Here is a 230,686-nt window from a genome sequence, read left to right on the forward strand (position 1 = left end):
AGAAAGGTTTGTTGATTTCGAAGTAATGTTCTCTTCCAATACAATTTCGTCTGTCGTATATTTGTCGTCAAAATTGGAATCGATATATAGCTTGGCTTTTAGGCTCCTCGAGTTGATATCCGAAGGAACGACTACATTCATCGTGAATTCCATGTCCTCTTTTGGCTGATATGTCTTCTCCTTATCAGGGGCTTTAGTTAATGTAAAGCGTGGGGATTGCTTGTACTTATCTCCTTTAAGAAAATCATTAAAAGCCTTTTTCATATTATCTTTATCTGTTTGTGTACTTTCATTATTATTTTTTCCACTTCCATACCAGAATTCGTTCCAGCGATCCCAAAAGCTTCCGCTTGAATTGGTACTAGTACTATCATAGTTGATGACATTATTTTTACTTAATAGATTTTGATTGCTAAACTTCGCTTTTATTTTAGAACCAGTCGTTAGACTTTTGGTATGTAGGATGACAGGTTGTCCTTTATTAATGAAATCATTAATGATTTCATTTGCTTTTAAATTCGTTATGTCATTCATTACACCTTTTGTATTATGATTATCCCCACTTACAGGGTCAGAAGTATAATTCCCCTCCATAATCGCAATAACATCATATTTGCCATCCAGCTCTTCCCGCTGTGCGACAAACTTCTTCATCGTCATTAAGGTATACTCATAGTCATTACCCAGGATACTCTTTAATTGTGAAGATTCCCCCGTTGCAATTATCTCAAGGATTCTCAATTTAGGACCAGACGTTTGAACAGCTGCTTCTAAAGGTTTAGGTAGAAATAGAAACGAAAAAATTAACACCAATGACACGACTAACCCCACTGATTTTTTCATAATTTACACATCACTCTCATTTATAATTTATCTCTCCTCTGCCTTATACGAAGCAGTTCAGTTCCTGGTAATGTAAGTATATATATTTCTCTCTATTGATTGCTTATACCATTATTAGTTATATAGTCTTATTACTTAAGCATATTTTATCAAAAAATGCATAAGAACGGGCAATAAATCCATTAATTTTTAATATTGGTAAAATAACCCTTATAGAAAAAGACAAGACTCCAAGGAATCCTGCCTTTTTACCCTCCATATACTGCCACTTTATTTCTCCCAGCTTGTTTTGCGCCTGTATACATGGCACGGTCAGCGTGCCTGATTATCGATTGGGCATCTTCGGCATCGACCGGTGCTGTTGCGACCCCGATGCTTGCTGTAATGGAAATGGACTCTTCCCGTCTATTTTCATTTAAATCCGAATGGACGGTGAAGGGTTTGTTGGCAATCGAGAGTCTGATGAATTCTGCGAATTGATAGACTTCTTCTTTTCCAACATTGGGTAAGAGGATGACGAATTCCTCTCCACCGTACCTTGCTGTTACCCCTAAATGACCAACAATGCCCTCCAGACGTTCTGCCAATTCACATAGGATTTCGTTACCGCTTTGATGCCCATATGTATCGTTTACCGATTTAAAATGGTCAATATCAAGAAGGATCAGCGACAACTGATTGATTGAATGGTTTTGTAAACGTTCGAATTCCTTATGTAACACACATTCAAAATACCGAAAGTTATATAAATGAGTTAATGCGCATCGTTCACTGCTATATTTCGTTTTTTGATAATGGCGAGCATTTTCAAGAGCCACCCATAGGTAGGAGGAGAGAATGTCCATAATCTTCGTTTGATGCGTTCCATACGCCCTCTTCTTGGAAGAGGTAACAATGATTACTCCAGCCACAACGGAGTTTCGAAGAATAGGAATGGCCATGAGGCTTTCCACGTCTTCTGGAAAATTCCCATAATTGGACAGATGCTTCCATTCCTTTTTAGAATGAAAGACCTTTGCTTTTTTCAATTGAAAAAGGGTTGCATAAATTCCTTCTTTTATGGAAACAGGTTGAATCCTTTTTTCTATTTGTACGCCATTTTCTGCATATCGTAATATCTGGGCGTTTTCTTTTTCATCGAATATCTCGAAGACCAGCGTGTACTTGGAAGGGATGATTGCTGAACTACCATCAATAAATAGATCCAGTACCTCGTTCGCCTGTAGCCTTCGAGTCAACTGATGACCAAATTCACTCACCTTTTTTAAATGCCTGTTTATTTCCTTAGTAAAATAGTATTGTTTCATGATAAAAGCCAAACTAATCAAAGCCGCCCCTACGAGCAAAATGGCCAGGGTCCCCATTTCGATATATAAAATAAATAAAATAACCCCGATTGGCATGGTCATGAGGCTTGAGAAACCGTCCCAGAAAGTATCCTTTGTTTTCATCTCCAGCTTTTTTCCATACAGCAATGAATGTGCGACGATGACCGCTAACTGATTGAATAAAAAATAGGAACATTGATAAACGAGAATCAACAGAATGTCAAAAGCATCAATACCGGAAGTGAAATCATGATCTCCACCTAAACCATAATAGACCAGCCCACTTAATAGGCAAAAGATAAATGACGTGATGGAATTAAGCGGAAAACGATACCAATCCTTTTTGGCTAATCGAAGCCTGACTATAATGAACATGAAGGCAACCTGTGTGACCAGGATTTCAATAGCTAGTCCGAACACAAGAAAGACCGCGAGCGAAACACCTTGTATAATTGTGATATTATTAATCATAATTGGCATCGAGGCCAACACACTGATGAGTACGAGAAAAGCAACAATGTCTCCCGTATTCCCACTCGTGATTGGCGGAAATACATGAAAAGTCCCGACTAAACCAGCGGGTATAATAAGAAACCACAACGCATAGACAGCCATTCTTTTTGTACTAGAAATAATCATTTATTCTCCCCATCCCCATGAGTATCTTGACACATCAATCATACCAGTAATCAGTTACTTTAGCACTATACCCAAATTAAAAAACTTTAAAACTAGTAGGTTAAAAGTCTTGTTTATTTGGTTTTGGAACCTAAAAAAACCCTTCTGTCTTAAAAGACAAATGGGTATAAAGCTAAATATGATAGAAAAAATGGCTGCAATAAGTGGCACATGCTGATGATCACTCAACACTGTATACAAATTTCCGGACAAGAGAAAGAAAATAGAGGGAACCCGTGATGACCAGTACTTCTCGTGCGTTTGTTCTTTGTTTGCCGGTTATGATCGCTTTCTGCCAATCCTTCTCCAATTCCCGTTTCTCCTTAGAACAATGTTCATAAAGCACTTCCGCGTTCGCTGCCCGTTCATGTTCGAATTCAGTAACCGTTATTTGACTTGCTTCCGTGTCGAGTAGCTGAAGCATCGTAGCATAATCCTTATCACGAAACGAACTGAATATAAACCGGTAACGATGATTCGGATAGCGTGTCTTTAACGTGTCAAGCAGCACCTCAATACCGGCTGGATTATGCGCCCCATCAATGATGATCAACGGTTCATTTGAAATTATCTCAAAACGGCCATTCCACTGTGCTTCCCCTATCCCCTTCCGAATGCTTTGTTCACGGATGTCCTCTCTTACAATTGTAGCAGCTGCGATGCCCAGTGCAGCATTATAGATTTGATGGCGCCCTAGCATCTTTACCGCTATATTTTCGATGGTGATATCCTTGAATGAAAAAGAGAAGCTTTGGCCGAGTTCATCTTGCTTAATGCCATGTACATGAACGTCTTTATCGATTTGATAATAGGGAACGTCCATGGAACGTGCTTTATCTTCTATCACCTTTGCTGGTTCCTCTGTCGTCACTCCACTGATGATGGGTGCCCCTTTTTTAATGATCCCTGCCTTCTCAAAAGCAATTTCTCCAAGCGTATTACCGAGGATATTCGTATGCTCCAAAGAAATGGAGGTGATGATGGAAAGAAGTGGCTGGACGACATTGGTGGTATCGAGCCTTCCCCCAAGTCCCGTTTCCAGTAAAACCAAATCCGTGCCTTTTTTGCTAAAATAAGAAAAAGCCATCGCTGTCAGGATTTCAAATTGAGTGGGTCCATTTCCTTCACCATCCATCTCTTGTACGATTGGCCACAGTTCTTGAAATCCAGAGACAAAGTCCTCATCGCTGATTTCCTCCCGGTTTATCTTTACCTGCTCATTCAGTCGAATTAAGTATGGGGATGTGAAAGAAGCCACCCGTAGCCCTTCAGCCAAAAGGATTTCCTTTATGAATTGGAGCGTAGAACCTTTGCCATTGGACCCTGCAATATGTATGTATTTAAGCCCTACATGGGGGTTTCCTAATTTAGCTAATAATGTTTCCATTCGTGACAAGCCAAAGTTCATACCTAATTGGACCTGTCTTTCTTCAAAAAATCGGTTGATTTCATTCATGTCCGTTACCATTTATCGATAAGCCTCCTCTTTCTTTATACCGCTCTTATGCGTTAGAATTATTTTATCAATATATTAACGATTTACCTAGATGAAAGGTAGTGATTGACCATGAAATCTTCTTCACTCCATTGTTGGATTGTCGTCAACGGCTATTTGCAACATGAAAAGTTTTCTAGCTTGGCTTTATTCATACAAGAGTCCGCTGAAAGAAAAGGGATATCGGCAACACTTGTCCGAAATTCCGACCTGGTTCCCGTTATTGAAAAGGGAATCCCGTATCTAAAAGGAACTGATGGAAAATTACCAGATTTCGTCCTGTTTATGGATAAGGATATTCATTTGGCACGCCATCTGGAACTGCTCGGCCTACCCGTATATAACAGCAGCTCGGCCATCGATATATGCGATAGCAAGGCCAAAACGCATCAAGCTTTAGCGGGTCACGGCATCCCGATGCCAAAAACCCTGTTTCCCCCGTTTACTTATGAAGGAATAGAAAGAAAGAACCTAGATGCATTCAAAAAAATCGGCAATGAGCTTGGCTACCCCCTCGTTGTAAAAGAAGCATACGGTTCATTCGGGGAACAGGTGTATTTAATTCCTACGGAGGATGAATTTATGGAAACGGTGAAAAAGCTTGGGCACCGGCCTTTTATTATGCAGGAATTCATTGAGCATAGTAAAGGCCGGGATATCCGTGTCAATGTCGTCGGCAATCAAGTCATCGCTTCCATGCAACGGAAGTCCGAGCATGATTTCCGAGCAAACATGACAGCTGGTGGAACAGCCTTCCCCTACACACCCACCAAGGCAGAAAGTGATCTTGCCATCCGTTGCGCTACTCTATTGGGTGCGGATTTTGCCGGGGTAGATTTGCTGTTCGGAGAAGATGGCCCGCTATTATGTGAAGTGAACTCGAACTCGCACTTGCTTAATATTTGCGAATGTACGGGCATTAATATTGCTGACAGCATGTTTGATTATGTGATGGATGCATTCGAAAGAAAGGGATTCCAATGAAAAAGCATACAGGCTGGCTGATTTATAACCAAGAAGATGCCGCAAAAAACAGGGGATACATAGATTGGATGCTGGAAGAGGCCAAAAGTCTCGACCTAGATTTGCGTTTATATTATCGCGACCACCTACAAATCGGCCACCGTTCGAATCAATTGTATGTCGTACATAAGCACGAACCGATAGATTTGCCTGATTTTGCGATAGTCCGGACCATCGATCCTTTCTTCACCAAACAATTGGAAAGGCTACATATCACATGCTTCAACTCTTCTTTCATCTCGGAAATCGTGAATGACAAAGCAAAGACGCATCAATATGTGACTTCTATCGGCATTCCAATGTCAGATACAGTTTATTGCTATGGTAATCCCTCAACAAGCGATATGGAATTACCATTCATTGCGAAAGACGTTCATGGACGTGGTGGAAAACAGGTTTACTTGATTGAACATGAAAAAGACTTGAGAGAACTGCCTAACGCAAAATGGATCGTTCAAAAACCGGGTGTATTCGGAAAGGATATCCGTGTCTTTGTCATTGGGAACAGAATCATTGCAGCTGTCCTTAGAGAGTCCTCTTCTAACTTCAAGGCCAATTACACGTTAGGCGGATCTGCTTCGTTATATGAGCTGTCAGCTGCCGAACGGACACTTGTAGAACGGGTAATCGCTGCCTTTGACTTTGGCATGGTCGGGATCGATTTCATTTTCGCCGAAGATGGCAGCCTCATGCTCAATGAAATTGAAGATGTAGTGGGAAGCAGAACGTTAAGTGCGCTCAGCAATCTTAATATTGTAAAAGAGTATTTATTGTTTATAAAAGAGAAACTATCGGTTAAGTAAACAAAAAAGGATGAACCAGCTTCTTACATAGCCGGTTCATCCTTTTTTGTTTTTTTAAAGCTGTTTCAATTCATTGATTCTATGAATGACAGAATCACGTTTCTCACTATAGTCTTTTTCTTTGGCACGTTCTTCTTCAATGACGCTTGCTGGTGCTTTTTTGACGAAGCCTTCGTTGCCTAGTTTTTTCTGTACGCGTTCTACTTCTTTATTAAGTTTGTCGAGTTCCTTTTCAAGACGTTTCACTTCTTCGTCGATATTAATCAGTCCTGTTAGTGGAAGGATCAGTTCAACACCCGTAACCACAGCTGTCATGGCTTGTGCTGGTTCTTCGACATCGATGCCGATTGTCAATTGTTCAGGATTACAGAAGCGCTCGATATAGCTGCTGTTTTTTTCTAATGTTTCTAAAATGGACTCATCTTTTGCTTTTAGAATCAAGTTGATTTTTTTGCTTAAAGGCGTGTTGACTTCAGAACGGATATTCCGAACTGAACGGATGATTTCAACAAGCAGTTTCATTTCCTCCGCTGCAGCTGTATCCGTTAACTCTTCCTTCACTTCAGGCCATGCAGCAACCGTGATTGATTCGCCTTGGTGCGGAAGGTTTTGCCAAATTTCTTCCGTTATGAACGGCATGAATGGGTGAAGCAATCTCATCGTGTTATCTAGCACGTATGCAAGAATCGAACGAGTCGTTTTCTTCGCCGCTTCGTCTTCGCCATATAGCGGAAGTTTAGCCATTTCAATATACCAGTCACAGAAATCATCCCAAATGAAATTATAAAGCACGCGACCCACTTCACCGAATTCATAACGGTCCGCAAGTCTTGTTACGTTTGAAATCGTTTCATTCAATCGAGTAAGGATCCATTTATCAGCAACGGACTTTTCACCGCTTAAATCGATTTCATCATACGTCATGCCATTCATGTTCATTAAGGCAAAACGGGAGGCATTCCAGATCTTATTGGAGAAATTCCATACCGCTTCCACTTTTTCCGTGCTGTAACGAAGATCTTGCCCTGGTGAGCTTCCTGTTGAAAGGAAGTAACGTAGCGAATCTGCACCATATTGGTCGATGACATCCATTGGATCGACACCATTGCCAAGCGATTTACTCATCTTGCGTCCCTGTTCATCACGAACAAGACCATGGATCAGAACGTCTTCGAATGGGCGCTCTCCCGTAAATTCAAGCGCTTGGAAAATCATCCGTGATACCCAGAAGAAAATGATATCATATCCTGTTACAAGTGCTCCGGTCGGATAGTAACGTTTGAAATCGATGCTTTCCTTGTCCGGCCAGCCCATAGTCGAGAACGGCCATAGTGCGGAGCTGAACCACGTGTCCAGGACGTCTGTATCTTGTTCCCAGTTCTGTGCATCAGCAGGTGCTTCCTGTCCCACGTATACCTCGCCTGTTTCTTTATGGTACCAGGCCGGGATGCGGTGACCCCACCAAAGTTGACGGGAAATACACCAATCGCGGATATTTTCCATCCAGTGCAGATATGTTTTCTCGAAACGATCAGGAACGAAGTTGACCTTTTCATCCTCGGATTTCTTTTGAAGGTCAACCGATGCATCAGCAAGAGGCTGCATTTTAACGAACCATTGAGTAGAAAGATATGGTTCTACAACTGCTCCGCTACGCTCTGAATGGCCGACAGAGTGAAGGTGGTCTTCAATTTTGAAGAGTACTCCAGCTTCTTGCAAGTCTTTGACGATTTGCTTACGGCATTCGAAACGGTCCATTCCTTCATATTTACCGGCCTTCTCATTCATCGAACCATCTTCATGCATGACAAGGATGCGTTCTAGATTATGACGGTTTCCGATTTCAAAGTCATTAGGGTCATGAGCCGGTGTAATTTTAACGGCACCCGAACCGAAATCCATATCCACATAATCATCGCCAACGATCGGAATTTCACGACCTGTGATTGGCAGACGAACCATTTTCCCGATTAAATGCTTGTAACGGTCATCTTTAGGATGTACCGCAACTGCCGTATCACCAAGCATCGTTTCTGGACGGGTTGTCGCAATTTCAATTTCTCCCGATCCGTCAACTAGCGGGTATTTCATATGATAGAATGCACCTTGAATATCTTTGTAGATTACTTCGATATCAGAAATGGCCGTTTTCGTCGATGGGTCCCAGTTAATGATATATTCGCCACGATAAATCAATCCTTTTTTATAAAGGGTAACGAATACTTCATTGACCGCTTTAGAAAGACCTTCATCAAGCGTGAAGCGTTCGCGGGTATAGTCAAGGCCAAGACCAAGTTTTGCCCATTGTTCACGGATATGGCTTGCATATTCCTCTTTCCATTTCCATGTTTCTTCCACGAATTTCTCACGACCTAGGTCATAGCGGCTAACGCCTTCAGCACGAAGCTTTTGTTCCACTTTCGCCTGTGTTGCGATACCGGCATGGTCCATACCAGGAAGCCATAGCACGTCATATCCTTGCATACGCTTCATACGTGTCAAGATATCTTGTAGTGTTGTATCCCAAGCATGACCAAGATGTAGCTTACCTGTTACGTTTGGTGGAGGGATGACGATTGTATACGGTTCTTTTTTATCATCACCTGTTGTTTCAAAGTACTTCCCATCAAGCCACCATTTATAACGGCCTTTCTCTATCGTTTGCGGATCATATTTTGTTGGCATCGAAATTTGGTTTTCTTCCATGTTGTTTTCCTCCTTTTGGGCATAAAAAAAACTTCCATCATCATAAAAGGACGAAGGAAGTTGTTCGCGGTGCCACCTTTTTTCCGAAAAAGAAAGAAATCTTTTCTCGGCTCTCAAATCGGATAACGGCTCTTCACCGGCCTTCGCTACTAACTATTCACGAAGACTGCTCGCGGACGACTTCTGATGCTGCCTGCTTAGAAACCTCGCACCAATGGTTTCCTCTCTGAAAAGGGCATTTCATCTTACTATTTCCGGTCTTTACATTCATTTATATTCATATGTAAAATCATTAATTGCATATAGTATATAGTACAAAAAAAAGGGGGGTCGAGTCAATCATCTTTTCGTTTACTTTCGTAAGTATAGCCCTATTCACTAAGGGAGGCTCACAAGAACAGAACGATCTTCCTATTATACCATCAACGTTTCATGATGTTCCGCATTTCTCACATGTTTCGCAGCCCTCCCATACAATAAAAGAAGTCCTACAAAGGAAGGTGCAATCTTGAGACGAAAATACTCACCTTATACGTTGCCACCTTGGATGAAAAAGTTCCGCGGTGTTTGTCAGCAATTCATTGTCCCCTTTATTGTTTTTCAAGGAATACGTACATTAATATTTCCAACTTTCTTCGATATGCTCCTGTTGGTCGCCTTTATTTTCTTAGCCATGTCTTTATATTTAGAATGGATATAATTATTCCCCTACAACAAAAAAATATACATGATTGGATATTCATCCATTCATGTATATTTAGCTTGGGGGCGATTGTTCCTCTTTGGCCGCCTCGGCAGCCGCTTTTTTCTGTTTTTCGACTTCCTCGACCTTCATCACCATATATTCCACATTCTTCAAAAGCCAGAATTGTCGTTGCAACTTCGTGACATTATCCAGTTCCGTCCTTAGACCTTTACCCTCGGAATAGTTCTTCACCACATCCAGTGCTGATCCCGGGAAAGCCAAATAACTTTGCATCAGCAGCATTTCCTCTTCTTTCAAAGGAAAGAAACGAAGATAATTATAAAGCCAATCGACGCAATCATCACATTGGACTGGATAGGTCCTCGCCGTTTTGACGAGAAAAGGTAGTAAGTCAAAATGGGGAGGGGCCGTATTCGAATTCTCGAAATTGATAAAGTAACCATATCCTCGTTCATCATATACAAAGTGCTTCAATGAAACCTTTCCGTGGGTGAGGACGGTCCTTACTTTTTCACTTTCCTTTGTCTTTTCGAACCATGTTTCAAACTTTTTGATAGAGTAGTTCAATGCCTGGGTGATATCCGTAAAAAAGGTGCAGACCGACATCTCAAATGGAGACATATACCACTTTCTTTCACAGGTGACAATGTACTCCTCCATAAAGTCCTTCTGCGTATTCCACTCACTCAGCGTTCTTTCATAATGAGCTTCCCGCTCCTCTGTATCCACCTCTGTTTCTTTCACAGACAGTGTATGCATCCGTGCAAGTTCCCTGAACATTTGCTTATGTTTCTCATCACGTTCGCCATTTTCTTCATTATTCAACCAAGGCATCAGGTAATATAATCGACCATTATGAAGAACGGCATAGCGCTGGTCCATCGTTTGGTAAATAGGCACGATTCGGTTATATCCCCGGTGATACAATGTTTGGATATTTCGGATAAAGTCCATTCCATTGTGGGGCGTAATCGATTTCAAGGCAAAGGTTCCACGGTCGCTATACACTTTTTTCACTCGTCCAAAGTCCTCGATATATTGTACATAAAGCGCGTATTCTTTTAAGACATAGGCTGAATCACTATCCTGAATATTCTTTTGTTGATTCTCGTTTTCCCTCACGAGACTCACTCACTTTCTTTTAAAAAAAGCTCTCCAATCGTTTGAAATGCAAGATAAAGCAGGAGCAGAGCCAAGGCCCTGCTTTCTGCTTGTGATTAGTTTTTGTAAGCAATGGACTTTGGAATGTAAATGACTTGCCCTTCGGTAACGCTCTGATTGCCTTCTAGTTCATTACTAAGAAGCAAGGATTGTACCGTGACGCCATAACGCTGGGCCAGATCATCTATCGTTTCCCCCTGCTGTACAATACAGACCTTCATCCTGACCAATTCTTCTTCCTGATTTCTTCCGAAAAGATCCATGATGGTTTGTTGCTTATCCGTATTATCCTGATTTTCTTTTTCACCTTGTTCGGCATTTTGCTTTTTTCTGCCTTTATAATTTTTCATTTCTTTTGCCTGTTTTTCGGGTTTTTCTCTTCTTTTGAATAGATCGGTCAAAGATGAAAGGGATTCCGGATCCTTTTCAAGGCTTGAGGATTCATTCTCATCACTAAGATTGTCATCTTGCCTATTGACGATGACATCCTGTTCTTGATGAGGCGAACCCGGAATTTTAACCACTGGCACATTTTCCACATCGGTCAAATAAACGGAGCCTTCCTTTTCTTCTTCTATTTCAGCGACTTTTCTTTTCACTTCGGTTTCAATACGTTTTCCTTTTTTATCTTCTATCTCAGCCACTCTTCTTTTGACCTGTTCCTCGATGTTCCCTTTGTTCTCTGCATCTTTTTTTGCCTCGATTTCATCCACTCGCCTTTTGACCTGTTCCTCGATACTTTCTCCATTTCCTCCCTCTATCTCATCCACCCTTCTTTTAACTTGCTCTTCAATTCTTCCGCCTTTTTCTGTCTCAAACGATGCTGGCCACTTTTCCTTGGAAACAGGAGTCTCATTTTTCTCTTCCTCAATTTCAATTACTCTTCTTTTCACTTGCGTCTCTATGTCGTTATCCTGTCTGTTGACCTCGGCTTCCCACTGCATCTCCTCAGGAAATGGGGATACAGGAATTTCAAAAACAGGGGCGTTATGTTGATGGTTGCTTAGGTATACCGGTTCCTCTTCTTCATCCTCTTTTGCTTCCGCGACTCGTTTTGCTTCTGCGGAAAATGGCGTATATAGATCACTTTGCTCGTCATTGCGGAAGACATGATGGAAATCAGGGACGGGTGGTTCTGCAGCCGCATATGGAACGTATGATTCATTTTCGTCATCTGATTCCTCAAGAAACTCAGTCTCCTCGGTCTCTTGATCTACTTCCATGCGCTCTTCCACATAGGAATCATTGTAAATACCGGTTATCAACAAATCCGCCTGTAATTTTAGGCAGTTATGTTCAGGCAGGGCATAGTCAAAACTCTGAATCGTGATATCGATTTCCTCCAATGAGGAGATTCGGTTATTCGGTATCGTTATATCAACCGGAAATCGGTGTGTGAATTCATTGAGACCATCTGGATGCCTCTCAACCTTTTGAACGGCTTTCGGCAAAAAGCTTTGAGGAAATTCCTCATAATCACCGTTTTGCGAGTCTTTGTATTCACCACTTAAATCTAATGAACCCCGGATAAACACATATTGATCGCTTTCCTGGATCGTCACATTTGGATCGAGGGATATGGAATAGAGCTCAGCCACTTCCTGTCCCTTATGAAACCAAACGGACTCTTCCAAAGAAAATCGCAAATACGATTCTTTTTCTTGCGACAAGACAACTCCTCCTTTCAGCTTCAGAAAAACAGTACCTATACCAATAACAATCTATGAGGAAAGGGAAATGATTATTCCTTTAATCAATGGGAAAAATGGATGAATGAATCGAACAAACGGTTGAATGGAGGGGGGAAATCATCACAAATAAAAAAGGGCTTCCCCAGAATGGGGAAACCCTTACGATTATTTTTTCAATGTAGCGAAAGCTTTTTCAGCTGCTGCGATTGTTTTTTCAATGTCTTCATCGCTATGAGCCGTTGATAGGAATAAGCCTTCGTATTGAGAAGGCGGAAGATAAATCCCTTGGTTCGCCATTTCCCGGTAGTACGATGCAAAAAACTCTAGATCAGATGTTTTGGCTGTATCATAGTTCACTACATCTTCATTTGTAAAGAAAAGTCCGATCATGGAACCGGCACGGTTGAATGTATAGGGAATGCCATATTGTTTCGCCGCTTCCCCGATTCCTTTTTCAAGCATATCGCCTTTACGGGTAAACTCATCATACGATTCAGGTGTCAATTGACTCAGGGTTTCAAGTCCTGCTGTCATCGCAAGAGGGTTACCAGATAATGTACCTGCTTGATAAATATTACCGCTTGGTGCTACTTGCTCCATGATTTTACGTTTGCCGCCGAAAGCCCCGACAGGTAATCCGCCGCCGATCACTTTACCTAGGCAAGTCAAGTCCGGATCAACGCCGAAATAGCCTTGAGCACAGTTATAACCTACTCGGAAGCCTGTCATGACTTCATCAAAGATCAATAAGGATCCGTATTGGGTCGTCAAGTCACGTAGTCCTTCAAGGAAACCAGGTTGTGGCGGTACGACTCCCATATTCCCTGCAACCGGCTCGACGATTATACAGGCGATATCTTCACCAAACTGTTCGAACGCGTATTTAGTGGCTGCAAGATCATTATATGGTACCGTGATGGTATTCTTTGCAATTCCTTCAGGCACTCCTGGACTATCAGGTAAGCCGAGCGTAGCCACACCAGAGCCGGCCTTAATCAGCAAGGAATCACCATGTCCATGATAAGACCCTTCAAATTTCAGGATTTTATCGCGGCCTGTATAGCCACGCGCCAATCTCAATGCACTCATCGTAGCTTCTGTTCCTGAAGAAACCATTCGGATCATTTCGATTGAAGGGACCCTCTCGATGACTAACTTAGCCAGTTCATTTTCAATCAGTGTAGAAGTACCGAAGCTTGTACCTGATTCTGCTACCTTTTTCAATGCCTCAACTACACGGTCATTCGTGTGACCAAGAATAAGTGGCCCCCATGAAAGAACGTAGTCAATATATTCGTTGCCATCAATATCATAGAGTTTGGATCCTTTCCCCCGTTCCATGAAAATGGGATCCATATCCACTGACTTGAAGGCACGGACAGGACTGTTTACGCCCCCTGGCATCAAGTCTTTAGCTTCGGCAAACGCCTTTTTTGAGTTTTCGTATGAACGCATGTATCCGTCCCCTTTTCTCTAATAAACTATATTATTTTTTCCTCACTTATTATCTTCATCGATCCAACGGGCTACATCTTTTGAAAAATAAGTAATGATCAAGTCAGAACCTGCTCGTTTGAAGCCTGTCATCATTTCCATTACGATTGATTTTTCATCGATCCAGCCGTTTTGGGCGGCAGCCTTCACCATTGAATATTCCCCACTTACGTTATAAGCCACAATCGGAAGTGTGAAGGTATTTTTCATGTCCCTGATGACATCCATGTAGGAAAGAGCTGGTTTCACGATTAAGAAGTCAGCTCCTTCTTCTACATCGGATTCTGCTTCACGGAAAGCTTCTAGACGGTTAGCCGGGTCCATTTGGTACGTTTTCCGGTCGCCGAACTGAGGAGCTCCATTGGCCGCATCACGGAAAGGACCATAAAAAGCGGACGAATATTTCACAGCATAAGACATGATCGGGATATCTTCGTAACCCGCTTCATCTAGTCCTGCACGGATGGCCGCAACAAATCCATCCATCATATTAGAAGGGGCAATGATATCGGCACCTGCTTCTGCTTGGCTGATGGCCGTTTTGGCAAGAAGGTCAAGTGACGCATCATTTAAGATTTTGTCTCCCTCAACTACTCCACAGTGACCATGGCTTGTGTATTCACATAAGCATGTGTCGGCAATGACCATGACTTCAGGGTATTGTTTTTTGATGAGTCGGGTCGCTTGTTGGACAAGTCCATTATGATGAAAGGCTCCAGTGCCTTGTTCATCCTTATCATGTTCAAATGGAACACCGAATAAAATGACTGATTTAATGCCAAGACCCACGACCTCATCCATCTCTGCCGCTAGATTATCCATCGAAAGCTGGTAAATTCCTGGCATGGAGGCGATTTCCGTTTTTATGTTCTCGCCGTCGATGATGAAAATCGGGTAGATTAAATCCTCTTTATGTACGTATGTTTCACGGACCAAAGCCCTCATGCCGGCACTTGCACGCAGGCGGCGGTGACGATTGAATAAAATATCTTTCATTTTATGGTTCCTCCTTTAGGATTCTTTTTAACAATATATCGTACTACTTCCTCAACCATCGCTTCTGTTGTATAGACATCAGGACATACAGAAACATGTAAACCATTTCTCGATGCCGTCCTGGCACAAATCGGTCCGATACAAGCAATGACAAGGTCTTTTATGTATGTATTCAATTCATATTGTTCAATGATCTGTGTAAAGTGATTCACCGTGGAAGAGCTTGTAAAGGTGATGATATCCACTTTTCCGTTCAAGATTAATTGGACCAGTTGTCTTTCGCTTTCTTGTGGAAGTATGGTGTGATAGATAATCATTTCATCACACGATGCACTCGTTTCATTAATGGCCTCCGCTATGACCGTCCTTGCGAGGTTCCCTTTCGCAAGGAGGACACGTTCACCGGGTTCGAGGTGAGTAATAAACTCCGAAACAAAACTTTCTGCAACATATTCGGATGGAACAAAATCCGCTTCATATCCATACGCGTTCAAAGCCTCTTCCGTTTTGGATCCAATGACGGCTATTTTCGGAAGCACCACATGTTGTTGCTTGCCGAGCAGCCTGAACAAAAAATCCACACCATTCTTGCTCGTTAATATGACCCAGTCATAGCTGTTCAATCGATTCAATCGTTCTTGTACCTCTTCCAGATTTTCTGGAAGGGTAAACTCAAGCAACGGCACCATCAGAGGAGTTCCCCCATTTTTTTTCACTAAGGTTTGCAAACCCTCTGCCTGCCCTTTCCCTCTGGTGATTAAAACCTGATAATCTTTAAGAGGCAAAAACGGCTTCATTACTGATCAAGCTCCTCTTTTACACGATCAATCAACTCTTTGCCACCGAATTCACTAATCAGTCTAGCAGCCTCAAGGCCAACTGCTTCAGGATTTGAGCCCTCAGCCATTTCTTTATAAATCACTTTACCATCCGGGGAAGCGACTAAAGCTGTTAAGGAAACATCTCCATTGTCTTTTGCAACTGCCAATCCTGCAATCGGCACCTGGCAGCCACCTTCCATTTTATCTAAAAAGGCACGTTCAGCTTCTACGGTCTTTTTCGTATTTTCACACGTGAATTTAGCGAGTTCTGACAATAAATCATGATCATCTGCACGGCACTCAATGGAAAGAGCTCCTTGGCCAACAGCCGGTAAACAAATGTCTTCATCTAAAAATTCCGTTACGACGTCTTTTTTCCAACCCATTCTAGCAAGACCTGCAGCAGCTAGAATGATGGCGTCATACTCTTCATTTTTTAGTTTATCCAAACGGGTATCAATATTCCCGCGAATCCATTTAATTTCAAGATCCGGTCTTCTTGACAAGATTTGGGCACTGCGACGCAAACTGCTTGTTCCGACAATAGAGCCCGGTTTCAATTCAGAAAGCTTTTCATGATTCTTTGAAATCAATGCATCACGGTGATCTTCTCTTGGTGGAATGCAGCCAATCGTCAATCCTTCTGGAAGCACCGCTGGCATATCCTTCATGCTATGTACAGCCATATCAATTTCCTTATTCAGCATGGCCTGTTCGATTTCTTTAACAAATAGTCCCTTACCGCCTACTTTCGAAAGCGTCACATCCAGGATTTGGTCACCTTTCGTGACTATTTCCTTCACTTCGAACTCGTAGGGAAGGCCAAGTTCCTTAAGTTGATTAATCACCCAATTCGTTTGGGTAATCGCTAGTTTACTACGTCTAGAACCGACAATGATTTTTCTCATAGTTTCCTCCTATGTATTCCAAACATGGAATGATGAAAGACTTCCAAAAAGGAAAAAGTTAATTAATACAATCATGAAGAATCCAATATTCAAAAAGGCCAAAGCCCTGCCATAAACCTGTTTTCGGATTTTCAAGTATAAATAAACACTATATCCTATCAATATAACAAACGAACCGATAATTTTCATATCCAACCAAGAAACACCTGGTAATTTAAGATTGGCCCACTGAATGCCCAGTATCAAAGATACCCCCAATAACGGAACGCCGATTACAGCGAGAACATACGACAGATTTTCAAGCTTCGTCAAATCACCTAGTCGAAGCAACCGCTTACCCCATTTCTTTCGCTTCAATAAGTCATATTGAATCAAGTAGAGTAAGGAAAACACGAATGAAAGAGTAAAAGCACTATAAGATAGTAAGGCAAACGTGATATGAATAAATAAAAGCTCAGAAACCAGCTGTTGTGCAAGGACTTCCGATTCTATCTGGACAGGGGCAAACGTATGGATGGCCATCACCATGAACCCAAGTAGATTAGTAAAGAATACGATAAAATCGACACGTAACAACCGGTTAATGATCAATGATAATGAAACGAGGAGCCAAGCATAAAAATATAGCCCTTCGAAAATCGTCAAGATTGGAAATCTTCCCGTTTTCATTACATAAAGAAATAAAAAAATTGTTTGCAGTACCCAAACAATAGAAAGCAACCAGAAGGCGATTTTATTAGCCTTCTGGTTATTATTTAGAAAATCGAAGAAATATAAAAGCATACTGACGGCATATAACAATACAGTACCTTCATGTAACCTTGTCATTAGTAATTCCATATCTACCTCATTAATGGACAGGAACTGGATTTAGTAGAGAAGACTTCGCATGTGCCTTTTCAGTTTCATTGTCCTCTACCATCTTTTCTTCAACCAATTCCTCTAAATGAAAGATTTTCACAAAATTATTCAATTGTTCTTTTGCATTTGGTTCCTCTGCCAGTTCTTTGGCATATAAAATCGGATCCCTCAGCATTTGATTAATGATGCTCTTCGTATGTTTGTTCAATACTTTTATATCACGTTCACTCAAGTGTGGGAGCTTTCTTTCAATGCTCTCCATCGTTTCCTTTTGAATCGATAACGATTTTTCCCGTAGGGACGAAATGACTGGAACCACACCAAGCAAATTCATCCACTGATTAAATTCAACAATCTCGAATTCAATCATTAAGCCTATCTTTTCAGCAGCTTTCTTACGTTCTTCGATATTCGCTTGTACGATTCCTTCAAGGTCATCGATGTCGTATAGGAATACGTTTTCCAGTTCAGCCAACGTTGGATCCAAGTCACGTGGAACAGCGATATCCACCATGAAGATAGGACGGCCTTTGCGAAGCTTGTTCACAAATGTCATCATTTCTTTTGTGACGAGAAGGTCTTTCGATCCAGTTGACGTGATTAAGATATCCGCTTCCACCAATGCACATTGCAGTTCCTGAAGCTGTTTTGCATCTCCATTAAATCTCTCAGCTAAATCAACCGCCTTCTGATAAGTACGATTGATGACAGTAATGCTATCCGCACCATTACTGTGAAGATTTTGAATCGCCAATTCACCCATTTTACCTGCTCCGAGAATCAGCACATTCTTGCCACTTAAGCTTCCAAAGATTTTCTTCGCCAATTCAACGGCCGCATAGCTCACGGAAACTGCATTCGTATTGATTTCCGTTTCCGAATGGGCTTTCTTGGCCAGTGTAAGGGCTTGCTTGAAAAGATGATTAGAAACCGTTCCTATTGTATCTTCCTTCTGTCCCAACATATAACTCGAGCGAACTTGTCCCAAAATCTGCGTTTCCCCAAGAATCATGGAGTTCAGGCCACATGTAACTGAAAATAAATGCTCAACAGCAGCGTCCCCTTCATAGAAAAACAGATATTTAGAAAACTCCTCTTTATCGATGTGAAACCACTCAGAAAGGAATTCCTTAATATAATATCGGCTAGTATGAAGTTGATCACCTACCGCATATATTTCCGTTCTATTGCATGTGGAAATAATGACATTCTCCAAAATACTTTTTTTATTTTTAAGAGCTTTCATTGCCTCGGCAAGTTCGGCTTCATTAAACGACAATTTTTCCCGAATTTCTACAGGGGCAGTTTTGTAATTGATACCAACCGCTAGAATATGCATCTTTTCTTTTGCACCCCCAAAATTTTTCATGTACCTTCATTATACCATGTACAAAAACTGAAACAAAAAAATATATGAACAGTTTATGAACGTATGCTACCATAATAAGAAAGCTTGTTCACCCACTAATATAGTGAATATATAAGCCGTATTTTTATATTAAATACATATTTCGACATTGTGTACAAAAGAACCATATCAAAAATACCAATAAACTTCAAGTAATCGAATTGATAGGAGGATAAAATGAAAAAGCAACGAATTTTTCCCGGAATCATTTTAATCGGTTTCGGACTTTATTTTTTTCTTGAACATTCACGAATTGAAATTTTCCCAGGTTTCTTTAGCTGGCCTACACTATTATGTATTGTCGGTATTGCCTTTTTAATCCAGGCCTACAGTGGGAGTGAGTATGAATCCATACTTCCCGGTGTCATCCTGCTCGGATTCGGCGCCCATTTCCATATCGCCAATAACCTCGAGATTTGGCCGGATAGCCTTGGTATCTTTATTTTAATCATTTCTCTAGGTTTTATTCTTAGGACACGTAAAACGAATACAGGCATGATGCACGGGATGATTTTATTCTTCATAGCGATCCTCACTTTGTTTTATGACAAAATCACCTCATCTTTCGGAATACTGGAAACAGGAACCTATAATATAGAAAAATTTTGGCCATTTGTTTTAATCGCAATTGGTGTGTATATCTTACTTCGAAGAAAATGAAAAAGGCCTCCCAGATGGGAGACCTTTTTTCACTAAGAAGAGAAGGGCATTCCACTTAGGGAATGTCTTTTATCTCTTACATGTATTTCTTCAAAACGCCCCAGACTTGTTCTTTACCTTCTCCGGTTTCACCTGAGAAAAGAAGCAATTCATCTTCTTTTTCCAGATTAAGCGTTTGGCGTGTGATTTTAAGATGTTTTTGCCATTTCCCTTTTGGGATTTTGTCTGCTTTCGTCGCTATCACGATTCTTGGCAAATCGTAATGCTTCAGGAACTCATACATGGCTATATCATCTTTAGTCGGCGGATGGCGTAAATCAACGACCAATATCGCTGCACGAAGCTGTTCACGGGAGGTGAAATATGTTTCAATCATTCTCCCCCACGCATCACGTTCGCTTTTAGAAACCTTTGCATACCCGTAACCAGGTACATCCACAAAATGCATGGCTTCATTTATGATATAGAAATTCAGCGTTTGCGTCTTTCCTGGCTTGGAAGAAGTCCGCGCTAAATTTTTTCGATTGATCAATTTATTGATGAAACTTGATTTCCCGACATTGGAACGACCAGCTAAGGCAAATTCCGGAATGGGGGTGTTAGGATATTGTTCAGGCTTAACGGCACTGATGACAATATCTGAACTTGTTACTTTCATTCGTCCACACCTACCAATGCATGTTCTAGGACTTCATCAACATGTGAAACTGGAACAAATATTAATTCTTTACGGACACTTTCCGGGATATCATCAATATCCTTTTCGTTATCTTGCGGGATGATGATTTTCGTAAGTCCTGCTCGATGAGCCGCTAAGGATTTTTCCTTAAGGCCACCAATTGGGAGAACCCGTCCGCGTAATGTAATTTCGCCTGTCATGCCTACCTCTTTTCTGATCGGCCTATTAGTTAGAGCCGATATTAACGCTGTTGCAATCGTGATGCCTGCAGATGGACCATCCTTAGGAACGGCTCCTTCTGGAACATGGATATGGATATCATACTTTTCATGGAAGTTCGTATCGATGTGGAGTTTCTCGGTCTTCGAACGTACATAACTGAAAGCAGCCTGAGCTGATTCTTTCATGACGTCGCCAAGTTTCCCAGTCAAAATGAGCTTTCCTTTTCCTGGTGATAAAGATACCTCGATCTGTAACGTATCCCCACCAACGGAAGTGTATGCCAATCCATTAGCGACACCTATTTGGTTTTCTATCTCCGCTTGTCCATAATGGAACATCGTTTTCCCTAAAAACTCCTCGACATTCTTATCAGAAATCACGACTCGTTTTTTATCACCGGAAACGATGATCTTCGCCGTTTTCCTGCAAATACTGGCAAGCTGCCGTTCTAGACTACGGACACCGGCTTCCCGAGTATAATAACGAATGATCTTAGTAAGGGCTTCTTCACGGATTTGCAGTTGTGTCTTCAATAGACCATGATTCTCCAACTGTCTAGGCATTAGGTGATCCTTGGCGATATGAAGCTTCTCTATTTCAGTATAACCTGCAATCGAAATGATTTCCATACGATCACGAAGCGGTCCTGGAATTGTTGAAAGATTATTGGCTGTCGCAACGAACATAACTTTAGAAAGATTATACGTCTCTTCAATATAATGGTCACTGAAGTTATGGTTTTGTTCCGGGTCAAGCACTTCTAACATCGCAGCCGATGGGTCTCCTCTAAAGTCATTGGACATCTTATCCACTTCATCCAGTAAAAATACCGGATTAATCGTGCCCGCCTTTTTCATCCCTTGGATGATTCTACCTGGCATGGCCCCTACATATGTGCGGCGGTGTCCCCGGATTTCCGATTCATCACGCACGCCACCTAGGGAAATTCGAACAAACTTCCGGTTCAATGATGAGGCAATCGACTTAGCTAAGCTTGTTTTTCCGACGCCTGGAGGACCTACCAAACAAAGAATCGGTCCCTTTAACGAATTAGTCAGCTGCTGGACAGCCAAGTATTCAAGCACCCGTTCTTTGACCTTTTCCAATCCATAATGGTCACGGTTAAGGATTTTTTCCGCTTTATGAATATTAAGATCATCTTTCGTGGCATTCGACCATGGAAGCGATATTAACCATTCGATGTAATTGCGGATAACGGAGCTTTCAGCTGAACTGGATGGTACTTTTTCATACCGGTCGAGTTCTTTTAAAGCCGTTTCTTTAATATGCGCTGGCATATCGGCTTCTTCTATTTTTTCAGTAAGAACGGCGATTTCTCCTGTCTTACCTTCTTTATCCCCTAGTTCCTTCTGGATGGCCTTCATTTGTTCACGTAGATAATATTCTTTTTGTGTCCGTTCCATGGATCGTTTGACACGCTGACCGATCTTTTTCTCCAGGAAAAGGACTTCCTTTTCGTTATTGATGATTTCAATCACCCGGCTTAAGCGCTCTTTCATATCAATGGTCTCAAGCACTTCTTGCTTCTCTTTCAACTTAAGAGGCAAATGGGAGGCGATGATATCAGCCAATCTACCCGGTTCTTCAATATCTGAAGTGGAAGAGAACGTTTCACCGGTTATTTTCTTGGACATCTTTATGTATTGTTCAAAATAATCCAGCAAGGTGCGCATTAACGCTTGATGTTCCGCATCTTTTTCATCGCTGTCTTCATATATTTTAACCTTCGCACCATAGTGTGTCTCATAATCGTAAAATTCACTAACCTCTGCCCGGTTTAAACCTTCCACTAAAACACGGATGGTACCATTTGGAAGTTTCAGCATCTGTTTTACTTTTGTTAATGTACCCATGGTAAATAAATCTTCTTCACCAGGTTCATCCAACGTCACATCTTTCTGTGTCGTCAAAAATATAAGATGGTCTTCCACCATTGCTTTCTCAAGGGCTTGTACCGATTTATCTCGGCCCACATCTAAATGAAGTACCATTGTTGGATATACAAGCAGTCCTCTTAGCGGCAGGAGGGGAACGATGATTTCTTGATCAGTCATTTCCTGACACCTCCAAATTTAGTATCGTCGTTGTAAACTAATTACCCAAGTTATCAACCTTTTAACAATTCTATCCTATTTATATAGAAGTGTCTATTTGTTTACCTTAACAGGTATAATTGCTTTTATTATCTCCAATTTCCGAGTAAAAAGCACGCCTGAATTCATGATTATTTTTTTCGGCCAGAAAACGCCCCGGTCTTTTTCAAACCGGGGTTCTCCTGTTATACGCTTTCTTTTTTCGAAGGGTCCAAGGAGGCTAATATCTGATCGGATATTATCTCTTTCTTCAGCGCCCTATCCAATACTTCTTTTACATTCGTAACAGGAATGATCTCGATATCTTTTATTTCCAGCAGCAGCGGTTGCATGTTTTCAGCTGGAATAATGACAGTCTTTGCCCCAGCCAGTTTTGCGGCCTTTATCTTCGGAATGACGCCTCCGATTGGTTTAACGCCACCATGAATACTAATTTCTCCCGTCATCGCTACCGTATGATCCACAGGCATTTTATAGATGGCCGAGTATATGCCCGTTGCCATCGCTATACCCGCTGATGGACCGTCCACAGGGCTGCCGCCTGGGAAGTTAACATGGATATCGAATTGGTCGGCTGGAACGCCCATGGAACGCAGGACCGTGATGACATTTTCAATCGACCCCTTGGCCATGCTCTTGCGACGAATGGATTTCCCATTTCCACCACCAATGCTTTCTTCTTCGACTATCCCTGTAATATTGATTGAACCTTTATCATCTTTAGCAGCCATCACAGTCACTTCGATTTCCAACAAAGCCCCACTGTTAGGACCATAAACGGCAAGACCATTAACCAGTCCTATTTTTGGACTTGACTCTATTTTCCGGTCCATCCTCTGTGTAAGTTGGCTGCTATGAGCCATCCAATCAATATCTTCTTCCCTGATGTAGCTTCGATTTTCATTAATGGAGATACCGGCCAATGTTTGAATCATATTGACAGCTTCCCTTCCATTTCGGGCGTAATCCGAAATCGACTGAAGTCCCTTTTCACTAATAGTGATACCTACCTTATCGGAAGCATTTTTGGCAACGGATACGATTTCCTCACGGTCCAGTTCACGGAAAAACACTTCAATGCACCTTGAACGAATGGCTGGGGCAATTTCATTAGGCGTTCTTGTTGTAGCCCCAATCAAGCGAAAGTCGGCAGGAAGTCCATTTTTAAATATATCATGGATATGGGTCGGAATATTTTGATTTTCCTCTTGATAATAAGCACTTTCGAGAAACACTTTCCGGTCTTCCAGCACCTTTAACAACTTGTTCATTTGAATGGGATGGAGTTCCCCAATTTCATCTATAAACAGTACGCCGCCATGAGCATTACTGACAGCCCCTTGTTTGGGTTGCGGGATACCCGCCTGGCCCATGGCCCCGGCGCCTTGATATATAGGGTCGTGCACTGAACCTATTAACGGATCGGCTATTCCCCGTTCATCGAATCTAGCAGTCGTTGCATCCAGTTCGATAAAGACTGCCGACTTCTTGAAAGGAGACTTCCCATTTTTCTTGGCTTCTTCTAGAACGATCCTTGCAGCTGCCGTTTTCCCCACTCCTGGAGGGCCATAAATGATCACATGCTGAGGATTCGGACCGCATAAAGCTGCTTTTAGAGATTTGATGCCGTCCTCCTGACCAATGATATCCTTAAATGTAATCGGCCTCACCTTTTCTGACAATGGCTCTGTTAGGGAGATGGACCTCATCCTTTGTAGCTGATCCATTTCCTTTCGTGAATCACGGTTAATCGAAACTTTTTGTGTTCGTTGACCTTTTAATAAATTCAAAAAATACAAACCAATCACAATACCAAAAAACAGCTGAATAAATAACGCTATTCCTGTCCAGTTCATCGTTTTCCCTCCTGCTACTGCCTTGTCATTTCTGATAGTATCTCCTAGGGGAGGGCGAAATAATCCAATAAATATGGGATGTAAATTTTGGTGTTTTGAGATATAAACTTAGAAGCACTGAGGTAATGAAAAAGAACATAAAAAAAACTGCCAGAAGAACTGGCAGTTTTTTCACTAATCGATTAAGCAGATGTTTTCTTCCCTTGTCCCTGAATGGTTGTACCATCTTTCAGGACAAGCTTTGGTGTTTCGTTTTTCGCGATTGTGCTTCCTGTAATTACACATTTGGCAACATCATCACGTGATGGAAGATCGAACATCACTTCAAGGATAATTCCTTCAATGATGGAACGGAGTCCACGCGCACCTGTTTTACGTTCGATCGCTTTTTTAGCGATTTCACTAAGTGCTTCCTGTTCGAATTCCAATTCTACGTCGTCAAGCTCAAGCAATTTTTGATATTGCTTCACAAGAGCATTTTTCGGTTTTGTAAGGATTTCAATCAAAGCGGCTTCGTCCAATTGCTCTAATGTAGCAATGACAGGAAGACGACCGATGAATTCCGGAATTAGACCGAAACGCAGTAAATCTTCTGGAAGAACTTTAGAAAGCAATTCTTTTTCTGCGATATCATCTTTTTTAACATCAGAACCAAAGCCAATGACTTTTTGGCCTAAACGGCGTTTGATGATCGGTTCGATGCCATCAAAAGCACCACCACAGATGAATAAGATATTAGTCGTATCGATTTGAATGAATTCTTGATGAGGATGTTTACGTCCTCCTTGTGGCGGAACGCTTGCCACGGTACCTTCAAGAATTTTCAATAAGGCCTGCTGTACACCTTCACCGGATACATCGCGTGTAATCGATGGGTTTTCGGATTTACGGGCCACTTTATCGATTTCATCGATATAAATGATGCCTTTTTCCGCTTTTTCCACATCGTAATCAGCCGCTTGAATCAGCTTAAGAAGGATGTTTTCTACATCTTCCCCAACATAACCAGCTTCCGTTAATGAAGTTGCGTCAGCAATGGCAAAAGGTACATTCAATAGACGCGCCAATGTTTGGGCAAGTAGCGTTTTCCCACTTCCTGTCGGTCCAATAAGAGCGATATTACTCTTGGATAACTCGACGTCATCAACTTTGCTATTGGAATTGATGCGTTTATAATGATTATAAACAGCGACGGCCAAAGACTTTTTAGCCTGTTCTTGTCCAATTACGTATTCGTCTAGTATCGCACGAATTTCCTTAGGTTTAGGTACATCTCTAAATTCTACTTCTTCATCAGTACCTAGCTCTTCTTCAACGATTTCAGTACAAAGCTCGATACACTCGTCACAAATATATACACCTGGACCAGCTACCAGTTTGCGGACCTGTTCTTGAGTTTTTCCGCAAAAAGAACATTTTAATTGTCCTTTTTCATCATTAAATTTAAACATGAACGTTCACCCCTTTAAATACTCTTCCAACTCTAGTGATGTAAAGGTGTCAAATCCGCTATAGGAAAGACACACAAATACTTTAGCGTTCCAAAATTCCTAGTATGTTTTGCATTCTATCACGTTCTTGGAAATTTTGTAACAAAAACGCTCACCCACAAGTTGTCCAATAAGTACAAATTTTCATTTCATATGTATGTTTCCATTTACCAGTATGTCCAAACTTTGCGGTTTTTAAAATAAGGTTTTTCTGTATAAATATGTATATGCAGCATTAGAATTAATCTACACTGAAATGAAAAAAAAATCAATCAGAAACTATCCGATAGTTAAAATTACCAATAAATTCTTAATATGTATAAAACAAGGCACGATTACTCGCGCCTTGTTTCTTTGAAGAAAATATTAGTAAACACTTACTTAAAATAAATTATTTTGCTTCAACAGTTTTGCTGTTTTCCACTAAGAAGTCAATTGCTTTCTTAATTTTAAGATCGCCTTTGATGCTTTCTAAGTTTCCAAGAGCTTGTTTGATTGCTTCAACTTCCATGTTGTACATTGTAGCCATTTCTGCAAGTTCAGCTTCAACGTCTTCATCAGTTGCTTCAATTTTTTCAGCTTCAGCGATAGCTTCAAGAGTCAAGCTTGTACGAACTTGTCCTTCAGCTTCTTCTTTCATTTGTGCTTTTAATGCTTCTTCGTCTTGACCTGAGAATTGGTAGTAAAGTTCTAAGTTTAGGCCTTGAGATTGAATGCGTTGAGAGAACTCATTCATCATGCGGTCTACTTCGTTAGAAATCATAGCTTCAGGAATGTCCATTTCTGCACCTTCAACAGCTTTACCGATTACAGTGTTTTGTACGAAGTTTTCTTCTTCGTGTTTTTTGTCATGCTCTAATTTATGTTTTGTTTTTTCTTTAAGTTCAGCTAACGTTTCAACTTCTTCGTCAACGTCTTTCGCGAATTCATCATCCAACTCAGGAAGTTGTTTTGTTTTGATTTCGTGAATTTTCACTTTGAATACAGCTGGTTTACCTGCAAGTTCAGCAGCATGGTATTCTTCAGGGAATGTAACTTCGATGTCTTTTTCAGCGCCTGTTTCAAGACCAATAAGTTGCTCTTCGAAACCAGGGATGAATGAGTTAGAACCGATTTCTAGTGAATGGTTTTCTGAAGCTCCGCCTTCGAATGCTTCACCATCAACGAATCCTTCAAAATCAAGAACGACTGTATCGCCTTCTGCAGCTTGTCCTTCTTCTTTAACGACAAGTTCAGCTTGACGTTCTTGCATTGATTTCAATTCGTTATCAACGTCTTCGTCAGTTACTTCAGTATTGAATTTTTCCACTTCAACACCTTTGTAATCTCCTAATTTAACTTCAGGCTTAACTGTTACAGTAGCCGTGAAGATTAGGTTTTCGCCTTTTTCCATTTTCTCGATGTCGATTTCTGGACGATCTACAGGCTGAATTCCAGCTTCTTCGACAGCATTTGCATATGCATCAGGAAGGATGAAATCAAGAGCATCTTGATATAATGATTCTACGCCGAATTTCTTTTCGAACATTTGACGTGGCATTTTACCTTTACGGAAGCCAGGTACGTTTACTTGTTTAACTACTTTTTTGAATGCTGCGTCTAAACCTTCGTTTACTTTTACAGCTTCTACTTCGATTGTTAATACGCCTTGATTACCTTCTTGTTTTTCCCATTTTACAGACATGTGTTTCCCTCCAAAAAGATCTATATACTTCAATAATAAGCATTGGATGAATATGCTTTGCAAGTGTTAACAAGTCATCCTTCAAATATACCCAAGAAAAAAATTGGGAATTCGTCAAAATTAGACGATTATACATTACAACCACTACATTATAACACAGGTTCAAACCGTTACAACAGCAATAGGTTAAATAATGGGATAAGAAATTTCTTCGATTTCTTTTATAGTGGCTAGAATATTCGTAACCGCTTCCCCATCAACGGAATAACTATTCGCTATTTCTTGGATCCTATCTTCCCCTGTCATGTACTCTTCGGCTAACGCATGATAGGCAGCCGCCCATGCCGGTATCATATCTGATTCTGGTTCGAATGGATACAATAAAAAGGAATGCCGCTCAATTAGGCTGTGCACCATTTCAAATAAACTCGGATTTTTATGACTGATTTCCTCTTCTGTCAGGTTCATGATCGTTTTATGGAAGCTTGTTTCCTTCAAGGTCACCAGCTCTTTTGGATTGACAATCTTGGACTGCGTGAACTTCCAAACGGTTACTTCTTCATTATACTCCTGGTCTATAAGGATGTTTAATAGCATCGTTTTAAAAAATGGATGTCCATCACGGTCTTGAAGAAACTGCTCGATTTGGGGGACAAAAGGTCGAATATTAAGATTCGTAAGTTTAGAAATCACAAGTAGCATTTCTTTATCCGATTTCCCTGCGAATAACTCTTCCTTCTGTAATTCTTCTTCCCGCAGCTGTAATTCCCTTTCGGTTTCCTCTTTTTTATCTTCAAGGGCCCGCTTGCTGAAGTGAAGCATCTTTTCAAAATGCTCCTCTTTGTCGAAGGGGATCTGGTTTTCATCAAATAAAAGTTCAATTGTCGTAATCATTTCCTGATGTTCATTCAATTGGAGTAGCACCATTAAATAGATGTTAATCAATTGGAAATAGTCACCGATTCCTTTATTGAGCATCTCTTGGCACAATTCTTTGGACTCTTCATAATACTCGAGCTCAACCAGGGAAACGACAAGGCCCATACACACTTCATCATTATCCGGCTCAAATTCCCGTGCTTGACTGAAGAGCCGGGCTGCGTCTTTAAAGTTCCTTTTTCCAAGCTCGTCGAGGCCCTTTATGATTAACCGTTCCCCTAGATTAGGAAATGGGACGACCTTCGAATCCTCTGTGCTCTTGCCATGTTTCCCAACCATCATTATTCACCTCGCCGTTCGCTTTTGGAAAATAGTTTAGCATGTAATAGAATGAAATTCAAAAAACAGTCACCTTCCAAGGTATCCATTCCACTTATATGTAATTTAAAACTCCACAAAAAAGAGCTTCCTATTTTATTGGATAGGAAGCCTTTTTTTGAATTCATTACGCATTAGAAACTGCATCTTTTTGCTTTTCATAAGCTGCTATTTTCTCATCATATTGAAGAGTGATCGATATTTCGTCCCAGCCTTTGACGAGCATTTCCTTCCAATATGGATGAATATCGAAGCTTGCTTCAAACCCTTGGCCATCTTTCACCGTTTGATTCGGTAAATCGACAGTCAGTTCATAATCAGGGGAAGCAGCCCTCTCCATCAGGTACTGGACTTGCTCATGGTTTAATGCGATGGGAACCATTCCGTTCTTCATGCAGTTGCTTTTGAATATGTCGGCATAAGATGGTGCGATGACAATATCGAAACCATAATCTTTCAACGACCATGGTGCATGCTCCCTTGATGATCCACAGCCAAAGTTTTCACCCGCAATCAAAATCGAGGTATCACGATTTTGAGGCTGATTCAATTCAAAATCAGGGCGTTCATTTCCTTCTTCGTCAAAGCGCCAGTTATAGAACAGGAATTCGCCAAAGCCGCTTCGTTCAATCCGTTTTAAAAATTGCTTTGGAATGATTTGGTCGGTATCCACATTTTTCCGATTTAGTGCCGCCGCTCTTCCTTTATATATAGTAATGGGTTCCATTTCCATTGTGCACCTCCTATTATTTTGTATTTATTGGACTTTCTCAGCTTTTTTCAAGTTTCTTATATCAACAAACTTCCCGTATATGGCCGCAGCCGCTGCCATGGCTGGACTTACTAAATGGGTCCTGGCCCCTGCCCCTTGTCGTCCCTCGAAGTTCCGGTTACTCGTGGAGGCACAGTGTTCACCAGGAGGCACCGCATCCGGGTTCATGCTCAAGCACATGCTACAACCTGATTCCCGCCATTCAAAGCCTGACGATTTAAAAATTTCATCCAATCCTTCATCTTCCGCTTGCTTCTTGACACTTTGTGAGCCTGGTACCACCATTGCTCGAACACCTTTATGAACCGTCCTGCCTTCAATCATTTCAGCAGCCTGACGTAAATCTTCAATTCTGGAATTCGTACAAGAACCGATAAATACATGTTGAACCGGAATATCCGTAATCGCCATTCCTTCTTGAAGTCCCATATATTCAAGCGCGCGGCCGAGTTCCTTCGAATTAGTGATATCCTCTGCAAAAGTCGGTACCCGTTCATCCACTCCACTAGCCATGCCCGGATTTGTTCCCCAGCTGACCATTGGCGAAATCAAACTGCCATCAAGGACGATTTCCCGGTCATAAACCGCATCTGCGTCACTAACAAGTGCCTTCCAGTCCTGAACGCAACGCTCAAACTCTTCACCTTTTGATACATATTTACGACCTTTCAAATAGGAGAAGGTCGTTTCATCTGGTGCCACTAGCCCAGCACGAGCACCGCCTTCGATTGACATATTACATACGGTCATTCTTTCTTCCATTGACATGGCATCGAAAACTTCCCCACAATATTCAATGATATGTCCTGTCCCAAAGTCGACACCGAATTTGGATATAACATATAAAATGACATCTTTCGCCATGACTCCATGACCGAGTTTCCCATTAACCTCAAGCTTTAGCGTTTTTGGTTTAGTCTGCCATAGGGATTGAGTGGCCAAAACATGCTCCACTTCACTTGTTCCGATCCCGAAAGCAATCGATCCGAACGCCCCATGCGTAGATGTATGGCTGTCCCCGCAAACAATCGTCATACCAGGTTGTGTAAGACCTAATTCTGGACCGATGACATGAACGATTCCTTGTTCTGGGCTGTCTAGGTCAGCAAGACGGATACCGAATTCCTTACAGTTTTTATCGAGTGCCTCCAACTGTTTTCTTGCAATATCATCCGAAATGAAATGGCGATTTATAGTAGGCACATTATGGTCCATTGTTGCGAAAGTCCGGTCGGGCCTTCTTACTTTACGCCCTTTCAATCTCAAACCTTCGAATGCTTGAGGGGATGTTACTTCATGAATATATTGAAGATCTATATACAATAAATCCGGTTTATTTTCCTCTTCATATATAATATGGCGATCCCATATTTTTTCAATTATAGATTTACCCACTTATATCCACCTCGATCAATTTTATATTTTTTAAAAAACACGGCCTAGATTTAGGCCGTGAAAGAAGGTTATGCATAAGCTCCCATGATGTTGGAGATGGCTTCCTGGTCTAATAGAGTTGCTTTTATTTGGGCAATCATTTCTGTCGTCGTCGTGATTGATGATTGACCATTAGCAATATCACCGGTTCTTAATCCATAGTTCAGTACCGTTTCCACCGCTTGCTCGACCGCGTCGGCCTCATTTTCCAATCCGAATGATAGGCGTAACAACGATGCTGCCGATAAAATCGTCCCAATAGGATTTGCTAGATTTTTTCCTGCAATATCAGGGGCAGATCCGTGGATCGGTTCATATAAATTGGGACCTTCCGTAGAGATCGAAGCGGAAGGCAACATGCCAAGTGAACCAGTCAAGACGGATGCTTCATCGCTTAAAATGTCACCAAACATATTTTCCGTCACGATAACGTCAAATTGTTTCGGATTCTTTATGAGCTGCATCGCAGCATTATCAACAAGCATGTGTTCAAGTTCCACTTCTGGATAATCTTTGGCGATTTCTTCAGCCGTTTCACGCCACATCCGACTGGATTCCAGGACATTGGCTTTGTCGACCGATGTCACTTTTTTCTTGCGGTCAGAGGCTAATTTAAATGCAAGTTCAATGATGCGCTTCATTTCATCTTTCTGATAAAAAAGGGTATCGACGACCGCATCCTTCCCCTCTCGTTCCACCCGCTCACTCGGCTTCCCGAAATAAAGGCCACCCGTCAGCTCGCGTACAATAACGAAATCGACATCTTCAATGAATTCCTTTTTAAGAGGTGAAGACTCCGACAAGCTGGAATAATAGCTAATTGGCCGGATGTTAGCATAGAGATTCAGGTCTTTGCGGATTTTCAATAAACCACGCTCTGGCCTTAGGTGCGCAGGTTGAGTGTCCCACTTCGGTCCCCCGACCGCCCCTAATAATACCGCGTCGCTATTCTTGCAAATCTCTACTGTCCCGTCCGGTAGTGGCGATCCCGTGTTATCGATAGCGCTACCACCAATTTCGCCATATTGAAATTCAAAATCATGCCCGTACCGTTGAGCAACGGCTTCAAGAATTTCTACAGCGCCTCTAGTCACTTCTTTACCGATGCCATCTCCTTGAAGCACCGCAATATTCCTTTTCATCGAAATCTCCCCTTCCTACTGCATGACTGCTTTTTCTTCTAATTCCTTCATGATGACTACACGGTTCACCGCGTTTAAATAAGCTTTTGCCGAGGCTTCCAATACATCCTGGTCCAGTCCACGTCCACTCGTTTCCACACCGTTGTAATCGATTTTTACGAAAACTTGTGCTAAGGCATCCATCCCAGCTCCCACAGATTGGATTCTGTAATCCTGGAGGTTGATTTGACTACCCAAACATCTTTCAAGCGTGTTATAGAGGGCCTCAACACTACCAGCACCCGTTGCCGCTTCCTGTATTTCTTCACTATCGCCTTTTTTCAACGTAACCGTTGCCGTGGCAACTTGATGGGTACCATGAGATATTTGGAAGGAAATCAGGTCATAAAAACTGATATCCGTCGCTTTTTCTTCAAGGACAAGAGCTACGATATCTTCGTCCGTCATGGTTTTCTTGTTATCCGCCAATTCTTTGAACTGGACAAATAAAGAATTCATTTCTTCATCCGTTACAGAGAAATTCAATTCTTGTAATCTCTCTTTGAAAGCATGCCGTCCAGAATGCTTACCTAGAACAAGCGAATTGGCAGACACACCGACCAGTTCCGGTGAGATAATTTCATACGTCGTTTTTTCTTTCAACATGCCATCTTGGTGAATCCCGGATTCATGCGCATAGGCATTGGCGCCGATAATGGCTTTATTTGCAGGTACCTGCATTCCCGTTAAACGACTAACCAGATCACTAGCTCTTTTGATTTCATTCAAGACAAGACCCGTCTCCGCCTGATAGAAATCTTTTCGGATATAAAGAGCCATCGCCACTTCTTCAAGGGCCACATTGCCGGCACGTTCGCCAATTCCATTTATCGTTCCCTCGACTTGGGTAGCCCCACCTTCAATGGCAGCCAATGAGTTAGCTGTCGCCATTCCAAGATCATCATGGCAGTGAGCCGATAGGCTCACCTTATCGATGGAAGGAACATTTTCACGTAGGTAACGGAAGATGTTTCCGTATTCAATCGGGGCGGCATATCCCACTGTATCCGGAATGTTGATAACCTTCGCCCCCGCCTGAATGACCGCTTCGACTATTTCAGCCAGATAGTCAAGTTCAGTTCGACTGGCATCTTCGGCAGACCATTGTACGATTGGGAAACGCTCTGCCCCATACTTGACCATGGCAACTGATTTTTCAATCACTTGTTCTTTTGACATTTTCAACTTGTATTGACGGTGGATCGGAGACGTGGCGATGAATGTATGCAACCTTGGTTCTGCTCCGACTTTCAATGAGTCCCACGCAGCGTCAATGTCTCCCTTTACAGCGCGCGCCAGCCCTGTAACAGAGCTGTTTCTGATTTTGCGCGCGATTTCCTGTACGGAATTGAAGTCCCCTTTGGATGCTGCCGGAAAACCGGCTTCGATGATATCCACACCAAGCCTTTCAAGCTGATAAGCAATTTCCAGCTTTTCGGTAAAATTCAAGTTCACACCGGCCGATTGCTCCCCATCACGAAGTGTTGTTTCAAAAATATTAATTTTTCGCAACGGCTACCACTTCTTTCTCTGTTTGTTGAGGTTTGACGAATGGCATCATTTTTCTTAATTCACGACCTACCACTTCGATTTGGTGTTTGTTTTCACGGTTATTGATAGCATTGAAGACTGGACGATTCGCTTGGTTTTCTAGGATCCATCCTTTTGCGAATTCCCCGTCTTGGATGTCTTTTAAAATGGCTTTCATCGCTTCTTTTGTCGTCTCTGTCACAACGCGTGGTCCTGAAACGAAATCTCCCCATTGAGCCGTATCAGAGATGGAATAACGCATATTTTCCATACCGCCTTCATACATAAGGTCGATGATTAATTTCAATTCATGTAAACACTCGAAGTATGCAACTTCCGGTTGGTATCCAGCTTCCGTCAATGTTTCAAACCCAGCTTTTACAAGGGAAGTCAATCCGCCACAAAGCACTGCCTGTTCTCCAAAAAGATCTGTTTCTGTTTCTTCTTGGAATGTCGTTTCCAATCCACCCGCTCTTAGTGCTCCGATTCCTCTAGCGTAAGCAAGTGCCAATTCTCTTGCTTCACCCGTCACATCTTGGTAGATTGCGAATAATGCCGGTACCCCTGCACCTTGTTCATATGTACGGCGAACAAGATGTCCTGGACCTTTTGGAGCCACTAATAATACATCCACGTCGGCTGGTGGGACAATTTGGTTAAAGTGAACGTTGAATCCGTGTGCGAACATTAATGCTTGACCTGCATGCAACACAGGTTTGATTTCTTCTTGGTATACTTTTGGTTGCGTTTCATCTGGTAAAAGGTTCATGATTACATCTGCTTGTTCTGCCGCTTCTTTAACTGTATATACATTGAATCCATCTTCTACAGCTTTATCGAATGATTTACCTTTTCTGATTCCGATGATTACATCCACACCGCTATCACGTAAGTTTTGAGCATGTGCGTGTCCTTGTGAACCGTATCCGATTACCGCTACCTTTTTATTGTTGAAAAAATTCTCGTTTGCTTCTGCGTTATAATATACTTTTGCCATTATTAATACATCTCCCTTTTCATATCCATAGTTTTTTTTGGTTGTTTTTATACGATTGTTGCGCTTTTTGCATGTGACAACTGCATTCCGCGAGGGAAGGCCGCCGTCCCGGTTCTTGCCAACTCTTTGATGCCATACGTTTTGATCAGTTCAATGAAGGCTTCGATTTTGTCTGATTCCCCAGTGATTTGAACCGTCAGGCTATCTTTACTTACATCTATAACAGAGGCCCGGAAAGGCTCAATTACCGAATAGATTTCAGGTCGGGTCTGGCTTGTCACCAATATCTTGATGAGCGCCAGTTCCCTGGCTACAATCGATTGATTCGTGATATCAATCACTTTAAGCACTTCTATCTGCTTATTTAATTGCTTTGTGATTTGCTCAATGACCGTTTCGTCATCAACATCGACCACGAAGGTCATCCTTGAAATGCCCTCCTGCTCGGATTGCCCGACTGTCATGCTTTCAATGTTATAATTCCTTTTCGTGAACAGGTTCGTGATCCGGTTAAGGACGCCTGGTCTATTGTTCACGGTAAGGCTAAGAATTCCCCTCATTGCTTAAACTCCTTCCATTTCATCCAGCCCTTTTCCTGATGCTACCATCGGAAAGACATTTTCCATTTGTTTGACACGGAAATCGATCAAAACCGGTCCATCTATCGTGAATGCTTCATCGAGGCATGCATTGGCTTCTTCCTCGGTAGTCGCTTTAAACCCTGGAATTCCATATGCTTCAGCCAATTTAACGAAATTGGGTTGAGACTGGAAAACACTGTGTGAAAAGCGATTGTCATGGAAGAGTTCCTGCCATTGCCTTACCATTCCAAGCGCACCGTTATTAATGATGATGATCTTAATCGGCAGATTCATTTCCGCAATGACCGAAAGTTCTTGAAGGCACATCTGAAAACCACCATCGCCAGATATCGAAAGAACTGTCGCTTTTGGATTGGCCATTTGTGCTCCAAGTGCGGACGGTAAGCCAAAGCCCATCGTACCCAGGCCACCGGATGTGACCCATGAATTAGGCTTGTTAAATGGATAGTACTGGGCCGCCCACATTTGATGCTGACCAACATCCGTCGTGACAATGGCTTCCCCCTTCGTTTTTTCATGGAGCATTTGAATGACACGTTGAGGTTTCAGCACCCCTTCTTCTTGGGTATAACGTAATGGGAATTCTGCATTCCACTCATTCAACTGTTCAGTCCATTCCGTAATGTCAGGCTTTTTACCACTTTGGGCAATCAACTCCGTTAAAGCTTCTTTTGCGCTGCCGACTACAGGAATCTTGGTTGGTACATTCTTTCCGATTTCCGCTGGATCAATATCGATATGGGCAACAGTTGCATATTGTGCAAATTTGGCTAAGTTTCCGGTCAAGCGATCATCGAACCTTGCCCCCACATTAATCAACAGATCACATTTCGATAACGCCATGTTTGCCGCAAAACTACCATGCATGCCACCCATTCCAATAAATTGCGGATGCTCGGCTGGGAAACCACCAAGGCCAAGGAGGGTGTGAACTACTGGTATGCCTTGTTGTTCGGCATATTCCTTCAAGAGATGAGATGCCTTTGCATGAAGGACACCTGCTCCAGCAAGGATGACGGGCCTTTTCGCACCACTTACCGCTTCAACAAGCTTTCTTATTTGCAAGTAATTCGGCTTTGTCGTTGGCTGATAGCCTGGCAGGTCCATCACTGGATCCTCTTCCGTCGCTACCCCTTCCAAGATTGCCATGTCTTTAGGAATATCTATTAAAACAGGTCCCGGTCGTCCGCTTGAAGCGATATAAAATGCTTCTTTGATGATACGTGGGAGGTCTTCCGGCTTTCTCACTTGATAGTTATGTTTTGTAATTGGGGTTGTAATCCCGAGTACATCTGCCTCCTGAAAGGCATCCGAACCAATTACGCTAGTAGCTACCTGACCCGAAATAACAACAAGTGGAAGAGAATCAATCATTGCGTCCGCTAGGCCGGTTACAATGTTCGTTGCTCCAGGACCGGACGTGACAATGACCACTCCCGGTTTGCCAGTAATCCTGGCGTACCCTTCTGCTGCGTGGATTGCACCCTGCTCATGTCGTGTCAAGATATGAAAAAGCTTTGAACTATAAAGCTTGTCATATATCGGCAATACAGAACCACCAGGGTACCCAAAGATGACTTCAACATTTTCCTTTTTCAATGCTTCCATCAAAAATTCGGCACCACTATAATGTGTCTTTCCACTTTTTCGATCAGCCACTACTGCTTTTTGTGTCATTCGTAAAGACCTCCTCCGCTTTCTCACTCGATTAAATTCATAATATTCGGATTTTTAAGCATACAAAAAAGCCTCTTCACCCCAAATGTACTTGCACTTAGCAAGTTAAAGGGGTGAAAAGACTTAATCAGCCGCTCCACGGTACCACCCTTTTTCGCATGAACTTCCATGCGCACTTTGAATAGTATACAACTATTCTCTGTTTTGGTAACGGGTACTGGTACGCACCCGTTCAGCCCTACTAGTATAACGTTCAAGCTGAAACTCCAAGGTGAGTTCATCTTTTGGGACAATACCGGTTCTCAGCAACCCGGCTCTCTGTGAATGTCTTGAAAAAAGACTACTTATCCTTTTCAATGTTTTCTCATTATTCATATTTTTTTGAAACGCTAATGTTTGATGTCTTGTATTTGAGATTATCTTACTCGCATTTTGGAGTGTAGTCAACAGGTATTTAATGAATTTTTAGACAATTCTAAATTATAAGTTTTATTGTATGCGCTTTCATCCCTACTATTATCCTATTTTCACATTAAAAAAAATATATTTTTTTAGTTTAAAAATAATGAAAAAAGATACAAACTAAAGCATAATGCATTCCATATTCTTACCAAACATCCAATTTGCCTGCAACCGATGTTTATTTTGAAAGGCTGTTTCTGCATTTTATTGGTAATTACAAGAAGCGGTGTCCCCTTGGCACCCTCCCCCAGAAACTTTATAAAAAAACAAAGGGAAAAGGCTGAATACACAGGAAAAGGAATGGTAATCCATTCCTTTTCCTAGTATCCAGCCCTATATCGTTACTTAGCCAATACATCTTCATATGCTTCATTTTTTTCAAATTGCTTTTGAACGAATGTACATTCCGGAACGATTTTAAGATTTTCATTACGCGCTAGTTCAATCACTTTTTCAACAAGCGCATTCCCAACCTTCTGTCCGCGTAGTTTGTCGGATACAACCGTATGATCCACCGTGATTTCGTGATCACCTGATTTAAAGAACGTAATTTCAGCCAGCTTTTCACCAGAGTCCTTGACAAAAAATGACCCTTCACCTTTTTGGATATCTACCATCTTGATGACCTCCTTTTATACTCCCTATCATATATCACAATCTGGTTATTAAACAAATAATTGGAATTCACATAGACTTTATAAATCTGAGTGAGCCCTCCCCTTACTTCTAACCTATACTAGAGGATTGTAAACAGAAAAAAGTTTTCGTAAAGAAAATAACCCGCAACACCCCATAAAAAAAAGCCCTAACAAATAGGGACAAATGGTTATAGTTTGATAAAAAGAAAATATAAAATGACCATCAATAGCAAGATGAGCATAAAGACCGCAATGAGAATGACTTGGGCCGAGGAAGGCTTGAAGGTCTCCTCATTAATTTGCTTCTTCTTCTGAAGATAACTCACCGTTGACAATATGGTGATCACTAGACCTAAAAAGCAGGTGAACATTCCAAGCACGATACTGATCAAATCGATTCGGGCATCTCGGTACACACCTATCGTAAAATGCAAACTTGTTGTTAGAAAACCCACCCCCACAATTGCAATCACGGTTCGGATCCACGCCAAAAAAGTTCGTTCATTGGCCAAATGCTGCTGTGCATATTTCAATTGGTTCTTGTCCATTTTTCATCACCTTATTAAAAAATCTCCCCTAAAAAAAGGGCTGATATTTAGGAGACTCCCTAATTGTACATAGAGTCACCCTACTATATCAACCCAACCGGTCATCATTCGCTTCTCTTAAGAAGGGAAAAGGCCCTAAACATAGATCCAACGAACATAAGACCCGATCCTCCGAGCAGTAAATATATGCAAACTGTTTTACTGATAACATTCAAGGGATAAAGCAGGGCAAACAATGCGATCAAAACCCCGATTCCCGTTACAAACCAACCAAACTGTTTCATGAGCAACTCCTATAAAATGATTATTTATTAAGCTCTTAGCCTCCATTTTACTATATTCAAAAGACAAATGGTCCAAAATCTTGATAAAGCCAAAGTTTCAACTTTTATTATCGAGCCAAATTAAATAAAGAAGCCAATATAGCCTCCTTAGTTACAAGTATTTATTAAAGGTCCTTATTATCTTTTTTCATATATTCTTTAATTTTTCTTTCTTCCCATTGCGACCCGAAGTCCCCGCTCGCAAACGTTGTTAAACAATGTATAAGGATTCCGATTCCCCAGCCGCCAAGGGGATAGAGAAACCACAAATAACTAGCATCGGTCAATAAGTTTATCATTATAAGCAAAAGATTCACCAAGATGTAAACGATTAAATGGATATAAAAACCCTTTAATTTCTCCACCCTTTTTTTTGCTTTCAAATAGCTTTCATCCTTTTCCATCGCTACGCCTCCTTCATCAAAACTCAAACTCACTTTTTCATTATACTTTTATTTTACTTTATTTACCATTATTGAAATCAGATCTATATAACCGACGCCTGCCCGTTACTCACTCAAGAGAGGATCTCATCCCTTTCACACCCTCTTGATGAAATTAGCAGCTGGTCTAATAATATCCTCCTATAATATTTTATTCTGCGTGAAATCCAAATTGAGTTTAATTCCCCATGAAAAAAACATGTCTTCCATGTATAATTACCATATCTCAATAATAAGCTATGTATATTCACATCAAGCTTTAGAGGAGGATATATTATTGAACTCTGATTCCGGAAAGGTTGTTTCTTCTATCCAGAACCCTGAAATACATAAAGCCCTACAAGGCGTTTCGGAAAAATTCAATATATCAATGCTTCAGTTACGCGATACCATTGATATATTATTGAAAGATCAATCTAATCTCACACCATTTGAAAATGAACAAGATGTCATCCGAACACCGCTTGAAGAAATAAATACCGCCATAATCAAAAACCGTGAAATCATCAATAAAAACCGCGAAACGTTAAATAAGAATTGAATGAATCAGACACAGAAAAAAGCATCCAACTCGTTGGATGCTTTTTTCCTCTTCCTAACTGAACCGGTGGTATTAACTAGGAATGAATTTAAGGATGCCTTCAAGGTAAACGCCTTGATTTTGCGACTTACACTCTCTTAGTTTGATCCTGCCTTCTTGTTCTAACTCCTTGGCCATTTGAACTACCTTGGTTCCATCTTGGGCTATCTCTACTGAAAAGAAATTCCCTCGCGTGGAAGTTTGAATGAATTTAAATAAGCTATCTTTATTCATCTAAACATCTCCCTTATTCTTATACAGTTCGACATAAAAGAGAATCCACCTTCTCCAAAAATAGAAATATAAACAAGTTAGAAAAGAAACTAAAAGGCAATAGATCTATGGCCTCAAATCATTGTCTCCATGATCAGTAGTATTCTTCATCCATATCCTCTAGTGAAATGTTCCCCTCTTGAATCCTATGGGAATAATGATAGGGGAAACAAACATATCATTATAAAATGCCATGACAACCCTTTATATAACGAAAAAACAGCCAAACCCTTCAAAAGGTCTTGGCTGTTTTTGATAGTGTCCCAGGAGAGATTCGAACTCCCGACCGACGCCTTAGAAGGGCGTTGCTCTATCCAGCTGAGCTACTGAGACATTGTGTAACACTATGTATGAAAATTCTTGGTCATTTAAGACAACTCTTATTATAGTGAAATATAATAAGAAAGTCAACATTTTTTTATTTTCACCAGAAGATTTATATTCAATAAAAAAACAGCCAAACCCTAAAAGGATTTGACTGTTTGGTAGTGTCCCAGGAGAGATTCGAACTCCCGACCGACGCCTTAGAAGGGCGTTGCTCTATCCAGCTGAGCTACTGAGACATTTTATGATATAAGTTGCGGTAACACTTATGTATTAACCTTACTTAAGATCCCTTAGGACAATTCTTATTATATTAGCATATTAAAAGAAAGTCAATGGTTTTAATAATTTTTTTTGCAGACAGGAAGCACAGAATGCTTCCTGTTCATTATACCTTAAGTCAGTTAGTTTTATAAGCTTTATTTAGTTCCTCGACCGTGTTTCCTTCAAGATCGTAATACGTGATTTCAAGTACGTTTTCTTCTATAGACAAAATTACATACGTTTTTTCTTTTCGCCCCCGAGGCTGGCGAATACTGCCAGGATTGATGAATAACCTTCCATCGATACGTTCAGATCCCGCTGCGTGAGAATGCCCAAAACAAACGATATCAGCACCGGATTCTTCACTTTTATAAGATAAGTTCATCAGTGTCATCTTAATATTATACAGATGTCCATGGGTAATGAAGAAGCGTTTGCCAGCAATGTCTTGAATGAGCTCGTTAGGAAAGGCATGATCATGGTCACAGTTCCCACGTACCGCTAAATACCCTCCCAAAAGTGGATCCTTGCTTTCAAGTTCCGAATCTCCACAATGTATCATCGCTGTGACTTCTTGTTTATGACGAGCGGTGATCATGCTTATTTCATGAGTAAGCCCGTGGCTATCACTCATTATCAGGACCTTCATGATCACATTCCTTCTTCCCGTTTAAGGAATTCTTCCAATTTCTCATCCAACGCTTTCAATGCGTTTGCACGGTGACTGATATTATTTTTTTCTTCTTTTGTCAATTCAGCATTAGTTTTGCCCTGTTCTTTCACAAAAAAGATTGGGTCATAGCCAAATCCATTGGTTCCTATCGGTTGCTTCGTAATGAAACCTTCCATCGTACCTGAAACCGTTATCGTTTCTTGATTGGGAGAGGCCAATGCCAATGCGCAATAGAACCTAGCCGTTCTTTCCTCCTCTGGTACACCCTCTAGTTCCCTCAATACTTTTTCCGTGTTCGCTTCATCAACCTTATCTTCACCGGCATAACGGGCAGAATATACGCCAGGTCGGCCGTCTAACGCATCTACGATCAGCCCCGAGTCGTCTGCGAGGACAAAGTGGCCCACTTTATGGGCAATCGCTTCCGCTTTAAGAATTGCATTCTCTTCGAACGTCGTTCCAGTTTCCTCGACATCCGGTGAATCCGGCAGGTCGAGGAGAGTCTTGACTTCATAACCTTTTGCTGCAAACATGTTCTTGAATTCGTTGGCCTTTCCTTTATTCTTCGTCGCAATAATCACGGTTTTCATCAATTCATCTCATCCTTTTCGTTTATCTTCACTGAGTTCCCTCTTGCCCCTTTGACTTCCGAATACGATATGGACTTATTCATCGTTCGAACAAGTAAATTGGGTGCTTGTCTTATGTAAGTATTAAGTATGTTCCTCACTCGTAGTTCACTTCGTTCTCCGCTTCCTGTCGGGACAGCTTGATGACCACAAGGAAGATATCGAACTTTATTTGATAAGTTAATTTTATCACAAATTCAGCTTCTTCAATAATCCGGAAACTTATAAGGCTGCTTTTTAGAAATAAATCCTCTCTATTATGAAAAATAGAATAAGAGGCAGCTGAAAGCCTGCCCCCATTTTTTATAGGTATCAACTCGTTTCTTTAAAAACTACCTGTGTTCACCTTTTCAGGACGGATTACTGGTTCCGATAATGGCTTACCTTCTTCATTTAGAAGATCTGCACTCCCCTTAACATGAACTTCCACGCTTTCAATTCCTTTTTGCTCCGTTAGTGATAAAACCAGGGCATCAAGTACATCCTGGGAAACCTTTTTCTCCTTGAAGCTTCCAAGTATATTTTCATTGAAGTTCAGTACAACCTTACCATCCGCTACCTTAGGCTGATCAAGCAACGCTACGTCACTCATGAAGCTTGTTTGCAAGTTAGAACCTGCCGGCCCCTTCGTTAATTCCTGAATGGCCGCTGTCACGTTATCCGACTCCGTTTCACTGACCCTGCGTGTCACTGGTACATAATAAGAATACTCCTCGTCCCCACCGATGTAATAGACCGTCACAGCTTTCGAGTTAGAGATATCGACCACATCACTTGCATCGACATTGATTCCTGAAGCACGGGAGATATTATCATCGATTGGCGTACCATTTACCGGCATTTCCGATATATCTTCCCCATTGATCCTCAATTGGATTTTATCGACCGAATCAAATTGGGTCAGAGTCCAGGTGATGGCTTGCAGGATCTTGAGTTCATCCTCCTTTTGATAGTTTTTAAACTCTGGTGAAAAATCGGCAACAGCCACACCTTCCTTTATGTTTACACTTATCGACGTATCTGCCGGAATCACTGCGCGGAACCCATTTGGCAGCTTATCTGTGACAGGTCCATTATTCACTAAATAGTCCAATGCCTGTTTTGCGACCGCTTCGGATTTAGGAAGCTCCATTGTTTGCGGAACTACATATCCACTTTTATCAATTAAATAAAGCTCGGTCTTAACTGTACTTTCAGTTGACGCCTCTTCTCCTTCATCTACAGGCTGTTGCTCCCCTTTCGGCTCTTCCAATGAAGATTCATCCTCCACTAAAGAAACATCCTTAGGGGGATCGATTTCCGTTTTCTCGCCCGCTCCGAACAAGCCACAGCCAGAAAGAAAAAGAGAAGAAGCCAGGATTGTCACTGCTGCTGTTACTTTTGATTTATTGGACATAAAATCACTCCTAGGACAGTTTGTACTCCTATTTATACGAGCCCTAGGCAAAAATAGACCAATTATTTTCCTTTCTCTTTAGGCAACTACTGCCACCCGCCCATTCAACCAAACCAAAAAGACCTCCATAGGGAAGTCTTATAGATGGTCGATCTTGATGGTCTCTATCGTATCAATTTCTATGCCGAGCCAACTCGATGCGATTGCACCAAATATATCTTTGGAACCCGTTGTATAGAAACGGTGTACAGGAACCCTTTTGCTTCTATTGCTTAGTCGGTAGTAATCTAAAATGACACTCGCTTCACGGGCCGTCTCTTCCCCAGAGGAAATGACTTGTACCTTATCCCCCATGAACTTCGAAATCACGGGTCCTAAGTGAGGATAGTGGGTACAACCGAGAATGAGCGTATCAATGTTGATTTTCTTTAACGGCTTCAAGGTTTGCGCCACGACCCTTTCGACGATTTCCCCCTGAAACTCTCCGCTTTCCACAATTGGGACAAATTTCGGACAGGCTAAACTATCCACTTCCACACCCGAGTTTATGGAAACGAGTGCATCGTCATAGGCTTTGCTCTTCACCGTTCCCTCTGTACCAATCACGCCAATATGTAGGGAATTAGAAACCTTTAAAGCTGCCCTTGCCCCTGGAAGGATGACACCGAGTACAGGAATCGGAAGAATCGCCCTGATTTCATCCAGCACTGCTGCAGTTGCTGTATTACAGGCTATAATTAGCATTTTGATATCCTGTTTCATCAGGAACCGGGTCATCTGCCATGTGAAGTTTTTGACATCCTTTTTTGACCTTGGTCCATACGGGCATCTGGCCGTATCGCCTAAGTATATTATATTTTCATTCGGTAACTGGCGCATGACTTCTTTAGCCACAGTCAAACCACCGACACCCGAATCAATAATTCCAATTGGTTGTTTCAAAAATCTCGCCTCATTTTTCTTTCATTTCATGATGATATTCTCTATGAAGAAAACCTATACCTAAGCTTCTCGCTTACTTCATGAAACTTATCATACTACCATTTTGGGAGAAAGTGAAATAAATTTCAAGACAGAAGTTTTACGAGCCCTGGAAAACCTTCTCATAAAAAATAAGCAGCATCCAAAGAAGTGGAAACATGGAAATGTTTCACCCTTCCTTATATGCTGCAAATGAACGGGAGAGTAAAGATATATAAGGCTTACGTATTAATAAAGCAACACATTATAGCTTAAGTTCTCCCATACGAAGGAGCTCTATAACTGCCTGTGAACGTCCTTTGACTCCAAGCTTCTGCATCGCATTCGAAATGTGGTTTCGAACTGTTTTTTCGCTAATAAACAATTCACCTGCGATATCTTTTGTTGTTTTGTCTTGTACTAGTAACTCAAATACTTCTTTTTCTCTTTTGGTGAGTAGTGGCTTATGAGTGAATTCGTTCTCCTTCAAGTAATGTTACCCTCCTTGCCTTCACCAGCATAAAACCCGGAGTGGGTGTCTATTTAGTCAAGATATAGTATGTCGGCTAGGGCAAGGGAGTGACTCATTTACTTGTCTAATTGAAATTTTACTTTTAAAGTTGTTTGACACTTGTTTTTGACATCCACTTTTTCATTTCTTCAGCCAGTGGCACCGGCTTCCCGGTCGTTTTCGATACTTGGACGACCGTTCCCCTGCCAGTGAGGCAAATCGTCCCATCCTCTTTCGTTCCCATATAATGAATATCCACCGATGAGTTGCCCACGTGGGCCGCTTTCACATGGATCGTCAGTTGTTCGTTAAAAAACACCTGCTGAATATAATCACATTGTAAATCGGCAACAACCGGAATTTCATCACTTTCTGCCGAAGACCAGTCCACCATGAACCCCATACTATTGAAATACTCGATCCGTGCCTCTTCAAAGTAAGTGAATGGAACCGTATTATTGAGGTGTCCGAACATGTCAGTTTCTGAAAAACGGACTTTAATCTCATGTTTAAAAGAGAATCCATTGCTCCACTCTTTTATATTATCGATATATGATATTCTACTCACTGTGAGAACTCCTCCTTAATGAATGACTATTCATTCATTTTATAAGAAAAAGGAAAAAATGGGAAGATATTTCTATCTATAATTAATTTACTTCAGAAAATTAATTAAAAAGGAAGAAATAACTCCTTCCTTTTTTGACTTACTTATATAGAGAGTAATAAACAATCCCACATTATCTAGTACCTTATTTTTCATGAACCCTTTTTTTCTTTTTTATTTCCTTGATTGGCACGCTAAGCTCTTCAAGAAAATACTTGGCCCACTTATCTTCTTTATAAATAAATTCTCCCTTTTCATTTTTATCCGTTATATCAAGGAGTTTTCCGTTCCACATTGTCAATTTCCCCTTATCATCAAACGTAACATCCAACTGGCCAAGAAATCTCCCATACCTACCCGCTTGTACTATTAGGGTCGGTTTCTTTTTTTGATTAATGACGTCAGGTTCTTTCAGTTTATGATGTGAATGACTACCAACAATAACATCTATTCCGTCAACTGTATTAGCTAACTTTTTATCGTTGCTGTAACCAAGATGTGAAAGGACAATGATTTTATTAACTCCCTTAGCTTCAAGTGCGTTAATTGTTTCTTTCGCTTTCTTGAAAGCATCTTCAAACACGATATCCTTATTAGGATTTGATAAAAGGGTCGTCCTCTGCGTCGTAAGACCAATAATCCCCACTCTCTGCCCTTTGATTTTCTTGACTACTGAAGGATGAATAGTACCCTTCCATCCTGTTGTATCGATTTCTATTCGAGACAGATCTTTTAATTCTTCATCTTTAGAAAAATCAATATTAGCACCAACAATAGGAAATTCTGCAGCTTTTATAAAGTCCCTTAGTATGACCGATGACTTATCAAATTCATGATTACCGAGTACCATTGCATCATATCCGATTTTATTCATAAACTGTATATCAGCTTGACCAAGATATTGCTTAAAGTAAAGAGAGCCTGTAAAAACATCTCCCGCATCGAGTAAAAGGACATTTTCTTTTACATTCCTTATTTTATTGATTGCTGTAAACCTTCGTGGAATATCTTTTAGGTGAGCGTGAGTATCGTTCGTGTATAAAACTGTCAAGTCGAGTTCCTTATTTTCAGATTTAGAAGAAGCATCTACTCCACTACCTCCTTTTGGATCTTCCACCATTTCCAACAAGACCGTAGCTTTTGCATTGCCTAAAAGGAGAAAAGCACTTATAAACACCAAGCTAAATATAACTAAAAAGAAAGAAATTTTTTGAACAGAGCCGTTTTTCATACTTCTGACCCTCCTATAAAGGTAGAATCTCCTTGAAAACGGAAAAAATACTGCTTATTATTTGAAACTTATAAGACAGAGCTATTATATTGAAATGTATTCTTCAGGTAAGATACCCCAGAGGGAAATTTACTTAACCCCACTTCACCTATATTCATCTTCCGCTTCTAATAAATACAGGCTTATTCTTTAAAATTGATGAGTATTTTTTGTAGAGCTAATATAAAAAAAAACCCTATCCAAAGGATAGGGGGTTACTACTTATTAAACTTCGTCGCTTCCGAAGAAGTTACGGAATTGTTGAATCGCTGTATCACGGTTTAACGCTGCAATCGAGGTTGTCAATGGAATACCTTTAGGGCAAGACTGCACACAGTTTTGTGAGTTACCGCAGTTTGCAAGGCCGCCATCTGACATGATTGTGTTTAAACGTTCTGCTTTGTTCATTGCACCAGTTGGATGTGCATTGAATAAACGAACTTGTGATAATGGTTGTGGTCCCATGAAGTTGGAGTTGTCATTTACGTTCGGACAAGCTTCCAAACATACGCCACAAGTCATACATTTAGATAATTCATATGCCCATTGACGTTTCTTTTCTGGCATACGTGGTCCTGGTCCAAGATTATACGTACCATCAATTGGAATCCAAGCTTTTACCTTTTTCAATGAATCGAACATACGGCTACGATCGACTTGAAGGTCACGCACAACCGGGAAAGTACGCATTGGAGCAAGACGTACAGGCTGTTCTAACTGGTCAATAAGGGCTGTACAAGATTGTCTTGGCTTACCATTGATGACCATTGAACAAGCACCACAAACTTCTTCAAGACAGTTCATGTCCCATGCGATTGCAGTTGTATGTTTACCTTCTACCGTTACCGGATTACGACGAATTTCCATCAAAGCGGAAATGACGTTCATATTCGGACGGTATGCTAATTCAAATTCCTCATCATAAGGAGCTGAATCCGGTGTATCTTGGCGAGTAATAATAAAACGAACTGTTTTAGTCTCAGATTTAGTTTCAACCATTTTTATGCTCCCCCTCTTTAATGTGTAGTCGTGTAATCACGTTTACGTGGTGCAATCAGTGATACATCAACATCTTCATAATGGAATGCAGGAGCTTTGTCTGCTCCTTGGAATGTAGCCATTGTTGTTTTCATGAACTTTTCATCATTACGTTCTGGGAAGTCAGGTTTGTAATGCGCTCCACGGCTTTCATCACGGTTAAGAGCACCGATTGTGATTACACGTGCCAATTGCATCATGTTTTGAAGCTGTCTAGTAAAGGCAGCACCTTGATTGCTCCATTTAGCCGTGTCATTGATGTTGATTTTTTTGTAACGTTCCATCAACTCAAGAATTTTATTGTCTGTTTCTTTAAGTTTGTCATTGTAACGAACTACAGTAACATTGTTTGTCATCCATTCACCAAGTTCTTTGTGAAGGATATATGCGTTTTCATTACCATTAAGAGACATGATAGAATTCCATTTCTCTTGTTCTTGTTTTTGGTAGCCTTCATATAATGAAGAAGGAAGAGAATCTGATGTTTTATCAAGTCCTTGAATGTATTTAACAGCATTCGGACCAGCCACAGAACCACCATAAATGGCTGAAAGAAGTGAGTTCGCACCTAAACGGTTACCACCATGTTGTGAATAATCACACTCACCAGCAGCGAATAGACCTTTGATGTTTGTCATTTGGTCATAATCTACCCAAAGTCCACCCATAGAATAGTGAACCGCTGGGAAAATTTTCATTGGAACTTTATGAGGGTCTTCACCGACGAATTTCTCATAGATTTCAATGATTCCGCCTAATTTAACATCTAGTTCATGTGAATCTTTATGTGAAAGGTCAAGGTAGACCATGTTTTCTCCGTTAATACCCAACTTCATATTAATACATACGTCGAAAATTTCACGTGTTGCAATATCACGGGGTACTAGATTACCATAAGCCGGGTATTTCTCTTCTAGGAAGTACCATGGTTTTCCGTCTTTATATGTCCAGATACGTCCACCTTCACCACGAGCGGATTCACTCATTAAGCGAAGTTTATCATCACCAGGGATTGCTGTCGGGTGAATTTGGATGAACTCACCGTTCGCATAATGTGCACCTTGTTGATAGACGATAGATGCTGCTGAACCTGTATTGATCATAGAGTTAGTAGATTTACCGAAAATGATTCCAGGGCCACCGCTCGCCATGATGACTGCGTCGCCAGGGAATGATTGAATTTCCATTGAAGTCAAGTTCTGAGCTACGATACCACGTGCTGTTTGATCATCATCGATAACAGCTCCAAGGAATTCCCAGCCTTCATATTTCGTTACAAGGCCTTGTACTTCGTAACGACGAACTTGCTCGTCCAATGCATAAAGTAATTGCTGACCAGTTGTTGCACCAGCAAATGCAGTACGGTGAAATTGTGTTCCACCAAAACGGCGGAAATCAAGTAGACCTTCCGGCGTACGGCTAAACATAACACCCATACGGTCAAACATATGGATAATAGATGGTGCTGCATCGCACATTGCTTTAACTGGAGGTTGATTTGCTAAGAAATCCCCACCATATACTGTATCATCAAAGTGAAGCCATGGAGAATCGCCTTCACCTTTCGTATTTACTGCCCCGTTGATTCCGCCTTGCGCACAAACAGAGTGAGATCGTTTTACTGGAACTAATGAGAATAAATCAACATGTTGTCCTAACTCTGCTGCTTTGATCGTAGCCATTAAACCAGCTAGACCTCCACCGACGATAATAATTTTACCTTTACCCAATTGTGTCACTCCCTTATTCCATTAGAAAAGCTATGTTTTTCCTAGTACGTATAATTAATTTCTTCTGCTACTTATACGAAAGCGAAAACTGCACTAATTCCTATATAAGAAAGAAGAACGAAAATGATCAAAGTAACATATGTCATAACTCTTTGCGATTTAGGTGAAACTGTTAGTCCCCAACTTACTGCGAATGACCATAATCCATTGGCAAAATGGAAAATAGCAGAAACAATACCAACAATGTAGAACGCGATCATGAATGGATTAGAGAAAATCTCAGCCATCATATCAAAATCTACTGTTGCCCCAAATGCTGCTTGAACCCTTGTTTCCCAGATGTGCCAAACAAGGAAAATCAAAGTTATGATTCCTGATAAACGTTGTAGCATGAACATCCAGTTACGGAAGAAACTGAATCTTCCTAAGTTGTTCTTTGCCGTAAAGGCGATATAAATCCCATAAATAGCATGGAAAATTAATGGTAGATAGATGATTACACATTCCACCACGATTTTCAATGGAGTAAATTCGATTAAATGAACTGCCCCGTTGAATGTCTCTGCTCCCTTTGTTGCCATAAAGTTAACCGATAAATGGAAAATTAGGAATAGACCGATTGGTAATACCCCTAGAAGTGAATGAAGCCTACGATTCCCAAACTCACGATTCTTTGCCACTAAGTGCCCCCCCTTAATTTGTCAAAACTCATACGAAGATGGTTATCTTTTATCTCCGCGTGAAAATAAAGTATAGAGTTAAACCGCTCTCTATACTTTCTTACAATTATGTGACAAGTCCATTTTACTCCTGACTTCAATGTGCGTCAAGAAAACGGATACAAGATTTCTCTTTTTTAGAATAAATATTATCAATAAATTAATAAGGTTTTGGGTGTTCATTTACAAGTAATATGAAAAAACTAACTATTTTTTTAATATATTGAGATAATTTAACATTTTTTTACATTTTTCTGTTGAAATATTAAAAAAAACTGTATAAATCGCAAAAGGAAAACGTTTATAATAGATTTACAGAAAGAGGCGATAATACATGAAAAAAAATATTGCTGCAGCTATAGAAGAAGAAATCCAAACAGATGAATTCCAAGTTCCAGCTTTCGGGTATGAACTGATCAGGGAAACTTTATTGAACGATATCCTGGGGAAAGATTCTTATCAAATCTTATATTGGGCGGGTAAACAACTAGCAAGGAAATTCCCTTTGAATGGCGATCAGGAATTGGTTGCATTTTTCCATAGTGCAGGCTGGGGCCATCTTGAAATCATAAAGCTTTCCAAATCCGAGATGGAGTTATCCTTGTCAGGAGAAATGGTCGCCCGTCGTCTGGATCTATATCCCGACAGTCATTTTCAACTTGAAGCCGGATTTCTTGCCGAGCAATTCACCTTACAAAAAAGGTTCCTCAGTGAAGCTACGGAAGAAATCAAACGTCGTGCAAAAAAAGTCGAATTCACCATCTGCTGGGACCCGAAAGATCCAATTTAACGGCTTCTTTAAAATGGGTTGAAATGTAGGAAGCCTGCGTCAAGTTTGACTATTTCCAAGTGGTCTTCTTCCAAGAGTGATTCTTTAGCTAGTACTTACACCCATTACACAAAACAGCATATACGATACATAAAATAGAAGTTATAGGTGTGTAATTCCAATTCTTCTTTTCCTAATGGCTATATAATAAGAAGAAAGTAATCTTTTTTTGGATAGATTCTACCCTGATTTAAACAAAAGGAGTCAAATAACCTGAGTCCCCCTCACTCTCGGACTCAGGTTATCGGACTCCTTTTTTTCATAATTGTTAATCATTTAACACCCTTACTTTGAAATTGAAGGAATTCTCGTTCTGAACATAACACGAAGTGTCCTGGTTTCACTTCTCGCATTTTGACTTCTTCATCCGCCGTATAAGCATGTGTAGCGGGATTATACCCCTTCCGTTGCCTAGTCCGTTCCAATTCTGGATCCGGATGCGGAATCGCAGATAACAGGGATTGTGTATACGGATGTATTGGGTTGTTATAAAGCTCTTCACTAGGTGCAAGCTCCACTAACTTACCAAAGTACATGACGCCGATTCTGTCACTGATATACTTGACCATCGATAAATCATGGGCAATGAATAAATAGGTTAAGTTTTTTTCTTTTTGAAGCTTTTTCAACAGATTGACTACCTGTGCCTGAATGGACACGTCCAGTGCTGAAATTGGTTCATCCGCGATGATGAATTCCGGTTCCACGGCAAGTGCCCGTGCAATTCCAATTCGCTGACGCTGTCCCCCCGAGAATTCGTGCGGATACCGATTTGCATGTTCGCGATTTAGCCCGACTGTTTCGAGTAAATGGTAAACCCGTTCCATGCGCTCTTCTTTTGTCTTGGCCAGCCCATGGTTATCGATGCCTTCTGCGATAATATCCGCAATCTTCATTTTAGGATTCAAGGATGCATATGGATCTTGAAAAATCATTTGCATCTTTCTGTTCATATCTTTCAGTTTTTTCCTCGATTTCTTTCCATGGACACTTTCCCCTTTGAAAAGTACCTCGCCATCGGTTGCATCATACAGGCGAATGATTGTACGTCCTGTTGTCGATTTACCGCAACCTGACTCTCCAACAAACCCAAGCGTTTCCCCTTGATAAATATCAAAAGAAATATCATCGATTGCTTTCACCATATTAGGCTTTCCGTTATTGAAGTATTGTTTTAAATGTTTGACTTCCACGAGTTTTTCACGTTGTTCCATTATTTAGCGACCCCCTGAACGAACTGCTTCATGCGTTTTTGTACAGCTAGAGGTGGTGTCACCTCAGGTGCATCTGGATGTAAAAGCCATGTGGCTGCATAATGCGTCTCGGATACTTTGAATACGGGTGGCTGTTGTTCTAAATCAATCTGCATTGCATATTCATTCCTCGGCGCAAACGCGTCACCTTTTGGCGGGTTCAGCAAATTGGGTGGCGTGCCCGGGATCGTGTACAAATCATGTTCCCCCGTATCTTCGAGGCTAGGCATGGAACTGATAAGTCCCCATGTATAAGGGTGCTGCGGATTATAAAAGATTTCATCCGCCGTACCTATTTCAACGATTTTCCCTGCATACATCACAGCTACACGATCCGCTATGTTCGCAACCACTCCCAGATCATGGGTGATGAAGATAATCGATGTTTCTATTTTCTTTTGTAAATCCTTCATCAATTCAAGAATTTGAGCTTGAATGGTCACATCCAATGCAGTCGTAGGCTCATCCGCAATCAATACTTTGGGATTACACGCCAAAGCTATCGCGATGACCACACGTTGTCTCATTCCTCCCGAAAATTGGTGGGGATATTGTTCGAAACGCTGCTTAGCATTAGGAATGCCCACAAGTTCCAATAGTTCGATCGAACGTAACTTCGCCGCCGCCTTACTGACGTTTTGATGTTTTAAAATGGGCTCCATTATCTGTTTGCCCACCTTGATCGTTGGGTTCAACGAAGTCATTGGATCTTGGAAAATCATCGAAATATCTTTACCTCTGACCTTTTGCATATCCTTATTAGAAAGTTTGGCCAGATCCTTTCCTTCAAAAAGGATTTCACCACTTTTAATTTCTGAATTATTTGCTGGCAACAATCTCATGATTGATTTGGATGTCACGGACTTACCCGATCCGGATTCTCCTACAATCGCCAAGGTTTCCCCTTTTTTCAGTTCAAAGTTCACACCACGGATTGCCTGGACTTCACCAGAAAAGGTATGAAACGATACATGTAAATCTTTCACTTCCAATAAGTTTTCCATTTCATTTCCTCCTTCTCTTAATCTCGCATTTTTGGATCCAATGCATCTCGAAGCCCATCGGCGATCATATTGAAGCAAACCATGATCAGACTGATGAAAAATGCTGGGAATAACATCAGATGTGGGTATAGTCTAAGCGTTTTGAATCCATCGTTGATCAACGTCCCAAGGGATGCAAGTGGTGATTGTAGACCCAGTCCAATGAAACTCAAGAAAGCTTCGAAGAATATCGCACTCGGAATGGTGAACATCGTATTGATGATGATGACGCTCGCTAAGTTTGGTAGCAAATGCTTTAAAATGATCTTGAAATTTGAGCTTCCCAATGTCCGCGAAGCCAAGACGAATTCTTGTTCTTTTAATTTCATCACCTGAGCACGAACGACACGGGACATGCTTGTCCAGCTCGTAATGGCTAGGGCAATCGTGATGGACATGATCCCAGGCTCGAAAACAAGGATCATTAAAATGACCACAACTAGGTTAGGGACACCTGAAACGACTTCGACAATACGTTGCATGACATTATCAAGTTTCCCACCGTAATATCCGGAAATGGCTCCATACGCTACACCGATAAGCATATCAAGCAAAGCCGCTAAAAAGGCGATATACAAAGATATTTGAATCCCCTTGGCCACTCGGGTAAGTACATCCCGGCCAAGTCCGTCCGTTCCGAACCAGTAATGCTCTTCAATGTTTTTTTGTTCGTAAACATCCACCACATTACCATTGGCCATTGTCCTTGTACCATCAAAAGGAAGCCAACTTACATTTTCCAATCCTGGAATTTTCGCTGGTAAATTGGTTCTCTTTAAATCTTGTTCATCTAATCCATGTCCACTAATAAGGGGACCCACCCAAGCAAAAATAAAGACCAAAGCAATTAAAACCATACTGACTAGGGCTGCTTTATTTTTACGGATACGCATCCAAGAATCCTGCCAGAAACTTATACTTGGTTTATTGATCGCTTCGCTTATGGTGGCGTCCATAATGGCAGGCGCAAATTGACTTTTTGACATTCTCACTATTTTGTTTGCCATTATTTTTTCCCCCCTGCTAACCTAATACGTGGATCGATAATACCGTAGAGAATGTCAACCAATAGAACGATGACGATAAAGAGGAATGAAAACAGCAATGTCGTTCCCATGATTACCGAGTAATCATTCACCGTTATCGATTTAACGAATTGTTCCCCGATTCCAGGTATACCGAATATTTGTTCAATGACGAGTGAACCCGTCATAAGTGACACTGTTAATGGTCCGAGTACAGTTATGACAGGAATCAGAGCATTTCGCAGTCCATGTTTAAACGCCACTTCAAAATTACTTGCCCCCTTCGCTTTAGCGAGGGTGATATAATCCGAACCGAGTACATCGATCATTTCCGTCCTCATGAAACGTGCCGATGTGGCTATAGGGAACATTGCTAAGGCAAGCGTTGGCATAATGCTATACTCCCAACCCTTCCAGAACATGACGGGCAGCCATCCCATCTTCACTCCAACATAATATTGCAGCAAACCGGCAAACACGAAACTTGGTATCGATTTACCCAAGACCGCTATGAATGTTGTTCCATAATCGACCCATGTATTTTGTTTGAGGGCTCCTATCACACCCAGAATAATCCCAAAAATCGTTCCGAAAAACATTGCTTGAAATCCTAATACCAAGGAAGGCTGAATCCTTTCGCCCAGCAATTGCGTAACTGGTGTATTATTGAATTGAAACGAAACTCCTAAATCTCCCTGTACTAGGTTCAGCATGTATTTCCCATACTGGACAGGCACCGGCTCATTCAATCCATACTTGTTCTCCATGATTTGGAATTGAGCCTCCGATAACTTGCTTGCATTTGCAAATGGAGAGCCCGGGATCAACTTCATGAGGAAGAACGTCAAGCTCGCGATGATAAACAAAGTAATTAACATATATATAATCCGTTGCGTTAGATATCTGGCCATTTGTACACCTCACAAAATAAAATTCTCACTTTTTCGACAATAGTTTTATAGTGAAAAGAGAGTATATACTAGTGATATACTCTCTTTTCTAGTTTGTTTTAGAAGATGCTTATTCTACTACTGTTACGCCTTTGTAGTAATAATGTGGTCCTAAGTCACTCTTAACAATTCCTTTGACTTTAGGATTTACTAGGATGTTCTCTACTCGTTGGTAAATTGGTGCGATTCCGAAGTCTTCAGTCAAGAAAAGCTTTTCAGCATCTTGCATGGCTTTCGCATATGCTGCCGGATCGTCCGTCAATTCGTTTGTGGCTTTATTGATCAGTGCATCGTATTCTGGATTAGAATAGTCCATTTCATTATTTGTTCCACCTGTTAACCAAAGATCGGTAAATGAGATGGCATCTTTATAATCCGGTCCCCAACCTGATACGACCAAGTCATAATCGCCTTTTTTCGTACGGTCCAATCGAATCGAGAATGGAACGCTTTCGACTTTGATTGTTAAACCAGGAAGGTTTTTCTCTAATTGGTTCTTCATATACTCACCGATTTTTTTCGCAGAATCGGTTTCATCCCCCATATATCGAAGGGTAAGTTCCTTCACGCCCAACTCTTTTAATCCTTTTTCCCAAGCAGCTTTTGCTTCTTTTGCGTTAAACGTAATCAAATCTTCATTTGCCGAACGGAAGTCTTTTCCATCATAACTAACGAAATCTTTTGGCACGAAGTAGTTGGCTGCTACTGAACCATCGCCCAACACGCTTGATGCAAGATCTTCTTTATTGAAAGCTTTTGCAAGCGCTTCGCGGATATTGACATTCTTAAGTGCTTCATTTTTCTGGTTCATCTTCATCCAGAATACCGTTGGTGCCAAGTTGGTTTGTAACCGCTCGTCCCCTTCATATTGTGGGACCAGTTCAGATGTCAGTAAATCCGTAATGTCTGCTTCACCAGCTTCAAATGCATTAACTTGCGCATTGTTATCTTTTGAAACATTGACCGTGATTTTCTCTAATTTAACTGAATCTGCATCGCGGTAATTCTTGTTCTTTTGAAGTTCCCATTCTGTCGCAGTTGGGCCATTCCAAGAAGTCATGACAAAGGGACCATTGTATAAGAGCGTTTCTGCACTTGTAGCGTACTTGTCACCTTGTTCTGTAACGAACTTTTCGTTTTGCGGGAAGAATGTCGCAAACGATAAATACTCTTTCCAGTATGCAAGTGGTTTTTCAAATGTAATTTCCAATGTTTTGTCGTCAACCGCTTGCACACCAAGGCTGTCTAAATCGTATTTTTTCTTTTCAGCAGCTGCCTTCGTAATTTCTGTTGCACCTGCGATTTTGCCATTCATCATATATGGACCATATTCAGAAGCTACTTCAGGATCCATCGCCCGTTTAAAAGCAAAAACGAAATCATTTGCCGTAACTGGGTCACCGTTCGACCACTTTGAATCTATTAATTTAAACGTATATGTTTTTCCGTCTTCACTGACTTCAGGTTCTCCGTCAACAAGAGCCGGCACTGTCTCTCCGTCCTTATCAATGGTATATAAGCCTTCGTTCACATTGTTCAAATAGTTGAATCCTACTGTATCTGTTGTTTTAACGGAATCCATGACTGGGATTTCCGATTTACTCATAATACTAATCTCTTGTTTTTCAGCTAATTTCGTTCCATCTGACTTCTTCTCAGAATTATCTGAATTTCCGCCACATGCTGCTAGAATGACGCTAAGAACTAGCATAAGACCAGCAAAGATTGTGATTTTAGACTTTTTCATCTACTTTGACCTTCTTTCTATATTTTAAAATCATATTTTCATTATACTGATTTTTTTGATTTTGTATATAAGTTAGAATAATAAATTATTTCTAAAAAATTAAAAATACTCAAAAACCAAGGAAAACATAGGTTTTTACTACTTTAAGGCTTTAAAGTGCTGCTTGCGCCGTTTTATCGGATTTTTTAGAATACTATTATGTTTTTTACTATCGCTTTTTCATACTATTTCAAAAAATCATTTTTGTTTATTTAGTGTTTTTGATATACTTATAAAAAGAAAATCGAGGTAAAAAGAATGAAAAAAATACTTATAGGTACGGGATTTGGTATCGTGCTATCCATTTTGTTATCCCTTATATTCCATCAAAATCTCTCTCTATTGAATTTTATTAATATGACCTTTTACATCAGTGGAGGACTGATTCTTCTAGCATTGGTTACTTTCGTCGTCCAACGAGGATTTTTCGACGTAGTCTTTTATAGTTTCCGGAGAGTATTCCAAATACAAAATCAGCATGTAGGGGAGGAAAAAGAAGACATCCCTAAACTTTCCGATATCATCTCCCTTTCCTCTTCCTTCACCCTTGTCGTAGGTCTTATCCTATTTTGCATCATGCTACTCTCTCTAGCCGTCTATTATCTTTAATCTTAATCTTTCCATAGAGTCCGGGCACCGAAAAAGGGCAACCTTTTTTTAGGTGCCCTTTTTCTTTATAAAAGCATTAGGTACATCTTTTCATCAGTTTTAATCAATCAGGCAAGGACTTTGGCGTGCTGTCCAAGTTTGAACGCCTCGTGAAGCGCTTCGACCGCTTTGACCATTTCCTTTTCGTTTACGACGGTAGAAACTTTGATTTCCGAAGTGCTGACCATTTTCACTTGGATCCCTGTATTCGCCATGACTTCAAACATCTCTGCGGCCACTCCGGGATTGGAAACCATTCCTGAACCGACGATAGAGACTTTAGCCAACTCGCCTTCCGTTTCTATACCATCAAATTCCAACTGGCTTTTATTGTTTTCAAGAACCATTAAAGCTGCTTTTGTATCTTCGCTTTTAATAGAGAAAGAGAGATTGGTCGTATCTTCTGATGTCATGCTCTGGATGATGATATCTACATTTATGTGATTTTTCGCCAGTGTCGTGAAAATCGTGGATAATACACCAAGTGACCGAGGCAAGCCGTTCACTGTAACTCTTGTGATGCTATCCTCAAAAGCAATACCCCGTACAATTAAATTCTCTTCCATATTCGCTTCCTCCTCAATGATGGTCCCAGATTCTTTTTCTAAGCTTGAACGGACTTCAAGCGAGATTTGATAGTTTTTTGCATATTCAACGGCCCTTGGGTGCAGGACCCCAGCCCCTAAATGGGCCAGCTCCAACATTTCGTCATAAGATACGGATGTTAATTTCCTGGCGTTTTTTATGTAGCGTGGATCTGTTGTGAAAACACCGGTTACATCGGTATAAATATCGCATCGGTTTGCGTGTAGTGCTGCGGCTATGGCAACCGCCGTTGTATCGGAACCGCCCCGACCCAATGTCGTGATTTCCCCATGTTCATCCATTCCTTGAAAACCGGCAACGATGACGATCTTTTTTGCTTGCAACTGAGCTTGAATTCTGGAAGCATCGATATTTAAAATTCGCGCATTTCCGTGAACGGACTCTGTCTGCATCCCAGCCTGCCAGCCCGTAAAGGATACGGCTTCATGCCCCTTTTCCACCAATGCCATCGTTAACAAGGCAATCGTAACTTGTTCCCCGGTCGTCAATAACATATCCATTTCCCTCTTACTTGGGGATGCGGAAATATCTCTCGCCATGGAAACCAATTCATCCGTTGTCTTCCCCATTGCCGAAACAACGACAACGACGTCATTACCTTTTTCAGCTTCCTCGATTACACGATTAGCGACATGTTTGATTTTCTCGACACTCCCTACAGAAGTACCGCCAAATTTTTGTACAATCAGTGCCATTCTCATGCACCCTCTCTATCTTTTTTAGGCAATAAAAAAAGCAATGAGAATATCTCATTGCTGTGGTTACGTATCCGTTCAGTAATCACAGTGAGATAGCTCTCCAAGGTATCAACCCTGACAATCTGCCATCTTTTAAATGGTCAGACCAGAAAAACAAGGTATGAGTCTTGTTTTCCTTCGGCGTCATTCCCTTTCAAAACCCTTCATTGAAGCTCATACTTCTCTAGGTTTTTACTATTGAATTCCGCACCTCTATCAGCACTTTAAATTGTCTTGTTTAAAAATTCCTTTTAAGCATAGCATAGGAAAAAGACACTCGCAAGGTCATTCTTGTAATTTTCTAAAGATTCCATCCGCTACATTTTTAGGCATTCCCGCTTCGATTATCTGTTCGACTGAGGCCTCTTTCATTTTTTTCAATGACCCGAAATGCCGAAACAGCTGCTTTCTTCTTTTCTCACCTACACCTGGAATATCATCCAGAAGTGAATGAATGGCATTTTTCCCACGAAGCTGGCGATGGAAAGTAATCGCGAACCGATGCACTTCATCTTGGATTCTTTGTAGCAAGTAAAATTCCTGACTTCGCGAATCAAGTGGAATCAGTTCGAGCGGGTTTCCAATCATCAATTGGGATGTCCTGTGTTTTTCATCCTTAATAAGGCCAGAAAGCGGAATATCGAGACCGAGTTCATTTTCCAAAATGTCCCGAACGGCCTCCACATGTCCTTTCCCTCCATCGATGATGATCAAGTCAGGAAGTGGAAGGCCATCTTTTAAGACGCGTGAATATCTCCTTCGGACAACTTCACGCATCGATTCGTAATCATCAGGCCCTTTCACCGTTTTAATTTTATACTTTCGATACTCCCGCTTTTCCGGTTTGCCATCAATGAAAACGACCAAAGCAGATACAGGATCACTTCCTTGAATATTCGAGTTATCAAAAGCCTCGATACGATGTGGAGTGTAGATGCCTAACTTATCCCCTAAATTCTCCACTGCCTTGATCGTTCTTTCTTCATCCCGTTCAATTAATGAGAACTTCTCTTGAAGGGCGATGGAGGCGTTTTTATTTGCCAGTTGCAGCATATCCTTTTTCGCGCCCCTTTTCGGATGAAGCGTTTTTACACCAAGCAAGCTCTCCGCCAGCTCGGCATCAACAGACTCCGGCAACAATATCTCTTTTGGCTTAAAGTGATTGGCCTTTTCATAAAACTGTCCAAGATACGTAAGAAGCTCCTGTTCCGGTTCATCGTAGACCGGAAAGAGCGAAACATCTCTTTCAATCAGTTTCCCTTGACGCACAAAAAATACTTGTACGCACATCCACCCTTTATCATAGGCAAAACCGAATACGTCCCTGTCAATGAAATCAGTCGTCATCATTTTCTGTTTTTCCATTGTAATCTCGATGTGGGCAATTTTATCCCGATATTCCTTCGCCCGTTCAAAATCGAGCATTTCAGAGGCTTCAAGCATTTTTTCCGTGAGTTCTTTCTTTATCTCGGTATGACCGCCATTTAAAAATCGGTTAATATCATCGACGATTTGCTTATATTCCCGTTCCTCTACATCATAAACGCAAGGGGCCAAGCACTGGCCAAGGTGGTAATATAGGCAGACACGGTCTGGAAGCGTATTACATTTCCTTAATGGATAGATCCGATCCAGAAGTTTCTTCGTTTCATTGGCCGCAAAAGCATTGGGATAAGGACCAAAGTATTTCCCTTTATCTTTTTTGACTTTTCTCGTGATGATCAAACGCGGGTGTTTTTCAGCCGTCAACTTGATGAATGGGTAGGTCTTGTCATCCTTCAACATGACGTTATATTTTGGATCGTGTTTTTTGATTAAATTCAGTTCTAAAATAAGCGCCTCGATATTGGAGGAGGTGACGATATACTCGAAATCCTCGATTTCATTTACGAGCCTGAATGTTTTCCCATCATGTGAGCCCGTGAAATATGAGCGGACGCGGTTTTTCAATACTTTCGCCTTGCCAACATAAATGATCGTTCCCTGACGATCCTTCATTAAATAACAACCAGGCTGATCAGGGAGAAGGGCAAGTTTATTCTTTATCCGTTGATTCATGCATTCAGCCTCCTGTTCTCCCATTCTACAATCAATTATATATCAAGATACAAAAAAAAGCTTCAAGTCCGTAGACCTGAAGCTCTTCCTTCATTCAAATTAAGCGTGTTTAGCAAGAAGTTCAGCAAGAGCTTCCTTCGGTTGGAATCCAACCACTTTATCCACAACTTCACCGTCTTTAAGAACGATTAAAGTAGGGATGCTCATAACGCCGAATTTTCCAGCTGTTTCTTGGTTTTCATCAACGTCCACTTTTACGATTTTTGCTTTGTCGCCAATTTCTTCATCTAACTCGTGAAGAACAGGAGCGATCATTTTGCATGGTCCACACCATGGAGCCCAAAAGTCTACAAGAACGACACCTTCATTAGTATCTGCTGTGAATGTTTGATCAGTTGAATTTACGATAGCCATATATTTTATCCTCCTAAAATGTACTCAAATAACTATAGACAGTATAACATTGTAACAGGAACAGATGCTATTATTTTGCTTCAATGGTAGCATGTCCATAAACAGAGAAAAAATACTGCCTAGAACCTAATAGATTGTCATAAAAAGAAAAGGCGCTTGCCAGTTCATTCCCTGACAGACGCCTTTTCTTTTATATCAACTTACAAATCAAGCATTCACTTTTAACTTTTTGAATTCTTCCGTTAACAATGGGATAACTTCGAATAAGTCCCCGACGATTCCGTAATCGGCCACATTGAAAATATTGGCTTCAGGATCTTTATTGATGGCTACGATGATTTTGGAGTTGGACATCCCCGCTAAATGCTGGATGGCTCCGGAAATTCCGCAGGCAATATAAAGGTCAGGCGTGACAACTTTACCCGTTTGTCCGATTTGCAAAGAGTAATCGCAATAATCAGCATCACATGCACCACGAGAGGCTCCTACTGCTCCCCCAAGAACTTCAGCAAGCTCTTTCAAAGGTTCGAATCCATCTTCACTTTTCACACCTCGCCCACCGGCGATGACCACTTTCGCTTCTGAAAGGTCGACCCCTTCACTTGCCTTTCTTACTACATCCTTGATAATTGTACGTAAATCTTTAATATCCACATTTAATGTAGATACATCCCCAGAACGGGACTCATCTTTCGATAGAGGTTCAATGTTATTCGGACGGATGGTCGCGAATACAATACCGTCTGTGACGATTTTCTTTTCAAAGGCTTTACCTGAATATATCGGGCGAGTGAAGACGATATTTCCGCCTTCTTCTTCAATGGACGTCACATCTGAAATCAAACCTGATTCCAGCTTGCCAGCTAATTTAGGAGCCAAGTCTTTCCCTAATGCCGTATGACCGAAGAAAATGCCTTCTGGTTTTTCTTGCTCGATAATAGCTAGTAAACTTTGAGCATATCCATCTGATGTATATTGTTTTAATTGATCGTTTTCGACCACTACCACTCGGTCGGCACCATACTGAATCAATTCACTCCCAAAAGACTGAACACTGTCACCAACTAAAACACCTACGATTTCTCCGCCGTCTGCAGCAAGTTTAGCCGCTCCGATAGCTTCGAACGATACATTTCTAAGAGAACCATCGCGTACTTCGCCCAATACAAGAAACTTTCTAGCCATTTTTAAAAACCTCCTGTGCTCTATTTTATCTTTTTGTTGTGTTTTATTTTCAATAGAAATCCTTCTATTAGATTACTTTTGCTTCACTGCGTAATAATTGAACAAGTTCGCTAACTTGGTTCGGAATCTCACCATTCAATACTTTACCAGCTTCTTTTTTGGCTGGAAGGAAGATCTCAATCGTTTTTGTTTTTGCCTCGACATCGTCTTCTTCCAAATCCAAATCATCCAATTCCAACTCTTCAAGCGGTTTCTTCTTCGCTTTCATGATCCCCGGTAAAGATGGATAACGAGGCTCGTTCAAACCTTGCTGCGCCGTTACCAGCAGTGGAAGTGAGGCTTCGATTGTTTCTGAATCCCCTTCTACATCACGGATAACGCTTACATTTCCACCTGAAATGCTTAATTTCGTAATGGTTGTGATATAAGGGATATCCAATATTTCTGCTACACGCGGTCCTACTTGTCCAGATCCACCATCAATGGCCACGTTACCTGCAATGATCAGATCAGCTTCTTTATCTTTTAAGTACTCTCCAATAATTTTGGCAGTCGTGAATTGATCGCCATTTTCTATGTCGTCTTCGATATTTATTAGAACAGCTTTGTCAGCACCCATAGCAAGCGCTGTACGCAATTGTTTTTCAGCCTCTTCAGAACCGACGGAAATAACCGTTACTTCTCCACCTTGAGCATCACGCACTTGGATGGCTTCTTCTACGGCATACTCATCGTATGGATTGATGATGAATTCTGCTCCATCCTCATTAATTTTCCCGTTGGAAAGCGTAATTTTTTCTTCTGTATCAAATGTTCTTTTCAGTAGCACATAAATGTTCACGATAATACCTCCCGAATAATTTGAGTTTTGAAGATTGTGTTTTTTAGGCATACTTATAATGGTATTCTTCAGAATTCCTTAAAATCCTGCATTTTTTTTAAATATAAGTAATAAATTTACTAATCAAAAGGATGGCTTAAGGATCATTCTCCTTTAAATACCGGTTCCCTTTTATTTATAAAAGCATCGATTCCCTCTTTTGCATCAGCGCTGTCAAAGGCTTCTCCGAATAGGACGGTTTCCTTTTCTACACCTTTATAGTAGGAATCACCCTTCGAATAATTCAATAGTTCGATAGCGGACTTCAAGGCTAGCGGGCTTTTCTTGACAATCTTAGCGGCTAATTCCTTAGCTTTAGGCAATAATTCTTCATCAGTGTAAGCGTGGTTTGCCAAACCCCACTGTACAGCTTGTTGACCCGTTATTGGCTCACTCGTAAATAGCATTTCAGCAGCTTTTGCCGTTCCAACATACCGTGGTAGGCGCTGTGAACCAGCATATCCAGGAATCAATCCAAGTTGCAACTCAGGCAAACCTAATTTTGCACGTTCAGTTACTAACCGAATGTGACAGGCCATGGCCAGTTCCAGTCCTCCGCCAAGAGCAGCTCCGTGAATAGCTGCAATTACCGGCTTTGGAAACGATTCGATTCTCTCAAACACAGATTGACCATTTTGGGCTAGTTTCACAAAGGCTTTACCGTTTTTCACACTAGTGAATTCTTTAATATCCGCTCCAGCAGAGAAGAACCTTCCCTCACCATGGAGTAACACCACACGCACTTCTTCATTGCTTTCGATTTGATCGAAAGCCTGTGATAATTCTTCCACAATAGCGGAAGAAAGAGCGTTAGCAGGTGCATGGTTTATCGATATAATAGCAACGCGATCTTCGATTGCGAGTGTAAGGTATTCCATATTGATCTCCCCCATCATAGTCAAACTTTTTTGAAAATTCGTTATGTACTTCGGTAAAAGGCAGGTAGCCAAATGGCTAGAGGATGGTTCTGGCCATCCTCTATTTTATCTTTACCGTTTCGTGCCACAACCACCGAGTAGAAGGCGATGAACATCTGACGCAAGGTCAGCAAGTGAATATTTTTGTTCATTCATCACCCAAGTTGTTGCTGTTTCATCAATCGTTCCAAAAATCATTTGCCTTGCGAGTAAGTTATTTAAATCAGGCAGGAATTCACCATTTTCTTTCCCATCGGTAATGATTTGATCAATTACATTTAAATATCCTTTTAATACTTCATTAATCCTAAGTCGTAATTCTTTGTTTGACTGTCTTAATTCCAATTGAGTGACAATTGCTAAATTCACGTCTTCTGAAAGGATTTGAAAATGTTTTTGAATTAATAGGAACAGTTTTTCTGAAACTGATGTCTTACCCTTTAATTCTTCTTCAATTTGTTCTACAAAGTAGCCCATTTTTTCATGAAATAATGATATTAAAATATCTTCTTTATTCTTAAAATAAAGATATATAGTACCATCTGCCACGCCTGCTTGCTTGGCAATTTTTGATACTTGCGCTTGGTAATAACCATTTTGTGCGATGACGATAACAGCTGCATCAATAATTTGGTTATACTTTGGTTTGTTGCGTTTCACTGGATGTCCCCTTTCAGAAAATGAATGAATCATCATTCATATTTCTATCATAAAATGATGACTCTCTACTGTCAAGCAAAAACTTCCATAGAGTCATAACATCCTTTTTCCATTCTACCCCTCATTACTTAAGGTTGTCCAGTTGTTCCGCAAACGGAGCTCACTATTACAGCTCCGTAAGATGTTTACGCCTCCTTTTTTTCTGGTGGGATTTTTTTCTTTTCCTCATCAATTAGGACTCTCCTCAAGATCTTACCAATGGTCGTTTTAGGAAGTTCCTCTCTAAATTCATAAAGACGTGGTACCTTATAGGAAGCTAAGCTCTTTCTCACAAACTGATTCAATTCCTCTTCCGTTACTCTTGCCCCGTTCTTCAATACAACATAGGCTTTGACGGTTTCCCCACGATATGGATCAGGAATTCCTGCCACTACTACTTCCTGTACGGCCTCATGTTCATACAGAACCTCTTCCACCTCACGTGGATAAATATTAAATCCACCTGCAATTATTGTATCCTTCTTGCGTTCCACTACATAAAAGAACCCTTTTTCATCCATATAACCTAAATCACCCGTAAGAAGCCAGCCGTTTTTAAATGTGTTTTCCGTGTCTTCAGGACGATTCCAATAGCCCTTCATAACCTGGGGCCCCTTAATCGCTATTTCACCGATTTCATTTGGCGGAAGTTCTTCACCCGTTTCCAACGAAAGGATTACTGAGTCTGTATCCGGCCAAGGCAAACCGATGCTTCCTTTGACCCGAGGTTGATCCCAAATGAAATTGGCATGGGTAACTGGAGATGTCTCCGAAAGACCAAAACCTTCAACTAGCTTTCCACCCGTCACTTTCTCAAATTGCTCCTGAACTTCTAATGGTAGGGGTGCCGATCCACTCATGCACGCTTCAATGGAGGACAGGTCATACTTGGAGACGTCAGGATGATTCAATAGACCGATATACATCGTAGGTGCCCCTGGAAACAATGTCGGTCTCTGCTTTTGAATGGTTTTCAATGTAGACTCGACATCAAACTTCGGCATGATGATCATCGTATTTCCTTCCATAACGGAAAGAATCAAAACTGTCGTCAATCCGTACACATGAAAGAATGGTAGGATAGCCAGAATCCGCTCTTCGCCTCGTTTACATCTATAAAGCCAAGCATTGCACATTTTCGTATTCGCAAGTACATTTTTGTGGGTAAGCATGACACCTTTAGGGAAACCGGTTGTCCCCCCGGTATATTGCAAGAGCGCCAAGTCATTCTCCACATCGATTGGCTCTGCTATTTCTTCTGACATTTTCCGCTTCATGATCTCCGTGAATAAATGATGATTTCCTTCATGCTCCACTTTGACCACTATGCCATATTCCTTCTTTTGAATGAACGGATAGATAAGATTCTTCGGGAAAGGCAAGTACTCCTTGATAGCGGTTACAATAATATGTTCGATTTCCGTACTCCGGGCGACTGAGGTGACGCGGGGGAATAATATGTCCATCGCTATGATGATCTTCGCTCCAGAATCCTTCATTTGATGTTCTAATTCACGTTCCGTATAGGTAGGATTCGTTTGGACGACCACTCCACCAGCCATCAAAATTCCAAAAAAGCTGATGACTCCCTGTGGGCAGTTAGGAAGCATGACCGCAACACGCTCTCCCTTTTGGAGACCGATGCTCTTTAAGTAGGATGCAAACTTCGTAGCAGATTCATAAACTTCTTTGAAAGTTAATTCCTTTCCCTGGAAATGTATGGACACCTTATCTGGAAATTCATCTGCAGCCTCCTTCAATAATGAATAAAGAGGTTTATCATCGTAGGTTAAAACAGTTGGTATTTGTTCCGGATACATGGCTTGCCATGGCTTATTGCTCATTTGCCCCCTCCTTCTGAATATTCATAATACTCATACTCATTATAATACAACCGGTATTTTCTTACAATTACTGTATTCAGAAAAAATAAGCATAAAGGAGGATAATCGGTTTTAAAGGAGTAAAAGTCCTTTCATCTTTGGTTGTTTCGTGGGAGTCACTTACTCTTTATATTTTTAAGGTAGATTGTTAGATGACTTTAAAGCGACTGTGCATTGAGCCTTGAATTCTTTTTTAGAAAGCACTACGAAACTTTTAAAACTCTGTATCGTTCGTCCATGTCGACTTCCTATTATTAATCTAAACTACATAACAAAATTGTTGAATGTGTTGATTCTTTTTTTTCTTCCTAAAAGAGATTGCTGCTGATATTGGGATGGTGTAACCCCTTCGTATTTCTTGAATACCCTGGCAAAGTAATTTGGGTCGGAGAACCCACATTTCTCGCTTACTTCCATTACATTTTCCCTACTGTAAAACAAGTATTGTTTTGCTTTTTCAATGCGACGGACTGTGATATATTGTGTGATTGTGTAACCCGTCTCTTGTTTAAAAAGTCTGCTAAGATATTGTCCACTAAGAAAGACCAACTTAGATAAAGCATCTAAATTAATTTCTAAGTGAAAATTATTCTCGATATATTCGAGAATAGTTAAAATGTCGTCATGATCACAGACTGCCCCTAAAGAGTTTGAAACCGGCCGTTTTGCCACAGGTATATATTTTATTAAGGCTTTCTTGATATCATTCGGATGAGCAGGCTTTAATAAATAATCACTTGTACCTGTATCAATAACTTTTCGAGTGAAGTTACAATCATCATACGCCGTCAGAAAGATGATTTGGCAATCTGGCACCTCATCTTTTATCATCTCCGCTGCAACCAAGCCATCCATAATGGGCATTTTAACATCCATAAGAATAACATCCATTTGATTTTGCTTTGCAAGTTCCAAGGCTTCCGCTCCATTTGTGGCCTCGAATAATTGGCTTATGCCCAGATACTCTTTTTTAATTATCATTATAAGGACTTCCCGTTCCAATGGTTCATCATCTACAATCATTACCTTCACGATAGAACACCTCCTGATACTGGAATGATTATTCGAACCATTGTGCCAAATCCAGGTTTACTTTCGATGGTTGTTATACCGTACTCTTCCCCAAAATGAAATTGAAGTCGTTTCTTTACATTATCTATCCCAATTCCTGTTGTATGACCATTCTTTTTTTTACTGGATGGTAAAAATATCGATGATAACTTTTCTTTCGTCATTCCAACTCCCGTATCAGAGACTTCAATTACTATATTCCCTTTATCTAAAAACACGTGGGTTTTTACCGTAACTGTACTATTATCTGGTTCAAATCCATGAATGATAGCGTTTTCAATAATAGGTTGAATTGAAAATATAGGTAACTTTACTAACTCAGCTTCTACGTCCACTATTTCTTCATATTGAATTAAGCTACGAAAACGAGATTGTTGAATATTTATGTAATTTTTCACATAATCTAATTCTTCCTTCAACGTTACAGGCTGATCTATATTACGTAGACTGTACCTCATGATTTTAGCCAATGAATATGTGACTTTTTGTGTTTGTTCTGCATTTTCTAAATAAGCAAGTCGGGAAATGGTATTTAAAGTGTTAAATAAAAAATGAGGATTTATCTGTGATTGAAGGATTTTTAACTGTGCTTCCTCTAATAGTTTTTCTAGTGATGCACGGGCATTCATTTCCTCTACCAACTTTTGATTCATAGTATTTAACTCTTCCTGTGCAAGAAAATTAACTGCCGTTTTTATAATATAATTCGCTACAAGTTCGAGCATTTCCATTACTGCCTTAATCCGCTTTCGACTGGTAAATTCGATCTCACCTAAATAAAGCTCTAGGAGCCCCTGATTAATTGGTAGACTTCTCAATTTTTCTCTACTCTGTTCAATACGCTTCTCATCTCTATTTTCTAGCAACAGTTGACCACATAGAACAGAACCGAGATATTCGCCATTAAGAATAATAGGTGCAGCTACATCAACTAGACCCGAATGACAATAATGCATAATGGGCTTTGCTTGTTCAGCTGCAATTAGCCCCACTTTCTGATCAGATAATAGACAGCATTTAAATCCTTCTTCGTTGGAACGTATGTGGTTACAAAAACTTGTAAAATTAGTTGGTATGGTGACAGGTATTCCTTGCTGATCCGCAATTATTACTCCAAAACCGGTAGCGTCTGAAAAGCGTTTCTGGATATCCTGAAGCATCTCTACATCCACAATATTACGTAAAGTCAACATAGTCACCTTATACCTCCACATTAATTTTCTTTCTATTCTAAAAATAATAAATTTTATATCCTTTATTATAACTAATTAGTGTCCATTAAAAAGTATAAAGTTCCAGAATCTACAAATAGTTTGTTATAGATTGAAAAATATACTTGATTTTAGTCTCAATAAACCTTTTAAAACCAATGATGCTCTACCGGCTTTCATATAATTTATACCCCTGAAACCAGGAACTCCGTAATATTACTAGGAGTTTTTTTAATAAAGTCTATATTCAAAGGATAATAAGGTGTTCGAGTACAAAAGGACCATTTAGTTCTATTCAATTAATAAAATCAGTGAAGATAAAAATCTTCACTGATTGTTAAATTGCTTTATTCAGAGAGAATCCCGATTAATTTTATATCCTTCAGTGCATTAACTGCACTCTGGGCTACCAATATATCTTCTTCAACCGAACCACCACTTACACCAACTGCTCCAATGATTCTGCTATTATTGTACAATGGAATACCACCGCCGAATACAACAACCCGTCCGTTATTAGTTGTATTAATTCCATAAAGTTCTTTTCCATTTGCAGCTACTTGCGTTAAACTCTCCGTGGTCATTTTCATGGCCACGGAGGTCCATGCTTTATTTTGTGCAAGTTCAACACTTACCAATAAAGCATCGTCCATTCGGTGAGATGCAATAAAATTCCCACCTTCATCCACAACGCTTATAACCATTGGAACATTGATTTCATTTGCTTTCTTTTCAGCACTTTCAATGAGCTCCTTAGCTACCTTTAAATTGAGCTGAGTCATTTCCCCCATCCTTTCCTCTTAAAAAAATAATGGTAACCCTTTAACTAATCGAGCTGCATTTTTTCCTGATTTCCGACCATTTTGAACGATGTCTCGTATATAAGGTTCTTCCGAATTTAATTTCTCGTGATGAACACATAAATTCCCAAACTGGTCGATGCCAATACCTACATTTAAAGGAGACATATCTGCTGCGATATTCCCTAGTTCAGTAAAGCTATTCGTTTTATCGCATTCTTCCAATAAGAACGAAACTCCTTCTTCTTCTAGTCCCGCACAGACTTCTTTAATTAGATTAGAATCAAGAACACTGTGATATAAAATAGCAATATATACTTCGTGATTATTCATTTCAATACCTCGTGCCTGACAGAAGCTAGTACCAATCCAGTTGCAACTGCATTTCTAGGACCTTCTGTGCCGCGAATATTGGCAAAGCCTGCTACAATTCCGTACTTTCCTAATTCCTCTGTTAACATTTGTGGAATTTCAAAGTCCAAAGCCGAGCCACCTACCATAACAACAAAAGATAGGTGTTTTAAATTGCCTGTTGGAACGACTCGCTTCAGGGCTCGGAGTGCATTAGTCACAAATACTCTTCGTTTTGCACTTCTGCGGATTTCTCTAATTTTGTCCATAGTTGCCTTGGTTGCTAAAGGGGTAAGTTCATCTTCTTCTCGGACCACCACTTTTCCGAAGGTATGGGGAGGATAAGGTTTCTCTGAAAATAACATCGTTCCGTCTTCTAGTTGCATATGGAATAAGCTGAGTACTTTTCCTAAAGGATTTCTTTTTATTTTTTCAGCCAATTCCTTGTCGTCTAAAGCCAATTCAGAATTGATGAGCATCGTGACCATGGCTCCTGCCCCTGCTAAGTGACACGAGTTAATTTTGCCACTTTCATACATCAGCGCAGCATCAGTAGACCCGCCTCCCATATCCAGAATCACAATTGGTTTTCTCGTTCCGGGTGTCGTTAAGGCGCCACAAATTGCCATCTCTGCTTCAACCCCACCAATTTCCACCTCGATACCAAGTTCTTTTTTCAATAAAGAAGCAACTTTTTGCACAGGAACCTTATCCGTTTTCACCATTGAGGCTAAAGCGACACCGCTTTCCATAGAAAGCTCACCCGCCATAGCTCCGGTAATTGAATTGGGGATTACAGCATCCACAGCGAGAAAGTCAGAGATTGTAATATCGTCTGGTGATTGTCCAGTCAGTTGGGCTAAATCTTGCCGTAGACCATTAAACATTCCACCAACATTGGTGCCTGTTTCCCCATATACGTCTATCAATGTTTCTACCTTTCCATAGGTATTCATTATCTCCTCAGCACCATCATTAATGGATACTTCTAGCTTTTGGGTATTCGCTCCTTTTAAAAAGATTTTACCTGCCTCTATTTTGCGTTCGACGACTTCTCCTTTTGGTGTTCGAATAACCACAGCTGAGCGGTTGCCAACTAACGCTTTGGCAATTAACGCAATTTGTATCGTTTCGTCAGGATCCAACTGAAAAATAGTAGAAAGACCATATGGATTGCTTAAAGTTCGGATTACATGGCCCGGTAAAGCAACCTCAACTGCCGCTAATTTCCAAAGTGGAATTTTTTCAATTAATGCGACTTCATCCACAATCGGTATCTTTTTCTTTAGACGGTTGTGTATTAAAACCCCATCGTCTTTTTGTACCACCGCACCAGTAATAGAAATCCCTTCACTTTCAGCTTGGTTCAAACAGTGAGCAACCCATGCATAATCGAAATATTTCGGGATTACCGCAATATAATCTTGTTCTTTTTGTTCCACTTTCCTTATTTGATCGATTAACACTGTTATTCCAACGCCTAGACCTGCTCCACCCGGTGTATCGGGGTTATGTCCAACCATAGAGGATTCTGTGATAATGGTTTCACTAATCAGATCCATGGCCAAATCGCCTATAACCGGTACCGCATCATTCAATCGGATAAGATCAATATCTTCAAACTCAATATCTGCTTTCTTGACCGCTTCCTGCAAAGCGCGTCGAATACCTTCAACATTCTCAGACGTTCCTTTTATACCCGTAGTTCTCACCAAACACTGTGAAAGAAATTTTATATCGTTTCCATCCAACCTTGCAATTGCTACTTCCGTTGATGAATTACCGATATCTACACCAGCTAAAATCCTTTTCATACCCCTTTAATCCTCATCCTTCTTCAGCCTTCCTCTTCTTTCATATACGTCTGCAGCTTCACGAATCAAATTTGCATTCTCTAATGCTCCATACTCTTCTTCTAATTCATCGGCAATTTCTAAAAGCTGTTCTCTAGTCGAACGATTAGGACGCATGGCATTATAAATTTGTAAGATACGTGCATCCGATATATTAATCATTTCAGCTGCTCGACGGAAGTTTTTGGCGAGTTGTGGTCTTCCTAGCGTTTCACTAATATCAGCGTGCATTTCAAGCGTGTTTGGGCTGATACGTAAGTCTGCTTCTGCTATGTCTCCCTTTAAAGCGGCATCTAGATTCAAATCATTGTAAGACTTTTCTGTACGTGTGTATAATAAATCTGGCCTTTTAATACCTAGCGGATAGTCATTTTTTGTTAGATTTGCCCCATCTTTCTTTATTACTCTCTCCATATTCACCCTCCTAGTCTTTTATTAAGAATTCAACTTTAACTTCAACTGGTTTCTTATCCGGTATAAGGGATTGGCATTCCTTTAAATAGAGCAGAGCTGCTGCTGCTTGATATTTAGGTCGTGTCATTTCATCATTTAATACCGGTACAGGATTTGGGCTTTCCCCTATCGCATACATTGCTGCATTTCGTCCAATCGCCCGATACATCTCTAAAGTTATTAGTGGGGATTGAGGAAATAATTCAAGATTAGTTAGGGGGTCTAAATCACGCTGATGAATCACTGCAGTTCCTCTGGATTGTAAGCCGATGCTGATACCTGAACCACTTAATTGGGCTCCTCCATGGGCCATGAAAGCCAAATCAGCAGTACGCAAGCTTCGAATTACACGAGGTACAGCCCCTTGTTCTTCAATCCCGGAAAGGATTTCACGTAAGACAGAAGCATGAGCGACTTTCACGATGGTCTTATTCATTTCTTTCCCAAAGGCCGGAGCGATAGCAACTATTACTTCTTTTGGATTTGTTCCTTTTTGGGCAGACCCAATTTCCGTTAATTTCATCTCAATTGATAAAGCTGTGGTCATATTCCATTCCTCCTTAATCAAAATCTTGCGGACTAATGGCTTGACGAATATCTTTTATTTCATCCCATCTTTCCGGACTAAGTCGATAACCAGTCCCGGGTCCCATGTAATCGTTTTCATCATTCACCGCACTTATAACCACATTGTCTTTATTAATAATGGCAGATGTATGCAAATAATCACCAGCTACCCTATGTTTCAACATATTGAAAATTCGTTCAGCTGTTTGTCGATAACCACGCTTGGCCAGGATGAGAGCCACATCGAAACCAGAAATCCCATCTCTTAAAATCCGTTCCGCAGCCTTTAAATCTTCGACTACATTTCGTTGTGGCATATCTTCACTGCTGTTAGCATATGTGGCTGCCTCTACCTCTTCATCTGTAATCACTGGGAAGCCCAGTTCTTCAAAAATAACCTGTAATGCTTTAGCAGCTTCATAACGTACTTTGATAAGGCTTTCTTCATCCACTGGTTTTAATCCACCGTCCACCATCATATCTCGTTGGATAATTAAGTAATCGTCCAAATCGCTTGAATCCATATTAGATCCTGCAAACATATCTTCGTTATTTGGTACAGCCGAGAATCCAGCAAAAATGAAATCCGTACCAGGAAGCATTTGACATAGCATTTTAGCACTACGTCGAATTTCCGAATGAGAAAAGGTTTGGTCATTTCCCGAAGCTACTTCCATATCAAATAATGTAGTAGCTAAGTTTTCTGCTAAGACGGCCCGGATTCCGCTTGGTACGGAGGCTGGTATGCCAATACAGCTGATTGATCCATTTTGCAACCCTTGAACGCCTGCCCCTTTTGCCATCATCACACATCGAATCTCTAAATAAAGCATGGATTTCCCTTCTGCTCCCGCCATTTGCACCTCAGAGCCAGTACCTGATGTAAAACGCATTTTAGCCCCACGTGAAGCATAGGCTGAAGCTAAAAATGATTTCGACCATGGCGTGTCATCTCCATCCATAAAAACAGATTCCGTACCATAAATTGAAACAGTTTCCGCATAGGAAGTCATTCCCAGCATCGCTAAGCGAAGTTCAGTTGCTTCTTCTAAGGAATCTTGCGTTAAAATTCCATTCCTTGCCGTTTGGGAACCCACTAGTAAGGCTAATGCATTAAAGGGTGCGTAACGGGCAACACCAACGGTTGTCTCTTGTTCATCAAATCCGTAGAGACCCGCTTCTGCAGCATCCGCTGCCATTAATACAGGATTATCGCGTACATTGGTCACATGGCATTGGTTAGACGGTGTTTTCCTTGCTCTCATTTTTTGTAAAGCCATCATCATTTCAACCACATTCATATGATTGAGTACTTCTAGTACTTTTGCGGGAGTGAGCCCTTTTGACAATTTGACAATCTCTGACCTTGAAACGTTTATATCTACAAGTTTCTTAGCAATCTCCAAAGAATCAAGAGCCATGACTTGTTCAGTTAAGCTTGAATCAATTGTGTAATCTGCAATAAATTGATCTAACATATCAAAATCTTCTCGTTTTTTTCCATCCAACTCTATTATTTGGCCATTTTTTATCTTAATAGACGGCTTAGGATCATTAGGGCTTGACATGGCAACAAACCCCATTTCAGGCCATTCTTTTACGAATCCATCTTTATTGACCGGTCTTTCTTCTAAAATCTCAAATCGTTTTGAGCGTTGCATAAGCGATACCCTCTTTCTATGATTATTTATATTATGCTTTCATAAACGAAAGACTTCTAAAGGCCAATCTTTTTGGATAATCATAAAGCCTCCAATATGCAACTTTAAGTAATCTACTATTCAACAACTTATTTTTGACACCATCCCCCTAAATTTTATTTCGTTTAATTTATTATAATTTTCAGAATAATAAATGTATCTAGACGCATTTTACATTCATTAGCATTTTTTATGCTTTTGGCTATTTATCAATTACCAACTAAGACTTATACTCTGGGGAGAGAGCAAACGTATCTTAGGAACGTTGACATTCATTTTTATATCTGAGTAAACAAAAAAGGAGTATCTCTACTCCTACACTCATTTAATTTCTAACCCTAAACCAATATCGATAGAGTTCTTCGAAACCTAATGTTGCATAAAGATTCCGTGCAGGTTCATTCGTTAACACCACTTGGAGATAGGCGTTATTCGCTCCATTCTCCTTTCCCCAATACAGGAGATTTGTAACGAGTTTCGTTCCATAGCCCCGGTTTCGGTAGGCCTCCTCGGTGGCGATATTAAATAGACCTATGTATTCATCCTCCAGAACACCGAGTCCACATGCTAGCGTTTTCTCCTTTTCATCCGTCAAAAAGATAAAACAGGTAGTTGGAATGATTTGTTCCAGCACCTTCCTGAAAATGGGCTGATTTCTTTTGTGTATGTTATTTAATCTACAAAAATCTGCAAACCGCGCTTCTGGCATCTCGTTATATATGAGCACATTGGTTCCACTCGGTAATTCCATATGTGCTAATGACAAAGCTTGCACACTGGTCCTACTTTCGATACTATAATTCAAGGCTTCAAGGGTATCGTCTAAATCGTCCGGACTAGCCAGTGGAGTGATTTTATAAGACATTTGGATGTTCCGTTCCAAGAAAGCTTTTTCACTAGATTCTATTTTTCTATTCACATCTTCATAAGAAGGATAAAGGGGATTTACCGAATTTGCCCTTTTGGTATACCCATCGGCAAAGCGTAAAACCCACCCATCACACAACTGCGTTTGCAATGCCGGCAAAGCGTTCATTGATAGCTCTTCAATTTTCCTTATCAGTTTAGGCTGAACCATTATTTCTTCCTCCATGTACTAGGCTTCGTAAATAATTATATAAAAAAAAGAACCCAAATAAAGAAGCGACGCAACGGCCGCTTCTTTTCAGGTCAAGAATACCATATAGATGATTCCGAGCAGAAAAAAAATTCCGCAACAAATAATTAAAACTTTTGCAAGCTTCTCCACAGTTTTCTCCCTCTCATGCAGGACATTAAGATATTCCAGCGCCGATGACAAAGGATAGGGCGATTGAAATGATCATCGCAAGAAATCCCACTGCCCGATTATCTTTTTGTATCTCTTCATCTATTTTAAATCCCGGGGTCATAAATTCAAAAATAAAATAACCGATGAGTAGCAGGATAAAACCGTATACACCCCAGCCTATCATTGTAAGTAGCGAGTTCTGATGGAGAATGGACTGTTGGAACACATAGGCGATTCCAAAAATCTTGCCCCCGGTGGCCATCGCGACAGATAAATTCCCCTGTTTGATTTCCTCCCAGTTTTTGTACTTGGTGACAAGTTCAAAAACGGCTAAAAAAACAATTATGCATAATATAACGACACTATATCTGGCTGCTATATACACATACTCATTTTCCCATATGTTCTCCATGAGACAACTCCCTAACGGTATTCGGCCATTCCTGCTAAGCAGCGTGCCTGAATGGCCACTTTCCTTTATTTAAATTCTACGACCGTCACACCAGTTCCGCCTTCTCCAGCTTCCCCGAAACGGATTTTCTTGACTGATCTGTGATTCTTCAAATATTCTTGAACCCCGGACCGGAGCGCACCCGTCCCCTTACCATGAATGATGGACACACGCGAATATCCTGCCAGCAATGCATCATCGACATACTTTTCGACTCTCGACAATGCACTTTCATATCGTTCCCCACGAAGGTCTAGCTCCAGGCTAACATGATAATCTCTACCTTTGATCGTGGTTAACGGCTTCGTTTCTTTCGCCTTTGTCGTTTTAATGAATTCAAGGTCGGACTCTTTCACCTTCATTTTCATGATGCCGATTTGTACCTGCCATTCATTATTTGAGACTTTTTCAATCAGACTACCTTTTTGTCCAAAGCTTACAACCTTCACTTCATCTCCAGGTTTCAGAGTTTTATCCAAAGGCTTAGCTGCTTTTTTGGTTGACTTCTTCACTTTTGGCGCTGCTTCTTCCAGCCGTTTTTTCGCATCGATCAGTTCGTGCTCTTTTACATCGGCATGCTTTTCAAAACGGAGTTGGCGCAAGTCAGCAATGATCGCTTCCGCTTCTTTTTTCGCTTGTTCAACGATTGCCTCTGCTTCTTTGGCCGCTTTTTCACCCATCGCATCTCGTTCTTCATTATACTGTTCCATTTGCTTTTGAAGATCCTTGTGCAGAATGTCGGCCTGTTTTAGAAGCTCGGCTGCTTCTAGTTCCTCTTCTTCTGCCTTCTTACGGCTATCTTCAAGAGAAGCTATCATATTCTCGACTTTATTCGTATCCTCGCCAATATGGCTGCGGGCATTGCTAATGACGCTCTCTTCCAAACCAAGACGCTTGGAAATTTCAAATGCATTACTCCGACCAGGAACACCGATAAGGAGCTTATAGGTTGGGCTCAAAGTCTCGACGTTGAATTCGACGCTTGCATTAATGACGCCTTCACGGTCATACCCATAGGCTTTCAACTCAGGATAGTGAGTGGTGGCAATCACGCGCGCACCACGCTTGTAGACTTCATCCAATATGGAGATCGCCAGTGCGGCACCTTCTTGAGGATCGGTTCCCGCTCCAAGTTCGTCGAACAATACAAGGCTTTCATGGTCGACATTCTTTAATATATCGACAATATTGACCATATGGGAAGAGAACGTACTCAAGCTTTGTTCGATTGACTGTTCATCCCCGATATCTGCATAGATGGAGGAGAATACGGCCGTTTCAGAACCATCAAGAGCAGGGATTTGCAGACCTGCCTGGGCCATTAACGTACAAATGCCTATTGTTTTGAGTGTTACTGTCTTACCTCCTGTATTCGGTCCGGTGATGACAATCGTCGTAAAATCTTCTCCAAGGAAGATATCATTGGCAACGACTACATCCGCTGGAATAAGCGGGTGTTTCGCCTTGAATAGTTTCACGCGGCCTTCATTGTTCAAACGTGGTTTCGACCCTTTTATCGCTTTGGCGTATTTTGCCTTTGCAACAAGGAAATCCACATGGGCAAGCACCTTGACGTTATGGAATAGTTCTGGAGTGAACTCGCCTACTTTTTCGGAAATCTCGACCAAAATGCGTTCGATTTCCTGTGTTTCCTTTACACGTGTTTCCTGAAGGACATTATTTAATTGGACAATCACCTGTGGTTCAATGAACAGCGTTTGTCCTGATGAAGATTGGTCATGGATGATTCCACCATACACACTACGGTATTCCTGTTTTACAGGAATGACAAAGCGGTCATTTCGAATCGTAATGATGGCATCTGACAACATTTTCGTTGCATTCGAAGAACGAATCATGCTTTCGAGTTTTTCACGAACCCTGCTTTCATTCGTGCGAATCTGGTTACGAAGCGTGCGCAGCTTATCACTTGCCGAATCCATCACTTCCCCATGTTCGCTAATAGCATAGGTAATTTCCTGTTGCAAATCAATCAGGGGATGAAGCGAATCGATAAACTCAGCCAATAGCGGAACTTCAATCTCCTGTTCCACGATTTCTTCGAAAAATCGAGTCAGGATCCGACCAGCACGAATGGTGCTAGCCGTTTCCATCAATTCCATCGGGGATAACATGCCACCGATTTGCGCCCTTTTAGCCTGCAGGCGGATATCGAATATCCCTCCCAATGGTAGATTACCTTTTAACCGGACAATTTTAGCCGCCTCATCCGTTTCATCCTGCCATCTCGATACTTCCTCGAAGTCGGTGGAAGGCATTAATTGCTGTGCCTTCTCCTTCCCGATTGCAGACGAAGCATGGGAAACCAATTGTTCTCTAATTTTATCAAATTCCAATGTCTTTAAAGCTTTATTATGCATGGAGTTAAGACTCCTCCTCAGTGAGTAAATAATTAGTCATTTCTCTTTAAAAACGTCAATAAACCATCCGTATCCATCGCGTTAAGAACCGTTGTTTTTTTAATCCATCCTTTTTTAGCAGAAGATACGCCAACCGGCATATGTTCAAGCATATCAATACTATGGGCATCAGTATTGATCACAACCGTCACGCCCGCTTCTTGCGCTTTACGTAGATGAGGCGGAGCCAAGTCCAAACGGTTCGGGTTAGCATTCAACTCAAGTGCCGTATTCGTCTCGCGTGCCAGTTCAATTAGCATATCCATATCGACATCATATCCTGTTCGTCTGCCGATGATTCTTCCTGTCGGATGGGCAATAATATCGACATGCGGGTTATTCAATGCCGTTTTTAATCGTTCCATGATCGTTTCCCGTGGCTGAGAAAAGCTCGAGTGGATGGAGGCGATGACCAAGTCCATCTCTGCCAGCAATTCATCATCGTAATCAAGGGTTCCATCTGGAAGGATATCCATTTCGATTCCTGATAGGACCGTAAAATCATCATACTTTTCATTAATGTCATGAATGATCTGTTTTTGTTCGCGCAACCGCTCTGCAGTCAAGCCATTCGCCACTTTCAAGTATTGTGAATGGTCAGTGATAGCCATATATTTATAGCCTTTGGCCCGACATGCTTCAACCATTTCTTCAATCGAATAAGCACCATCGCTCCAAGTGGTATGCATATGCAGGTCACCCTGAATATCTTCTACCGTTATAAGCGGTTCACTTTCATTGTACTGTTCCACTTCCGTCCCATCTTCACGTAATTCGGGTGGAATGAGCGGGATGCCGAAATGATTGTAAAATTGCTCTTCTGTTTCGAAGGTCAGAATTTCTCCCGTTTCAGCTACCTCCACGCCATATTCACTTATCTTTTCTCCCCGTTCTTTAGCCAACTGGCGCATACGTACATTATGATCCTTCGAACCGGTGAAATGGTGAAGAGTCGTGGTGAACTCTTTATCCTGCACGATCCGGAAATCGACAGAAATATCATATTCATAATCAAGGACGACCGAAACCTTTGTATCACCTGCGGCAATGACTTGCTTAATGCCAGGCAATGAAAGAAGCTGTTCCTTCACCTCTTCGGGGTGGTCCGTGGATATGATGAAATCAAGATCTTTAACCGTTTCCCTCATTCTTCGCATACTGCCGGCTCTTGATGAGCGCGTGATATGCTCCATATTGCCAATCGCCATCTCGATATCGTCAGCAATCGGTCTCATGAAAGCAAGTGGAAGACGGTCAGGCCTTGATCCAGCCTCGGCAATGGCTGATAAGATCTTTTCTTCTGTTTTTTTACCGAAACCGGTCAGAGCCGCGACACGCCCCTCCACACATGCCAGTTTAAGGTCATTCACATCATTAATATGTAATTCTTTGTGTAGCTTGGCGATTTTTTTACCGCCTAATCCCTGAAGTTGTAAAAGCGGTATCAAGCCCTTCGGCACCTGCTCCTGAAGCTCTTCAAGAACGGTCGACTTCCCTTCATTGATAAATTCTTCAATAACGGATGCCGTCCCTTTCCCGATGCCATTCAACGCCGTAAAGTCATCGATGGCCGTTAGACTCCGGTCATCGGTTTCCAATGCACCAGCCGCCTTGCGGAAAGCCGATACTTTAAACGGATTTTCTCCTTTAAGTTCCATGTATATGGCTATCTTTTCTAATAATTTTATAATATCTTTTTTATTGATTGTCATTTTTTCACCACCAAAATTAGTAGGGAAACTCCCTTGGATACTTTCTTAAAGATACCTTTCTTAACGCCAAAGTACAAGCCGTTCGATTATTACTTATACGAATCAACGATTAGGTAATTCCAGGCTGATCCACAGAAAAGGGCCCGCCCTTCCAAAGATGACGGTTTACAACTTTGAAAGGTAATGGACCCCAATTTAATGCGCTTATGAATTTACTTATTAAACCAAAGGTCTTCCACCTGTTCGGATAGGAACGGAGTATGTTTCACGATTGATTCTGCCAGGAAGGAGCCGGTAAGCGGTTCCTGGATGGAATCCATTGGCAGCAAGGCACCTATGTATAATATAATAAACATGATAAGATAGACTTCGGCAAATCCCAATATCGCGCCTCCCCAACGATTCAACTGTTTTAGGATCGGCAGGTAGGTGATGAAATTGAGCATTGATCCAAGCATTTGCCAAAGAATCTTAGTGGCAAAGAACACGATGGCAAAGGCGATGGCATTGTAATAAGCCGTCTCAAGCCCAACCGATTCGAAAAACATATTAAGCGTCGAAGAATCACCTATGGAAGGGAATGGAATCCACATTTTCAAGTTGGGGGCAAGATCCCCATAGAAGACATAGGCAATAATGAAAGCTACGATAAAACCTGTCATATGAACCAGTTGTAAAATAAAGCCACGCTTCAAACCGATTAATACACCGATTAAAAGAATGGCCAGAATTGCTAAATCAAGCATGTACTCAGTCCTTCTCTCTCTTTAATTCCAGTTGAAGCTGGTCCAGTTCATCTTTTAATTTAATATATTCGTGGATCGTGTTCACTGCGGTCAGTACCGCAAGCTTACTCGTATCCAAATGTGGGTTTTTCATACTGATTTCTCTCATTTTCTCGTCGACCATCGAAGCAACTAGGCGCATATGACTCGCGCTTTCCGTACCGACGATTGTATATGGTTGTCCGTATATGTCAACTGTCGTTTTATTTCGTTTATCGTCTGACAAAATGATGCCTCCAATCTAAACAATCCTATTTCTATCATATCATGAACTTTTTCGTCATGAAAGAGAGTACATCGTCATTTCTCGCATAAAAATTGCAATAATTTGTCAGTTATAAATTCCTTTAGTATGAATGATCCCTTAATAAATCAAATTGAGCGAGGAGTCCATTAATTATGTCCCATGTTGTATTACTTACAAGTCCTGTCCAAATCCAAGCAATGAAAGCCCATTATATGAATAGCTCAGTTGCAAAGCTTCCACCTGGGAGTATATTTTCAGCCAAGCCCCCGCTCTGTACCGTAACCGGTTATAAATCCGGAAAGGTCCTGTTTCAGGGAAAAAATGCAGAATTGGAAGCTGCAAAATGGCAAAAGGATGCAGTAGCACCGAAGAAGAAGCCGGACTCTTCTTCCACTACCACAGTCAAAGTTCATCGTTATTTGCCACCGGCCAACATTGCCACGATGTCGGTTATTGGTTCTGATGAAGTCGGGACCGGCGATTATTTTGGCCCCATTACCGTCGTTGCTGCCTATGCAAAAAAAGAACAGCTACTTTTATTGAAAGAACTCGGTGTTCAAGATTCAAAAAACCTGAAAGATCCACAAATCATCGAAATTGCTAAACAAATCAAGGATGTTGTCCCATTTAGCCTGTTGACGTGTGATAATCCGAAATACAATATGCTTCAGGCAAAAGGGATGTCTCAAGGAAAGATTAAAGCACTCCTCCATAATCAAGCCATCAAGCACCTTATTCAAAAAATACAGCCAGAGCAAGCGGAGGCGGTCCTGATAGACCAATTCGCCCAGCCAAATGTATTTTTCAATTATTTGAAAGGCCAGGAGCCCTTTCAGGCTAACGCTACCTATTTATGCACGAAAGCGGAAGGCATTCATCTTTCCGTTGCGGCCGCTTCGATTCTGGCTCGTTACGCATTTGTGAAACGCTTTGACCTATTGAGCGAAAAGGCCGGTTTTAGAATCCCCAAAGGAGCAGGCTTTGCCGTCGACGAGGCAGCGGCACGCTTAATCCATGAAAAAGGGATCGACGCCTTGAATGACTTTACGAAAACACATTTTGCCAATACGGAAAAAGCAAAAAAAATATATCACAAGAAATACGGGAAATGAGAACGGGAATTGGAAACGTAAATGCCTTTGGGCTTGCTTCTTATGATAGTAAGATGAATGTATTCAGAAGATCTTGTCGACTATAAGAAAGTACATATTATTAGGAGGCGGTCTTCATGCAATTATCAGCAAGAAACCAATTAAGTGGAAGAATCACTGAAGTTAAAACAGGACCTATTTCAACTGAAATAACCATGAGTATCAATGGTGTAGACATCGTATCCAGCATTACAACGGCTTCTGCAGAATCAATGGATCTAAAAGTGGATGATCAGGCGACAGCAATCATCAAAGCAAGTTCCATCATGATTGCCAAGTAACTGATACATATCCTAATAGAAGACTCTCACCCACCTTTCTAATTCTAGAGAAGTGAGTGAGAGTCTTCTTTTAAATTTGCATGCTGTCAATCGAAGGCGTTACACCCAGAAAAACAGCCTCCTGAAATGTCAGGAGGCTGCCTTTTTTGATGCGATCTTATCCTCGTAATTCTGCTCCGGCTTTTTCTTTAACCGCTGCAAGCACTTTTTCATGCGCTTTGGTGATATCCTCGTCCGTCAATGTACGTTCCGGATCGAAGTATTTCAATGAGAAAGCGATAGATTTCTTGCCTTCTTCCATTTTTTCACCTTCGTATAAGTCAAAGATACTGACTTCTTTCAATAACTTGCCACCCGCTTCCAAAATAATATTTTGGATGTCGCCGGCTTTCGCTGCTTGCTCGACTACTAACGCGATATCGCGTGTGGTCGATGGATAGCGTGGGATCGTTTGATACGCAATCGGCGCCACTTCCGCTTCAGCCATAGCTTTGAATGAAAGTTCGAAGATGTATGTTTCCTTAATATCCAAATCCTTTTGAACGGTTGGATGCACTTGGCCGATGAAGCCGATTACTTCACCATGTAATAGTACTTCCGCTGTCCGTCCTGGATGCATATCTTTGATTTCCGCTTGGCGATAGCTGATTTGATCAGTTAACCCCAGCGTATCGAAAATTGCTTCGATCACGCCTTTTGCTACATAGAAATCAACCGATTTCTTTTCCCCTTGCCAAGGTTGAGATTCCCATAACCCTGTAATAACTCCAGCTACATGCTCTTTCTCTTCAGGAAGCTCTTGATTGTCTTTTTTGAAGAAGACAGAACCAATTTCATATAGAGCAAGTGAGTCAAGCTGGCGAGCATTATTATATTTCACGACTTCTAATAATTGTGGAACGATGCTTAAACGCAACTGGCTCCGTTCTTCACTCATCGGCATGGCCAAACGGATGGAATCACGGGCGTTCAATGCAAATTGAGCCGCTTTGTCCTCGCTTGTCAACGAATACGTAACCGCTTGATACAGTCCTGCTCCTTCAAGGGTACGGCGGACTTTACGACGTTTCATTTGATAATCCGTCAATTGGCCAGGAGTCGCGGCACCAACCGGCAATGTTGCTGGAATGTTGTCATATCCGTAAAGACGGGCAGCTTCTTCCACTAAATCCGCTTCAATCGTAATATCTCCACGGCGTGTAGGAACGGTGATCGTGAACGTTTCATTGTCCAGAGCCACTCCAAATTGAAGACGTTTGAAAATGGATTCCACTTCAGAAACAGACATATCCGTGCCAAGAAGCGTATTGATTTTTTCAAGGGTAATGCTAATGACAGCCGGCTCCATTGTCAGTTCATCAACCTCTGCCGTTCCTTGTAGAATCGTTCCGCCTGCATATTGTGCAATCAATTGAGCTGCACGTTCTCCAGCTTCACGCACGCGAGCTGGATCGACACCCTTTTCAAAACGGGCACTTGCTTCACTACGTAACCCATGATCTTTCGAAGCTTTACGTACAACCGTCCCGGCAAAATAAGCACTTTCGATAATGACGGTCGTTGTATCATTCTTCACTTCTGAGTTTACCCCGCCCATTACTCCTGCAATCGCAACTGGCTCGGTGCCGTTCGTGATGACCAGATGATCTGGCGATAATGTACGTTCCGTTTCATCCAAAGTAACGATCTTTTCTGCTTCGTTCGCTTTACGGATGACAATTTCCTTTGAACCCAAACGATCATAATCAAAGGCATGTAGTGGCTGACCATATTCAAGTAAAATGTAATTCGTAATATCGACCACGTTGTTATGCGGACGAATGCCTGCTGACATAAGGCGGGTCTGCATCCAGAGTGGAGATGGACCTACTTTTACGTCCTTGATGATTTTAGCGATGTATAATGGATTATCTTCTTTTGCTTCCACTTTGATGTTAATATAATCAGTGGCTTTTTCCGTTGCTTCTTCTTTTTCGATGACTGGCCATTTCACATCACGACCAAGAATGGCCCCGACTTCATAAGCAACACCCAGCATGCTTAAAGCATCTGATCGGTTTGGCGTTAAACCAAGTTCCAGCACTTCATCGCTTAAACCAAGTTCTTCTAGTGCATCTTTGCCAACTTCCACATCATTAGGGAATACAAAAATGCCTGTTGCATAATCTTTAGATACAATCTTGGATTCGAAACCTAATTCTTGAAGCGAGCAAATCATTCCGTGAGATTCTTCTCCACGAAGCTTGGCTTTCTTGATTTTAAAGTTACCTGGAAGTACAGCGCCAACAGTCGCTACGGCTACTTTTTGGCCTTTATCCACGTTCGGGGCTCCACAGACGATTTGTACAGGGGCCTCCGCTCCAATATCAACCAGGCATTTATTCAGTTTATCGGCATTCGGATGCTGTTCGCGTTCTAGTACGTGTCCGATGACAATCCCTTTAAGCCCTTCACTTTTCTTTTCTACCCCTTCAACCTCAATGCCGCTCTTCGTGATTTTATCCGCAAGCTCAGTTGCATTGATGCCGGAAAGGTCTACATATTCCTGCAACCATTTATATGATACAAACATGGTAGGTCCTCCTCTTTCAAATTAAAATTTATGCTTCATGATGATGGAATTGTTTTAAGAAACGAACATCGTTTGTATAGAAGTGACGGATATCATCCACGCCGTATTTTAGCATCGCGATCCGTTCTACACCGATTCCAAAAGCGAATCCGGAGTATTTCTTCGAATCGAATCCAGCCATTTCAAGGACATTCGGATGAACGATTCCTCCACCCAGCACTTCAATCCATCCTGTTTGTTTACATACATTACAACCTTTACCGCCACAGATTTTACATGAGATATCCACCTCTACTGATGGCTCCGTGAAAGGGAAGAAACTTGGACGAAGACGGATTTCCCGGTCTTGGCCGAATACTTTCTTAGCAAATACATCAAGTGTTCCTTTCAGGTCGCTCATGCTGATGTTTTCATCGATGACCAAGCCTTCAATTTGCTGGAATTGATGCGAGTGCGTTGCGTCATCATTATCACGACGATACACTTTACCTGGACAAATGATTTTAACCGGACCTTGGCCTTTATGTTTTTCCATCGTTCTTGCTTGTACTGGAGACGTGTGGGTACGCATCAAAATCTCATCCGTTATGTAGAATGAATCTTGCATATCACGTGCTGGATGGCTCTTCGGCAAGTTCAATGCCTCAAAGTTGTAATAGTCCGTTTCGACTTCAGGACCTTCAGCCACTGTGTATCCCATACCGATGAATAGGTCTTCAATTTCCTCGACGACCCGTGTTAATGGATGAAGATTTCCTTTCTTAACCGGACGGCCTGGTAATGTCACGTCAATCGTTTCTGTTGCAAGCTTCTTATTAACGGCAGCTGTTTCTAATGCCGCTTGTTTTTCCTCGATTTTCGACGCGATGGCTCCACGGACCTCATTAGCTAGCGCTCCGATTTTCGGACGTTCCTCAGCTGATAATTTCCCCATTCCGCGTAATACCTCTGTAATCGGCCCTTTTTTCCCTAAATAAGCAACACGGACTTCATTCAGTTCTTTTAGTTCGGAAGCTGCGGCAACTTTTTGCAACGCTTCTTCCTGCAGTTCTAGTAAACGTTCCTGCATCATGTCTTCCTCCTTTAGTTTTCCTTTTGTAAAAATGAACACAAAAAAACCCCACTCCCAGAAAGGGACGAGGTTTATGTATCGCGGTACCACCCTTATTAGTGCTATCTGCTAAAAAGCATGAAGCACTCACTCATAAAAAATAACGGCTCTTCACCGGAACATTTTTCAGACACTCTGTCTTCCCAATGCCAACTCGAAAGGTGAATTCCCTTAAGCAGTGCCATAAAAATGCTTTCAGTCACGGCATTTTTTCCCTGGTTATGGATGTCTTAAGTTACTACTCTTTGTCATTGTTGTTTTCATTATAAAATTCTGTTTCATTATATTATAAATGAACGGCCGTTTCAAATTGATTTTCTTAAATAGTACATTAAAATACCGGCCGCGATCCCGACATTCAGTGATTCACTTTTCCCGTAAATCGGAATATAAAGGTTTTTCGTCGTTTTCGCCAATAATTCCTTGGAAACTCCTTGGCCTTCATTACCGACGAGCAGTGCAAATCGCGAAGACCTTTCCACCTCTTCAAAGGGCGAGCCACCTTCTAAGGCCGTGCCATAAACCGGCATGCCTTGTTGCTTCAGTTCATCAATGATCTCGGAAAGATTCCCTTTAACCACCGGCATATGAAACAGGCTTCCCTGCGTGGAACGGACCACTTTCGGATTATACAAATCGGCACACCCTTCTCCTAGAATGACAGCATCGATTCCGGCTGCATCAGCTGTCCGGATCATCGTGCCGATATTGCCTGGATCTTGCACCGCATCGATCAACAGTAGTTTGTCCGGATTGATGGAAGACATGCTCATGGTTTTCTGTTCACAGACAGCGGCTATTCCTTGTGGGCTCTCCGTATCGCAAATCGCCTTCATGATATCAGTTTTCACATAGATGACATCCGTGCCTTCAAGCGAAAAATGGGCCGGCATTTCTGTTTCTTCATTTACGATTACTTCCATGACGATTTCTGCCTTCAATGCTTCTTCAACAAGATGAAAACCTTCTACTAAATATGTACCGGTTTTATCCCGTTCTTTTTTGGTTAATAATTTTTTCCACTGCTTCACCTGAGGGTTTTTTACAGACTCAATATATTTCAAGGTAAACGCTCCTTTAATATTTCACGCTAATTATCCTATTATAACGTAATTCGTATACATATTGAATGCCTGTTTGTGAAATGCTAGTGATGTGAGTCATTATGTGTTAGAGGAGGAAAAATCATGAATTTAAATTTACGCAATGCCATTATTCAGAATGTATCCGGAAATACGCAAGAACAGCTAGAGGATACGATAGTCGATGCGATTCAAAATGGTGAGGAAAAAATGCTACCAGGTCTTGGCGTATTATTCGAAGTCATCTGGGAAAATTCATCCGAACAGGAAAAGCAGGAAATGATTACGGCTCTTGAATCTGGATTAAAAAAATAACAGCCATCCACGGCTGTTATTTTTTCGGCTCATAAGTGATCCGTATTAATGCGATTTTTGATGTATGGGTCCGTTAAGTCAGGGTTCTCATCGCTATCTTGTGGCACCTTTCCGTCCCCGGGAGCCGTGGTCCGATTCAGTGCGTCTCCTACATCCAGTGAATGTTTGGTGTCAGCGGAAAACGGATCTGCATGGGGATCGCTCGCTATCGTTCCCTCATAATCCTCTGGTCTTGGCTTCTTATACTGCTCCGTGGAATTCGACTTCATCTCCTTCTCCTGTGCCCGATTCGATCCCATCTCTTGATTATCATAGATGTTGGTTGAATTTCCATGAAGCTCTTCGCCTTTACCTGGCTGTGCCTCTACTTCACTTGCTTGATAGGCATTCGCCGTCGTTTCCGGGAAAAGATTCGGATCCGGATTATTCACGATACCGGTTTTAAGTGGGTTATTCTCTTGGGAGGTAATATGATCTTCGGTCTCTATTGGGGTCTCGTCGTCAAGAAGAATCAAGAACTTCCCGGCTTCAACTTCATTTATATAAGCCGTGGCTTCACTATCGGCTAAACCCAGATTCCCTAAACGATTTCTGATATCACCGGATCCTTCATTCAAGAAGAAGTGTTTCACTTTTTCTACGAATGAATCATCATCCTGGTTCGTGATAATATCGACGTCCTCATTCTGGCTATTGTTCACAAAAGCCACATCTTCTTTTTTATTCGCGATTACGGTGATTTTCTCACTATCCCATCCTTTTAAATGAAGCGCCTGGATTTCCTTGTTTGCTTCGGAACTAGAATCATAAACACCATGCAATGTTTTTCCCATGAATTATTCCTCCTTTTGTAGCATTACTATTTAATCTTGTTATACCCTTACCACCCAAAATTAAACAAAAATCAAGCTCTAGCCAGTCGATAAGGATTTAATTCCACTCGTCATGCACCTAAAAAAAGACCTGCCGTCTCGTAAACGGCAGATCATTCTCTATTAATCCCTTAACGAAGTTTTTGTTGTTCTTCAAGGGTTTTCACATTTCTCTTTTCTTCTAATGGGTCATGCCCTACTCCGGTATTGACCCCAGTATTGACTCTTCCGGTATTGAGAGAATCGCGATTCTTCACTGAATCCGTTTTATTTAAAGCATCTCTCTTGGTCGTTTCACCTAGATTTTTTTCACGTACGATGGATGAATCACTACTATCAAGCTGGATATCTTCTTTTTTAAGAGTATCCTGAACTTGTTCAGTATCTTGTACCACTTGTTTCTTGATGACAATTTCATCAGTGACCACCGGTTTTTTGGTCACTTCCAATTTTTCCTCAACAACTGGAATTCTTACAGTTTCCCCATCTTTAATGCTTCCTGCTTCCAGTCCGCTTTCTCTACCTGTAACAGGCCGACGTTCAATCGTTACTTCTTCGTGCTCAACCGGAACATTAATGGTTTTTTGCTGTTCCTTCACTTCTTTATCGATGACGACTTCGCCTGCCTGAACTCTTTCTTTATCAATATTCAACTGTTCTTCACGTAGTCGAATCGTTTTTTCATCTTCTGTCGTTCCACGACCACGGCCATTCATGACAGAAGTATCCTTATCGTTCAACAAACCATTCTGTTCAGTTCCGTTGAAACGTGGGTTTTCCGAGTTGCTATCCAACGTCTTTCCAACCGGACGGGTGCTTCCTTCTGTTCCAGCCTTGAATGAATCTCTTGGTGCAGTTAGATGACCTTTGCCTTCTTCAACTAAAACCAACACTTTTCCTCGTTCTACATCATACACGTATTCAGCTGCTTCACTATTAGAAAGCCCTGCATCCGCTAGTTTCGTTGAAAGGTTCGCATGCTCATCTGGCATGAAGAAGCGTGCCACCTTGTCCATAAAGCTATCATCATGTGATGCATTCGTAATGGTATGGACATCCGTTTCCCTTTGTTGATTCGTAAAGTCCAGTGTTTCTTCTTTGTCTGCTACAACCGTTATATCTTCCCCTTCATAGCCTTTCGCTTTAAGTGCATTGATTGCTTGGATCACTTCTGCATTAGATTCATATACTCCATAAACTGTCTTATTCATATTAAATTCCTCCTCGTATTTTATCGATGTATTTGGTAGTTGGTATATTTAGAATGTACCCGTTAGTATGCGAACTAAACGAATAAGCCATATTACATTTGTGTTATAACATTACATTACGTTCTCAAAAAACGAATGCCTTTTCCCTCCAGACCCCATCTGGACTAGGGATGCAAGCATTATATAAATGTAATGTTTAGAATCAATACCCCCATTTTACTAGTTTTCATAAACTCAATAGATTCGCTTTCTTCTATATATAGGCGTCCTACCTACTAAAGAAGTGTCTCCAAATCTCCCCAACTAGAATTTTAGAAACAAAAAAACCCCCCTCCTGTTTAAGGTTATCCTTAAAGCAGGAGGGGGTTTTACTCTCATTATGGAATCATCCAAGAAAGGATGCCATTTTGCAAGAACGTGATAATACATACAAGAAGCAATAAGAACAAACTATGCTTGAGGGTGAATCTCAATAATTCGGACTCCCTACCAGCCAGTCCGACAGCCGCACAAGCGATGGCAATCGACTGAGGGGAAATCATCTTTCCGGTTACACCCCCGGAGGAATTCGCCGCGAGCGCCAATACCGGCTCCATTCCAATCTTTAAAGCGGTAACTTTTTGCAGACCGCCAAATAATAGATTGGCAGATGTATCCGAACCTGTAATGAACACACCTAACCAGCCAAGGACCGGTGCGAAAAACGGGAAGAAGTCTCCGGTCTTTGCAAGTGTCATGCCCAAGGTCGTCGACATCCCCGAAGAATTCGTCACATAAGCGAAAGCAACGACAGAGGAGATCATCAAGATTGGCTTGGCTAATTCTTTCATGGCTTCCACAAATGTATCCAAGAATACTTTTGAAGACATATGTACGATGAACTTTGTCACAATGGCCGCCAGTAAAATGGCCGTTCCTGCTGTACCGAGCAGTTCGATTTTATAAAAAGCTGCAATGGGCAGGCCATTGCTACCAATAATTTCATTATGCAAACCAGGCACTTCAATTTGGAAAGTTAATAGTTTACCAATTTCATTGATTCCTTTTAAAATGGCATTCGTTCCCTCATAATGACCGGATAATGCCGGCTTTATTGGATTCAATCCCCAAATGGAAATAAAACCCGTCAACAGAAGGAATGGAGACCACGCATGGAATATCTGCCATTTCGTATACTTTTTCTCTGTTTCTTGTTCGGAAGCGAATTCTTCAACAGCTGCTGCCGTTTCTTCCGACTTGAATCGAAAAATCGTTTTTGGCTTCCAGAATTTCAGGAAGATGGCTAAGGCAAACAATGATACTAATGCAGAAAGAATATCCGGTAATTCAGGTCCAAGGAAATTCGAACTTACATATTGGGTAATGGCAAAAGATAGACCGGAAACGATGACAGCCGGCAGCACTTCAATCGTCCGTTTCCATCCAGACATGATCATGATGAGATATAGTGGGATGAAAGCCGACAAGAAAGGTAACTGACGACCGACCATTTTGGATATTTCCATAGCCGCAATACCAGTAGGTCCTTCCATCGCAATAATCGGAATCCCGACCGCACCGAATGCAACAGGTGCCGTATTGGCGATTAAACAGATTCCCGCTGCATATAGCGGATTAAATCCAAGTCCCACCAGAAGAGCTGCAGAAATGGCCACTGGTGCACCAAATCCAGCCGCCCCTTCTAAAAAGGCCCCGAATGAGAATGCCACCAATAAAGCTTGAAGGCGGCGATCTTCCGTCAAGGACAGGACAGAAGATCGGATAATGTCAAATTGCCCACTTTTCACAGTCATCTTGTACAAGAATACGGATGTGATGATGATCCATCCGATAGGCAACAGTCCGTAAACGGCCCCTTGAGAAGCAGACATCACGACTTTTCCTGCCGGCATCCCATACGCGAAAACGGCAGTTACAAAAGCAACAAGCAAGGTTGTCAAACCCGCTAGGTATCCTTTCATCCGTTTGATGGTAAGAGCCCAGAAAAAGTACAAAATGGGTATAAGCGCTACTAGAGATGATAGTACCAGATTATCAAGAATCGGTGTAAAGTTCTGTGTCCATGTCATTCGTTTCGACTCCATTCACTATATTTTTCAAACTTTCAGATATTTATATTCAGTGAAAACCCTTTCATAATTATATTTCTTCATATTGCTGGAAGTCATCAGATGACTTGATGATTATTTATTTAAGGTAAATGATTAGAAATGGAAAATCAAGGTTTTTTTATTTTTTGATCATATTTCCTTATCGACAGATGAGAAACCAACAATGTGTTATATAATAAAGATAACTAGAAAAAGCAAAGAAAATCGGGGTGTTCCTACTTGGCCTACAAAAAAATCAAACCAAAGAAAATTTATGAAGAAGTCAGTGATGAACTGTATGAAATGATCCGTTCCGGTACTTTGAAACCGGGCGATAAATTAGATTCCATTCAACAGCTTGCGGAAAATTTCCAGGTCGGCCGCCCGGCCATTCGTGAAGCATTAAGTGCTCTTAGCTCGATGGGGCTCATTGAAATTAAGCAGGGCGAAGGAACATTCGTGAAAACTTTCGACCCTAGCATCATGAACTACCCATTGACTACAGCTCTGTTGATGGATAAAGAAAATATTAAAGATTTACTGGAAGTCCGAAAAATACTTGAATCTGGAACTGCCGAGTTAGCCGCTAAAAAGCGGACCGCTGAGGACATTGCCGAAATGGAGACGAAGCTTGCGGAAATGCTAAAGGTAGCCGACGATGAAGCATTGAGTGATAGAGCTGATATAGGGTTTCACGTGACCATTGCGAACGCTTCTAAAAATGAGTTGCTCATTACATTGATGAGCCAGGTGTCAGTGATGATGACCGAAAAGATGCGTGACATTCGACGTCTTGCTCTCTATTCTGAAGAAATGTCCCTTAAACGGCTTTATCAGCAACATACCCAAATTTACCAAGCAATCGTCGACAAGGACGAAGCCGGCGCCCGCCATGCCATGCTTTTCCATTTGCAAAATGTCGAGGAATCTTTTGATAAATTCATCCTCCAAACCAGTGAGAAAAATCAATAATACGCACGATTACTAAAAATGAACTATACAAATTATACAGAATTTGATATATTATTCTGAAAAAGATTCCATGTTTCTAGGGAAAATGGCAAGTTATTCAACCATTTCCTTTTTCTGTTTTAGTCATCAGATGACCTGTTAACTCATTTGAAAAAGGAGGAAAAATTATGAAAGTGACTTTATTCGCCACATGTTTAGTGGATTTATTTCAATCCAATGTCGGAAAAGCGACGGTGGAACTGCTCGAAAGGCTTGGTTGTGAAATTGACTTTCCGGAATCACAGATTTGCTGTGGACAACCGGCTTATAATAGCGGCTATACAAAGGATTCAAAAGAAGCAATGAAAAAGATGATCCATACATTTGAGGATGCACAATATATTGTCACCCCTTCTGGTTCCTGTGCAGCTATGTTCAAAGAGTACCCGGTTCTTTTTAAAGGAGATCCGGTTTGGGAAAAGAAAGCTGTTGCATTGGCAGAAAAAACATATGAACTGACTCAATTCATCGTGGATGTACTAAAGGTGACGGATGTCGGTGCTAAGCTTGAAGGTAAAGCGACCTATCATACATCATGCCATATGACTCGATTGCTCAAAGTGAAAGAAGCTCCTGCCATTTTATTGAGCCATGTTAAGGGACTGGAAATGACACCGCTTCCGGACGCCCAAAACTGTTGTGGCTTTGGGGGGACCTTTTCAGTCAAGATGGGAGACATTTCCGGACAAATGGTAGAGGAAAAGGCTTGTAATGTGGAAGATACCGGAGCCGACTTTCTTATCGGCGGAGACGCTGGTTGCTTAATGAATATCGGAGGCCGTATCCAACGTAAAGGGCAACCCATCAAGGTTTTACATATTGCGGAAGTATTAAATAGCATTTAAAGAAACCGAGGAGGCAAAACGATGTCTATGAAAACGAGTTCTGCCAAGTTTAAAGACCGGGTGGACGAAGGAATACAGAATGACTTTATGCGATTGGCCGTTTCGAGTGCCCAAGAACGTTTACATGGACGCCGCCTAACGGCCGTTGACGAATTGGGAAACTGGGAGGAATGGCGCTCCCTTGGGGAAGAAATCCGCCAACATGTACTAAGCAACCTTGATTTTTATTTACATCAGCTTGCCGAAAATGTATCCAAAAGGGGTGGTCATGTCTTTTTTGCGGAAACGGCGGAAGAAGCTAGTGGGTATGTTAAGGACGTCATCGAAAAAAAGAATGCAAAAAAAGTCGTGAAGTCGAAATCCATGGTCACGGAAGAAATTAACCTGAACGCAACACTAGAATCAGCGGGAGTCGATGTCATCGAAACGGACCTAGGAGAATATATCCTGCAGCTTGATAACAATGACCCTCCGTCACATATCGTGGCACCAGCGCTTCATAAGAACAAAGAACAAATTAGAGACGTTTTCAAAGAAAAGCTCGCCTATACGAAAACTGAAAAGCCTGAAGAGCTGACGGACCATGTCCGGGGAATCCTGCGGAAAGAGTTCCTGAGTGCCGATATTGGAATTACCGGCTGTAATTTTGCGGTTGCTGAAACGGGCTCCATCGGTTTGGTAACGAACGAAGGCAACGCAGATTTAGTGACGGCCCTTCCAAAAACCCAGATTACGGTGATGGGGATGGAACGTCTCGTGCCGACGTTCGATGAATTTGAAATCCTTGTCAGTTTATTGACGAGGAGTGCGGTCGGCCAAAGATTGACCAGTTACATTACCGCCCTTACCGGACCAAGAGATGAAGGCGATATTGATGGCCCCGAGGAATTTCACCTTGTCATCGTGGATAATGGACGTTCCAAGATTTTAGGGACTGAATTCCAATCGGTACTCCAATGCATTCGCTGTGCCGCATGTATTAATGTTTGTCCGGTCTATCGGCAGGTTGGCGGTCATTCTTACGGTTCGATTTATCCAGGCCCAATCGGGGCGGTACTTTCCCCTCTTCTTGGTGGATATGAAGATTATAAGGAATTGCCTTATGCATCGACGCTTTGTGCAGCCTGTACAGATGCCTGTCCAGTAAAGATCCCGCTTCATGATCTATTGAGGAAGCATCGTGAAGTCATTGTCGAAAAAGAAAAAATGGCTCCTTTTTCTGAAAAAATGGCGATGAAGGCATTCGGAATTGGCGCTGCCTCCCCGATGCTTTATAAATTCGGATCCAAAATGGCTCCTTCCGCCATGTCTCCTTTCAAGACTGGGGATATTATTTCAAAAGGACCAGGACCACTTAAGTCTTGGACGGAAAGCCGTGAATTTCCTGCCCCTAATAAGGAAAGCTTCCGAGATTGGTTCAAGAACCGTGACAAAGGAGGGCAATCATCATGACCGGAACCATTCAAAACGAGGATACATTTTTAGCGAAGATAGCCAAGAACTTGGGGAGGTCCCCCATTACGGAAGGCATATCCCGACCCGTATGGAAACATGCCCCACAGATGGAAGTCTTGAAACATGCAACACAAGAAGAGCTTGTCGAGGAATTACGAGAACAGTGCACCCGGATTCATACTCAGGTCCATCTTACGGATTCTAGTCAGACTGCACATGTTTTGCAACAAGTCATGGAAGAACTTGGACATGGGCCTGTCATCATCCCGAAAGATCAAAGATTCACAGACTATCAATTAATGGATGTATTGAATGATACAGGCGTCCATGTTTGGGATCATCAAATCGGCAGAAAAAATATTGAAATGGCGGAACGTGCCAACATCGGCATAACGTTCAGTGAAATCACGCTGGCCGAATCTGCTACAGTCGTTCTGTATAGTGATAAGGACCATGGCCGTTCGATTAGCTTCTTGCCCGCTTGCCATGTTTCCATCATTCCAAAGAGCAGCATCGTTCCAAGGATGACCCAGGCCGCTATGGCACTCCGCTCCAAAGTTCAGCAAGGTGAGCTTGTTCCATCCTGTATTAACTTCATTACAGGGCCAAGCAATTCCGCTGACATCGAAATGGATTTGGTCGTAGGCGTTCATGGCCCAATCAAAGCAGTCTATATCATCGTTGAGGATAAATAAAGAAAAAATGGAGAGCTCCTTTTAGTAGGAAGCTCTCCATTTTCATCTCATTGATTATTCATAGATAATCCGGTCCACCGTTTCCCGGTCGAGGCGTTTGATCACTTCAACTATGAGTTTGACGGCATTCTCATAATCGTCACGGTGTAACATCGCAGCATGGGAATGAATATAGCGCGTCGCAATCGTAATGGCTAATGCGGGTACACCATTTGCGGTTAGGTGAATGGAACCGGCATCCGTTCCACCGCCTGGAATCGATTCATATTGATAAGGAATGTTCATTTCATCAGCCGTATTCGTAACGAAATCCCGTAATCCTTTATGGGCCACCATCGATGCATCATAAATGACGATTTGCGGGCCATTCCCCATTTTACTCATCGCTTCTTTATCACTTACACCAGGTGTATCCCCTGCAATCCCTACATCAACGGCAAAACCGATATCCGGCTGGATCTTGAATGTCGATGTTTTAGATCCACGCAGACCCACTTCTTCTTGGACTGCTCCAATTCCATACACTACATTCGGATGTTCACTATCTTTCAATTGTTTCAGAACATCGATCGCGATGGCGCAACCAATTCGGTTGTCCCAAGCTTTGGCAAGAAGCATCTTATCATTATTCATGACCGTGAATTCGAAATAAGGCACCACCATGTCTCCTGGCTTGATTCCCCACCCCTGTGCTTCTTCCTTACTGGTCGCTCCGATATCAATGAACATATCCTTTATCTCAACCGGCTTCTTCCTCGCTTCTGCCGTTAAGATATGCGGCGGTTTTGACCCGATGATGCCTGTCACATCGCCTTTGCTCGTCACGATCGTCACACGCTGTGCAAGCATGACCTGTGACCACCATCCCCCTACCGGCTGGAAACGTAAAAATCCTTTATCGTCGATTCGTGTAATCATGAAACCGACCTCATCCAAATGACCCGTCACGACAATCTTCGGCCCATTTTCCTCACCTGTTTTCTTAGCAATCAAACTACCCAATCCATCCGTGGAAATTTCATCCGCATATGGAGTTATGTATTCAGTCATGACCTTTCTTACTTCACTTTCATTCCCGGCAATCCCTTTTGCATCCGTTAAGTCTTTCAACATCTTAAGCGTTCCATCTAATTGAACCATTCCCGTTCCTCCTCATTCATACACTTCAACTTTCATTATACAAAATATGGGTATAACCCACAATTAATAGCCATTCTTCTGCCGTTCATAATTCACTTCATTCTTACTGACATACGCGGCCTCTACATCCACCGCAGAAAAGCCAAGCATCTCCCCTAAGCGTAAGTACTCGGTAAATACCGCTTGAAAGGCAGGCTCCTCCTGCTGTATACGAAACTCATTGATGGATCCATAAATCTTTATAAATTGCGCAGTTACATCCTCCCCTTTCAGATGGGAAGCTGATTCCACTTTGGGCATAAACCCTTTTTCAATGCCAAGTGACAGAATAAAATGTATGCCATCCACATATTCAGCTAAAACCGTCTCCTTATCCGAAGCGCCTTTAAGACTCCAAAACTTAAAACATCTTGTTTCGTTCGCCAGCTCGCCAAGCTCTACTAATAGAGCCAGAATCTTTCTCTCAACAAGATCCTCATTATGTAATGCATGTTTCTTCTCAATATGTTTATCCAAGGCAGCCTGCATGTCCATCAATTTTTCGATATTCATTTCATCACTACTTTCATCAGTCATGCTTAAATTATATCAAATAAATGAAACTTATTAAAAACCTATACGTAAAAGAAAGGAATCACTCTGTTTAGGAGGAAACATGATGGTATTAATACTACGGATCTTGCTTTTGGCTCTTATCATCTTTTTCATATACACGACAATCAAATATTTATTTAATCCGAAACGAAAATTGGAACTTGCACACGAACAGAAAAAGTTCTTTTTGCTCGATGATACATCGAATATCCGCAAGAATTTTTTATTGACCTACAACGGGGTGATGTTTGAAGGGGAAAAATATTTAGGTACGACCGAACGTTCCTTTGAGGTGATCTCCATTTTCATCTGGCCGAAGAAAACTTCCGCTTTGAAAGGCTTAAAGCGTGATGATTTCTTAAAGATTGAAAGAGCCATAAAAAAACAATATCCAGATGCCATGATTGACTGGAAAAGTCCGGTTAAGGAGTTTTTGACCGACTAAAATGGCAATGGCCTTGAGTGACTTCCACTCAAGGCTTTTATTTTTCATGCGATTGAAAAAATTCTTTCCATGGCACGACCGTCTGCTTTTCCCTCAATAAGTACAGCAATAAGGTAAGCGATAATAAAATGATGATGATGAGTGTCGGGCTGAAATCCGCAATATAATGACCGAAAACCGTATAGACGAAGGCAACGGGGATATTTGTCATGAAGGATAAATAAAAGTAGTTCTTTAATCCTTTATTGGATTCCAAAAGACAGAGGGATAATAAATAGTAATGGATGAACGGAATGAGCCGCAATACCGCAATTTGACGGCTGTTAAGTTTCCGATTTCCGAATAGCTTATTTTTAAGACGAAACAGTTTTTCCTGCATTTTAGGAAACTTTTCAATGACGAAATAAAAAATCATATTAGCAAGGGTCAGACCGATGATGGAGTAGATGGTTCCAAAAGCTGCCCCGAATAAAATGCCCCCTGAAATGCAAACGACTATCACAGGTATGAATAAAAACTGTCGTAACAAATGGAAAGTGATGAAAATTAATGGTGCAAACACACTGCCGGATTGAACGTAACCCATTAAAAGTGTCAGTTTTTCATCCATGTTCTCCCTCCAGCTAATTCTTGCTGCTTCTACAAGCATATACGCAATTTCAGTAACATATGACTAACGAATGATGTTGGTGAGTAATAGCACAATCTGGATAACCATTAAAGCAGGTAGCCCCCATTTAAAAGTGAAGTGCTTCGTTTTATGGCGGAAATGACGCATCCCCATGAATGCTCCCGTTCCCCCGCCAATGATGGCCCAGGTCCAGAGTGTCTTTTCACTGATCCGGTATTCCCTCTTCCATGCCTTCTTTTTATCGATGCCCATCAGCACAAACCCGATGATGTTGACCATGATGAAATAGGCAAGAACGAACCATATCGCTTCCATCTTCTTTCCCTCCTTGCATATAAAAAGCCGCCCTCTTAAAAAAGAGAGCGGCTTATATCAGTCAGACTTATTTGTCTAATTGTTGTTTAGCAGCAGTTGCTAATTGAGCAAAAGCTTGTTCGTCAGCTACAGCAAGATCAGCAAGCATCTTACGGTTCACTTCGATACCAGCAAGCTTTAAGCCATGCATTAAACGGCTATAAGATAGTCCGTTGATGCGAGCAGCTGCGTTGATACGAGTGATCCAAAGTTTGCGGAAATCACGTTTTTTCTGACGACGGTCACGGAAAGCATAGTTTCCTGACTTCATTACTTGTTGGTTAGCTACTTTGAAAAGAATATGTTTCGAGCCATAGTAACCTTTAGCTAATTTTATAACCTTTTTACGACGTTTGCGAGTAACAGTACCGCCTTTTACACGTGGCATGTTATTTCCCTCCTATTTAACTCGATAAATCGAACTTATTTAATGTTATCTAACATATGACGAATACGTTTGAAGTCACCTTTGCTTACAAGGCTAGCTTTGCGAAGCTTACGCTTTTGCTTAGTAGATTTGTTAGCAAATAAATGGCTTGTGTAAGCGTTAGAACGCTTAAGTTTACCGGATCCAGTTTTTTTGAAACGTTTAGCTGAACCGCGGTGAGTTTTCATTTTAGGCATAAGGTATTCCTCCTCATTACAAAATACTTAATAATTACTTTTCGGCTTTTGGTGCTAAAATAATGAACATGCTGCGTCCATCCATTTTTGGATGTTGCTCGATTGTAGCCACTTCTTTACATGCATCTGCAAAACGAACCAATACGCGTTGACCGATTTCCTTATGCGTGATAGCACGACCTTTGAATCGGATAGAAGCTTTTACTTTATCGCCTTTTTCAAGGAATTTGATTCCGTTGCGAAGTTTCGTATTGAAATCATGTTCTTCAATCGTCGGGCTCAAGCGAACCTCTTTCAGACTGATGACCTTTTGATTCTTACGAGCTTCCTTGTCTTTCTTTTGCTGCTCGAAGCGGTGTTTTCCGTAGTCCATAATCCGGGCTACCGGAGGCTTTGCATTTGCAGCAACTAAAACTAGATCAAGATTTACACGAGCGGCTATTTCCATTGCCTCGAATTTCGTTTTAATTCCAAGTTGTTCTCCGTTTTGGTCAATAAGACGAACTTCACGGGCTCGGATGCCCTCGTTTACCATCGCGTCTTTACTAATAGTTAGCCACCTCCAAAGATATTGGCGAATACGAACGTTTGAATCAATTAGGTCACGCTCACAACTCGCTTACAGGATATAATAAAATAAAAAAAGTGTGGATGCATGCAGCACCCACACTGATAGACTAATTTAGAAAGATCCAAATAATCAAATCATGACCTGTTAACTGCATTGCTTGCGTCAACCAGGTGAGAAGCGGGTGCCTCTTCTTTCCTCAAACCGTATTCAATTCACTTTAGAAATATATCATAAACACTGATGACTTGTCAAATACTTAATTCGTTTTAATTCGTTCGTTTTTCACAACAGAATTAATCTTATCAAACATTAGGAGATTTGACAATACATTTTCCTAAAGTATTTTGAATAAATAACATTCACCATCATACGACCACGTCGAAATGGGAGTGCTTCACTACATTCTCGAATTCATAAACCCATCTTTTGATTCACCGATGTTCAGGCCTACCATAGCCTGTCACTCCATTTCCTGCATGATCATCACCTGTTAGGATTTTCTTTTGCCTTTTTCTTTTTCTCAATCGAATCCCACGAAAATAGAGCGATCCAAAACAGCAGGACTGGGAAAATGGCATATTGTCGGTAATCATCCAACATCAATAAAACGATGACTAACAAAAAAGCCGGTGCAAATAAATAGGAAAATTTCTTTTTCATGATGTCACTCCTTATTCTTCGTTGTCTTTATCATGCCTTAATTAAAAGGGAGACACAACAATATGTGCCTCCCTTTTTTTGTTAACGACTCACTTCTGCTTTAATGGCTGAAACGAAGTCTTCGAAAGATACCGTTTCGGATTTTTGTTCGCCGTATTTACGGACGTTCACACTGCCTTCGTTTACTTCATTATCACCAACGACAAGCATGTAAGGGATTTTTTGCATTTGTGCTTCACGGATTTTGTACCCGATTTTCTCATCACGAGTGTCCAAATTAACACGGATGCCTGCTGCCTTCAGTTTATCTTGGATTTCTTTTGCATATTCAAGATGCACTTCAGGTGAGACTGGAATCACTTGTGCTTGGATTGGGGATAACCAAGTTGGGAAAGCCCCTTTGTATTCTTCGATCAAGTAAGCGACAAAGCGTTCCATGGTAGAAACTACGCCACGGTGGATAACGACCGGACGGTGATGTTTACCATCTTCACCGACATAGTTTAAGTCAAAACGTTCAGGAAGCAAGAAATCAAGCTGAACAGTCGATAATGTTTCGTCTTTTCCTAAAGCCGTCCGCACTTGGACGTCCAGTTTCGGACCGTAAAATGCCGCTTCGTCTTCCGCTTCGAAGTAATCAAGGCCAAGCTCGTCCATCGCGCCTTTTAACATGCTTTGCGCTTTTTCCCACATTGCATCATCGTCGAAGTATTTCTCAGTATTGTTTGGATCGCGGTAAGATAAACGGAATGAATAATCCTTGATATCGAAATCCTTATAGACTTCTAAAATCAGGTTCACGACACGTTTTAATTCGTCTTTGATTTGATCCGGACGGACGAAAATATGAGCATCATTCAATGTCATTCCACGTACGCGCTGCAATCCTGACAATGCGCCTGACATTTCATAGCGGTGCATCATGCCAAGTTCAGCAATCCTGATCGGAAGTTCCCGGTAGCTATGGATGCTGTTTTTATACACCATCATATGATGTGGGCAGTTCATCGGACGAAGAACAAGCTGTTCATTATCCATGTCCATCGCTGGGAACATTCCGTCTTGATAGTGGTCCCAGTGTCCAGATGTTTTGTAAAGGTCGACACTACCCATGACAGGTGTGTATACGTGGTCATATCCCAGGCGTTCTTCCTTGTCCACAATATAACGCTCAATCGTACGGCGGATTGTTGCACCTTTTGGCAGCCACATAGGCAGCCCTTGGCCGACTTTTTGTGAAGTCATGAACAGATCCAATTCTTTACCGATTTTACGGTGATCACGCTCTTTTGCTTCCTCTAAGAAACGTAGGTGGTCAGCCAAGTCTTCTTTTTTGAAGAAAGCCGTACCATAAATACGTTGCAACATTTTGTTCTTGCTGTCGCCTCTCCAATAGGCCCCTGCAATGCTTAACAGCTTGAATTCTTTGATCTTTCCAGTGGAAGGTACATGAATTCCCCGGCAAAGGTCAAAAAACTCACCTTGTTCATAAATCGTTACTTGCTGTTCAGCTGGAATCGCATCGATCAATTCCAATTTATATTCGTCGCCAATCTCTTTAAAACGGGAAATGGCTTCATCACGGGTTACTTCAATACGTGAGATTTCCAGGTTTTCATTGACGATTTTCTTCATTTCTTTTTCAATCGCTGAAAGGTCATCAGGAGTCAATGATTCCTCAAGATCGATATCGTAATAAAAACCGCCTTCGATGACTGGACCGACACCGAATTTAGCGTTTTTATAAAGACGTTTGATGGCTTGTGCCATTAAATGGGCGGTACTGTGGCGAAGAACTTCAAGTGCTTCCGCAGCATCTTGTGTAACGATTTCAATGGTACCGTCTTCTTCGATTGGACGTTTCAAATCATATAGTTCACCATTGAATTTACCTGCAATGGATTTTTTTCTTAGTCCTGGGCTGATGGATGCTGCGATGTCTTCAGTTGTTGTGCCTTTAGCAAACTCCTTCACCGCTCCATCAGGAAAAGATATTTTCAGTTGTTCTGACATTGTAGCTTCACTCCTTCTTTTAGTTACCATCCGTTTCAAGTTTCAGGGGGATACCAAGCAATTGCGCGGATTAAAACACAAAAAAGCCCGCCCCTGTATAAAACAGGGACGAGCTTAGTAATTAAATTAACCCGCGGTTCCACCCTCGTTCCACTCTGCTTTTCACGGCAAAGTGACACTTGTAACTAGATAACGGCAGCTTCCCGTCAGCTCATAGTCGCAAAAAAATTGCTTTCCGAACCGAAGTTTAAAGGTGGTAAGTGTTCTATGCTAATAGGAAGCTTACAGCCTGCTGGCTTCCCTCTCTGTAAATTGGCGACTAGAATACCCGTGTCCTCATCATAACTTTTTGTTTTTAATAGTATGTAGGAAATTATAATTCGTTATGCATTGAAAATCAAGGTTAAAATTAGGTTTTACCCAAAATCCCCAAGATAATCATTCAGTGGCCTGCTTAAAGGCTGAAAGCGGCAGGACGGTCGCCCTTTCCTCGAAGATTCGTGTCATCGTTTGAATCAGGCCTTCCTCCTTATTATCCGTATAAATATATAAGCTAGCCGGTGCGATGGATAAGAGTGGTGCCCAAAGGACCGTATCAAGAAAGAATGAAATATCGGCCAGCAACTTCCTGTCAATCATGCTTGTCAGTTTTCGGCGATCCATCCTGCCGAGCTCATGATCATAGAATTGAAACCCGTCATGATTGACAAGGTGAAGCCTTGGTACCTTCGATTCCTGTTCATGCAGGCAATCCCTGAGCATCGCAATGAAATTTTGGTAATCCTGCTCGAGCTTATATTCATCGATGGCCCGAACTGCATACTTTTCCAACGCATGCTGAAAAGACCTTAACCGAAAGGTAGTGAACGAATCGAATGAAAAAGACACCTTTCCCGCCAATATACTCTGAAGGCCTTCTTCGATCAATTGCTTTTCCCTACTGAATAAACTGCCTCCACATTCGGTGTTTTCCGCTTCAATGATGGAAGAAGCTATCTCGATGATGGCATCAATTTCTTCTTGTTCTCGATAGAAAAATTTTCCGATGATGATTTGTTTAAGAACAGGAAGCGTTTTTTCTTCAAGTAAAAAGGAATGAAATGTTTCACTGAGCAGTGTCAGCCATTTATCGGTTTTTAGTTTGGACATATCGATAACGAGACCTTGTTGTGGGGAAAATTCAATATATGGTTGAACTTCTGTCCCCAAAGGATGGACAGAAACGAAATTCAGCAGTTTTAAAGCTTCCGAATCATTTTGGAACGTAATTTGCACTACGACATCCCCCCTTCCCCCTTGCTTTACTTTTTTCATGTATATGGGAATAGGGGCTTATTTAGAAGTAAGATGGTGTGAAAGGGCAAAAAAAAGCAGCCTCTTTGTAGAGACCACCTTCCTTTACCTTCTGCGATTGATACCATCAAGCTTTACAGGTTCCGCTAAATATTGAATCCTCTCCAATACCCTTGCCGCTTTCACTTCTTCTTTCTCACCACGTTGGGAATAAGTCAAGTGATTCTCCAGACCCTTCATATCAAAATTGGAAGTGAAAAACGTCGGTAAATTTTCAAGCATTCTAAATTGTAGGATGGGCCCTATGACTTCATCCCGTCCCCAGCTTGTCATCGATTCTGCCCCAATATCATCAAGCATCAGGACAGGCGCCGTTTTGACCATCTCTATTTTCTCGTTGACGGTATTATCACCGATTGAACCTTTCAGTTCCCGTAAATAATCAGGAACATAGACGATCATCGAAGAGATTTGCCTTTGCGCAAGTTCATTGGCGATCGCACCCAATAAATACGTCTTACCAACGCCAAACTTTCCGTATATATACAATCCCTTTTGACGTTTGCCAGGCTCATATTCCATGATGAACGATATCGCTTTTCCTAGGACGCCTAACCGTTTATTTTCATCGTCCGTTTGTGAAAAGTCTTCAATCGTTGCCTTCAATATATCCTTGGGAACGTATAGACTGCGAATGAGCCTCTCCCGTTTCCGCTTCTCATCCTCTGCCAATTTCCTCGGACAGATTTCATAATTCAAATTAAGGGCCTTCCCTTGAACAACGAGCTTTGGATAATACCCATGCATCATATTGATGCACCCATCCAGGCTTGGACATCTATCACACTTGTTGCTCTGAGAAATGAATTCGTAAAGCTTACCTAAATTCTTATCGATCATTTCCTCTGTGACCGTTGAGCTATTGGCATTCAGAAAAAGACGCACCTGTTCATTTTCAAAGATTTCCTGCTTCAACTGTTCATACCGTTTCTGGAAATCACCCGTATTGGCCAGTTTATTAAGCGATCTATTAATCTTTTCCATCGTTTATTTCACCTCCAGCTTTCCACTGCTTCCACTTCTCTTGAAGCTCACGTTTTTGTTCACTCAGTTCAGGCTGTTCCGCTTTCTGTTCAGGCTGTTTCTCCTCGTCCTGTTCAAGCCAGTCCGGAACCACTTCTTCTCTGATCGATTTTTTCCGGCCGCCTTTGGCAACGTTCTTGCTTCCTTGTGCCCACTCTTGGTATTTCCGGTGTTCATTTTTAGCCAGTTCCATCGCTTCTATGACTGTGGAAACCTTCAATCGTGCCCAATGACCTGCCAGTTTTTCCACATATCCCTTTGTGAATTTCATGTCTGTCTTAAGCATAACGTATTCGATTAAAACATTCACGACTCCAGGATTCAGCTTCTGATTGATCATTACACCTTCCACCACTTTTAAATCACCACTGGTCGGTTCCGCTCCTCCGGATAATTGCATGAGCCGATCACGCGGGGAAGTAGTCTCCAAATGGCGAATAAGCTCTTGCTCCTGTGTTTTCGGTTCATCCTTTTGCGTCCGTTCCCGTATAGGCTGTACACGATTGATCAAGGAAGGCATGTCGGCCTGGCGTTCAATTTGGTACCAGTCCCTTGCCGCTTTCCGAAGCAGCTCTTCATCGATTTCATCGTCCAGCGTTACGGCATCCATTACTAGTTTTTGCATTTCAAGCGGATTGATGCCATATAAAAAAGCTAGTTTGGCGATGGTATTTCTAATTTTAGGCGTAAAGGCCTTCTTGGGTACAATCGAGCTCTTCATCCCAGCGAACAAAAGATCAAAATCAAACAAGCCATCGAACCCCGAAGGCTCGACACCGTCAGATTGATCGATAAATTGCTGTTTAGGCAATGGGTTCCATTCGTTTTTGGCTTCATCCGTAACATAGAGGGAATCTAGATGATCTGATGAAAAAACCTCTGCAAAGGATTTCGTCACATATTCAAACTGGTCCGTTGCAATCGTGTCCACACAAAAGAATCTCTTCAGCCGGTTGAATTGGACTTTTCCTATTTTTTTATATAAATAGATATTCAGCATGCCATCCGTGAAAAACTGCTGCGGGGATAGGGGCGGATTCAATTCATAGATGAATTCCTTCGTATCCCCTTTCGATTTCTTGTACACATTCAGCAATCCGATTCCTTCAAGTAAAAGACGTGCTTCATATATATCGCCTAATTTCAGGCCCATGGTATTCATCAATTGATAATGGGAGGAAGCCTCCGACCAAAGCCGGTTCTCCTCCAATTCGCTCCATAACGTCATGTATAGGCTAATACAGATCGGTCCAATAAGAGGTTGGTACAGCCGTGTCAGTATTTTCCGATCATAATCATGAAGCAGCCCCGCAGAGGACACCATGTACGAATCCGCGGGGAGCAGTTCCTGCCAATGCATTGACATCTTCATTCAAACCTTTCAAAAGATATAGTGAAAAAAGAGCCAAAGTAAATCTTCAGCTCTACTTTCTTTCTTTATTTATTAAATCTTTCAGTTCATCGATAAATACATTAATATCTTTAAATTGTCGGTATACGGAGGCAAATCTCACATAAGCCACTTCATCAACTTCAGCCAGTTGGTCCATCACCATTTCACCGACACTGTCACTTTTCACTTCCGAAATACCCTGATTGCGCAATTCCTTTTCTACATAACTCGTGATTTGTTCTAGTTCCTTCAATGGAACCGGACGCTTTTCACAAGCCCTGATTAGTCCACGCAGGATTTTATCACGGCTAAACTCTTCCCGAGTCCCGCCCTTTTTCACGACGATCAACGGCGTCTCCTCGACCTTTTCAAAAGTAGTGAATCGAAACCCGCATGCCTCGCATTCCCGGCGTCGTCGAATCGATTTACTTTCATCGACAGGCCTGGAATCGAGCACTCTCGTTCCGTTATATTGACATGATGGACATTTCATCATTACCAGCTCCGTATTTTAAGTGATACTCCTAATCAAACTTCCCTAAGGAATACTATTTTATCTTAATCTTATATAAAAGGGACAACCAGTACAAGTAAAAAGTGAAACTTCAAGTAAAGGATGTGTGTACTTACTATGTAAATGCCTGTTAATGGAGCTTTTCCATGAGTGAAGAATGGCCATTTCATGGCATCAAAAAAGAGATGCATATATAGCATCTCTTGTTAACCCGTTTATTATAAAACACCCATTTTAGTTTTTTTCATTTGCACGGGACCAAGTCCACGTGGAAGTTCAATATTCTCGCGCGTTTGTGCATTCAAAGCCTCCGCGATATAATCGGCTGCAATATTAGGATCTAAGTTGCCGCATGTATAAACATCAATGCTGGCATATCCATGTTCCGGAAAGCTATGAATGGTAAGATGTGATTCAGAGATAATGACGACCCCGCTCACCCCTTGTGGAGCAAATTTATGGAATGCCACCTCGCGAACCTCAGCACCCGATTTCAGTGCAGCATCGACGAAGATTCTCTCAATTAAATCAATATTGTTCAGTTTTTCAAAGTCACAACCCCAAAGTTCAGAAATGACATGTCTTCCCATCGTTTCCATCGTGTAAGCTGTTTCCATATTCTGTTCCCCCTTACATAATTAAAAATTCTGAATCCTTAATAACTACCACGGGGGAAAGTTAGTCCAAAGAGGTCCTAACCCTTTAAGTAGCCATTACGCAAACTCCCTTTTTAGGAAGTTCACGATTCATAGTATATAATGTATGGATTTCTTTTGCAACTGCATTTTGCATTTTTGGAAATTTAATCATTAATTGTTAATCTGACAGGACCAAGGAATTAATACCCAAGGTTCCGTACCTGTCCTAAACGTATCCATAAGAATAGCCCGTTAAACATATAACGGGCCTTTACTCTTATTTAACTGACATTTGAACTTCAGAAGCCTTTGTCAACTCCGAAGCTACCAATTTTACAAGATCGACTACTCGATTGGAGTAACCCCACTCGTTATCGTACCAAGCCAGAATTTTCACTTTTCTATCACCAATCATCATCGTCGACAGACCATCGATGATGGCAGAATGCGGATTGGTCTTGAAATCACTTGAAACAAGCGGTTCTGTTGTATATTCCATAATTCCTTTAAGCTCATTTTCTGAGGCATCTATGAAAGCCTGATTCACTTCATCGATTGTAACATCACGGTTTAAATCCACAACAAGGTCGACTAAAGAGACGTTCGGAGTCGGTACACGTATGGCCATACCATGAAGTTTGCCCTTCAATTGAGGCAACACCAATGAAAGAGCTTTAGCCGCCCCTGTAGTCGTAGGGATGATGCTTTCTGCAGCCGCACGGGCACGCCTTAAATCCTTGTGCGGGTTATCGATGTTATTTTGGTCATTCGTATAAGAATGGATGGTTGTCATCAAACCATTGTCTATGCCGAACTTTTGATCAAGTACTTTGGCAACCGGTCCAAGGCAATTAGTCGTACACGACGCATTCGAAATGACGAAATGCTTGTCAATTTCTAACGCTTCCTGATTTACGCCCATCACAATGGTAACGTCTTCATTTTTACCCGGCGCGGAAAGGATGACCCTTTTTGCCCCTGCTTCTAAGTGCATGGCGGCTTTAGAACGCTCATTGAATTTACCCGTAGCTTCGATTACAATATCTATATCCATCTCTTTCCAAGGCAATAGCTTTGGATCGCGATTATTTATCAGTTGTACACGTCGTCCATTCACTACAAGAGAATCATCTTCGGCAACGATTATGCCGTCAAACTTCCCATGAATTGTATCATACTTCAATAAATGGGCTAACGTTTCAGCGGGATAGCTTGCATTAATGGCAACGATGTCCAGACTCTCATCTACTATTGCCTTACGGAAAACCATTCTTCCAATTCTTCCAAATCCGTTAATCGCTATTCTTGAATTCATTTATCGGACCCTCCTGAATATATTAATGTTATACTTAATACCCTTCATATGTAATTAGTATAACACATTACTCTTGAAATGTGTTAATAAAAAAGCGGATTTCTTCCTTTTTCAAAACAAAAAGGAAGAAACCGTTAAAGTCCCTTCCTTTTCCACTCTATAGGATCTCCCATTTCTTAAGTATTTCAACAACCTGCTTTTTGGTTTCTTCTATATCGCCATTATTATCGACGATGGCATCCGCTAGTTCCTTTTTATCTTTCAAGGGCATTTGCGAATGGATTCTCGCTAAAGCGTCGGTTTCCGTCAACGCATTCCGGTTCATTAATCGCTCTAGTTGAACCGATTCATCCACGTATACCAAAAGTGTCCTTTCCACCATGAACGTCAGCTTGCTTTCGAACAGGAGTGGAATGTCCATGAATACCGTTTCCGCTCCAGCAGCAAGGGCCTTTTCCGTTTCTTGGCGCATCCAATTTCTCACGGCAGGATGTACGATACGATTTAAAAGCAACCTTTTTTCTTGGTCGTGAAATATGATCGAGCCTAACTTTGCCCGGTCGATCCTTCCATCAGACAATAAAAGATCTTCCCCGAAAGCCTTCACCACTTGTAGGTAGGCCTCTTCCCCAGGTTCCACGACTGCACGGGAAGCCACATCCGCATCCACTATCACGAAACCCAATTCTCTTAAATACTGACTGACACTACTTTTCCCACTGGCAATTCCACCAGTGATCCCGATGATTTGTCCCATAAGCTCCCCCTTTTCCCCGTTCTTTATAACTTGAATAATCCGATTAAAATCAGTAATACCCCCGGAAGAAAGGTCAGATGCTGCACGATTTTATTATTGGAAAGCAATTTGCCGGATTGAAGTCCGCTCCCGATAAAGATGAAGCTCATCACGGCAATGCAAAGTGCAAGAATGATTGGGGAAATCCCCATCATGGCAGCTCCCACTCCGGCACCGAACGCATCTAGCGATAACGCGAAGCCCAGTACAAGCGCCTCGATACCGGTAATCGTCCCTGATCTATCAAAATCGGCATTCATTGGTTTTTGTAAGATATTGATAGCCACTCCAAGTGATTTAATTTCAAAATTGAAGATGATTTTTTCGTGATATCGCTCATCATTCGTTTCCTTCTCGGGCCTAAAATATTGGTATACCATCCACGACCCCAAAAGTACGAGGATAATGCCCCCTGTTTTTTCTGCGGCCCCGACAGAGATAAGCTGACTGATGAATTCACCGATGACCATCGCAATACCCAAGCTCATTGCCGAACAGACCGATACGACAGCAATGGATTTCAAGGGTATTTTCACCTTGCGCATACCGAACGTCATGCCCACACCGAAACCGTCAATACTTACTGCAAAAGCAAGAAAAATAATTTGTAGCCACATCGGAATGAATGCTCCTTCCCATCTAGTTGCTACCCCAGTATATGGAAAGAGCCCATCCGATGTGTTTTATCAAATGATTACTTATTTGGCTGGCAAGTCGGGCATATATGTGTGCCCCGTCCTGCGACGACTAGCTTTTCTAACGGGGTACCGCAAATTTTGCAGTTTTCCCCTTTGCGTCCGTATACATTCAGTTCCAACTGAAACATGCCGATTTGACCTTGTGAGTTGACGTATGAACGTATCGTGCTCCCGCCTTTTTCCACCGCTTCGCTCAAAGTGGCGATGATTTCGGCATGCAGTTTTTGAATTTCTTCCAGTGTGAGGGTGGAAGCCACTCGTTCCGGATGAATGCCTGAACGGAATAAGGATTCGTCCACATATATATTACCGATCCCGACCACGACGGTTTGGTCGAGTAGAACAGGTTTGATCTTCCTGCTCGTTTTCGCAAGTTTTGCACGAAGTCCCTCGACGGTAAACTCTCCCGATAGTGGTTCAGGACCTAAATGCAACAGAGGCATTTGCTCCATTTCTTCTCCTTTACGAAATAGATGCATCGTTCCGAATTTGCGGACATCCCGATACCTAAGCTCACTGCCATCCGTGAAGGTGAAGATGACATGGGTATGCTTATCGTAAGGTTCCTCTTTCGAATGGACCCCGTATTTCCCTTCCATCCTTAAATGGGAGACCATCGCATAGTCGTCCATGTTGAAAATGAGGAACTTGCCCCGACGGCCAATGCTGTGGATCGTCTGACCCCTTAATGCATCTTGAAACTGTTCAACTGGCTCAGGTGCCTTTATAATTTTGGGCCAGAAGACGGAAACCTCCAGGATTTCCTTTCCTAAAACAAGCTGTTCCAATGTTCTTCTGACGGTTTCCACTTCAGGAAGTTCTGGCATTATAATCACCTATCTTCATTTATTTAGCATCAAACCATGTTGGTCCATATGCATAATCCACTTTGAGTGGAACGTTCAATTCAATCGCATTTTCCATTTCTTCCGGTACGATTTTCATCAGGATCTCGAGCTCCTCCGGTGGTGTTTCGAAAATCAATTCATCATGAACCTGCAGAAGCATCCTCGTTTTAAGCCCTTCTTTTTTCAGGCGTTCGTTCATATTGATCATCGCTAGTTTAATGACATCTGCGGCACTTCCCTGAATTGGGGTATTCATCGCTGTCCTTTCAGCAAAACTTCTGATATTGAAATTACGGCTCGTGATTTCGGGAATGTAGCGCCTTCTTTGCAGTAATGTTGTACTGTATCCGTTCTTACGTGCTTCATGAATACTTTCTTCCATATAATCCTGCACACCTGGGAAGCTTTTGAAGTACCTCTCGATGAACTCCCCAGCTTCCTTACGTGTTATCCCAAGACTTTGAGAAAGTCCATAGTCACTTATTCCATAAACGATTCCGAAGTTTACGGCTTTAGCGTGTCTACGCATATTTGATGTGACTTCCTCGGAAGGCACATGGAATACATCCATTGCCGTCCTTGTATGAATATCCATCCCGGCCCTGAACGCTTCAACCAATCCACTGTCATTGGCGATATGCGCCAATACGCGGAGCTCGATTTGCGAATAGTCGGCTGCGAAGATAATCCAATCCTTTTCGGAAGGAATGAACGCCTGTCTGATTTTCCGACCTTCCTCTAGACGAATCGGGATATTTTGCAAGTTAGGGTCCGTTGAACTAAGGCGGCCCGTTTGGGTCAACGCCTGATTGAATCGGGTATGCACCTTATCCGTTTCCTGGTTCACCACTTTGAGCAAGCCCTCGATATAAGTCGATTGCAACTTGCCCAATTGCCGGTACAACAGGATTTCCTTTACGATATCATGCTGGCTTTCCAGTTTTTCCAGTACATCCGCTGACGTGGAGTAGCCCGTTTTCGTCTTTTTGTACACGGGGAGCTCCAATTTTTCAAATAAGATTACCCCGAGCTGTTTCGGGGAATTGATATTGAAGGCTTCCCCGGCCAAATCGAAAATTCGTTCCTCAATGCTTCTTAAGCGGACAGCCAATTCCTGTCCCATCTTTTTCAGCCTTCCGATGTCCACCTTTACGCCCTGCCACTCCATATTTGCTAGGATGATGGACAATGGCAGCTCAAGGTCCGTTAACAAATCGTATTGTTCGAACTCACGCAACTTTTCGATCATCGGTTCTTTCAATGCAAAAATGCCCTTCGCTTTTCTGGCAATATGCTCACTAAGTTCTGCATCTCCAGGTATCTTCCGCTTTGCCCCTTTTCCATAAAAGACATCATCGCTCTCTAGCCGCACAAGCCCTTGCGTTTTCGTGATTTCCGCCACTTCATCTACAGACTCTCCGGGATCCAAAATATAGGAAGCTAGAAATACATCAAAATCAATGCCTTTTATATCGATTCCACGGTGGCGCAGAAGTACAACCGTACGCTTCGCATCAAAGACCGTTTTCTTTTTGGTATCATCCTCCGCCCATGTTTTGAATACTTCAGATGTCAGTACGGTTTCACCCGGGAAATAAAAATGTCCATGTTCATTACTGATGGAGATACCCAGGATTTCTGCACGATGGTAGTTATCCTCAAGAATTTCAATGTATAGGGCATTCTCATCGGCAAGCATATCCATTGTCAATTCTGAACCCGTCTGAACATGGATGTCTTCCTGTTCTAGCGGTTCCCCTCCTGATACGTCAAGTTTTTCCAGAAGAGTCGAGAAACCTAACTCTTTATAAAAGTCAATGACCTTTTCCTGATCCATTCCGTTATATTCCGTTTCGTCCACACCCACTTCAATGGGAGCTTCTCGTTTGATTGTCGCAAGCTCCTTACTTAGTAGCGCAAGGTCTTTATGCTCCTCGATCTTTTCTTTTAACTTCTGGCCGCTAACCTCATCAATCGATTGCAGCAGGTTTTCGACCGTTTCGAATTGATGTAGCAATTTAAGTGCCGTTTTCTCGCCCACACCGGGGATGCCTGGGATATTATCGGATGCATCGCCCATCAATCCTTTAAGATCAATGATTTGCACGGGGGAAAGGCCATACTTTTCATGGATATACTTCGGTGTATACTCCTCGATTTCAGTGATGCCCTTCTTCGTAATTGAGACGGTCGTGTTTGGCGAAGCTAATTGTGTTAAATCCTTATCCCCGGAAATGACCTTCACCTCGAACCCATCTTTCTCGGCCTGAAGGGAAAGCGTTCCGATAATATCGTCCGCTTCATAATTTTCCAGTTCGTACCGTTTTATTTGAAAGCAATCAAGCAGCTCCCTTATGAAGGGGAACTGTTCAGATAGTTCCGGTGGCGTTTTCTGACGGCCACCCTTGTATTCCTTAAAGGACGCATGTCTAAACGTCGTTTTGCCGGCATCAAAGGCCACGAGTATATGGGTCGGCTTTTCTTCCTCCAGAATGCGATTGAGCATCATGGTGAAGCCATATACAGAATTCGTATGGACCCCTTTGTCGTTATTCAAAAGCGGAAGCGCAAAAAATGCGCGGTAAGCTATGCTATTTCCATCTATAAGTACTAACTTTTTATTCAAAATTGTCTTCCTCCAGTCACACCCGTTTTATGTAGGTCGGCTTCTATTAATCACACAAAAAAACCGTTCATCGTCTCTTTCCATTCTACCATGAGTGGAAGTGGAAAGAAAAATGAACGGCTATGCTGTTATTTAGTATTTCCCATTAACAAGCTTGCGTACGGCGAGTCGGATGGTAAAATGATAACCGTTTGATTACCGACCGTTTTTTTGTAAGACTCCAGCGTCCGGTATAGTTTATAGAACTCAGGATCCTTGGAGAATGATTTATTATATATCTTGGCTGACTCTCCTTCTCCTTCAGCACGGATGACTTCTGCATCAGCTTCCGCCGATGAAAGCATTTCCTTCACTTTTCGGTCAGTGTTTGCGATGGTCCGGTTTTTCTTCGCATCCCCTTTTGAAAGATATTCCTGCGCTTTACTTTCCCGCTCGGATATCATCCGCTTATAGACCGACTCCTCATTTTCAGCAGGTAAATCCGTCCGTTTGATACGAACATCAGTAAGACTGATTCCATAGTTGTCCTTCACTAACAGTTCATTGACCTTATCTGTGATGCGGTCGTTCAAGCTTCCCCTCGATGATTTCTCGTTGATGATTTCATCATAGTTCAGCTGCCCCAACTCTGAACGGACCGCAGAATAGATGAACTCTTCCATCCTTGTTTCGGCGTTTTCCAGTGTTCTCGCATTGGTGATCAATTTTTTCGGGTCTTCAATCCGCCAGACCGCATAATTATCGATCAACATCCTTTTTTTATCTCTTGTATTGATTTCTGCCTCGGATACATCGGAGCTCATTTGATACTTGGGCAAGGTCACAACGCTTTGAATGAATGGCACCTTGGCTTTCAGTCCTGGTGTTTTATCAATCCTAACCACTTCTCCAAATTGGCGGACGACTTTGTATTCCCCTTCTTTGACAATATACACATTAGTGAAGATGATCAGCATGAGGATGATAAAGATGATGAAGAATATCCCTATTTTCACATAACCTCTCCAATGAAAATCGCCCTTTTTTAGCTCATTGAAATCAATCACTTTTCCACTCATGGCTGGGTGCCCCCTTTCACTGCCGACTCTTCGTTATCCGGTGCTTTCGCTTCTTCTTCCTCAGGGACAGGCACCGTTTTCGTTTCTTCTTTTTCTAATGGGCGCAGCGGTAGATACTTCATTGTATTTCCGTCATCGTTCATGATATAAATATCGGCATTCGGCAATACCTGTTCAAGAGTCTCAATAATCAGACGGTCCCGGGTGATATCCTTATTGCCTTTATATTCACTATATAGCTTTTCAAATACTGCCACATCACCGCGGGCCGCTTCCGTACGGGCCGCTTTATCGCCGTTCGCTTTTGAAATAAGGGCATCTTTCTCCCCTTCCGCTTCATTAATCCTTTTGTTCTCGTATTTATTGGCTTCATTGATTTTCGTATTCGCCGTCTCCCTGGCATCCGTTACGTTCGTGAAAGCTTTACGCACTTCTTCGTTGGGCAGCTCGACATCCTGCAGTTTAACCGCGGAGATGGAAATGCCCACGTCATATTTCTTCATCAATTCCGACAGCAATTCACGAACATCCGCTTCAATTTTCGCCTTACCGGAAGTGAGGGCATCGTCGATTTTCGTACTTCCGATGATGCTCCTTAAAGACGCGGAAGTCGTATCATATAAAATCTTCTGTGGATCATCCGAATTGAAGAGATATTTAGGAGGGTCGGTAATTTTCCATTGTACCACCAAGTCAGCCAGTACAATATTCTCATCACCTGTTATCATCTTGGTCTCTCTCGGATACTCCGTTACTTTTCCTCCTTCTTCCTTATACCCGAATTGGAGGCTGAATGTTTCCTTGGATAGTTTATGGACCGATTGAATCGGCCAAGGTAATTTAAAATGAAGACCTGGCTCTGTTATCGTCTCCTCCACCTTACCAAACGTCATAATGACGGATTGATCTGATTCATCCACCGTATACCAGGTGGAAATGGCGACCACTCCAAGTATTATAATAAGTAAAACAAGTCCCGTTACCGTATAAATCCTTTTTAAGCTTACGATATGTATCACCCCTTCTATTTGGTGTTATATCTTATTTACGCAAAGAAGGGACCAAAGTTTCGTAAAATTGAAAATTTTTAACAAGTCAGCAATGACTCCCCATTTTCAGACAGAAAAAGGCAGGGACTAAAATGTCCCTGCCTTACTTAACTCCTTGGATGAGGGGTTGTACAATCATTGTACCCCTCCATTATGAAGCTTGTTTAAAGGAAGTGTAAAGCCTGTGTAAACTCTACCTATTCCCTTTCAATTTTTTATTCAATGTGACGGTGAATGTCGTGCCGGTACCCGGTTTACTCTCTACGTTAATTTTGCCTTTGTGAACTTCCACAATATGTTTGACGATGGCAAGTCCAATCCCGGTTCCACCTGAATCTCGGCTCCTTGCCTTGTCGATTCGATAAAATCGTTCAAAGATTCTCGGAAGCTCTTTCTCCTCAATCCCGATTCCATTGTCCTGCACGATCACATCCACGGTTTGTTCCTTCTCCGCAACCGTTACAGTCACAATCCCACCATTTGGTGTATAAGCTAAGGCATTGGTAATCAAATTGATGAACACTTGTTTGATCCGATCTGATTCCCCTTCAATAACCACTGAATGCGAAGGCACTTTGACTTCGAGTGAGATTTCTTTTTTTCGTAGTTTACCCATGAGCATTTCCTGAATTTCTTTAAGGATGGTAGTCATATCTACCTTGTCCGTTTTCAGGACAAATTCCTGCTGTTCCATTTTGGATAAATTAAGAAGTTCCTGAATGAGCTCTTGAAGCCGATCGCTTTCGTTTAAAATGATCGATAAAAAGTGCTTTAAGGTTTTCTCATCCTTCCAGGCCCCATCCAGCAATGTTTCCGAAAAGCCTTTAATAGAAGTAATCGGTGTCCTCAATTCATGAGAGACATTGGCAACAAAATCCTTCCGCATTTGTTCCAGTCTTTTCAGTTCAGTGATGTCATGGAAAATAAGCAGGATTCCCTTCCATTCATCATAATCACCGATAATGGGAGCTCCATAGATTTCGAAATGCTTTCGTTTAAGGGCAAGCGGAATTTTCACCTGACGTTTTATCGTTTTTTCCGTCCTGAAAATCTCTTCTATTAGAGCTATGACTTCTTCATCCTTTATCACAGAATAATAGTCTTGATATAGGAATGTATGCGAATCTACATCAAAGGTTTTCTTGAATTCCCGGTTGATTAGCGTTGTATATCCTTTGCTGTCAATTAACAGCACACCACTCCCCATATTTTCGACGAGCGTTTCCAAACGATCCTGGTTCATTTCCCTCGCCATTTCGGTTTCTTGGAGGTTCCTTGCCAGGATATTCAACGAGTTCGTCAACATCCCCGTTTCATCTGAATGTTGCTCGAATTTTCGGGTACGGTAATTTCCTTTTGCCAGGTCAATCGCTGCCATTGTGGCCTCTTCAATCGGCCGGGTGTAATAGGAAGTGATTTTACTTGCCAGCATCAGGATGATGATCAAGGCTGCACCCAAGCAAATGACCAATATGCTCCACATTTGCCGGTTGACTTGTTGAATTGCCTCGATTTCATTACTATGGATGACAAATCCTTCAATCTCGCCATCCTTTTCAACGGCGCTCCAGTAATAATGAAGGTCCGAATCCCCCTCCACCACTTCATAGCCTTCACGCTGCTCCCCCGTTTTTTCAAGGGTGATTTTCTGAAGGACTTCTGCATGGCTATCAAGCAACTCATTTGAAGAGGACGAATCATATAAAACCTCTCCATCTGTCGAAAGAATGGTTAAGTTGGATTCAAGCAACGGCGTTAGTTTCGACGTTTTACCTTTTTCCAAAAAGGAGGTGATACCGCCATGCTCTTTAATATATGTAGAAATGAAAAACGTTTCATTTTGAATTCGTTCGTTGAATGTTTTAATATAATAGCTTTTGAAAAGATGGCCCAACAAAAAACCAACGGCCATCAGTACGACCATCACCAGCGTGATGAGGGTAAATAGCAGTTTCTTACGGTAGGTCGTCATTCTCTTTTAGGCTCCTCGAACTTGTAACCCAAGCCCCTTATCGTTTTGATATACAGAGGTTTTTTTGTGTCTGATTCAATTTTCTCCCTCAGATGGCTGATATGGACATCCACGATACGAGAATCTCCGGCAAAATCATAATTCCACACCGTGCTCAATAATTGATCCCTCGTTAACACTCTTCCTTTATTCTTCACGAGGTATAAAAGTAATTCAAATTCCTTTGGAGTCAATTCTAGTTGATTCTCCTCGAAATAGGCTTCATAGCGTTCAGGAAAGATCTTCAAGTCGCCTATTTTCAGTGAATCATTCTCTGGATCATCATTATTTTCAGTACTATTAGAATGCTGTGATCTTCTTAGTATCGCTTTAATCCGGGCAACTACCTCACGTGGGCTAAAGGGCTTCGTTAAGTAATCATCTGCTCCTAATTCCAGGCCAAGCACCTTATCAAATTCATCATCTTTAGCTGTTAACATCAAAATCGGGATATTTATTTTCTGTTGGCGAAGCTGTTTACACACTTCAAGCCCATCCAATTTGGGTAGCATTAAATCCAATACGACCAAATCAGGACAAAGCTCAACAGCTGCCTGTAAACCTTCTTCCCCGTCCAATGCTGTAATTACAGAGTAACCAGCCTGCTCTAAATTGTATTGAAGTAAGGTAACAATTGATTGTTCATCATCCACTACGAGAATTTTCTTTGACATTAGATCCTCCTGAATTATGTATTACCCTTAAGACATGCTTTTGTCTACTCATCCAATTCTATTATAAAGAATATTATCTGTAATTCACACTTAAAATTCTCTCGTCCTCCCAAAATCACCAATTCCTTTTACTGCCTCAAGTAAGGTAAGGACGAAAAATCCGGGTCGATACATAAAAAGACCACCTGATAGGTGAAAGGAACACAAGCATTCCTGTCACGTTTCGGGCAGTCTTGTTATGAAACGGATGAGTTATTGTAAGATTTTCATGACTGCTTTAACGGAATCGACTGATTTCGAAAGGGCAGCTTTTTCAGATTCCGTCAATTCAAGTTCGATGATTCGTTCAATTCCATTGGCACCTAAGACCGTAGGCACACCAAGGTAGATGCCTTCGAATCCATATTCACCTTCAAGGTAGGCGATTGATGGAAGAACGCGATGTTGGTCTTTCAGGATTGCTTCCGCCATTTCCACAAGGGATGCCGCAGGTGCGTAATAAGCGCTACCATTGCCAAGTAGGTTGACGATTTCCCCGCCGCCAGTACGAGTACGGGCAACGATTGTGTCTAGACGGTCTTTTGGTATTAATGTTTCCAAAGGAATGCCTCCGGCGTATGAGTAACGTACTAAAGGCACCATGTCGTCACCATGCCCACCCAGGACGAAACCGGTTACGTCCTTAACCGACATATTCAATTCTTGAGCGACGAACGTACGGAAACGGGCAGTATCAAGCACGCCCGATTGTCCGATTACTCGTTCTTTTGGAAAACCCGATTCTTTGTAAACCGTATAAGTCATTGCATCTACTGGATTGGTTAAAACGATGATGGTTGTATGTGGAGAGTATTTGACCACTTCTTTCGTTACAGCTTTCATGACTTTTTGGTTCGTCTGAACTAAATCATCACGGCTCATGCCTGGTTTGCGGGCGATCCCGGCAGTGATGATGACGACGTCTGAGTCTGCTGTATCTGAGTAGTCGGAAGTGCCGATGATAGAGGCGTCAAATCCTAGGACAGGACCTGCTTCAGCCATATCAAGTGCCTTACCTTTTGTAGGGTTTTCTGATTGTGGAATATCAACTAAAACGATGTCACCGAGTTCTTTTTGAGCGGCAAGGAATGCTGCGGTAGCTCCAGTGAATCCTGCACCAACTACTGTAATCTTTTTACGTGTAGACATGTTAATTCCTCCTTAAAATATGCAAATATTTCGGAATACTTTTAACATCTGTATACATAATTATACGCCTCCCGGAAAAGGAGCTGAAGTCAGCTCTTTTCCTGAAGGCGTCATTAGTAAAAATTAAAGGTTTTTGATTAGCTCGTCAGCGAACTCAGAACATTTAACTTCTTTTGCACCTTCCATTAGGCGGGCAAAGTCGTATGTAACAACTTTAGAAGCGATTGTTTGTTCTACTGATTTAGTGATGCTGTCCGCAGCTTCATTCCATCCAAGGTGTTCAAGTAAAAGAACGCCTGAAAGAAGAACTGAAGATGGGTTAACTTTGTCAAGACCAGCATATTTAGGAGCAGTACCGTGAGTTGCTTCGAAAATAGCATGTCCAGTTTCGTAGTTGATGTTAGCTCCTGGAGCAATACCAATTCCGCCAACTTGAGCAGCTAGTGCATCAGAGATGTAATCTCCGTTTAAGTTCATTGTTGCAACAACGTCAAACTCTCTTGGACGAGTTAGGATTTGTTGTAAGAAGATATCGGCAATAGAATCTTTAACGATGATTTTGCCTTCAGCTTCTGCAGCAGATTGTGCTTTGTTAGCAGCTTCTGTTCCTTCAGCTTCTTTGATTTGATCATATTGGTTCCAAGTGAACACTTTGTCAGCGAATTCAGTTTCTGCAACTTCATAACCCCAAGTTTTGAATGCGCCTTCCGTGAACTTCATGATATTACCTTTATGAACAAGTGTTAATGATTTACGGCCTTCTTTGATTGCATAGTTAAGTGCAGCGCGAACAAGACGTTTTGTACCTTCTTCAGAAATTGGCTTGATACCAATACCAGAAGTTTCAGGGAAACGGATGTTTTTAACACCGAACTCAGTTTGCAAGAAGTCGATAAGTTTTTTCGCTTGGTCAGAACCTTTAGCATATTCGATACCAGCATAGATGTCTTCAGTGTTTTCACGGAAGATAACCATGTCAGTGTCTTCAGGACGTTTTACTGGAGAAGGTACACCTTCGAAGTAACGTACTGGGCGTAGACATACGAATAAGTCTAATACTTGGCGTAATGCTACGTTCAATGAACGGATGCCGCCACCGATTGGAGTTGTAAGTGGTCCTTTAATAGCGATTAGATATTCGTTGATGACATCAAGAGTTTCTTGTGGAAGCCATTCGCCTGTTTGGTCAAATGCTTTTTGTCCAGCTAAAACTTCTTTCCATTCAATTTTCTTTTCGCCATTGTATGCTTTTTCTACAGCTGCGTCTAAAACGCGTACTGCTGCTGCCCAGATATCAGGACCGATTCCGTCACCTTCAATGAAAGGAACGATTGGATTGTTTGGTACGTTAAGAACACCGTTAGTAACTGTGATTTTTTGGCTTTGTGTCATGTCTCTTTACCTCCGATTCAAATTCAAAGGCTAGTTGGTCTGCCTTATAATTCTTGGCAGAACCACTAACCTCGTTTACTCACATCTTTTAATTTACTACAAATCCGATGAAATTAAATATAAATTTTGAAAAAACTTTTATTTATTCAAAAATTTTATCGATTTTCAATCGGAATGTACTTTTGCATACCTGGTCCAACATACTCTGCACGTGGACGGATAAGGCGGTTGTTTGAATATTGCTCAAGGATATGAGCGATCCAACCTGATGCACGGCTAACAGCAAAGACTGGTGTGAATAGGTCATGCTCGATACCTAGGCTGTGGTATACAGAAGCTGAATAGAAATCTACGTTTGGCGGAAGATTTTTTTGACCAGTCACGATTTCGTGAATTTTAGTCGACATTTCATAATATTGAGGCTGACCAGTAAGCTCAGTCAATTTTTTAGACATTTCTTTAAGGTGTTTAGCACGTGGGTCACCTTTACGGTATACACGGTGGCCAAAGCCCATGATTTTTTCTTTGTTAGCTAGTTTTTCGTTGATATAAGGCTCAACGTTTTCTACTGAACCGATTTCTGTAAGCATTTTCATAACTTGTTCGTTAGCTCCGCCATGAAGTGGGCCTTTTAATGCGCCAATGGCAGATGTAACGCCAGAATAGATATCAGAAAGAGTAGCAACGCAAACGCGTGCAGTGAAAGTAGAAGCGTTTAATTCATGGTCAGCATGTAGAACCAATGCTTTGTTGAATGCTTCTTCTTCGATTGCAGTTGGCTCGTTACCACTTAACATATATAAGAAGTTAGCAGCGAAGCTTAGATCTTTACGTGGTGCAACCGCTTCCTTACCTTGACGGGTACGGGCGAAAGTTGTTACCAACGTTGGGATTTTAGCTTGGATGCGAATGGCTTTACGATAGTTAGCTTCTTCACTCATTACGTCAGCTTCTTCATCATATAGACCAAGAAGTGATACCGCTGTGCGAAGAGCACCCATTGGATGTACTTTATCAATTGGGTATGTTTTGAAATGATTAACAACTTCTGCAGGAAGTTCTGCGTTTTCAGCTAGTTGTTTAGTTAATTCAGCTAATTGGCTTTTGTTTGGAAGAGCTCCATGCCATAAAAGATAGATTACTTCCTCAAAAGTGGCATTTGTAGCTAAATCATCGATATCGTACCCAACGTAAGTTAGTGTATCGTCGATAATCGAGCTTACGGATGAAGTGGTTGCTACCACACCTTCTAGACCTTTTGTTGCTGTCATATAAAATCTCTCCTTTTTCTAAAATTCCCCTATATCCTTGCTCATTACGTATAAATATAGCGCTTCCAAGAGTAAGCTATCCTACCCAACCATCTATTTTTTAGCTGAAGACATGCGTCACCCATCGATAAGTATTCACTGATGTGAATGCCAATCAAAGGAGCATGCACGACCTTTTACAATCGCTTATACGAATTCTAAAAATTAATGCTTGTAGCTTCGCTTCCTAGTGAGCGCTTGCTCAAATAACTACACTCTTTTTTTAGATCATCAGAAACTACTATTTCTAAATCCTAATATAATGACTCGGAGTAGTTACAACATTATTATAAACAATAATCACTTTTTTGGGAATGAAAAGCGCTTAAAATATGAAAAAATTATTATTTCATTAGAAAAATCTCTATTCCTAATCCACCTTTTTTTTCAGCTTTTTCCACCACATTCTTACAAAAAAATGAAATGAAGCAGAATAAATCTAACATAGAAAAGAAAAAAAGATTCCAGAAAAATTAAACAATTACTATTCATTCCCTGTGTCAATTATTTAAAAAAATCAAAAATCTGCATGCATAAATAAGCGATTCCAGCACCAATCAACGGACCTACAGCCACACCTTTGAATAATGCGACGGCTAGAATCGTCCCAAAAACCAATGCGGTTGTAATATGTGGATCGTGAGAAAGCAAGGTAATTCCATTTTTCGCAATCAAGGCAACAGCTATACCAGAAGCCAGCGCAATCCATGCATAGGGCGATTTAATCGCATCCCCTAGTTCCTTGAAGCCAATCGCTCCATTAGCAATAGGGATGAGCACTGCAATCGTAATGATCGTAACGCCTAGGTTGATTCCCTTTGCTTCTAAATAAGGGAACACTTTGGCATCAAGACCAATGATTTTCATGAGTAAAAGAAAACCTGCTGCGGCAATAAGGGATGTGTTTTTCCCAAACCAACCGATTGCCGCAAGTAAAATTAAAAACACGACCGGGCCGTTTATCACTTCTCCTCCTCCTCTTTCCTTTTTGTTATTTTAACATAACAAACCGTCTGTTTACCTTTGTCAAAACCCATGATATTTATTTGGCTACCAATAGAAATAGTTCAGATTGGATCCAAAAGGAACTTTCCTTTCTTTACCATTGTCGTTACAATTATAATACAATGTAGCCGTTAGAAGGAGGGAATGTCTTGAATCCTGTTTACATCTACCGTTTCATTCGTTTCATATCAGTCATCGGAATCATCATTTTGGGCGGGATTGCCTTATTTTATTTATCTAAGTATACGTATCCATTCATTATTGCCATGATCATTGCTTTCTTGATGAACCCCCTTGTGACTTTCTTCGAAAAGAAAGCTCACTTGCCACGAGGACTTGCTGTATTTGTCTCCCTATTACTCATTTTCCTTATTTTCGCCGGACTCATCACCCTATTAGTTACCGAAATCATATCAGGTACTAATTACCTTGCGGGTGTGATACCGGAACATATCGAAACCATCGTAGATTACATAGAAACGCTCATTGCCACCAAGATCATTCCCCTATATAACCAAACCACAGCCATGTTCAATACATTAGATCAAGATCAGCAGGACACCATCCTAAAGAACATCCAAAATATTGGTGAATCCATCACTACCGGGGTCAGCGGTTTCATTCAGGCATTCCTGAAAAACATCCCCGCCATCATCGGCTGGTTTCCAACGACGGTGACAGCACTACTCTTTACCCTACTGGGCACTTTCTTCATCAGCAAAGACTATGACCGTTTCGGACGAATGACGGGAAATGTATTGCCAAATAAACTATTTTCCGGGGCCAAACGTTTATTCCGTGATTTAAAACGAGCATTATTCGGATTCATTCGCGCTCAATTCACTCTAGTTTCATTAACGACCGTTACCATTTTAATCGGATTTCTTATATTAGGGGTCAAGTATTCGATTACCATCGCTTTAATTTGCGGCTTAGTCGATATCATTCCTTATCTGGGTACAGGAACCATCTTCATTCCATGGATCATCTTCGAATTCATCTCTGGGAATACCAGTCTTGCCATCGGGCTGTCTGTGCTTTACATCATCGTTGTTGTCCAGCGCCAACTAATTGAACCAAAAGTTCTTTCTTCTAGTATTGGCTTGGATCCACTTGCTACTCTCATCGCCTTATTCATTGGTTTTAAATTAATCGGGTTTCTTGGATTGATCGCCGGGCCAGTAGCCCTAGTCATATTCAATACCCTTCAACGTGCTCATGTCTTTCAAGCCATTTGGTCGTACATCATGGGACCGGATACGAAAAAACCTACTCCAAACAAATTTCTTTAGAATCAAAGAAAAATCCGCCCGATATTCGGGGCGGATTTTTTCTATCTATCTCTTATTTTGATGTTTCGAATTGTTCAGCTTCAGTAGAACCAGCAAGTGCTGTTGTAGAAGAAGTTCCACCAGATACAACCTGTGCCACTTCATCGAAGTATCCAGTTCCAACCTCGCGTTGGTGACGAGTTGCCGTATAGCCGTCCCCTTCACTAGCGAATTCTGCTTGTTGAAGTTCTGAGTATGCTGCCATTCCACGGTCTTTGTATCCAAGAGCAAGGTTAAACATGCTATGGTTCAATGAATGGAATCCAGCAAGTGTAACGAATTGGAATTTGTAACCCAGTTTCCCTAATTCGACTTGGTAGCTCGCAATTTCCTCATCACTCAATTTCGCTTTCCAGTTAAACGATGGCGAGCAATTGTATGCTAGTAGTTTTCCTGGGAACTCAGCATGAATCGCTTCAGCAAAACGACGGGCATCTGCAAGGTTCGGCTCGGACGTTTCACACCAGATAAGGTCAGCGTACGGTGCATAAGCCAGGCCACGAGCAATCGCTTGGTCAAGTCCCGCTTTCGTGCGGTAGAATCCTTCTGGAGTACGTTCGCCTGTGATGAATGGGGCATCGACTGGATCGATATCATCCGTGATCAAGTCAGCGGCGTCAGCATCCGTGCGAGCAATCAATATAGTCGGTGTTCCCATTACGTCTGCAGCCAAGCGGGCAGAAATCAGGTTACGTACGGCAATTTGTGTTGGAAGAAGCACTTTCCCACCTAAATGGCCACATTTTTTCTCGGAGGAAAGCTGATCTTCAAAGTGAACACCGGCAGCTCCAGCTTCGATCATCCCTTTCATTAGTTCGAAAACATTAAGGGCTCCACCAAAACCTGCTTCCGCATCAGCTACGATAGGGGCAAACCAATCGATATCGTCTTTTCCTTCAGCAAAGCTGATTTGATCGGCCCGTTGCAGTGTTTGATTGATGCGTTTAACGACTTGTGGTACAGAGTTTGCTGGGTATAAGCTTTGATCCGGGTACATCTGGCCAGCGATATTCGCATCTGCAGCCACTTGCCAACCACTTAGATAGATGGCCTTTAAACCCGCTTTTACTTGTTGCATCGCTTGGTTACCAGTCAATGCTCCTAGTGCATTGATGAAATCTTCTTGTTTCAGGAGATTCCATAGTTTTTCAGCTCCCCGACGCGCTAAGGTGTGCTCGATGTCAATGGACCCTCTTAATTTGATAACTTCCTCAGCTGTATACGTGCGTTTAATTCCAGTCCATCTTGAATCATTTTCCCAGCTTTGTTGTAATTGCTCTACTCTTTCGTTCGTCATTATATTTTCCCCCTAATAGTTTATAGTACGTTCATAATTGATAGAATATTAAGATAATTTTTCGTATGCTGGATTCGTTAAGAAATCAGCGAAGTCTTCAGCCACAATCAATTCTTCGAATAGTTTAGTAGATTCTTCAAATTTCCCTGTTTTGAAAGCTTCTTCACCAATCTCGGATTTAATGACTTCCAATTCTTCCTCTTTAATTTGATGGAATAATTCTTCCGTCACTTTCCTGCCATCTTCTAGTATGCCTTTAGGATGACGAATCCACTGCCACACTTGAGCGCGGGAAATTTCTGCTGTAGCGGCATCTTCCATCAAGTTATTGATAGGAGCCGCTCCTCTACCACATAACCAGGAAGCGATATACTGAATGCCGACGTTTATATTTGTCCGTAAGCCAGCCTCCGTAATGGATCCTTCTGGGACTTCCAGCAAATCTTTAGCCGTCACTTCTACATCTTCACGTTTGCGGTAAATTTGATTCGGTTTCGGAACAAGAAGGTCAAACACTTCTTTCGCAGTACTCACCATGCCTGGATGAGCGACCCATGTACCGTCATGCCCATCTCTCGCTTCACGTTCTTTATCCGCTCGGACCTTCGCGAACGCCTCATCATTCTTGGCCGGGTCATTCTTGACCGGAATTTGGGCAGCCATTCCACCGATTGCCGGAGCATTACGGGTGTGGCAAGTCTTGATTGCGAGAAGGGAGTAAGCCCTCATGTTCGGAACCGTCATTGTAACCTGTAATCGATCTGGGAAGATTACGTCCTCTGAGTGACGGAATTTCTTCAGGAAGCTGAAGATGTAATCCCAGCGACCGCAGTTTAGGCCTGCTGAGTGTTCTTTCAACTCATACAAGATTTCGTCCATTTCGAATGCTGCAAGAATCGTTTCGATTAGTACCGTCGCTCTAATTGTCCCCTGCGGAACTCTTAAATCATTCTGGGCATAGACAAAGATGTCATTCCATAATCTGGCTTCGAGATGACTTTCCATCTTTGGAAGATAGAAGTATGGACCGCTTCCATTTTCGATCAATGCTTTCACATTATGATAAAAGTAAAGACCGAAGTCGAATATGCTGGCGGATATAGGCTGTCCATTTAATAGAACGTGTTTTTCTTCCAAGTGCCAGCCACGGGGTCTGATTTTCAAGACTGCCGTTTTTTCATTCAATCTATATACTTTACCGTTTGGATTTTCAAATGAGATGGTACCGCGGATGGCATCCCTCAAGTTCAGTTGCCCATCTATGCAATTTTCCCAAGTAGGCGAGTTGGCATCTTCAAAGTCTGCCATAAACACGCAAGCCCCTGAGTTTAATGCATTGATGATCATCTTACGATCAACCGGCCCTGTAATTTCAACCCTGCGGTCTTGCAAGTCCTTCGGGAGGGGAGCGATTGTCCAATCACCTTCACGGATATGTTTCGTTTCCTCCAGGAAATCAAGCTGCTTTCCTTGGTTTATTTCCTCTTGGACCGTTTTACGTCGCTCTAACAGTTCCCTTCTCCTTGCACCGAACTGCCGTTCAATCCGTTCAATGAATTGAAGCGCTTCCGTAGTAAGTATTTGTTCATATCCAGGCTTGATATCCCCTGTTATTTGTAAACCTTTTGCTTCAGTAATCATGTTGCTTTCCACATCCTTTCAAACTCTTATATGTTATAATACAGTTATTTTATTTCCTGTTTGTATTATATAACACGCTGTATAAATTTGTCACCTACTTTTCCAACTTTTTTAAAAAAAGATATTAATTTACTATAGAAAGCCTGGTATATAGGCATTTCTATTAGAAAAATAATTGAAAATATTCTGTTTTTTTATTTCTTTCTTTCTTCATTGTCCATTTTTGCATGAAACAGTTAAGATTTTGAGTGGCAAGATTTCCTTCATATGTGGAAGCATTTATGGGCTGAACGCAAAAAAAGGCTATCCACATTCTTATCTTTGTGGATAGCCTTTTTCTATTTATGTTGAATGATCGTTACTTTTCCTTTATTCATCCTGTTCATCATAATCCGAATAACAATTGGTTTTAGAAGATTACGGGTGGGTGGAAATACCAGGATCAATCCCAAGACATCCGAAATCAGTCCGGGTGATAGCAACAGAGCGGATCCGATGAAGATACAGATTCCATCGACGATTTCATTTCCAGGCATCATCCCTTGACGAACCTGACCCTGTGCCTTTTTCCATATTTCCATTCCTTGGCGTTTAGCCAAATAAGCTCCGATTAAACCAGTGGCTACAATTAGGAACAGCGTTGGCCAAAACCCAATCAGATTGCCAGATAATAAGAGGACAATAATCTCAATGATCGGCATCGCAATGATAAACAATAAAAAGTACTTCATTTACATTCCTCCTGCACAGCCCACTTCTGGTGCGGTACACCTATCTTACATCAACGATTGGATTTCATCCAAAATTTTGTTTTACAAAACTTTGGCATGACCATCATAAATGATTCCACGGCTGGCATCGACCGTTATTCTCTGTCCATCCTTAAAGGCCTTTGTCGCATTATCAGCCCCGACAATGACAGGAATGCCTAAGGTAACGCCGACAACTGCCGCATGGCTAGTCAAACCGCCTTCTTCAGTAATCAATGCGGCACACTTTTCTATTGCCGGCATCATTTCACGATCCGAACCGATTGTAACCAAAACAGATCCTTCTTGTACTTTTTCCAAGGCTTCCTTGGCATTCTTGGCAACGACCACTTCACCCTTCGCTGTTTTCCTACCGATTCCTTGAGCCTTCAATAGAACCTCTCCTAACACATGAATTTTCATCAAGTTAGTCGTCCCTATTTCACCTACAGGCACACCAGCGGTAATCACCACTAAATCCCCATGGGAAACGATTCCGGATTCCAGGCTTTGGTCAATCGCTGTTTGGAGCATATCATCTGTCGTCTCTGCTTTAGGCCCCATCTGCGGATAAACGCCCCAGACCAATGCAAGCCGTCTGGATACATCTTCATTAGAGGTAACGGCAATAATAGGCGCTTTTGGACGATACTTAGAAATCATCCGTGCTGTATGACCGCTTTCAGTCGGTGTGATGATTGCACCTGCATTAAGGTTAAGCGCAGTATGTGCAACGGATTCCCCAATGGCATCTGTCACATTATGTCGATCCGACTTACTATTCCTTGTAAGGATATCCCGATAATTAAGCGCTGTTTCTGCACGTGAAGCAATATTATGCATAGTCTGAACGGCTTCGACTGGGTAAGTTCCCGCAGCTGTTTCACCAGAAAGCATGATGGCATCCGTTCCATCGAAAATCGCATTCGCCACATCACTTGCCTCAGCTCGTGTCGGACGTGGATTACGCTGCATCGAATCAAGCATTTGTGTAGCGGTAATGACCGGTTTGCCTGCATTGTTACATTTCTTGATCATATCTTTTTGAACAAGTGGCACTTCTTCCGCAGGGATTTCAACACCTAAATCACCACGCGCAACCATCAAACCATCAGCTACTTCTAAAATTTCATTGAGACGGTCCACGCCTTCCTGGTTTTCAATTTTAGGGATGATTTGAATATGCTCTGCTTTATTTTGTTGCAACAATTCCCGGACTTCCAGTACATCCGACGCCCTGCGGACGAAAGAAGCGGCCACGAAATCGATTCCTTGTTCGATACCGAAAAGGATGTCCTTTTCATCTTTTTCCGTAATCCCTGGCAAGTTTACGGAAACGCCAGGAACGTTGACGCCTTTTTTATTTTTCAATGTACCGCTGTTTAGGATTTTCGTATGAATTTCTTTTTTTGTTTCATCAATTGCTAACACTTCAAGACCAATCAAGCCATCGTCCAGCAAAATTCTAGATCCAGCTTGTACATCATATAGAAGCCCTTCATAGGTAATGGAGAATTTCTCTGGTGTCCCCAAAACTTCTTGCATCGAAATCGTTACTTCTTTACCTGCCGTCAACTCGATCGAGTCATTCTCCATGTTATTCGTCCGTATTTCAGGACCTTTTGTATCAAGCAAGATAGCGACCTGTTTCCCCGTTTTCTCTGATGCTTCTCTTATATTGCGAATTCTTGCAGCATGTTCCTCATGATTACCGTGGGAAAAATTAAGACGTGCTACATTCATCCCTGCCTCGATTAATTGAGCCAACTTTTCTACACTTTCACTAGCTGGCCCAATGGTACATACAATTTTAGTTTTGCGCATGGTGTCAACCTCCTAAAGAAACTCGTCCTCTACCGCCATATGACGGAGAGTGACGTAGTATTAAACATATTTTTTTCAATCATTTAAATAGACAATTCTTCTGATAGGTCATACATTTTCTTATCAATCGTGTGCTTCTTCGATAAGGCATCGATGATATCGTAATCAACCAGTTTATTTTCCTCAATGCCAACAGCCCTGCCACCTAAACCTTCAAGAAGCAATTCGACTGCGCGGGCGCCAAGCCTGCTTGCCAACACACGGTCAGACGCAGTAGGAGAGCCACCACGTTGTACATGACCCAGAACCGTAACACGCGTTTCGAACCCTGCTTTCGCTTCTATCTGTTTGGAAATCTCCATAGCACTGCCTACACCTTCTGCCACAACGATGATACTATGCTTTTTCCCGCGTTCATGTCCCCGGTTCAGCTTTCCTATCATCTCTTCCATATCGAAATCGTATTCCGGGCATAAAATGGTCTCAGCCCCTCCTGCAAGACCGGCCCAAAGAGCAATGTCACCGGCGTTTCGGCCCATCACTTCAACCACATACGTCCGTTCGTGGGAAGTCGCTGTATCCCTGATTTTATCAATCGCATCGATGACCGTATTAAGGGCTGTATCAAAACCAATCGTAAAGTCCGTTCCCGGAATATCGTTATCGATCGTTCCCGGAACGCCAATGCAAGGAAAACCTCGTTCCGTCAATGCCTTCGCTCCAAGGTAAGACCCGTCACCGCCAATGATGACGATGCCCTCAATACCCACTTTTTTCAGTTGTTCGATTGCCTTTAACTGTCCCTCTTCCGTTTTGAATTCAGGACAGCGGGCAGTATGTAACATCGTGCCTCCGCGGTGTATGATATCCCCGACAGAACCAAGCTCAAGACGTCTTATGTCGCCATTGATCAACCCTTCATAGCCATGGTAGATGCCATAGACCTCCATTTCATGAAAAATCGCTTTCCGGACTACTGCCCGGACTGCAGCATTCATGCCTGGAGAATCCCCTCCACTTGTTAATACCCCTATTTTTTTCATTATGTTCACCTCTCCTACTGCGCTAATGACATAAAACTTTTCAATAACCTCATTGTACCCTTTTTTCACCTAAGATAAGCAAGGAACTCTTCTTACTGCTTAATCCAATGTATTAAGACTAACGTATTCTGAACAGAAATTGAAGTAAATTGCGTTAAAGATTGTTTTATTTCCCAAAATAGGAATCAATTTAGTCACCTGGGTATTTAAGTATCATATTAAGGTTGAAAAAACGTGTTGCCTGCGGCAGCACGTTTTTTCTTGGCCATGTATTTATGAATGTTGTTTTACTTCCAGTATCGGTCCTTCTGGCTGTCCTTCAAATTCATATTCACCGATATTTTTAAATTTCATATAACGCTGATTGATCAGTTCCTCACTATTAAGGGAAAGAAGCTCATTGATTGATTGCTTCAACATATCCTTAATCGCTTTGGCTTGCTCCTCGGCATCGCGATGGGCCCCGCCTTTCACTTCAGGAATGATTTCATCAATGACTCCCAATCGGTTGAGGTCAGGAGCCGTGATTTTCATCGTTTCGGCTGCACGCTTGGCTTGGGAAGCATCCTTCCACAAGATAGCGGCTGCTCCTTCAGGAGAAATGACAGAATAAGTGGAGTTCTCCAGCATATAAATCCGATCCGCTACTCCTAGAGCCAAAGCACCACCACTTCCACCTTCACCAATGACAATACTGATAACAGGTACATTAAGTCCTGCCATTTCAAAAAGGTTTTTTGCGATGGCTTCACTCTGACCACGCTCTTCCGCTGCTTTACCAGGGAAGGCACCTTTCGTATCTATGAAACAAATGATGGGACGATTGAACTTTTCGGCTTGTTTCATCAGACGTAAAGCCTTTCGATAGCCTTCAGGATGTGGCATACCAAAATTACGACGGATATTTTCCTTTGTATCCTTACCACGCTGATGGCCGATGATGGTCACAGCACGTCCATCAAATTCCCCGATGCCTGCTACGATGGCTTCATCATCACCATAGTAACGGTCACCATGGAATTCCATAAATTCATTAAATATAAGAGGGATATAATCAAGTGTTGTCGGACGGGCTGGGTGACGAGCGATCTGCACGCGATCCCATGGCTTCAAGTTATTATAAATGTCCGTTTCCAACTTCTCGAGACGCTGTTCCAAGCTTTCAATTTCAGCTGTCAAATCAACATCTGCTCCCTTTGTTATTTCCCTTAGTTCTTTAATCTTGCTTCGAAGCTCTGTGACAGGGCGTTCGAATTCCAATTCGTAAATCATAACCATTCACCACCCGGGGCATGAATTTTCAGGATCGTTGTCAAGGTATCTTTCATTTCCGTCCGTTTAACCACAGCATCCAATTGGCCATGCTTCATCAAAAATTCAGCTGTTTGGAAATCTTCAGGAAGATCTTCATGTATCGTTTGTTCAATGATCCGTCTTCCAGCGAACCCTATCAGGGCACCAGGTTCTGCAAGGTTAATATCCCCAAGAGATGCAAAGCTGGCTGAAACGCCGCCAGTTGTAGGATGGGTCATCATCGAAATGATCAATCCACCTTCATTGCTGAACATTTTAAGGGCGGCACTTGTTTTGGCCATCTGCATGAGGCTCAGAACACCTTCTTGCATTCGCGCCCCGCCAGATGCGGTAAAAATGATGAATGGTATCTTCAATTCGCCGGCCCGTTCAATCGCCCGTGTGATTTTTTCTCCAACGACGGACCCCATACTTCCCATCCGGAAATTGGAATCCATGATGGCCGTTGATATTTGGAAACCATTTATGCTTCCTACCCCTGTAACCACTGCCTCATTAATTTTGGCCTTCACTTTATCCTTTTCCAGCTTTTCCAGATAATCCGGGAATTGAAGGGGGTTAACGGAAATCATTTCTTTATCAAATTCAGTGAAACTATTGGCGTCGAAAAGAAATTCTATGCGCTCATGAGAGGACATGGAATGATGGAACCCACAATGCAAACAGACTTTTACGTTTTTCACTAATTCTTTTGTATACATGATTTTTTTGCAACCTGGGCACTTCGTCATAATTCCTTCAGGTACATCCTGTTTTTCACGATCTAAAGGAACCGTTGCATATTTCTTCTTAGATTTTGCAAATAGCTCTTTAAGCAAGTCTAATCCTCCCTTTGCCACCAAACCTCTTTTTAAAGAAACTTTGGTCCAAACTATATCAGAAATATATTCAAAATCGTGTAAAATGCTGTCACTCTTCCTTCGACAAATTTCTGATTTTAGTAAGGTATGCTTCGATGGCTTTTTCTTCATCACGTTCAAGCAAATATGTAAGCAACAAAAGATAATCTTCTTTTTTCGTTTTTGTTTTGATCTGCTCTGATGCTCTAGCATAGCTGTTGACAATACGCCAAATTCTTTCAAGCAAACGATTGCGGTTTAATATGGCGATCCTCAAGAAGAAATCATCATCATGGAATTCTTCTGCCTTGACCCAGTCCATTAACGATTTAACCTCTTGGGCAGTGGCGAAGAAGGCCACGATCTTCAAACAATCGATTTCAATTAACCGTTTGGTCTCGGCTAAATCTTCTTGAACTTTTTTATCTTGCAAAAAAAAGGTTCCCAGAAGCTCGACTAACTTATGCTCCTGGAAATCCCTAATAAACGTTCCTTCACCACGTCTAGTTTCTATCAATCCTAAAAGCTCTAGTGCTCGCAATGCTTCACGGACAGATGAACGTCCAACATTCAGACGGTCGGATAACTCCCGTTCAGAAGGAATCTTATCGCCCGGTAAGAGGTTATCCGCTTCAATCATGCTCCGCAGGCTTTCCACAACATCGAGATAAATTTTGGTTGAAGAAGTACGTTCTGCCAAATTAGTTAATCCTCACTTTGTCCAATGATTGCTAGTTTTCTTGTTTTTTCTTTAATTTGCTCTGGATCGGCTTGAATTCTTGCGACCCCGGTTTCCATCGCTGCCTTTGCCACAGCGGCAGCGACTGCAGGCGCTACCCTAGCATCAAAAGGGGCGGGAATAACATAGTCTTCATGAAGTTCATGCTCTTCTATTAAACCGGCAATCGCCTGTACAGCTGCCACCTTCATTTTTTCATTGATATGCGTTGCACGTACATCTAAAGCGCCTCGAAAGATTCCAGGGAAAGCCAGGACATTATTGACCTGGTTTGGGAAGTCGGAGCGACCGGTCCCCACCACCTTGGCCCCTGCAGCTTTCGCTTCCTCCGGCATGATTTCAGGATTGGGGTTAGCCATGGCGAAAATGATTGGATCGTCGTTCATGGAAGAAATCATGTCCTTATTCAACGCTCCCGCCGCAGACACACCGATGAATACGTCCGCTCCCTTGATAACTGTCGCAAGGTTTCCTTGGACCTTATCCCGGTTGGTCACTTTCGCTACTTGCTCTTTTATATCGTTCATACCTAACGTACGCCCTTCATAGATGGCACCTTTCGTGTCACACATGATGATGTCACGCACTCCATAGCTATAAAGCAACTTTATGATGGCAATGCCTGCCGCTCCGGCACCACTGGCCACGACTTTAATTTCCGTTATCGATTTTCCTACAAGACGCAAAGCATTTACAAGACCGGCCACGGTTACAATTGCTGTACCGTGCTGATCATCATGAAATACAGGGATATTCATTTCTTTTTTTAATCGTTCTTCGATTTCAAAACAATTCGGTGCTGCAATATCTTCTAGGTTCACTCCGCCAAAGGTCGGTTCGAGCAATTTGACGGTCTCTACAATCTTATCCACATCCGTCGTTTTTAAACAGATTGGAAAGGAATCCACTCCCGCAAAACTCTTGAACAAGACCGCTTTGCCTTCCATGACAGGCAAGGCGGCTTCAGGACCGATATTGCCTAGGCCCAACACTGCCGTTCCATCAGAAATAACGGCGACCGTATTCCCCTTCATGGTATAGTCATAGACGGTTTCAGGTTTTTCGTAAATTTCCTTACATGGTTCGGCGACACCAGGAGAATATGCCAAGCTTAAATCTACTGCATTCCTAACTGGTACTTTCGAAACGGTTTCTAATTTCCCTCGATTCAAGCGATGCATATGTAATGCTTCTTCTCTTAATGTCATATTCTCACTCCTAGAACGAATTGGGCAACCCGGAATTATGCTGAAATCTAGTGGTCAGACCACATGGGTCTGCATTCAATATAACATACCTGATAAAGTTGTAAAATAGTTAATCTCTCTTATAAACGACATTTCCTTTTCCTAACAATCCTTTTAAAAGATCGATTAACTTATCGCCCGGGTTGACCCAATCCCAATAGGATAGCTGTACATAGCGGTTTTCCCGCTCATAAAATAGCATGACCTTCGTTTCGCCAGTATGCTGGATTAATATTTTTTTTATTTTTTGAAGAGTGTCTTTTGTTTGCTTTTCCGCTTCAATCCTCAAGAAAAGCGTTCCTGCTTTTTTCTGTGCCATATCTTTCACTTGGTCCAGCGGATAGACATATTGGACGATGAGCTGTGTTTTTCCGCTCCGCTCTTCCAATGTACCTTGAAGCATGGCCAACTGTCCGTGATTCAAGATGGCAGAGTAGTTTTTATACACATTGGGGAATACGACGGCTTCAAGATCGCCTTCTTCATCACTGACAGTCAAGAATGCCATCACATCACCCTTTTTCGTACGGATGGTCTTAACCGCCGTGATGTACACACCAAGCAGGATTTTTGCCTCTTTTTTACTTACTGCTTCATCGATGGTCAAGCAACCGAAGTGCCCGAAAAGTTCTTTATGGCTCGTCACGGGATGATTGGAGAGGTATAGGCCAAGTACACTCTTTTCCAAGGATAGCTTGTCCTCCACCGGAATGGGATCGACATGATTGTATTTAGGCTTTAGCGAGAATTCACCATCCGAAAACATATCGAATAGATCATCATCCGGATTGACCAATTCGGTATGGCTGATTGCGACATCCAGGCTAGCAAGCAAGGTGGCACGGTCTTCGCCAAATTCATCAAAGGCACCTGAATGCACCAACGCTTCCAATACCTTTCGATTGACGATTTTTCCCGACACCCGTAAACAGAAATCGAATAGGTCCCCGAATTTCTTTTGGCGTCTAGCCGCAAAGATTTCCTTCAGGACGGTCCCACCGATTCCTTTTATGGCACCAAGGCTGAATCGGATTCCTTCTTTCCCCGGTAAAAAAGGATAGCCGCTTTCATTAATGGAAGGAGGCAGCACGGAAATGCCTTTCTTCTTGGCTTCACGCACATACTGGGAAATCTTATCGTCATTTCCGACGGCAGAAGTCATGAGGGCAGCCATGAAATACTCAGGATAATGGGTTTTCAAATAGGCAAGCTGATAGGCAATGACACTGTAAGCTACAGCATGGCTCCTGTTGAATCCATAATTGGCGAACCGGACGATCAGGGTATAGATATCGTCCGCTGTTTTCTCGGAATACCCTTGCTTCAAGGCCCCATTCACGAAGTGCTCCCTCTCCTGGTCCAATACTTCCTTTTTCTTCTTCGAGACGGCACGCCTTAGTAAATCGGCCTCTCCCAGGGAGAAACCGGCAAGTCGTGATGCAATCTGCATGATCTGTTCCTGATATACGATGACGCCGTATGTAGGATCTAGAATCTCCTTCAAATCCGGATGGTGGTATTCAATTGGGACCAGCCCGTGTTTGCGCTCGATGAAAAGTGGGATGTTTTCCATTGGACCTGGACGATATAAGGCGTTGACCGCGACGATATCTTCAAAACGGTTTGGCTTTAGGTTCATTAATACCTTCCGGATCCCATCCGATTCGAACTGGAATACGCCCGTCGTTTCACCCCGTCCCAGCATGGACAAGGTCTTCGGATCATCCATGGGTATATGGGAGAGGTTCAGTTTTTTCCCGATCCCCTTTTGGATGTTTTTCAAAATATTATCCAGGAGCGTTAAGTTGCGAAGGCCTAGAAAATCCATTTTCAGAAGGCCGAGTTCCTCGAGGAGGTCCATTGGATATTGCGTCAGATGGATGCCATCATGCCCTTCCTGAATCGGGATATGCTCAGTGAGCGCCTGATCGCTTATGACGACGCCAGCCGCATGTGTGGAGGTATGGCGTGGAAGCCCTTCAAGCAGCAGTGCCGTTTCAAAAAGCTTCTGGTTCCGCTCACTTTCCCTTACGAAATCCTGTAATCGCTTGGATTCTTTTAATGCTTCAGGCAAGGTGATCCCAAGGCGTCCCGGAATCATTTTCGAAACCATTTCCTGCTCTTTTGTATTCAAACCGAAAACGCGGCCGGTATCACGCAACGCCGCTTTTGCCGCTAAAGTACCAAATGTTATGATTTGGGCAACATGCAATTCCCCGTATTTCTTCGCGACATAAGCAATCACTTCCTCGCGGCGGTTATCCGGAAAGTCGATATCGATATCTGGCATAGTCACCCGCTCAGGATTTAGAAATCGCTCGAACAGCAGGGAGTGTTCGATTGGGTCGACATCTGTAATGGACAATACGTAGGCAACCATCGATCCTGCCGCAGATCCCCGTCCTGGCCCCGTCAAGATCTGGTGGTCCCTTGCGAATTTCATGAAATCCCAGACGATTAAAAAGTAATCGCTGAATTTCATTTGCTTGATGACAGCCAATTCAAAGCGCAGACGCTCTTCATATTGGATGGATGGTTCAGGCATTCTTTTCTTCAAGCCCTGGAAGCAGAGGGCTTCGAGCATTTCTTCAGCCGTAACTCCAGCTGCGGTAGGGTATTTGGGTAGCAGGGAACGATGAAAAGGAATAGTGAGATTGCATTGCGCGGCTATATGTAGCGTATTTTGAAGGGCATCCGGCAAGTCACTGAACCGTTCAGCCATTTCAGCACGGCTTTTCATATAATACTCTGTGGATGGAAGCACCACCCTCGTTTCGTCCGCCAGCTTGTCGCCATTACCGATGGCGAGTAGCGCTTCATGTGCCAGTGCATCATTTTGGTTCAAGTAATAGACCGGATTCGTCGCCACAAGCTCGATTTCCAGCTCTTTGGCCAAATGACGGATTGCTTGTATTCGCTGCTCCTCCTTGGCCATCCCCAGCCGTTGAAGGGATAAATAAAAGTTATCCTGTCCGAACACCTTCAAAAATTGCCCGGCCGCTTTCCTTGCCTCCTCGGTCCTTTCTTCTTCCAATAATCTTTCGATTTGGCCATCCGCACCCGGGGAAAGCGCTATTAATCCCGTAGAATAGGCTTTAAGCCAATTAAATGGAATGCCCGACGGAGATTTCGTTTTGATTGCACTGCTTATTTTCAGCAGGTTTTGGTATCCTTGAAGATTTCTTGCTAGTAAAAGAAGAGGATGTGCGGCATCTTGGTCATCTAGAACATCCGCAAGAATCCCGATAATCGGTTTTATCCCCTGTTTCTTGCATTCCTTATAAAAATAAACCGATCCATACATAACATTCCGGTCGGTTAATGCTAGACTCGTATGGCCATCCGCTTTCGCTTTAGCCACAAGTTCACGAATTTTCACCGTACTGCTCAGCAGGCTGTATCCGCTCTGAATATGGAGATGTGTATACACGTTTTTTTCTCCCACCTTTGAAAGGGCATGTTTCTTTTCATTATAGTGTTTATTTCAAAAAAAGAAAATATGTTCTCATTCCCAATCGGGTTTGTCCACTTTGATTTTCAGAGGCTATCATATTCCCTCCGCGCATCCCATATAAATAGAGTAGAAGAATATCAAGCCAAAAAGGATGATGATACATGAATGAAGCCTTTGTTCCGGCATTTATCAACAGTTTTTTCATCGCGCTCGGCGTTTTGCTTGGCGGGTCGATCATTGGCGGACTGGCGGCTTTTTTCACGGGACAAGCCCCGATGACGACCGTTTTCCGTTTATCGGATAGCCTAAGGATCTGGGCGATCGTCGCTGCCATCGGGGGGACCTTCGATATGGTCTATAATTTTGAACGTGGCATTTTCCACGGGCAGACGAAGGATATCGTGAAGCAGGTGCTATTGATCCTCTCCGCCCTCGGGGGTGCACAGACAGGGGCGTTAATCATCAATTGGTTCACGCAGGAGCATATTTCGCCATGAGGATCCCCCCTTATCATCGACTACCTACCTGGCAGCGTTTTTTTGCCGGTGCAGCATTAGGCGGATTGCTCAGCTGGGTGATTTTCTTTTACATGTACGGAGTGCAGCAGGAAACCCAGATCCGGATCATTCATGAGCAAAGAGAAGAAATGAAGGATTTGACTGAAAAAATCGCGATTTGGGAGCAGGATTACAAAAAATTAAATCAAAAAAACGAAGAGATTTTGACAATTCAAGAAGTCGAGGTGAAAATTACCAACGGGCAATTTTACAGCCTCGATAAGCTGAGTATCGCCGATGCCGAGGATGTCATAGAAGATGACCTCTCTTCCCTTCTGGCAAAAGACGTCGTAAGTGTATATAACGGAAAAATGCTACTTAAGAAGTCGATTGAAAACAAACTCATCAAGATTAATAAGAAATGGTACGAGCTGGAAGTCAATGAAATTATGTTTTATACGAAAATGAATATTGAACTCACAATCAAGAGGGCGAAATGATGCGATGGGAGAGGTGAACGATGAACCCAATCTTAAACCAAATCGGTACGGTCTTCATCCCGGTTCGTGATATTGAAGTGGCCCGCGATTGGTATTCCGACCTGTTGAGCATCCCGGTGACCGGGGAAATTTCATTCGGGCACCTGTATGCCCTGCCTATGATCGGAACGGGCATTGTTTTGGACAGTAAGATATTTTCCGAAGACCGCATTTTCAGGGTCCCCCCCTTTCACTTCAATACGACGAATATCATCGAAGCGTACGAATATATGAAAGGGAGAGTAGAATGTACAACAGGGATCATACATGACCGATGGTTCAACTTCAAAGATCCCGATGGCAATCAGTTAAAAATTTCCCAGCATCGTGACTATCTAAAAGGCAAAAGACCAAATTCAAGATGATTTGGTCTTTTTGTTCTTCTTATTCGGCTTTATTTACCTCTTCTAAGTCAGCCAAAATGTCATCTACTGCATCCCAAGAATAAATAGAGGCCCCTGCTGCAAATGGATGTCCGCCACCATTGTATTTCCTGGCGATCATGTTGATGATTGGACCCTTAGAACGGAAACGAACCCGGATTTCCTTTTCTTCTTCAATGAAAAAGACCCATGATTTCACGTTTTTAATCGAACCCAGCGAGGAGACAAGCTGAGAGGCTTCTGAAGGCGTCGCATGAAATTTTTCCAGGATATCCTTCGTGATGATCATCTTCCCTGTTCCGTTTGGTAGGATTTCGAAGTTTTGCAGCACATACCCATTCAGGCGGGTGATGCTTTCCTCGACATCATACATCTCTTGATATAACTGTGGACGGGAGAATGAATAATGAATCAACTCACTCGCATAGGAGAATGTTTTCTCGGTCGTGCTTTGAAAAAGAAAACGTCCCGTATCACCCACGATCCCCGCATACAGGAGACGGGCTACCTCATCGCTCATCTTCAATCCTTGATCTTTACCAAATAGATAAAATTCATAAATCATTTCACTCGTCGAGCTTGCGGACGTATCGACCCACAGCATGTCTCCATAAGGATCTTCGTTCGGATGGTGATCGATCTTGATCAGCTTATCCCCTGTCGGATAGCGGCTGTCACAGATTCGGTCGGTATTGGCGGTATCACAAACGATGACCAAGGCCCCTTGGTACATTTCATCCGAAATCACATCGAGCCTCCTTAAATAATGTAACGTAGGCTCTTCTTTCCCGACCGTGAAAATGCGCTTCTCAGGAAATGACGCTTTCAGGATTTCAGCCAATCCCCCTTGCGAACCGTAAGCATCCGGGTCAGGCCGGACGTGGCGATGAATGATGATCGTATCATAATGCTTTATATCTGCTAATATTTCAGCCTTCATATAAATCTCCTTTTTATAGATGGTATTGTACAAATTAAGACGATATATTTTATTTAATCAAAAAATTGGGGGAATAGGAAGACACATCTTGTTTTAGGTGGCAATCTCTAGAGATTCCCGCTACAATAAAAAGGTACATATGTTAAATTGGGGGAATTATAAACGATGCCTATCCTTGTCACCTTGATCGTTCTGTCACTAGGGATTTATGTATTTTACAAAATCAAAATGGTACGCACGAAAATGCCGATGGAGAAAAAGTGGATTTCAGGAAAATCATCCATTGCCCTCGGTGCCTTTGTAGCCTTATTTGGAATCAATCAGCTATTCCTTTTCCAGACGACCGTTACATACATCATTGCCGCTGTATTCATTTTTGTCGGACTTTTCAGCGTTTGGGGCGGTTATAAAATGTATAAATTCTACCTCCCACATGCCATTGAAGAAGCCACAAATCAAAGAGGATAATCGAATTCGATTATCCTCTTTTTCTAATTAAGAACGATCGAGCAACTGACAGGTCAGCATCGCCTTTCCTACAAGCTTACCTTGGTTAAATACCTCGACATCCACTTTCCCGAACTTACGTCCCACATCCAGGACACGCGGATGAATTTCAAGCGTACTGTCGATCTGAACAGGCTTGATGAAGTAGATCGTCATATTTTCAACGACTAAATCGCCGCGCTTATAGCTTCTGAGCGCACGATTGGCTGAATCCGTAACAAGTGTCGTGAACACCCCACTTGAAATCGTCCCAAGATAATTGGTCATTTGCGGTGTAACACCATAGCTATACACTTCTTGTCCCTTGCCTTGGTTTGACGACATCACCAGCTGACTCGTGATCGTATCGTCAATCGTTTCACCGACCTGTGGCTGTCTTTGGCTCATCTGTAGCGCCTTCAGTACATCCTGCCTGCTCACGATCCCTTTCAGGATGTGACTGTCGCTAACGACCGGAATCAACTCGATCCCTTCCCACACCATCATATGGGCTGAGGAGGCGACACTCATTTTATCGCCTACGGTCATCGGATTCTTCGTCATCACCTTATCAATGAGCGTCGTTTCTTCTTGGCCCATGACATCTTTTGAGGTGACCATGCCCTGAACCTTCATGTTTTCATCAACGACAGGGAAACGGCTATGACCCGAATCCTGATTCAATTCATGCCAATTTTGAACCCGGTCCCCCACGGTCAAGAAGGTCGTTTCCTGAACTGGCGTCAAAATATCCTCTACCAATAAGATTTCCTTTTTGATCAATTGGTCATAAATGGCCCGATTGATCATGGTCGCGACAGTAAAGGTATCGTAACTCGTTGAAATGACCGGCATCTCCAATTCATCGGCCAATATCTTAACGGATTCTTCCGCATCGAACCCACCGGTGATCAGCACCGCTGCACCCGCTTTTAACGCGTGCTCATGCGCCTGGGTACGATTGCCTACAATCAATAGGTTTCCTGCACCCGTATATCGCATCATGGCCTCAAGCTTCATCGCACCGATGACGAATTTATTTAACGTTTTATGAAGACCCGTTTTTCCACCCAAGACTTGTCCATCAACTATATTGACTACCTCGGCAAACGTTAGCTTCTCAATATTCTCTTTTTTCTTTTTCTCAATACGGATCGTGCCGACCCGCTCAATGGAACTTACATAGCCTTGATTCTCCGCTTCTTTAATCGCACGGTATGCCGTACCCTCACTAACATTCAGGACTTTGGCAATCTGGCGGACGGAAATCTTTTCACCAACCGGAAGTCCATCGATATGTTTTAATATTTGTTCATGCTTTGTAGCCAAGCGCTTCACCCTTTTCACGGTATTCCTATATCCCATTATAAGGTCAAAGAGCCTAGATTATCAAACAACTACTGATATTCACGCAACCTTTTCTTTTCGTGCAACCGTTTCCCTTTCCTTTTTGCTGGTGAATACAGGATGCCCGTCAAATTGCCCGCAACGGCCAACAGCGCGAACAGCAGCCAAGTTCCCCCAAACAAACTCTCTAGGCCCCCGCTTTCCAACGTTAGGCGTGGCACTGCATAATACAGCATCACACCGCATAAAAGCAAACAGAGCAATAACCTTTGCTTCATCCAACCCCCTCCTTCATTCCATCCCTTCATTTTATGCAAGAGGATGAATAAAAAGAATGAAGCCTACAGGGGATTTTTATGGTTGTCGTCGAGACATACTACATCGTACTTCCTGATTATTCATTTCCTATATAAAAAGGAGCCCCGAATCAGGCCCCTGTTGCATTATAAGTCGATTACATCTCCGGGTTCCATGACAAGTCCATTTTTTGCTTCTAGCATACCGATGAATTTGTTTGGATCCTGTTTGATGACCGGGAACGTGTTGTAGTGGATCGGCACGACCTGCTTCGCCTGGAGGAATTTTGCGGCAAGCGCTGCATCTTCCGGCCCCATTGTGAAGTTATCGCCAATAGGCAGAAATGCCAGATCAATCGGATGTCTTTCCCCAATCAGTTTCATGTCGGAATAAACGGCCGTGTCACCAGCATGATAGATCGTTTTTCCTTCTACAGTCAACAATACGCCGGCAGGCATCCCTAAATAGATGATCTGACCATCCGCTGTATTGAATCCGGTTCCATGAAAGGCAGGTGTCAACTTCACTGTGCCAAAATCGAATTCATAAGCACCACCAATGCTCATGCCATGAGTCCTGACGCCTTGGTTTCCTAAATACACGGCTATTTCAGCAATTCCGATGACAAGGGCATCGTTCTTTTTCGCTAATTCCACCGTGTCACCAATGTGGTCATTATGACCATGTGTTAAGATGATGACATCCGGCTTTACGTCCGCCACCTTTAAATCCGTTAGTTCATTTCCATTGATGAATGGGTCAAAAAGAATCGTCTTGCCATTGGTCTCCACTTTCACGATGGCATGTCCATGAAAAGATACTTTCATTACTGATGCTCCTTTCCGATACACACTTTTTTGAATTTTTTCAAAAGCTTTACCATTTACTATTCAAATAGTTATTGCTAAGGTAATTATATCCTATCTATGGAGGAATCGTCATGAATAAACATTTGAAAGAACTACAAAACTGGTTGCAAACCAATGAGTTGGACGCAGCCATCCTAACTTCTACCGAAAACGTCTTTTACTGCAGTGGATTCTTTAGTGATCCGAATGAAAGACTGCTTGCACTAGCCATTTTTCCGAACGCGGAGCCATTTTTGGTTTGTCCGCAAATGGAAGTGCCCGATGCCAAGAATGCTGGATGGCAAGGCGAGATCATTGGCTACACCGATATCGAAGATCCATGGTTGAAAATCCAGAAAGCGGTTAGTCAACGTGGATTATCCTTGAAGAAAATCGCGATTGAAAAACAACATATGAATGTGGAACGCTATGAAAACATACAGCATCATTTTGATGCGCCGGTACTCGTTTCAGCCGAGGAGAAGCTACAAAAGATGCGAATGATCAAATCCGAAGATGAAATGATCAAGATTCGTGAAGCCTGCCGACTTGCCGATGTGGCTATCGAGGTCGGGGTCAGCGAAATCCGTGAAGGGAAAACCGAAATGGAAATCCTGGCTGCGATTGAATTTGAAATGAAGAAGGTCGGCGTTAGCCACATGTCATTCTCTACAATGGTACTGACTGGAAAGAATGGAGCTTCGCCTCATGGAACACCAGGAGCATCGAAAGTTCAGCGCGGTGACCTCGTTCTTTTTGATCTAGGTGTCGTATACGAAGGATATTGCTCAGACATCACCAGGACCGTCGCATTCGGGGACATCAATGACAAGCAAGCGGAGATCTATGAAACGGTTCGAAAAGCGCAGGAAGCGGCCATTGCAGCAAGCAAACCCGGCATTGCTTGTTCCGAGATCGACCGGACTGCCAGAAGCATCATCCAGAACAAAGGCTACGGCGACTATTTCCCACACCGTCTTGGGCACGGACTTGGCATTAGCGTCCATGAATATCCATCGTTAAAGGAAACGAATTCACTTAAGTTGCAAAAGGGAATGGTTTATACAATCGAACCAGGTATCTATGTTCCCGATGTGGCTGGTGTGAGGATAGAGGATGATCTGTACATAACCGAAACAGGTTGTGAAGTCTTGACGAAATATCCGAAAAGCCTCCAAATATTAAGATAGACTTCACCAAAAATTCGTAAATTTGTTACAATTGAATAAGGAAAATTATAGTATAATGGGAGTGAAGTAGAAGGAGGAGATTCATGATGGGTACGATAGATTATAAAAATATCCTTGTAGCGGTGGACGGTTCTGAAGAAGCAGAATGGGCCTTAAAAAAAGCGATATACCTTGCAAAACTAAGTAACGCGACTCTAGTTCTGGCTCATATCGTCGACACCAGGAATTTCCCGACTATCGAAGCTTACGATATGACTATCCGCGATCGTTCTGAAACCTTTGCCAATGACTTATTGGAAAAGTATAAAACAGAAGCGGTGGCCTCTGGCATCACTAACGTAATTACGGAAGTGGAGTATGGTTCTCCTAAAGTCAAAATACCAAGAGACTTAGCGAAAAAACATACGATTGATTTAATCGTTTGTGGTGCGACTGGACTTAATGCCGTTGAACGTTTCTTGATTGGAAGCGTATCAGAAGGTATCGTCCGTCACTCAAATTGTGATGTCATCATTGTTCGTACTGATAAAAACTAAAATTTTTTAAAAAAAAGATCGTACACCAAATCGGTGTACGATCTTTTCATTTGTTATTCACTTATGAGTTTCTCCGCTTTTTCAATCGCAAGCTGCACTTGGGCAAACCCAGTACCGCCTGCACTATTGCGGCGTTTAACTGCTTCGTATGGATTTAATGCGTCGTAAATATCCTCTTCGAACAACTCGGATGCTTCCTTGAATTGTTCCATGCTTAGGTCCACTAAATAGCAGCCGTTTTGCACACAGAATAAAACAAGTTTGCCGACGACTTCGTGGGCTTTACGGAAAGGCATGCCTTTCGAAGCCAGATAATCGGCCAATTCGGTTGCATTGGAAAAGTCATTTTTCGTTGCTTTTTCCATCACGTCTTTTTTCACTTTCATCGTTGAAATCATGCCTGCGAAGATTTTAAGTGAACCAGCGATCGTTTTAACCGTATCAAAAACGCCTTCTTTATCTTCTTGCATATCTTTGTTATAAGCAAGTGGCAGTCCTTTTAATACAGTCAGTAACCCTGTTAGATTCCCGTAAACCCGTCCTGTTTTACCGCGGATCAGCTCCGCCATATCAGGGTTTTTCTTTTGTGGCATGATGCTGCTTCCCGTTGAGAAAGCATCATCCAGTTCAACGAATTGGAATTCCTGGCTTGACCAAAGAATGATTTCTTCGCTGAAACGGGATAAATGCATCATCATCGTTGCACTGTTACTCATGAATTCCAGGGCAAAATCACGGTCACTTACTGCATCAAGACTATTTTCATATATGCCATCAAAGCCTAGTAGCTCTGCACTTAACGCACGGTCAATCGGAAAAGTCGTCCCTGCAAGCGCTCCTGCACCCAATGGAGAAATGTTGATTCTCTTGAAGCTTTCCGTGAAACGTTGTTTATCGCGCTCCAGCATCCAGAAATAAGCCATTAAATGGTGAGCGAATGAAATTGGCTGGGCACGCTGTAAATGCGTATACCCCGGAATGAGTGTTTCCACATTCTTTTTAGCCTGTTCCAAAATTGCTCCTTGGAGGCCATTAATGAGTTCCAGAATCACTTTCGTCTGGTTGCGCATGTAAAGATGAAGGTCTGTTGCCACTTGGTCGTTACGGCTTCTGCCAGTATGCAATTTACCTCCGACCGGGCCAATCGCTTCAATAAGCATGCTTTCAAGGTTAAGATGGATATCTTCCATCTCCACCTTGAAAGTCAATTCGCCTTTTTCCGCTTTTTCCTGTAAACCTTTTAGTCCTACAATGATTTGATCAGCATCCTCTTCAGGCAGGATCTGGCATGTCTTCAGCATGGTGACATGTGCCAAGCTGCCTTGAATATCTTCAAGGACAAGTTCCTGATCAAAGGATATGGAAGCCCCGAACTCATCTACCCATTCTTCGGCAGATTTCGTGAATCTTCCTCCCCAAAGCTTGCTGCTCACACTGTCACCTTCTTGTTGTTGACCATGCTGTTCACTTTCGTTGGAAGTCCCCATAATTTAATGAAACCAACTGCTGCCTCATGATCGAATTCGTCCGCTTTTGTATAGGTTGCTAGTTTTTCATTGTATAGGGAGTACTCTGATTTTCTTCCTTCAACAATGGCATGGCCTTTGAAAAGTTTTACACGGACAGTACCCGTAACGTTCACTTGTGTCTCTTTCAAGAATGCAGCCAACGCTTTTTGAAGTGGAGAGAACCAAAGTCCTTCATAGATCAATTCCGTCATTTTCTTCTCGATCACTGGTTTGAAGTGGGCAAGTTCTTTTACCAATGTAATATCTTCAAGCTCTTTATGTGCAGCGATCAATGTCATGGCACCTGGAGCTTCGTATACTTCACGAGACTTGATTCCTACTAATCTATTTTCTACGTGGTCGATACGTCCGACACCGTGTTTTCCGGCAATTTGATTCAATTCGACAATTAAATCAGCCAATTTGTAGTTTTTGTCATTCAGTGTAACCGGTACACCTTGTTCAAATCCGATTTCAATGATATCGGCAGTATCCGGTGTGTTTTCAAGGCTTGTTGTCAGGTCATATGCCTCTTCCGGAGGAGCAGCCCATGGATCTTCAAGGATTCCACATTCGTTACTTCTTCCCCATAGGTTTTGGTCGATTGAGTAAGGGCTAGCCAAACCGATTGGAACAGGAATTCCATTCTTCGCGGCATATTCGATTTCCTCTTCACGAGACCATCTCCAGTCACGAACTGGGGCAAGAACTTTCAAGTTAGGGTTTAATGCTGAAATGGATACTTCGAAACGCACTTGGTCATTTCCTTTTCCCGTACAACCGTGCGCAACGGCTACTGCATTTTCTTCTTCAGCCACTTCCACTAGCTTCTTCGCGATAAGTGGACGCGATAGAGCTGATACTAAAGGATATTTTCCTTCATATAATGTATGGGCTTGAAGAGCCGTCAATGCGAATTCATCGGCGAATTCGTCTTTGGCATCAATCACATATGAACTAACCGCTCCGACAGTGATTGCTTTTTCTTTAATGAAGTCTAAATCTTTTCCTTCACCGACATCCAAACAGCATGCCACAACGTCGTATCCTTGATCTTGTAACCATTTAATTGCAACAGAGGTATCTAATCCTCCAGAATAAGCTAAAACTACTTTTTGATTTCCCATGTTTTATCGTCCCTTTCGTGTGAATAAAAATTCATTCGTTGTTATTTTTATTCAATCTATGTTTAGTACTTTATCATTTTTATACAAGGAATACAAGGGGTATTTTACTGATTTCAGTAAAATTTTTTCGATATTCCAAATAATTTACACAATGGATACATCGGTTAAAATATAGTAATCTAAGAGTATGAAAACTGTGATTACAGGAGGCATTATGAAAGAACTTTTTACGTATGATGAACGGCTTGGAATCTCTATCCCCGACCTCCCCATGGAATGGGATGAATACTCTAAAGGAAAGCAGCACCGCATACTCGCACACTGGGAAAGCATCCGGGGCCACATCCCGGACCGTATACAGGAACTGGAAGCCATTATCAATCGGAAACAAGCTCAGCTCTCCGACGAAAGTAATTTTTCCCTGTCGTGCCAACTCAACACGGAAATCTCCGAATTGGCTTCCGTGATAAACGATCTTTGGCTTTGGTATCGGACCGATCATGGGATAAGTGAAAAGATGCATAATTAAGCCCATTTCCATGCAAAAAAAGCCCCAGTTTTTAAAACCGGGGCTTTTTTTGTCCGTTTCCTTATGTATCCTTCCGAATTTCCCCGACAACATGGCCCAATTCCGGAAGTATTAGTTTATTCATCGCAAGGCGAACCGCCCCAGATGAACCAGGAGTCGAAAAGATCGCTTTATTAAATGCCACTCCAGCAATCGCCCTTGATAGGATGGCTGCCGATCCGATATCTTCTTGATAGCTCAACATACGGAAAAGCTCACCAAAACCGGGTATCTCTTTAGTCATCAATTCTTTTACCGCTTCAATCGTGACATCCCTGTTTGCGATGCCTGTACCGCCATTGGTTAGGATGGCATCGACTTGATTGCTTTTTCCGCCGGCCGTAATCGCCTCTTGGATTGCACCCCGTTCGTCCTTCACGATTTCATATTCTGTCACTACATGGCCCTGTGATTTTAGGAGGTCCATCATCAAGGATCCGCTTTTATCCGTTTCTTCGTTTCGCGTATCACTGACCGTGATCACCTTGCATCGAATCGGCTCCGTAGTGGCCTTTTTATGTTCCTTGACACTCATTCTTCATCGGCCTTCTTTCCCTGTAAATAACGATACTGATAGAATTTCTGGGCGAATTCACTGACATCTTTCGTCATTTGGTAATTAGCCCCGGCGCCAATGGCCATACTGATAAGCGGAACGCCGCCCAATAGTTTTTTCCTGAAAACCGTGATGGATACAGCTTTTAATAATTGCTTTAATGGCTGTTCCATCCACTTTGGATTCGTCAGCTCCTCTATTCCCATATACCAATATTCATCTTCCGCAGTCTGAATTTCCCGGACCAATTCTTCCCAAGCCACTCCTTGGAGCCGCTTAGGCATCGCCCCTGCATTGAATACCTTTAAGGCCATCATCATTTCAAAGGGTGTATTCCCTTCAAAACCATAAGACATCGCTATCAGCTGTACGGTTCGAACATTAATGACTGTCATGGCCGGGATATCACTTCCCAGTAGGAGCAACCCTCCACGACCGCTTATTCCTCCCTGCACAAAAGAATATAAACGATGCTTCGCAATATGCTGGTTCGCTATGTAGTTCAACTGGTCGATTGTTAAAAGGTGTACATCCTTGATCTCCTCAATCTCATCATTGAATACGCGTGCCGAGGCCAAAATGCGGTCTCTTGCGTCTATTTGAATGGATGAGCTCTGTACCATCGCATGCAAGTGAAATAACCAAGTATCAAGCTTTTCAAAAAATTGTTGTTGAACATCTTCAGGCAACCGTGAAAAACTTTGCTCTAGCCATTTATCATATAATGATGCCAGGTCTGTCGGATTATATTGGTTCAGTTTATCTTGCCATTCACTAATTTCATTCCAAGTTTTCATGTCCCGATTTGTGAATTCCATGCAACAAGCCTCCTTTATAAAGAATTGGTGGATTCTCCCTTTAAGTATACCATACGGCACAGCTTTTCAAGAATATGAAGCAGCTTACAACCTAACCGAAAATCAACATCTAAACAGAACTCCGGGCAAATCCGCACGTAAAAAAACCTCCATTCCCTTGATGGGCATGGAGGCTTTTTTCTTCTAGGAAAGCATATCTTCTAAACTTTCATTCATTGTGATATTCATCGTATCTCTGACAATCATGACTTCTTCATTCGTAGGAATGACCATGATTTTCACCGGGGAAAATGGGGAATTGATGAAGGCTTCCTCACCAGAGGTACGATTCAGGTCTTCATCCCAATAAACTCCCATGAATTCAAGTCCATCCAAGATCCTCCCCCGGATGTCCTGGCTATTTTCACCAATGCCGGCCGTAAAGATGATTCCATCCACGCCGCCCATTTTTGCTGTATAAGAACCTATGTATTTATGAATGCGGCCAGCAAATACCTCTAGCGCAAGCTCAGCCCGCTCATTTCCTTTATCGGCTTCCAATTGGATATCGCGTAAGTCGCTGGAGAAGCCAGACAGTGCAAGGATCCCACTTTTCTTATTCAAGACATCCAGTACTTCATCTGCCGTTGTCCCCGTTTTCTCCATGATGTAAGGAATCAAAGCTGGATCGATATTCCCTGAACGTGTACCCATCGTCACGCCGGCCAATGGAGTGAATCCCATCGACGTGTCAATCGACTTTCCTCCCTCGATGGCCGTGATGCTAGCGCCATTTCCCAAATGACAGGATATCAACCGTAACTGTTCTATCGGTCTTCCTATCATTTCCGCTGCACGTTGGGAAACATATTTATGTGATGTACCATGGAATCCATATTTCCTGATACCGTATTTCTCATAGTACTCAAATGGCAAGCTATACATATACGAACTGGGTTCCATGGTTTGATGGAAGGCCGTATCAAAGACAGCAACCGCCGGCACTTCACCCAATATTTGCTTAAACGCCTTGATGCCCGTTATATTGGCAGGATTATGAAGGGGAGCTAAATCCGAAAGCTTCTCGATTTCTTCTATAACTTCCTCTGTGATTAAGACGGAGTCGCTAAACACTTCACCACCATGCACAACTCGATGGCCCATGCCATCTATTTCTTCGAAAGAGTGTATGATTTGGTGGTGAATCAGTTTTTCTAGTAAAAGCCCGACAGCCACTTCATGATTTGGGATGTGTAACGTTTCAGAAATCTTCTCGCCTTCAACACTCAAGGTGAATGTGGAGTTTTTCAAACCGATCCTTTCCACAAGACCTTTCGTAATAACATGTTCACTAGGCATCTCAAAAAGCTGAAACTTCAAAGAAGAGCTGCCTGCGTTTATAGCCATAATTTTAGACATCCATCCTGCTCCTTTACTCTAAGCTAGTCTACAAACGTGCAGTATATAATGTATATATCTTATCATGGCAAATGGATTCCACCAATAAAAAATTTAATAATTTAAAAAACTCTTTATCTTCTAAAAACAAAAGCCGATGCCTTTTGGCATCAGCTTTTGTTTTTATTTTTCTTCCTTAAACCAATCGTCCATCTGGTTCATGACCGACCTAGTCGCATCGAAGTCAGATAGCTTCGGAAGTTGTACCAACAAGGCTTTCTTAGGAGCCTCGACGCCATCCTTTTTCTTTTGAAGGATTAAAATGCTCTTGGCAGCCGCTTCGTTTTTAAACATGGTAAGCGGAAGCTGCACCATTCCTTGTATGTGAGTATTTTTTTTCAAATAGTCATTGAGTTTAGGTGCTTCTTCCGAGACAAATAAATTATTCGGGACAATGAAGAATAGATATCCTCCATCTTTCACATGTTTGACACTTTGCTCTATGAATAGATGATGTGCATAGGAATGCCCGTTTTCTGCCTTCAGTTCGTATTCCGCTGCACGGACATCATTCGGGTAATACCCAATCGGCAAGTCACTGACTACCACATCCGCTGGGTCAATGAAAAGCGGCTCTAGGCTGTCCTGATTGAAAAATGATAAGGGATGCTCTTGAAGATTAGCCCCGGCATATGCAAGCCTGATCAAGGTTTCGTCGATTTCCACACCAAATGACGCCATGTTTTTATCGGTCAACTGGTTCATGATCGCAAAGAGTAGGTTTCCTGTCCCAACAGCTGGATCGAGCATGACGATCTCTTTTTGATCCTTCGTGAATTTGCCGACTAAGTAACTGACAAAAATCCCGACGGCATCCGGTGTCATGTGATGGTTAGGTTGTACGCTTTGTTGCATGCCTTTAAGGATGGCCAGCTGGTATGCTTTACGGATGGCTTCCTTTTCATACTTTTCCAATGAAAATTCAGCATAATGCTTCATCAAACTTTTCTTTGATTCTTCACTGATTTCTTCCTGCATCACTTTCCCTTGGAAAAAATTCTCTCCGGTCTCGCCCAAAGCATCGAGATACGTGCACGACAGTTCATCTTGCAATATTTTGGTTGTTTCATCAAATTCATAAAATAGTTCTTCAACTGGGGTAGACTTCACTTATTTATTCCTCCTGTTTGCTTCTGTCCTTATTTTAAAGGTAAGGAGTAAGACTTACAAGTCGTAAGCCCCGTTTATCATTCATCAGTTATTTGACAGAATGTTTCCTTATTGGAGCCATTCGGTACATGCTATCCTATCATTGGGTTGAAGCAATGTCCGTCAGTGAACTCACAGGAAGGCGTTTCTTTGGGGAATGAGGAAAAGGTCTGGTTTTGAGGGTTTCTATCTTTATTCATCATAAGGCAATCTTCCTGTTTTTAGGATGTTCGACCCAATAGAAAAACCAGGCACATCAGCGCCTGGTTCAGTGAGCTCAGTCCTTATTTTGCTGCTTTAGCTGCCTCAATGGCACCTTCATAGTTTGGATGAGTCGTACCTTCACTTACATATTCAACATAAGTGATTTCATCGTTACTGTTCACGACGAATACGGAACGTGCCAGTAAACGAAGTTCCTTCATCACAACGCCGTAAGCTTCCCCAAAAGAAAGGTCGCGGTGATCGGAAAGGACTTGGACATTGTCTAGTCCGCTTGCAGCACACCAGCGTTTTTGTGCGAATGGAAGGTCATTGCTGATCGTCAATACTTTCACATTATCCAATTTGGCAGCCTCTTCATTGAATTTGCGTGTCTGTGCGTCACAAACGCCTGTATCAACCGACGGAACGACACTGATAATGCGGACTGTGCCTTTAGAATCGTTTAATGTAACCGGTGTTAAATCATTAGCCAATACTGTAAAATCAGGTGCTTTATCCCCAACTTTAAGTTCTGGTCCCACCAAAGTGACCGGGTTGTTTTTAAAAGTAACTGAAGCCATTAATAATTCCTCCTTTATATGCGTATGTACAAGCTTTATGATATTTGTTTTATCGTAATTTTGCAATTAATTGGATTTTGGAATTTATACATCAAATAGAAAAACTCGGCGGACGCCGAGTCGCATTAGAAATCCAGATCCTGTTTAGGTTGTTGATTGTTCATGTTCATTGAATTCCTTTGAGCGCTATCTTGCCTTGATTGATTATTATCTTTTTTAGCTAGCATCGATTGGATTTTATCAACGACCTGCGGTGCTAAATCCATCATTTTTTCAAGAAGATGCGTACCTTCATCTAAATGAATCATCTTCACGCCATGTGTACCAACAATAAGAAAAGCTATAGGCGTAATGGATACTCCACCACCACTACCCCCACCAAATGGTTGCTTTGAATCGCCTTGTTGACCTTGATGGTTACCATCGATCACAAATTCACTGCCTCCAGCGGCAAATCCGAAGCCCACTTTGGAAACCGTTAAAATGACACTTCCATCGGGGGTTTCCACCGGGTCCCCGATGATCGTGTTAACATCGACCATCTCTTTCAAGTTCTCCATGGCTTCTTTCATTAAACCTTGTATTGGGTGATCAGACATCTAAATTCCTCCACTCTACATCGATTGATTATTGGAATCTCCAGTTAGCTTCGCTAATTTCTTAGACTTGAATTTCACTTTACCGCCTTTCCAGTAGCGAAGCAGTTTTATCCCAGTCAGTATAGCTTGCCCGACTCTGAATTCTACTATGCAAGCAATTGACGTATTGGCCTGTTTTTGATAAAAATCCGGTGTAATCGTATAGGTAGGCATGACCCGAAAATTCAGGTAGGTGGTCAATAAACCAATGATCGATCCTTTAAGGGCCCAACAGTTACCTGTTAATATCCCTGTTTGGGCAGCATGTTTCGTCCCTATCACACTATGCCATGCAAACTCTTTCACTTGGACTTTCCCGAGGAAGTTCCGGAGGATCCGATGCAAATCAACTATATGGTGGATCAAGGCCCGCATATCGCTTAAACCATTCATGAACGCTTCCGGTGTAAGCTTGGCCGTCGACTTCTTTTCCGTATCATTCGTCATGTCCGTTTCTTTCTCCACGATGAGAGCCGACGATTCATCGTCCTTTTTTATGACCGGCACCTTCAATGTGTAATGCAAAAGGCCATGCCAGGCCGTCATTTTCATATGGATAAGATCATCTTTTTGAATACGCTTATAGGTAAAATGCACCCTGACTTTAGTGAAAATGAGAAGAAGCAACACTGCTATGAGGATAGCCAATATCATTACAATCCATTTCACACATCCACACCCTTTCAGCCATTCATTATCGGCCTCGTCAAAAAAAAATAAACCTATTGGACCTAAAATGGCAGTCCGACAGGTTTATTTATTAAAAAGGGCATCATCTTCTAATTAAAACGACGCTCGTGTCCGCAAAGATATCATGCAAAGCCTGTTTCTTGGGTAATAGGCCTGCCAAAAGGTAGCCGACCCAGGTAACTTTGGAAATATAACGTCCAAACAATTCCCTGAATAATACCGTACCCCAGGTAATCGTCTCTTCCTTCAAGGCCACTACCTTCAAACCAAAAATCATCTTGCCTAATGTCTGATTGAAGAATTTGGTCATCAGGATGAAATAAAGGAAAAAGACAATGGCCGTCAATAAGGCCTCAGCAGAAAACCAAAGGTTATCTGACTCATTATAAAATTTAAAGATGGGGTGAATCAAGATGCGATTCAAACTGCCAATCACAAACAAGTCCGCTAAATAGGCCCAAAATCTCATCCAAAAACCAGCAAAATACACGACTTTCACATCGCCATCATCCTCTAGAGGTTGGACTGGCAAAAGCTCTGGCTGTATGGGTCCCTGCTCCGATGCTAGATTGGATGGTACGATTCTTTCATTGCTATCATTTTGTTCCGTCATTCTTCAGCCCCCCTATTCCGCATACAAATACATCAAGCGTGGGGAATTTGAAGAGGAAAGGATTTTTGTCAACACGGCCGTTTCCACATCATTTCCCAATATTTTTTGCGCTCCCATACTGAACAATGAACCGAATCCGGCTTCACCTGTATAACGAATGACTTGCGCATTTTTTTTATCGATATCGTTTTTCATGGCAGCAATCACATCATCCAAATGGCCGAAGTCATCAATTAAATGAACTTCTTTCGCCTGACGTCCATCATAGATCCGCCCATCCGCAATCTTCCTTACTTCTTTTTCGGACATGCCACGTCCATTGGCAATGATCTTGACGAATTGATCATAAGAATTATCGATCATATTTTGGAGGATTTTCCGTTCATCATCGGTCATTTCCCTCGTCGGACTCATAATGTCTTTGTATGTACCGCTTTTGATCGTTTCAAATTCGACACCATATTTCTCGGCTAATTTCTCGTAATTGTACCCCTGCATGATGACACCAAGTGAACCTGTCATGGTTTCGGGGCTGGCAAAGATTTTATCGGCTGGTGCAGAAATATAATACCCACCGGATGCCGCCATGGAACCCATGGACACATATACGGGCTTTTTCACCTTTTTAATATCAAGGATTTTGTCGTAGATTTCAGCGCTTTCCACAACCCCGCCGCCTGGTGAATTCACTCGAAGGATAATTCCTTTGATATTGTCATTCTCTTCCGCCATTTGCAGCTTGTCCATGAAATCCCGGTGATTGTAGGTTTCCGAACTTAACAGGGAAGCTTCCCCTGTATCCTGAATCGTTCCTTCTACATCCAATACCGCGATGACATTGGTTGGATCTTCGCCTTCTATGACTTCTTCGTAAAATCCGCTATCGGACGCAAAAAAATCTTCGAAAACACTTTCTGTATCGGTTGCAAATAAAGTGGTGGCTAGACCTACGCCAATAGAAACAAAAAATAAAACGGCTGCAATACCCAGAGCAGCCCAACGCTTCCCATTCATATGTGTTCCCCCTTAAATTTCTATCACTCTTATCTTACGAACTGTAAACAAAAAAGTTTCAATCCATGATAAAATGAGACCATCTTAAAATTGTAGCAAATAATCCTCAAATTGGAAATGGCAAGGCATCTTGTTCTATCAACTTTTTCCTTGATTTTATTGAGTAGGCCCTAACGTGACTATACATATTTAATGGGGGAATCATGATGACCAATCGCCGGAATATTTATTTTTTCCATGTACAGAACGAGCAGATGATAAAGAACGTCAAGAGATTGACGGAGTTGGCGCAACAATATTCATTTGAAGTCGTCAAGGATTATAGAAAGGCCAACATCATCGTTAGCATCGGTGATGACGGCACCTTTCTACAAGCCGTCCGGAAAACCGGGTTTCGGGATGACTGTTTATATGCAGGCGTTTCTACCACAGGCAACTTGAACATGTATTGTGATTTTTACATGGAAGACGTAAACAGAATGATCGTTGCCATGACGAACGAACAAATCGAGGTCCGTAAATATCCTGTTATCGATATCCAGCTCGATGACCAACCCTTTTTCTATGCCTTGAACGAGCTCAGCATCCGCACCTCCGTCATCAAAACCTTTATCATGGACATTTTCATTGATCACATCCATTTTGAAACACTGCGCGGAGATGGAATCATCATCGCGACCCCGACGGGCAGCACCGCCTATAATAAGTCCGTGAATGGAGCAGTAGTCGATCCGCTTCTACCATGCTTCCAGGTCAGTGAACTCGCTTCGATCAACAATAATACCTACCGGACCTTAGGCTCGTCCTTCATCCTGAGCGGCGACCGAACGCTGACCGTCCACCTTGGGCAAAACGGGCCAAGCTACCCGATCATTGGCTTGGACAACGAGGCCCTGAGTATTCGCAATATAGAGAAAATCAAGATCCGCTTAAGCAGGAAAGTCATGAAAACGGTCAAATTAAAGGATAATTCCTATTGGGAAAAAGTAAAACGCACCTTTTTATAAAACGCCTAGATTTACAGGCTTGGAGGATGTTTCTTCCAAGCCTTTTTTATGATTGCGCTCCTGTTAAGGATAAAGTCCGGAAAAGAGTCTAGTCGTCTAACACTTTCATGCAAGTACTCATATAATTATCATGTATATGCAAACACCCCTTACATTAACTTCACCAAAAGGCGGATATCATCATGATAAAAATCAATCACAAACCGATCGACGCTAGCCAGCTGCTAGCCGGTATAACAAACAAGAACCTATCAACCATTATTCAGCTGATGGCCATATATCCTACCGTTTTTGAGTTTGACACATTGGAAGATTTTCGTTTCGACTTAAAAATACGTCTTAAGGCCATTCAGGCTTCCGTATTGTTAGAGGAAAGTGGGGCCGAATTTACGATCCTCGAAGATTCCCTATGCAATCCACAAGTTTGGCAACTCACGAAAGACCGGGCTTTTGAACTCTGGCCGAATATCCCTCCACACATGGCATTGAATGACATATTCATAAACGGCAGACTATACTCTTTCGAATGCGGAACAGCCATATTGGTCGTATTTTATAAAGCGATACTGGATTCAATCGGACCTAAGAATTTCGATCGTATTTTTCCTGATCTGTTTCTTTACAACTGGCACTATCATCAACATCTTTCCATCCTTGTCCATGAGGGGATGGATTATTTACCTGGTGACTGCTTATACTTCAAAAATCCGGACTTTGCTCCGAACACCCCGGAATGGCAAGGGGAAAATGCAATCATGTTAGGCCAGAACCTCTTCTTTGCGCATGGTATCGGAGTCACCGATCAACAAGAAATCATTACCGAATTGAATAGTAACAGAATTTGGGGATCCATGATCTCCGCCTACCTGACAACACATATTATCCAAATCGACAGTTCCGCTTATCGGCCCTACTCCATAAAAAGTGAACGTGACGATACGGATTCACTCGATAATATGATCGTTGGCGAGATAGGTTCCAACACCTATTTAACCTAAAAAGCGCCTGGAGGGAATCATCCCTCCAAGCGCTTTTTTAGGCACCTATATTTCTTTTTCCTTTAAATCTATCAGCACCCATTTTTCCCCATTTCGTAATGGAAAGTGTATAAACGACCAATGCGGACCAGATGAAGATAAAGGCCAAGAAGTGTGCTTTTGTAAAGCTTTCATGATATACGAACACCCCCAGGAGCAAAGTCAAGGTTGGGGCAATGTACTGCAGGATGCCAAGCATGGACAAAGGCACCTTTTCTGCACCTTTCGCAAAGTACAGTAAGGGTAGTGCCGTTACGATTCCCCCACCCATCAACATCAGGCTCGTTCCGCTGGATGCGAAAAATTGCGAATCCGAATGGAGCATCAAATATATCCAGTAACCCAACGCAAGTGGCGTCACCATCATCGTTTCAAGCGTCAGTCCCACGGCTGATTCGGCCTTGATCATCTTTTTCGCCAAGCCATAGAGTCCAAACGTGATGGCCAGGATGAGCGATACCCATGGAATCGTTCCAAAGTGGATACCAAGGATCAAGACACCAATTCCAGCGAGGATGAATGAAACGACCTGCGATCGGCTTAGTTTTTCTTTCAAGACGATGACTCCCAACAAAACGCTGACAAGCGGATTGATATAATAACCAAGGCTCGTGTCGAGGATTCGTTCTGAGTTAACAGCCCATATGAACACTCCCCAGTTAGCTGAGACCAATAGTGAGGCCGTCAATAATGCGGCAAATAATTTGGGGTTGCCTAGGATTTCTTTAACATAATCGACAAAAGCCCGCCATTTTTTCATGAATGCCAATAAAACCACCATGAAGACGAAGGACCATAATACCCGCTGAGCTAAAATTTCCGCTGCCCCAACGCCCTGAAGAAATTTCCAATATATCGGGACAATGCCCCACATCATATAAGAAACGGCTGCATAAATCGCCCCTTCTTTTTGTTCGTTTACTTTCATAACCTTTCCTTCTTTCCCTTTGCATCATTCCATAGTCACGCTCAAATTTGCTCTAATGGAACGATTTTTTCTGTACCTTCATTTCTTTGATGACTTACCCCTTACCCTTTTCCCCTTCCGATTCGATTGTCTTCCTTAAACGACAAGGACCACCTACTTAGAAAGCAAACATTGTCCTTTCAGGTCGATTTCCCCGGAAATATTGCAGACATCATTTTTCCATAAGAAGCCTGCCTCTCCCTAACTTGCCGATCTTCTTTAGCACGTAAGTTTCCCATAATATGCAGTAAGTGTATCACCTCATTTGATTTAATCCCACATTTTTGCTTCACTAAAAAAACGCCAGCACAATGGCTGACGTCCGAGTTTCCTCCTACTTTTCCAGGAGTCTTTCTTCCATTTTACGTAAGTCGACCCGCTTGATCTTACCGGACGTCGTTTTAGGAAGTTCCTTTAAAAATTCTATTTTTCTAGGGTATTTATAAGGAGCCGTCATGTCTTTCACATGTTGCTGAAGCGTCTTTATTAAATCTGGACGATGAGGGTCTACACTATCAATCAAGACAATGTATGCTTTAACAACACTCCCCCGCACTTCATCCGGACTTGCTACGACTGCACATTCTTTCACGAAGGGATGCTTAATGAGCGCATCTTCGACTTCAAAGGGCCCGATTGTATACCCGGAACTGATGATGATATCATCGGAACGGCCTTCAAACCAGAAATAACCTTCTTCATCTTTCTTAGCCTGGTCCCCTGTTACATAATAGTCACCGCGAAATTGTCTCGCCGTGCGTTCAGGATCCTTAAAATACTCTTTGAAGAGGGCAGGCGTATCCACATGCACCGCGATATCCCCTACCACGCCAGGAAGACATGGCTTTCCGGCATCATCGATGATCTCCACATGATTTCCTGGAGTCGGTTTGCCCATAGAGCCCAGTTTAATTTCCATGCCTTTTATCACACCGACCAAAAGCGTATTTTCCGTTTGGCCATATCCGTCACGCACTTCGATGTTAAAATGATTCTTAAACACTTCAAACACCTTTTGATTTAACGGTTCCCCGGCCGATACAGCGCTATGGAGAGCAGATAAGTCATAATCATCGAGATTATCCACTTTCGCCATCAGACGGTATTCTGTAGGCGTACAACAAAGGGCATTCACTTTGTAATCCTGCAGCAACTGCAAATACTTCTTCGGTTCAAATCTCCCATGATATGCAAGCCCAGTCGCACCGGTCCCAAGGACTGCCAGGAACGGACTCCAAATCCACTTCTGCCACCCGGGTCCAGCGGTTGCCCAGACGACATCTCCCTCGCTAATTCCCAACCAGTTTGCCGCCGATGTCTTTAAATGGGCATAAGCCCAACCATGTGTATGTACAACTCCCTTAGGATTTCCTGTCGTACCTGAAGTATAGGATAAGAAGGCCATATCCTCACTTTTCGTATCAGCTAAAGCAAGCTGTTCGGACTCATCTTCAGCTAATCCATTCAAATCATGCCACCCGTCCACTTGTTGTCCTATCGAGAATTTCAAGAGATTTTCTGTTTCTTTAATTTCATTGAATTCATGGGTGTATTCATGATAACTGACAATCCCCTTTACATCACCGTGATTGATCCGATATTTTAAATCTTTTGCACGGAGCATCTCGGAGCAAGGAATGACAACGACCCCGATTTTAAGGGCGGCTAAATATACTTGATACGCTTCAACTAAACGAGGGATGATGATCAGAACCGTATCCCCTTTTTCCAGTCCCATTTTTATAAAGACATTACCGAATTTATTTGCGCTTTTTAATAAGTTCTCATATGTAAGTTGTTTTCTGTGCCCGGTTTCGTTTTCCCAAAGTACTGCCACTTTTTCCGGATTTGATGCAAAACGTTCCATTTCACTCACTAAGTTGTAATGTTCCGGAGCCAATAATTCTTCACGCTTCATTCTCTTCTCCTCCATTCATGAACTCTTAGTACCTACTCATTATACAAGATACTTCCCCATTTTAATATCTTAACGATGTTTTTTTCTGAAATAAAATAAAGAGAGCGGGGGAATCCCCGCTCTCTGCAGCCATATTTATTCAATTATCTTATCGTCTGAATCCGCCGCCTAATTGTTGTTCAGCCATTTGAACTAGACGCTTTGTAATTTCTCCACCCACTGATCCGTTAGCGCGAGAAGTTGTATCTGCACCAAGTTGCACACCGAATTCTGAAGCGATTTCGTATTTCATTTGTTCTAGAGCTTGTTCTACTCCAGGTACCAATAAGTCGTTTGAGCTGTTGTTGTTTGCCATGTGTTTTTCACCTCCTTGTGATTATAGAGTGTGTTAAAACACATGGCTTCATTCCTACTTATTTATTGGTAATTGTAGGGTTTTAGAAAAGGTCTTCCAGCGCTTCATTATCGTCGAAAACCTGTCCAGGTTGGACCGTCACAATCTCTGTGTCGGACACCGCTTTTTCAATCAATGTTTCGAAGTCCACGAAGCTTTCATAATAATTGACTTTTTCGCGTTTCGGCTTTGTCTTCGGACTTGCCGGTGTGAAGACCGTACAGCAATCCTCGAATGGAAGGTTCGAAATTTCAAATGTATCCAGCTCTCTAGCCATTTTGATGATTTCCGTTTTATCCATTGTGATTAACGGACGAAGAATGGGCGTATTCGTCACTTCATTGATGGCATACATACTGCTCATCGTCTGACTTGCTACCTGTCCAAGGCTTTCACCCGTGATCAGTGCCATTGCATCTTCTTTCTCACGAATTTTGTCAGCAACACGCATCATTAAGCGGCGTGTTGTCGTCATGGAGTAGTTCTCCGGAATCTGTTTCTGGATCAGTAACTGGATTTCCGTGAATGGTACGATATGGACCTTCATGCTGCCACTAATTTCAGCAAGCTTCCCTGCGAGGTCTATCACCTTTTGGCGGGAACGTTCACTTGTGAAAGGAGGACTGTAAAAGTGGATCGCTTCCACATCCAATCCGCGTTTCATTGATAGGAATCCGGCAACAGGACTGTCGATTCCACCTGAGAGCATCAACATTGCTTTACCACTTGAACCAAATGGCAGACCGCCGGCTCCTGGAATGATTTCACCTGTTAAATACACTGCTTCCCGTCGCACTTCCACAAGTAAATTCAAATCTGGGTTTTTTACATCCACTTTTAAATCTTCGGTATTACGAAGCAAATGACCGCCTAGCGCCCGATTTATTTCATCCGTATTGTATGGAAAATCCTTATCGGACCGTTTTGTCGTAATTTTAAATGTAGCGACTTCCCCAAGTGTGTTGTTCAAATAATACAAAGCCGCATTTTTCATCACTTCCAGGTCCCGTTCGATTTTAACCGCGGGGCTCAAGGACTGAATGCCAAAAATCCCTTTCAATCGTTCTATGACCGGCTTGTGATCGACCCCATTTAACAGGACATACATCCGTTCCCGATTCGAAGTCAACTGCACGCCCTCGATATCCTTTAAACTCCAGCGGACATGTGCCTTCATCTTGTCCACGAAGCCTTTGCGGTTTCTTTTCTTCGTGGAGATTTCGCCGTAGCGGATAATTATATGATCAAATTTCATTTCGCAACCCTCATTATTTTTTCTAAATTAGCGACTATTTTCTGGATCGCTGCCAGGACTTTCTCTGCTTCTTCCAATTGATTACTATAAGTGGTGCTAATCCGAATCACGCTCTCGGAACGGACGGAGTCATGAAACATCGCTTCCACCGTTTTGCTTGACGTCCTTTTTTTAGAAGAACAGGCACTTGTAGTCGAGACAACTATTCCCTCAGCTTCAAGAGCATGAAGCAATACTTCCGACTTAAGACCGGGCACGGAAAAATTCAGGATATGAAGAGCCCCATTTAATGGGCTGTTTACCAAGACTCCATCCATTTTCATAAGGCCCTCGTATAAATAATCCCGGATTTGTTGCATCTTATCATGATACAGCTGTTGATTGTTCATACTAATGCGAAAAGCTTTGGAAAGAGCGACAATGCCGGCCACATTTTCTGTGCCACTTCTTATTTTCGTCTCTTGATTGCCTCCATGGAACAAGGATTGAATACGGACACCATCGCGGATATAAAGGATGCCCGTTCCCTTCAACCCATGAACTTTATGGCCAGAAATGGAACAGAGGTCTATATTATTTTCCCTTATTGGCAAATCAACCTTACCTGCTCCCTGTACATGGTCAACATGGAAAAGCGCTTTTGGGTAACGTTTCAGCAAGCTACCGATCTCCGCAATGGGCTGAATGGAGCCCACTTCGTTATTCACATGCATGATCGATACTAAAATCGTATCTTCCCGTAATGCGAGTTCAAGGTCGGAGAGTGAAATTCGACCTTGCTCATCGACAGGCAAGTAGGTCAATTCAAATCCCTGTTCCTCCAAAGAGTGGCATGCATCACCGACGGATGGATGTTCAATGGCCGTCGTGATGATATGTTTTCCCCGGTTAGCGTACGCCTGTGCCACCCCTTTGATCGCCAGGTTATTCGATTCCGTCCCACCGGACGTGAAATAAATTTCCGAGCTTTTCACCTTTAGCAATTCAGCCATCTGCTTTCTAGCTGCAGACAATAATTTTTCCGCCTGCACTCCAAGCCCATGAAGGGAAGATGGGTTACCGAAATAATCAGTAGACACCTTTATGAATGACTCAATCACTTCTGGATATGGTTTTGTTGTTGCACTATTATCAAAATAAATCATGGTTTCACCTTCCATGTTCTTGTATCTATGATGTAAATCGTCTTTAGTCCGTTTCATATGTTGCACTTGCAACTTCTAATTTTAACATAATTGAAATTGAAAGAGAATGGAAACACCTAGGTAAACAAGTTACCCCCATCTTTTCGCTTGCTTCATCCTTTCCCTCCGCTTTTTAGCCATCCTGAGGCTTATATGGAGCCATGACATTACATTCTGGATTAAATAAGCCTCTCGGGATTTAAAAACGTTCTGAAGGGCCTTTAAACAAGCCTCGCTTTCATCTACTTTGTGATCACACGAAAAAACCCGCCATAGCGGGTTTTCAGGAAAGAACTTCTTCTAGATTCGCTCCGATTTTTCGTAAGCTGCCTGGGTCGACCTTTTCAATCGCGGTGGCAGCCGTTTCCAATGCAGCTTGATACTCATAGCTCCTGAATTTGGCTTCAGCTTGTCTCAAGCTTTCAGCAACCGTCTCATGACTGCTACGGTACCGATTACCGAATTGAATCACTTTTTCTGCGAGATACATATGTTCAATGAGTTCATGTGCCTTATCATAAACCTTGTTGACCTGTTCAACGGCTTTTTCTAGGTAGATATAGACAGCGGACATATCAAGAGGTTTTTCCTCCAGTTTGCTTTGAACGTCACTCACGCTTTCCTTAGCATCCTGAAGCACCAATTTATACTCTTCAGGCAGACCGGGAATGTTGCTCTTGGTAATCAATCGGCTGGTTTCGATCATTTTCCGTTTCAAATCGGCCAGTGAGTCCCTTGCATCCATTTCATCTTTTCTTAAATCCTGTAATTTAATACTGAAGTCCTTTTGGCTTTCTTGCAATTCGTTCAGCTGTTTGGCAAGGCTTTGCATTTCTTCACTGATCAGCGAGCTCGCCATTACATTATCTTCAATTTTCAAGACAAGCAATTGATAGCGTTTGGAAATCTGGGCAATTTGCTTTTCCATCTTCCGTTGTGCTTCCAATTCATTTTCAGTGAGATGATACGTTTCTTGAACATGCACGGTTTCTGTTTTTTGCTCATCGATTTCTTCTTCAAGGTCATTTATCATATTCCGGAGCACTTCATCATTCTTCAGGATGTACTGTTTGGAAAGCACTTCTTTCTCCAGTAGGTCGTATAGCACCTCAATGCTTTCCCTGACATCCTTGATTCCCGTTTCAACCGCTTCCGTTTCTGCATTTTCCAATTGTGTCTTATATAGGTCCAGTTCATTCTCCAAACGGGAGATTTCCTGTTCGAATTGGATATGGCTCAATAGATAACCCTGACCGGCCATCTCCTGATATCCGTCTTTCAATTCACTAAGATGCGAATGTAACTCGGATTGGCTATCAACCAATAACTTAGGGAGCATTTCCATTTTCGTACCCAGGACAGTGAGCTTTTCCTTTATGGAAAGGACAAGTTCCCTCGCATTTAAATAGTTCCCATTGACCGTTTCTTCCTCATACTGCTGGAGGATCTGCAATACCTCATCAAGGGAGGATTCAAGCTTATCCGCCGCTTTCCCATAATTATGACGATGGGCAAGCAATGTCTTTTTCAATTGGCGATACGTTTCTTTTATGTCCTCAATTTCCACTCGGTTCTTTTCTTCACTGCCAACAAGTTCATTCAATTCGTACAAGATTTTTTTGATCATTTCTTCAATTTCATCGAGTTTTAACGTAATCTGTCGCTGTGTCTCTTTCGAACGGCTGAAACGGAATTTATCGACAAATTCCTCCGCATCGAACAAGAGCTCTTCAACTTTCGGCATATGATCCGTAATGATGGCATCCCATTCCACGCGCCAGTTTTCGAACATTTCTTCTGTTTCACCTGTCATGTTCAATTGTTTGACTTTGGATAGTTCTTCTAAAACGGGGCGATGCAAGATACTGATCTTCCAGGATTCAAGACGATCGATTTCCTTGAAGTATTTCTTTTTGTAAAAATAGCCCCAAACTATGAAAATTAAAAATAACACGATTATTATTCCAAGTATGTATATGAATACCATGGTAAGCCCCCTGTTCTAATCCTTACAGCCACGCTCTTTTATATATAAATGTAAAAAATGTTCAATTTAATGCTTTTATGATACCATGTTAGCAATAATTTTTGACGAGAAAAATATAATTTTTGTAGAAAATTGCTACTAATACCGTTTATATGGGAGGGAAAGAACATGAAATCTGATAGACATGTGCATACTTCGTTTTGCCCACACGGTTCAACGGATACATTTGATGATTATATTACAAGGGGAATTGAACTCGGATTAAAGGAAATTACGTTCACGGAACATGCACCTTTACCACCGGGTTTTCAAGATCCGACCCCTGAAAAAGACAGTGGAATGGATCCCACCCTGCTTCTTGATTACTTTCAAGAGCTTCATGTATTAAAAGAGCATTACAAAGACAAAATCCTCATTAAAAGAGGCCTGGAGGTTGACTTTATAGAGGGATTCGAAAAGGAAACAAAAGAATTCCTCAATGAAGTCGGCGAATTCCTCGATGACAGCATTCTTTCCGTCCATTTCATCAAGCAGGAACAGAACTGGCACTGCATCGATTTCAGTGATGCTACATTCCGTTCGATTGCGACCGAATTAGGATCCATCGATGCTGTATATGCCAAATATTACGATACCTTAGAAAAATCAATTCGTGCTGATCTAGGAATCTATAAACCAAAACGAATCGGGCACATTACCCTTGTTCATAAATTCCAGCATCGATATCCGCCTGAAAACAATTTTGACGACCACGTATACCGAGTTTTGGGTTTGATCAAGGAACAGGGGTATTCACTTGATTATAACGGAGCTGGTTTCGTAAAACCACTTTGTGGTGAGCCTTATCCTCCGGAGCGCTTTGCCAGACGGGCCATGGATCTCGGCATCCCGCTCGTTTATGGTTCCGATGCTCATCAAGCCAAGGATTTAGGACAGGGTTTCGAGTCGCTCATTCCGGAATTCAAGGGCTCATTCAAGTAAACATTTCGGGTCTTCCCGCTAGCAGGGGTTGCAGCTCTTCCGAAATGAATAATGTATCTTCCAGGAACCGACCGACTTCCTCTGCATATAGATTCGTATAATAGGCTTCCTGAGGGAACACATGCAGGACTTCCATTGCATAATGGGTATGAAGGACCGGCGCTGTTAATAGGCCTTTTAACTGCAACATGAACATGGGGATGGAAACCGAATGGAAGTTCCTGCTTTTAATCCCTTGTTCCAGGATATATTGAAAGTAAGATTTTTCTTTTGTAAAATAGGTCGAATGAATTTCACGGTTCAAGTTGGAATCAAGTGACGATTCCCCATAGATGAATCGGGCCGCCAAAAAATTCTTTCTCTGAAACGTGAGGATATCCTTCACTAGATTCATCAGGCACTCTTGTGGACCTTTAATCTCCAGTTGTTCCATATTCCTTTCAAGGACTAGAAGGTATTCTTCTAAATAGGAAATGAAGCAGAACTCCAACAGTCCCTGCTTATTCTTGAAATAGTAGGCAATATTGGCAGCATTCACTTTAGCTTTATTGGCGATATCCCGTATGGATGTTGCATGGTAGCCCTTTAAATGAAATAAATGCAGGGCAGCTTCCACAATAGCTTGTTTCGTTGGCGTCTGGCGATTCATCGGCAATCCCTCGCTTTCTTTGAGACAAGTCTTGTGGATTAATTCTGTATGAAACCGGCCAACTCCTTTAGTAAGTTCTCGACAATTTCTCTTCATCCAGTGGCTTGTCAAGAAAGTCCTGTAATATAATGCGGAAGACAGGTGAATCCTTTTGTTTAATGTCGAAATGTATCAAGGAAATAAAGTAGAAAACTATGCGCTCGTACAAAAACAGCTCATAGCCCTTATCGAAGATGAACCGAACATGATTGCCAACTTAAGTAATGCATCCGCCTTGCTCAACCAATTCTTGGGCGAAATCAATTGGGTTGGATTTTATTTACTCGAAAAAGACGAATTGGTCTTAGGTCCTTTCCAAGGCCTTCCAGCGTGCGTCCGCATTCCAATCGGCAAAGGTGTATGTGGGACCTCAGCAGCTGAGCGGAAAACCATGAGGGTTGAGGACGTCCATCAATTCCCGGGACATATTGCCTGCGATGCTGCCACGAGATCGGAAATAGTCGTCCCGCTCATGAAGGATGGCAAGCTAATTGGCGTGCTTGATATCGACAGCCCGATCCCAAACCGATTTGATGAAAGCGATCAACAAGGGTTGGAGAAAATAACGGACATCCTTTGCAACTATTTATAGAAACAAGACGAAGGGGCTGTCCCAAAAGTCAGGAAAATGACTTTTAGGGCAACCCTTTTTTTATGAAATTTATGCACAAAAAAATCGCCCTTTTTAGTAAAATGAAGTTACCACACACCATTTACGAAAGGACGATTTTTTATGAGCAATCCAAAGATCACTACAGAAAATTATAACATGGAACAAACTATACTACCACTCACCATTCAAGAGGAAACTACGGAAACTACCGTTCCTCAAAAACGAAATTCTACACCTACTTTTATTCCCTATGATAACCAACAAACCACTGTTATTTTTGACATTCAGGATCTCATTCCGGTTCACCACGTGGCGCGTGTGATTGATCAAATGATTGAATCAGTAGAAGATAATGTCTTTTTTGAGCACTATAATGGTGGCGGACGTAGCTCTTACCATCCTAAAATGATGACGAAAGTCATTTTGTATGCCTATTCTCAAAAAGTCTATTCCTGTCGTGAAATCGCCAAACTGGTTAAAGAAAATATCCCAACAATGTGGCTGGCTGCCTTGCAAAAACCGGATTATCGAACGATTAATCGATTTCGCACACAACAAATGGATAAGCTCCTTCCGAAGCTATTTGAAGAAATGATCCATCAACTAATAGAAGAAAAGCACGTCACAATGGAGAACTATTTTCTAGACGGAACAAAGATTGAAGCAAGCGCAAACAAGTATTCATTTGTGTGGAAAAAGGCGACGACCAAATTTGAGGCGAAGCTGCAAGAAAAAATCGAAGAAACGTACCAACAGATTCAGACCATTGCAAATGAAGAGGGTCTTGAACTGTCTACTCAAGATGAAACCTCCTCATTAACGGCAGAGGAAAAACTAACTCAAATAGAAAAAGCATTAGTGGAAAAAGTTGAAAAGGAAACGAATGGTATCCAACTTGAAGAAGATGTCCAGGTACGAAAAGAAAAACGACGGGAACTCAGTCCGGTTAAGAAACTATTGAAATTAGTGCGCGAAGACTTAGGTCCACGATTAGTAAAATATAAACAACAAAATGCTCTATTTGGCGATCGAAATAGTTATTCTAAAACCGATACGGATGCGACATTTATGCGAATGAAAGATGATCATATGAATAACGGACAACTAAAACCTGGTTATAATATTCAAATGGCAACGGAAAATCAATTCATTCTTTTTTATACGATACATCAACGCCCAACTGATACGCGTTGTTTCAAGCCGCATATAGAGGCACTGAAGAATACATCGCTACCATTCCCGAAAAACGTCATCGCAGATGCCGGCTATGGCAGTGAAGAAAACTATCTCTACTCTTTGGAAGAAGAATTTGAAGCTTTGATTCCTTACAATACTTTTTTAACGGAACAAAAACGGAGCTATAAAAAAGATATTCGTCATGCGAGTAACTGGGCATATGATGAACAAAAGGATGAATACACCTGTCCAAATAACCGTAAGGTTTTATTTAAGCGTTACTCGACCCGTACGGATAAAAATGGATTCACACGTGACTTTAAAATTTATGAATGTGAGGATTGTACGGATTGCCCATTAAAATCTCAATGTACAAAGGCGACAGGAAATCGCCAAGTGCATGTTAATCCAGTTTATGAAGAATTAAAAGCGAAAGCAAAAGTGAACCTTTGGTCTGAATCGAATGCACAACTTTACGCTCGACGAAAAATCGAGGTAGAGAGTGTTTTTGGTCATATCAAGGGCAATAGGTCGTTCCGTCGCTTTTCGCTTCGGGGCTTAGCGAAAGTACAAACGGAGTTTGGCATCGTAGCCATGGCACATAATTTACTGAAGATAGCTGGGTTACGTCAGCTACTTTCAGTAAATTATTATAGAAATAGAAAAACAGGTGGAGAAAAACAACTCGTTTTTCTCCACCTGTTTTATTTTAGGGACTTATTAGACAGCCCCTTCGTCTTTTAAAGTCGCGATTCCTTTACATTCACCCTATTTTTCCCGGAGTTCTTCGCCATATACAACGCTTCATCCGCCCGTTTGAATACTTCCTTAACGTTATCGAACTGCTCTTTTGCCCAGTAAGAGACGCCACAGGAAATGGTCACTTTCGGACTGGATTCCTCCCCAACCTTATCTTTTAAACGTTCCGCAATCTTGACGCCAGTTTCCAAGGGTATGCGTGGGAGGTAAATGGCCATTTCTTCGCCACCCCACCTAGCCCCTATATCTGTATCACGGATGTTATGCTGAATGAGATTGGCAACCTGGATGAGGATATCATCCCCAACTTGGTGCCCATACGTGTCATTCACTTTCTTAAAGTTATCAATGTCAATAAGGATGAATGTCCCTTCTTCATCCACTTCCATCGACTGGGACATCTTATCATCGAGATAACTCCTTGAATATAGCCGAGTCAGATGATCTGTTATGACCATCTTTTCCAATTCTTCACGGAGCATGGAATTCGCCATGGCCAAACTTGAATGATGTATGAGTGATTGCAAAAGTTTGAACATTTCAAAGGAAAAGAAATAGGGTTCTTCGTGTAATACTAAGGCAAAACCCTTAACATCGTTGCTTTCCATCATCGGAACAGCCATCAGGGAGTGATACCTCACATCAACACCCGGGCATTTCACGCTTAAGTCCCCTATAAATAATGATTCCTTGTCTTTATCAATCTTGTCTTTCATGAATGATACATACAGTTCCGATTCCTCTGAATCAAAAAAATCAGAGCTTCCTGTCAATAAATTCACGTTTTCCCCTGGCAGAAGCAAGATAAAACCTGTCTGGTCTGCGTCAAAGGACTTCATGATTTGCTGTTTCATATACTCCATCGTCTCACTTAAGCGTAGATTGGAATTCAAATGGTGAGATGTTTCGTTAATCAACTGCAAATCCGATACGAGACGTTTCGATTGCTGATACAATTGGGCATTTTCCAGGGCACTTCCGGCAGTATTCGCCAATAACGCAATGAACTCGATTTCGCTTTCAGGAAACATGAGCGTGTTAGGCGCAATGACTTGCAAAACCCCATATACCCCCTGTTTACCTTTTAGAGGTGCATATAAGATAGAATGATCGTCAGAGGGGTGATCATCGAATTGTATGGTGCCTGTTACATAAGCTTGCAGGGCCGCCACATTCTCGCTATCATATTCTAGATCCTTAATCGGTAGATTTTCATGACTATCATTATCATGGGAGAGAAGCAGGAAATAATCAAAGGTTGGATACACGGTATGCAAGGTCGAAATGATTTCTCCCAAGACCGCATCCATATTCATCGAAGAATGGAACTTTTCCGTGACCTTGAACAACCGTTTATTCCGTTTCTCCTCGACTGACATCTTGGAAATTGATAAAGCCGATTTCAAGATGGTTGCGAATTCTCCTGCAAAATCAGTCCCTTGCTCCTCTGTCAGACTCCTGAAAGAAATCCCTTGTTCTTTCAGGGCTATCAATCCGTTGACCTTCCCCTGATCCCAAAGAGGAATGATCGTTTGGAAATCTCGGAAATCCTTCGGCATAAATACAAACGATGCTTCGTCATTCTTATTTTCGTTCATTGCCTTCTCAATATGTTCCTGTGCGGGCGCCTTCATAATATAGTCCTCAACACTGCCTGTCGAAGCCTCTTTATAATATTGTAGCTTCCACTCATCAAATTTAAAGAAAGATACCTCTTCCATATAAAGCTGCTCTTTTGTCTCTATTAAAAAAACTTCTAAAAACTTCTGGAAATGGAGGTCCCCTTCCGAACTTTTCATATGCTGAAAGAAAAGTATCCTTAATTCATTCAATAACTGCACTGTTTTAATCTTCATCTCCATCATCCCTATATCACAGCCTATTTTTAAGCAAACTTATAAATACGAAATATTTAAAAATTATTAGTCCAAAAGAACTACATGTAATCAAGATCATACCATATCTCCCTGAAATAATGGAAACGATTGACAATATTCATTTTAGGTTATTACTTTATTATAACGCTTCTACCCTGAAATTTCTCCCTTATTCTAGTATTTTTTATAAGATTTTGAATTTCATTCTCTACCTAAATCATAATTATCATCCGATTCCGCTTGACTCACTTGGCAGAGTATTATACAATATTCCTTGTGTAAAATATTGCAGCCTATGTGACAGCCTTTATGTTCTCATTTTGTTCCTCCATACAGAGGTGTATCTCGTAACTCTCTGCTGCTAGGGCGAAGGTACATGAAAACAAAATGGTCATGATTGTTCATTCACACACGGTTTTTATTTTACCAAAATAAAAACATTCGAAGGAGGAGTCATCCTATGGCTCGTTATACTGGCCCAAGCTGGAAACTATCCCGTCGTTTAGGGATTTCCCTAACAGGTACTGGTAAAGAATTAGAAAAACGTCCTTACGCACCAGGACAACACGGTCCTAACCAACGTAGAAAAATTTCTGAATACGGAATGCAACTACAAGAGAAACAAAAACTTCGTCACATGTACGGAATCACTGAACGTCAATTCCGTTCAATGTTCGACCGCGCTGGCAAAATCAAAGGTGTTCATGGTGAAAACTTCATGGTTCTTCTTGAATCACGTCTTGATAACCTTGTTTACCGTCTTGGTTTAGCTCGTACACGTCGTCAAGCACGTCAACTTGTTAACCACGGTCACATCACTGTAGATGGAAAACGCGTAGACATTCCTTCTTACAAAGTGTCTCTTGGACAAGTAATCAGCGTTCGTGAAAAATCACGTAACTTCTCAATCATCAAAGAATCAGTTGAAGCGACTAACTTCGTTCCTGACTTCCTTACTTTCGATGCTGAGAAATTAGAAGGTACATTCACTCGTTTACCAGAACGTTCTGAATTGCCAGCTGAAATTAACGAAGCTCTTATCGTTGAGTTCTACTCTCGTTAATACCTTCGGAACCTCATCCTTGGATGGGGTTTTTTTTATGCTTGGAATTCAATACAAATAAAAGCCGGCTGGGATTCAGCCGGCTTTCTCTATCTTATTTCACTAATGTGTATTTCTTTTTCCCACGACGTATTAGGATGAATTCCCCTTCAATCTTAGCCTCTTCGTTAACGATATATTGTAAATCAGTGACTTTTTCTCCGTTGATGGAGATGGCCCCATTCTGGATATCTTCACGTGCTTGACGTTTAGATGGAGAAATCTTCGCTTCTACAATTAAGTCCACTAACGAAATATCTTCGTCACTTTCACGTTCAAAACTTGGAAAATCTTTAAACCCGACTTTAATTTCGGCCGCACTTAGATTCTTCACGTCACCACTGAATAAAGCAGCAGAGATTTTGATCGCTTGATCTAGAGCTTCTTGACCATGGATCATCCGTGTCATTTCTTCTCCTAAAGCTTTTTGCGCTTTACGTAAGTGCGGTTCGGTTTCCATGGATTTCTCTAAGTCCTCAATGACTTCACGTGACAAGAATGTGAAGAACTTCAAGTATTTCACGACATCAGCGTCCGCTGTGTTAATCCAGAATTGGTAAAATTCATAAGGCGTCGTTTTTTCTGGATCCAACCAGATTGCTCCGCCTTCCGTTTTCCCAAACTTCGTGCCATCCGCTTTAGTTACAAGTGGAATTGTCATGCCGTAAGCTTTTGTCTCTTCATCATGCGACTTGCGGATCATTTCAAGTCCTGTGGTGATATTCCCCCACTGATCGCTTCCACCAATTTGCAGCTTACAGTTATGATTGTCGTACAAGTGGTTGAAATCAATGCCTTGTAAAATTGTGTACGCAAATTCAGTAAAGGAAATTCCTGTTTCCAAACGAGAAGCAACCGTATCTTTGGCAAGCATGTAATTCACACCAATATATTTTCCATAATCACGCAGGAACGTCACCATATCAATTTTGCCGATCCAGTCATAGTTATTAACCATCACTGCACCATTTTCACCTTCAAATTCGAAGATTTGGGAAAGCTGTCCCTTAATGCAGTCTGCATTATAAAGAACCTTTTCCAACGTTTGCAGCTGTCTTTCTTCTTTCTTACCACTTGGATCTCCGATGAGACCAGTCGCTCCGCCCACAAGCACAACAGGACGGTGTCCATGCTTTTGGAACCGGCGCAATGTTAAGAATGGAAGCAAATGCCCAATATGCATGCTATCTGCAGTTGGATCCACCCCGCAATATAGGGAAATCTTTTCTTTATCCAAAATATCCTTGAGTCCTTCTTCATCCGTTTGTTGGTACATGATTCCCCGCCACTCGAGATCCTTAAGTAATTCCATTCCATTTTTCCTCCTTCATATATATCCTGAAAATTTCCGCAAAAACCATACAAAAACGCCCCTTCATATAAATGAAGGGACGAATAAATTCGCGGTACCACCCAACTTGAGGACAAAAATATGCCCTCCGCTCGAGACGAATAACGGTCGTCACCCGTTTGTCGCTACTAATTTAGGTTCACAACAAATGCTCAAGGAAGTAATTCATCTCACTATTTGTACCGGTTTTCACCAACCACCGGCTCTCTAAAACAGGGATAGCTTAACTACTGGGTCCTATCATCGCTAATTCAATAAAGATAATACTAAATTTTTATCATACCTGCCGTACATTGTCAACAGCACCCTAGCTGAAGCCAGAAAAATGTAGAAGTTTCCTTTTTACCTAGATGTTATATGCTATAATATATGTGATTTCAGGGGGTTGATACGATGAATAATAATCAAAAAGATAGAATTCAATCGGCATGGAAACAAGTGAACCGATTTTTCAAAAGTGAAAAAACAATAAGGAATGCCAGAGTCTCCTACCAAGTGGTTTGGAATTTGACATTGATCGTAATTATTGTTGGAATTCTAGGCTTTTCATTCGCCGGTGGTGTTGGAGCCGGCTATTTCGCTGCCCTCGTCAAGGATGAGCCAGTGCGCTCAAAAGAAGATTTAAAAAAGGATATTTATAATTATGAAGAGACCTCTGAGATATATTTTGCAGATAAAGTATATCTAGGCAAGCTCACAAGCGATCTTGAGCGTGAAGAAGTGTCCATCGATAAAGTTTCCGATCACCTGAAGAACGCCGTCATCGCTACGGAAGACGAGTACTTTTATGAACACGATGGCGTTGTACCAAAAGCGATTCTCCGGGCGGTTTATCAAGAATTTTCGAACGCGGCCGTCCAATCCGGGGGAAGTACGTTAACACAGCAACTCATCAAGAACCAAGTGTTGACAAACGAAGTCTCCTTCGAACGAAAAGCAAAAGAAATTTTACTAGCACTCCGGGTGGAAAAGTTCTTTGAAAAAGAAGAGATATTAGAGACTTACCTAAATGTCTCCACTTTGGGAAGAAATTCATCAGGCAGAAACATTGCTGGTGTCCAAGCAGCAGCGGAAGGGATTTTTGGTAAAGACGCCAAAGACTTGAATCTCGCACAATCTGCTTTCATTGCCGGGTTGCCACAAAGTCCTTTTGGCTATACTCCCTATACGCAACAGGGAGAGATCAAGGATGATCTCGAACCAGGCATCAACCGGATGAAAACCGTATTGAAAAGGATGCACAGCAACGGATACATAACAAAGAAACAATACGAAAAAGCCAAAACATACGATATCACAAAAGACTTTATTGGCAAGAAAACATTACCTACCGAGAAATATCCATGGCTTACCTATGAAATTGAAAAACGATCTATCGATATCCTATCAGTCTACCTTGCAAAAGAAGATGGATATGAAGAAAAAGATTTAAAAAATGATGATTTGCACGAGCAATACCTAGCGCTAGCAGATCGAAACTTGCGTCAAAACGGCTATAAAATCTATTCGACCATCAATAAGAAAATCTATAATAAAATGCAGAAAGTGACGAAAAACTACCCGAACTTCGGATATGATAAAAACCAAACCATCATCGATCCCGATACGAAAGAATCGAAAATCGTTCAGGAACCGGTTGAGACTGGTGCCGTCCTCATCGAAAACAAGACAGGTAAAATCATCAGTTTTGTCGGCGGACGAGACTTTAAACGGGAACAGACCAACCATGCAACCGCAGCACTCCGCCCAAATGGATCGACGATGAAGCCGCTTCTCGTATTTGGCCCAGGCATCGATCTCGGGAAGATCTCACCAGGAAGCGTGACGTCCAATGTCCCTGTCTCCATACCGGATGGAAGCGGAAGGTTATGGAAGCCTAGGAACTACGGCGGTGGAAGCCTTACTGGTATAGCGACAGCCCGGGAGACTCTAAAGAACTCGTATAATATCCCGACCGCGCTATTTTATATGAAAATTCTTAACCAGAATCCTGTTTCCTATTTAGAAAAAATGGGCTTCACAAGCCTATCCAAATCCGATTACAGCAATCCATCCCTGTCTTTGGGCGCAATGACAAATGGCGTAACCGTAGAAGAAAATGTCAATGCCTATACCACTTTTGCCAACTCGGGTGAATTCATCGATGCCTACATGATCGATAAAATCGAATCCAAAGACGGCGAAGTCATCTACCAGCATAAAGTGAAGCCAGTTGAAGTTTTCTCACCACAGGCTGCCTACTTGACACTTGATATGATGCGGGATGTCGTAAACAGCGGTACGGCCGCTTCCGTCAAAAACCGCCTTGCCTTCTCCAGTGACTGGGCTGGCAAGACCGGGACCGGACAGGATTATAAGGATGCATGGTTCGTAGCCACTAACCCGAATGTGACGTTCGGCACTTGGATTGGTTATGATACACCTAAATCTTTGCAAGGAACATACAATGGCCTCCAGTACAATAACCGTAATATCTATTATTGGGCCGACTTAATGAATGCTGCCTATGAAGTGGATTCGAAGCTGGTGGATCCTGACAAACGCTTTGAAATGCCTGGGGGAATCGTCAGTCGTTCCTTCTGTGCAGCAACAGGACTTCTGCCATCAGACTCCTGTCAAAAAGCAGGGCTTGTTAAGACAGACTTATTCATTTCAAACCAAGTCCCAGCTAAAGGCGACGCTAGTTTGATAGATGGTCAATATGTTTCAGTCGGAAGCAGACGTTATGCTGCCCTTTCAGAAACACCAAGTGAATTCACAAGTGGAGGGTTTATGTTGGATCCCAAGTCCATTGATGAAATCGGATTAAAATACGTGGATGATCCCGGCGCCTTGATACCAGGTGGCGAGAAATGGGGAGATATCGCGGGTACAAGTGCGACGCTCAACGATAATGGAAAAGTGCCCGATCCCCTTTCCGTCACGGTGACTGATACGATCATTACCTGGGGTCTCCATCCTGAAGGAGATGTGGTTGGCTATCGCGTTTACCGTAATGGACAGAAAGTCGCCAGCATCAGTGCCGGTTCAGATTTGGTCTATAAGGCAAGTGCTGATGGAGGTTCTTATTACGTAACCGCCGTAGACATTGTCGGGAAAGAATCCGCTCCATCACAAAGCGTTCAGACTGTCGCTAAAAAGTCGAGCACCTTCGTGAATAAGAAGGATACGGAAACTGATTCCAGCGATCAAGAAAAAGACGAAAAAAAAGAAGATACAAAAGATAAAGATCACGACATTACTGATAAAGTCGAAAAGGATATAGCGGAAGAAGAGGAATGAAACACCCCTGCTTCCCATCTGAAAAAGAGGCAACCGGGAAGTTTCCGGTTGCCTCTTTTTTTGATAATGTAGCACTTTTAGTCTTCCATGGATGATAAATCACCAGTCGGCAAATCCAGTTCCCAAGCTTTCAGGACACGACGCATGATTTTACCGCTTCTGGTCTTAGGAAGCTTATCACGGAACTCGATTTCACGAGGTGCTGCATGGGCCGCCAATCCATGCTTCACAAATTGCCGGATTTCATCTATTAATCCATCATTCGCAACATACCCATCACGGAGGGCAATGAATGCTTTAATAATCTCGCCACGGACTGGATCCGGCTTTCCAATGACCCCTGCTTCCGCAACGGCCGGATGCTCAAGCAGCTTACTTTCCACCTCAAACGGACCGACCCTTTCACCAGCTGTCATGATGACGTCATCGACACGACCTTGAAACCAGAAGAATCCCTCTTCATCCATGAAGGCAGAGTCCCCTGATACATACCAGTCACCTGGCATGAAGTACGATTCAAACTTCGACTCATTATTCCAGACCGTCTTCATCATGGATGGCCACCCTTTTTTAATAGCAAGGTTCCCCATTCGATGTGGAGGCAGTACGTTTCCTTGATCATCCACGATAGCCGCCTCCACGCCTGGAATCGGTTTACCCATCGAACCGGGTTTGATTTCCAGGCAGGGGTAATTACAGATAAGCTGGGCGCCAGTCTCCGTCATCCACCACGTATCATGTATGCGTCGATTAAATACTTTCATTCCCCAACGCACCACTTCAGGATTCAACGGCTCCCCTACACTAAGGACATGACGAAGTGAACCCAAATCGAAACGTTTGACGATCTCATCCCCTGCCCCCATCAACATCCTGAAGGCAGTCGGTGCGCTATACCAGACCGAAACCCCGAATTCCTCAAGCGTCTTGTACCATGACTCAGGCTTGAAACGACCACCTACGACCACATTTGAAGTACCGGTTAGCCATGGTCCGAAAATACCATAGGACGTCCCTGTCACCCATCCGGGATCCGCTGTGCACCAATATACGTCATCCTCCTGTAAATCGAGGACCCATTTAGCCGTTTGATAATGCTGGATCATCGCATTATGTACATGAAGCACCCCTTTTGGCTTACCCGTTGACCCGGATGTGTAGTGAAGAATCAATCCATCTTCACGATCCACCCATTCAATGTCAAAGTGCTTGTCGGCTTCTTTTACTTTTTTATTGAAGTTATGGTATTTCCCTTCCTCCTGGATGTTCTCCCCCACTAAGAAAATATGTTTTAAATGGGGCAGGTCGTCTACCGGTACACGAGGCAACAATTCAGGTGTCGTCACCAATACGCTCGCTTCACTGTCTTCAAGGCGATCCCGCACCGCCCCCTCCATGAAGGCTTCGAATAGTGGCCCGACGACAGCTCCCGTTTTGATTGCACCGAGCAACGCAAAATAAAGTTCCGGGGACCGTGGCATGAAAATGAAAACGCGGTCTCCCTTCTTCACTTCAGCAAGGTTCTGAAATACATTGGCCGCTTGGTTTGTGTATTCTTTCATTTCCTTAAAGGTATACTTCTCGTTTCTTTTTTCATCTTTAAAATAAAGGGCGATTTTATTCTTTCTGTATGTCTCAGCATGTCGGTCAATGGCTTCATAAGCAAGGTTCACTTTTCCGGTTTCGGACCAGGAGAATTCCTTCTCCGTTTCAGACCAGTCAAAATGCTTGTACTTCTCATCGTAATTCACTAAATTATAATTGCCCCGCACTGCTGGTAGCGCTTTCATATTCATACAAATAATCCCCCTTCTTTTTGCTTTATAGCTCTTATTATAGTATAAAAAACTATTTTTCTCAATTTTTAAAATATTTACCTTTTTATAAATTCAAGGAAAATATTTCTTGATATTTTTGAACATTCAGGGTAAATCTTGGTATAGTTAGTTAGGAATGGCTTTATCCTTTCATTCTTCAGGCTCAACTGTAACAAAAGGTTTAAAAATGAGAGAGCTTTCATCATCTTGTCACTTGTTTTTTATGTATAATTTATGTAAGGTTTCCATCTATTTGGATGATCAGTATACAAGATTGGTATTTTACTAAGGTGGTGAAGAAATGGAATATAGCAAGACCTATTACAAAAAAGAACTCCAGACATCAAGCGGAACACTTCTGATTGAAGGGCCGCTAACCGGAGAAATGATGGCCGGATACGATTTTCATGAAGACTTGGTCGCCTTTCGCCCTCCTGCACAACAGCATAAGGCATTGATTGAAATCGCCGATTTACCTGAGGGCCGAATCTTTATAGCCCGCGAGGAACGGACCATCGTTGGTTATGTGACTTATCTATATCCCGACCCATTGGAGCGCTGGTCAGAAATCAAGATGGATGACCTGATCGAGCTTGGTGCAATTGAAGTCATTCCCAAATACCGTGGTGCCGCTGTAGGAAAGAATTTAGTTCAGCTGTCTACGGAGGATGATTCGGTAGAGGACTTCATTATCATCACGACTGAATATTATTGGCATTGGGATTTGAGGGGGACGGGATTGAACGTTTGGGACTATCGAAAGGTCATGGAAAAAATGATGAGTGCTGGCGGGCTGGTTTATTATGCAACGGATGACCCGGAAATCAGTTCACATCCAGCAAACTGCCTGATGGCGCGTATAGGAAAGAGAGTGCCTCCGGAGTCCATCGAAAAGTTTGACCAATTACGATTCATGAATCGTTTCATGTATTAAAGAGGCGAGTAAAGAGGAGGAACTACGTATGATTGTTGAAAAAATAATGAATGAAGATGTCATTGCCTTAACACCAACAGATACCATTCATAGTGCTGTCTTAATCTTAAAAGAGAAACGGATTCGCCATATCCCAATTGTCGATGAAAGCTTTCACCTCGTCGGATTAGTTAGTGACCGTGACATACGAGACGCTTCTCCTTCTATTTTCCGCACCGAAGAATACAAAAAGGATTTAGAAAAATCACTGGGAAGTATCATGAAAACCGATATCATCACAGGACATCCCCTGGACTTTGTAGAAGAGATTGGTGCCGTATTTTGTGAAAATAACATCAGCTGTCTTCCCATCCTAAAGGAAAAAAGGTTAGTGGGCATCATAACCGGAACTGATTTGCTTCATTCTTTCGTTGAACTGACGGGAGTCAATCAGCCCGGTTCCCAAATTGAAATCAGGATTCCCAATACGGCGGGAACGCTACACGACATTACCTCCATCTTCAAATTGCGCAAAGCGAACATTCTGAGCACGCTTGTCTATCCCGAAAAAGATGAATCCGATTACAAGATTCTCGTTGTCCGGGTACAAACCATGAATCCATTCATGGTCGTGGAAGACTTAAAGAAAGAAGGCTATACCGTTTTATGGCCTTGCCTGCCAGGTGCGTCTCATGACTGATCAATCCTTGTTTGTCTATTCCGATGAATTGCTGACCTACAAATTCAATGACGAGCACCCATTCAATCAAAAACGGCTTCAGCTCACGCTGGACCTCCTAAAAAAACACCATGCCATCCGTGAAGATCAGATCATCAAGCCGCGAATGGCGACCGATGAGGAATTACAACTGGTTCATGACCAGCATTATGTAAACGCTGTCAGACTGGCTGGACAGGGAAAGCTTCTTCCCGAAAAAGCGGGAAACTATGGTTTAGGTACAGAAGATACCCCCATCTTTCCTAATATGCACGAAGCAAGTGCCCTGCTTGTTGGCGGAACCCTTACGGCGGTGGATGCCGTCATGACTGGTCAGTCCCTACATGCCCTTAACCTTGGCGGGGGGCTCCATCATGGTTTTCGAGGCAAAGCTTCAGGCTTTTGCATTTATAATGATAGCTCGGTCGCGATTAAATATTTACAAAAAAAATATGGTGCACGCGTCCTCTATGTCGATACGGATGCCCATCATGGTGATGGTGTACAGTGGTCCTTTTATGATGACCCTGAAGTCTGCACCCTTTCCATCCATGAAACGGGACGCTATTTGTTTCCCGGTACAGGCAATATCAATGAACGGGGGCAGGGCAAAGGCTATGGCTATTCGTTCAACATCCCGGTGGATGCATTCACGGAAGATGAATCATGGCTCGAATGCTATACAGCCGCATTCAAGGAAGTGATTGAATTCTTTAAGCCAGACGTCATCTTGACGCAAAACGGTGCTGATTCTCATTATTATGACCCACTCACCCACTTGTCGGCTACCATGAAGATTTATAGGGAAATCCCGAAATTAGCGCATGAAATGGCCCATAAGTATTGTGAGGGGCGCTGGATTGCCGTCGGTGGCGGTGGCTACGATATCTGGCGCGTCGTACCACGCGCCTGGTCCAGGGTCTGGCTCGAAATGACCAATAATGATATATCTGGACCCTTATCAAGGGAATGGATCGACACGTGGCAGCCTGAGGCTCCTGTGACCCTTCCGGATGAGTGGGATGACCTACAGGATATTTATGAACCCATTCCCCGGAAGCCGGCCATTACCGAGAAAAATGCCCAAACGCTCGAAAGAGCGCTCTACCCCATCCGTTCTAACAGACAAACGACCACCAGCACGGAGGATTAAATGGCCAAAAAAAGAGTGTTTCCAGTCTCCATTTCAAGACAAGTTTCACCTTATGAAAAGAGAGTGCCCATAAGGACACTCTCATACTGGATTATTTCGTTGATTGACGTTTTTCGATGCGGTGCGGCAGAATCACTTTTTCTTGCCCCTCCACCAATTCCTGATTCATCAATTTAGTTAGCAACCTCATGGATACGGCCCCGATATCGTATAAAGGCTGAACGATGGTCGTGATCTGCGGGCGGACCATCAAGGTTAACCGTGTATTGTCGAAGCTGATTACCTCAAAGTCCCCTGGTACATTAAACCCTTTATCCTGAGCGGCATGAACGATGCCAAGTGCCATTTCATCGGCTCCGACTATGATTGCTGTCGGCCGATCTTCGGCTTCAAGAAACTTATCAAATGATTCAATTCCTGAATCATATGTATAATCGCCTTCCACCAGTAAACTTTCATCGAAAGAAAGCCCCGCTTCTTTCAATCCCTGTTTGTAACCAGTTAATTTCTTCTCATTAATAGGCGCGGACAGATTCCCGCTCACATAACCTATTCGCTTGTGGCCATTTTTGGCAAAGGACATCACGGCATCAAACGCTGCCGCTTCATAATCAATATTGACCGATGGCACTTGCCCGCTTTCTTCGACGGAACCGGCCAATACGATGGGAACCGGTGAGTTCTTAAACTCCTTGACATGCTCGTCCGTGATGTTTCCACTCATGAATACGATACCATCTACTTGTTTACCTAGCATCGTATTCAATAAATGAAATTCCTTATCTATGTTTTCATCAGAACTGCTGAGAATGATATTGTATTTATACATGGACGCTATATCTTCAATACCACGTGCCAACTCCGCAAAAAAGATGCTGGAGATATCCGGAATCACGACACCTACCGTCGTTGTCTTCTTGCTGGCTAGCCCACGTGCCACTGCATTAGGGCGATACCCTAACCGGTTAATCACATCTGCGACTTTTTTCCTTGTCGCAGGTTTAACATTCGGATTCCCGTTTACTACGCGAGAAACGGTGGCCATCGAAACATTTGCTTCGCGGGCCACATCATAAATGGTTATATTATTCATTATTACATTCCTCCATTTGTTTCATTTTTTCCAATAAAGCATCAAATATTTCAAAGAAGATTCTATTATACGTATTTTTCTTATACGGAAAATTAATCGGTTAACGGAAGTCTTTCTATTAATTTTTATATAAGCATAGCTTATATAGATATCTTCATTATGTATGATTCTAACTCAGAACAGTCCTCATCTTTTAACTTATCATACGATAGTAGAATGCTTCCTGCAATCCAATAGTGTCTTTTTCAGGACTTTTTCTGCAAAAACAAGTATTTTACCATTAAAAAAAGCCCTTGCCAAGATGGTAAGGGCCGAATGTACATATATTTCAAATATTCTTTCTTAAACCGTTACCCAGTTCAATCGTTTAATTTCGTTATAGAAATCATCAAATTGCTTGAAGTCCATCTGCTGTGCAGAATCAGATAAAGCAACAGAAGGATCTGGATGAACTTCCGCCATCACTCCATCTGCACCAATGGCAAGAGCTGCTTTAGCCGTTGGAAGAAGAAGGTCACGACGTCCGGTAGAATGGGTTACATCCACCATGACAGGTAAATGCGTTTCTTGTTTCAAGATCGGAACAGCAGAAATATCAAGCGTATTTCTTGTTGCTTTTTCGTACGTACGGATACCACGTTCACAAAGGATGATGTTTCCATTACCCTGCGACATGATGTATTCCGCTGCATGGATGAATTCTTCGATCGTAGCTGCAAGTCCACGTTTTAGAAGGACTGGTTTGTTTACGGCACCTGCCGCTTTCAATAAATCGAAGTTTTGCATGTTACGTGCACCGATTTGGATGACATCGATATGTTCAACCGCTGCTTCCATATCATTTGCACTTACGATTTCACTGATGACTGCCAAACCATATTCATCTGCAACCCGCTTAAGGATCTGTAATCCCTCTAAACCAAGTCCTTGGAAGTCGTATGGCGATGTACGCGGTTTGAATGCACCACCACGCATAAGCTTCAGGCCTTTTGCTTTGATGACTTCAGCAACTGCAGCCGTTTGTTCATAAGATTCCACGGCACATGGACCGAATACGAAACTAGGAATCCCGTTCCCGATAAGTTCACCTTTGATGTCGATGATTGTATCTTCCGGTTTTTGTTTTCTGGAAACAAGAAGCGTCTTCTTCTGATCATCTTTTTGAAGTTCTAAGCCTAATTTAAAGATTTCCTTGAAGATATGTTTAATCGAACCTAGGTCAAGAGGACCTTGATGATTCGCTTCAATAAGATCCAACATGATTCTTTCACGGACTGGATCGTAGCGGTTTACGCCCTGTTTTTCTTTAACGCGGCCGATTTCCTGTACTAGTCCCGCCCGTTGATTAATCAGTTGCAATAACTGAAGGTTTACATCATCCAATTGATTACGCAATCCATCAAGCTCTCTATTGCTCATTCCAAATCCATCCCTTCGATTTTAAAAATATCAACGATTTCACGATGGAAAACCCGTACTTTTTACCTGTTCGAATTTTCACTCATTTCAATCGATAATTTAAGCTATGAAAATTTTATAATAATTCATGTATAATTAAAAACAATTATAAATGAAATTCTTGTAAATGTCACTACTTTTTTCTTTATTAATTAAACGCTTTTAAGTACTAAAGTAATATATTACATAAAAGAAGGTGTCACTGATGCACGAAAAAATGTTTGCCTTGGACATTGGAACGCGTTCCGTTGTAGGAATTATATTAGAAAAAGAACAGGAAAGCTATAATATTATCGATATTCTATCAGAAGAGCATTCGGAGCGGGCCATGCTGGACGGTCAAATACATGATGTTCTAGCTGTGGCTAAAGTCATCTCTCACATTAAGGGCAAACTGGAGGAAACTCACGGTCCCCTAAGAAAGGTTTCTGTCGCTGCAGCCGGTAGGGCATTGAAAACCGAACGGGCGAAGACGTCTGTCGATATAGTTGGGAAACCGATGCTGACACATGAGGATATCCTCCACCTCGAATTCAGTGCTGTCCAGGAAGCCCAGGCGACCGTGGCAGAACAATCAGAATCCCGGTCCACTTATTATTGTGTTGGTTATTCGGTTTTATACTATCGCCTCGATGGACAGGAAATCGGAAGCCTGATCGATCAGAGCGGGGAAGAAGCGTCAGTTGAGATCATCGCCACCTTCCTGCCCAAGGTCGTTGTGGAATCCCTTTTAGCTGCCTTGAAAAGATCGGGATTGGAAATGCAGGCTCTTACGCTTGAGCCGATTGCGGCCATCAATGTCCTCATCCCGGCCTCTATGCGCCGCCTTAACGTCGCCTTGGTCGATATAGGGGCGGGGACTTCCGATATCGCCTTGACCGATTCAGGGACCGTCATCGCTTATGGAATGGTACCAATCGCTGGGGATGAAATTACCGAGGCCATAAGTGACTACCTGCTCCTGGACTTTCCTCTTGCAGAAAAGGCGAAAAGGGAATTGCTCGATCAAGATTCGATAACGGTCACTGATATTCTTGGATTTTCCACCGAGATTGCCAAGAGTGATATCATCGAACATATTCATCCTGCACTCGATAGGTTGGCTGAAGCCATCCGTTTAGAAATTCTCTCCTTGAATAATGAGTGTTCACCAAAAGCGGTGATGCTTGTCGGAGGTGGAAGCCAAACACCGGAATTATGCCGACTTTTAGCTGAAAAACTAAACTTGCCAAGTAACCGTGTGGCAATCCGGGGCGTCGATGCGATCCAGAACCTTGGCATTTCGTCTGAAATCCAAAAAGGGCCTGAATTGGTAACACCGATTGGGATTGCCATTGCTGCCGATAAAAATCCGATTCAATACATGAGCATCACCGTTGACGGGCACCCCATCCGCTTGTTTGATATGAAACGAACAACAGTGGGGGATTGCCTGCTCACAGCAGGTATTAAGATGAGTTCTTTATATGGAAAACCCGGCATGGCCAAAATCGTCACGATCAACGGAAATCAATTTACCCTTCCCGGAAATCATGGAAAGAAATCGGTGATTACCTTAAACGGAACGGAAGCTTCTTTAGATGATGAAGTGAAGGATGAAGACGTCATCGTAACCTCAAAAGGGGAAGACGGTGAACCGGCCATTTTGCGCATACTCGATGTATTGGATGATATCCCTAGAAAAACCGTGATCCTTAACGGTACAAAGTATACCATCGAAGCCTCCATTACCAGAAATGGCAAAGTCGCCTCCATCCATGAATTAATCGAGGATCATGATCAAATAACTTGCAGGATACCAGTAACGATTAATGAGTTGATTAAAGAGCTTCACTTATCCGAACTTCTTGCTTGCCTTGAACCGTTATCTATTAAATTGAACGGAAAGTCCATTCAGCTTCCCTCGTGGACGGGTAAAATCAGCAAAAATGGACTGGCAACAAAACGGACGTACTCCTTTGAAGATGGCGATGAATTGGAAGTGGTAAATCCAGCCCCTCCTACTTTATTAGAGGTGATGGAAGCTTTACAAATCCAACATACCTACAACGTCCCTGTTTTTTTTGAAGGCAAACAAGTCATTCTGTCTAAAAATCTGGCAGAATTCAGACGCGGTGACGAGCGATTGAAAGATACGGACATCATCCAGCCAAATGATGACCTGAGTATGATCGAACATAAGGTGGAACCTTTTATCTTTCAAGACCTTTTCCGTCATGTTGAAATCTTTATGCCTACCACAGGGAATAGCCGATTCATTCTCATTAAAAATGAGCAGGAAACTACTTTTCACGATGAACTTGCCCCCGGTGACCAATTAAGAATCCTTTGGCCCACCACTAGTTGACATAGAAACAGTCTCATAAAATGAAAAAGGCAGGCATGTTGATTCAACAACACGCCTGCCTTTCATCATTTATTGAGAGATTGCTTTGCCTAGAGAATCTTCTGTAATTCTCCAATGGGATTCATTCCATGTAGGCGTGCCATTTTTAAATAGGATGGCTTGGGGGGATTGATGTTTGATTTCAAAAGTTTCCGCCACATGGTTGGAAAGCGGACGCGCTTCTTGCACGGCCAAGTAGGCCGTCTTTAACTCCGGGTGTTCAGCGATGAACTTTTGATAGTGCTCAAAAGCTTCCGCACTGACTGGGCAAGTAACACTATGCTTAAAAAGTAAAAAAAGATCTTCCGTTACGAGCTCATTGAATTGTTGTTCCGTTTCGATTTTAGTAAGTGTCATGTGTATTAACCCCTTTCGATTTCAGAAAAAAGACGATGAAGTCATCGTACCACTTCATCGTCTTTTTTGACAATTATTGTGCATACCTTCGCAAATATTGAGCGATTGAAGCATACATTATTTTTTTAATTTATTTTCGGTTTCATCAAAAGCTTTTTTTGCTTCATCTAATTTTAGCTTTGCCGTATTTTTGTTTCCGCTAGTCGGGTCGGCTTGTGTATTTTTTGACTTATTGTCTTTACTTTCAGGCATATTGGTTTCAACGGATACGATTTTCGAATCGGAAGTTCCCGTTACATCAATATCCTTATTGCTTGAGTTCGTAGTATCATTAGCTGCATCGCCATTTTCTTCTTTGCCCGTTTTTAGGTTCTTCACTTTATTGACGATATCTGAAGATTTACTAGAAACCAATTCAGTAACCGTTCCTGTTTTTTCTTTAGCGGTATCAGCCAAAACCGTACCTTTTTCCATCGCGGTTTGTCTTAGCTTCTCTGTTTTCTCGGAAAGGCTCTTAGCTTGTTCGTTGAAATCATTTCTTAATTCCTTGCCTGTTTTCGGAGCCATGAATAAAGCTGTAGCTGCTCCGATCATTCCGCCGATCAAGGCGCCGATCATGAAGTCCTTCGAATTGATGGAATCGCGTGCTTCCTCGTATGATTTTTGATATTCGCTTGTAGGATATTCTTTTTGCGTCATGTAACATTCTCCTTTCAAATTTGGGAATTTTTTTTATTTACCTGGTGTTAAGATCTAGATCGTAAAAACCTTTTTTTAGGTAGGTTATCTGTTTCAAGTGCTTCTCTTTCTATCTCTGCCTGTTCATATGCAGTTGGAGCGGTTTGCTTGTTCCTGGCCTTCCATTTATCACGGATTTCCATGGCCACGTTACTCCATTGAACGATTTGGGAAATTCGTTCTTGGTTGTTATCGATTTCTGCCTGCACTTTATTAGAAACCTTTTGGACGGATGTATTGAAGCTAGAGATGGAAGTACCTACATCTTTCACTGCATCCACCACTGTGTTCAGATTTTCAGATTTCTGTTGCAAGTCTTCTGCTAACGAGTTTGTTTTATGTAGTAGCTGGGTAGTTTCAACCGTTATGCCTTGCATTTGGCTTTCAAGTCCCGTCAGCGTCCGGGCCACGCTGTCCAAGGTAGTTTGTAGTGATGTGAGTACCTTTGTTAAGAAGATAACAAGGACCAGGAAAGCGATTGCTGCCACTGCAGCACTTACGTATAATATGATCTCCATTGGAACACCTCCGAAAAAAAATCGACATATTTAGTAACTGTTTAGTTATTAATTACCCCTTCCCCGTTATTATAAACGTATTTAATTTGTGAATATACCCTATCTATACCTGTTTTGGAAATATTGATAGCGAAAAATTTCGACTAATCGGGACCAATGGATGAAATTTCTACAGCTAATCAGGTATGATAGAATAATAAAACTAAATATTGGAGGTATTCTACATGAAAGATCCTAGAATCGAGATACTTGCACATAATCTGATAAATTATTCAGTGAAACTCCAAAAGGGTGAAAAACTCTTGATAGAAAACTTTGGATTGCAACGCGAACTGGTCAACGCCCTTGTAAAAGAAGCGTATGCAGCTGATGGGTACCCATTCGTCCTCTTAAAGGACCATCAAGTGGATCGCGCCTTATTAATGGGTGCACAGGAAGAACAATACAAGATGATGGGTGAATTCGAAGCGAACGTGATGAGCCAGATGGATGCATATATCGGGCTTCGTGCCGGAGATAATATCAATGAGCAATCCGATGTGCCCGCAGACAAAATGGCGATTCATGGTCAAACGATCGGAAAAGTACATAGAAATATCCGCGTTCCGAAAACGAAATGGGTCGTGCTCCGTTACCCGACGAATTCTATGGCTCAATTAGCCAAAATGAGTATAGAAGCTTTCGAAGATTTCTATTTCGAAGTCTGCAATCTCGATTATGGAAAAATGAGCGTAGCCATGGATAGCCTTGTTGATTTGATGGATAAGACCGATAAAGTCCGCTTAACTGGTCCCGGGACAGACTTATCTTTCTCCATCAAGGACATTAAAGCCATCAAATGTGCAGGTGAACTGAATATTCCTGATGGTGAGGTGTACACAGCACCTGTTAAGGACTCGATTAATGGGGTCATTTCTTACAATACTCCATCTCCTTATCAGGGCTTTACTTTCGAAAACGTGAAGTTAACATTCAAGGATGGAAAAATTGTTGAGGCGGTGGCCAATGATACTGAACGCATCAACAAAATCTTTGATACAGATGAAGGCGCCCGTTATGTCGGTGAATTTGCTATCGGTGTAAATCCTTATATTCTACATCCGATGCAAGATATCCTCTTTGATGAGAAAATTGATGGAAGTTTTCACTTCACCCCTGGACAATGTTATGATGACGCCTTTAATGGCAACCATTCGAGTATTCACTGGGACTTAGTCAATATCCAGCGCCCTGAATACGGCGGTGGGGAAATTTACTTTGACGATGTGCTGATCCGAAAAGATGGACGCTTTGTTCTACCTGAACTTGAATCATTAAATCCAGAAAATTTAAAATGACCTACTTCAAGCAGATCATGCTTGTGATTCCATAAAAAATGACCAACCCATTTATGGGTTGGTCATTTTTCATTTAACTTGCAGCGACTCCTCATAAGCAGCCTGGAATTTTTGAATATCCCCTGCACCCATGAATAGGACTACACTGTTTTTATGTTTTTGTAATTGCGTTGTTGTTTCCTCTGTAATAAGCTCGGCACCAGGAATTTTCTCCTGAAGATCTTCAATCGATAGTTTTCCATGATGTTCACGGGCAGATCCAAAGATTTCACATAAGTATACTTTATCGGCTAGATTCAGGCTGTCGGCAAACTCATCCAGGAATGCTTGCGTTCTTGAGAAAGTATGCGGTTGGAAGACCGCTACTATTTCATGCTCTGGATATTTTTGACGCGCTGAGTCAATGGTTGCTGAAATCTCTGTAGGATGATGGGCATAATCATCAATGATGATTTGACTCTCCATTTCCTTTTCGGAGAACCGGCGTTTTACGCCTTCAAAAGTGAGTAACTGAGCCTTCACGGCTTCCGTATCCAGGTTTTCATATTTACACAGTGCAATGACACCTAAAGCATTCAACACACTATGCTTGCCAAAAGTCGGAATGGAGAAAGTATCGTAATACGTGTTTCTCACATTCACATCAAATGTCGTTCCCTCCGGAGTGACGGAAACATTTTTCGCTTGAAAATCGTTTCCTTCCGCAAATCCGTAAAAAATGACCGGTACTTTTGCTTGAATATGCGGTAAATGCTCGTCGTCCCCGCATGCAATGATCCCTTTATTGACTTGTAGGGCCATCGTTTGGAATGCCTCGAACACGTCTTCCACATTGGCATAGTAATCTGGATGATCGAAGTCAATATTCGTCATGATTGCATAATCAGGATAATAAGAAAGGAAGTGACGGCGGTATTCACATGCTTCAAATACGAAGTAAGTAGAATCCACGATTCCTTTTCCAGTTCCATCCCCAATCAGATAGGATGTTGGTTTGGCACCACCCATGACATGGGCCAGCAAGCCTGTAGTCGACGTTTTACCATGTGCCCCGGTAACGGCAACACTTGTAAAGGTCTTCATGAAATCACCAAGAAAACGGTGATAACGTATCACTGGTAAACCAAGTTCCATTGCTTTCACGATTTCCGGATGGGTATCCGGGAACGCATTACCTGCAATGATGGTCATTCCAGGCTGAATGTTTTCCTCGTTGAAAGGAAGGATTTTTATCCCAGCTTTTTCTAACGCTATTTGTGTAAAGAATTCTTTTTCATAGTCGGAACCTTGCACTTGAATATTCATATCATGCAATATTTGAGCAAGCGCACTCATTCCCGAACCTTTGATACCCACAAAATGGTAAGCAGTCATATAACGAACCTCCACCAATCGTCTATCTGTATGACAGTATATGACGTCATGTTTATTTGTTTTTTCATTACGAAAACTTGCTCGAATTGTACTTTTCGCCTAGGTTTTTATACGTACTTTTTATTTATTCATCGACAAAAATATATTATATCACCTTTTTATTCATACATCCATGTCAGGGAGATGCCATTTTATCAAATCATTGGCTTTTCTATTCCATTCGCTTTAGAATTTATATCTCGCCCTTCACATTATATACAGAACCCTAGTATAGGTTCTCTTAATTTACGTGTAAAAATTCAAGTTCTTCCTCGGTAATCAGTACATCCCGTGGCCTGCTTCCCCTCGATTCAGAAACGACGCCCTGCTGTTCCATCATTTCTATCAGACGAGCTGCACGGTTGTATCCTACTCGGAAACGCCTTTGGACACTAGAAGCCGAAGCGGCCTGCTGATGAACGACGAATTCACATGCCTCAAAGAATAACTCGTCCGCTTCTTCCGTCACTTGGGCACGATTCAACAAATCTTCTTGTTCAAATAAATATTTTGGCTTCTGTTCCAGTTTCACATGATTGACCACTTGATCGATTTCTTCATCGCTTACAAAAGTCCCTTGCAGACGGACCGTTTTTGATGAACCGTTTTCCGCAAACAACATATCCCCTTTTCCTAACAGTTTCTCTGCCCCACCGCTATCAATGATGGTTCGCGAGTCGACTTGGGATGAAACGGAAAAAGCGATTCGAGTCGGGATATTCGCCTTGATTAAACCAGTGATAACATCCACGGACGGACGCTGTGTCGCCACAATTAAGTGAATGCCACAAGCACGGGCCTTTTGAGCGATGCGGCAAATCGCTTCCTCGACATCTGCCGGGGACATCATCATTAAATCGGCCAATTCGTCAATGATTACCAAGATATATGGCAGCTTATTGGAATATTGGCCGGCTTTTTCAGCCTGGTCATTAAAACGGCTGATATCCCTAACTCCTGCATGGACAAATAGTTCATAGCGGCGTTCCATTTCCTCCACTGCCCATTTCAAGGCCGCAGTGGCAGCTTTCACATCAGTGATGACCGGACTGACCAAATGGGGAATTTGGTTATATGGAGCAAGCTCAACCATTTTTGGATCAATCAACATCAATTTCAGTTCCTGAGGCGTTGCTTTATACAGTAAACTAACCAACATCGTATTGATGCACACGCTTTTTCCCGATCCCGTTTGCCCCGCAATCAGGCCATGCGGCATCTTTCTTAAATCGGTGATGATCGGCTGGCCTGAAATATCTAGTCCCAGCGCAACAGCGAGCGGTGATTCATGCTCTTGAAACTCAGTACTCTCCAAAACCTCACGCAAAAATACAGGCTTGCTCTTCCGATTCGGAATTTCAATGCCGATGGTATGCTTACCTGGAATGGGAGCTTCCATTCGCATATCCTGAGCCGCCAGACTTAACTTGATATCATCCATGAGGTTCGTCACTTTATTCACTTTCACACCCGGTTCAGGATGGACCTCGAAACGAGTGACCGCCGGACCTTGCGTCACGTTCACGACTTTTGCCCGGACATTGAAGTTTTTCAGTGTCTCGTCCAGCAATACGGTCTGTTCTTCGAGCCACTCATCATCATGTTCGGCATATGTGGGAGGAGTCAATAACTCGATCTTTGGGAATACATAATACGGATTTTCCTCATCTTCTACAGAATCGACTAGTCCCGTACTGACGGGATGGGCTGCTTCCATAGGCTCTGGAACAGCAACCTCCTGTTTTTCTTCATGTTCAACAACTTCCGCTTCTGGAATAACCGGAGAAATGGGAACCTCGTTCGTCTCGAAATGCGATTGTTTCTCGTGCTCAGGTAGCGAAGGAGTTACGGGTTCATACCGAACTTCCTCAGCCCTTTGTGGTTCGGCTGTATCCGTCCGTTCTTGAATGGCTTCTTCCTCAACCTTCACTCCTGTAGCAACGGGTACGTGTTCGCTTTCCAACGTAGTCCATGATGTTACAGGCTTTTCAATGGGGCTCGTTTCAACAGCCACTACTCCCCTTTCGATTTCAGGGCTTTTTTTTTCCGCTTTAAAAGGATTTAGGAATGTAGCCTTTTCTTTATCCTGCTTTAACATCATGACATTAAAGGGGATATGCTTTTTCGGGCGTTTAGGCGATTCCTCGGTTTTCGGTTCCGTCCCCTGATCAAGGACTTCGGGATCAACAGGATCCTCGGCGATATATGCCGGGGCCTCAGGCTTACCCTCTTCGGCTGGAACGACAGTAGGTTCAACGGCTTCCATTATCCCGACCGCCACTTCCTGCCCAAATTCCACTTGCTCCGTTTCTTGCCCTTCAACTTCTTGATCTACCGGAAATTCTGAAGCAACTGGTTCCGGCTCACTTGTCGCCGCCTTGGGGTCCGTATCCTCATTCCGGCGCATATAGGCAGGAACCTCGGAAATGGCTTCTTCTTTTTTTTCCTCTATCTGTTCTGGTACAAGAACGGAAGGTTCACGGGTCAATTCCTCATAAACCTCTTCCTTTACCTCGTTCGGAATAATCCTTGGAACCTCAGGCTCTTCTTTTTTAAGAACAGGAAATTTGCTCTCTAATTCAAATTCGACCGATTTGACCACTTTTTTTTCCGGTCGCCGAAACCCATAAACAGGTGAAGGGATTTCCGTCGGTCGGAACGGGGTATTGGATGGCAGGATCTTTTGAGTAGCGATCCGTTCAGCGTTCTTCCGTTTCTGCTCGGGACTCTGCTTAGGCCTTTTGGATTCATAAGATTCCGTATCCTGTTTATGCTCCCGCTCCTCTCTTCTCTTTTCCCTAGGCTTTCTCACACGTTGTTCCTTATCAGGTATCAGAGGGAATTTAAATTCCCCTTTTGGATATTGAAACAAGATCTTCGTATCCGGATCTTTCGTTTGGGACATTTTTGCCACCGTTTGATTGTATGCTTCGATTTCTTCCTTCTTTGTCTTGGGAAGTTTAGAAAAGTCCATCTTCTTTAAAGTCTCTTTATCGATCGGTTCATCTATTATTATTTCTTCAATCTCAATAATTTCCTCTGCTTGGAACCACTTTTTCATTTTATTTAGCCACTTCAAACCTATCACTCTTTCTACTATCTGTAATTATGTAACTAATTCTACCAGTATTTTTTGAAATATCGAGAGAAATTAAGGTTAATAGGGATATATATGTAGTTTTTTGCAAATTTCCGCAGGAATCATCCCAATTTCACATAACTCTTAACCTATTTAAACCCCTTTTCATATGAGTTTAAACACGTTCTAATTATATAGTCTACTATTTAATTAAAACACCTCTGTTAAACAGAGTTTACAATGAGATTAAGTTTTAATACAAAATATTATATTCCCTAGGGTATAACAAAATAAGCCCCTGCCGAGTTTGGAAATCCATCCAAAGAGACAGGAGCCCTATCATTATTCATCCATCCGCTTACTTATTGTTCACGCTTTTTATTTTTACCCATAATGAAGACCGGCTCTAGCTCATCTTCCTCATAAAGGAAAGATAACGCCGTAATCGGTACGTGGCCACTGGCGAAAAAGCTCATCGCCATTTGTGCGAGTACATCATAGCCAGTATCATTTTGCACATCGGCAATGATGATGACATCTTGATGAGGAATGGCCACTGCCATGGTCCCCGATATCTTTTCCTTCATTTCACGAAGCCATGATTCATTAAGAATCCGGCTCGCATCATAGCCATCATTTGTATTCAAGAAATAAAAGGTGTTCCCCGCTACGATATCCGACTTCAATTTAGTCGAGAGGGAGCGGACGTTGAAACGGGCAATCTCCCGGATCCTATCTCCCTGCCAGTCTTCGCGCTTGAGCATTTTCTCATCGATCAAACGGTAGGTCTTGCCCAAATCCAACGCATAAAAGACACGTGTTTCCGCCGTATGGTCGTCGAACAAAAAGGGATTGCCCTCTTCTGCCTCCATTGGAAAAGAAGTCGATCGGATTACAGGAAAAATGAATTTCTCCTTGCCCTCCATGCTATGTTCTTCCCCCATTACATTCAGTGCCTCATCTACGTAATAGATGACTTCATCAATGGCTTTTTCTTGGATATTTTCGTAATTTGCAAGCACCGGCGGAAGTTCAACCGTGATGCCTTTACCGGTCTTTATATTTTCAATCCGTAACGTGTCCTTCTTGCTATCGAATTTGAACGTACGATTTTCATCCGCTAAGCGTTCTTTTAATATGTTCTTCAGCTTTATGCTATCCATTTTCATGGCTGACCCTCCTATCCATTGAAAAATCCCCTAAAGAAGGGGACCTTACATTATAATGATGAAATGAATTCTTCAATCTGTTCTTGTGTTTTACGGTCCCTGCTCACATATCTGCCTAGCTCTTTACCGTTATCATATCCGATGAAGCTAGGAATTCCAAAAACATCATTAGCAGCGCAAACATCGATGAATTTATCGCGATCTACATGAATGAACGTGAATTCAGGGAACTTCGCTTCTATTTCCGGTAGGATTGGTTCAATCACTCGGCAATCGCCACACCATGTTGCCGAGAAAAGGAAAATATGTTTTCCTTCATTTTTTAATGCATCGTATTGTTCAACAGTTTGTAAGTTTTCCATCTTATTATTCCTCCAGCTCTTATGAAATCCATCTAGTTATTTTATAATTCCATCATACCAGACTCCGCTTCAATCAACCATCAATACGGATTGTAATAGAGAGCACAAAAGGTCCGGTATGGGTACGCCGGACCTTCTTTCACCTCTGTGGAACGGAAGAAACGATTTCCATCATTTTCTCCGCCTCATCCTTTAAATCCTCTTTCCCCGTCTTGGTTGTGAGCTTGACCCCGCCGCTTCCTACGGAAAGCTCATATTTCTCTTCCGATAATTCCATGATGGAAATAAAACCGAACTTATCATCATTCTGAAAGGATTCCAGTGTCAAATAATGAGTTTTCTGCTCCTTTGCCGTCAAAAATAATTGCGAGCTTTCGCTGTTTTCATTTGGATTGACAAATAATATATAAGCCTGTTGACCACTTTTCAGGATCAAGTTATTCTCATGTTCCTCTTCTATCTTGAAATTTTTAGGCAGATACACCTTTATAAGCCCCACTTTTGTATTCGGTTGCGGCGCTTCATCCCGAAAAGCGGAAACCGTTGCTGTCACGGCCTTATCCACCTGCCTTTCAATGCCTGAACAACCGACTGCCAGGATGCTCATCAAAAAGACGATCAGAATTTTTTTTTGGGGTGGGACCTTCAAGACTTCCCCCTCCTTTTCAACAATCTACCGTTACCCTCTTGTCTTTACTTATATCCTAATTTATGAAATCCATCCATTTTCTTAAAACATGATACAATGTAAGCAAATTAGATAATAAGGAGGATCATCATGAAAGTAACGGTTTACCTGGCTGGAGAAATCCATTCAAATTGGAGAAGTGAATTAAAAGAGAAGGCGGCCGCTTTAAAGCTTCCTTTAGAATTTGTCGGCCCAATGGAAAATCATGAACGCTCCGATAATATCGGGGAAGATATTATCGGGAAACAGCCGACCCCCGTTTTAAAGGATATGGCAGCTTCTCAAATCAATAATTTGCGTACAGGTCTTTTGATGAAGCAAGCTGACCTTGTCGTTGCCCTATTTGGAGAGAAATATAAGCAGTGGAATACTGCCATGGATGCAAGCACCGCGGTCTCACTTGGCAAACCACTTATCTTGATCCGCCCAGAATCCCATCACCACGCGCTAAAAGAATTATCTGAAAAAGCAAGCGTCACAGTCGAATCGGTGAACCAAGCCTTAAAAGTCCTTTCTTATATATTCGAAGATGGAAAATGAATGAAGTTAAAGGCACTCTTATGGAGTGCTTTTTACATGGATAAAAAAGCTTGTAGGACACAGTCTTTGCCTACAAGCCCATCCTTTATCTCTTAATAGGGATCCATATCTCGGAGTAATAATCTGTGGCTGAAGCATCATCTTCAACGTATACCTCCATTTCCGGTGTTCCTGCATGTTCATGTCCGCTTGCCGGAAACCATTCGGAAAAGATGTGTTTCCAAACCTTTTGCATCGCCTCGGGCATCGGTCCATTGACCTCGAACACAACCCACTTGGATGCAGGTATCGTCAAGCCAGAATAATCATTTGGGACGCTTCCGTCATACTCCGTGGCCACCCAATAATCGATTGAATTCCGCTCATCTTCAGGGGAATCGACACATATCCCTAGCAACCCTTTGATTCGGCCGTTATTCAATTTTCCTAACCGATTGCTGGTACCATCCGAGTTCACTTCGTCCCAAAGCTTCGGGATTCCTATCAGATTTTCTTCGTTCTCTAGTGAAAACTCCCGCTTGATACCGACCACTCGAAAAGAATCTCTTTCCACGATATTATACTTCATCGGTTCCGCCCCTTTTAGAAGCACCTGGATAACCAGGCGTTCATAGAATGTCAGCTTTCCCATATACTTTCGGGCTTCGCTAGGAGGTACTCCATGCTGCCGCCGAAAAGCTTTTGAAAAAGCCTCGGGAGTGTCATAGCCATATTTATAGGCTACATCAATGACCTTGCCATTGGTGCTTACAAGTTCCTGGGCAGCCAATGTCAATCTACGGCGCCTGATGTATTCTCCAACGGAAATGTCCGTCAAAATGGTGAACGTCCGCTGAAAATGAAAGGCTGATGCATTCGCCTGACTAGAAATGTTCTCGATGGTCAAGTCGTCGATTAAATGCTCCTCTATATAGTCAAGGGCCTTCTGAATGGATTCTACCCACCCCATATGGCTTTCCCCTCCCTTGTTTTCTATATTATCAGCACCGATATCCTAAATCCTGTCTGTTTCTGCTTTGTTCTGACAGTCTCTTTTATTGATGGTTTTTCTTATATTCATACTGCCCCGCAAGCATTTCCATGATATTTCCGAACATATCGGCACGGGTAATCCGTTCATTCGTAAATACCCCGATAGCCCCTTCTTTCTTGCGGATATTCGCTTTCTTGGTGAAATCGTCCATAATCGGACCGAGCTCTTCCCCGTTTTCCAAGCGATCCGCAATCATTCCGGGGAGGGGAATTCTCGCGCCTCCGGCAATGAAGATATCGCCATCCTTCGTGGCCATTGCCCCCCAGTTGCATACGAATAAGCCGCGTTCCATTTTAACCACGCCACCTTCGAGACCGATTCCGATATCGGCCCCCTTTTCAAGCAAGCAATTTCTGGCCCGGTTCACAGCCCCGTTCATGGTCTCTTCATCTGAAAATGGTTGTTCCGAAACCCCACTTTCCACCTGTAGCGAGATGACTTCTGCTTCTTTATAGATGTTAATCACGGCCTGCACTTTCGCCGGGTTTGTACTGCCTACTACAATTTTCATATGTATGCCCTTCCCTCTATGCAAAAAAAGCTGATGGAAGGGTGTCCCCTCCATTTCAGCTTTCATTATCATCCGTTATTCTTCAATGTCTCAAATGTCGTTTTATCGCAAGCGCGGACCAACTTCCCAATCAATTCACGGGCAGCCGCATAATCATCAATATGGATCATCGATGCATGGGTATGAATGTAACGGGAGCAAATCCCAATCACGCCGCTCGGAATCCCATCATTGGCAATGTGGACCTTTCCTGCATCCGTTCCGCCTTGAGAAACAAAATATTGATAAGGAATATCATTGGATTCGGCCGTATCGAGGATGAATTCCCTCATTCCGCGATGTGTGACCATCGTCCGGTCTAAAATACGCAATAATGCACCTTTACCCAGCTGTCCAAATTCACTTTTATTGCCGGACATATCATTTGCCGGGCTTGCATCCAAGGCGAAGAAGATATCCGGTTTGATCATATGTGCAGCCGTTTGGGCACCCCGTAATCCCACTTCTTCCTGAACCGTCGCACCCGAATATAAAATATTCTGTAATTTTTCATCCTTCAAATCCTTCAATAGTTCAATCGCAAGACCGCAACCATAGCGATTATCCCATGCTTTAGCAAGGATTTTCTTTTCGTTGGCCATCGGCGTGAAAGGGCAAATCGGAACAATCTGCTGACCAGGCTTAACCCCGATCCGCTTCACATCCTCCTGGTCATCCGCACCGATATCTATCAACATATTCTTGATATCCATAGGTTTCGAACGCTGCGATTCATCAAGCAAATGCGGAGGTATGGAACCAATGACCCCGATTACCGGCCCGTTGTCCGTGATAATTTCCACTCGTTGTGCCAAAAGAACCTGGCTCCACCAACCTCCAAGTGTTTGGAAGCGGATCATGCCATTTTCCGTAACAGAAGTGACCATGAAGCCCACTTCGTCCATATGTCCAGCCACCATTACAGTTGGGCCTTCTTCATTTCCTCTTTTTACGCCAAAGATACTTCCAAGGCGGTCCTGAACGATTTCATCTGAATATTTTTCAAGCTCACTTCTCATAAAATTACGCACGGCATGCTCATTTCCTGAAGCCCCTGGTAATTCCGTCAATGTTTTAAATAGTGTTAAAGTCTCTTGATCCATATCTCTACCCCTTAACTACTTTTATTTCCTATCTATTTTACCTAACTTAGACGATAGTTACCACCTAGCATGTTTTAATTTATCAGTAAATGGGTAAAATTTCAAATCGTTAGTCAAAGAAAGACTTCTTATGTATACTAGATAGAGTGAGTAATAAAAAGCAATGGAGGAGAAATTCATGAATTGGAAAACGTTTCTATTGGGGGCAGCAGCCGGCTTCGCTACAGGCTATGCTACAAAACAAATTTTGAATCAAACAAATACGCCTTCTCCTGACAAAGTATTGGCGCAGGTGAAGGAAACAGTCAGAAAAGATGGAAGTATATATGGATCTTGGATTTTAATGAAACCCGAAACCTATCAAAAAAATGATTTGGACTACCAAGTATATAAAGGCGGCATCACTAGAAATACCGATGGTAACCGCGAACAATTTGAATTCATTGCAGATGCTACTACCGGGACGATATTGGAATTGAATGCACAACATGATTGAACAAAAAAAGGAGGCGACCCAAATCGCCTCCTTTTTCTATGACTTACCGTTTCCGTTTCACTTCATCCTTTACCTCTTTACCCGTTTCATCCCACTTGATGGCACAATACTGGGCATCATGATAAAAGCTGTACCAGGCCCCGTTCTCCAGACCATATTTCATCCACTTTTCCTTTGCCGAGATCGAAGTCATTGGGTAGTCGTCATAAGCCAGTACCCACAGGACATTCGCATGGGCGTGCGTTGGCATGATATCGGCTAAATGGATCAGCTTGTCCTTACCGTCTTCAACCAGGATGATGGCATGTCCATCACTATGTCCGCCGGTATGAATCATTTTAATGCCTTCCGTGATTTCACGTTCTCCTTCAAAAGGACGGACAAGGTGGGCAATCGCCTCCCAGTTTTCCTTCCAGTATGTACTTTTTGAGCGGATATTGGGTTGCTGCATTTCATCCCATTCGATTTGGGTCGTGATGATTTCGGCACGTTCGAAAACCGGGACCAGTGAATCTCCTTCAGGCTTAGTCAACCCACAGGCATGGTCGAAATGTAGGTGGGTCATTAGAATGTAATCGATTTCATTTGGTTTGATCCCGAGCCGACCTAAATCCTCTATGAGCCCGGACTCATCCGTCACGCCAAAATTCCGTTTCTGTTTGTCGTTCAGCTTTCCATTCCCGATCCCGGAGTCTATCAACATATTTAATCCGTTCACTTGAACGAGTATCGGATCTGTCCGCAATTCAATCTGGTTATTTTCATTGACCGGATATTTCTTGGACCACAGTGGTTTCGGTACGACACCGAACATCGCTCCACCATCCAGGTGGGTCACGCCACCATTCAGCCATGTTAATTTGATTTCCCCTATTTGTAAAGTTTCCATTTTATCCCCTCCTCACCCTTCAGTTTAACATCTGCTCCCATTTATTGAAATTGATAACATGTAACTCTTTCCCAGAAAAAAACAAGACACCTAAAAGGTGCCCCTACTTTCCAGCCGGTATATAAAGATGTTGATAGTGATTCCGAAGTTTATGCTTTTGAATCTTACCGGTTGACGTCATCGGTAATTGATCGACCACGATGACTTCCTTAGGAACTTGGAAGGTTCCTAGATTCTCTTTACAATGTGTGATGATTTCTTCTTTCGTAATGGTAACGTTCGGTTTGGGAACGACGAATGCGGTCACAGCTTCTATCCACCTTTCATGCGGCAGACCGATAACCACAGCATTGAGCACCTTTTCGTGCAAGGCTAGAATCTGCTCTACCTGGATCGAAGCCACATTTTCGCCACCGGATTTAATGATATCTTTTTTCCTGTCGACAAAGACGAGCAATCCGTCTTCATCAAAATAGCCCAAGTCGCCAGTATGATGCCATCCGAACCGCTTGCTTTTTTCCGTCTCCTCCGGATTATTCAAATAGCCGATCATGACATTCGGACCCCTATGAACAATTTCTCCGATTTCTCCTTTTTCCAACGTCCGCCCTTCTTCGTCCATTATGGCGGTGTCATTGATGATTCCCGTCCCACCCCAGTAAGGGCCATGCTTCCTTAGTTGATCTTCCGGCTCGAACATGCAAGTTCCCGGGTACACTTCCGTTTGTCCAGAAGCCAGTGCGAATTCCGCCCCTATCTCCTTCATCCCTTTTTCAAGGGTGACCCGGTCCATGGGAGCCATCGCATATAAGCAGAAGCGTAAGGAGGTTAAATCATAATGTTTAAAATTCGGATGATAGAGAATCGCTTTATAGATCATGGGAAGACCGAACATCCAAGTTACCTTTTCCTTCTCTACCGTTCTCATGAAGGATTCCGGTTCAAATCCCGGCAAAATGACCAGCGTGGCACCTACATTGAAAAAGGAAACGGCCAAGGTATGCTGGGCACAATGGAAGAGAGGCATGATGACACTGGCTATATCGTCCCGCTTCATACTGGAACCAATAATATTGGACAAGCTGGCGATATAAATCGATAGATGGGAAATCATCACCCCTTTAGGCATGCCCGTCGTCCCGCTCGTGAACATAATTTGGGCCAAGTCCCGATCCTCAATATGGACCTCTGGTTCTTGCTTACTGGAGAGCCGATACGCTTCCTCCAGGCGTTCAACTGGAGAGACATTTTTCCCAATGATCAACAGTTCCGGACAAAGACTTTTCAATTCTTCCTTTTTTCCTTGTAGAAAAATTTCATCGACAATGACTAACTTCGAATCTACCTCTGAAAGAATATAACTCTTTTCATGAAAGGATACGCCTGGATTAAGCGGCACCCACACTAGACCCGCCTTAGCGATGCCGAAAAAGACGATAATGAATGAGACGGAATTCCCGCAGATTGTCGCGACCGCATCTCCCTTTTCCAGGCCGGAATCAAGCAAATAGTTGGCAAAGCGGTTCACCTCATCGTTCAGCTCCCGATAACTCCATTGTTTATCCCCTTCTATGACCGCCACCTTGTTTGGAAACCTTCCTGTTGTCCTGCGTAATATATCCCCAACAGCCAGCCGGTTCATCGCGGTAATCTCACTCATGCTTTTCCCTCCTTAGTTTTAAAGTGATACAGACGAGACATTCTACTTCTGCCTCGTCTGTATAGGGTTAGCTCAACATCGTACCATGCTTCTTATTTGGAAGCGGGAACTCTTTATTCTCGAACACCTCATAACGGGAAATGAGTTCTTTTCGCAAGTCCCCCGGGATAATCAAGTCATCGACAAGCATGTCGCCTGCTAGTTTATAAATATCATAGCTTTCACGATATTGATCACGCAGTGCCTTGACAAATTCAGCCTTTTGCTTTGGATCAGGAATTTGACTCAACTGATTATAATAAACGGCGTTAATGGCTGCTTCAGGTCCCATGATTGCTACCTCAGCCGAAGGAAGCGCAATGGTCGTATCCGGTTCGTATGCAGGACCTGCCATTGCATAAATCCCCGCCCCATAGGCTTTACGTACGATTACGCACAGCTTTGGAACATTGGCCACGGATGTGGCGTATATGAAATTCCTCCCTTTTCGTAAAATGCCCTGTTCCTCGACCTGTGTACCGACCATGAAACCAGGAGTATCACACAAGTAAAGCAAGGGAATCCCATAGGCATCGCAGAGCCACACGAAGTTTGCCCCTTTATCGGAGGAATCAGGAAAGATGGCGCCTCCTTTGACCGTCGGTTGATTGGCAATGATGCCGACAACGCGTCCATCGATTCGTGCAAAACCTGTTACAAGCTCTTTCGCATAACTTTTTTTCACTTCAAGGAAGCTCTCACCATCAACAATGCTCTCGATTAGTTCGTGGACATCATAGGGCTGGTTCGGCTCTTTCGGAATGATATTATCAATATTCAGTGGATCACGAGTCGGCGGGACGGGAGGTGCACTAGGTGGCTTGCCTTCGAAACTATCCGGGAGGTAGCTTAATAGTTTTTTGACGACTTCGGCAGCCTCTTCTTCCGTTTGGACAACAAAATCGACGCTTCCACTTTTTTCTGCATGCATTTTTGCCCCGCCTAGTTGTTCGATGTCGACTTTTTGACCTGTCGCCATCTGTACCATCCGTGGTGAAGCAATCGCCATGCCGGCTTTTCCTTCAAGCATGACGACGAAATCACAGAAGACCGGCATATATGCTGTACCAGCGAAGCAAGGCCCATACATCACTCCAATTTGCGGAATCCTTCCTGACATGATGCTGTGATTATAGAAAATCTTCCCGCCTGAATATTTATCGGAATGATAGCCACCGCCTTCATCAATCCGGCCTCCTGAGGAATCGATCATATAGACGATCGGGCGTTTACTTTTGATGGCGGCCTCTTGCATACGCAGGATTTTTTCCCCATGATAGCGGCCAATAGAACCCGCTTTGACGGTATAGTCACTTGCTGTGAAATATACGAGTCTATCATTGATTTTACCGGCTCCCGTGACGACTCCATCAGCTGGCAGGTCCTTTTTCGTCGCGTTGGCAAATGTCCCCGTTTCATACGTGGGTTCTCCGTTGTCAAAATATAACTTCAAGCGGTCACGGACGAACATTTTCCCAAGCGTCTTGATTTTCTCATGATTCTTCGGGGATCCCCCTTTATGAATTCGCTCGAGCTCACTCGTAATCTTCTGCAATCTTTCTGAATTCTCACTGCCCTTTTCAATAACCTTTTGATCTTGATCCATCTCGGTCCTCACCCTTTTCAATAGATTTATCGTTCTGACTAAACTAATTTCCCTCTATTTTATTTATGGATAAACACCGGCTGTTTTTTCTCGATAAAGGCCTGTACACCTGTCTTAACATCTTCTGTCTGGAACACTTCGCCAAAGTATTTTGCCTCAATCAGCAAACCTTCTTCCAACGTCGTTTTCATTCCTTCATCGATCGTTTTCTTGATTCTTGAAACCGCTTGGAAGGAATAGCCCGCTATTTCCTCAGCTAACTCTATCGCCGCTGCCAGGCCTTTTCCGGTCGGGACCACTTTATTCACCAATCCGATTCGTTCTGCTTCCTCCGCCGTAACGGCTCTTCCCGTTAAAATTAGCTCTTTTGCCCTTCCTTCTCCGATCAGCCTTGGTAGACGCTGTGTCCCGCCAGCCCCCGGAAATAGACCCAACTTCACTTCAGGGAGACCAATTATGGAATGTTCTTCTGCAATTCGGATATCACAGCAGAGGGCCAACTCGCATCCCCCTCCTAGGGCCAATCCATCAATGGCCGCTATGACCGGTTTTGCAATGTTATCGATTTTATTAAATGGCTCTTGCATATCACGGGCACGGGCTTCATTGAATGCCACACCCTGGCCGACCAATTTAGGGAATTCCTTTATGTTCCCTCCGGCAACAAAGGCCTTGTCTCCTTTGCCTGACAATACAATGGCCCGAACTTCGTCATCTTCAGCTAAACGATCGAATACCTGGTTTAAGCCAATGACAACATTTTCGCCAATCACATTGACCGGCGGGTTATCAATATAAACTACCGCTATGCCCCTGTCTTTTTCATATGAAACGATCTCTTTCATCACGATAGAACCTCCTGTTTCTTCGCCATCAGGATTTTCATCGTCGAAACGCCCACCACATCTCCATTTTGTTTTTTCACCTTTTGTTTCGCCGTAATGACGCCCATTCCATCGTCCCGATCTTTTAATTCCAAAATGGAAATCTCTACAGAGATCGTGTCCCCGATAAAGGTCGGATTCGTAAAACGTAATTTATCGATCCCGTAAAAGGCGACGACCCTTCCAGGTTCGAATGCAGAAAGGCCAGATGCAATCGAGCATACCAGCATCCCATGGGCAATTCTCTGTCCAAATGGCGAATACTTTTCGGCATACTCCTTATCTGTGTGAAGCGAGTAAAAATCCCCGCTTAACCCGGCAAAATTTACGATATCCGTTTCTGTGATTGTACGGCCTTTCGAAGTCCAGACCTCTCCGACTTCATACTCATCAAAATATTTATTAAACATCCTTACACCCTCTTTTCCGTTTCGTATGGTTTAGATAGAGCACGTTTCAATACTTTCCCTGTCGCATTTCTCGGCAGTTCATCCAATAGCTCTATTTCCTTTGGCATCTTGAATCGTGCTAATCTGCCATCACAATACTCTCGGATATCGTCTAACTTAATTGTCTGACGTGGGCTGTTTAAGACGATATAGGCCTTGATCACTTCGCCCCATTTTTCATTAGGGATGCCAATGACGGCAACTTCCTTCACATTTGGCATCCTGACAAGCACTTGTTCAACTTCGATCGGATAAATGTTTTCCCCGCCGCTAATTATCATGTCTTTTTTCCGATCGACAATATAGATGTAGCCTTCATCATCGATTTTTGCGAGGTCGCCAGTATAAAACCAGCCGGATCGAAGTGCTTCCTTGGTTGCTTCCGGTTTATTCCAATAACCGACCGTTACGTTTGGACCCTTGATGGCTAGTTCACCCACTTGGCCAATAGGCACTTCCCTGTCTGTCGGATCAACAATCTTGACACCGACATGGATGGGTGGTTTTCCGACCGACCCGATTTTACGTATCGTATCTTCCTCTTTCAATATACTGACGATAGGCGCCGTCTCGGTCATCCCGAACCCTTCCATGAATGGAATGCCTTTACCCTTGAAATATTCGATGACCGGAAGTGGGCATGGCGCCCCTCCAGAACATGCCAAACGGAGAGAGCTTAAATCATAATCCTCGATTCTTGAATCATGCATGACCAACTGCCACATCGATGGGACCATGAACACGGTCGAAACCTTCTCCTTTTCAATCCATTCTAGCGTCGATTGAGGGGTGAACAAGTCAAGCAGCACGACAGTACCGCCCAAATACATCATTTGTGTTGTGGAAATTCCGAGCCCACCAATATGGAACAACGGGGCAACCGTCAATGTAATGTCCTCGGCTGTCACCGGCAAGAGGTAAAGCCCATTCATGATGTTCGCTAGTGTATTGCCATGTGTCAAAATCGCTCCTTTGGGCTTGCCTGTCGTTCCGGATGTATACATAAGCATCAAGTAATCATCCGCATTCAGCTCAAAACCAGTCTCCGAGGATGGATACTCACCAATCAATTTTTCATAGGGAGAGGATTCACGATCACCTCCTGGATTCACTTCAATGAATTGGAGGTGTGTTTCGTTCTTTTCCTTTAGCTCTTCTATGATGAACTGGAGACGCACATCGTAAATGAAGACTGAACTGCTCGAATCCTTAACGATATAATCTACTTCCGGTGCACTGAGGCGGATATTGATTGGTACGAATATCGCTCCGATTTTTGCACAGGCGAAAAGTGTTTCCAAAAATTCATTTGTGTTTAACAGCAGGACATTGACCCTGTCGCCTTTCCTCACACCCTGATCCAAAAGGGCATGTGACAAACGGTTGACCCGATTGTTCAACTGCATATAGGTCAATCGCAGGTTTCCATAAACGATTGCTGTTTTATTCGGTATATTTTCACTATGATGGGTTAACCAATAACCTACATTAGCACTCATATCCAGCCACCTCACTTTTAAAAATACCAAGGGCATATTAATAGAGACTTGTGTTAAAACCCATCTGTAATTTTCAAGCGTTTCGATAAAATCTCGCGCATGATTTGTGTTGTCCCCCCACCAATTGGCTGAAGCCGGGCATCCCGCCAGTACCTCTGTATCGGGTATTCCATCATATATCCGTTTCCACCGTGAATTTGAAGGGCCTCATCACAGACCCGATTCACCATTTCAGCAGCATACGCCTTCGCCATCGTAGCTTCGGTCGTTACGTTGACCCCCTTGCCGTACTGTTCAACGGCCCGGTACGTAATGTTCTTTGCCTTTTCAATATCGACAGCCATATCGACGAGCTTATGGCGCAGTACTTGAAACTGCAGGATTGAATCTCCGAATTGCTTGCGATCCCTTGCATATTGAACCGTTTCTTCCAACACCTTCTCCGCAAGCGCCACGCTCGTGAACGCCATCGTCAACCGCTCCCACTGGAAATTGACCATGATTTTCTTAAACCCTTCATTTTCCTCACCAATCATGTTTTCGACCGGTATTTTCATATTTTCAAAATACAGCTCACCCGTATCGGAACTGCGCCAGCCTAGTTTATCGAGCTTCTTGCCAACGGAAAAACCTTCCCAGGCCGTCTCGACAATGAATAAAGACAGACTCATATGTGGCAGGCTGTCAGCCGTTTTCGCAGCGACAATGATGAAATCCGCATTCACTCCATTTGTGATGAAGGTTTTGGATCCATTCAAGATGTAATGGTCCCCTTCTCTCACAGCTTTAGTGGCAATGGATGATACATCACTTCCCGCACTGGGCTCCGTAATGCCGAGTGCGGCAATCTTCTCTCCCTTGATTGCCGGGACCAAATATTTTTCTTTTTGTTCATGGGACCCAAAACGCCATATCGGTGTAGTCGCAATCCCGATATGCGCACCAATGGCCGCACCGGTCCCTCCCGCACCACATTTAGAAAGTTCCTCCAAAAACACCATCTCTGTCACTAAATCCAAACCGAGTCCACCATATTCTTCAGGATATTTAATCCCTAAAAACCCGAGTTCAGCCATTCGTTCAAATAAGACGCGAGGCGTTTCCCCTGCTTCTTCATATTGTTCAACGTAAGGGGTGACCTCCTTTTCAATGAACTTGCGTACCGATTTCCGAAAGATTTTATGCTCTTCTGTAAAAATCCAATGGCTCATCGTCTGACCACCTCCTTGTATTCTTCCAAGCCCATTGTTTTTGCGATGATTTCTTTCATGATTTCATCGGTTCCGCCGCCAATCCTATATAATCTGGTGTCTCTCCAGATCCGTTGAATGGGATATTCCATCATATAGCCATTGCCCCCAAAAATCTGAAGGGCACGATCGGCGACCCAATGAGCCATTTTCGCCGCTGCCAATTTAGCCATGGAGATTTCCTTTGCCGGAATCTCGCCACGACCGAAGCGGTATGCCGTTGCATAGGTCATCTCCTTCACGACCTCAATCTCCGTCTTCATTTCTGTCAATAAATGGCTGATCACTTGGAAATTGGCGATTTCCTGATAAAATTGCTTTCTTGTTCTTGCATAATCACGTGCCAGCTCATATGCATAATCGGCCATCCCTACTGATCCCGCAGCTCCAATCAGCCGTTCGCCCTGTAGTTCCCACATAATCTGCATGAAACCTTTCCCCTCGACGCCCAGAAGGTTCGTATATGGTACACGTACGTCTTCAAATACAAGCTCTGCTGTATCCGAAGAACGCATCCCGAGTTTATCCAGCTTCTTTGCTACGGTTACACCGGGAAGGTCCAAATCCACTAGAATCATCGAAATCCCTTTATGTCCAGGTGCATCTGACGTCCTTACGACAAGCGTGATGAAATCAGCGCGCGTACCATTCGTAATGAAGGTTTTTGCACCGTTGATGATCCATGTGTCCCCATCACGGCGCGCCCGCGTTTCAATCGAGGCGACATCCGAACCATGATTTGGCTCGGAAATCCCGATAGCCGCAATTTTTTCACCTCGGATGGCGGGTTTTAAATAGGTTTCCTTCTGTTCATCGGTGCCGAATTCCAATATCGGCGGTGTCGCCATATCAGTTTGGACCGCAATCGCCATCGGAAAGCCACCCACGCCGCTGCGGGCCATTTCTTCGGCAAAAACCACGCCAGCAAAGTAATCCCAACCTTGACCACCGACCTCTTCCGGATAACGAAGACCGAGGTACCCTAAATCCCCCATTCTTTTAAATAGGTCACGAGGAAAAATTCCGTCCTTTTCCCACTCTGCTACGTATGGTGTAATTTCTTTTTCAACAAACTTTCGAACCGTCTTCCTTAGTTCGTGATGTTCGTCAGTAAAATATGGTTCATAGCTCATTTCTTCACACCCCAACCTTTAATAGTTTGCTAGCCAATTCTTCCGGGACTTCAATCGGGAAACGCAAGATATTGGAACCGAAACATTTCCCCAAGTTGTCGATTCTAAGCGATGACGATCCGCCGCCGCCCAATGCTTCATGGCAAACGAAATTCAAGGCGGAGATATTTGGCATCTCATAACGGATGACTTCCCCTTTCACAAGCTCTGTAAAGAACTCCTTCACCGCCTGGGACGTCATTTGTACTTTAAGATACGGATACAGTTCCTCACTATTGGCAAAGACACCGATATTGACTGTATTGCCTTTATCTCCTGAGCGGGCATGTGCGATGAGATTAAGAGTCACTTTTGGCATACGCTTCAACCTCCTTGATCGATACCGAAATATTTGCTTCCACCCATTCCCGATCAATCAGCGTCGACCACATGCCAAGCAACTGTCTGGTTGGGATATTGCCTACTGCCGACAATGTCGGCGGACCATTCAAGGCAAGCGGGGGAATCAACCTGCGGAAACCGTCTGCCACCCGTTTATCCTGGGCTTTGACAACAATCCGCACATACAATTCATTAATATCCTCCTGCGGTAACTTAGCAAGTGGGCCATGAAGCGAATTGTAACCGACGAAATCAGTGCGAATTTCGTCGAAAGGAAGTCCCCTCTGCTCTAGCTGGTTACGGATGATTCGGTCTGCACTTTTCGCTTTTTCGAATGCATCGGGCCACGAATAGCCAATGAGTGCCTGACCCATGTAACCGTTTTCAAATCCCATTACAGCTTTTAACGTTTTCGGGCTTTCCTTCCCCTTCACTCCCTTCACCTTCACTTCATCCTTGCCGACCTGTTCTAGCGTAACGCCTGTGATATCCACCACGACGTCTGGCGTGATATAAGCGGATGGATCGTGGATTTCATACAGCATTTGCTCTTTGACCGTATCCACGGAAACGAGACCACCGCTATCCTTTGGCTTGGTGACGATGAATTCACCGTTTTCATACATCTCGGCTATCGGGTAACCGATATTTTCAAAGTTTTCGATGTCCTGCCACCTGCCACTAAAATTACCGCCAGTCGATTGTGCTGAACACTCTAACAAATGACCCATGAAAATGCCGCTTGCAAGCCTGTTCCAATCATCCTTTTCCCAACCGAATTCATAAATCAAAGGGGCGAGGAACTGCGCGGTATCCGTTGACCTTCCGGAAATGACCACATCCGCCCCTTGCCTTAAGGCCTCCACAAGTGGCTGTGAGCCGATATATGCATTCGCAAACAGTAATTTTTGCTGAACTTCTTTCGTGAATGGCCGGCCTGTTTCCAAATCCTCCAAGTCCATTCCAAGCTCAATTAGTTCATCGATATGTGGCAAAATATTATCACCCGTAATGACTGCGACCTTTAAATCGTTCAGGCCAAGCTCCCTAGCGATACTCAGCACTTCTTCTTGTGCACCGATCGGATTAATACCACCCGCATTCGTCAAGATCTTGATCCCTTTCTCCTTTGCAAGAGGCAACAGCATATTCATAGCGATGCCAATATCTTTCGTATAGCCCGTGTCTTCCCGCTTTTGTTTATCCTTTGCCAAAATGGCCATCGTCAGTTCAGCTAAACAATCAAATGATAGGTAATCTATATCCCCATATTGAACATTCATGAGCGCCCCATTAAACGTATCTCCGTAAAAGCCTTGTGCCGCTCCGACTCGAACCGATTTCATTTTAGCTCCACCCCTTTCAACCTTCATTCGATAATAGCCACAACATCATGTTCCTGGATGAAATCCCCTTCTTGAACGGAAATGGTCTTTACGGTTCCCCCCGTTTCCGCAGTGATCGGGATTTCCATTTTCATGGATTCCAAAATGACGATCGTTTCACCCGCTTCCACCTGTTTCCCTGACTCACTTGTGATTTTCCAAACAGACCCACTCATCGGCACCGTTACTTTCATCTTCATCCATCTCCTTTTCGTTTTATCTTCCTGTCCAAACCGGTGACCGTTTTTCTATAAAGGCCATGGCTCCTTCTTTCAAATCCTCACTCTGAAAAGACACGATCCGCATCATCGACAATAAATCCATTGATTTTGGCAAATCCACCTGTTCCGTCAAATAGAAGGCCTCCAGACTAAGTCGTACGGCAAGCGGACTATAGGATGCCACCTGTTTTGCCAGCTTCCACGCCTCTTCCTCCAATTGATCATGCGGGACGACTTTGTGGACCAGCTGTAAATCCTTTGCCTCCAATGCCGTATAGGTATTTGCCGTAAGCATCATTTCAAGCAGCTTACGATCGCCAACGGCGCGCCTTACAAGCGGCATGATCACAAAGGGAACAATGCCCAGCTTCAGTTCGGTCAATCCGATTTTCGCTTTATCAGAGGCTACTGCGAGATGGCTCATCGCAACCAACCCGGCTCCCCCTCCAAGGGCCGCTCCATTCACTGCGGCGATAATGGGCGTTTTGACGGTGGAACCTAGTTTAAAGAGCCCTGTACTTTCAATTCCCTCTTCATATAGTTGGGGTGCAGACTTAGTCAAATTCCCCTGAAATCCTCTAATATCCGCTCCAGCTGAAAAAGCTTTACCGGTACCCGTCAATAAAATGGAACGGATATCCTCTTTGTCATCCGCAAAGCGAATGGCCTGGACCAGTTCCTTACACATTTCCATCGACAAGGGATTTCTCATTTCCGGCATGTTTAAACGGATTAACGCTACCTGCTCGGTTTCTTCATAGGTTATCGTCTGATAATTGCTCAATAATTTTCACCTCACCATTTTGATACTTAGTATTAATGCAAGCCTCATGCCAACTTTACGTTTTTTTCTTTTTTAAAATGGAACTTTTGACTGAATCTGCTTACACCACCATTTTTTTATCAATGGGGCAAACCTCCTCCTCCGGATTACTCGTCATGAATGTCGTTCCTTCAGTGAACATTTGTGTTTTTTTCAAACCATCTGTCTTTAAAAGTGGACATTTAATTACATTGTATTTATTGGAATATTTTGTATAATCATAGGTATGAGGAACTTTTAAAAGGAAGAGGGATGTTATGCAGGTCACCAATATCATGACCCACCACTTCATAAGATTGACTCCCGAGACCACCATCCAGAAAGTTTTGGAACTATTTCTAGAACAACGGCAAGATATTGCGTGCGTGTTCAAGGATGGGGAATTCACCGGAATCGTAACCAGGAATTCGATAACACGCTTAATCTTGCAGCGTGCCCAATTAGAGGATTCAATTGAGCGGGCAATCATCAATCCCGTTGTCAGCTTCCTGGAAGATGATAGCGTTTTCAAAGCGAAGGAAGTGCTGTTGCATTCAAATATTGCCCATTCCGTCATCATGAATAGCAAGAAAGAGGTTACTGGCATCTTATCCAGGGCCAGTATCGTCACGGGCCTGATTACCGAGTCGGAGCACCTTGCCAAACGGCTCAGGGTATTAATGAATCATTTAAGTTCGGGTGTCATTTCGGTTAATATGGACGAAAGAATCGACTCATTAAATGAAGCTGCCCAAAACCTCCTAGGAAACCAAAAGAATGATCAGATTCTCGATAAGCCTATTTCTTCTGTCATACCTTCCATATTGCCCACTGTTAAGGAAGCCTTAAAAACCGGAACCGCCTTTGAGACGATGAAAATCGATATCAATCATACGACTCTCATGTATTCTGTTTTGCCACTTAAGGAATGGAATCAAATTATTGGCGCCATGATTGTACTAGAGGATGTGACCAAATATGAAAAGATTGCCAGTGAATTGGAGTCCACGAAGAAAATCGAGCAAACTCTCGACAATGCATTGGAACTTGCCTATGATGCTGTCCTGCTCACAGATTCTGCAGGAATGATTACTAAAGCGAATCAAGGATTTTTGAATATGATCGAGGTGGACTCATTGGCTGAAGTGATTGGCCAACCATTGAGAAAAGTTGCCCCGGAAATTTTCAGGTCCATGGCAAGCCTGGGTGAGGAAACACAAGGAATGTATGTAAATGTTAAGAGGAATAAAGCGATATTGACAAAGAAAACAATGAAGAAAGAAGGGCGCAGCATCGGGACCATCATTAAAATCATCTATAAACAACTTGATGCGTGGAAGGAATTATTCGCGCATATGGACAAGCTAGAACATGAACTCAACCATTACCGCCAGGAGTTGAGCAGAGTATCCCAACTTAACATGACATTTTCCCAACTAGTAACCATCAGTCCCCTCCTCCAGCGCTTGAAGCAGGAGGCTTTTACTGCGGCCCAGGGATTTTCCAGCATCCTGATAGTCGGTGAAAGCGGGACTGGAAAGGAATTGCTCGCCAATGGCATCAATCTCGCATCAGGACGGAAAGGAAGTTTCATTAAAATTAATTGTGCGGCGATCCCGGAAGCCCTGCTTGAGTCTGAGTTTTTCGGATATGATGAAGGAGCTTTTTCAGGAGCGTTAAAAGGCGGGAAACCCGGGAAATTCGAGCTTGCGGAAGGTGGCACTCTCTTGCTTGACGAGATTGGTGAAATGCCGCTATCCCTTCAGGTAAAGCTTCTACGCGTATTACAGGAAAAAGAGTATGAGCGCGTCGGCGGCACTAAAACACGCAAATCCGATGTTCGGATTCTCGCATCGACCAACCGGAACCTCCTCCAGCTCATTAAAGAAGGGAAATTTCGGGAAGATCTCTATTACCGGCTCAATGTCATCCAACTTGAAATCCCTCCACTCCGAAAAAGACTGGAAGACATACCGATTTTATGTGAGCATTTCATGCAAAAATTTCAGCGCTATAATCCTAAAGGCGTCATCGGTGTAACGACGGATGCCATTCAGAAGCTACAAAAATATAATTGGCCAGGCAATGTGCGCCAGCTTGAAAATGTGTTAGAACGTGCCTATCACTTTTGTTCAGAAAACTGGATAACCGACTACCATATCCAATTAGAAACCACTACCCCGCAGCCAAACCAAAACACACTAAACCCATCTTATCCAACCAAGACCCTTTTCCCAAAGAAACAAATTGAAGATACCGAAAAAGAAATTTTACTTGAAGCTCTCGCACAAACAAAAGGAAATAAGACAGAAGCTGCACAATTACTTGGCATCAGCCGATCGAACATCTATCAAAAGTTGAAAAGATACGGAGTGATCACTACTTTCCAATAAAGGCTACTCCAAACAAAAAAACCAGACGCCCATCGCCTGGTTTTTTTGCACGTTACCGGTATTTTGCTTCTAAACGGTAGATCACATTGCCTTTACTTGAGAACTTCTCTTCGTATTCCGTCATGATATTGCCTTCGAAATCACTGTTATGCAAATCAAGACTCACATATTTCAACAGCATGCCATACTCGGAAATGCTCTTCAAGGATGACTCGAACAGACCTTGGTTATCCGTTTTAAAGTGGATTTCCCCTTGATCCGGAAGAATGCTTTCATACGTTTCAAGGAAGGTCTTATACGTTAACCGGCGCTTCGCGTGACGCGATTTCGGCCATGGATCGGAAAAATTCAAATAAACGCGGTCCACGTCACCTTTTGCAAAGTAATCTGCTAAATTGGCTGCATCCACGTTCAACAGCTTTAAGTTTGGCACATCCGCTTCAATAAGCAAATCGAGTGCCGCAACGATTACACTTCTATATACTTCAATTCCAATGAAATTCACATCAGGATGGGCTTTTGCCATTTCTGTAATAAAACGGCCTTTTCCCGTACCTACTTCAATATATAACGGATTATCGTTACCGAATACTTCATGCCATTTACCTTTATGGCTCACTGGCTGCTGAATCACATATTGCGGATATTCATTCAAACGGTCTTCAGCCCAAGGTTTATTTCTTAAACGCATGATGACACCCCTATTTATAATATAATCGTTCAAACCATAACACGAGATTATGGATTCCTGCAAGTTCATTTTCTCGTAATCGGACTGCTCCATTCCCTCATTAAACAAAAAAACTGCCGGCCATCCAGGCGGCAGTCTCTGCGATTATCATGTATAAAACTTTTTGCAACACACACCATAATCAAGAGAACAGCAAAAAAATCTTTAGGGATCCAGTTGATTTCATAATTAGAAAGGAGCGATAATATGCCGCTTTCCCATGAAAACCAATTACATCTGTTAAAAGACATTTTATACAACCAAAACACGGACTGTTGCGGTTCCGTCGCCGAATATGAACAAGTTGAAAGGCTTGTCAAATCATTGATGGTCAATGCCGATATCGATCAAAATGTAAAAACGATACTAAAAGAAATTTACGAATATAGCCAGACAGGCATCGGAGCCTCGGATTTAGAGGCACATATCAATTCCCATCAGGACGATTTGTCCCAATGGATTGATGACATCGATCAATTTAATTAACCGTCCATTAATAGTGATTCAAGTTTCATCAGTAAATCATTTCTTTCCTCGTACCGCTCTCTACTATGATGCCACTGGATGGAAAGCACGAGTTGGGAAACTGTGTGCCATTTCATCCTCATTTCCAATCCCGCATCCAGCTTTTTACCGTAACGGGCTAACCATTGTTCCCATTCGCCGCGTGGCACATAAGAATACAATAGCATGCCAAGATCGATGGCTGGATCACCAATGACCGGAGCATCCCAATCAATTAAAAACAATCCGTCGGTTTCGGTCATAAGCCAATTATTATGGTTCACGTCGCAATGGCACACGACATTCTCATCGCATTCAATCAACAGTAGGTTATTCTCTAGAAATTGAATGGCCTGCTTGATGATCATTAGGTTATTTACCTCTAAAGATAAACCGTTTTCTATGTCTGTAAGTATACTTTCAGGCCGTAAAGGACTTTTACCAAGCCTTTTAAGCATGCTTAATAAAGGGTCGGATTGATGTATTTTCTGAAGCAGTTTGGCAACCCTCTCTTTGGCCATTTCTGCTTGAGTTAGCTCCCTACCTTCCATCCAATGCTGGGCCGTAATCACATCCCCATTTGCGAGGCGTTTTGTCCACACTAATTTTGGAACAATGCCCTCGGCCGAAAGAACAGCTAAAAATGGCGATGAATTTCGTTTCAGGAACAGCTTTTGCCCATCTTTCTCGGCAATGAACGCTTCTCCCGTAGCTCCTCCAGCAGGGGATATATCCCACTCCTGACCTATTAAATGTTCCAACTGGCTCACCTTCGATTTCCTCGCTTAATCATACAAATGTAAGTACGTTCACCTAGTGTATGTAATACCACTACCTAATGTTTATTAAAGAACCCGCCTGTTGGCGTAGCTGCATGTATACGTGCATCGGAACTAATCCCGCAATAAAACATCATTATGATAAGAAAATAAAAAATAGCTATTGAGCAATCTAACAATAGCCATAAATTAAATTTTAGTTGAAATATGGTTTCTTCGTCAAGTACTATAAAACGATTATACCCATAAAACAAGTACAAAGGAATCATTTCGAAAAGGATAAGCATTGACTACCCTTGAACATGACCTGAAATTTCTCCTTCAGGACCCCTACTTCTACCTCATTCATCCCGACATTTTCTCCATCTGCCTGACCTTTGGCGGACCCGAAAATTCTAAACGGCTCTCACTTTACCGGAAATAGAGTCCACGTTCTTCATTTACACCTTTCCATCATGCGTTCAGGAAGCACAATCCATGCTTTATAAAGATGGAGATATCATCGACTGTAGGTAGCTCGTAGCTCAAGGGAGCTCTTTCCCCATCAGTCCTTAGGCCCTTGAAGGTATGTAAAAATAATTTTTCGATAAAATGAATAGATAAATTAATTTACCCGTTTTTATAAAATTCAACCATTTATTTAAGGGGGGAACGGTTCACTCCATAGGTGATTGCAGACATCATACAAAAAAATAAGAAAGTGATTCATTCGATTAGCCGTTTCTGAACACCTTTTACATAGTCCTTTCCGAACCACCTCGAATGGGGGGCCAGTGGTTGCATAAGGGAATGAATCCGCTCCGTTTATGACTTCGTGTAGCAGACCATCCCCTCCAACGATTATGAATCCTGTTGTTGATCGGCATCCCATTCCGGACGTAGGCTTGAAGTCGTTTGGCAATAATCCAAGAGAGCCTGTGCCCCTTTTAGCTGTTGCGCCTTAAGCGGGGAAGATATCGACCGCATCCTGTCAAACCATTCCGGAAAAGTCCGCTTATCCAATAAATCAATGTCGTATGGAGTCTCCGGGTAATCCATATAGCCATTCCGCGAAAGGACCACTTTTTTTATCGGTAGATTCACTTCATACAGTTCAAATAACTGAGAAACTATACTTCCCATCCGGTTAACGGCCAAGAAAGGATTGAGAACTTTTTTGTCCGGATACTTATGATGCCGCCGTAGCCAAAACCGATCGCTCGATCCAATAAAGGCTGCATCCTCTTCCGCTTCGAGAAAGGTGATGCACCAGACATCCACTGGCGTAAGCAAAATGACATCGACTTCGATCGGAGCATTTTTCAATAGAAAGATAGGTTTATATAAAACAAGAAATGTATCAGGAAAACGCTGCAGGAAAAAGCGGAGTTTTTCTTCTAGAAAGAATGATTGGTCCACATAAGACCTTTCACGAAGCGTCGAGCTGCCCCATTTCATCTGGAAACGAAGTAACTGGTTTAAGAAATTCTGCTTAAGTTCATCCAAGTTTGCTGGATTTGCAGGTACCCTTAACGAAAAGACATTATGATTGATCACGGGATTCGGTATATGAATTTCTTCGGCCTCTTTCTCTTGACCGTCCGACCTTTGGAACAATCCTTTTACTTTACGGAAGAGCCCCTTTGGCTCTTCCTCCGTCGTCGTGCCTTTGAACAGGGTTTGTTCTTCATCCGGTTGACTGTACAGCTGTTCTAGCTCCCCTGCGTGATAGGCGGCCTGCAGTTTATCCCACTGTTGTTTTTTTAACTTTGCAAATTGTGACGGATATCGATAAATATCCTGCTCATACCGGGAAATATAATCCTGTATTTTTATGAGCTGTGCCATTCGACCACCACCCATCTTCCTCTATTATTGAAGGTTTATTGTATATACTGGTTCGTATGAGGGGGATGCCCCAAGATGTGTCTGATAAAGGGCTATTTGGGAAGCTTGAAATGCTTTCGCTTCCGGATTTGCCAGCTGACGGGCCTCATTGATGGAAAAAGGGGTCTCACCCTCGAATTTCCTGGCCAGAGTAATATGCGGTTTGAACGGTTTTTTGTCCAATTCAAAACCTGCCTCTACGCATGATGCATAGATTTTCTTTTGGATGAAAGTCAGCCTTTCTTCCTGTTTGACGCCTGCCCACAAAATACGCGGGCTCTCTTTTTTACCAAAAACATCGATCCCCTCTACCTCGAGCTCAAACGACTGTTCATTGGCGAGTGCACGTTTTATTTTTTCCAGCGCTTCTTCTTTCATTGTATCTTCGGCATTTCCCAGAAATGCCATCGTAATATGATAATCGGCTGGATGTAACCATTTCTTAAATGGAAACTCCGATTTCACTTCATTTGTCTGGTTATGTAAATGATGCTTAATATCATCTGGCAGTACTAAAGCAAAGAAAAAATGAGTATTCATCGGACACTAACATCCCTTCCCGTTTTCTATATAATTTTACCATAATTCCCACGCAAAAACTTCCCTAGTAGCATCAAACGCGGAGCCCTTCTCAGTCTCCCCTTTTCCCCGTTATTCATGCCACCTTATGACTACAACAATTCGTATATCCATCGCTCTTCCATTAGGCTACCCCCGCTTCTTACACCTTCCTTAGGAAAGGAAAGGAAAGCAAAAGAGAAGGACCATCAGCCAGCTGGTCCTCCCCTTTGCTTTATCCAATTTTAATGGCATTACCCAAGTAGCGTCTCATATAGCAAAAACAGGTTCAGTCCGATAATGAGGACTGCGATGACCCAGGCACACCCGGACGTCACTTTGTGATTGACTAGATTGCCCATGATTTTCTTATCACTTGTAAACCGTATGAGCGGAATGAGCGCAAATGCAATCCCAAACGATAGTACGACTTGACTCATTACGAGTGCTTTGGACGGATTCACTCCCATCAAAATGATCACTAATGGAGGAATCGTCGTGATCAGCCTTCTCAAATAGATGGGGATATGTTTTTTTATGAACCCCTGCATGACGACATCCCCTGTGAGCATACCGACGGACGAGCTTGATAGACCGGCAAACAATAAGCCGATTCCAAAAAACATGGCAACAGATGGCCCTAGCATCAAGGCAAATTGGTCATAGGCCACATCCAAATCTTCTACAAGCACCCCACTTTTATGAAACAATGCAGCCGAAACCACTAGCATGGCAGCATTGATGGCACCCGCTATGAGCATGGCAATGACGATATCGATAAACTCGAAACGAAAAATCCGTTTCCTTTCCATTTCGTCCTTCCCAACGATTCGCTTTTGCGTCAGAGAAGAATGTAGATATATCGCATGTGGCATGACAGTCGCCCCAAGCATCCCAGCTGATAGTAAAATGCTATCGACTCCTTCGAACTTGGGTGTAAGAAGCCCCATAAGGAGTGCTGAGGTGTCCGGTTTTGCATAAAAAACTTGGGCGCCAAAAGCAAGCACCACCACGAATATCATCCCTGTGATCAACGCTTCGAATGTACGGTATCCTCTGCGCTGAAACTCTAAAATGGCAAATGACCCGATTGCCGCAATAAGCGCGGAAGTGATAAGCGGAAGATCGAACAGTAAATAAATCCCGAGTGCCGCTCCGATAAACTCGGCTAAATCCGTCGCCATTATGACGATTTCGGCTTGAATCCATAAAAAGAACGAAGACTTTTTGGAAAATGTCTCACGGCATAGTTCAGGAAGGTTTTTCCCTGTTGCTATTCCTAATTTTGCAGACAAGGACTGTATCAAGACCGCCATTAAATTGGACGCAAGAATAACCCATAATAACGTATAGCCATATTTTGAACCCGCGGCAATGTTCGTTGCGTAATTCCCTGGATCAATGTAAGCAACGGCGGCTATAAAAGCTGGCCCTAAAAAGGGGAGCAGCTTTTTAAAGCCTCTCGTATCTCCATGTAAAGAAGACATGCACTCCAACTCCTTTTTATACGCGGCTTAAAAAGTTGCGCAAGGTAAACTTTTGATATGAAAAAGTATATGCCTGTAGTTTGAAAATGTCAAAATGGATGCTTACTAAAAAAGGACCGTATAGGGAACGGGTTCATGAGCATGTTGCGTTTCGAAAAATGTACACATAGAAATCCCCCTGCCTCCATTCAGACAGGGGGATTGGGAATCTATTCAGTTAAACTACCACATTGTCGCTCGATTTCCTGTGTAAATAACTTTTGTAGTTGGAGTGTGATGCTTCCGGCCTTTCCATCCCCAATCAATTGCCCATCGATTGCGGTGATTGGCGTGATTTCAACGCCTGTGCTTGTATACAGGACTTCATCCGCATCCATCATGTCCGAGAGGGTGAAAGGTTCTTCAACATAAGAAATGCCCTTATCGTTGCACAGCTTAAGTAGGATCTGGCGGGTAATCCCATTCAGGATCAGATTCGTTGCCGGGTGCGTCTTCAGCGTACCCTTCACGATGATCGCCACATTGGATGAACTTCCCTCCGTAACCGTTCCATCCCGATGTTGAATCGCTTCGTCGCAGCCTGCTTCAACGGCTTGCTGCTTAGCCAATATATTACCTAGTAAATTCAAGCTCTTGATGTTGCAACGTAACCAGCGGATATCCTCAACCGTGACAGCTTTGACCCCAGGCTTACTTCCTGTATATGGCATGTCCTTGGTATAAGCGACAAAAACAGGGTCTACTTCACCTATTGGAAATGCGTGATTACGGGGCGAAGTGCCTCTCGTCAATTGCATGTAGACAATACCATATTCCAGATTCTCTGCAGTAATCAGTTCTTTTGTCCTTTCCTTGATCTCTGCCACTGTAAAAGGAACCTTCAGTTGAATCAGTTTCGCGCTGTCCATGAGTCGGTTTAGGTGCATGTCGGCTGCAAATAGTTTTCCGTTATAAACACGGATGACTTCATAAACACCATCACCGAACTGGTATCCTCGATCCTCGACATCTATCTGGATGGCAGACCGGTCTTTCAATTCACCGTTATAAATGATCTTCCCCATGTCTTACTCCTTCTTAACCTCTTATTTGGCTAGTTCATGAATGGCACGGGCATAAATGGCCGTTGCCTTCAGCATATCTTCTATATCGATATACTCATCCTTTTGGTGCGCGATATCCTCACTACCTGGGAATAGGGGGCCGAATGCGACGCCTTCCTTCAATGAGCGGGCATATGTTCCGCCACCGATGGAAAGGAGCTCCGCTTGTTCACCTGTTTCCGCTTCATACACTTCTTGCAGCGTCTTGATCAAGAAGCTATCACTGTTCACATAGTGAGGTGTCGAAAGCGAATTGGATTCCACACGTAGATTATATGTGGAAAGCTTTTGTTCTAACGCTTCTTTTTGCTTTTCCCATTCATATGTGACCGGGTAACGCATACTGAATCCGATGGAGCTATCGCCTTGTTTCGAATAATTGAATGTGCCGGCATTGATCGTCAATTCACCTGTTTGTTCATCCGTATAGGCGACACCCAACTTAGTGCCACGGGAATCTTCAAATAGATAATCCTTGATGAAAGTGAAATAGGATTTTGCATGGGGATCTAGTGATAAGTCCGCCAAGAACACAGCTAAATGCAGACCCGCATTGACTCCATTTTTCGGTTCCATCGCATGGGCTGAAACCCCATTCAGTTCTAGTAGGACTTGATTTTTTTGTGGAACAGCCTGTCCTTTCAGCGAATATCTTTGTAAATAGTTCTGGTAGCCTGCAACGATTTCAGCAGGGTTGGCCGCTTCCACAATGGCCGTTGCAAAATCGGGTACCATATTCGTTCTTCGGCCTGAAGAAAATTCCAAAACATTCACTTCTGAATTCGTTCCGTGTCCTGCATCCGCTGGCTGAATGATGGAATAATCCCAGATTCCTTTTTCCGCACTGATGATAGGGAAATCTGCATCCGGGGCAAAGCCCATCGTCGGCATTTCCTCCACTTCGAAATAGCGATCGACACAACGCCAATCTGATTCCTCATCCGTACCAATGATCATTCGAACACGCTTGTTCAATGGCTTGCCAAGCTCCCGGACAAGTTTCATGGCATGATAAGCTGCCATCGTCGGCCCTTTATCGTCGATTGCCCCACGCGCGTAAATCCGCCCGTTGCGTATCTCGGCGCCAAATGGATCAGAGCTCCAGCCATCTCCTTCAGGAACTACATCGACATGACATAAAATCCCGATTAACTCCTCACCCTCGCCCATTTCAATATGCCCGGCAACATTATCGACATTTTTCACGGTAAATCCGTCTTTTTCCGCTAACTGGAGCATATAATCCAATGCTTCCTTGACTCCTTTGCCAAATGGAGCCTCCTCTGTTGCTTGGCTTTCATCCAATACACTCTTTATCTTCAATAGGTTCTGTGTATCGACCAAAAGGTCCATTTTTCTTTTTTCTACTTCTTCGCGCCAATTCAATTCACTCAAATCATGACAACTCCCTTTTTCATATATTTCTCATTTTATCACTATTTCTATATTTATCGCCAAGTGTTGAGACCATTCTTTCTTATTCCCGTAATTTGACGCTCATAAAACAGGTACATGATTCAATCACAATCCACTCATAAAAAATAGACCCGCTTCCACGAACAGAACGGATCTCCATCATATATAAAGGAACCAGTCTTTGTTGCCAGGCAAGCCCCATTATCCTTTAAGTTAAAACACCAATGAAATAGCCAACAGCAGTAAACACCAAGCACCAACTGAATGCCCCTACACCAGCAAAGATACAATATTTGCGTTTACCCATTCCATTCATTCCAGAAAAATAACTGGCAAAATGGCGGATTCCCGGAATGAAATAGGCGATGATAAGGGTCCACGGTCCGTATTTATTAAACCATCTCTCAAGACTCTCCAACCGTGTCGGAGTCATCCGAATCCACCTTCCATGTTTCCTTAGGAAAGGCTTGCCAATTTTTTTCCCGATGAAATAACTGACCAACATCCCCGAAACCGAACCTAGAAAGCTGACAAAGAATGCACCTTGTACATTCAAAACAGAAATAGAAGCCAAATAGCCGACAAACGTCATCATGAACTCATCGGGAACAGGCAACCCGATGATCCCTAATGCTAAAAGTCCATATATCGCAAAATAACCATAGTTTGAAATTAACTCTTTTACCATGTCCATTCTTCGTACTCCATCTCAGACACCCTATGTAAGAAGTAATCCAATTTCGGTACGGGTCTGGTTAACGTGATTACTTCTATTTTATAGAATAACCCAATTTAACCCAAATGAGTGGTTTTTCTAAAAAAAACTTCAAAATTCGCAGATAAATTTCCTTTTGGCGCTTATCCAGCCGAATTATTTTATAATGGAAGAAATAAGGAAAAGGGGTGTGAAGTTATGCTGATCAACAAAGTAAACCTCGCTTCAAATTCTCTAGCAAAAACAAAAGCTTTTTATCTGAACCGGCTTGGCGCCAAATTACTCGGGGAGACACCTAATAGCTTTTCGATAAAGATAGGGGCAAGTGAATTGATTTTCACTGAAGCCAAAAGCGGTAGCAAGCCATTCTATCATTTGGCCTTCAACATCCCTTCCAATCAATTCAAGGAGGCGAAGAAATGGATCACCGCACGCACTCCTTTAAATAGGGAAGAGGGGGTTGATGAAGTGTACTTCAAGAATATCCATGCCCATTCGCTTTATTTCACCGACCCTAGCCATAATGTTGTCGAGTTCATTGCAAGGCATTCCATCGCACCCGAGAGCAATGAGCCTTTTTCAATGAACTCTTTATTAAGCATCGGGGAGATCAATCTGACGACTCGGGATATCGAGGGGATTGGCCAACAGCTGATCAACAGGAATATCCCAATCCGGGATGGCGAATCCTTGAATCCCGATGGTCTTACATTCATGGGTAGCGACGGGGCATTTCTATTGTTGGGCAAACCAGGACGACGGTGGATTTTTTCAGAGCAATATGCAGAAATCCATCCTCTCATGATAGAAGTCGATTTCAAAACACGCATCATCCAAGACGGTGCAGGCGAAACGCGGATTTCTAAAACATAACGAAAGAACGGACTCGATTGTCGAGTCCGTTCCTTTATTTCACGATTTTAAATTCCTTGATCGGCCAATACACCAAATTCGCCTTACCGACTATTTCCTCTATGGAAACGGGTCCGATTTCACGGCTGTCCAGACTATTCTGGCGGTTGTCCCCCATCACGAACAGGTGGTCATCCGGTACGGTCATGCTACCTGACACTTCCTCAAGCTTGAAAGAACCGGTCAATGGCTCCCCACCCATTTCTTCTTTATATTCATCTAAATAGGGTTCATCATATTTCTTGCCATTAATATAAAGCGTATCATCCTTATATTCAATATGATCACCTGGGAGGCCAATCACCCGTTTTATGTAATCTTTATCTTCCGTTGCATGGAAGACGACGATATCAAATCGGTCGATGCTACCAATACTCGTGCCAAACTTAGTGAGCACAATTCTTTCATGATCTTGTAAAGTCGGCATCATAGATTCCCCATCCACGACTATAGGGGCAAATATATATGTTCGAATCAGGAAAGCCAATACGACCGCAATCCCAATCGCTTTAACCCACGAAAAAACCTCTTTGCTTTTTTCCAATCGAAGTCCCTCTCTCTTGTGTTTTAGTCTAGTCATTATATCACAGTAAGGACATAATCACTTCATACAAATGCCCACATTTTCCCCTAACTTTGGCATATTATTGAATTATTCGTTATAGCGGTTGAATTATCCTTTCAGATGGTTGAATGTGGTTCAATTCTTCCGTTCAGTTTGGTACTTTTATGCAACCTAGCAAGAAGCGCATTCGATAGAGTAAATCGAATGCGCTCCTTCATTTGATGTAAACCACTAGACATGGAGAATGATATTTAATACGGCTTATATTCCATCTCTTCATTATGGATTCTTTCTTTCCTTACCAGGCACATAATTCCCGGCACGATGAAGAAGATCAGGGGCCATATATGGAATAGGGTAAGAATGCCGATAATGATGAACACCACTCCGGCCGCTTTCACTCTGCCCTTTTTCAAGAGAATGACGCCAATCAGTCCACCTAGCAGAGCAAACGCCAACGATACAATTCCTCCCCACAATAGTACGTGGAACAGTTGGAGTGTCATCTCCATTTCGGAAGCCGCCATCTCCACGTCGGAACCTAATGAATATTCAACCAGTTCCGTTAGGTCGACCGTGCTGGTGTAGACAGCCGTAATGATTCCCACAAGTAAGGAAATGGTTGCGATCGATACTCCAATAATGCTTAACACAAATTCACCGGTACGTTTCATATATACTTCCCCCCAAGAAAAAGTTACTTAGGTACTCTACCCCATTTAGGAAGGAAGTAAAGATTGTATGTAATATAACCGGGTCCTCTTCACTTTTTGTCTTTATCGATGCGTCCCTCAAGTTCTTCCGTCTTCTTTTCCACGCTGGAAACGCCTTTCGTATGTTTTTGAAAAAAACGAATGATTTTCACGATCATCACAACTAGTAATACAAGAAGTCCCAGGAAAAATAATTGCCACAATACATCACCAATAGTCCATTCCATATAAGGCTTCCCCCCTGTCATCAATCGGCGGCTTACTGAATGAAAGATTAGAAGACTAACGCTTTTACGATAGATTTCATTTAACTCGTATAAAACTTCACCAGCTCGACCATCGCACTGCCCATCCGTTGATCTTCTGGATAGATGACCCGGTCAATCCCTGCCTCGATGATGACTTGCGCCGTCACTTTACCGACAGCCAGGGCCACGACATCCGTTGCAAAGCGGTCAATTAAGCGTTTTTCCACACCTAGTTCACGGGCAAATCTCATCAAATTTCGAGGCTGGGGCGCACTCGTGAACACAACGGCATCTATTTTCCCATCGAGGATTTCCCCAATTAAGAGATGCATCGTTTCGGTTTCCGGGGCAATATGTTCATAGGGCAATATCTCTTTATGTTCGACTTTTTGTTCATCCAACCAGTTCATCAAAAGCGGTGCCGGATCTCCATGCAGTTGCAAGGCGACTTTCACACCGCCGAGCAAATGTCCATCAAGATTGCGAACCAATCCTGCCGTACTGCCATCATCATCACGGACGTCAGGCTCCAGGCCAAGCTTCTTAAGCAGGTTTTTCGTTTTATACCCACGAACGGCAATCTTCATTTTTTGCAAAGCTTCTATAAAACGGTCCCCCGCTTCCATTCTTACAGCGGTATTATATAAGAGTTCCGTGCCCACTCCCGTCGTAAGAATGATCCAATCGAACTCTCCTTCTATTAAACGGGTAACATCCTCCTCCAGATGGGAATCATCCAGATATACCGTGCCTTGTGCTGACCGGACAAGCGGGACGCCCCCTAGATTATCAACGATTTTACTGAGTTCTTCCATTTTCCTTGCTCCCAAAAGAGCAACTGTCCTGCCGTTAAGCTTACTCATTCATGACCCTCCATATGTATGCTTCATCTATAGTCTTATCCCCATTATACAAATTTTCAGTCTATGAAACTATAAAAAAGAAGCTTCTTTCCGTATCCCGGGATCCTTTACATAAAAAAAGAGACTCAGAACATGTCCAAGTCTCCATTCGTAGCGTTTACTTTTCCGGTACGCTACAAGAACCATCCGTGCAAGCATCCCCTGTTTCATTCACCATTTGCAACGGGTTTTCCTCTGCCCATACCTTCCTCAATGTATCTAAAAACGCTTCGGCAGGCTGAGCTCCTGAGACGCCGTACTTTCGGTTGATCACATAGAATGGAACTCCCGTAATCCCAAGCAAACTTCCTTCTTGTTCGTTGCCCCTTACTTCCGCCGTGAAGGCTGTGCCCGCTAACATCTTTTCCACTTCAGACTGATCAAGACCGACTTCTTCTGCCAAATCCGCCAATGTGGCATGGTCGCCGATATGCTTGCCTTCCGTGAAGTATGCTTTGAACAGACGTTCATTCATTTCTTTCCCTTTTCCTTTTGATTCGGCAAAATGCATCAAGCGGTGAGCATCAAAGGAATTCGTCAAGACGACTTTGTCTAAATGATAGTCAAGCCCCAACTCTGCAGCTTGTTGGGTCATATTTTGGCTGTTGGCTTCCACCTGAGCCTGTGACATGCCGTATTTCTTCGCCAACATCTCACTTTGGCTCATATTGATATCCCGTTCCGCTTCCGGATTCAACTCAAAACTACGGAATTCAACCTCGACCTGATCCTTATTTTCAAATTGATTCAACGCATCCTCGAAACGACGCT

General features: G+C 42.5%; 214 protein-coding genes, 2 tRNA genes, 1 riboswitch and 5 other annotated features (2 of these 222 cut by a window edge). Of the genes, 40 read left to right on the plus strand and 176 right to left on the minus strand.

Features of this window, described 5'->3' with window-relative positions; all coding sequences use genetic code 11:
* The 3 genes from AC503W_RS14080 to AC503W_RS14090 form a co-directional block, all read right to left on the minus strand.
* Positions 1–843, minus strand: partial view of a DUF5057 domain-containing protein gene (locus AC503W_RS14080; RefSeq protein WP_494914612.1) — the 5' portion only. It extends 2,658 nt beyond the left edge of the window; 843 of the gene's 3,501 nt are visible here — the first part of the coding sequence; its start codon is at positions 841–843; the stop codon falls past the left edge of the window.
* A 248-nt stretch (positions 844–1,091) separates the two neighbouring features.
* Positions 1,092–2,810, minus strand: a complete 1,719-nt coding sequence (locus AC503W_RS14085) for a sensor domain-containing diguanylate cyclase (RefSeq protein WP_494914614.1) — start codon at positions 2,808–2,810, stop codon at positions 1,092–1,094.
* Positions 2,811–3,030: 220 nt separating this feature from the next.
* Complete coding sequence (locus AC503W_RS14090) at positions 3,031–4,317, minus strand: bifunctional folylpolyglutamate synthase/dihydrofolate synthase (protein WP_494914616.1); 1,287 nt, start codon at positions 4,315–4,317, stop codon at positions 3,031–3,033.
* 99 nt (positions 4,318–4,416) lie between these two features.
* Between AC503W_RS14090 and AC503W_RS14095 the strand changes: the two genes are divergently transcribed.
* Both AC503W_RS14095 and AC503W_RS14100 read left to right on the plus strand, forming a co-directional pair.
* Positions 4,417–5,328 (plus strand): ATP-grasp domain-containing protein, encoded by a 912-nt coding sequence (locus tag AC503W_RS14095; protein WP_402958150.1) that lies wholly within the window; start codon positions 4,417–4,419, stop codon positions 5,326–5,328.
* A complete protein-coding gene (locus tag AC503W_RS14100) occupies positions 5,325–6,170 on the plus strand; it encodes an ATP-grasp domain-containing protein (protein ID WP_402958147.1) in 846 nt (281 codons plus the stop codon). The genes AC503W_RS14095 and AC503W_RS14100 overlap by 4 nt, the downstream gene beginning before the upstream one ends.
* Before the next feature lie 54 nt (positions 6,171–6,224).
* On the opposite strand, the gene AC503W_RS14105 is transcribed toward AC503W_RS14100, so the two are convergent.
* On the minus strand, positions 6,225–8,876 hold the full coding sequence (locus tag AC503W_RS14105; protein ID WP_402958145.1) for a valine--tRNA ligase: 2,652 nt from the start codon (positions 8,874–8,876) through the stop codon (positions 6,225–6,227).
* A 43-nt stretch (positions 8,877–8,919) separates the two neighbouring features.
* Positions 8,920–9,147, minus strand: a binding site (T-box leader).
* A gap of 276 nt (positions 9,148–9,423) precedes the next feature.
* On the opposite strand from AC503W_RS14105, the gene AC503W_RS14110 reads away from it, so the two are divergent.
* Positions 9,424–9,576 carry a YszA family small membrane protein gene (locus tag AC503W_RS14110; RefSeq protein WP_402875862.1) on the plus strand — a complete coding sequence of 51 codons (153 nt, stop codon included), beginning with the start codon at positions 9,424–9,426 and terminating at the stop codon, positions 9,574–9,576.
* Between the two features lie 57 nt (positions 9,577–9,633).
* Here AC503W_RS14110 and ysxE read toward each other — a convergent pair whose 3' ends face one another.
* From ysxE to hemA, 8 genes are all read right to left on the minus strand, one after another.
* Positions 9,634–10,704: a spore coat protein YsxE gene (gene ysxE / locus AC503W_RS14115; protein ID WP_402958140.1), complete on the minus strand. Its 1,071-nt coding sequence runs from the start codon at positions 10,702–10,704 to the stop codon at positions 9,634–9,636.
* 95 nt (positions 10,705–10,799) lie between these two features.
* On the minus strand, positions 10,800–12,413 hold the full coding sequence (locus AC503W_RS14120) for a LysM peptidoglycan-binding domain-containing protein (RefSeq protein WP_494914619.1): 1,614 nt from the start codon (positions 12,411–12,413) through the stop codon (positions 10,800–10,802).
* Positions 12,414–12,599: 186 nt separating this feature from the next.
* Positions 12,600–13,889: a glutamate-1-semialdehyde 2,1-aminomutase gene (gene hemL / locus AC503W_RS14125; protein ID WP_402875844.1), complete on the minus strand. Its 1,290-nt coding sequence runs from the start codon at positions 13,887–13,889 to the stop codon at positions 12,600–12,602.
* A 42-nt stretch (positions 13,890–13,931) separates the two neighbouring features.
* Positions 13,932–14,924, minus strand: a complete 993-nt coding sequence (hemB, locus tag AC503W_RS14130; protein ID WP_402875846.1) for a porphobilinogen synthase — start codon at positions 14,922–14,924, stop codon at positions 13,932–13,934.
* Positions 14,921–15,721 carry a uroporphyrinogen-III synthase gene (locus AC503W_RS14135; RefSeq protein ID WP_494914621.1) on the minus strand — a complete coding sequence of 267 codons (801 nt, stop codon included), beginning with the start codon at positions 15,719–15,721 and terminating at the stop codon, positions 14,921–14,923. Before AC503W_RS14135 ends, hemB begins: the two co-directional genes overlap by 4 nt.
* Entirely contained in the window at positions 15,721–16,653 is a 933-nt protein-coding gene (gene hemC / locus AC503W_RS14140; RefSeq protein ID WP_427650923.1) for a hydroxymethylbilane synthase, read from the minus strand. The genes AC503W_RS14135 and hemC overlap by 1 nt, the downstream gene beginning before the upstream one ends.
* A 9-nt stretch (positions 16,654–16,662) precedes the next feature.
* A complete protein-coding gene (locus tag AC503W_RS14145) occupies positions 16,663–17,493 on the minus strand; it encodes a cytochrome C assembly family protein (protein ID WP_402986494.1) in 831 nt (276 codons plus the stop codon).
* A 10-nt stretch (positions 17,494–17,503) separates the two neighbouring features.
* Positions 17,504–18,853 carry a glutamyl-tRNA reductase gene (hemA, locus tag AC503W_RS14150; protein WP_402875855.1) on the minus strand — a complete coding sequence of 450 codons (1,350 nt, stop codon included), beginning with the start codon at positions 18,851–18,853 and terminating at the stop codon, positions 17,504–17,506.
* Between the two features lie 246 nt (positions 18,854–19,099).
* On the opposite strand from hemA, the gene AC503W_RS14155 reads away from it, so the two are divergent.
* Positions 19,100–19,582, plus strand: coding sequence for a LiaI-LiaF-like domain-containing protein (locus AC503W_RS14155; RefSeq protein WP_402875857.1), 483 nt, complete (start codon positions 19,100–19,102; stop codon positions 19,580–19,582).
* Between the two features lie 76 nt (positions 19,583–19,658).
* On the opposite strand, the gene yihA is transcribed toward AC503W_RS14155, so the two are convergent.
* The 17 genes from yihA to AC503W_RS14240 form a co-directional block, all read right to left on the minus strand.
* Positions 19,659–20,240, minus strand: a complete 582-nt coding sequence (gene yihA / locus AC503W_RS14160) for a ribosome biogenesis GTP-binding protein YihA/YsxC (RefSeq protein ID WP_402874633.1) — start codon at positions 20,238–20,240, stop codon at positions 19,659–19,661.
* Complete coding sequence (gene lon / locus AC503W_RS14165; RefSeq protein ID WP_494914629.1) at positions 20,237–22,558, minus strand: endopeptidase La; 2,322 nt, start codon at positions 22,556–22,558, stop codon at positions 20,237–20,239. Before lon ends, yihA begins: the two co-directional genes overlap by 4 nt.
* A gap of 224 nt (positions 22,559–22,782) precedes the next feature.
* A complete protein-coding gene (lonB, locus tag AC503W_RS14170) occupies positions 22,783–24,453 on the minus strand; it encodes an ATP-dependent protease LonB (protein ID WP_494914631.1) in 1,671 nt (556 codons plus the stop codon).
* A gap of 182 nt (positions 24,454–24,635) precedes the next feature.
* Positions 24,636–25,904 (minus strand): ATP-dependent protease ATP-binding subunit ClpX, encoded by a 1,269-nt coding sequence (clpX, locus tag AC503W_RS14175; RefSeq protein WP_402874628.1) that lies wholly within the window; start codon positions 25,902–25,904, stop codon positions 24,636–24,638.
* A gap of 430 nt (positions 25,905–26,334) precedes the next feature.
* The gene (gene tig / locus AC503W_RS14180) at positions 26,335–27,627 is read right to left on the minus strand and encodes a trigger factor (RefSeq protein ID WP_402874625.1); all 1,293 of its coding nucleotides are present in this window, start codon (positions 27,625–27,627) and stop codon (positions 26,335–26,337) included.
* 186 nt (positions 27,628–27,813) lie between these two features.
* Complete coding sequence (locus tag AC503W_RS14185; protein ID WP_494914633.1) at positions 27,814–28,848, minus strand: tetratricopeptide repeat protein; 1,035 nt, start codon at positions 28,846–28,848, stop codon at positions 27,814–27,816.
* Between the two features lie 163 nt (positions 28,849–29,011).
* Positions 29,012–29,611, minus strand: a complete 600-nt coding sequence (gene leuD / locus AC503W_RS14190; RefSeq protein ID WP_427686804.1) for a 3-isopropylmalate dehydratase small subunit — start codon at positions 29,609–29,611, stop codon at positions 29,012–29,014.
* Positions 29,612–29,641: 30 nt separating this feature from the next.
* Positions 29,642–31,051, minus strand: a complete 1,410-nt coding sequence (gene leuC / locus AC503W_RS14195) for a 3-isopropylmalate dehydratase large subunit (RefSeq protein ID WP_427686706.1) — start codon at positions 31,049–31,051, stop codon at positions 29,642–29,644.
* Positions 31,052–31,119: 68 nt separating this feature from the next.
* A complete protein-coding gene (leuB, locus tag AC503W_RS14200) occupies positions 31,120–32,232 on the minus strand; it encodes a 3-isopropylmalate dehydrogenase (RefSeq protein WP_402874616.1) in 1,113 nt (370 codons plus the stop codon).
* A 15-nt stretch (positions 32,233–32,247) separates the two neighbouring features.
* Positions 32,248–33,783, minus strand: coding sequence for a 2-isopropylmalate synthase (locus AC503W_RS14205; protein ID WP_402986505.1), 1,536 nt, complete (start codon positions 33,781–33,783; stop codon positions 32,248–32,250).
* Positions 33,770–34,798: a ketol-acid reductoisomerase gene (gene ilvC / locus AC503W_RS14210; RefSeq protein WP_402874610.1), complete on the minus strand. Its 1,029-nt coding sequence runs from the start codon at positions 34,796–34,798 to the stop codon at positions 33,770–33,772. The genes AC503W_RS14205 and ilvC overlap by 14 nt, the downstream gene beginning before the upstream one ends.
* Before the next feature lie 47 nt (positions 34,799–34,845).
* Positions 34,846–35,358 (minus strand): acetolactate synthase small subunit, encoded by a 513-nt coding sequence (gene ilvN / locus AC503W_RS14215; RefSeq protein WP_494914636.1) that lies wholly within the window; start codon positions 35,356–35,358, stop codon positions 34,846–34,848.
* A gap of 3 nt (positions 35,359–35,361) precedes the next feature.
* Positions 35,362–37,077 (minus strand): acetolactate synthase large subunit, encoded by a 1,716-nt coding sequence (gene ilvB, locus AC503W_RS14220; protein WP_402874605.1) that lies wholly within the window; start codon positions 37,075–37,077, stop codon positions 35,362–35,364.
* Between the two features lie 106 nt (positions 37,078–37,183).
* Positions 37,184–37,443 (minus strand) — a binding site (T-box leader).
* Positions 37,444–37,880: 437 nt separating this feature from the next.
* The gene (locus AC503W_RS14225; protein WP_402874602.1) at positions 37,881–38,156 is read right to left on the minus strand and encodes a GNAT family N-acetyltransferase; all 276 of its coding nucleotides are present in this window, start codon (positions 38,154–38,156) and stop codon (positions 37,881–37,883) included.
* 209 nt (positions 38,157–38,365) lie between these two features.
* Positions 38,366–38,725 carry a YidH family protein gene (locus tag AC503W_RS14230; protein ID WP_494914637.1) on the minus strand — a complete coding sequence of 120 codons (360 nt, stop codon included), beginning with the start codon at positions 38,723–38,725 and terminating at the stop codon, positions 38,366–38,368.
* Positions 38,726–38,829: 104 nt separating this feature from the next.
* Positions 38,830–39,009 (minus strand): hypothetical protein, encoded by a 180-nt coding sequence (locus AC503W_RS14235; RefSeq protein WP_402874596.1) that lies wholly within the window; start codon positions 39,007–39,009, stop codon positions 38,830–38,832.
* Between the two features lie 164 nt (positions 39,010–39,173).
* The gene (locus AC503W_RS14240; RefSeq protein WP_494914638.1) at positions 39,174–39,452 is read right to left on the minus strand and encodes a 2TM domain-containing protein; all 279 of its coding nucleotides are present in this window, start codon (positions 39,450–39,452) and stop codon (positions 39,174–39,176) included.
* 316 nt (positions 39,453–39,768) lie between these two features.
* Here AC503W_RS14240 and AC503W_RS14245 point away from each other — a divergent pair, with 316 nt between their 5' ends.
* Positions 39,769–40,032, plus strand: coding sequence for a hypothetical protein (locus AC503W_RS14245; RefSeq protein ID WP_402874590.1), 264 nt, complete (start codon positions 39,769–39,771; stop codon positions 40,030–40,032).
* A 72-nt stretch (positions 40,033–40,104) separates the two neighbouring features.
* Here AC503W_RS14245 and AC503W_RS14250 read toward each other — a convergent pair whose 3' ends face one another.
* From AC503W_RS14250 to AC503W_RS14310, 13 genes are all read right to left on the minus strand, one after another.
* A complete protein-coding gene (locus AC503W_RS14250; RefSeq protein ID WP_402874587.1) occupies positions 40,105–40,305 on the minus strand; it encodes a hypothetical protein in 201 nt (66 codons plus the stop codon).
* Positions 40,306–40,603: 298 nt separating this feature from the next.
* A tRNA-Arg gene (locus AC503W_RS14255) sits at positions 40,604–40,677 on the minus strand.
* Between the two features lie 156 nt (positions 40,678–40,833).
* Positions 40,834–40,907: transfer RNA gene (locus AC503W_RS14260), tRNA-Arg, on the minus strand.
* A gap of 161 nt (positions 40,908–41,068) precedes the next feature.
* On the minus strand, positions 41,069–41,581 hold the full coding sequence (locus AC503W_RS14265) for a metallophosphoesterase family protein (RefSeq protein ID WP_427590584.1): 513 nt from the start codon (positions 41,579–41,581) through the stop codon (positions 41,069–41,071).
* Positions 41,582–41,583: 2 nt separating this feature from the next.
* Positions 41,584–42,195 carry an XTP/dITP diphosphatase gene (locus tag AC503W_RS14270; protein WP_494917356.1) on the minus strand — a complete coding sequence of 204 codons (612 nt, stop codon included), beginning with the start codon at positions 42,193–42,195 and terminating at the stop codon, positions 41,584–41,586.
* A gap of 364 nt (positions 42,196–42,559) precedes the next feature.
* Positions 42,560–43,630, minus strand: coding sequence for a GerMN domain-containing protein (locus AC503W_RS14275; protein ID WP_402958110.1), 1,071 nt, complete (start codon positions 43,628–43,630; stop codon positions 42,560–42,562).
* 138 nt (positions 43,631–43,768) lie between these two features.
* Complete coding sequence (racE, locus tag AC503W_RS14280; protein ID WP_402874574.1) at positions 43,769–44,572, minus strand: glutamate racemase; 804 nt, start codon at positions 44,570–44,572, stop codon at positions 43,769–43,771.
* Positions 44,573–44,855: 283 nt separating this feature from the next.
* Positions 44,856–45,080: a helix-turn-helix domain-containing protein gene (locus AC503W_RS14285; protein ID WP_402874572.1), complete on the minus strand. Its 225-nt coding sequence runs from the start codon at positions 45,078–45,080 to the stop codon at positions 44,856–44,858.
* 124 nt (positions 45,081–45,204) lie between these two features.
* A complete protein-coding gene (locus AC503W_RS14290) occupies positions 45,205–45,669 on the minus strand; it encodes an acyl-CoA thioesterase (protein ID WP_402874569.1) in 465 nt (154 codons plus the stop codon).
* A gap of 184 nt (positions 45,670–45,853) precedes the next feature.
* Positions 45,854–46,939 carry a metallophosphoesterase gene (locus AC503W_RS14295; protein ID WP_402958105.1) on the minus strand — a complete coding sequence of 362 codons (1,086 nt, stop codon included), beginning with the start codon at positions 46,937–46,939 and terminating at the stop codon, positions 45,854–45,856.
* 264 nt (positions 46,940–47,203) lie between these two features.
* Positions 47,204–47,977 (minus strand): succinate dehydrogenase iron-sulfur subunit, encoded by a 774-nt coding sequence (gene sdhB / locus AC503W_RS14300; protein WP_402874562.1) that lies wholly within the window; start codon positions 47,975–47,977, stop codon positions 47,204–47,206.
* Between the two features lie 17 nt (positions 47,978–47,994).
* Positions 47,995–49,746 (minus strand): succinate dehydrogenase flavoprotein subunit, encoded by a 1,752-nt coding sequence (gene sdhA / locus AC503W_RS14305; RefSeq protein ID WP_402874559.1) that lies wholly within the window; start codon positions 49,744–49,746, stop codon positions 47,995–47,997.
* A gap of 71 nt (positions 49,747–49,817) precedes the next feature.
* On the minus strand, positions 49,818–50,426 hold the full coding sequence (locus AC503W_RS14310) for a succinate dehydrogenase cytochrome b558 subunit (protein WP_402986521.1): 609 nt from the start codon (positions 50,424–50,426) through the stop codon (positions 49,818–49,820).
* 373 nt (positions 50,427–50,799) lie between these two features.
* On the opposite strand from AC503W_RS14310, the gene AC503W_RS14315 reads away from it, so the two are divergent.
* Positions 50,800–51,255 carry a YslB family protein gene (locus AC503W_RS14315; protein WP_407407464.1) on the plus strand — a complete coding sequence of 152 codons (456 nt, stop codon included), beginning with the start codon at positions 50,800–50,802 and terminating at the stop codon, positions 51,253–51,255.
* Positions 51,256–51,566: 311 nt separating this feature from the next.
* Here the strand turns inward: AC503W_RS14315 and AC503W_RS14320 are convergent, their stop codons facing one another.
* The 5 genes from AC503W_RS14320 to AC503W_RS14340 all read right to left on the minus strand — a co-directional run bounded on the left by AC503W_RS14320 (position 51,567) and on the right by AC503W_RS14340 (position 57,312).
* Positions 51,567–52,508: an ABC transporter ATP-binding protein gene (locus tag AC503W_RS14320; RefSeq protein WP_407407462.1), complete on the minus strand. Its 942-nt coding sequence runs from the start codon at positions 52,506–52,508 to the stop codon at positions 51,567–51,569.
* Positions 52,508–53,551, minus strand: a complete 1,044-nt coding sequence (locus AC503W_RS14325; RefSeq protein WP_427686722.1) for an ABC transporter ATP-binding protein — start codon at positions 53,549–53,551, stop codon at positions 52,508–52,510. The genes AC503W_RS14320 and AC503W_RS14325 overlap by 1 nt, the downstream gene beginning before the upstream one ends.
* Positions 53,552–53,568: 17 nt before the next feature.
* Entirely contained in the window at positions 53,569–54,597 is a 1,029-nt protein-coding gene (gene opp3C / locus AC503W_RS14330; RefSeq protein WP_402874544.1) for an oligopeptide ABC transporter permease, read from the minus strand.
* A complete protein-coding gene (gene opp3b, locus AC503W_RS14335) occupies positions 54,597–55,526 on the minus strand; it encodes an oligopeptide ABC transporter permease (protein WP_402874541.1) in 930 nt (309 codons plus the stop codon). The genes opp3C and opp3b overlap by 1 nt, the downstream gene beginning before the upstream one ends.
* A gap of 109 nt (positions 55,527–55,635) precedes the next feature.
* Positions 55,636–57,312 carry a peptide ABC transporter substrate-binding protein gene (locus AC503W_RS14340; protein ID WP_402958099.1) on the minus strand — a complete coding sequence of 559 codons (1,677 nt, stop codon included), beginning with the start codon at positions 57,310–57,312 and terminating at the stop codon, positions 55,636–55,638.
* Positions 57,313–57,609: 297 nt separating this feature from the next.
* Here AC503W_RS14340 and AC503W_RS14345 point away from each other — a divergent pair, with 297 nt between their 5' ends.
* Complete coding sequence (locus AC503W_RS14345; protein WP_427686724.1) at positions 57,610–57,960, plus strand: DUF3899 domain-containing protein; 351 nt, start codon at positions 57,610–57,612, stop codon at positions 57,958–57,960.
* Positions 57,961–58,067: 107 nt separating this feature from the next.
* On the opposite strand, the gene AC503W_RS14350 is transcribed toward AC503W_RS14345, so the two are convergent.
* The 22 genes from AC503W_RS14350 to zapA all read right to left on the minus strand — a co-directional run bounded on the left by AC503W_RS14350 (position 58,068) and on the right by zapA (position 82,248).
* Positions 58,068–59,300: an aspartate kinase gene (locus tag AC503W_RS14350; protein ID WP_402874533.1), complete on the minus strand. Its 1,233-nt coding sequence runs from the start codon at positions 59,298–59,300 to the stop codon at positions 58,068–58,070.
* A gap of 88 nt (positions 59,301–59,388) precedes the next feature.
* A riboswitch (Lysine riboswitch) is annotated at positions 59,389–59,566 on the minus strand.
* Positions 59,567–59,627: 61 nt separating this feature from the next.
* Complete coding sequence (uvrC, locus tag AC503W_RS14355; RefSeq protein WP_427686726.1) at positions 59,628–61,400, minus strand: excinuclease ABC subunit UvrC; 1,773 nt, start codon at positions 61,398–61,400, stop codon at positions 59,628–59,630.
* A 99-nt stretch (positions 61,401–61,499) separates the two neighbouring features.
* The gene (trxA, locus tag AC503W_RS14360) at positions 61,500–61,814 is read right to left on the minus strand and encodes a thioredoxin (RefSeq protein WP_402874527.1); all 315 of its coding nucleotides are present in this window, start codon (positions 61,812–61,814) and stop codon (positions 61,500–61,502) included.
* 207 nt (positions 61,815–62,021) lie between these two features.
* The gene (locus AC503W_RS14365) at positions 62,022–62,999 is read right to left on the minus strand and encodes an electron transfer flavoprotein subunit alpha/FixB family protein (RefSeq protein ID WP_402874524.1); all 978 of its coding nucleotides are present in this window, start codon (positions 62,997–62,999) and stop codon (positions 62,022–62,024) included.
* A gap of 67 nt (positions 63,000–63,066) precedes the next feature.
* Complete coding sequence (locus AC503W_RS14370) at positions 63,067–63,840, minus strand: electron transfer flavoprotein subunit beta/FixA family protein (RefSeq protein WP_402874521.1); 774 nt, start codon at positions 63,838–63,840, stop codon at positions 63,067–63,069.
* A 143-nt stretch (positions 63,841–63,983) separates the two neighbouring features.
* Positions 63,984–64,757 (minus strand): enoyl-CoA hydratase, encoded by a 774-nt coding sequence (locus AC503W_RS14375; RefSeq protein ID WP_427686728.1) that lies wholly within the window; start codon positions 64,755–64,757, stop codon positions 63,984–63,986.
* Positions 64,758–64,868: 111 nt separating this feature from the next.
* Complete coding sequence (gene fadR, locus AC503W_RS14380) at positions 64,869–65,456, minus strand: fatty acid metabolism transcriptional regulator FadR (RefSeq protein WP_402874515.1); 588 nt, start codon at positions 65,454–65,456, stop codon at positions 64,869–64,871.
* Positions 65,457–65,641: 185 nt separating this feature from the next.
* Positions 65,642–67,339, minus strand: a complete 1,698-nt coding sequence (locus AC503W_RS14385) for an AMP-binding protein (RefSeq protein WP_427686730.1) — start codon at positions 67,337–67,339, stop codon at positions 65,642–65,644.
* Between the two features lie 303 nt (positions 67,340–67,642).
* A complete protein-coding gene (locus AC503W_RS14390) occupies positions 67,643–68,401 on the minus strand; it encodes a response regulator transcription factor (RefSeq protein WP_402987357.1) in 759 nt (252 codons plus the stop codon).
* A 5-nt stretch (positions 68,402–68,406) separates the two neighbouring features.
* Positions 68,407–69,642 carry a sensor histidine kinase gene (locus AC503W_RS14395; protein ID WP_402987360.1) on the minus strand — a complete coding sequence of 412 codons (1,236 nt, stop codon included), beginning with the start codon at positions 69,640–69,642 and terminating at the stop codon, positions 68,407–68,409.
* Between the two features lie 365 nt (positions 69,643–70,007).
* Positions 70,008–70,442, minus strand: coding sequence for a GlcG/HbpS family heme-binding protein (locus AC503W_RS14400; RefSeq protein WP_427686732.1), 435 nt, complete (start codon positions 70,440–70,442; stop codon positions 70,008–70,010).
* Between the two features lie 18 nt (positions 70,443–70,460).
* On the minus strand, positions 70,461–70,793 hold the full coding sequence (locus tag AC503W_RS14405) for a glycerol dehydratase reactivase beta/small subunit family protein (RefSeq protein ID WP_407408229.1): 333 nt from the start codon (positions 70,791–70,793) through the stop codon (positions 70,461–70,463).
* Positions 70,790–72,625, minus strand: coding sequence for a diol dehydratase reactivase subunit alpha (locus tag AC503W_RS14410; protein WP_427686734.1), 1,836 nt, complete (start codon positions 72,623–72,625; stop codon positions 70,790–70,792). The genes AC503W_RS14405 and AC503W_RS14410 overlap by 4 nt, the downstream gene beginning before the upstream one ends.
* A 6-nt stretch (positions 72,626–72,631) precedes the next feature.
* Positions 72,632–73,078 (minus strand): diol dehydratase small subunit, encoded by a 447-nt coding sequence (locus tag AC503W_RS14415; protein ID WP_402986541.1) that lies wholly within the window; start codon positions 73,076–73,078, stop codon positions 72,632–72,634.
* A gap of 10 nt (positions 73,079–73,088) precedes the next feature.
* Positions 73,089–73,664, minus strand: a complete 576-nt coding sequence (locus tag AC503W_RS14420; protein ID WP_402986544.1) for a propanediol/glycerol family dehydratase medium subunit — start codon at positions 73,662–73,664, stop codon at positions 73,089–73,091.
* Positions 73,665–73,677: 13 nt separating this feature from the next.
* On the minus strand, positions 73,678–75,345 hold the full coding sequence (locus AC503W_RS14425; RefSeq protein WP_402986547.1) for a propanediol/glycerol family dehydratase large subunit: 1,668 nt from the start codon (positions 75,343–75,345) through the stop codon (positions 73,678–73,680).
* A gap of 364 nt (positions 75,346–75,709) precedes the next feature.
* Positions 75,710–76,462, minus strand: coding sequence for a GNAT family N-acetyltransferase (locus AC503W_RS14430; RefSeq protein ID WP_427686736.1), 753 nt, complete (start codon positions 76,460–76,462; stop codon positions 75,710–75,712).
* 196 nt (positions 76,463–76,658) lie between these two features.
* Entirely contained in the window at positions 76,659–77,066 is a 408-nt protein-coding gene (locus AC503W_RS14435; protein ID WP_402874507.1) for a DUF350 domain-containing protein, read from the minus strand.
* Positions 77,067–77,131: 65 nt separating this feature from the next.
* A complete protein-coding gene (locus AC503W_RS14440; protein WP_427686738.1) occupies positions 77,132–79,486 on the minus strand; it encodes an endonuclease MutS2 in 2,355 nt (784 codons plus the stop codon).
* A 32-nt stretch (positions 79,487–79,518) separates the two neighbouring features.
* The gene (polX, locus tag AC503W_RS14445; protein WP_402986553.1) at positions 79,519–81,237 is read right to left on the minus strand and encodes a DNA polymerase/3'-5' exonuclease PolX; all 1,719 of its coding nucleotides are present in this window, start codon (positions 81,235–81,237) and stop codon (positions 79,519–79,521) included.
* Positions 81,238–81,449: 212 nt separating this feature from the next.
* Positions 81,450–81,983 (minus strand): CvpA family protein, encoded by a 534-nt coding sequence (locus tag AC503W_RS14450; RefSeq protein ID WP_402874498.1) that lies wholly within the window; start codon positions 81,981–81,983, stop codon positions 81,450–81,452.
* 4 nt (positions 81,984–81,987) lie between these two features.
* Positions 81,988–82,248: a cell division protein ZapA gene (gene zapA, locus AC503W_RS14455; protein ID WP_402874495.1), complete on the minus strand. Its 261-nt coding sequence runs from the start codon at positions 82,246–82,248 to the stop codon at positions 81,988–81,990.
* 173 nt (positions 82,249–82,421) lie between these two features.
* Between zapA and rnhC the strand changes: the two genes are divergently transcribed.
* Positions 82,422–83,381 carry a ribonuclease HIII gene (gene rnhC, locus AC503W_RS14460; protein WP_402986558.1) on the plus strand — a complete coding sequence of 320 codons (960 nt, stop codon included), beginning with the start codon at positions 82,422–82,424 and terminating at the stop codon, positions 83,379–83,381.
* 116 nt (positions 83,382–83,497) lie between these two features.
* Positions 83,498–83,701 (plus strand): TOBE domain-containing protein, encoded by a 204-nt coding sequence (locus AC503W_RS14465; protein WP_402874489.1) that lies wholly within the window; start codon positions 83,498–83,500, stop codon positions 83,699–83,701.
* A gap of 157 nt (positions 83,702–83,858) precedes the next feature.
* Here the strand turns inward: AC503W_RS14465 and pheT are convergent, their stop codons facing one another.
* From pheT to AC503W_RS14480, 3 genes are all read right to left on the minus strand, one after another.
* Positions 83,859–86,273 carry a phenylalanine--tRNA ligase subunit beta gene (gene pheT / locus AC503W_RS14470; RefSeq protein WP_427686741.1) on the minus strand — a complete coding sequence of 805 codons (2,415 nt, stop codon included), beginning with the start codon at positions 86,271–86,273 and terminating at the stop codon, positions 83,859–83,861.
* Between the two features lie 28 nt (positions 86,274–86,301).
* Positions 86,302–87,342 carry a phenylalanine--tRNA ligase subunit alpha gene (gene pheS / locus AC503W_RS14475; protein ID WP_402874483.1) on the minus strand — a complete coding sequence of 347 codons (1,041 nt, stop codon included), beginning with the start codon at positions 87,340–87,342 and terminating at the stop codon, positions 86,302–86,304.
* A 60-nt stretch (positions 87,343–87,402) separates the two neighbouring features.
* Positions 87,403–87,645: a binding site (T-box leader), on the minus strand.
* Positions 87,646–87,689: 44 nt separating this feature from the next.
* Entirely contained in the window at positions 87,690–88,448 is a 759-nt protein-coding gene (locus AC503W_RS14480) for a TrmH family RNA methyltransferase (RefSeq protein WP_402986562.1), read from the minus strand.
* Positions 88,449–88,571: 123 nt separating this feature from the next.
* On the opposite strand from AC503W_RS14480, the gene sspI reads away from it, so the two are divergent.
* Entirely contained in the window at positions 88,572–88,781 is a 210-nt protein-coding gene (gene sspI / locus AC503W_RS14485) for a small acid-soluble spore protein SspI (RefSeq protein ID WP_402874477.1), read from the plus strand.
* Between the two features lie 29 nt (positions 88,782–88,810).
* Here sspI and AC503W_RS14490 read toward each other — a convergent pair whose 3' ends face one another.
* The 3 genes from AC503W_RS14490 to AC503W_RS14500 all read right to left on the minus strand — a co-directional run bounded on the left by AC503W_RS14490 (position 88,811) and on the right by AC503W_RS14500 (position 92,933).
* A complete protein-coding gene (locus AC503W_RS14490; RefSeq protein ID WP_407408219.1) occupies positions 88,811–89,614 on the minus strand; it encodes a general stress protein in 804 nt (267 codons plus the stop codon).
* 170 nt (positions 89,615–89,784) lie between these two features.
* Positions 89,785–90,864 carry a YsnF/AvaK domain-containing protein gene (locus AC503W_RS14495; protein ID WP_407408217.1) on the minus strand — a complete coding sequence of 360 codons (1,080 nt, stop codon included), beginning with the start codon at positions 90,862–90,864 and terminating at the stop codon, positions 89,785–89,787.
* A 377-nt stretch (positions 90,865–91,241) separates the two neighbouring features.
* On the minus strand, positions 91,242–92,933 hold the full coding sequence (locus tag AC503W_RS14500) for an L-lactate permease (protein ID WP_402874468.1): 1,692 nt from the start codon (positions 92,931–92,933) through the stop codon (positions 91,242–91,244).
* 261 nt (positions 92,934–93,194) lie between these two features.
* Here AC503W_RS14500 and AC503W_RS14505 point away from each other — a divergent pair, with 261 nt between their 5' ends.
* The 4 genes from AC503W_RS14505 (at position 93,195) to AC503W_RS14520 (ending at position 96,960) form a co-directional block, all read left to right on the plus strand.
* On the plus strand, positions 93,195–93,926 hold the full coding sequence (locus AC503W_RS14505) for a FadR/GntR family transcriptional regulator (protein ID WP_427590616.1): 732 nt from the start codon (positions 93,195–93,197) through the stop codon (positions 93,924–93,926).
* Between the two features lie 167 nt (positions 93,927–94,093).
* Positions 94,094–94,810, plus strand: a complete 717-nt coding sequence (locus AC503W_RS14510; protein ID WP_402874462.1) for a (Fe-S)-binding protein — start codon at positions 94,094–94,096, stop codon at positions 94,808–94,810.
* A gap of 21 nt (positions 94,811–94,831) precedes the next feature.
* Positions 94,832–96,262, plus strand: a complete 1,431-nt coding sequence (locus tag AC503W_RS14515) for a LutB/LldF family L-lactate oxidation iron-sulfur protein (protein ID WP_402874459.1) — start codon at positions 94,832–94,834, stop codon at positions 96,260–96,262.
* Positions 96,259–96,960 carry a LutC/YkgG family protein gene (locus AC503W_RS14520; RefSeq protein ID WP_402874456.1) on the plus strand — a complete coding sequence of 234 codons (702 nt, stop codon included), beginning with the start codon at positions 96,259–96,261 and terminating at the stop codon, positions 96,958–96,960. Before AC503W_RS14515 ends, AC503W_RS14520 begins: the two co-directional genes overlap by 4 nt.
* 54 nt (positions 96,961–97,014) lie before the next feature.
* Here the strand turns inward: AC503W_RS14520 and AC503W_RS14525 are convergent, their stop codons facing one another.
* Entirely contained in the window at positions 97,015–98,100 is a 1,086-nt protein-coding gene (locus AC503W_RS14525; protein ID WP_402874454.1) for a M42 family metallopeptidase, read from the minus strand.
* Positions 98,101–98,163: 63 nt separating this feature from the next.
* Positions 98,164–98,652 carry a dUTP diphosphatase gene (locus AC503W_RS14530; protein WP_427686745.1) on the minus strand — a complete coding sequence of 163 codons (489 nt, stop codon included), beginning with the start codon at positions 98,650–98,652 and terminating at the stop codon, positions 98,164–98,166.
* A gap of 106 nt (positions 98,653–98,758) precedes the next feature.
* On the opposite strand from AC503W_RS14530, the gene AC503W_RS14535 reads away from it, so the two are divergent.
* Entirely contained in the window at positions 98,759–99,139 is a 381-nt protein-coding gene (locus tag AC503W_RS14535) for a sigma-w pathway protein ysdB (protein WP_402874451.1), read from the plus strand.
* A gap of 37 nt (positions 99,140–99,176) precedes the next feature.
* Here AC503W_RS14535 and AC503W_RS14540 read toward each other — a convergent pair whose 3' ends face one another.
* The 25 genes from AC503W_RS14540 to AC503W_RS14660 all read right to left on the minus strand — a co-directional run bounded on the left by AC503W_RS14540 (position 99,177) and on the right by AC503W_RS14660 (position 124,844).
* The gene (locus tag AC503W_RS14540) at positions 99,177–99,749 is read right to left on the minus strand and encodes a TVP38/TMEM64 family protein (RefSeq protein ID WP_402874448.1); all 573 of its coding nucleotides are present in this window, start codon (positions 99,747–99,749) and stop codon (positions 99,177–99,179) included.
* 63 nt (positions 99,750–99,812) lie between these two features.
* Positions 99,813–100,085 (minus strand): DUF1294 domain-containing protein, encoded by a 273-nt coding sequence (locus AC503W_RS14545; RefSeq protein ID WP_402986577.1) that lies wholly within the window; start codon positions 100,083–100,085, stop codon positions 99,813–99,815.
* A 67-nt stretch (positions 100,086–100,152) separates the two neighbouring features.
* On the minus strand, positions 100,153–100,512 hold the full coding sequence (gene rplT, locus AC503W_RS14550) for a 50S ribosomal protein L20 (RefSeq protein ID WP_402874442.1): 360 nt from the start codon (positions 100,510–100,512) through the stop codon (positions 100,153–100,155).
* Between the two features lie 35 nt (positions 100,513–100,547).
* On the minus strand, positions 100,548–100,748 hold the full coding sequence (rpmI, locus tag AC503W_RS14555) for a 50S ribosomal protein L35 (RefSeq protein WP_034309070.1): 201 nt from the start codon (positions 100,746–100,748) through the stop codon (positions 100,548–100,550).
* Positions 100,749–100,782: 34 nt separating this feature from the next.
* The gene (gene infC / locus AC503W_RS14560) at positions 100,783–101,283 is read right to left on the minus strand and encodes a translation initiation factor IF-3 (protein WP_402874439.1); all 501 of its coding nucleotides are present in this window, start codon (positions 101,281–101,283) and stop codon (positions 100,783–100,785) included.
* Positions 101,284–101,381: 98 nt separating this feature from the next.
* Positions 101,382–101,518, minus strand: a sequence feature (ribosomal protein L20 leader region).
* A 284-nt stretch (positions 101,519–101,802) separates the two neighbouring features.
* Positions 101,803–101,979 (minus strand): hypothetical protein, encoded by a 177-nt coding sequence (locus AC503W_RS14565; protein ID WP_402874436.1) that lies wholly within the window; start codon positions 101,977–101,979, stop codon positions 101,803–101,805.
* An 81-nt stretch (positions 101,980–102,060) separates the two neighbouring features.
* Positions 102,061–103,992 (minus strand): threonine--tRNA ligase, encoded by a 1,932-nt coding sequence (gene thrS, locus AC503W_RS14570; RefSeq protein ID WP_402874433.1) that lies wholly within the window; start codon positions 103,990–103,992, stop codon positions 102,061–102,063.
* A 438-nt stretch (positions 103,993–104,430) separates the two neighbouring features.
* On the minus strand, positions 104,431–105,267 hold the full coding sequence (ytxC, locus tag AC503W_RS14575; protein WP_402874430.1) for a sporulation protein YtxC: 837 nt from the start codon (positions 105,265–105,267) through the stop codon (positions 104,431–104,433).
* A 123-nt stretch (positions 105,268–105,390) separates the two neighbouring features.
* A complete protein-coding gene (dnaI, locus tag AC503W_RS14580; RefSeq protein ID WP_402874427.1) occupies positions 105,391–106,329 on the minus strand; it encodes a primosomal protein DnaI in 939 nt (312 codons plus the stop codon).
* The gene (locus tag AC503W_RS14585) at positions 106,316–107,734 is read right to left on the minus strand and encodes a replication initiation and membrane attachment family protein (RefSeq protein ID WP_402874424.1); all 1,419 of its coding nucleotides are present in this window, start codon (positions 107,732–107,734) and stop codon (positions 106,316–106,318) included. The genes dnaI and AC503W_RS14585 overlap by 14 nt, the downstream gene beginning before the upstream one ends.
* 58 nt (positions 107,735–107,792) lie before the next feature.
* Positions 107,793–108,254, minus strand: coding sequence for a transcriptional regulator NrdR (nrdR, locus tag AC503W_RS14590; RefSeq protein WP_402874421.1), 462 nt, complete (start codon positions 108,252–108,254; stop codon positions 107,793–107,795).
* Between the two features lie 239 nt (positions 108,255–108,493).
* The gene (speD, locus tag AC503W_RS14595; protein WP_427686807.1) at positions 108,494–108,874 is read right to left on the minus strand and encodes an adenosylmethionine decarboxylase; all 381 of its coding nucleotides are present in this window, start codon (positions 108,872–108,874) and stop codon (positions 108,494–108,496) included.
* A 316-nt stretch (positions 108,875–109,190) separates the two neighbouring features.
* Positions 109,191–110,228 carry a glyceraldehyde-3-phosphate dehydrogenase gene (locus AC503W_RS14600; protein WP_407408206.1) on the minus strand — a complete coding sequence of 346 codons (1,038 nt, stop codon included), beginning with the start codon at positions 110,226–110,228 and terminating at the stop codon, positions 109,191–109,193.
* Positions 110,229–110,385: 157 nt separating this feature from the next.
* Positions 110,386–110,985 (minus strand): dephospho-CoA kinase, encoded by a 600-nt coding sequence (gene coaE, locus AC503W_RS14605; RefSeq protein ID WP_402986579.1) that lies wholly within the window; start codon positions 110,983–110,985, stop codon positions 110,386–110,388.
* Positions 110,986–111,008: 23 nt separating this feature from the next.
* Entirely contained in the window at positions 111,009–111,641 is a 633-nt protein-coding gene (ytaF, locus tag AC503W_RS14610) for a sporulation membrane protein YtaF (protein ID WP_402874414.1), read from the minus strand.
* A gap of 77 nt (positions 111,642–111,718) precedes the next feature.
* Entirely contained in the window at positions 111,719–112,549 is an 831-nt protein-coding gene (gene mutM, locus AC503W_RS14615) for a DNA-formamidopyrimidine glycosylase (RefSeq protein ID WP_427686748.1), read from the minus strand.
* A gap of 19 nt (positions 112,550–112,568) precedes the next feature.
* Positions 112,569–115,196, minus strand: coding sequence for a DNA polymerase I (gene polA / locus AC503W_RS14620; protein WP_427686750.1), 2,628 nt, complete (start codon positions 115,194–115,196; stop codon positions 112,569–112,571).
* Positions 115,197–115,324: 128 nt separating this feature from the next.
* Positions 115,325–116,254, minus strand: coding sequence for a protease modulator HflC (gene hflC / locus AC503W_RS14625; RefSeq protein ID WP_402874405.1), 930 nt, complete (start codon positions 116,252–116,254; stop codon positions 115,325–115,327).
* On the minus strand, positions 116,251–117,264 hold the full coding sequence (gene hflK / locus AC503W_RS14630; RefSeq protein ID WP_427686809.1) for an FtsH protease activity modulator HflK: 1,014 nt from the start codon (positions 117,262–117,264) through the stop codon (positions 116,251–116,253). Before hflK ends, hflC begins: the two co-directional genes overlap by 4 nt.
* 232 nt (positions 117,265–117,496) lie before the next feature.
* On the minus strand, positions 117,497–119,275 hold the full coding sequence (gene pnpS, locus AC503W_RS14635; protein WP_402986586.1) for a two-component system histidine kinase PnpS: 1,779 nt from the start codon (positions 119,273–119,275) through the stop codon (positions 117,497–117,499).
* Complete coding sequence (locus tag AC503W_RS14640; protein WP_402874401.1) at positions 119,272–119,988, minus strand: response regulator transcription factor; 717 nt, start codon at positions 119,986–119,988, stop codon at positions 119,272–119,274. The genes pnpS and AC503W_RS14640 overlap by 4 nt, the downstream gene beginning before the upstream one ends.
* Positions 119,989–120,240: 252 nt before the next feature.
* Positions 120,241–121,176: a malate dehydrogenase gene (gene mdh / locus AC503W_RS14645; protein ID WP_402986588.1), complete on the minus strand. Its 936-nt coding sequence runs from the start codon at positions 121,174–121,176 to the stop codon at positions 120,241–120,243.
* A gap of 123 nt (positions 121,177–121,299) precedes the next feature.
* The gene (gene icd / locus AC503W_RS14650; protein WP_402874397.1) at positions 121,300–122,568 is read right to left on the minus strand and encodes an NADP-dependent isocitrate dehydrogenase; all 1,269 of its coding nucleotides are present in this window, start codon (positions 122,566–122,568) and stop codon (positions 121,300–121,302) included.
* 155 nt (positions 122,569–122,723) lie between these two features.
* Complete coding sequence (gene citZ, locus AC503W_RS14655; RefSeq protein ID WP_402874394.1) at positions 122,724–123,839, minus strand: citrate synthase; 1,116 nt, start codon at positions 123,837–123,839, stop codon at positions 122,724–122,726.
* 543 nt (positions 123,840–124,382) lie between these two features.
* A complete protein-coding gene (locus AC503W_RS14660) occupies positions 124,383–124,844 on the minus strand; it encodes a DUF441 domain-containing protein (protein WP_402874391.1) in 462 nt (153 codons plus the stop codon).
* 188 nt (positions 124,845–125,032) lie between these two features.
* On the opposite strand from AC503W_RS14660, the gene ytvI reads away from it, so the two are divergent.
* Positions 125,033–126,175: a sporulation integral membrane protein YtvI gene (gene ytvI / locus AC503W_RS14665; RefSeq protein ID WP_402957716.1), complete on the plus strand. Its 1,143-nt coding sequence runs from the start codon at positions 125,033–125,035 to the stop codon at positions 126,173–126,175.
* 52 nt (positions 126,176–126,227) lie between these two features.
* On the opposite strand, the gene aceA is transcribed toward ytvI, so the two are convergent.
* From aceA to AC503W_RS14720, 11 genes are all read right to left on the minus strand, one after another.
* Positions 126,228–127,511 carry an isocitrate lyase gene (gene aceA / locus AC503W_RS14670; protein ID WP_427686754.1) on the minus strand — a complete coding sequence of 428 codons (1,284 nt, stop codon included), beginning with the start codon at positions 127,509–127,511 and terminating at the stop codon, positions 126,228–126,230.
* A gap of 48 nt (positions 127,512–127,559) precedes the next feature.
* A complete protein-coding gene (gene aceB / locus AC503W_RS14675) occupies positions 127,560–129,152 on the minus strand; it encodes a malate synthase A (RefSeq protein WP_427686756.1) in 1,593 nt (530 codons plus the stop codon).
* A gap of 338 nt (positions 129,153–129,490) precedes the next feature.
* Positions 129,491–129,883, minus strand: a complete 393-nt coding sequence (locus AC503W_RS14680) for an FxsA family protein (protein WP_402874380.1) — start codon at positions 129,881–129,883, stop codon at positions 129,491–129,493.
* A gap of 81 nt (positions 129,884–129,964) precedes the next feature.
* Positions 129,965–131,725 carry a pyruvate kinase gene (gene pyk, locus AC503W_RS14685; protein ID WP_402986594.1) on the minus strand — a complete coding sequence of 587 codons (1,761 nt, stop codon included), beginning with the start codon at positions 131,723–131,725 and terminating at the stop codon, positions 129,965–129,967.
* Positions 131,726–131,808: 83 nt separating this feature from the next.
* Positions 131,809–132,768, minus strand: a complete 960-nt coding sequence (gene pfkA / locus AC503W_RS14690) for a 6-phosphofructokinase (protein WP_402874373.1) — start codon at positions 132,766–132,768, stop codon at positions 131,809–131,811.
* A gap of 273 nt (positions 132,769–133,041) precedes the next feature.
* Positions 133,042–134,040 (minus strand): acetyl-CoA carboxylase carboxyl transferase subunit alpha, encoded by a 999-nt coding sequence (accA, locus tag AC503W_RS14695; protein ID WP_402874370.1) that lies wholly within the window; start codon positions 134,038–134,040, stop codon positions 133,042–133,044.
* Positions 134,037–134,900, minus strand: a complete 864-nt coding sequence (gene accD / locus AC503W_RS14700; protein ID WP_402874367.1) for an acetyl-CoA carboxylase, carboxyltransferase subunit beta — start codon at positions 134,898–134,900, stop codon at positions 134,037–134,039. The genes accA and accD overlap by 4 nt, the downstream gene beginning before the upstream one ends.
* A gap of 91 nt (positions 134,901–134,991) precedes the next feature.
* Positions 134,992–135,621: a FadR/GntR family transcriptional regulator gene (locus AC503W_RS14705; RefSeq protein WP_427686758.1), complete on the minus strand. Its 630-nt coding sequence runs from the start codon at positions 135,619–135,621 to the stop codon at positions 134,992–134,994.
* A gap of 5 nt (positions 135,622–135,626) precedes the next feature.
* Positions 135,627–136,868: an NADP-dependent malic enzyme gene (gene ystJ / locus AC503W_RS14710; protein WP_427686760.1), complete on the minus strand. Its 1,242-nt coding sequence runs from the start codon at positions 136,866–136,868 to the stop codon at positions 135,627–135,629.
* A 109-nt stretch (positions 136,869–136,977) separates the two neighbouring features.
* Entirely contained in the window at positions 136,978–140,337 is a 3,360-nt protein-coding gene (gene dnaE, locus AC503W_RS14715; protein WP_427686762.1) for a DNA polymerase III subunit alpha, read from the minus strand.
* Between the two features lie 49 nt (positions 140,338–140,386).
* Entirely contained in the window at positions 140,387–140,695 is a 309-nt protein-coding gene (locus AC503W_RS14720; RefSeq protein ID WP_427686813.1) for a hypothetical protein, read from the minus strand.
* Between AC503W_RS14720 and AC503W_RS14725 the strand changes: the two genes are divergently transcribed.
* Genes AC503W_RS14725 through AC503W_RS14735 form a run of 3 tightly spaced genes read left to right on the plus strand, consistent with a single transcriptional unit; the run spans position 140,580 to position 141,762 of the window.
* Positions 140,580–140,858 carry a YtrH family sporulation protein gene (locus tag AC503W_RS14725; protein ID WP_402874635.1) on the plus strand — a complete coding sequence of 93 codons (279 nt, stop codon included), beginning with the start codon at positions 140,580–140,582 and terminating at the stop codon, positions 140,856–140,858. The genes AC503W_RS14720 and AC503W_RS14725 overlap by 116 nt on opposite strands.
* A complete protein-coding gene (gene ytrI / locus AC503W_RS14730) occupies positions 140,855–141,358 on the plus strand; it encodes a sporulation membrane protein YtrI (RefSeq protein WP_427686764.1) in 504 nt (167 codons plus the stop codon). The genes AC503W_RS14725 and ytrI overlap by 4 nt, the downstream gene beginning before the upstream one ends.
* Positions 141,359–141,378: 20 nt before the next feature.
* Entirely contained in the window at positions 141,379–141,762 is a 384-nt protein-coding gene (locus AC503W_RS14735; RefSeq protein WP_427686768.1) for a VOC family protein, read from the plus strand.
* Between the two features lie 19 nt (positions 141,763–141,781).
* Here the strand turns inward: AC503W_RS14735 and AC503W_RS14740 are convergent, their stop codons facing one another.
* Positions 141,782–142,720 (minus strand): DHH family phosphoesterase, encoded by a 939-nt coding sequence (locus tag AC503W_RS14740; RefSeq protein WP_427686769.1) that lies wholly within the window; start codon positions 142,718–142,720, stop codon positions 141,782–141,784.
* Positions 142,721–142,885: 165 nt separating this feature from the next.
* Here AC503W_RS14740 and AC503W_RS14745 point away from each other — a divergent pair, with 165 nt between their 5' ends.
* Positions 142,886–143,188 carry a YtpI family protein gene (locus AC503W_RS14745; RefSeq protein ID WP_427686771.1) on the plus strand — a complete coding sequence of 101 codons (303 nt, stop codon included), beginning with the start codon at positions 142,886–142,888 and terminating at the stop codon, positions 143,186–143,188.
* 27 nt (positions 143,189–143,215) lie between these two features.
* Here the strand turns inward: AC503W_RS14745 and AC503W_RS14750 are convergent, their stop codons facing one another.
* From AC503W_RS14750 to AC503W_RS14760, 3 genes are all read right to left on the minus strand, one after another.
* Positions 143,216–144,535, minus strand: coding sequence for a DRTGG domain-containing protein (locus AC503W_RS14750; protein WP_427686773.1), 1,320 nt, complete (start codon positions 144,533–144,535; stop codon positions 143,216–143,218).
* Positions 144,536–144,603: 68 nt separating this feature from the next.
* On the minus strand, positions 144,604–144,831 hold the full coding sequence (locus AC503W_RS14755; protein WP_427686774.1) for a hypothetical protein: 228 nt from the start codon (positions 144,829–144,831) through the stop codon (positions 144,604–144,606).
* 165 nt (positions 144,832–144,996) lie between these two features.
* Complete coding sequence (locus AC503W_RS14760) at positions 144,997–145,677, minus strand: metal-dependent hydrolase (protein WP_427686776.1); 681 nt, start codon at positions 145,675–145,677, stop codon at positions 144,997–144,999.
* A 113-nt stretch (positions 145,678–145,790) separates the two neighbouring features.
* Between AC503W_RS14760 and AC503W_RS14765 the strand changes: the two genes are divergently transcribed.
* Positions 145,791–146,888 (plus strand): M24 family metallopeptidase, encoded by a 1,098-nt coding sequence (locus AC503W_RS14765; RefSeq protein ID WP_427686778.1) that lies wholly within the window; start codon positions 145,791–145,793, stop codon positions 146,886–146,888.
* Positions 146,889–146,971: 83 nt separating this feature from the next.
* Positions 146,972–147,424, plus strand: a complete 453-nt coding sequence (locus tag AC503W_RS14770) for a universal stress protein (RefSeq protein WP_402986602.1) — start codon at positions 146,972–146,974, stop codon at positions 147,422–147,424.
* Between the two features lie 53 nt (positions 147,425–147,477).
* On the opposite strand, the gene argH is transcribed toward AC503W_RS14770, so the two are convergent.
* Both argH and AC503W_RS14780 read right to left on the minus strand, forming a co-directional pair.
* Entirely contained in the window at positions 147,478–148,857 is a 1,380-nt protein-coding gene (argH, locus tag AC503W_RS14775; protein WP_427686780.1) for an argininosuccinate lyase, read from the minus strand.
* Positions 148,854–150,059 (minus strand): argininosuccinate synthase, encoded by a 1,206-nt coding sequence (locus AC503W_RS14780; protein ID WP_427686782.1) that lies wholly within the window; start codon positions 150,057–150,059, stop codon positions 148,854–148,856. The genes argH and AC503W_RS14780 overlap by 4 nt, the downstream gene beginning before the upstream one ends.
* 214 nt (positions 150,060–150,273) lie before the next feature.
* On the opposite strand from AC503W_RS14780, the gene AC503W_RS14785 reads away from it, so the two are divergent.
* Positions 150,274–150,588, plus strand: coding sequence for a hypothetical protein (locus tag AC503W_RS14785; protein WP_427686811.1), 315 nt, complete (start codon positions 150,274–150,276; stop codon positions 150,586–150,588).
* A gap of 61 nt (positions 150,589–150,649) precedes the next feature.
* Here the strand turns inward: AC503W_RS14785 and AC503W_RS14790 are convergent, their stop codons facing one another.
* The 9 genes from AC503W_RS14790 to sppA form a co-directional block, all read right to left on the minus strand.
* The gene (locus AC503W_RS14790; protein ID WP_402874324.1) at positions 150,650–151,162 is read right to left on the minus strand and encodes a MogA/MoaB family molybdenum cofactor biosynthesis protein; all 513 of its coding nucleotides are present in this window, start codon (positions 151,160–151,162) and stop codon (positions 150,650–150,652) included.
* Entirely contained in the window at positions 151,159–152,001 is an 843-nt protein-coding gene (locus AC503W_RS14795) for an EcsC family protein (RefSeq protein ID WP_402874322.1), read from the minus strand. Before AC503W_RS14795 ends, AC503W_RS14790 begins: the two co-directional genes overlap by 4 nt.
* Before the next feature lie 183 nt (positions 152,002–152,184).
* Complete coding sequence (locus AC503W_RS14800) at positions 152,185–153,399, minus strand: acetate kinase (protein WP_402874320.1); 1,215 nt, start codon at positions 153,397–153,399, stop codon at positions 152,185–152,187.
* Between the two features lie 162 nt (positions 153,400–153,561).
* On the minus strand, positions 153,562–154,548 hold the full coding sequence (locus tag AC503W_RS14805; RefSeq protein ID WP_402874318.1) for a class I SAM-dependent methyltransferase: 987 nt from the start codon (positions 154,546–154,548) through the stop codon (positions 153,562–153,564).
* 323 nt (positions 154,549–154,871) lie between these two features.
* Positions 154,872–155,372 (minus strand): thiol peroxidase, encoded by a 501-nt coding sequence (gene tpx / locus AC503W_RS14810; RefSeq protein WP_402957736.1) that lies wholly within the window; start codon positions 155,370–155,372, stop codon positions 154,872–154,874.
* A 125-nt stretch (positions 155,373–155,497) separates the two neighbouring features.
* Positions 155,498–155,971 (minus strand): GerW family sporulation protein, encoded by a 474-nt coding sequence (gene ytfJ, locus AC503W_RS14815; protein WP_427686784.1) that lies wholly within the window; start codon positions 155,969–155,971, stop codon positions 155,498–155,500.
* A gap of 15 nt (positions 155,972–155,986) precedes the next feature.
* Positions 155,987–156,679, minus strand: coding sequence for a DUF2953 domain-containing protein (locus AC503W_RS14820; protein ID WP_427686786.1), 693 nt, complete (start codon positions 156,677–156,679; stop codon positions 155,987–155,989).
* 103 nt (positions 156,680–156,782) lie between these two features.
* A complete protein-coding gene (locus AC503W_RS14825; RefSeq protein ID WP_403122164.1) occupies positions 156,783–157,313 on the minus strand; it encodes an RDD family protein in 531 nt (176 codons plus the stop codon).
* A 12-nt stretch (positions 157,314–157,325) separates the two neighbouring features.
* Positions 157,326–158,327 carry a signal peptide peptidase SppA gene (gene sppA, locus AC503W_RS14830; RefSeq protein WP_427686788.1) on the minus strand — a complete coding sequence of 334 codons (1,002 nt, stop codon included), beginning with the start codon at positions 158,325–158,327 and terminating at the stop codon, positions 157,326–157,328.
* A gap of 203 nt (positions 158,328–158,530) precedes the next feature.
* Here sppA and AC503W_RS14835 point away from each other — a divergent pair, with 203 nt between their 5' ends.
* Positions 158,531–159,334 carry an NAD kinase gene (locus tag AC503W_RS14835; RefSeq protein WP_427686789.1) on the plus strand — a complete coding sequence of 268 codons (804 nt, stop codon included), beginning with the start codon at positions 158,531–158,533 and terminating at the stop codon, positions 159,332–159,334.
* 182 nt (positions 159,335–159,516) lie between these two features.
* Positions 159,517–160,332 carry a spore coat transglutaminase TGL gene (tgl, locus tag AC503W_RS14840; RefSeq protein ID WP_407408162.1) on the plus strand — a complete coding sequence of 272 codons (816 nt, stop codon included), beginning with the start codon at positions 159,517–159,519 and terminating at the stop codon, positions 160,330–160,332.
* 37 nt (positions 160,333–160,369) lie between these two features.
* Here the strand turns inward: tgl and rarD are convergent, their stop codons facing one another.
* From rarD to ezrA, 6 genes are all read right to left on the minus strand, one after another.
* Entirely contained in the window at positions 160,370–161,299 is a 930-nt protein-coding gene (rarD, locus tag AC503W_RS14845) for an EamA family transporter RarD (RefSeq protein ID WP_427686791.1), read from the minus strand.
* Between the two features lie 373 nt (positions 161,300–161,672).
* Complete coding sequence (mbcS, locus tag AC503W_RS14850; RefSeq protein WP_407408158.1) at positions 161,673–163,256, minus strand: acyl-CoA synthetase MbcS; 1,584 nt, start codon at positions 163,254–163,256, stop codon at positions 161,673–161,675.
* Between the two features lie 148 nt (positions 163,257–163,404).
* Positions 163,405–163,611 (minus strand): alpha/beta-type small acid-soluble spore protein, encoded by a 207-nt coding sequence (locus tag AC503W_RS14855; RefSeq protein WP_402874945.1) that lies wholly within the window; start codon positions 163,609–163,611, stop codon positions 163,405–163,407.
* Between the two features lie 82 nt (positions 163,612–163,693).
* Positions 163,694–164,905: a tRNA uracil 4-sulfurtransferase ThiI gene (gene thiI, locus AC503W_RS14860; RefSeq protein WP_402874942.1), complete on the minus strand. Its 1,212-nt coding sequence runs from the start codon at positions 164,903–164,905 to the stop codon at positions 163,694–163,696.
* On the minus strand, positions 164,902–166,050 hold the full coding sequence (locus AC503W_RS14865; protein WP_402957742.1) for a cysteine desulfurase family protein: 1,149 nt from the start codon (positions 166,048–166,050) through the stop codon (positions 164,902–164,904). Before AC503W_RS14865 ends, thiI begins: the two co-directional genes overlap by 4 nt.
* Before the next feature lie 322 nt (positions 166,051–166,372).
* The gene (gene ezrA, locus AC503W_RS14870) at positions 166,373–168,076 is read right to left on the minus strand and encodes a septation ring formation regulator EzrA (protein ID WP_427590641.1); all 1,704 of its coding nucleotides are present in this window, start codon (positions 168,074–168,076) and stop codon (positions 166,373–166,375) included.
* Positions 168,077–168,244: 168 nt separating this feature from the next.
* Here ezrA and hisJ point away from each other — a divergent pair, with 168 nt between their 5' ends.
* Positions 168,245–169,057, plus strand: a complete 813-nt coding sequence (hisJ, locus tag AC503W_RS14875) for a histidinol-phosphatase HisJ (RefSeq protein WP_427686794.1) — start codon at positions 168,245–168,247, stop codon at positions 169,055–169,057.
* On the opposite strand, the gene refZ is transcribed toward hisJ, so the two are convergent.
* Positions 169,050–169,706, minus strand: coding sequence for a forespore capture DNA-binding protein RefZ (gene refZ / locus AC503W_RS14880; protein ID WP_402874931.1), 657 nt, complete (start codon positions 169,704–169,706; stop codon positions 169,050–169,052). The two genes, hisJ and refZ, sit on opposite strands and share 8 nt — an antisense overlap.
* 151 nt (positions 169,707–169,857) lie before the next feature.
* Between refZ and AC503W_RS14885 the strand changes: the two genes are divergently transcribed.
* Positions 169,858–170,337: a GAF domain-containing protein gene (locus AC503W_RS14885; protein WP_427686796.1), complete on the plus strand. Its 480-nt coding sequence runs from the start codon at positions 169,858–169,860 to the stop codon at positions 170,335–170,337.
* Between the two features lie 141 nt (positions 170,338–170,478).
* Positions 170,479–172,278, plus strand: coding sequence for an IS1182 family transposase (locus AC503W_RS14890; RefSeq protein WP_494914685.1), 1,800 nt, complete (start codon positions 170,479–170,481; stop codon positions 172,276–172,278).
* On the opposite strand, the gene AC503W_RS14895 is transcribed toward AC503W_RS14890, so the two are convergent.
* On the minus strand, positions 172,275–174,149 hold the full coding sequence (locus AC503W_RS14895) for a sensor domain-containing diguanylate cyclase (RefSeq protein WP_427688371.1): 1,875 nt from the start codon (positions 174,147–174,149) through the stop codon (positions 172,275–172,277). The genes AC503W_RS14890 and AC503W_RS14895 overlap by 4 nt on opposite strands.
* A 481-nt stretch (positions 174,150–174,630) precedes the next feature.
* Here AC503W_RS14895 and rpsD point away from each other — a divergent pair, with 481 nt between their 5' ends.
* On the plus strand, positions 174,631–175,233 hold the full coding sequence (rpsD, locus tag AC503W_RS14900) for a 30S ribosomal protein S4 (protein ID WP_402874922.1): 603 nt from the start codon (positions 174,631–174,633) through the stop codon (positions 175,231–175,233).
* A 94-nt stretch (positions 175,234–175,327) separates the two neighbouring features.
* Here rpsD and tyrS read toward each other — a convergent pair whose 3' ends face one another.
* Positions 175,328–176,584: a tyrosine--tRNA ligase gene (gene tyrS / locus AC503W_RS14905; RefSeq protein ID WP_402874919.1), complete on the minus strand. Its 1,257-nt coding sequence runs from the start codon at positions 176,582–176,584 to the stop codon at positions 175,328–175,330.
* A gap of 72 nt (positions 176,585–176,656) precedes the next feature.
* Positions 176,657–176,876 (minus strand) — a binding site (T-box leader).
* A 140-nt stretch (positions 176,877–177,016) separates the two neighbouring features.
* On the opposite strand from tyrS, the gene AC503W_RS14910 reads away from it, so the two are divergent.
* Positions 177,017–179,905, plus strand: a complete 2,889-nt coding sequence (locus AC503W_RS14910; protein ID WP_402957752.1) for a transglycosylase domain-containing protein — start codon at positions 177,017–177,019, stop codon at positions 179,903–179,905.
* A 77-nt stretch (positions 179,906–179,982) separates the two neighbouring features.
* On the opposite strand, the gene acsA is transcribed toward AC503W_RS14910, so the two are convergent.
* Positions 179,983–181,701: an acetate--CoA ligase gene (gene acsA, locus AC503W_RS14915; protein ID WP_427650679.1), complete on the minus strand. Its 1,719-nt coding sequence runs from the start codon at positions 181,699–181,701 to the stop codon at positions 179,983–179,985.
* 322 nt (positions 181,702–182,023) lie between these two features.
* On the opposite strand from acsA, the gene AC503W_RS14920 reads away from it, so the two are divergent.
* From AC503W_RS14920 to AC503W_RS14930, 3 genes are read left to right on the plus strand one after another with little or no spacing between them, the layout of a single operon-like run.
* Positions 182,024–182,656, plus strand: coding sequence for a GNAT family N-acetyltransferase (locus AC503W_RS14920; protein WP_402874910.1), 633 nt, complete (start codon positions 182,024–182,026; stop codon positions 182,654–182,656).
* 28 nt (positions 182,657–182,684) lie between these two features.
* Positions 182,685–183,335: an acetoin utilization AcuB family protein gene (locus tag AC503W_RS14925; RefSeq protein ID WP_402874907.1), complete on the plus strand. Its 651-nt coding sequence runs from the start codon at positions 182,685–182,687 to the stop codon at positions 183,333–183,335.
* A complete protein-coding gene (locus tag AC503W_RS14930) occupies positions 183,328–184,506 on the plus strand; it encodes an acetoin utilization protein AcuC (protein WP_494914690.1) in 1,179 nt (392 codons plus the stop codon). Before AC503W_RS14925 ends, AC503W_RS14930 begins: the two co-directional genes overlap by 8 nt.
* 91 nt (positions 184,507–184,597) lie before the next feature.
* Here AC503W_RS14930 and ccpA read toward each other — a convergent pair whose 3' ends face one another.
* Both ccpA and AC503W_RS14940 read right to left on the minus strand, forming a co-directional pair.
* The gene (ccpA, locus tag AC503W_RS14935) at positions 184,598–185,599 is read right to left on the minus strand and encodes a catabolite control protein A (RefSeq protein WP_402874904.1); all 1,002 of its coding nucleotides are present in this window, start codon (positions 185,597–185,599) and stop codon (positions 184,598–184,600) included.
* 342 nt (positions 185,600–185,941) lie between these two features.
* The gene (locus AC503W_RS14940) at positions 185,942–187,018 is read right to left on the minus strand and encodes a bifunctional 3-deoxy-7-phosphoheptulonate synthase/chorismate mutase (RefSeq protein WP_402874901.1); all 1,077 of its coding nucleotides are present in this window, start codon (positions 187,016–187,018) and stop codon (positions 185,942–185,944) included.
* A 244-nt stretch (positions 187,019–187,262) separates the two neighbouring features.
* Between AC503W_RS14940 and AC503W_RS14945 the strand changes: the two genes are divergently transcribed.
* On the plus strand, positions 187,263–189,404 hold the full coding sequence (locus AC503W_RS14945) for a cell division protein FtsA (RefSeq protein WP_494914693.1): 2,142 nt from the start codon (positions 187,263–187,265) through the stop codon (positions 189,402–189,404).
* Positions 189,405–189,473: 69 nt separating this feature from the next.
* On the opposite strand, the gene ytxJ is transcribed toward AC503W_RS14945, so the two are convergent.
* From ytxJ to AC503W_RS14960, 3 genes are all read right to left on the minus strand, one after another.
* A complete protein-coding gene (ytxJ, locus tag AC503W_RS14950; protein WP_402874895.1) occupies positions 189,474–189,800 on the minus strand; it encodes a bacillithiol system redox-active protein YtxJ in 327 nt (108 codons plus the stop codon).
* Between the two features lie 117 nt (positions 189,801–189,917).
* The gene (locus tag AC503W_RS14955; RefSeq protein WP_402874890.1) at positions 189,918–190,499 is read right to left on the minus strand and encodes a YtxH domain-containing protein; all 582 of its coding nucleotides are present in this window, start codon (positions 190,497–190,499) and stop codon (positions 189,918–189,920) included.
* A gap of 47 nt (positions 190,500–190,546) precedes the next feature.
* A complete protein-coding gene (locus tag AC503W_RS14960) occupies positions 190,547–191,056 on the minus strand; it encodes a DUF948 domain-containing protein (protein ID WP_402874888.1) in 510 nt (169 codons plus the stop codon).
* Positions 191,057–191,280: 224 nt separating this feature from the next.
* Here AC503W_RS14960 and AC503W_RS14965 point away from each other — a divergent pair, with 224 nt between their 5' ends.
* Positions 191,281–192,393 (plus strand): aminopeptidase, encoded by a 1,113-nt coding sequence (locus AC503W_RS14965; RefSeq protein WP_402874883.1) that lies wholly within the window; start codon positions 191,281–191,283, stop codon positions 192,391–192,393.
* A 69-nt stretch (positions 192,394–192,462) separates the two neighbouring features.
* On the opposite strand, the gene murC is transcribed toward AC503W_RS14965, so the two are convergent.
* The 5 genes from murC to AC503W_RS14990 all read right to left on the minus strand — a co-directional run bounded on the left by murC (position 192,463) and on the right by AC503W_RS14990 (position 199,065).
* Positions 192,463–193,767 carry a UDP-N-acetylmuramate--L-alanine ligase gene (gene murC / locus AC503W_RS14970; protein ID WP_427650681.1) on the minus strand — a complete coding sequence of 435 codons (1,305 nt, stop codon included), beginning with the start codon at positions 193,765–193,767 and terminating at the stop codon, positions 192,463–192,465.
* Between the two features lie 280 nt (positions 193,768–194,047).
* Positions 194,048–196,867 carry a DNA translocase FtsK gene (locus tag AC503W_RS14975; protein ID WP_427650682.1) on the minus strand — a complete coding sequence of 940 codons (2,820 nt, stop codon included), beginning with the start codon at positions 196,865–196,867 and terminating at the stop codon, positions 194,048–194,050.
* 380 nt (positions 196,868–197,247) lie between these two features.
* The gene (locus AC503W_RS14980) at positions 197,248–198,048 is read right to left on the minus strand and encodes a DUF1444 domain-containing protein (RefSeq protein ID WP_427650871.1); all 801 of its coding nucleotides are present in this window, start codon (positions 198,046–198,048) and stop codon (positions 197,248–197,250) included.
* Positions 198,049–198,104: 56 nt separating this feature from the next.
* Positions 198,105–198,416, minus strand: coding sequence for a thioredoxin family protein (locus AC503W_RS14985; RefSeq protein WP_427650683.1), 312 nt, complete (start codon positions 198,414–198,416; stop codon positions 198,105–198,107).
* 139 nt (positions 198,417–198,555) lie between these two features.
* Entirely contained in the window at positions 198,556–199,065 is a 510-nt protein-coding gene (locus AC503W_RS14990) for a hypothetical protein (protein WP_407407254.1), read from the minus strand.
* A gap of 129 nt (positions 199,066–199,194) precedes the next feature.
* Here AC503W_RS14990 and AC503W_RS14995 point away from each other — a divergent pair, with 129 nt between their 5' ends.
* On the plus strand, positions 199,195–199,644 hold the full coding sequence (locus tag AC503W_RS14995) for a YtoQ family protein (protein ID WP_427650684.1): 450 nt from the start codon (positions 199,195–199,197) through the stop codon (positions 199,642–199,644).
* A gap of 85 nt (positions 199,645–199,729) precedes the next feature.
* On the opposite strand, the gene AC503W_RS15000 is transcribed toward AC503W_RS14995, so the two are convergent.
* The 3 genes from AC503W_RS15000 to AC503W_RS15010 all read right to left on the minus strand — a co-directional run bounded on the left by AC503W_RS15000 (position 199,730) and on the right by AC503W_RS15010 (position 202,330).
* Positions 199,730–200,593 (minus strand): AraC family transcriptional regulator, encoded by an 864-nt coding sequence (locus AC503W_RS15000; RefSeq protein WP_402874864.1) that lies wholly within the window; start codon positions 200,591–200,593, stop codon positions 199,730–199,732.
* 85 nt (positions 200,594–200,678) lie between these two features.
* Positions 200,679–201,188, minus strand: coding sequence for a DUF84 family protein (locus AC503W_RS15005; protein WP_402874861.1), 510 nt, complete (start codon positions 201,186–201,188; stop codon positions 200,679–200,681).
* A gap of 68 nt (positions 201,189–201,256) precedes the next feature.
* The gene (locus AC503W_RS15010; protein WP_402874859.1) at positions 201,257–202,330 is read right to left on the minus strand and encodes a M42 family metallopeptidase; all 1,074 of its coding nucleotides are present in this window, start codon (positions 202,328–202,330) and stop codon (positions 201,257–201,259) included.
* Positions 202,331–202,508: 178 nt separating this feature from the next.
* On the opposite strand from AC503W_RS15010, the gene AC503W_RS15015 reads away from it, so the two are divergent.
* A complete protein-coding gene (locus AC503W_RS15015) occupies positions 202,509–202,826 on the plus strand; it encodes a PepSY domain-containing protein (protein WP_402874856.1) in 318 nt (105 codons plus the stop codon).
* Between the two features lie 43 nt (positions 202,827–202,869).
* Here AC503W_RS15015 and AC503W_RS15020 read toward each other — a convergent pair whose 3' ends face one another.
* From AC503W_RS15020 to AC503W_RS15075, 12 genes are all read right to left on the minus strand, one after another.
* Positions 202,870–203,715, minus strand: a complete 846-nt coding sequence (locus tag AC503W_RS15020; RefSeq protein WP_402957769.1) for a YtnP family quorum-quenching lactonase — start codon at positions 203,713–203,715, stop codon at positions 202,870–202,872.
* Positions 203,716–203,818: 103 nt separating this feature from the next.
* A complete protein-coding gene (locus tag AC503W_RS15025; RefSeq protein ID WP_402957771.1) occupies positions 203,819–205,375 on the minus strand; it encodes an AMP-binding protein in 1,557 nt (518 codons plus the stop codon).
* Positions 205,376–205,442: 67 nt separating this feature from the next.
* Positions 205,443–207,020: an acyl-CoA carboxylase subunit beta gene (locus AC503W_RS15030; RefSeq protein WP_402874847.1), complete on the minus strand. Its 1,578-nt coding sequence runs from the start codon at positions 207,018–207,020 to the stop codon at positions 205,443–205,445.
* A 59-nt stretch (positions 207,021–207,079) separates the two neighbouring features.
* Positions 207,080–207,871: an enoyl-CoA hydratase/isomerase family protein gene (locus AC503W_RS15035; protein ID WP_402874968.1), complete on the minus strand. Its 792-nt coding sequence runs from the start codon at positions 207,869–207,871 to the stop codon at positions 207,080–207,082.
* Positions 207,865–208,314 (minus strand): MaoC/PaaZ C-terminal domain-containing protein, encoded by a 450-nt coding sequence (locus AC503W_RS15040; RefSeq protein ID WP_402874844.1) that lies wholly within the window; start codon positions 208,312–208,314, stop codon positions 207,865–207,867. The genes AC503W_RS15035 and AC503W_RS15040 overlap by 7 nt, the downstream gene beginning before the upstream one ends.
* A gap of 2 nt (positions 208,315–208,316) precedes the next feature.
* On the minus strand, positions 208,317–209,852 hold the full coding sequence (gene menE / locus AC503W_RS15045; protein WP_402874842.1) for an o-succinylbenzoate--CoA ligase: 1,536 nt from the start codon (positions 209,850–209,852) through the stop codon (positions 208,317–208,319).
* A 53-nt stretch (positions 209,853–209,905) separates the two neighbouring features.
* Positions 209,906–211,063, minus strand: a complete 1,158-nt coding sequence (locus tag AC503W_RS15050; protein ID WP_427650685.1) for an acyl-CoA dehydrogenase family protein — start codon at positions 211,061–211,063, stop codon at positions 209,906–209,908.
* Complete coding sequence (locus AC503W_RS15055; RefSeq protein ID WP_402957775.1) at positions 211,060–212,235, minus strand: acyl-CoA dehydrogenase family protein; 1,176 nt, start codon at positions 212,233–212,235, stop codon at positions 211,060–211,062. The genes AC503W_RS15050 and AC503W_RS15055 overlap by 4 nt, the downstream gene beginning before the upstream one ends.
* Positions 212,236–212,239: 4 nt before the next feature.
* Positions 212,240–212,593 carry an AtuA-related protein gene (locus AC503W_RS15060; RefSeq protein WP_402986647.1) on the minus strand — a complete coding sequence of 118 codons (354 nt, stop codon included), beginning with the start codon at positions 212,591–212,593 and terminating at the stop codon, positions 212,240–212,242.
* Positions 212,574–213,962 (minus strand): acyclic terpene utilization AtuA family protein, encoded by a 1,389-nt coding sequence (locus AC503W_RS15065; protein ID WP_402957777.1) that lies wholly within the window; start codon positions 213,960–213,962, stop codon positions 212,574–212,576. The genes AC503W_RS15060 and AC503W_RS15065 overlap by 20 nt, the downstream gene beginning before the upstream one ends.
* A gap of 23 nt (positions 213,963–213,985) precedes the next feature.
* Positions 213,986–214,195, minus strand: a complete 210-nt coding sequence (locus AC503W_RS15070) for an acetyl-CoA carboxylase biotin carboxyl carrier protein subunit (protein ID WP_494914706.1) — start codon at positions 214,193–214,195, stop codon at positions 213,986–213,988.
* A gap of 22 nt (positions 214,196–214,217) precedes the next feature.
* The gene (locus AC503W_RS15075; RefSeq protein ID WP_402874830.1) at positions 214,218–215,006 is read right to left on the minus strand and encodes an enoyl-CoA hydratase/isomerase family protein; all 789 of its coding nucleotides are present in this window, start codon (positions 215,004–215,006) and stop codon (positions 214,218–214,220) included.
* A gap of 296 nt (positions 215,007–215,302) precedes the next feature.
* Here AC503W_RS15075 and AC503W_RS15080 point away from each other — a divergent pair, with 296 nt between their 5' ends.
* Entirely contained in the window at positions 215,303–217,417 is a 2,115-nt protein-coding gene (locus tag AC503W_RS15080) for a sigma 54-interacting transcriptional regulator (RefSeq protein WP_494914708.1), read from the plus strand.
* A gap of 52 nt (positions 217,418–217,469) precedes the next feature.
* Here the strand turns inward: AC503W_RS15080 and trmB are convergent, their stop codons facing one another.
* Complete coding sequence (trmB, locus tag AC503W_RS15085; protein WP_402874824.1) at positions 217,470–218,108, minus strand: tRNA (guanosine(46)-N7)-methyltransferase TrmB; 639 nt, start codon at positions 218,106–218,108, stop codon at positions 217,470–217,472.
* A gap of 246 nt (positions 218,109–218,354) precedes the next feature.
* On the opposite strand from trmB, the gene AC503W_RS15090 reads away from it, so the two are divergent.
* The gene (locus AC503W_RS15090; protein WP_407406261.1) at positions 218,355–218,633 is read left to right on the plus strand and encodes a YtzH-like family protein; all 279 of its coding nucleotides are present in this window, start codon (positions 218,355–218,357) and stop codon (positions 218,631–218,633) included.
* On the opposite strand, the gene AC503W_RS15095 is transcribed toward AC503W_RS15090, so the two are convergent.
* From AC503W_RS15095 to AC503W_RS15125, 7 genes are all read right to left on the minus strand, one after another.
* Positions 218,630–219,412 (minus strand): phosphotransferase, encoded by a 783-nt coding sequence (locus tag AC503W_RS15095; protein ID WP_402874818.1) that lies wholly within the window; start codon positions 219,410–219,412, stop codon positions 218,630–218,632. The genes AC503W_RS15090 and AC503W_RS15095 overlap by 4 nt on opposite strands.
* A gap of 858 nt (positions 219,413–220,270) precedes the next feature.
* Positions 220,271–221,257: an NERD domain-containing protein gene (locus AC503W_RS15100; protein WP_402874816.1), complete on the minus strand. Its 987-nt coding sequence runs from the start codon at positions 221,255–221,257 to the stop codon at positions 220,271–220,273.
* Between the two features lie 24 nt (positions 221,258–221,281).
* A complete protein-coding gene (gene thpR, locus AC503W_RS15105) occupies positions 221,282–221,836 on the minus strand; it encodes an RNA 2',3'-cyclic phosphodiesterase (RefSeq protein WP_427650688.1) in 555 nt (184 codons plus the stop codon).
* 272 nt (positions 221,837–222,108) lie between these two features.
* Entirely contained in the window at positions 222,109–223,341 is a 1,233-nt protein-coding gene (locus AC503W_RS15110; protein ID WP_427650689.1) for an Nramp family divalent metal transporter, read from the minus strand.
* A gap of 209 nt (positions 223,342–223,550) precedes the next feature.
* Positions 223,551–224,405, minus strand: coding sequence for a D-amino-acid transaminase (dat, locus tag AC503W_RS15115; protein ID WP_402874807.1), 855 nt, complete (start codon positions 224,403–224,405; stop codon positions 223,551–223,553).
* Between the two features lie 21 nt (positions 224,406–224,426).
* A complete protein-coding gene (gene pepV, locus AC503W_RS15120; protein ID WP_494914712.1) occupies positions 224,427–225,839 on the minus strand; it encodes a dipeptidase PepV in 1,413 nt (470 codons plus the stop codon).
* A gap of 229 nt (positions 225,840–226,068) precedes the next feature.
* Entirely contained in the window at positions 226,069–226,554 is a 486-nt protein-coding gene (locus tag AC503W_RS15125; RefSeq protein WP_402874802.1) for a DedA family protein, read from the minus strand.
* 219 nt (positions 226,555–226,773) lie between these two features.
* Here AC503W_RS15125 and AC503W_RS15130 point away from each other — a divergent pair, with 219 nt between their 5' ends.
* Positions 226,774–227,448, plus strand: coding sequence for a VOC family protein (locus AC503W_RS15130; protein WP_494914715.1), 675 nt, complete (start codon positions 226,774–226,776; stop codon positions 227,446–227,448).
* A 34-nt stretch (positions 227,449–227,482) separates the two neighbouring features.
* Here the strand turns inward: AC503W_RS15130 and lepB are convergent, their stop codons facing one another.
* The 5 genes from lepB to AC503W_RS15155 all read right to left on the minus strand — a co-directional run.
* Positions 227,483–228,031, minus strand: coding sequence for a signal peptidase I (lepB, locus tag AC503W_RS15135; protein WP_402986666.1), 549 nt, complete (start codon positions 228,029–228,031; stop codon positions 227,483–227,485).
* Positions 228,032–228,303: 272 nt separating this feature from the next.
* Positions 228,304–228,726, minus strand: coding sequence for a DUF4064 domain-containing protein (locus AC503W_RS15140; RefSeq protein WP_494914718.1), 423 nt, complete (start codon positions 228,724–228,726; stop codon positions 228,304–228,306).
* Between the two features lie 89 nt (positions 228,727–228,815).
* Positions 228,816–228,992: a DUF4083 domain-containing protein gene (locus AC503W_RS15145; RefSeq protein ID WP_494914720.1), complete on the minus strand. Its 177-nt coding sequence runs from the start codon at positions 228,990–228,992 to the stop codon at positions 228,816–228,818.
* A gap of 80 nt (positions 228,993–229,072) precedes the next feature.
* On the minus strand, positions 229,073–229,876 hold the full coding sequence (locus tag AC503W_RS15150; protein WP_402874786.1) for a uroporphyrinogen-III synthase: 804 nt from the start codon (positions 229,874–229,876) through the stop codon (positions 229,073–229,075).
* A gap of 157 nt (positions 229,877–230,033) precedes the next feature.
* Positions 230,034–230,686: the 3' portion of a DsbA family oxidoreductase gene (locus AC503W_RS15155; protein WP_402874783.1), read on the minus strand. The gene runs 52 nt beyond the window's last position; 653 of the gene's 705 nt are visible here — the last part of the coding sequence; its start codon lies off the right edge, out of view; its stop codon occupies positions 230,034–230,036.

The sequence above is a fragment of the Peribacillus suis genome (assembly GCF_059384845.1).

Excerpts from the sequence above, each read along its gene's own strand:
- AC503W_RS14085 (WP_494914614.1), bottom strand. The coding sequence starts at position 2,810 with ATGATTATTTCTAGTACAAAAAGAATGGCTGTCTATGCGTTGTGGTTT.
- AC503W_RS14090 (WP_494914616.1), bottom strand. The coding sequence starts at position 4,317 with ATGGTAACGGACATGAATGAAATCAACCGATTTTTTGAAGAAAGACAG.
- AC503W_RS14095 (WP_402958150.1), top strand. The coding sequence starts at position 4,417 with ATGAAATCTTCTTCACTCCATTGTTGGATTGTCGTCAACGGCTATTTG.
- AC503W_RS14100 (WP_402958147.1), top strand. The coding sequence starts at position 5,325 with ATGAAAAAGCATACAGGCTGGCTGATTTATAACCAAGAAGATGCCGCA.
- AC503W_RS14105 (WP_402958145.1), bottom strand. The coding sequence starts at position 8,876 with ATGGAAGAAAACCAAATTTCGATGCCAACAAAATATGATCCGCAAACG.
- AC503W_RS14110 (WP_402875862.1), top strand. The coding sequence starts at position 9,424 with ATGAAAAAGTTCCGCGGTGTTTGTCAGCAATTCATTGTCCCCTTTATT.
- hemL (WP_402875844.1), bottom strand. The coding sequence starts at position 13,889 with ATGCGTTCATACGAAAACTCAAAAAAGGCGTTTGCCGAAGCTAAAGAC.
- hemB (WP_402875846.1), bottom strand. The coding sequence starts at position 14,924 with ATGAAAGATATTTTATTCAATCGTCACCGCCGCCTGCGTGCAAGTGCC.
- AC503W_RS14135 (WP_494914621.1), bottom strand. The coding sequence starts at position 15,721 with ATGAAGCCGTTTTTGCCTCTTAAAGATTATCAGGTTTTAATCACCAGA.
- hemC (WP_427650923.1), bottom strand. The coding sequence starts at position 16,653 with ATGAGAAAAATCATTGTCGGTTCTAGACGTAGTAAACTAGCGATTACC.
- AC503W_RS14145 (WP_402986494.1), bottom strand. The coding sequence starts at position 17,493 with ATGGAATTACTAATGACAAGGTTACATGAAGGTACTGTATTGTTATAT.
- hemA (WP_402875855.1), bottom strand. The coding sequence starts at position 18,853 with ATGCATATTCTAGCGGTTGGTATCAATTACAAAACTGCCCCTGTAGAA.
- AC503W_RS14155 (WP_402875857.1), top strand. The coding sequence starts at position 19,100 with ATGAAAAAGCAACGAATTTTTCCCGGAATCATTTTAATCGGTTTCGGA.
- yihA (WP_402874633.1), bottom strand. The coding sequence starts at position 20,240 with ATGAAAGTAACAAGTTCAGATATTGTCATCAGTGCCGTTAAGCCTGAA.
- lon (WP_494914629.1), bottom strand. The coding sequence starts at position 22,558 with ATGACTGATCAAGAAATCATCGTTCCCCTCCTGCCGCTAAGAGGACTG.
- lonB (WP_494914631.1), bottom strand. The coding sequence starts at position 24,453 with ATGAACTGGACAGGAATAGCGTTATTTATTCAGCTGTTTTTTGGTATT.
- clpX (WP_402874628.1), bottom strand. The coding sequence starts at position 25,904 with ATGTTTAAATTTAATGATGAAAAAGGACAATTAAAATGTTCTTTTTGC.
- tig (WP_402874625.1), bottom strand. The coding sequence starts at position 27,627 with ATGTCTGTAAAATGGGAAAAACAAGAAGGTAATCAAGGCGTATTAACA.
- AC503W_RS14185 (WP_494914633.1), bottom strand. The coding sequence starts at position 28,848 with ATGATGGTTGGGAAACATGGCAAGAGCACAGAGGATTCGAAGGTCGTC.
- leuD (WP_427686804.1), bottom strand. The coding sequence starts at position 29,611 with ATGGAACCCATTACTATATATAAAGGAAGAGCGGCGGCACTAAATCGG.
- leuB (WP_402874616.1), bottom strand. The coding sequence starts at position 32,232 with ATGAAAAGGAATATTGCGGTGCTTCAAGGAGATGGCATCGGTAAAGAA.
- ilvC (WP_402874610.1), bottom strand. The coding sequence starts at position 34,798 with ATGGCAAAAGTATATTATAACGCAGAAGCAAACGAGAATTTTTTCAAC.
- ilvN (WP_494914636.1), bottom strand. The coding sequence starts at position 35,358 with ATGAGGGGAATTCTTAGCCTTACCGTGAACAATAGACCAGGCGTCCTT.
- ilvB (WP_402874605.1), bottom strand. The coding sequence starts at position 37,077 with ATGACACAAAAAGCAGTAGTGGCTGATCGAAAAAGTGGAAAGACACAT.
- AC503W_RS14225 (WP_402874602.1), bottom strand. The coding sequence starts at position 38,156 with ATGGTAGATATCCAAAAAGGTGAAGGGTCATTTTTTGTCAAGGACTCT.
- AC503W_RS14230 (WP_494914637.1), bottom strand. The coding sequence starts at position 38,725 with ATGGACAAGAACCAATTGAAATATGCACAGCAGCATTTGGCCAATGAA.
- AC503W_RS14235 (WP_402874596.1), bottom strand. The coding sequence starts at position 39,009 with ATGAAACAGTTTGGTTGGTTTGTAACGGGAATCGGGGTTTTGATCGCA.
- AC503W_RS14240 (WP_494914638.1), bottom strand. The coding sequence starts at position 39,452 with ATGGAAAAGGATGAAAGCTATTTGAAAGCAAAAAAAAGGGTGGAGAAA.
- AC503W_RS14250 (WP_402874587.1), bottom strand. The coding sequence starts at position 40,305 with ATGAATAAAGATAGCTTATTTAAATTCATTCAAACTTCCACGCGAGGG.
- AC503W_RS14265 (WP_427590584.1), bottom strand. The coding sequence starts at position 41,581 with ATGAAGGTCCTGATAATGAGTGATAGCCACGGGCTTACTCATGAAATA.
- AC503W_RS14270 (WP_494917356.1), bottom strand. The coding sequence starts at position 42,195 with ATGAAAACCGTGATTATTGCGACGAAGAATAAAGGAAAGGCCAACGAA.
- AC503W_RS14275 (WP_402958110.1), bottom strand. The coding sequence starts at position 43,630 with ATGTCCAATAAATCAAAAGTAACAGCAGCAGTGACAATCCTGGCTTCT.
- AC503W_RS14295 (WP_402958105.1), bottom strand. The coding sequence starts at position 46,939 with ATGAAAAACGGCTCTGTTCAAAAAATTTCTTTCTTTTTAGTTATATTT.
- sdhB (WP_402874562.1), bottom strand. The coding sequence starts at position 47,977 with ATGGTTGAAACTAAATCTGAGACTAAAACAGTTCGTTTTATTATTACT.
- AC503W_RS14315 (WP_407407464.1), top strand. The coding sequence starts at position 50,800 with ATGAAAAAAAATATTGCTGCAGCTATAGAAGAAGAAATCCAAACAGAT.
- AC503W_RS14320 (WP_407407462.1), bottom strand. The coding sequence starts at position 52,508 with ATGGAACAACGTGAAAAACTCGTGGAAGTCAAACATTTAAAACAATAC.
- AC503W_RS14325 (WP_427686722.1), bottom strand. The coding sequence starts at position 53,551 with ATGGAAAACTTATTGGAAGTGAAAGATTTACATGTATCGTTTCATACC.
- opp3C (WP_402874544.1), bottom strand. The coding sequence starts at position 54,597 with ATGGCAAACAAAATAGTGAGAATGTCAAAAAGTCAATTTGCGCCTGCC.
- opp3b (WP_402874541.1), bottom strand. The coding sequence starts at position 55,526 with ATGGCCAGATATCTAACGCAACGGATTATATATATGTTAATTACTTTG.
- AC503W_RS14340 (WP_402958099.1), bottom strand. The coding sequence starts at position 57,312 with ATGAAAAAGTCTAAAATCACAATCTTTGCTGGTCTTATGCTAGTTCTT.
- AC503W_RS14345 (WP_427686724.1), top strand. The coding sequence starts at position 57,610 with ATGAAAAAAATACTTATAGGTACGGGATTTGGTATCGTGCTATCCATT.
- AC503W_RS14350 (WP_402874533.1), bottom strand. The coding sequence starts at position 59,300 with ATGGCACTGATTGTACAAAAATTTGGCGGTACTTCTGTAGGGAGTGTC.
- uvrC (WP_427686726.1), bottom strand. The coding sequence starts at position 61,400 with ATGAATCAACGGATAAAGAATAAACTTGCCCTTCTCCCTGATCAGCCT.
- trxA (WP_402874527.1), bottom strand. The coding sequence starts at position 61,814 with ATGGCTATCGTAAATTCAACTGATCAAACATTCACAGCAGATACTAAT.
- AC503W_RS14365 (WP_402874524.1), bottom strand. The coding sequence starts at position 62,999 with ATGGCTAGAAAGTTTCTTGTATTGGGCGAAGTACGCGATGGTTCTCTT.
- AC503W_RS14375 (WP_427686728.1), bottom strand. The coding sequence starts at position 64,757 with ATGGAATACCTTACACTCGCAATCGAAGATCGCGTTGCTATTATATCG.
- AC503W_RS14385 (WP_427686730.1), bottom strand. The coding sequence starts at position 67,339 with ATGAGCAATAAGCCATGGCAAGCCATGTATCCGGAACAAATACCAACT.
- AC503W_RS14390 (WP_402987357.1), bottom strand. The coding sequence starts at position 68,401 with ATGATTGTAGATGATGAACCATTGGAACGGGAAGTCCTTATAATGATA.
- AC503W_RS14395 (WP_402987360.1), bottom strand. The coding sequence starts at position 69,642 with ATGTTGACTTTACGTAATATTGTGGATGTAGAGATGCTTCAGGATATC.
- AC503W_RS14400 (WP_427686732.1), bottom strand. The coding sequence starts at position 70,442 with ATGACTCAGCTCAATTTAAAGGTAGCTAAGGAGCTCATTGAAAGTGCT.
- AC503W_RS14405 (WP_407408229.1), bottom strand. The coding sequence starts at position 70,793 with ATGAATAATCACGAAGTATATATTGCTATTTTATATCACAGTGTTCTT.
- AC503W_RS14410 (WP_427686734.1), bottom strand. The coding sequence starts at position 72,625 with ATGAAAAGGATTTTAGCTGGTGTAGATATCGGTAATTCATCAACGGAA.
- AC503W_RS14415 (WP_402986541.1), bottom strand. The coding sequence starts at position 73,078 with ATGGAGAGAGTAATAAAGAAAGATGGGGCAAATCTAACAAAAAATGAC.
- AC503W_RS14420 (WP_402986544.1), bottom strand. The coding sequence starts at position 73,664 with ATGACCACAGCTTTATCAATTGAGATGAAATTAACGGAAATTGGGTCT.
- AC503W_RS14425 (WP_402986547.1), bottom strand. The coding sequence starts at position 75,345 with ATGCAACGCTCAAAACGATTTGAGATTTTAGAAGAAAGACCGGTCAAT.
- AC503W_RS14430 (WP_427686736.1), bottom strand. The coding sequence starts at position 76,462 with ATGGTTCAGCCTAAACTGATAAGGAAAATTGAAGAGCTATCAATGAAC.
- AC503W_RS14435 (WP_402874507.1), bottom strand. The coding sequence starts at position 77,066 with ATGGAGAACATATGGGAAAATGAGTATGTGTATATAGCAGCCAGATAT.
- AC503W_RS14440 (WP_427686738.1), bottom strand. The coding sequence starts at position 79,486 with ATGCATAATAAAGCTTTAAAGACATTGGAATTTGATAAAATTAGAGAA.
- polX (WP_402986553.1), bottom strand. The coding sequence starts at position 81,237 with ATGACAATCAATAAAAAAGATATTATAAAATTATTAGAAAAGATAGCC.
- AC503W_RS14450 (WP_402874498.1), bottom strand. The coding sequence starts at position 81,983 with ATGCTTGATTTAGCAATTCTGGCCATTCTTTTAATCGGTGTATTAATC.
- rnhC (WP_402986558.1), top strand. The coding sequence starts at position 82,422 with ATGTCCCATGTTGTATTACTTACAAGTCCTGTCCAAATCCAAGCAATG.
- AC503W_RS14465 (WP_402874489.1), top strand. The coding sequence starts at position 83,498 with ATGCAATTATCAGCAAGAAACCAATTAAGTGGAAGAATCACTGAAGTT.
- pheT (WP_427686741.1), bottom strand. The coding sequence starts at position 86,273 with ATGTTTGTATCATATAAATGGTTGCAGGAATATGTAGACCTTTCCGGC.
- pheS (WP_402874483.1), bottom strand. The coding sequence starts at position 87,342 with ATGCAGGAACGTTTACTAGAACTGCAGGAAGAAGCGTTGCAAAAAGTT.
- sspI (WP_402874477.1), top strand. The coding sequence starts at position 88,572 with ATGAATTTAAATTTACGCAATGCCATTATTCAGAATGTATCCGGAAAT.
- AC503W_RS14490 (WP_407408219.1), bottom strand. The coding sequence starts at position 89,614 with ATGGGAAAAACATTGCATGGTGTTTATGATTCTAGTTCCGAAGCAAAC.
- AC503W_RS14495 (WP_407408217.1), bottom strand. The coding sequence starts at position 90,864 with ATGAATAAGACAGTTTATGGAGTATATGAATCTAATGCAGAAGTGATC.
- AC503W_RS14500 (WP_402874468.1), bottom strand. The coding sequence starts at position 92,933 with ATGACATGGACACAGAACTTTACACCGATTCTTGATAATCTGGTACTA.
- AC503W_RS14510 (WP_402874462.1), top strand. The coding sequence starts at position 94,094 with ATGAAAGTGACTTTATTCGCCACATGTTTAGTGGATTTATTTCAATCC.
- AC503W_RS14515 (WP_402874459.1), top strand. The coding sequence starts at position 94,832 with ATGTCTATGAAAACGAGTTCTGCCAAGTTTAAAGACCGGGTGGACGAA.
- AC503W_RS14520 (WP_402874456.1), top strand. The coding sequence starts at position 96,259 with ATGACCGGAACCATTCAAAACGAGGATACATTTTTAGCGAAGATAGCC.
- AC503W_RS14525 (WP_402874454.1), bottom strand. The coding sequence starts at position 98,100 with ATGGTTCAATTAGATGGAACGCTTAAGATGTTGAAAGACTTAACGGAT.
- AC503W_RS14530 (WP_427686745.1), bottom strand. The coding sequence starts at position 98,652 with ATGAATATCGAAAAATTGATGGACATGCAGGCTGCCTTGGATAAACAT.
- AC503W_RS14535 (WP_402874451.1), top strand. The coding sequence starts at position 98,759 with ATGGTATTAATACTACGGATCTTGCTTTTGGCTCTTATCATCTTTTTC.
- AC503W_RS14540 (WP_402874448.1), bottom strand. The coding sequence starts at position 99,749 with ATGGATGAAAAACTGACACTTTTAATGGGTTACGTTCAATCCGGCAGT.
- AC503W_RS14545 (WP_402986577.1), bottom strand. The coding sequence starts at position 100,085 with ATGGAAGCGATATGGTTCGTTCTTGCCTATTTCATCATGGTCAACATC.
- rplT (WP_402874442.1), bottom strand. The coding sequence starts at position 100,512 with ATGCCACGTGTAAAAGGCGGTACTGTTACTCGCAAACGTCGTAAAAAG.
- rpmI (WP_034309070.1), bottom strand. The coding sequence starts at position 100,748 with ATGCCTAAAATGAAAACTCACCGCGGTTCAGCTAAACGTTTCAAAAAA.
- infC (WP_402874439.1), bottom strand. The coding sequence starts at position 101,283 with ATGGTAAACGAGGGCATCCGAGCCCGTGAAGTTCGTCTTATTGACCAA.
- AC503W_RS14565 (WP_402874436.1), bottom strand. The coding sequence starts at position 101,979 with ATGAAAAAGAAATTTTCCTATTTATTTGCACCGGCTTTTTTGTTAGTC.
- thrS (WP_402874433.1), bottom strand. The coding sequence starts at position 103,992 with ATGTCAGAACAACTGAAAATATCTTTTCCTGATGGAGCGGTGAAGGAG.
- dnaI (WP_402874427.1), bottom strand. The coding sequence starts at position 106,329 with ATGGAAAAGATTAATAGATCGCTTAATAAACTGGCCAATACGGGTGAT.
- AC503W_RS14585 (WP_402874424.1), bottom strand. The coding sequence starts at position 107,734 with ATGTCAATGCATTGGCAGGAACTGCTCCCCGCGGATTCGTACATGGTG.
- nrdR (WP_402874421.1), bottom strand. The coding sequence starts at position 108,254 with ATGAAATGTCCATCATGTCAATATAACGGAACGAGAGTGCTCGATTCC.
- speD (WP_427686807.1), bottom strand. The coding sequence starts at position 108,874 with ATGGAAACGATGGGAAGACATGTCATTTCTGAACTTTGGGGTTGTGAC.
- AC503W_RS14600 (WP_407408206.1), bottom strand. The coding sequence starts at position 110,228 with ATGAATTCAAGAATAGCGATTAACGGATTTGGAAGAATTGGAAGAATG.
- coaE (WP_402986579.1), bottom strand. The coding sequence starts at position 110,985 with ATGGGACAAATCATCGGGATCACTGGTGGAATTGCCAGTGGGAAAAGT.
- ytaF (WP_402874414.1), bottom strand. The coding sequence starts at position 111,641 with ATGTGGCTACAAATTATTTTTCTTGCTTTTGCAGTAAGTATTGACGGT.
- mutM (WP_427686748.1), bottom strand. The coding sequence starts at position 112,549 with ATGCCAGAACTTCCTGAAGTGGAAACCGTCAGAAGAACATTGGAACAG.
- hflC (WP_402874405.1), bottom strand. The coding sequence starts at position 116,254 with ATGAGTGGAAAAGTGATTGATTTCAATGAGCTAAAAAAGGGCGATTTT.
- pnpS (WP_402986586.1), bottom strand. The coding sequence starts at position 119,275 with ATGACGACCTACCGTAAGAAACTGCTATTTACCCTCATCACGCTGGTG.
- AC503W_RS14640 (WP_402874401.1), bottom strand. The coding sequence starts at position 119,988 with ATGTCAAAGAAAATTCTCGTAGTGGATGATGAACAATCAATTGTTACC.
- mdh (WP_402986588.1), bottom strand. The coding sequence starts at position 121,176 with ATGTCTACACGTAAAAAGATTACAGTAGTTGGTGCAGGATTCACTGGA.
- icd (WP_402874397.1), bottom strand. The coding sequence starts at position 122,568 with ATGACACAAAGCCAAAAAATCACAGTTACTAACGGTGTTCTTAACGTA.
- citZ (WP_402874394.1), bottom strand. The coding sequence starts at position 123,839 with ATGACAGCAACAAAAGGTCTAGAAGGTGTGGTAGCAACCACTTCATCC.
- aceA (WP_427686754.1), bottom strand. The coding sequence starts at position 127,511 with ATGACGAACGAAAGAGTAGAGCAATTACAACAAAGCTGGGAAAATGAT.
- aceB (WP_427686756.1), bottom strand. The coding sequence starts at position 129,152 with ATGATTACTGAAGCAAAAGGTTTACAAATAACAGGGGATATCAAGCCT.
- AC503W_RS14680 (WP_402874380.1), bottom strand. The coding sequence starts at position 129,883 with ATGAAGTACTTTTTATTGTTTATCATTGCGATGCCGATCATTGAGATT.
- pyk (WP_402986594.1), bottom strand. The coding sequence starts at position 131,725 with ATGCGCAAAACTAAAATTGTATGTACCATTGGGCCAGCTAGTGAAAGT.
- pfkA (WP_402874373.1), bottom strand. The coding sequence starts at position 132,768 with ATGAAAAAAATAGGGGTATTAACAAGTGGAGGGGATTCTCCAGGCATG.
- accA (WP_402874370.1), bottom strand. The coding sequence starts at position 134,040 with ATGATTTACGAATTGGAATTCGAACGCCCTGTCACAGAGCTTCGAAGC.
- ystJ (WP_427686760.1), bottom strand. The coding sequence starts at position 136,868 with ATGACATTAAGAGAAGAAGCATTACATATGCATCGCTTGAATCGAGGG.
- AC503W_RS14720 (WP_427686813.1), bottom strand. The coding sequence starts at position 140,695 with ATGGCAGCGACGATCGCCCAGATCCTTAGGCTATCCGATAAACGGAAA.
- ytrI (WP_427686764.1), top strand. The coding sequence starts at position 140,855 with ATGAGGATCCCCCCTTATCATCGACTACCTACCTGGCAGCGTTTTTTT.
- AC503W_RS14735 (WP_427686768.1), top strand. The coding sequence starts at position 141,379 with ATGAACCCAATCTTAAACCAAATCGGTACGGTCTTCATCCCGGTTCGT.
- AC503W_RS14740 (WP_427686769.1), bottom strand. The coding sequence starts at position 142,720 with ATGAAGGCTGAAATATTAGCAGATATAAAGCATTATGATACGATCATC.
- AC503W_RS14745 (WP_427686771.1), top strand. The coding sequence starts at position 142,886 with ATGCCTATCCTTGTCACCTTGATCGTTCTGTCACTAGGGATTTATGTA.
- AC503W_RS14755 (WP_427686774.1), bottom strand. The coding sequence starts at position 144,831 with ATGAAGCAAAGGTTATTGCTCTGTTTGCTTTTATGCGGTGTGATGCTG.
- AC503W_RS14760 (WP_427686776.1), bottom strand. The coding sequence starts at position 145,677 with ATGAAAGTATCTTTTCATGGACATGCCATCGTGAAAGTGGAGACCAAT.
- AC503W_RS14765 (WP_427686778.1), top strand. The coding sequence starts at position 145,791 with ATGAATAAACATTTGAAAGAACTACAAAACTGGTTGCAAACCAATGAG.
- AC503W_RS14770 (WP_402986602.1), top strand. The coding sequence starts at position 146,972 with ATGATGGGTACGATAGATTATAAAAATATCCTTGTAGCGGTGGACGGT.
- AC503W_RS14780 (WP_427686782.1), bottom strand. The coding sequence starts at position 150,059 with ATGGGAAATCAAAAAGTAGTTTTAGCTTATTCTGGAGGATTAGATACC.
- AC503W_RS14785 (WP_427686811.1), top strand. The coding sequence starts at position 150,274 with ATGAAAGAACTTTTTACGTATGATGAACGGCTTGGAATCTCTATCCCC.
- AC503W_RS14790 (WP_402874324.1), bottom strand. The coding sequence starts at position 151,162 with ATGAGTGTCAAGGAACATAAAAAGGCCACTACGGAGCCGATTCGATGC.
- AC503W_RS14795 (WP_402874322.1), bottom strand. The coding sequence starts at position 152,001 with ATGGAATTCACAAATCGGGACATGAAAACTTGGAATGAAATTAGTGAA.
- AC503W_RS14800 (WP_402874320.1), bottom strand. The coding sequence starts at position 153,399 with ATGTCTAAAATTATGGCTATAAACGCAGGCAGCTCTTCTTTGAAGTTT.
- tpx (WP_402957736.1), bottom strand. The coding sequence starts at position 155,372 with ATGGCTTCAGTTACTTTTAAAAACAACCCGGTCACTTTGGTGGGACCA.
- ytfJ (WP_427686784.1), bottom strand. The coding sequence starts at position 155,971 with ATGTCTGATCACCCAATACAAGGTTTAATGAAAGAAGCCATGGAGAAC.
- AC503W_RS14825 (WP_403122164.1), bottom strand. The coding sequence starts at position 157,313 with ATGACGGAACAAAATGATAGCAATGAAAGAATCGTACCATCCAATCTA.
- sppA (WP_427686788.1), bottom strand. The coding sequence starts at position 158,327 with ATGAATGGGAAGCGTTGGGCTGCTCTGGGTATTGCAGCCGTTTTATTT.
- AC503W_RS14835 (WP_427686789.1), top strand. The coding sequence starts at position 158,531 with ATGATGACCAATCGCCGGAATATTTATTTTTTCCATGTACAGAACGAG.
- tgl (WP_407408162.1), top strand. The coding sequence starts at position 159,517 with ATGATAAAAATCAATCACAAACCGATCGACGCTAGCCAGCTGCTAGCC.
- rarD (WP_427686791.1), bottom strand. The coding sequence starts at position 161,299 with ATGAAAGTAAACGAACAAAAAGAAGGGGCGATTTATGCAGCCGTTTCT.
- mbcS (WP_407408158.1), bottom strand. The coding sequence starts at position 163,256 with ATGAAGCGTGAAGAATTATTGGCTCCGGAACATTACAACTTAGTGAGT.
- AC503W_RS14855 (WP_402874945.1), bottom strand. The coding sequence starts at position 163,611 with ATGGCAAACAACAACAGCTCAAACGACTTATTGGTACCTGGAGTAGAA.
- thiI (WP_402874942.1), bottom strand. The coding sequence starts at position 164,905 with ATGAAATTTGATCATATAATTATCCGCTACGGCGAAATCTCCACGAAG.
- AC503W_RS14865 (WP_402957742.1), bottom strand. The coding sequence starts at position 166,050 with ATGATTTATTTTGATAATAGTGCAACAACAAAACCATATCCAGAAGTG.
- ezrA (WP_427590641.1), bottom strand. The coding sequence starts at position 168,076 with ATGGTATTCATATACATACTTGGAATAATAATCGTGTTATTTTTAATT.
- hisJ (WP_427686794.1), top strand. The coding sequence starts at position 168,245 with ATGAAATCTGATAGACATGTGCATACTTCGTTTTGCCCACACGGTTCA.
- refZ (WP_402874931.1), bottom strand. The coding sequence starts at position 169,706 with ATGAATCGCCAGACGCCAACGAAACAAGCTATTGTGGAAGCTGCCCTG.
- AC503W_RS14890 (WP_494914685.1), top strand. The coding sequence starts at position 170,479 with ATGAGCAATCCAAAGATCACTACAGAAAATTATAACATGGAACAAACT.
- AC503W_RS14895 (WP_427688371.1), bottom strand. The coding sequence starts at position 174,149 with ATGAAGATTAAAACAGTGCAGTTATTGAATGAATTAAGGATACTTTTC.
- rpsD (WP_402874922.1), top strand. The coding sequence starts at position 174,631 with ATGGCTCGTTATACTGGCCCAAGCTGGAAACTATCCCGTCGTTTAGGG.
- tyrS (WP_402874919.1), bottom strand. The coding sequence starts at position 176,584 with ATGGAATTACTTAAGGATCTCGAGTGGCGGGGAATCATGTACCAACAA.
- AC503W_RS14910 (WP_402957752.1), top strand. The coding sequence starts at position 177,017 with ATGAATAATAATCAAAAAGATAGAATTCAATCGGCATGGAAACAAGTG.
- acsA (WP_427650679.1), bottom strand. The coding sequence starts at position 181,701 with ATGAATATGAAAGCGCTACCAGCAGTGCGGGGCAATTATAATTTAGTG.
- AC503W_RS14920 (WP_402874910.1), top strand. The coding sequence starts at position 182,024 with ATGGAATATAGCAAGACCTATTACAAAAAAGAACTCCAGACATCAAGC.
- AC503W_RS14925 (WP_402874907.1), top strand. The coding sequence starts at position 182,685 with ATGATTGTTGAAAAAATAATGAATGAAGATGTCATTGCCTTAACACCA.
- AC503W_RS14930 (WP_494914690.1), top strand. The coding sequence starts at position 183,328 with ATGACTGATCAATCCTTGTTTGTCTATTCCGATGAATTGCTGACCTAC.
- ccpA (WP_402874904.1), bottom strand. The coding sequence starts at position 185,599 with ATGAATAATATAACCATTTATGATGTGGCCCGCGAAGCAAATGTTTCG.
- AC503W_RS14940 (WP_402874901.1), bottom strand. The coding sequence starts at position 187,018 with ATGAGCAATAGAGAGCTTGATGGATTGCGTAATCAATTGGATGATGTA.
- AC503W_RS14945 (WP_494914693.1), top strand. The coding sequence starts at position 187,263 with ATGCACGAAAAAATGTTTGCCTTGGACATTGGAACGCGTTCCGTTGTA.
- ytxJ (WP_402874895.1), bottom strand. The coding sequence starts at position 189,800 with ATGACACTTACTAAAATCGAAACGGAACAACAATTCAATGAGCTCGTA.
- AC503W_RS14955 (WP_402874890.1), bottom strand. The coding sequence starts at position 190,499 with ATGACGCAAAAAGAATATCCTACAAGCGAATATCAAAAATCATACGAG.
- AC503W_RS14960 (WP_402874888.1), bottom strand. The coding sequence starts at position 191,056 with ATGGAGATCATATTATACGTAAGTGCTGCAGTGGCAGCAATCGCTTTC.
- AC503W_RS14965 (WP_402874883.1), top strand. The coding sequence starts at position 191,281 with ATGAAAGATCCTAGAATCGAGATACTTGCACATAATCTGATAAATTAT.
- murC (WP_427650681.1), bottom strand. The coding sequence starts at position 193,767 with ATGACTGCTTACCATTTTGTGGGTATCAAAGGTTCGGGAATGAGTGCG.
- AC503W_RS14975 (WP_427650682.1), bottom strand. The coding sequence starts at position 196,867 with ATGAAAAAGTGGTTCCAAGCAGAGGAAATTATTGAGATTGAAGAAATA.
- AC503W_RS14980 (WP_427650871.1), bottom strand. The coding sequence starts at position 198,048 with ATGGATAGCATAAAGCTGAAGAACATATTAAAAGAACGCTTAGCGGAT.
- AC503W_RS14985 (WP_427650683.1), bottom strand. The coding sequence starts at position 198,416 with ATGGAAAACTTACAAACTGTTGAACAATACGATGCATTAAAAAATGAA.
- AC503W_RS14995 (WP_427650684.1), top strand. The coding sequence starts at position 199,195 with ATGAAAGTAACGGTTTACCTGGCTGGAGAAATCCATTCAAATTGGAGA.
- AC503W_RS15000 (WP_402874864.1), bottom strand. The coding sequence starts at position 200,593 with ATGGGGTGGGTAGAATCCATTCAGAAGGCCCTTGACTATATAGAGGAG.
- AC503W_RS15005 (WP_402874861.1), bottom strand. The coding sequence starts at position 201,188 with ATGAAAATTGTAGTAGGCAGTACAAACCCGGCGAAAGTGCAGGCCGTG.
- AC503W_RS15010 (WP_402874859.1), bottom strand. The coding sequence starts at position 202,330 with ATGGATCAAGAGACTTTAACACTATTTAAAACATTGACGGAATTACCA.
- AC503W_RS15015 (WP_402874856.1), top strand. The coding sequence starts at position 202,509 with ATGAATTGGAAAACGTTTCTATTGGGGGCAGCAGCCGGCTTCGCTACA.
- AC503W_RS15020 (WP_402957769.1), bottom strand. The coding sequence starts at position 203,715 with ATGGAAACTTTACAAATAGGGGAAATCAAATTAACATGGCTGAATGGT.
- AC503W_RS15025 (WP_402957771.1), bottom strand. The coding sequence starts at position 205,375 with ATGAGTGAGATTACCGCGATGAACCGGCTGGCTGTTGGGGATATATTA.
- AC503W_RS15030 (WP_402874847.1), bottom strand. The coding sequence starts at position 207,020 with ATGGATCAAGATCAAAAGGTTATTGAAAAGGGCAGTGAGAATTCAGAA.
- AC503W_RS15040 (WP_402874844.1), bottom strand. The coding sequence starts at position 208,314 with ATGTTTAATAAATATTTTGATGAGTATGAAGTCGGAGAGGTCTGGACT.
- menE (WP_402874842.1), bottom strand. The coding sequence starts at position 209,852 with ATGAGTGCTAATGTAGGTTATTGGTTAACCCATCATAGTGAAAATATA.
- AC503W_RS15050 (WP_427650685.1), bottom strand. The coding sequence starts at position 211,063 with ATGAGCCATTGGATTTTTACAGAAGAGCATAAAATCTTTCGGAAATCG.
- AC503W_RS15055 (WP_402957775.1), bottom strand. The coding sequence starts at position 212,235 with ATGAGCTATGAACCATATTTTACTGACGAACATCACGAACTAAGGAAG.
- AC503W_RS15060 (WP_402986647.1), bottom strand. The coding sequence starts at position 212,593 with ATGCCAAAAGTGACTCTTAATCTCATCGCACATGCCCGCTCAGGAGAT.
- AC503W_RS15065 (WP_402957777.1), bottom strand. The coding sequence starts at position 213,962 with ATGAAATCGGTTCGAGTCGGAGCGGCACAAGGCTTTTACGGAGATACG.
- AC503W_RS15070 (WP_494914706.1), bottom strand. The coding sequence starts at position 214,195 with ATGAAAGTAACGGTGCCGATGAGTGGGTCTGTTTGGAAAATCACAAGT.
- AC503W_RS15080 (WP_494914708.1), top strand. The coding sequence starts at position 215,303 with ATGCAGGTCACCAATATCATGACCCACCACTTCATAAGATTGACTCCC.
- trmB (WP_402874824.1), bottom strand. The coding sequence starts at position 218,108 with ATGCGTTTAAGAAATAAACCTTGGGCTGAAGACCGTTTGAATGAATAT.
- AC503W_RS15090 (WP_407406261.1), top strand. The coding sequence starts at position 218,355 with ATGCCGCTTTCCCATGAAAACCAATTACATCTGTTAAAAGACATTTTA.
- AC503W_RS15100 (WP_402874816.1), bottom strand. The coding sequence starts at position 221,257 with ATGGCACAGCTCATAAAAATACAGGATTATATTTCCCGGTATGAGCAG.
- thpR (WP_427650688.1), bottom strand. The coding sequence starts at position 221,836 with ATGAATACTCATTTTTTCTTTGCTTTAGTACTGCCAGATGATATTAAG.
- AC503W_RS15110 (WP_427650689.1), bottom strand. The coding sequence starts at position 223,341 with ATGTCTTCTTTACATGGAGATACGAGAGGCTTTAAAAAGCTGCTCCCC.
- dat (WP_402874807.1), bottom strand. The coding sequence starts at position 224,405 with ATGGGGAAGATCATTTATAACGGTGAATTGAAAGACCGGTCTGCCATC.
- AC503W_RS15125 (WP_402874802.1), bottom strand. The coding sequence starts at position 226,554 with ATGGACATGGTAAAAGAGTTAATTTCAAACTATGGTTATTTTGCGATA.
- AC503W_RS15130 (WP_494914715.1), top strand. The coding sequence starts at position 226,774 with ATGCTGATCAACAAAGTAAACCTCGCTTCAAATTCTCTAGCAAAAACA.
- AC503W_RS15140 (WP_494914718.1), bottom strand. The coding sequence starts at position 228,726 with ATGAAACGTACCGGTGAATTTGTGTTAAGCATTATTGGAGTATCGATC.
- AC503W_RS15145 (WP_494914720.1), bottom strand. The coding sequence starts at position 228,992 with ATGGAATGGACTATTGGTGATGTATTGTGGCAATTATTTTTCCTGGGA.
- AC503W_RS15150 (WP_402874786.1), bottom strand. The coding sequence starts at position 229,876 with ATGAGTAAGCTTAACGGCAGGACAGTTGCTCTTTTGGGAGCAAGGAAA.